The organism is Mesotoga sp. H07.pep.5.3, assembly GCF_002752615.1.
In the GTDB taxonomy this organism is placed as follows: Bacteria; Thermotogota; Thermotogae; order Petrotogales; family Kosmotogaceae; genus Mesotoga; species Mesotoga prima.
The window spans coordinates 1-230,686 of record NZ_AYTV01000012.1 but is presented as its reverse complement, the minus strand read 5'-3'; the positions used below and the strand labels follow the sequence as shown (position 1 = coordinate 230,686).

Genomic DNA, 230,686 nt, shown 5'->3' with positions numbered 1-230,686 from the left:
CTTCCAGGTCTCTCACAATATATTCTTGAGATTCGATTGGACCTAGGATTCTTGAGTCATTCTTCGATTTCAAATGAAGCATGTAGTTAAGAGAATCACCATCGGGGTCTTCTCCAAACCAGTTGAATGATACAACCGAGGGTTCGACAAACTCCGTCGACACCGGCCGAGAAAGATAGATCGAAGGAGGCCTATTACCCGGGGTAATAGAAATATCTCTTATGGTTTCTCCTCCTTGACCATCGCTAGCTCTTATAGAGAGTGTGTAGTTCGTTTCTTCATCAAGTGCTGAGAGAAAAATCGATGTCATTCTACCTGAAGCGATTCTGGCAGGCTCATCACCATCCGGTCCAAAGAATACTTCGCTTGTAACACTATCTCCATCGGGGTCTACTACTTCCCATTTTACCGGCACAGAATCCTGCCCTGGAGAAATATTCGGATACTCCATCTCGATTATGGGTGCTCTGTTAGAAGTCCGGAAGATCCACTCTTCGCTCTTCTTTTCTTTTCCAGATGCATCTCTAACAACGACATACCAACTATAAGTTGTATGGCCTTTGAGAGAAGGGACAGCAATCTCGGTTGAATTTGTTGTTCCAATTAGTGAATATCTTGACTGCCCCTCGGAAAGGTAGACATCAAAATCTAGCTCGTCAAGATAGTATTCGAGAGGCAAAGAAGTCTTCCACGAAAGAAATCCTCTTCCCGCATCAAAATCGCTAGCTCCGCTTCTTGGATTTTCCGGCGTAACTGCAGGAAGATCTACCCTCATCTGAGTTGTGAAGCTCTCAGTATAAGAAGTAGATTCGCCTCCGTACGAGTCCTTCGCAACGACTTTCCAGTAGTACTTCGTCGAGTAATCAAGTCTCTTAAGTAACGAAACGTCAACCATTGTTTCGTTCGTTCCTCTAATGAGAATGTCCTTCTCATCTAATCTTGGCTCTCTACCAAAATACACGTCGTATACTAACTCATCTCCATCAGGATCATTGGAACTCCAGTTAAGTGTCAGATCTTTTAGAGGGACGTTTCCCAGGTTGCTGCCTGGTGGAACTACCTCTGGCCTTCTAGGATAAGTATTCATGAGTACGAATGTCCAGATTTCACTTTCTGCGGATTTTCCACCTTCTGTGTAAACCCTTACTTTCCACCAGTACTGAGAGTGAGGATCAACCTCAAACTCGTGAGAAAAGGAAAATATTCCTTCGGTAGGGGAGGTCAGATCACCCTGAAGGTCAAGTGCCAATCTGGTCAAACTGTTTCGGTCCTTGCCAGCAAAGACTTCTGCTAAGAGGCCGTGCCTGGGACGTTCATATACAGCTTCCCACCTTAATTCTACCTTTTCAGCATACTGGATTCTCTCTGCATTTTTCGGAATTGGTGAGACATTCGAAATAAGTATTTTCGGTTCTGGAACGGGCCAGAGGAAAAAGGCCGCTACTACGGCCGCAACAATTACTAAGAGCAAGGTGATTATTATCGGCACTATCGAAGAACCTCTATAATAGTGCAATCTACATCCCTCCTCAGACTCGCATTCCAATCTCGCGCACAGAATTCCACTCGGTTTTCTTATCCAGTGTATCTTCAGAAAACCGAAGGCCACTAAGCTTCTTTATATGCTTTGACTCAACTAGAAACTCGTTAGAAACAATCTCTATAGTAATATATCCCAGTTCCACTCTTCTGGCAAAACCGTTCCTTGGATCGTCATCAATCATTTCAACAACCGGTTTCCATGTCCCAGTATTGGCATAAAATTTCTCTTCTCCGTTGCTCGAAATCATTCTAAGGACATGACGGTGATTATGACCCATTATCACGCCCTTCAGATCACCGGGAACAATTGCGGGAGCTTTATCTCCGTACATCAGAAAGAATTCGTTGTTCATAGCTTTACGAAAGCCCTTCTTACCTTCGGCTCCAAGCAATCTTCTGCCCTGTTTGTAAAGGTTATCGGTCTTCTTCAGCTTTCTAAATGCCATAACCATTCTAACCATAAGACTACCGAGTTTCATTCCACCGTGTTTGTTGATGAATAGTCCTTCAATAACCTTCAACATTGGCCAACTGGCGTCTATCCAACGCTGTGCCGCATCACTTTTCAGCATCAGAAGGAACTGTCTGGCCCATTCATCCTGAAGATCTGAATCAACATCATATACTCTTCTAATAAAATCGAACCACTGAAAGACGTCGAGAGTAGGATGAATGTTCTGATAATCCCTAACTGCCTGTTCAGGAAGCTCTTTTCTCAAGAGGCATTTATCAAAATTTTTCATCATGAAGCGCGCCATGTAGTCACCGAATGGTTGCATTAACTCGCCGCTTCTCCTGTCCTTGAAAAACCTGTTCACAATGTCATACTGGTTTCCGTGCAAAGCAAGAGTCTTGAACTCTCTGTCGAGATAGTATGGTTGTATCTGTACACTTTCACTGTCACCCAGGAATTCAGTGAGCCTCTTTCTAAGACCTTCATTGAAAAGAAGAAATGAGTCGTGGTTTCCAACAACATATATCAGTCTACCACTCTTGGTGAACTCCCGAAATGCTCTGAATACCTCCCTGTGTCTGTTCTCAATAACATCTATTATCGACACATCCAGTTGATCGATGAGTTGATCGAACGGCAAGAGTCCTCTTTTCTTAACAAACTCTGAAGTCAAAAGCTCGAGTCCATCGCCAACAATGATTATTTCTCTGAATGCTTTTTCCTTTGAGCTCAATATCAGCTCTACAAGATCGGAATCGAATTTGAAGTCATCCTTTAACGTCCCGTCGCCAATATGAAGATCACTAAGGTATAGTTTTTTCAATCCCTTCCTCCCAAGTTCCATGATACCCCAAAAACAGAGTCAATACTCTGCACCGTGAGAAATTGCCAGTTCAAATATCTACACAAAGATGAGAGAATATAATGATGAACAGCCTTTTCTATTTGATTGACCTATTACTGGCTTTGCCGCTCTTAATGAACGGTCTTGGTGCATTCATTGCAGCCTGTTGTACGAGTGTTCTGATCAGTTTTTCAATGCGCGGTTACGAGGGAATCACGATCTCTGATAAAGAAAAGCAAATGGCTTCTACCCTTGGATCTGCTGTTATGTCTTGCTTTGTTTTTCCAGTCTTCCTTCCTGTATCACCGTTTGTTGCCCTTCCTGCGCTAGGAGCAACGGTCGTCAGAAATTTCATACTCTACAAACGTGTGAAATCGCAATTCAAGGAAGAAAGCTTTATGCTGACCTCTAATGACCCGATTGAACCAAAGGTGGTATATGATAGCTTCAAAAGACTCTTGGATGTTGGTATTGGAGTAATAATGTTAGTTCTGTTCAGCCCGATTATCGTTATAGTTTCTTTAATTTCTCTGCTCATGGAAGGTAGACCCATCTTCATCTGCCAAACAAGGATCGGCAAGGACTGTAAGCAATTCGGAATGTACAAGTTCAGGACTTTCGACACGAAGGGAAACAAGGAAACGATAACAAAGCTTGGCAAATTCTTGAGACCACTCAGACTGGATGAACTTCCGCAAATCATAAACATTATCAAAGGAGATATGAGTCTTGTAGGACCAAGACCCGAGCTTCCATCATTTCACAAGCTTGGAATGGACAACATCGTAGACTATTCGTCTAGACTTCTCGTAAAACCGGGTCTAACGGGCTGGGCTCAGATAAACTACAAATACACTACAACGCTGGAAGAATACCGGATTAAAACCGCCTTTGACCTCTATTACGTGAAGAATAGATCATTTATTCTCGATATCAAGTGCCTCTTCAAGACACCATTTGCCGTATTTCTCACTTTGCTAAAGAAGGAGGACTGAGCCAAAAACGAAAGGAGCCATAAGGCCCCTTCAAAACTCATACAGCTTTGAGAACCTACCCTTTGGCTATTTCCTCAAGTTCTTTCTTTCTCTCGATCACACTCTTTTTGTTGTCTTTGTAATGGGTATGGAGTAGTTCGTGAGAGAGATGTCCTAAAGGCTTTCCGAGATACTCTTCATAAAGCTTAGCAATCGCCGGGTTTTCGTGAGATTTTCTGATTACCGAAGATTTGTCAATATTATAGATAGCTTCCATCCTCTTCTGAAGATAACCGGGCTGACTCGATTTGGGTTGGCCACCGCCTCCGATACATCCGCCCGGACAAGCCATGACTTCGACAAAATGGTAGAATGCTTCTCCTGAACGAATTTTGTCCATCAACTTGACAACGTTGCTTCCCCCGTGAACTACGGCTACTCTTACCTTGGTACCCTTCATATCGATTTCAGCTTCCTTCACCCCGTCAAATCCGCGGGCAAAATCGAAATCAAGTCTTGGGAGCTCTTCTCCTGTATGAAGCTCGTATGCAGTTCTCAAAGCGGCTTCCATAACACCGCCTGTAGCACCAAAGATTACCGCAGCGCCGGTAGAGATTCCGAGTGGACTGTCAAATTCTTCCTCTTCAAGCGACTCGAAAGGAATCTTGTGCATCTTAATCAGCTTCCCAAGTTCTCTTGTTACAAGCACCGCATCGGTAGATCTTGTCCCCCTGACTGTCAAAGTATCTCTGCCCTTTTCGTCCTTCTTAGCTGTACACGGCATTATCGACACAAGATAAATGTCTTCCGGCCTCTTCCCTATCTTTTCTGCAAAGTACGTTTTGACCAGGGCGCTCATCATCTCCTGGGGAGACTTCGCCGTTGAAAGGTTCTCGGTGAATTCCGGGTACAACTTCTCCATCATGTTTACCCAACCCGGGCAACATGAAGTGAACATCGGAAACTTTCCGCCTTCCTTTACCCTTTCAAGAAGCTCAGACCCTTCTTCCATAATTGTGAGGTCGGCAGTGAAATTCGTATCAAATACATAGTCGAATCCAAGCTTTCTAAGCGCGGCAACCATCTTACCGGTGCTGACCGTGCCGGGAAGCTCTCCAAACTCTTCAGAAAGGGCCACCCTAACTGATGGAGCGGTTTGCGCTATCAAAACCTTATCATGTTTTCTCAGCTCGGCGACTACCTCCCTGAATTCCATTCTCTCAGTAATTGCCCCAACAGGACAGACAGCCGAGCACTGACCACAGTTTATGCAATCGGTGGCCGCGATGGGCGCACCTAAAGCTGGCAGAGGAAGAACATGATACCCTCTATTCACCGAAGAGAGTATCGAAAGACCCTGTAGCTCATCGCAGGCTCTCACACATCTCCCACAATCAATACACTTGTTCATGTCTCTAAAAAGCGATGGACTGGAGGTATCATATGGAACATTTCTCAGCGTCTTTGGGAACATATCTTCAACGTCGTACTGATATATTAGATCTTGAAACTCGCATCTACCATTTACATCACAGGTCATACAATCATTAGGATGATTGGAAAGGAGAAGACCTAGGTTAAACCTTATTGCTCTAGTAACCCTTTCAGAATTTGTCTTGATTTTCATTCCATCAGCAACTTGAGTTGCACACGCTGGCGAGAGGTTACGAGCTCCCTCTACTTCTACAACACAAACCCTGCATGAACCTACCACCGAAAGCGCAGGGTGATAACAAAGAGTCGGAATAGTTATTCCTACTTCACGGCAGGCTTCCAGTATACTCTGGTTTTCATCAACAGTAAAATCCTTGCCGTTCACGGTAATTGTCACGGGCACCTGACAGCACCTCCATTCAAAATCTACATTAACTGAGCTTAAGAAACTAGATTGTGATTTTTCTATCAAATAGATTCTAGCATATTGATTGCCCCTTATGCCAGATATTAGGTTAAAATTCACCCACGTAGAAACAAAGTATAATCTAATTTGTTTAGCGACAATAAAGAACTGATTTAGCCGACTATTCGGATACTCGAGGTTATTTTCCCGCAAATGAATTCGTTTGGCCATGGAACAGGAATAAACTATAATGGAACTGATAATTATTATGTTTTTCATGGAGGTTATGCGGTATGAGAAAATGGTTCTTCTGGGCTTTGTTGATGGTCGTTGTGGTTGTTGTTTTTGCAATACGACTCCTGCCTGACATGCTTAACAAACCCCCAATAATAAGCATCCCCGATATGATTATCGATGAGGGCAGTACGCTTTCGATAGATCTTCACGACTATTCAAGCGACGAGAAGATGACATCTCTGAGTTACACGAAAATTTCGGGTCCCGGAGAGGTCAAAGAGAACTTCTACATTTTTTCACCGAGTTTCCAACAGTCGGGAAGTCACTCTGTAACAATTTCAGTAGTAGATTCGAAGGAGCAAATGGCGGAGTCTTCATTCGAAATCGCTGTGAGAGAGGTCAACCGTCCACCCGAGCTTTCTATCCCAGACCAGGTGGTTGCCGAAGGGGAGACAATTTCAATAAACCTTGACGAGTATGCAAATGATCCTGACCTTGACGCCTTGAATTATTCATTAACCGAGGGCAATGGACAGATAATTGGAAGCAACTATACTTATGAACCTGATTTCACAAGTGCAAATTATGAGAGGGTGACTATTTCCGTTTCAGATGGAAGAGGAGAAAAGGCAGCTTCAACGTTCATGATATCTAATAAAGCCTTTGCTACATCCTCAACAGAGCTGACCGCAGACTCCACATCTTCTGTGCCATCGGAAACTGCCGCTACGAGTCTAGACAGTCCAGTCACATCTTCGGAAACAGAAGTGGCCGATGCACAGAATCTCCCACCTACTGCTGATGTCCCGGATCAGGCACTCGAGCAAGGAAACACTTTGGTTCTGGACCTGAGAGGTTTTGTGAACGATCCAGAGGATGAACCACTTTCAATTAACTTAAAATCGGGACCGGGTGAGGTTCAAAGAACTCTTTACTCCTATGTGAGCCCTCCCGGGGATGCCGGTTCCAAGACAGTAGTCTTGGAAATATCGGATGGAAAGAACGTCGTCGAAGAAAGCTTTCAGATAAACATTGAGTCCGCGAACAAAGCTCCGGTAGCTTCAAGTATTCCGGAAGGCGTCGTTTTTCAGAGTGAACAATACAGATTGAACCTCGAGAATTATTTTACTGATCCTGACGGGGATTCGCTTTCATTCCAACTTCTCAGTGGCCCGGGAAGAATCGAAGGGTCGACGTACACATTCCAATCGGACGAACCAGGAAGATACTCGGCAACTATTCGAGCTTCCGATGGAAAGGGAGAATTCATTGAAAGAACGGCGAATCTCACTGTAGTTCGGACGAACAATCCGCCGACAATTTCAATTCTACCTAGAAGAATCGCGGAGGGTGATGTACTAACGATTGACCTTTCAGAATACGCTTCAGATCCTGATAACGATTTACTCAGCTTCTCACTGGTCTCCGGCCCTGGAACTATCCAGGGAGAAACCTACACCTTCGACGCAGACTATGGCACCGCAGGAACTTATGAAGCAATTGTCTCTGTAGGAGATGGAAAAGGCGGGTCTGCAAGGGCGACTTTCAGAATTGATGTTAGGGAGAGCAACAGGCCACCAGAATTAAATATACCTGGATTTACAATAGCAGAAGGTTCCAGACTTGTTGTTGATCTCAGTGAATACTCATCTGATCCGAACAATGACAATCTATCATTTGAGATCGTTCAGGGAATGGGAACGATCGAAGGAAGCAGGCTGATAATTGAACCAGGTTTCGAAGATTACGGTTTTTATACAATTGTAGTAAGCGCTTCTGATGGAAGGGGAGGCCAGACCAGTGCCACCTTCGATCTGCTGATTACCGACACCAATCGCCCACCCGAGTTTAATGTGCCTGATCAAACAACCATTGCGACTAGAACCTTGCGGCTTGACCTCAGACAGTTTAGCATCGACCCAGACGGAGACTATCTAAGGTATGAGCTGGTCTATGGACCTGGAGTTCTTACGGGAAGCATTTACTCCTTCATTCCAGAAGAGCTGGGATCGAACACAGTTATGCTAACCGCTAATGATCTAAAAGGCGGGGAGGCATCGACTACTTTTACGATCACTGTGAGATGATAGACTCCTTGTTAGCCAAATTACGCTGGTTTATACGACGTGATTGTAAAGACAGGCATTTAATATCAATTATGAACCATTATCTCCTTATTACTCTCTCTTTCTATTGTTTAGGGCTGAACTACTATGCTATAATCTAAGTACAAACAGCGGGGGAAGAAAATGAATACAGGAGGTATGGATATGATTGAGAAAGAACTCAAGAAAATCGAATCAGACGAGCAGAATGTGCTTGAACTTGAGACAGATAGAACCCTTAATCTGCTTGAGGTGACTTTCGAGGACAGAGGAAATTGAGTCACGTGCTATTTCCCTGGAAGTAAGCTTCTTTACTACTTTCGTGAAGGCTGCGCACGCAGCCTTTTTTTGTCGGACTATGAGGCCAGCACATCAACTTAACACCTTAAAATGGCCTAACTCTGCCCTTCATACCAACAAATAGTTATTGTATAATAACAATGAAAAGTTATCATTTTAGGAGGTAAAACATGAAAATATCGCAACGCGGGATTTTTATGCCATCTTCTCCAATACGGAAATTAGTGCCTTTTGCACAGAAGGCTAAGGATAGAGGTGTGAAGGTATATCATCTCAATATTGGACAGCCTGATATTCAAACTCCAAAAGTATTCTTTGATTATGTAAACAAGCTTTCCGATTCCGTGGTCTCTTACTCGCCATCAGATGGAATAAAAGAGCTTAAGGAGGCTTTTTCAAAGTATTTTAGATCTTGGGAAATCGATGTTTCCGCGGATGAGCTTCTTGTAACTTCGGGCGGCAGCGAGGCAATTCTCTTCGCTCTAGCGGCTGTAGCTGATCCTGGCGATGAGATTATGTTGATCGAACCTTTCTACGCCAATTACATAGGCTTCGCCAACATGCTGGGACTCAAAGTTAGGGCCGCTACCTCGAGAATATCAAACGGTTATAGATTACCCGATGACGAAGAATTATCCAAAGCTTTGACCGCAAGAACTAAAGCAATTCTCTTTTCAAATCCTTCTAATCCCACAGGAGTAGTTTACACAGAGGACGAGTTACGGAGACTCATAGAGTTCGCAAGAAGAAATGATCTATACGTTATCTGTGATGAAGTGTATCGAGAAATGGTTTTTGACGGCATAAAACCTTCCTCAATCATGACGATAGATTCAGGACAAGACATAATTATCGTTGACAGCATTTCAAAGAGATTCAGTAGCTGTGGCGCAAGAATTGGGTGTGTGGCAACAAAGAACAACGAGGTTTACAGAACGATGATGAAATTTGCCCAGGCGAGGCTATCTCCTCCGACTATTGCTCAGCTCGGAACCATTGGTCTCCTTACATTGGGCAAGGAATACACAGATTCAGTGAGAAGGGAGTATGAGCTCAGAAGAGATGTAGTCTTTGAAGAGCTTAGCAAAATCGATGGAATAGAAATGCAGAAACCCTCCGGTGCTTTCTATATCTCGGTTAAGCTTCCCGTTGAAAACGCCGAAGAATTCGTAACATGGATGCTTACAGACTTTTCCTACGATGGGAGCACAGTAATGGTTGCTCCACTAGAGGGATTTTACTCAAGTGAAGGTGTAGGTAGGAAGGAAGTTCGAATCGCCTATGTTCTTTCTTCAGAAAAGATGAAGATTGCTATTGAAGTACTGGCTCTTGGTCTCAAGGAATTTAACCGCTCATTTGCCACAGTCTAATAGAACACCTCAAATCCAAATTTAATGGTCTCTTCCGAAGATACAAAGAGGCAGGGTGAGTTGTGGAACGCTTCTCCTTGAGGTTTATTACTGACCCAAGACAATTGTTCATTGCTGATTGCGAAAATCATCATTGAGGTAGACATCGGAAGTGAAGTTTCCCGTTCTAAACATCTGATACAAGAACTCGGCACGGTCTCTTTTATCAGAACCTTCAAGCTGAGATTGCTGCTAGAGAGTCAGTTCCTTCACTCAGATTTCACTGTCTGATATCATTTATGTAAGTGAGGGAGGTGAACCACTATAATGAAGAATGCTGTTTACGCTCAATCCGGGGGCGTTACATCTGTAATCAACGCATCTGCTTATGGAACACTGGTTGCGGCTCTTGAAAGCAAAGAAATCGATAGAGTCTTCGCCGGAATAAATGGAGTAAAGGGGATTCTAAATGAGGATCTTTACGACTTAACTGAAGAAGCAAGAAGTGAGATAGACAGAATTCCTTACACTCCAGGTGCAGTCTTCGGTTCTTGTAGAACGAAGATTGACAGTGATGAAGATTTCGAGAAGCTATTTAAAGTCTTCGATGCGCACTCGATCCGATACTTCTTCTATAACGGTGGCAATGACTCAATGGATACTGCTCACAAAATAAGCAAAAAGGCTAAAAAGATCGGTTATGAACTGCAAGTCGTTGGAATTCCAAAAACAGTGGACAACGATCTTCTTGAAACTGACCACTGCCCCGGTTATGGATCGGCCGCAAGATTCACCGCAATATCGATAATGGAGGCGACCAGAGACCTGAAATCAATGTACAGTGATTCAACAAAGGTCTTTATTATGGAATCCATGGGACGTAATTCGGGATGGCTTGCCGCATCTGGTTCACTTGCAAGCACAGACAGGTTTCACGGTCCTCAAATCATCCTCCTTCCTGAGGTTCCCTTTATGGAGGACTCTTTTATCGCAAAAGTCGAAGAAGTTGTGAAGAAGGAAGGATACTGCTCAATAGTTGCCTCAGAGGCTCTCAAAAGGCCTGATGGTTCATTCATATCAACTGCTGGCTATTACGACGCATTTGGAAATGTTCAATTAGGAAAGATAGGTCAGTACCTTGAGAAGATAATTAGAGACGCTTTGAAGTGCAAAGTTCACGTGGCTTTACCTGATTACCTTCAGAGATCATCGAGGCACGTTGCAAGCTTGATCGATTGGCAAGAAGCAGTTGAAGTAGGAGCACTTGCCGTTAGAGAGGCCATAAGAGGGGAAAGCGAGGTCATGATTTCCATAAATAGATTGAGAAGCAAACCCTATCTTAAAGAATACACTACGGTCGCTCTTGAGCTCATTGCAAATGGTACAAAAGATCTCCCGGTCGAATTCATCTCCGAAGACGGATTTTATGTTACTGACGAGTTCAGGTCTTATGCACTTCCACTGATACAGGGTGAGGCACCTAATCTCTACCTGAACGGTCTTCCAATGTATGAAAACCTCCAGAAAATAAGAGCTAGAAAACTCTTATAGAAATCGGAAACCCCGTCCCTTAACACAAGGACGGGAATTCCTCTATCTCGTCAAATCGCGGAAAAGCTCGAGATACTGTAGTAGGTGCCTGGTACAGAGAAAATGTTTCTTAACTATTTCATATCCATTTCTACCCAGCTCTTTAGCTAGATCAGGATTCTCAAGAATCCTTTCTGTGTATTCAACGGTTTCGTCCACACTCTCAACAAGATATCCATTTACACCGTGATGGACCTGAAGGGGTATTCCGCCCACATTCCCACCAATCACCGGTGTCTTTTTCCACATTGCTTCACTCATAGTCAAAGCAAAACCCTCTCGAAGTGATTTCTGAAGAACTACCTTACTAATCCTTTGAGCAGCATTTACTTCAATATCGCCAATGCCATGAAAGTTTGAAAGAACCTTTACGTCATAGTCCATTCCAATGTATCTCAGGAGATCCTCGTAAATCTTCCATCCCTCAGGGTCATCTGAAGCCATAGATCCAATTAAGAGAAGCTGAAGATCCGGGAATTTCCTCTTCAGCTGTCTATAGGCATCGACAACTCCCATTGGGTCCTTCCATGGATCGAATCTCGAGACTTGAGCTATAACCGGCCTACCAGAAACAAGGCCGAGCTTCGTCATAGCTTTCTTCATTTCCTCTTCAGATAGCATTCTGTTCTTGTTGCTCAAAGGATCGATTGATGGTGGAATGTCATAAATTTTTTCGATGGCAATTCCATCTTTGGCATAACTTTTTAAAGTGAAGATCCCCGCATCGTAGTAAGACAAAAATGTATTCAAGTAATTCCAAAAAACCTCGTTGGGTGAAGAAGTATCTATGTGACATCTCCAAACAAGCTTGCAATTTCCAAAGTTTGCAAAAGCAGGAAGCCCAACCGGTTGAGGATCATGCAACACCGCAACATCGTATTCATCGATCCCGATGTAAGCCGCATTGTCTTTCGCTACCTTTTCAAAGAGTCTTTTATCTTCTTCTGACAAGAAATCTTCCTTTCCTTGAAGAGCGTTATGCATTCTTTTCGTAAGGTCGAAGAACTGTGGGGGAGCATCGATCACTTTCCAGTCAACCTCCAGTCCGCAATCCTTCATTAACGGAACCAGTGTATGAAGGATTTCCGCAACTCCGCCACCGAAGGAAGTGGCGTTTACATGCAGAACCCTGAGACCCTTGAGCTCTCTTGAAAGCTCGATGATACTTTCAATGACTTCTTCCTCAACGAAGGGCTGATAATCCTTCAGTAGCTTCTTATTTACCTGTGTACTCCTCATCTCTCCACCTTCTTCCGCTTAGAACTGAAGATATGCTGGCTCCATATGGAGCCAGCGAATAATCGTAACTTGGTTTTAGAATCCCCAAACAACCTCAAATCCTGTCATATCTTCGAGATCGAGAGCAAGCTCTTCAAGAGCATTCCTGGCGTCAGCAGTACCAGAGAGAATACTGTGAACTGCCTTGAAGAACAGGGTAGATACTTCATTATACCGCGGAGCGGTTGCCGTTGATGGTCTTGCTACAGCATTTACAAACACGTCATACAGAGATCCGAAGAACGGATTTGCCTTTAGTACTTCGTAATCAGCGTAAAGAGCCTGGATAGTTGGATTGAATGAACCTTCTACAGCTCTCATCTTCTGCACTTCGTAACCGGCCATGAAGAGTGCAAAATCAGCTGCGACTTCCGGATTTTTGCTATACTTGCTAACCGAAAGTTGCCATCCACCGAGTGTAGCCGCTCCATTACCGCTCTTGCCTGCCGGAAGAGGCGAAACGTCAAACTTTCCCGCAACGGCACTGTCTTCACCTTTGCTAAGGCTGTAAGCGTATGGCCAATTTCTCATAAATGCAGCGTTTCCTGCCTGCCACACTGCTCTGGCATCCTCCTCAGCAAATGTAAGAACCCCACTCGGAGAGATAGTCCCAACCCAGCCTGCTACCTTCTCGAGGATCTCGACTGCATTTGAGTTGGCAATTGTGATTTTTTTGTCGGAACTGATGATTGTTCCTGCATCATTTGAAGCCAACCACTCAAGTGCATCACATGTTAAACCTTCGTACGCATTACCCTGCCAGACAAATCCCCAGAAGTCCGGGTTCGTCTTTCTTTCACCCTCCTGAATTATCCTGGCCGCTTCTTCAAGTTCGTCCCACGTGGCCGGTGGATTAAGCCCGTACTTCTCGAGAAGATCTGTCCTGTAATAGAGAAGCCCTGCATCTGTAAACCACGGAATAGCTACCAATTTTCCGTCAACGGTGTTATTTTCGATAATCGCCGGGAAGTGCATAGATACTACTTTATCTGCATTGTGCTCATATAGATCCACGAAATGCTGTGCAAGATCGCCCGGCCAGATTACATCCACCTGGTATACATCGATTTCCGGGCTTTTCGCCTCAAGAAACTGCAAGTACAGTCCCAGTCTATCCTGGACCATATCAGGTGTGTCAAGCACCTTAACCGTGACATCCGGATGAATCTCCATGTACATCTCCGCTGCCTTCTTGGTCAATTCAAGCTCTTGACCAACAGCGCCCGCGGCGACTGTAATAACTGTTTCGGAAACAGCTACCAACGCAAACAACGCTACCATAAGTGTCAATAGAACTTTCTTCATAAAAAACCCTCCTTCTGTAATGATCTCGTAGAAAACGACTCTTCATAGAACCTTTCAGTTAAAAGACCTTTTGGATCACCTCCCACTTTTTCAGACCACGTTCTCCTAGAATTCGGAAACTCGTCAGCCTTTAACTGCTCCCGCAGTCAATCCTTGAACTATCCTTCGCTGGAAAATGAAGACAAGAACCACTACAGGAATCGTTACAATCACTGCGCCAGCCATGATCTCCCCAAACGGGACTTGCCTCGAAACGGATCCAGTGAACAAGGAAATCGCTACCGGAATGGTTCTTGCCTCCGGAGCGATAGTCGTGAAAGTCAGGGCGAATATATACTCGTTCCAGGCAGCAATGAAGGCAAGAAGACCGGCTGTGACAAGAGCAGGGGCTGTAAGAGGCAACAAAATCTTATAGAAAGTCTGGAAAGGCGTTGCACCGTCTACCCATGCAGACTGCATTATCTCAGTGGGGAGTTCCTTGAAAAATGCAGTCAGGACCCAGGTTGTGAATGGCAAGGTAAATATCATATAAGAAAGAATCAGACTTACTCTTGCTCCCAGATTGAGGGTATTAATAACGGCATACAAACCTGAAAGGACAGTTATTTGAGGAAACATCGTGAGAGAAAGAATGAGATAAAGAGTGAGCTTCTTGCCTTTGAAACGAAGTTTACCCATCGCATAGGCTGCAAAGGAACCGACTCCCAAAGCAAGAAGCGTTGTCAAACCAGCTACTATTGTACTATTCCACAACGCTCTAACAAACGTACCGTCGTTGAAAACGGCAACATAGTTCTGAAGCGTCGGAGCAAATCTTCCATCACTATCGACTGGAATAAAGGTCGCTGGAGTCATTTGAAGTTGAGCTTCGGATTTTAGCGACGAGTTAACCGCCCAGTAAAATGGGAAAAGCATATAGAAGAATATGAATATCACCAGTATCCAGAAAGCGATCTTCCCGGTGAGCCAGATCAGTTTGTTTTTCCTCATTCTTTATCAACTCCCATAAGCCTCATGTAGATAACCGCAAAGATTCCTATGAGAAAGAAGATGATGACACCGATAGCCGAGGCAAGACCCATGTTCCTGTTTCCAATAAGCTGATAATAGTTGTAGGAGGCCATAGAGTACATCCGGTTTCCCATAAGAACCTGAAAAACGTCAAAGACTCTTAAAGCATCGAGAGTTCTAAAAATCAGTGCTACAGCCAGCGTGGGTTTCAATAAAGGCAAAGTGACAGATAAGAACTGCTTCAACCTTCCAGCCCCATCTACTCTTGCTGCCTCGTAAAGCTCTCTAGGAATGAGCTGGAGACCTGCAAGAATCAAGAGCGCCATGAATGGTGTCGTCTTCCATACGTCAACAGCAATGAGAGTAGGCATCTGCAGAGCCGGCATACTTAGAAATGAAAGGTCTCCGTCTCCCCAGCCCAACTTACTCAGTACAGCGTTGAAGAGACCGGCTCTGGTCGGCTGGAGCATCCATTCCCAAATCCTTGCAGATACAACAGTGATTACCGCCCATGGAACAAGCATTGTTGCTCTCATTATACCTTTACCTTTGAAGTTGCTATTGACAACAAGCGCAACCCCTAGACCAAGAACTGTCTCGAGAAAGACCGAGATTACTGCAAAGACAAGAGTGTTCGAGATTGCCTTCATAAACTCCGGATCTCTCGCGCCCACTACATAACGACGCCCAAAAAGAGAGAACTGAAACCATTCTCTGTACCTTACTGGACTTCTAGGCAAGACTCTAATTGCCCTTTCGTAAACTGGTTTCCCAGTCTCCTCATCAATTGAAGCTTCGCCCGTTGTTTCATCAACGACTTTCGGCAGCTCCATAACAGTCAAGCCCAGTAGGCTCTTGTAGTTTTCAAATCCGATTAATTTTGGTGCTTCATCTGTTCCAGACGCAAAAACCTTATCTGTGAAGCTTGTATAGAAGACCTGAAACAACGGGTAGAACGCCACCAATGCTAAGATCAGCAAAGCGGGAATGAGCAATTTGTAAGCGGTTCTCTGTTCCTTCTGCGCTAATGATAGCTTATCTTTCCTGGCCATAACTCCTCCTCGAAAATAGATTCAGGTCAAGCCGTCTTCCTTCGTTTCAAACTCGGTAAAAACTTTACTGGTTGAACATACTGACCCGGATTCTCAATCTTCTGAATAATCAGCTCAGCCGTTTTTCTACCCATATCTTCCATTGGCTGCTCGATTGTAGTCAACCCAGCCCTTTCAGTCCAGCTCTGATTGTCATAACCTACAAGAAAGAAGTCCTTTCCCGGAATTTTCTTCATTGCAGATGCCATCTGCAAAACTTCAAGGGCAAAATTATCTGCTAATGCAAAGATCCCCGGTCTATCGTACTCAGAAAGAATCGAGGCGATTCTCTCATGCGCAGTCTCAAAAAAGAAGGATGTGTAGACAAGTTTCTCCTCATTGAACTCATAACCTTTTTCTTTTAGATAACTCGTAAACCCCAGTATTCTCTTTTCGAAATTTTCAGTTGCCAAAATGGTGTTTTCCTCATCGAAAGAGATGACGAACAAATCCGTGGAACCACATTCAATAAGTAACTCAGCGGCCATTCTTCCACCCAAAACATTATCTAGATAGACGCAGTCAAACTCATCGGATTGTGATTCAAATAGAACAACATTGGTTCCGAAATCTATATACTTTCTAGATAAAAACTCAATATTCATCGTACAAATAACAGCACCATCTATATTCTGAATAAGGGACGGATCGCTTCTAAGTTTCTTCAGCCTTTTATCGGAAAAAACAGGGTAAATCACCATCTCATAATTCATCTTGTCCAGATACTCATCAAACGACTTCATGACTCTCCAGTGAAATTCCGTCCTGATCTCGGGCATGAGAAAGAGAATCCTTTTGGTCTTACCCCCTGCAAGTGTTCTCGCCATCTGATTTGGCTGGTACCCAAGCTTATCGATCGCTTTCATTACTTTAATTCTTGTCGTTTCTTTAACGGAACCGCCATTAAGCACTCTTGAAACGGTACCGGTTCCAACGCCCGAAAGAGATGCTACATCTTTTATTGTGGGCTTTTTCAAGAGAATACACCCTCCAGTTATCAACGATTTGGAATCGTTTCCATTATAACAAAATCGTTAATGACACCGAAGTCTATGTACACTGAGTCTGATTCTTTGAGAAGTGATTATTGAAGATTATTACTGATGAAGACGCTGTTGCTCCTGATTCATGCTTTTACTTTCCGTTTACTCGGTATTACTTGTCATAAATCAACTGTTCCAGTTCTGGCTATTATTTACCTATCTTGTTCTAACAGGCCTCTCGAAACGACCGTTGTGTTGGAACGCTTTTCAAGCAATCAGCGCACCAACGCCTATGATCCCTCTACCACCATGGACCAGTATTGCCGAAGACAGCTCTCCGGTAAGAAGTGTTTCAGATAGAGAAATGATTTTTCTCTTAGCCCATTCAACGAGCGCGAGAGTATCGCTATCGTTTCCAGAATGATAAAGAGCTAGGCATAGAACTTTTTTCCCTTTAACAGCAACAATCAAGCGATCCACCATCTTTTCCACTGCTTTTTTCATGCCTCGTGCCCTACCTGAAAGAATAAAAATCCCACCACTGTTAATTGTTCCTATCGGCTTTACATCGAGAATTTCCCCAACCGATCCTTGAAGTTTACCAATTCTACCGCTTTGTTTCAGATACTTCAGTGTCGGTAAAACGAAATAGACGATGTTTTTCATTCCAGCTCTGCTTCTAAGGTCTGAGGCAATCACCCTAAGTGAATCCCCTCTTTCCTTCATTCTTATCGCCTTGTGAACCAGCATCGCAATGCCACCTGAAAGGGAGAGAGAATCAATTGACTCAACTTTAACCGAGTGATGTTCGCTGACAAACTGTTCACCAATCGTCTTGAAAAGGTTATAAGTACCACTCAGACCGCTGGAGAGGTTCACCACAAGCAGCTCATCATAACCTTTTGAATACATTACTTCGAAGGCTTCCGTTACGTCTGCCGGGCTTGGCAGTGAAGTCCTGGCAAAGTTGTAGTCCAGATAATCGGCGATTTCCGATTTGCTTATCTCGACACCTTCACGGTAGGATTTTTCACCGAGGACTACCATAATAGGGACGACGTAAACATCATCTCTTTCAGCCAATTCCACAGGAAGATCTACTACTGAGTCACAGATAATTCCTATCATGATCATTTCCCTCCTCATAAACAACTCTGTTTCTTTGAACACCGAGGTCTATCCTGCCATCTGAAGAGAATATCCTGGATTCTATTACGTCTCCATTTGCCAGGTATCTTCCACTTTTCTCCTGTTCTCTGATGAAAATCTCCCATCTTTTTGATTCGCCAAGTAATCTTCTGAGCCAAGTACGCAAGCCTTTTTTTTGACTAAGAGCCGTTCCCTTTGGTGTACCCGTAAGTATAACGTCTCCGGCCTCGAGATCGGAAAATTCGCTCAGTTCCGACAGTGTTTCCCATGGTTTGTAGATCATGTTCGAAGTTGAAGCTCTCTGTTTTGTCACTCCATTTACTTTAAGCTCAACCGTTAAACTCTCCAGATACTTCATTTCATCTCTGCCAATTAGAAAGATAAAGGGTCCAAGCGGGCAGAATGATCGATAGCTTTTGCCCTTGAAGAACTGAGATTGAGGTAACTGAATGTCTCTCGCCGAAATATCGTTGCCTATTACAATTCCTCCGATGTACTCATGCATATGAGAAAACTCAACATTGATGGGCCGATCTATAGACGCCTTCATAACCAAACCGAGCTCAACTTCATAGTCGAGGAGTCTGACTCCCTTTGGCCTCACAATTGGTGAGTTTGGACCGGTAACAGAAGCCGATGATTTGTTGAAGAACATATTGTACTTCTTATCCTCTTTTCTTATTCCTGTATCAAGGAGATGGTCGAGATAATTCTTTCCTTGACAAATGATTCTACAAGGGCTAGTAATCGGAGAGAGAACCTCTAAGTCAGAGAGATTTATCCGCTCAGTCAAGCCAAAGCTTTGTATAACATTCGGAATCCCTTCTAAAGTTTGGAAAAAGTCTCCCGTGGATTCCGCTTTGATATCGAGAGGGGTCACAAGATCCCTTTCCACAACTCCCCAGAATACTCTCATGCTGACGTCTCTAAATCTTCCAATATGCATTATCTTATCTGCCCTCCCCCTTAATTATAACCTGTTGTAGCAACCGTTGCCTCCCCAATTCCCATCCCTATGATTTCGTTGTCAGTGTCGATCTCAATGCTAATTCGTCTTTTGGGGAAAAAGACTTGCCTGCCGATTATTGGCTTAGCGTTGATAACGCTATGCTAAAATTGTGTTGAGGTGATTGAATGAGTGAAGCAGGACACAAACGTTCGATTCTCCTTTATTGTGATAGGTCAGCTTTTGAAAGACTACTAGACTTATTCGCCGACGTCTCGTTAATCGACTGCAAGGGGCAAGAAAACGAGATAATCGGAGAGATACTGGAAAATGGGGAAGGGGTTCGGAAAGAGAAGACAGGCAACGGAGAAGATGGCTTATGCTATGCAGTATTTGATGGCTTTAGCGATGAGTCTTTGGGAAACGCGATCGATACAATCCGTCATTATACTGGAAGAGAGTGGGTCTTTGCCACCACAACTGAATCAAATCTCAGTTGGAGAATGAATGAACTCCTCATTGAACTGACTGAAGAACATAATTACTTTAGGAAAGCGAGGCAGAAGAAAGTTGAATAACAACTCTTTCCAAAGAATCCAGGAGCTTTCAAGGGTCGATGTCGTCAATATTCTGAACTTAGTCTTTTCCGACTACGTGCTCAGGATGCACTGGACTCTTGAAAGCTTTGAAAGAGACGTTAGGGAGAATAACATTTCTCTTTCGGAATCATTTGTCATGAACGTAGAGGGCATCCATACAGGAATTGTCTTGCTCAGTTTCAGAGAAAAAAGAGCCAGGATAGATCTTATGGGCGTCATTCCCGGTTTTAGAAGAGAAGGCGTAGGGTTCAAAATGGTTGACGAGGCAATTAGAATTGCTAAATGGAAAGGCTGTGATCGAATTGTCCTGGAAGTTCCCGAAAAAGACAAAAGAGCGATCGCTTTCTATGAGAAGTTTGGATTCAGACATAGACGTGAACTTATCACTTTCTTCATAAGAAGGCCGGGAATTGGCGATTTTTCGACTAAAGAATCTGATTCAGGAAAGGTAGTTGAATGCGCACTGTATGTAATGGACAAATACAAGCGAAATCCAGAATGGGAAAGAGAGCCCGCATCGTTTCATCACCTTGAGAGATACAACTTCGATACAGTAATAGATGAGCAGGGTCGAGAAATTGCTTATTGCGTATGGCAGGAGAGGGATTCAGTTTTTTATGTTAAGGACTGTGGCCCAACAAGAGCCGCTTCCTTCAAAGAGGCAATAGGCGCAATCTGCAGTATTGCGAAAAGCAAGAACCTCACACCGCTATTTCCAACAGTACCCGATAACGACCCTCTATTCGCCGAAGCGCAGGAATTCGAACCGGAGATTCTCCTTAAGCAGAGCGAGATGATTTTTAAAATCCATTGAGAAGCCTTAAGTAACACTCGTTTGTCTAATGTATCCAAGAAGGTACTCAACCATCCTAAATCCGTCTTGGGGAGATTTGTGTATCAAATACTGAACAAGTTTGTCTCTATCGATTAGGATGTATTCCGAATTACTCTTGATTTTCAATGTAGTATCCCATTTGCTTCTTGAAAGAACCTGGATCTCGCCAATGGAGCTTGGCGATTTGATCGTAAACAGTACCGAGTTCTTGTCTCCTCTCTTTTTCAGAAGGGCTATCTCACCCTTGAGAAGAAAGAGCACGCTTCCAGCCTTTCTACCTTCTTCAAAGACGATTCTGTCTGAGTCAGCCTTTCTTATCCTACGATAATCCGCTTTTAGAATCCGGAAAAGATCCGAGCTATATCTCGGACCTTTATAAAGAAACTTGAAGCCGGATTCAAATAGACCCATGTGGCAAACGAAAAATCTCGCGATCCTTGAGATTTCATCTTCTGCGGATTCCAAAATATCCATTATTGAAGCTAGGGCATCTTCCAAAAAATCGTTAAGAAAGCAACTAAAAGCATAGAACAGCTTAACAGGTCTTGACAAAGGGGAATTCTGATACTGATCAAGGTAGCTTCTCAGAACCTCTTGAGCAGAGGGATACTCTTTTCGCTCAATCAGTCTGATACCCTTTCGGTAGAGCGATTTCTCTCCGAAAAGCAAAGGAGGATACTCTTCTAGCCAACACTGCTTTTTGGCGACAAGAGATGCAGTAAACTCATCGAGATCAAAAGGCCCTTTTCCACTGCACAAACTCAGGTCTTTTTCAACATCAACAAACAGCTTCTCCAGCCTTTCCGGTCTGGAGACCAGATACTCTTTCAACTCGTCCCTGTCACCAACAAGAATTGCAGAATCACCAACGCAAAGAAGATCTCCGCTGTGCTCCCCACCAACTACCGATAGTGGGTCAGCAAGATCTCCTTCCAGATAGACCTTGTCTTCAGAATCGAATCCTTTGAGGATGAGCCCGCCCGACGATACCACATAGTAGTAATCTGCTTTCTCACCCCGCCCGGCAAGTTTGGTATCACCCTCCAGAACGATTTCCTTAATGTCTCGTCATCACCTTTCACTCTTCCCACAGTTTCAATTCCTTCAAACCATTCTTAACTATCCTACTGGTATCTCTAGAGATAACAAGTTCCTCATTAGTTGGGATAACGAAGACTTTTACCTTCGAATCAGTTGTGGAAATCATGGTCTCTTTTCCTCTGATTTTATTTTTCTCTACATCAATCGATATGCCAAGATAGCCGAGGTACTTGTCGATCACATTGGCTCTCAAGTAGGGACTATTCTCTCCTACGCCTGCGGTGAACACTATCGCATCGACTCCGTTCATTGCCGCCGCATAAGCGCCAATATATTTCGCCAGTCTGTATTCATATATATCATGTGCCCGTTTGCAAGTCGGCTCGTTTTTCATTGCACGTTCCTCTATATCCCTCATATCACTGAACCGCCCTTCAGTAAGCCCATACATACCGCTTTCTTTGTTCAGCAGGTCGTTTACTTCCCCAGCCGATAATCCCTCTTGCTCCTGCAAGAAAGGAACGATAGCCGGATCAATGTCGCCGGATCGCGTCCCCATGACGAGCCCCTCAAGCGGTGTGAATCCCATTGAGGTATCAACAGACCTCCCGTTCTTGACTGCCGCAACAGATGCACCGTTCCCAATATGAGCAGTTATAATTTTCAGTTCTTTGAGAGGTCTTTCCATCATGACAGCTGCTCTCTCCGCAACATATCTATGGCTAGTGCCGTGAAAACCATATTTTCTTATCTTATATTTTCTGTATAGGTCGTAAGGTATGGCGTAGAGATAAGATGATTCTGGCATCGATTGGTGGAATGCCGTATCGAAAACCCCGATGTGAGGAACAGATGGAAGAATCTTCTTCGCTGCAACAATACCCTCAATGTTGGCCGGATTGTGAAGAGGTGCAAGGAAATTGTTCGCTTCTATCTCACTTACAACTTCATCGTCTATTAAAACGGAAGATGCGAATCTCTCTCCACCGTGAACCACTCTGTGACCGACGGCCTCAATTTCGTTGATGTTTTTCACAACTCCAGTCTCTTCAGACTGAAGAACCTCAATTATTAGTTCAAGACCTTCAGTGTGATCAGCAATGTCCTTTTCGAACTCGTATTTCTTCTCGCCTTTCCTATGAGAGAGTTTTGATCCGGAAATACCTATCCTTTCAAGCAACCCTTTTGCCAACACATTTTCACTTGCGGCATCAAGAAGCTGGTACTTAATTGAAGACGAGCCGCAATTAATTACAAGGATCTTCATTCGACACCTCCGTCTATGCTTTATTAGAACAACCTAGAAGTCTCAGCCTTTCTCTGATTACATTCTTAACCAATTCCTTGGGTGTCTTGAAGTATTTCCTCGGATCGAACTCCCCGGGATTCTTCGAAAGGAACTCTCTCAACGAAGCAATAAAAGCCATTCTTAGATCAGTATCGGTATTCACTTTGTTTATTCCAAACTTCACCGATTCAGCAAGGATTTCCCCAGGAACTCCTTTAGCTCCCTTGAAATCGGCTCCATAGGTTTCGGCAAGCTTTTTAATGTCCTCCGGAACACTTGAAGCTCCATGCAAAACGAGCGGTAGGCCTGTCAGATCCTTAACCTTCTTGAGTCTTGCAAAATCCAGTCTCGCTTCTCCCTTGAATTTGAAGGCCCCATGGCTAGTTCCAATTGCAGGCGCCAGAAAATCTACTCCCGTCTCTTCTGCAAACAGCTTTGCCTCATCCGGGTCAACCAGTGCCGCTTCATGAGATTCGACAGCAACGTTATCCTCTATTCCAACGAGTCTACCCAACTCGGCTTCGACTGATACGCCAAGACTATGGGCTATCTCCACAATTTTTTTCGTCTCTGCAACGTTTTTTTCAAACGGGAATTCGGACGCATCAATCATTACTGATGAATAGCCAGCCTGAATTGCCGCCATGATTATCTTGAAGTTTTTTCCGTGGTCAACATGCAATGAAACGGGAATATCGACATTCCTCGCATAGCTTTCGACCATCGATACGAAAAGCTTTGCTCCCAGTTTAATGTCACCATTTCCTGCATACTTAATCGCACCTTCGGAAGTTTCGATAATTACCGGAGAGTGTTCTTCCACTCCAGCATCGATGATTGCCTGCAGAAATTCAAGATTGTTGATATTCAGTGCCGGTACTGCATAGAACTCTTTATTTGCTCTTTCGAGTATTTCTTTCGTGTTTACGTAAGGCATTTTTCTCCCTCCATTCTAATTCCTACTTCTACATTTCATCAAGATTATACCAGCTCAAATACACTAAGTTCTATTCCATCGCCCGTTTTCTTCGAAGATGTAGCCTCCCAGCTGCAGATTTGTGAGTTCAACGATCAGATCTTTGCTGGAAAAGTCCGTCATCAATAGTAGTTCTCCAAAAGTGAGGGGACCATTGCCTAGAAGATCAAGGACTCTTGACTGCAACTTCATAGTCTGAGGTTCCTCGAATGAGATTTCAGGAAACTCATCGATAATGTCTATGCACTCGGAAATCAGTTTTGCCCCATTCTTAATTAACCAATTCGTGCCTTCGGAATTCCTTCTGTTGATGTCTCCAGGCACAGCAAAAACATCTCTTCCGTTTTCAAGCGCGAGTCTTGCAGTAATTAGCGAGCCGCTTCTCATAGTAGCCTGCACTACAAAGACTGCCCTGGCCAAGCCTGAAATTATTCTGTTCCTCTTCGGGAAATTCTGCTTTAGGGGCGGCGTTCCGGGGAGAAATTCAGAAATCACACACCCCTTTTGCTTAACCGACTTTATGAGCGTTCTGTTGCTCGCTGGATAGGCTACATCGATACCCGTCCCCAGTACTCCTATTGTAGAGCCTCTACCCTCAAGAGCCCCAATATGAGCCTGAGCATCAATACCGACCGCAAGACCGCTTACGATGGTTATCCCTTTCTCAGAGAGCGACTTCGCATATTCTTTGGCAATCGATGCTCCATATCCATCCGCTTTCCTCGAACCCACTATGGCGAGAATGTTTCTTGAATTTAGAAGTCCAGGGTCACCCTCAAAAAATATTACTGAAGGCGGTTCAAAGGTATTCCTGAGAGCTTCGGGATATTGAACATCCTTGAATGTTATGAATTTCGTAAACCTGGAGAGAATCTTCGCCACATCGGGAAAACTCTTTTGAAACCTCTTCAGTTTAACTTTGTTTAGATCGGTCCGACATCTGAAAAGATGAGTGTCTGAAATTCCCGAATTTTCGATCTCTTCCATCTCTGATGGAGAAAAATCTCCAGAAAGTGCTATTGCGGCGTACTCTGCTCTTTCCATTACAAGATAAATGCACTCAGGTCTTCATCGGCGGCAATTTCGCCGATCCTCTCATTAACATAGTTGACGTCAACTACAATTTCTTGAGGAACTTCAGGAGCATTGAATGAAACTTCTTCGAGTACTTTCTCAACAACTGTGTAGAGTCTTCTAGCTCCAATGTTCTCGATTTTCTCATTCAGGCTGTGTGAAACCCGCGCGATTTCTCTTAAACCGTCTTCAGTGAACGTAACTTTTACTCCTTCAGTCTCCAGCAAAGCCATGTATTGCTTTGTTATTGCATTCTTCGGCTCGACAAGGATTCTCAGAAACTCCTTTTGAGAAAGCGCATCAAGCTCGACCCTGATCGGAAACCTTCCCTGGAACTCCGGAATCAAATCTGAAGGCTTGGCAGTGTGAAAGGCCCCCGCGGCAACGAAGAGAATGTAATCGGTCCTTATCTGACCGTACTTTGTCGTTACGGTGGTCCCTTCGATGATCGGTAGAAGATCTCTTTGAACTCCCTCTCTTGAAACATCGGGGCCATGGGAACCACTTCTGAAAGTAATCTTATCAATCTCATCAATAAAGACCATACCGCGGTTCTGCACCCTTTCGATCGCTTCGGCTACAACTTTGTCCATATCCAAAAGCTTTTCAGCCTCAATCGGTAGAAGCGTCTTACGAGCATCAGCAATTCTCATTTTTCTTCTCTTGGTCTTCTTCGGTACCATTCCGCCCAGAACGCCTGACATATCGATTCCCATATCTTCCATTCCCGGAATCATTATCATCTGCTGACTGTGATCTTCAACTTCGACCTCGATATCGAGATCCTCAAGATCGCCGCTTCTCAATCTATCTCTGTAGTCTTCCCTGCGATTCCTTATTCTTTCGGCCTCTTCTTGACTCGGCTTCGGTTGTTGCTGGCCTTGAAACAACTCAATGATATTCCTAGGACCCGCTGCTTTCGTCTGAGGTCCGGGGACGAGAGCCTCCAGAATTCTCTCTTCAACCTGATAGGATGCCTTCCCCTCTACTTCGCCCATCTTTTCCTGCTTGACCATGTTGACGCCTACGTCTACCAGCTCTCGGATTATTGATTCGACATTCTTCCCGACATACCCCACTTCGGTGAACCTGGTGGCCTCAACCTTTGTGAAGGGTGAACCCGTGAGCTCGGCCAATCTTCTAGCGATCTCCGTCTTTCCAACTCCAGTAGGCCCCATCATCAAAATGTTCTTTGGTATTACGTCTCTTCTTATCTCTTCAGGGAGTTTTTGTCTTCTGATCCTGTTTCTCATCGCAACAGCGACTGCCCTCTTAGCTTTATCCTGTCCTACTATATATTTGTCAAGCTCCTCCACTATTCTCTTTGGAGTCAACTCGTCAAGTTCTTCTCTATTCATTGTTTCTCTCCTCCGAGTGTTTCCATGGTGAAATTTGTGTTTGTGTATATGCAAATTTCGCTAGCTATCTCCATAGACTTAACCGCAATTTCCTCGGCTTCCAGTTGGCTATTTCTCAAAAGAGCCCTCGCAGCGGCCAATGCATAGGAACCTCCAGAACCGATAGCCAGAACCTCTTCATCGGGTTCTATAACTTCACCGTTCCCAGATATCAGTAGGATACTCTCTCTGTCCGCTACCAGGAGAAGTGCCTGAAGATTCTTAAGGATCTTGTTTGTCCTCCAATCCTTGGCCAAATTCACGGCAGCCCTCTTCAAATTAGAGTTGGATTCATGCAGTTTTTCTTCAAACTTCTCAAAAAGAGTCATCGCATCAGCTACAGAGCCCGCAAAGCCTGCAAGAACTGAACCATCGCCAAGTTTCCTAACCTTTCTCGCCGTACCTTTCATTACGGTGTCTCCAATAGTAATCTGACCATCTCCGACTATAACCGTCTTTCCCTTCTTTCTGAGAACGAGTATTGTAGTACCATGAAAAGTCTTCATGATTCCCTCCTGTTTCTTTTATCGGCCGCCTCAATTATATCTAGAACGACATCATCAAAGGTCATCCCGGCCGCTCTCGCCGACATCGGTAGGTCGCTCAGGTCAGTCATACCCGGAATGGTATTTACCTCAAGAAAGTAAAACACTCCTCCCTTTAGTATCCCATCCACCCTCGCAAAATCCCTGCAGCCAAGAAGCTTGTAAACCGCGACCGACTTTTCGATTATCGATTCAAGTGTACTTCTTTCTATCGGGGCGGGAACGACAAATTCAGTTAAGCCAGGAGTATATTTGGCTTCGTAATCATAAAAACGTCTTTTTGGTTTTATTTCAAGCACCGGTAGAACTTTAATGCCTTCCCTTGAATCAATGATCGAAACGGTTATCTCTCTTCCATCGATATACTCTTCAAGCAAAAGAGAGTCGTACACGTCTAGCAGTAACCTGGTTCTATTGATGAGAGTTGAAGCATCATCACAAATAAACACTCCAATGCTCGATCCTTCTCTAGTGGGCTTTATTACACACGGAAATATCTTCCAGCCCTCGAGATCCTTCTCGCTAATCACTTTCTTCCATAGAGGCAGATCGACTTCCGCTTTCACAAGCCTGTATGTAATCTCTTTGTCGAAGCAAACCGCGCTTGTCCTGGAATCAGAAGAAGTGTAGGGTAATCCCGCAAGTTCCATCAACCCCTGCACTGTCCCATCTTCGCCAAATTTGCCGTGGAGGGCTAGAAAGAAGAGATCGGCCTTTAGACTGAGTAGGCTCGCGATTCTATCCCTTTTGAGATCAAAACCGATCACTTCGGCACCGAGCCTCTCGAGAGATTTCGAAATGTTACTTCCACTCTTAACAGAGACGTCTCTCTCGCTGGAAAACCCTCCATAAACAACGGCAATCCTTCTAGACATTAATCTCCTCCAATTTCAAATTCCTTCTTGCATTTCTCACAGTACAGAACCTTCTTTCCTCCTCGCTTAACCTTGAGAAAGAGATAAGAGCCGCAGATTTCGCACTTTTCATTTGTCGGTTCATTCCAGAAGAGTTCTCCACAACTTGAGCATTTGAAGTAATTCTTTCCTTTCTTGCTTCGGAGTTTTTCAACCACCCCTCCGCACTTAGGGCAGGGAGCGTCGATCCTAACATTCCTAGTGTACTTGCATTTCGGATAGGCCGAACAGGCAATGAACTCTCCGTATCTTCCCTTCCTTATGACGAGTGGAGAACCACATTCGGGACACTTTTCTTCTATCTCTATCTCTATTTTTTGATTCGCAGCAACATCTTTCAGCATTACCTTCCCATCGATTACACAAGTGAAGGATGTCATATCGACTGATTCATTCTTGCCGCAAGATTCACATTTCAAGTACCCGCCATATCTTCCAAAGACGACTTTGAAGTACCCACCGCATGAACACTCCTTATCTGTCGGGAACTCAATTCTCAACTCTCCCTTTTTGATTCTCTTATCTATCTCATCAAGATCAGTTTTGAACCCGCTATAAAAGCCCATCACTACGTCTCGCCACTTCTTTGCACCGTTTTCAACATCGTCAAGCTCTTCTTCCATATTTGCCGTGAAATTCATATCAACAACATCGGGAAAATATTCATTCAGAAACTCGTTAACGATCGCACCAAGAAGTGTTGGTCTAAGTTCTCTCGATTGTCGAAGTACATACTTCCTGTCGAGAAGAGTGGTGATTATAGTTGCATAAGTTGAGGGGCGGCCGATTCCTTTCTTTTCAAGCTCTTTTACAAGAGAGGCTTCGCTGAACCTCGAGGGTGGTTTAGTTGTATCTTCCTCCCATTCGATCATGGAAGGCTTTATCTTTTCGCCTATCTTATAGTCCCGATCTATCTCACTCTTAGATGATCTCGAGACAATTTTCTCATAACCGTCAAAGAGTCTTCTCTCCCCGGTCAAGCTAAGAATGTACTTGTCGTTTTCATCCTCTAATTCAACTTCGGTCACAGAGTATTCCGCACTAGCCATTTGAGAAGCTATGAATCTATTCCAGATAAGAGCATATAGCCTTAGATTGTCTCCTGATAAAAGTTGCCTCGCCTTCTCTGGATCGTTCTCAGGATAAGTTGGTCTTATAGCTTCGTGAGCATCTTGAATCTTCTTACCCTTTTTGCCCGGTCTGATGGGACCAACGTACTCCTTTCCAAATTTACTTTCGATTATTTCGACGGCCTTGTCTCTTGCCTGGTTGGATATTCTCGTCGAATCGGTTCTCATGTATGTAATGAAAGCAATCTGACCTTGATCGGTTTCAATTCCTTCGTAGAGCTGCTGAGCGATCTTCATCGTTTTACTCGCACTCCAGCCCAACTCACTTATTGCACTTTGCTGAAGTGTTGAAGTAATGAATGGCATCGGCGCGTTTCTCTTGGAGGTGCGTTCCTTTACGTTTTTGACGTGAAAAATTGTATTGGAAAGCTCGCTTATTATTTCATCTCTCTTCTCTTCAGTGATTACAGACTTGTTTGTGAACTTTTTCCCTTCGATTCGAGAAAGAGAGAATCGATCCTCGCCAACCTTCGCAAAGATCTTGAAGAAACGGTGCGGTTCAAATACTACTATCTTCTTCTCAAGTTCTACCATGAACTTTAGAGCTACGGACTGGACCCTTCCGGCACTGAGCCCTCTCTTCATAGTTCTCCACAAAATTGGACTGATTTTGTAGCCCACAATTCTATCGAGAACCCTTCTAGCTACTTGAGCCTCGACTTTAGACATGTCTATCTCTCTTGGATGAAGTATTGCTTCCTTTATTGCCGATTCCGTTATCTCATTGAAGACTATTCTATTCTTTTCATTTTGTGGAAGACCCAAAAGTTCGGAAATGTGCCATGCAATGGCTTCTCCCTCACGATCCAGGTCTGAAGCGAGAAGCACCTGTTTTCCCTTTGACTTCTTGGAAAGCTCTTGTACGACCTTTTCCTTCCCCTTAAGAATCTCATAAGTCGGTTCCAAAGTTTCAGGATGAAGTCCGATGTTAGATTCTGGGAGATCTCTAACATGCCCTTTGGAAGCGGTGACTTCATAGTTCTTCCCTAAATATCTACTGATCGTTTTCGCCTTTGCCGGCGATTCAACGATTACAAGCTTGTCTGGCAAAGTATCACTCCTAACTATTTGAGTCGCCGGATCTTCTGTTTTTCATGAACACTCTTCTGTTAAGAAAACGATCGTAATTGCTCCAGGAAGCAGTTGAGCCATTGAATTCCCTTTCTTCAATCTCTCTGAACTGAGCAACCTTCGAATCCAAATCGTCGGCCATATGAAGAACAATTGCTTCCGTCGTCTTTGGAATTACGGGTGAGCCCCATTCCATTTCCCCGTGATGAGACAAGAGGAGATGTTTTATCTCAGTCTGAAGATAGCGGGGGAAGCCCTGAATTTTAGATATAGCCTTGCTGACCATCTCTATGCCCATAGCGATGTGTCCCACTAATTCGCCGTCATTTGTTCTCTCAATTCCATTCGGAGTAATCGTGTACTCATACACTTTACCGATATCATGTAACAAGGCCCCCGCAACTAGAAGATCTCCATCAACGGAGTCTCCGTACTTCGTCGCGAAGAATTCGCATAGCTCGGCGACAGACATTGTGTGCTCCAGAAGGCCACCCTTATAAGCGTGGTGAACCTTAGAAGCGGCCGGAGAAACAATGAACTTCTCGATGAACTTCTTGTCGTTCTCGAAAATATCTTTGAGCAGAGCTCTAATATAGTCATCCCTCATTCTTCCAACGAGACTAAGAAGATCATCGTACATCCGAGGAATATCTTTCGTTGTGACAGCCATAAATCTCTCATAATCGTACTGTCCAACCTGAAGGATCTGAATCCCTTCCGAATCAAGATTAAGCTGGATTCTATCTTCATAGACAGCTACTCGACCGGAGATTCTTACTACCATACCCTGTTCCAGAGTGGAATCATTGCGTTCTGCATTAAACCAATCGATTGCTCGTATAGCTCCTGTCTTATCGGAAAGTGTTAATAGAAGAAACTTCTTTCCGTCTCGGGCCTCTTGAATTCTCTTAGAATGGACCTTGAAAACAGATAGCACAGTACTTCCCGGGCGTAGATCGGAAACAAAAGGAAAACCATCCCTGTTTGTCTTATCCTGATCGGCATTTATTTGACTCAATATCTCATTTCCAATGATGTCGCGGAGTTTCATCAGTTTACTCCTTTCTTATAGACCCGTGGAACTCTGGAAGAGATAGAACAAACTACTTCATAGTTAATGGTACCGCACAGATCAGCTATCTCCTCGGCGCTTATCGACTCTCCTTCTTGAGTACCAACTATCACAACTTCATCACCAATCGAGACAGGCTTCTCAATGTGAGATATGTCGACAACGAATTGATCCATACAAACCCTGCCCAGCACTTTGCATCTCTTGCCCGAAATGATAACATATCCTCTATTAGAGAGCAGTCTATTGTATCCATCGGCATAGCCTACGGGAATTGTAGCTACAAGCATGTCACGATCGGCAACAAAAGTCCTGCCATAACTAACCGAATAGCCGGTACGTATCCTCTTTACAAAGGATACACAGCTAACCCACGACAAAACCGGTTTCAGGTTTTCATCAGTTTCCTTCGAAGGTTGTAGGCCATATGTGGCAATTCCCGCTCTAACATAACTGAAATCAGAATTGTCGAAATAGATGGTGCCTGCACTATTAGATATATGAGTTTCGAAATGTCTGTTTCGTCTTTGTCCCAAGCCATGAAGAAATCTTCCAAAAGCTCCTCTCTGCTCAAGAACGAAGCCACTGCCTTTCTCATCTGCTGTAGCGAAGTGCGTATAAGCACCTGTTATATTGATTCCCTTTCTGACAGCCGAATTATACAACTCAATCGACTCTTCCCATTCCAATCCCAGACGCCTCATTCCAGTATCTACAACCAGCTGGAAATCAGGTAACTGCTTATTTAAGCCAATAATGTCTTCAAGTTGAGCAAATGAAGAAAGAGATAGCGTTAAAGAAAACTCCTTTGCAGTGGGGATCTCCTTTTTCTCCACATAGTTAAGCACAAGAATCGGCAAAGAGATTCCGCTTTGGCGGATCTTAATTCCCTCTTCGAGAAAAGCAACTGCTAAGCGATCGACTCCCGATTCCTGAGCAACTTTCGAAAGCTCCACGGCACCATGACCGTACGCATCTGCTTTGACAACAACCATCAGTTTCGCCGGAGACGCCTTTCCGGACAGATAAACAAGATTTTGTCTATATGCAGATAGATCGATCAAAGCGAAGGTTTTTCTGCTATTCATTTCATACCTTCTCAGTAAGAAAGCGCGAATAGCGCGTTATGGCTAGATGGCTCTTGTAACTTTTCCAGCTTTGAGACACTTCGCACAAACTCTGATTCTCTTTACCTCGCCATCAACGACTGCGCGGACTTTATGAACATTGGGCTTCCACCAGCGCTTGGCCTTTTTATTTGAGTGCGAGACCATATTCCCTGTAGTAGGTGACTTACCGCATATTTCACAAACCTTGGACATGAATTGTGTCCTCCTCTCGATTTACAATACACTTCATTATAGTAAAGAAATAGAAGCTTTTCAACTCAAGACTCAAAGGGATTTGCGGTGCGCGTCATTGACATTAGTGCGCATGGCTAGCATAATTCTTATTGATGAGAAGATTGATAATGGCTCTTGCTGCAGCAATTTACATGGTTTTCACCGTCTACTTCTACCTGAAACCGGTAGTTCCGGCAATCGAAGTGGGAAGCGACAAGTTTCTTCATTTTGTGGGTTTCTTTGCAGGAGGGTTCCTTTTTGTTATTCTTTCAAGAGAAGAATTCAGCAAGGCGTTTAGGAAAACCTTCTTTTCATTTCTCATTGTAGGACCTGTCATTCTCGAATTTCTTCAGGTTCTATCTCCCAACAGGCAGTTCGATATTCTAGATATGGTTTTCAATTATTTGGGTTGGACGGTTCCCGTTGTTATCTTCACCTTTATAGTCAGGCTTAGAACGCTTTCTAAAGGTTGAGTTCCTCCAGCAAAACCAAACGATTTGAACGGCATACAGCATTTGCTCAAACCATAGAGTATTGAAAGTCCGGTGATAATGTTATACTTTTTTTGAGTTCCGCCTGGAGGTGTGCTACTTGGAGGAAAACAAGCCTTTGAGGTCTCTGTATCTCTCAATGGTAACAGTCTTCATAGCTCTCCCGCACTCTGAAATCACATTTGCTAACTCCCAGATTATGGAAGGATTTTATTATGTCACGCCCGAAGCATCGGTTTCAGGGTTTACCGGAATAATCGTGGGGACAGAAAACAATTATGATCTCTTGATCATTGCCAATGGCCATCTCAAAAGATATTCGCTGTCAGGAGCAGAGATTCCTCAATATGAGTCTACAGACTCTAACAGCAAGAAGTGCTTGAATCTAATAAGAAACACCATAGGACTTGAAGCGATTGTTCATGAAGTGACCACATCTGAGGAAGCTTCAGCTTACGTCTGGTTCCTTCTGGATGGTGAGGTTTATCTTATTCAATCTATAATCGTATCTAGCGGTCTATCTAAAGCAATTGACGGAGGAGAAATCGAACTTGTTCCGGCCGAAGAATATGCCCGCGAAAGAAGTCTTGGAATCTGGGCTGAAGAGTCGGAAGTTCTTGAATCGGCAGTAGAAGGAATACCTGAAACAGAAGAGGTACAGGAAGTTGTAGAGGAAGATTCAAGAGGTGCAGCAAGACTAACGATTTCTAAGATTGATATTTTCGATAACGGTGAGCACGCTCTTCTGACTCTTGCTGCCGATAAGGGCGGATATCTTGAAGGTTCAGAGGTTTCAATCTTATCTCGAGCTGATCGAACTACCGACGAAGATGTTTTTTCGTTGGATTCTCAAGAACCTATTGAAACTGCTGAAGAGCTTAGAATACTTATCACACTGGATAGATCAAGAACCACTTCGTTTGAATATGATTTTTTGGGAAAGTTATTTGGATCCCAGAGGCGGTTATCTGAAGATTAAGGATGAAAATGGAAGTGAGAGGTTATTCGAATATGAATATGACAGGAGAATTAGTGGCTTCACTGTAACCCCACTTGATTGAGGGAGGCTTTATAATGAAAAGAGTGTTGTTCTTCCTTTTGCTAATCTTCGGAACAACGATTTTTGCTTTTACGGGAGAAAGTATGGGAAAAAGTGCAGAAGATTATGACGCAGCGACCGTAATTATAATCCATTATCACAGGTACGATGACAACTACGATGGCTGGAACCTATGGGTCTGGCCTGACAAACCGAAAAGTATGGATGGTAAGTCTTACTCTTTTGATAGGAGAGACGAATTCGGAGTAGTTACAACTGTAAAGTTCTCTGAAAAACATTCTAGACTGGGATTCATAGTAAGGCTAAGAGAATGGGAAAAGAAGGATATTACAGCAGATAGGTTCGTAGATATTCCCGATTCTGGAGTTGCTGAAATATGGGTGATCGAAGGGGAAGAGGATTTTTTGACGAGCCCGGACAGAATTGATCTAACTCCCAGAGTTAAGATGGCCTTTCTTGATTCTTTGAGTGAGATCTACGCTTCACTTTCAGCACCGGTTGATACTAAGACAGTCTTACCTGAAGTCCTTTTAGACGGTTCGCCGGTTAAGATTCAGAGCTTCGAAAAGGCAGATCCCACTGATGTATCGGTAACTAACTACGTGAAGATAACACTGACCGAACCACTTGCGCCCAAGTCAGTTAGCAAAAGGCTATCTCTGGAGATCGAAGGTTTTCTTCCAGGCGACATAATTGTCAGAAAAGCGCTCGATAATTCTGAATTCTTCTACCAGGGTGAACTTGGTTCGATTTACTCGGAGAAGGAGACAGTCTTCAGAGTCTGGTCTCCCGTATCCTCTTCAGCAACGCTAATTCTCTTTGACGATCTCTACTCGGACAGCTTTATTGAAGTCCCCATGAAAAGAATAGAAGCAGGTGTTTGGGAAGCAATCGTTCAAGGCAATCTTCATCTGCGGGCTTACAAATACAGATTCGTCTCTTATGGCAAGGAAAGAGAAACAGTTGACATCTATTCCCGTGCGGTTACAAAAAACAGTGAGAGATCAGTTGTCGTTGATCCCGCTAAAACCATTATTGAAGGCTGGGCCCAACAAAAAGTGCCGATATTTAACAAACCGGAGGACGCAATAATATACGAAATCCACATTGGAGACATGACTTCCGACCCAAATACCAATGTTGAGAATAAGGGTAAGTACTTAGGCCTAACCGAGACCGGAAGAACGGGACCTGATGGAGTTACTGTCGGAATTGACCACATTGTTGAGCTCGGTGTAACACACGTTCACATAATGCCTTTCAACGATATTCACTACCTAAATGAAGGTGAGGAAGGCGAATACGGCTGGGGCTATGACCCTTATCTGTACATGGTTCCGGAAGGACATTACAGCACTGACCCTTACAGTCCTCTCAGTAGAATTCTCGAATCTAAGGCAATGGTCATGGCATTTCATGAAAAAGGAATAAGGGTAATTCTCGACACTGTGTACAATCATACGGCTACAACAGGTTCTTCTTCTCCCTTCGATCAGACAGTCCCATATTATTACTATAGAACAGACGCCACAGGTGCATATTTGAACGGAACTGGAGTCGGTAATGAGATAGCTTCAGAAAGGCCAATGATGAGAAAGCATATTCTTGATTCTCTTAAGATGTGGGTCAACGAATACGGAATTGATGGCTTCAGATTCGATTTGATGGGTCTTATAGATAAAGAAACCGTTCTGGCCATCGACCGAGAACTTCATGCAATAGACAAGACGATTCTGCTTTATGGCGAGCCGTGGGGAGGTTGGGGGGCAACCGTTACATTTGGGAAAGGCGATCAACGCGGAACCGGTGTAGCTGTTTTTAACGACAATCTCAGAGATGCAATAAGAGGAAGCGTTTTCGATGAGAAAGTGAAGGGCTTTTCTCTTGGGAGCAGGGCCAAAGAAAGAAGGATTATGCGTGGTATTGTGGGAAGTATCGAATACAGCAGTGACATTAAGGACTTTGCGGATGACCCTTCTGAGACTATAAACTATGTTTCTGCTCACGATAATCAGACTCTGTGGGACAAGAATAGCGCAGCAATGCCAGATGCTTCAAGAGAGTTGTTGACAAGCGCTCAGAAGCTATCAAATGCCATAGTGATTCTTTCTCAGGGAATTCCATTTCTTCATGGTGGAGTAGACTTTGCTCGAACGAAGTTCGGCAATGATAACAGCTACAATGCCGGTGTAGATTTGAACAAGATGGACTATTCAAGGAAGGCAGAATTCATTGACCTCTTCACCTATTATAAGGGACTGATAGAACTTAGAAAGAACCATCCATCATTCAGGATGAGTACGGCCGAAGAGATAAGAAAGAATCTAAAATTTCTTGATGCTCCCAGAAATATCGTTGCTTACGTGATAGACGGCAAGTCAGCTGGTGACTCATGGGAAGAAATACTTGTGATATTCAATGGGAACCTTGAACCAGCCGAGATAACTCTACCTGATGAAAGCTGGAACCTCGTCGTGGATAGAGATAGAATCTCTGAGAAGCCCCTCGAAAGACTCTCAGGTAAGGTCAAGCTCGAACCAATTTCTACTTATGTCTTCTTCAAGTAGTTCGGAGGTGTTCAGTGTACAGCTGCAAAATAATAAGGGTTCTTGAATCTGGTTTTTTTGATGAGATAGCGCAATCCATAGAGATTTCTAAGAAGATCCTCGAGAGTCATGGCATCACGTATACTGGATCCACAGACGTTGACCCTGTAATGAGCGACCTGAAAGAGGCTATATACTCAGATTCATGCTCAAACGACATCGTTCTTGTTCTTGGAGGAACGGGGCTATACAAAGAGGACATAGGTCCGGAGGTCGTTTTATCTCTCGTGGACAAAAGAGCAACGGGAATTGAAACTGCGATGCTTAGAAACGCAATAGTCGCCGATCCCTCGTTGTGTCTTTACAGAGTTGGAGCCGGAACAATCGGTGATTCGATAGTACTCTCTGTTCCGGGTTACCATGAAACTGTACATTACTATCTTGAACCCGTCATCGATTATCTTAAGCCCTTTTTCGATGGGCTTAGGTCATCTTAGGAATAACTGAGTCATGGAATGTCAACTGTTTTTCCAATGGTCTTCCTTTTGAAAAGGCATCGCGGACATGTTAATCAGGTGGTCGAGAGTATTGGTCATGTTTTGAGAAACGGGGGAAGAAACTCTTATGATGTTTTCTAAAGCAAGCGGGAAGTATATTTCCGTAGAGGGTGTAATTGGAGTAGGTAAGACGACTCTAGTGAAATTGTTGTCTCAAAAGTATACAATGCCGGTAGTGCTCGAAGTTGTTGAAGAAAACCCATTTCTTGCGCACTTCTATGAAGACATCGAAAGGTGGGCTTTTCAAACTCAGCTTTTCTTTTTGATAAGCCGGTTTGATCAGCAATCGAATGTTAAAAAAGCCGCTTCGCAGGGACAGGGGGTTATCTCAGACTATGCATTCATGAAAGATCATCTTTTTGCGTCTCTAACTTTGAAAGGAGAACAGTTGAAACTATACGAGAAGATCTTTTCCGTTCTCAAAGATCAGGTGCTTTATCCAGATCTGATAATCTATCTTTACGCGGATATCGACACCCTGATGAAAAGAATAGCTCTCAGAGATAGACCGTTTGAGAGGAGAATGGATAGAACGTATATTGCTATGCTAAGCGACACATATGAGAAATACATGGCAGCGTTTTCCGAGAGCAGAGTCCTGAGGATAGATACTTCAAGCATAGACTTTGTGCGAAACGTTGATGATCTCAACATGGTTTTCAGCAGAATCGAGGCGAACTTATGATTTTGGGAATATGCGGAAACATTGGAGCAGGAAAATCATCTCTGACTTCATTGCTTGAGGAAACACTGGGCTTTAGAGGTGTCTACGAGGCCGTGGATGAAAATCCATTTTTGGAGGATTTCTATTCAAATATGGAGCGGTGGGCCTTTCACTCGCAGTTGTTCTTTCTAATAAAGCGTTTTGACTTTCTGAAGAGAGTCGTAACTGAAGGTGCTGTCATACTTCAGGACAGGACTATTTACGAGGACGTGGAGATATTTGCCCGCAATCTCAAACTGATGGGCTACATAGATGAACGCGACTGGAGACTTTATCTGGACACTTATGAAACGCTCTCAGAACACTTAACAGCGCCCGATGGCATTGTCTACATAAAATGCACTAAGAACGTCTTGTTGAAAAGGATAAAAAAGAGGGGCCGGGGTTTTGAAAGTGGCGTAAGCGAGGATTATATCGAAAGACTCAACGGACTATACGAAGAATGGATCGGCAGAGTCACGTTTTGTCGGAAGTTGATAATCGATGGTGATAAATATGATTTCGTTGAAAATGCCCAGGACAGAGAAGATGTTCTGCGTTTGATCTCGAGATTTACGGCTGAACTTATGGCGGGAGTGCAGTCTAAGTTGTTCTCCAGATAGATTGAATCGAACTCACATCGACATATTCAATGCCCGCAGACGTGCAAGCACCATCCATTTTGTAATCGTTCCCGATCATTACGCAGTACTTTGCATCGAGTGAGTTATTCTCCAGAATTTCCAGGTAATATTCTGTACTAGGCTTTACATAATGAGAGTTCTCCATAGTGGTCACGTAGTTGGTTAGCTTTTCATCCACTCCCACCCATTGAAGTCTTTTTCTTATTGCCTTGTGTGGAAAGATTGGGTTCGTTGCAATAATTATCTTTCTACCCGAGCCGTAAAGCTTTTTCAGGGCCTCCACCACATTCTCTCTAGGGCTCACAATTTTCTCAAGTTCTTCATACTCGTTCTCGTAAAACTCATCGAAGAAATCCTCGTACCATTTTACCGTGTGATCTCCCATGAAATGGACAAAGCTTTCCATAAAGAGTTCGTAATTGCTCTTTATGCCGTCTCTTCTATCAAATAGCACTTCGAGTGCGCTTTTCAAAGAGACCATCAGTTTTTCAAAGTCTACTTTTCCATTGGCAAAGAGCGAGATGAGCTGAAAATACCGCCGTGCAAAATCTTCATCGGAAACAGAGCTAAGCGTTCCATCAAGATCAAATAAATAAGTGATGTCATTACTCATGAGATACTCCAATCATTCGCGACTAATCTTTGCTGAACCCTCAACAACCAGAACGAAAAAGGGCAAAAGACAATGCGCCAAACTATATATTAGCATATCACGCATCTGAGGATACTTTTAGATCCCAACCATTGAGCACACAAAATTCAGATCTCTTGAAGAAAAGGCGAAATGTCATGATCAAACGCAAACGCCTCAACAACCAGCCTTCCCAAGCTGATAGACGTCTCCGTTTTAATTAGGAACACTGCACGGCAGATGATTTTTGGTCAGAGCCTGAAGAATTGTGTAACAAATGTTACCGCTTAAAGCCGGTAATCTTGGTAGAGTATTGATGTATTTAAGGAGGTATCGAAATGGGCAGGAAAATAACCGATAGCGTAACATGGGTAGGAAAGGTTGACTGGGAACTGAAGAAATTTCATGGAGAAGACTATTCAACCCACAGAGGATCCAGCTACAACGCATATTTGATTAGAGATGAAAAGACAGCTTTGATCGATACTGTCTGGGCACCTTTTGCAGAGGAATTCGTGGAGAACCTGAAAAAAGAAATTGATCTATCCGAGATCGACTACGTAATCGCCAACCACGGGGAGATTGATCACAGCGGTGGACTGGTTGCGTTGATGAAAGAGATTCCCGGCACGCCGATCTATTGTACTGCAAACGCAGTCAAGTCCCTCAAAGGGCAGTTCCACAAGGACTGGAATTTCGTCACAGTAAGAACCGGCGACACTCTAAATCTCGGCAGTAAGGCGCTCACCTTTATTGAAGCACCTATGCTGCACTGGCCCGACTCGATGTTTTCATATCTCGATGGTGACGCAATTCTCTTCAGCAACGATGCGTTTGGTCAGCATTATGCAACTGAACTTCTCTACAACGACCTCGTAGATCAGGCGGAACTATTTCAAGAAGCAGTGAAGTACTACGCAAATATCCTCACTCCATTTAGCAGACTGGTCATAAAGAAGATCAAGGAGGTCTTGTCATTCAATCTTCCATTGAATATGATTTGCCCCAGTCATGGAGTCATCTGGCGGGAGGATCCCGCACAGATTGTCAAGAAGTATCTTGAGTGGGCAGACAACTACCAGGAAGATCAGGTGACAATTGTGTATGACACGATGTGGGAGGGGACTAGAAAAATGGCCGAAGCCATCGCAGAAGGCATTGCCAGCGCTAGTGGTAGTACCGCAGTCAAACTCTTCAATGCGGGAAAAATAGACAAGAACGATATTGTGACGGAGTTGTTTAAGGCCAAGGCAGCTCTCTTTGGTTCTCCTACAGTGAACAAAGGAATCTTGGCACCGCTTTCCGGTATGCTTCATGAAGTAAAAGGTCTGTCCTTCAAGAGTAAAAAGGCAGCCGTATTTGGTACTTATGGATGGAGTGGAGAGTCTGTGGATGTTCTGACAAAAATGGTAGAAGATGCCGGCTTCGAAATCGTTCAGCCAGGATTAAAAAAGCTTTGGTCACCAGACGAAGACAGCCTTGATGACTGCAGAGAATTCGGCTCAGGTTTCGCAGCAAAGATTTGATAGGCTACGCTTTGAGAAGTTGACCCAGCTTAATAAACGTTTCATCTTCCAGGAGGTAGTAGGACTTTTTCAGAGCTACCTCCTGATAGGATTTAAGGAATCCAACGGTGTCTCCGACAGTTTCGATGAGTCTGTCCTTCCCTAACTCATTTTCGATCTCCAAAGCCATTCTCATTCCCACGGGGGCAAGGCTCCCGACACTAAACCAGCTTCTTTCCATAATCGACCTTGCTTCGTCGTCGGAGATGTTCTTAAAGGAGAGATTCAGGAACACTTCTTGAAGCAGTTCGAGATGCTTTTCGAACTCTCCCATCATTTTCGTTCGCTGCAGCGCAATTCTCTTCATTGATGGTATTCTCGACGCATCGCTAACCATATTTGCGATTCCTTCACATTCTATGCCCACAAATCTGTAGACCAACTGATCAAGTGGAGAATCACCGAACTCAAGTCTTTCCTTTGTTATCGAATTCCTTGCTACATGATGTGCCTCATGAGCCATTACTTCTTCAATAGCTTCAAGACCCATATCAAGAGCAAAAAGCGGATCGAAATACACACCTCTATGATCGGCATTTGCATTATAAGGCATAGGAATGAAAAAGACCTTCAGGCCATCAAAAGTTACTCCCTTAGGAAGATACTCTTGTGCTTTGGATATTGCCTTAGATCTAATTCCTGCTTCATTCTCAATAATCAAATCGAAGAAAGCTCTCAGTTCAAGCTTTCTTTCCCTGATTTTATCCATGTACGCTATGAGCTCCGTGCAGTCCTTTGAAAGACCAGAAAGATCTTCTCTACGCGAAAAGGCGGCCACTAGGCATTCCCTTGCCTCTGAATCGCGTATATGGAATTGTTTAAACATACTGGCGAGAGGAGTGGCTAAAACTCTCTTGAATCTCTCTTCATATGAATCGTTACTGGAATCAATCAAATCTATGAGGGCGAAAATCTCTTCTGTATTAAGCCAGCTCATAAAAACCCCCCATTAATCTCCTACAAGTTAAGAGTTATTATATCATCAATTCTTCAGTGTATCCTGGAACACTCAATTGCATCGGAGAACTTCAGAATATCTGAAGCAACCCACCAGATGATCGTTCACTATACCTGTTGCCTCCATCAGTGCATATACTATCTTTGGCCCAACAAAAGTGAATCCCTTCTCTCTAAGGGATCGCGAGATTTCAACAGACTTCTCAGTAACAGAGGGAATCTCGGAAAGGCTCTTCCATGTGTTTATGATCGGCTTATTGTTGACGAAGCTCCACACATAGCTGTCAAACGTTCCGTACTCCTCTTGAATCTGGATAAATCTCTTTGCGTTGTTAATTGCCGAATGAATCTTCTTTCTATTTCTGATTATTCCACGATTTTCGACTAGCTTAGTTATTTCATTCTCTCCATACTTTGAAACGACTCGAGGATCAAACCCAGAGAAGGCTTTTCTATATTCTTCTCTCTTCTTCAGGACAGTATGCCAGCTGAGGCCGGCCTGTGCTCCTTCTAGAATCAGAAACTCGAACCATATGTTGTCATCGTGCAGGGGAACACCCCATTCACTATCGTGGTAATCAATATACAATTTGTCAACTTCAGCCCAGGGACAACGGAAGACCTCATTCAATTCGACCACCCCGTCAGCTTGGCAACCATCGAATCTGGAAGCCTCGGTACATTCCTACGCCATTACCTTGCGAGAACAAACAGAAGAGATTAATTTAACTTCGATTTACCCATGAAGTATCGGTTCTTTGAACCTATTCATTTAGCCCTTCCGTCTCAAAGATTTCCCTTACCACTGCTTTCGCCTGTTCATATGACTTTGTCCTTGGATCCTTCAAAAGAATTTCAACAATTAGATCGGAATCCCTTTCAATGAACGCTTCGAGAGCCCACTCCATTCTTAGTACCCTTGGCTTTAAATACCATTTAACGATTCTTTCGGGGAGAGGGGGATCTATGGCTTCTGTATGAATTCCCTCTCTGTCAACCAAAGCGGGCACTTCGACGGCAACGTTATCTTCGATCCCGGGAATTGCTCCCTCGTTTAGCGTGTTTAAGACAAATCTCGCTGAACTGTCGTTTATTATTGCGTCTATAAAGGGTATGTGTTGCTCACCGCTGAGAGAATTCTTGTTGTAAAGCTGAGCCGCTTGTCTGGCGAAGTCTCCTGAAAGACCTCTTGAACCTTCGACTATCAATTTTTCGAGATTTGCCTCGGGGAACTGCTCGATTGCCTTGGCAAGTGCCACAGTAGCACCTGTCACCTGTCCAAGCTGTTCTTTGTACCATTGCCAGCCAGGTTCGGAATCAGGACTGCCCCATGGAGCCCCATACCATTTTACGAGAGTCTCTTGATTGTAGTGGTGTTTCCAGCCGCTGTTACGAACCGTATCTCCTATTGGAACCAGTCCATAGAATCTGTACATGTCAATTGTCGCCGGAGACATCTGAACATTGAAAGGGTTGATAGGTTTGAATCTCCTTGGATCATAGTTAGCTGCATACTTTTGAATCAAAGCGTAGAGATCCTCACCGTTTCTTTTGAATCTGTTAAGCCAGATTCCATGGTTCACACCGGCAACCTGCCAGTCTACTTCCTCTATTGGTATGCCTAAGGTTTCTGCTACTTCGCGGACATCATAATGTCCGTGACAAAAGCCAACCATCTTAATACTAGAATGTCTTCTGATTAGCGTAGTTCCTTCGAAGACAGGATTTGCAGCCTGAAGCAACCAGGCGTCAGGTGCATGTCTTTCCATAAGCTTCGCGATTTTCAGGAAAAACGAGAGTTGATTCCAGTTTGTAAGAGTATAGTAATCGGATACCATGTTGAATTCCTGTGAATCTATGCCTCTGAAATAACCGTGCTTTTCGCCGATCGCTCTAACTCTATCCAGAAAATCATGTCCTCCAATCAAAGCGCTGTTTACAACGAAGTCTCTCCCTTTGATTGCTTCTTCCAGCACAGTAGTCTTTGAAAACTCGAGATTGGCATTCATCTCTTCTGCAAACCTCGATGCAAGAATGTAAACGGCATCAAGTCTATCTTGGTTTATATCCATTAATGTGACCTTACTGCCATAAAGACCCTCCGTTTTACAAAGATCGCTCACCAGTCTGAGAGAAAACACAGCACTTCCTGCACCGATAATGGAAATATTCACTGATGACAAAGTAATCCCTCCTCGTCTCTATTCACTAAATAATACCATTATAAGTCTTGGCTGAGAAAACCTCCGATTCAAAAATTCTGTTCCAGGTTCCGAAATGTGATCAATCTTCTTTGTGTTGAACTCAGTCAGATGTTCGAGCAATTATTTAGGAGGAACAGTTCAATCTGTAATCTTTACTCCCCTTTTTTCAAGTTGCTTATTATATTGTTAACGGTAGTATAATCTCAAGTAGAGGCTAGTTTGGTCTGAAGGGCGAAGAAGATAACCGTACGGCTGTATGCCGAATAACAGGGGGTGTTTAAATGAGAAAAAGTTTGCTGGCAGTTCTTCTTTTGTCCGTGAGTCTGCTCTTTGCTTCAGGAAGTGTGGAGATCTTTAGCTGGTGGACGGGTGGAGGCGAAGAAGAAGGACTCGCTGCCATTTATGAGGTCTTCAAAGCAAAGTACCCCGACGTGGAGATAATCAACGCAACGGTCGCAGGAGGCGCAGGCACAAACGCAAAAGCAGTTTTGAAGACACGAATGCTTGGCGGCAATCCTCCTGACTCATTCCAGGTCCACGGAGGAATGGAACTAATCGACACCTACGTAATTACGGGAATGATGGAGCCACTGACTGACATCTTAGAGAGCTGGGGAATACTTGATAAATTCCCGAAGGATATTATGACTATCTGCAGTTACGAAGGTGAAGTTTACTCAATTCCCGTGAATGTGCACAGGGGAAATGTTGTCTTTATTAACAACGAGATTCTTGAGAAGGTCGGAATCGATGAGGTTCCAAGCGACGGACCGGGTTTTCTCGAAGTTTGTGCAAAAATCAAGGAGGCAGGCTTCATACCACTTTCTTTAGGCGATAAAGACAAGTGGGAGGCCGGTCATCTTTTTGAGACCGTGTTGCTTTCGGCTCTGGGACCAGATAAGTACAATGGCTTATGGGATGGAACAACAAGTTTCGAAGATCCAGGAATTGAAAGGGCCATAGTAATTTTCGAAGAACTGATTAAGTATGTAAACGAAGACCATGCTGCTCTCACCTGGCAGGATGCAACAAGGATGGTCTTCGATGGAAAGGCTGCCTTCAACGTCATGGGAGACTGGGCCGAAGGATATTTGAAGACTCTAGGATGGACTCCGGGCGTGGAGTTCAGCTGGATGGCAGTTCCAGGAACCGAGGGCTCCTTTATGGTGGTAACGGATACATTTGGCTTGCCAAAGGGCGCACCAAACAGAGAAAACGCTCTTAAGTGGCTCGAAATAGTTGCCTCGGTCGAAGGTCAAGATGCCTTCAACCCGATAAAGGGTTCGATTCCTGCAAGACTGGATGCAGATAAATCACTCTATGATCCTTACCTGACATGGTCTATGGAGGACTTTTCTACAAACGCTCTCTGTCCTTCTATAGCACATGGATCTGCTGCGCCTGAAGGCTTTATAACGGAACTGAACGATGCAGTAAACATCTTCATTACTACAAAAGACAGAGCAGCTTTCCTGAGTGCCATAGAAAGCGCTGCTGAAGATTACATCTATTAATCCTTGCAAAGTGGGGCCTGCATCTGCAGGCCCCATTCTTGGGGGTGTTCCATATCAAAAGGAAGACAAAACGAGGGATCATTTCCTTTCTCATTCTCTCTCCGACCTTTGCGGCAATAGGAGTTTTCGTTTATTTCTTCATTGGTTGGACCGGTAGAACTTCTGTTTCCAACTGGAATAGCTTTGCTAGGCTTCTTAAAGGCGAATTCGAATTTGTTGGATTGAGGAATTATTTCAGACTTTTCGAAGATCCGAGGTTTCAGACCGATCTGTGGAACACTCTGTATTTCACCCTTTTTTTTATTCTCGGTTGTCTTCTGCTTGGGATTGTTTTGGCGGTACTGATTGATCGTAACCTCAAGGGATCAGGCATTTTTAGAAATATATACCTGTTTCCCATGGCGCTTTCATTTGTTGTGACAGGCGCAGTCTGGAGATGGATCTTCGCTCCGGGAATCTTACCAAGCAATCCTCAGGGTATGAACCTTCTATTCAGTCTGGTGGGGCTGGATTTTCTTCAATGGAGGTGGTTCACCAGCACTGAGAGTTTCCTCAATTTCAACTTTGCACTGATTCCGGTGATAATCGCAGCCGTATGGCAGATGTCAGGTTACACAATGGCCATGTACCTTGCGGGGCTTCGTGGAATATCCCAGGATCTGGTAGAGGCTGCCGAAGTTGATGGCGCGACCGGCTGGCAGATCTTCTGGAAGATCAAGTTTCCGATTCTGAGACCGATAACTTTAAGCGCAATGATTATTCTAGGCCACATCTCACTGAAGATCTTTGATCTTGTTTACGCTATGACCGGCAGTGGTCCAAACAACGTGACCGACGTGCCTGCCATCTACATGTTCGAAACCACTTTCAGAGCGAACAAATATGCTACTGGCTCAGCAATAGCGATAATCATGCTTCTGATGGTTGCTGTGGTCATAATTCCTTACCTTGCTTCTGCCTTCAGAAAGGAGAAGAGAATATGATCAAGAGGATTCTAATCTATGCCCTTCTGACGGTTTTTGCGTTATTCTTTCTGATGCCGATCTATGTGTTATTGGCAACAAGTCTCAAACCCCTGAAAGAAGTGGGTCTTGAGCGAATGTGGTTTCCTCCGAACGACCTTTCCTTCGATGGTTTTGCCAAGGCCTTCAGTCGCCTTGCACCCAACTTAAGAAACTCGTTTCTGCTGGTCATCCCTGCGACGCTTCTTTCGGCAATCGTTGGATCGATAAACGGATATGTTTTGTCTAAACTGAAGTTCAGGGGCTCAGATCTTCTCTTTGCACTCGTTCTTTTCGGAATGTTTATTCCTTATCAGAGTGTTCTTTTTCCTCTGATTCGCTTCCTCCAGGATATTGGACTTTACGGTTCTATTTGGGGATTGGTATTGGTTCACGTGGTCTACGGTCTGCCGATAACCACTTTGATTTTCAGGAACTATTACAGCGAAGTGCCTACGGAATTAATCGAAGCGGCCAACATAGATGGAGCAGGCATATTCAAGACATATCTGAAGGTTCTCTTTCCTATATCCCTCCCTGGTTTTGTAGTAGTAGTCATTTGGCAATTCACGAATATCTGGAATGAGTTTCTTTTCGCTGTGACCGTTACCAGCGACCCCACAAAACAGCCGATTACCGTTGCCCTTGTGAATCTAGCGGGGAGTCAGGTTGTCGAGTGGAATGTCCAGATGGCCGGCGCGCTGCTGGCCGCTCTCCCAACATTGATAGTCTACATATTACTCGGAAAGTACTTTCTGAGAGGGCTTCTTGCTGGTTCTGTCAAAGGTTGATCTGATTTCCGATACGATCTTCTGCCTTAAGCCATAATACAACCCCAGGTAATCACAAAGTCTTTCGTGTTAGACTGCCGAGGATCTCGATAGGCCGATTCTCAAGTACAAATCCGCTCTGATTTCTTGAGACTATGCACGGAGGAAACCCAATCGGCTCTAGACCCGGTCAAGAGTGACTTAGAATGTAAGAGAAAAGGAAATAGGGAGGAACTTAGTTTCTTAGTAGTCTCTCGAGCTCACAAAAACGCAGTCTCTTGCTTCGGACAAAGTCCCCAAGTATAGGGTGGTGTCTTTCATGTTTTTTTCACTTTGCACTAACTCAGCAGACACAAGCGCAGGGCAATGAACCAAATTCGCTTGTCACTCTCAACTTTCCTGTCCGCCTTTACAAAGAATGCAGTTCCTCTTTCCGAGGTGCACAGTCGTATCGATGAAGGTTAAAGGGAAATTATACGAGAGACTATGAATCCTCAATTGTGCCTGCCTCACATCCATGTAATGTCCTTCCAAATTAGTGATTCATAACCTTTGAACTTCACGATTTAGACAAGAAATTCGGATCATAGCCAAGAGTTCATTTGCATAGAACTGTCGTTAATCATCTCTTGTTTCGTGTAATACTTAATACAGAGACATCGATGTGTAGGAGCGACCGACGTAGATATATTAGAATCAAGAGTAATACCGACCAACGGATTCATTCAAGCCATTTCTGCTGGAAGTCAGATCTCAAGAACCGAGCTGTCCGCAAAATAAAGGAAGACATCCCTTACTCTTTCGAAAGGTTTGAATCCATTGTACAAGAAAGGCTCCAAATCGAGGTCCTCCCTCACCATTGTATGGACCCGCTCAAACCCTTTCGACTGTGCATAGCACTTCAGCCCATGCACGAAGGACTTGGCTTTCCGTTCTTCCACTATTGAGATGTAATTGATGTCCACGCAGCTTTCAGATTTCGAATTTTTGGAAAGAACTGCCCAGTTATCCCCATCGTGAATCCTAGTTGGCTGAATTAGGAATCTCGCTTTGTCTGGAATTTCCTTAGGGAGAAAAGCCCAGTCTTCACTTACATGATCGAGAATTTCAGGAATCTCTGAATCCACATTAAAAGCGAAGAAAGAATCTGAGATATCTCCTATCTCACTTTCAAGGTTTGTGAAAACACCTATGCGGTTGAAACCGAAGGCTTCATTCATTCTGATCGAGGCAGTATTGTCGAAATAGGTCGCAAAGTAAAGCCTTTCGAGCCCGATTCTCTTCGCAATGGCCAGGGTTTGTTTTCCGAGTTCCTTGCCAAACCCTTTGCCCTGAAGAGCAGGATCTATTCTCATTCCTTCCATCCAGCCCACTTTATCGCTTAAGAGTCTGAGATTATCTATTCCTACTAATGTCCCGTCTTTCCAGAGTCCCATGAAGTGGCATGAAGGGTCTTCAACCCATTTTTCGAAGACATGAGGAATGTAGTCATCACCCTCCCAGATCGTCTTTACGATCTCTCTTACTCTTTCTCCATCACACTTTTGAAGGCGCCTTATCATTCGTAAACCTTCCTTATATATGGTGAGGTCATCACTCTTAGCAGCGCACCGTACGACATTCTGAAGCCTACCGAATCCCCTACAGAAAAGGACTTTTTGGACTCGGTCACGTCGACTATCAGGTGATCACTCGAAGCGTGTAGCACTTCACATCCCCCGACAAGTGGCGTCAATCCTGAGGGAAGAACATCCTGTTCTCCAAGATCCAGTATCGCCTTTATTCTCTTCCCCTTGTCTTCAAAATGGGGGATTCTTCCAAAAGCATCACGACCTATTTCGCCTATCGGTACGGATGGCTTTTCCGCTATTTCGATTACTTCCCCATACAGTGTAAACGTATCCTGCAGTGTTCCAGGAACCTCTCTGTTGTTCGTAACATCGGTCCCACAAAGAATCGACTCTCCCAATCTGAAATGGTTTATACCTTTCGGAACTATCCCTTTTTCGAGAAGAGGCAGTGACGCAGTATTCCCGGCAGAGTATCTTCTCAATGAATAGCCAGTCTTTTTTCTAAGGAACTCACCTAAAGAAAGAAGAATCTCGAATTTCTTTGGAGTTGCAATTACGCCCCCAAAGCATCCAAGATTGGTTCCAATTCCTTCAAGGTTTTCACCGGCAATTTCGAATGCTTTCTCCAAAACCGATTCCGCCTCGTAATACATAACTCCCTCTCTAAGGTCTCCCGTATCGATCATGTATATGAAATTCACTTCTTGCCCTGTTTCAGATGAGAGTTCATAAAGCTTGCTCAATGAATCAAGATCTCCAATGAGCACGGTGTCTACATTATCCAACACTTCTCTGAATTTTGATCTCTCGGGAAGTCTTAACAAAAGAAAATCAGAATCAATTCCAGCATTCATAATTCTGGAAATGTTTTCCAACCTGGATTCGCCGATTTCCTTTACTCCACTATTCAACAGTATAGATGCTATCGTCGGGTCTCCACACACAACTTTCGTAACCGCTGCGATTTCTACCCCATTAACTTCGGCCAGTTCTCTAACTCTTTTCGCATTGGCCCCTATGCTCACGGTATTAACCACAACTTTTGCCAAGGAAATCACCTCAACAAATTATACATTGTACACCTTTTCATTTCAGAGCAAATGGTTCTTGGCAGGTTTGCTGTCGTATAATATCTACATTATGGATTACAATAAGGGTGATTACATTGTCTTGCTTTTTCTCAGAGAAGCGGCAGAGGTGTCTTCGAGCAAAAAAAAGTGGCATCTTGAATCCGGATACTACTTATATGTTGGATCGGCAATGAACTCACTGACGGAAAGGGTTAAGAGGCACCTCTTAGAAGAAAAGAAGAAGCACTGGCATATAGATTTCCTTAGAGAGAAGGCTGAAGTTCTTGCGGTTCTGCTTCTCCCGACAAAGACAAGTAAAGAAGAGGAACTTTCAAATCTGATCTCAAACTACTGTATTGCTGTTCCTGGCTTCGGTGCTTCTGACTGTAAAACAGATTCGAATCTATACAGGGTCGGATTCGGTTGTATCGAAAAAGTGTTTTCTTCAATTGTTGGCAAATGGAGGGATTAAAATGATTGCTTTTCTTACTGACTGGGGATCAAACAGCTACTATGTCGGCGTGACTAAAGTCGTGATGAGAGAAATAAATAGAATGGTGGAAATAATAGATATATGTCATGATATTAGACCTTACAGCATAAGACACGGTGCTTATGTCTTGCAAAGGGCAATAAAGGATCTTCCGGCAGATGCAGTCTTTCTAGCAGTCGTTGATCCTGGGGTAGGGACATCAAGAAAGCCAATAATGATGGTTTTGAAAGATGGAAGACGCCTTGTTGGACCGGACAATGGTTTGTTCACACTTGCTGCCGAAGAGTACGGAATCCACGAAATACGAGAGCTGGAAAATAGAGAGTACCACAGGGGAAATTCCCGGAGCTTTCATGGAAGAGACATTTTCGCGCCCGTTGCAGCCCATGTCGATGCAGGCGTAGAACCGGCTAAACTCGGTTCTAGACTAATGAGCTTCGAATATCTTAAATACAAGAAACCTGCCAGAGAAGGAAATGTACTCTCTGGGGAGGTTGCCTTCTACGATAATTTTGGTAACCTGGAAACGAATGTTCCAGAGGCTCTCGCTAATGATTTTGAAGAAGGAGAAATTCTTGAAATTGGAAAGGGCAGAAAACCTTTCAAAGCTACATTCGGAAATACTTATTACGATGTGAATCCCGGAAATTTGCTTGCCCATTTCGATTCAAGCGGCTTCCTAGAAATCACCGTGAACAAGGGAAGTGCCCGGGAGCTCCTCGCCATTGAGGAAGGGGAACCCATAACAATTGTCAAAACTTGACGGAGGCCTTTTCAAACCCGGCTACCATTACATTGTTGGTGGTGTGGTGCTGGGAACTGGGCTTATCTATTCTTTCATTGAAGGGTTCAGTCTTGATCGAGTGCTTTTGATAGCTCTTCTTTCTCTTGCGGCGTTAGCATCCGTCTATTTCGCTCTGGTAAGACAGTTGGAGAGACTAGTTAGGCTTGTACAAACAGGCGAGAGAAAATCAATCGGTGAACTTGAAGGGCAGTTCAATCAGATTTACGGCTTCTACAGAAGTCTTTCATTTCAAATTGAAGAGGAAAGAAATTATTACGAAAGACTGTACAGGGATTATTCAGAGCTTCTGAACACCCTGGAGATTTCCGTTGCTTCAGTGGACGAGAACGGAAATTTCGATCTCGTCAACGACGCGTTCACAAAGAGCTTCTCTTACGGTAGTCAGCAAGGAAGATATCTCCGGATAGATAGATTTGCAAGAAGGACAGGTTTGATTTTTCCGCTTCAAGAAGGTCAGTATGAAGTCTATAGCAAGAAACTCGGCAAGCGATACCTTGTGTCGGTTGTCCATAAGCAGAAAAGCGGTTATCTGCTAACCCTTACCGATATGACCAGTCAGTGGAAGACAAAACAGCTTCTGGAAAAAACGAGAAGATATGCTGTCGATGCGCAAACAGTAGCCGATCTCGCGCATGGTCTCAAGCAACCGCTGGCAAATGTTAGGCTTGCGCTTGATCTTTACAGGAGAACGGGAAAACCAGAGTACATTGATACACTTGAAAAGGAGCTAAATGCCTTTCAAGGTAGGGTAGGTGGAATCCTACAGATTTTCAGGTATGGAGAGGAATTCGACGTGGTCGATCTTTCTGAGCAGGTTATGAAAGTCGCGACCTTCATGTCCTCGATCTTTCAGGAAAGAAAGATAGATTTTAGAATAATCTCGCTCGAAAAAGGGCTGGTCTTGGCGCAACGCGGAAGGCTTGAGAATGTTATCAAGAACCTTTTCATGAATGCCGTCGAAGCCGGTCTGCCTTCAGAAACCTCCATTATCGCAAAAGTTAGAGCCTCAAAAGAATACTTGACACTGATTGTTGCCGATACGGGAAAGGGAATCGACCCGTCCAATTTGCAGAAAGTATTTAAGCCCTTCTTTTCAACTAAGACCGAGGGATCGGGACTTGGACTGTACCTAGTCCACAATTTCTGCGAGGAAAACGATGTAAGATTGAAAATGAGAAGTGTAAAAGGGAAAGGAACAGTATTTGTATTAACCTTCAGGAGGCAATCAGATGAAGCGCAAAGTCCTTGTGGTTGATGATGATCTGGCCTTTAACGGTCTCCTGGGCGCTGCACTAGAAGAAGAGGGGTACGAAGTAGTTCAGGTCTACAATCTCGAGCAGACGCTGAAGCAGATCTCTGAAGAGGTCTTCGATTGTTTGATACTGGACGTCAGACTTCCCGATGGATCAGGGTTGGACATAATTTCCGAAGCCGCACTCAGTTCGCCGGTGATAGTTGTCTCCGCTCATGGAGACATAAACACTGCAATAGATGCAGTCAAAAAAGGTGCTTTCAATTTTCTAGAGAAGCCCTTTGATCTAAACCATGCGCTTCTCGAAGTTAAGAGGGCAATTGAGTTCTCGGAGGTTTCAAGGGAAAGGGATAGTCTGGCCGACTTGGTGACTACTGAACCCTCCGTAGAGATAATCGGAAAGAGCAAAAATATTCTCGAGCTGAAGCAAATGATCGCAGCAATCGCACCAAAGAAAGTCACGGTGCTTCTTGAGGGAGAAAGTGGCACTGGAAAGGAAGTGGTTGCGAGATCTATACACCAGAAAAGCGGACGAGGAAAGTTTGTTCCCATAAACTGTGGTGCAATACCGGAAAACCTTTTTGAGAGTGAGCTTTTCGGCTACGAAAAGGGCTCCTTCACGGGTGCCATGAATTCAAAACCGGGCTTGATAGAAGAGTCCCACCGCGGAACACTTTTCCTTGACGAAATATCCGAGATGCCCCTTCCAATGCAGGTGAAACTTCTGAGGGTCCTCGAGACATCCTCCAGCCAGAGGCTTGGGGGCACCACATCCCGAAAGCTTGATCTACGAGTAATCGCAGCCACAAATAGAGATCTTGAGGTAGAAGTTTCGAAAGGAAACTTCAGGAGTGATCTCTACTACAGATTGAACGTCGTGAAGATTAAGATAGATCCGCTAAGAGAAAAACGTGAGGATATCCCGATTCTGATCCATCACTTTTTGCCAAGGCTCTGTGAGGAGCTTGGAATGAAGAAGCCACCGACGATTCCAGAGGATTTCATGAATAAGATGAAAGCATATGACTGGCCCGGAAACATTCGAGAGCTTCGAAACAGACTTTTATCAATTCTCGCAGTCAACGGAAGCTTTGAAGGTGTGTCCAGCTTTGCCTTTCCTGAAGTGGAGCAAGCAGATGACCAGGATTTCAGATTCAGAGAGGTCTCCCTAGATGAGCTGGAAAGACGCTACATCAGTTGGTTGATAGACCGACAGAACGGAAACAAAACAAAGGCGGCTTCGATACTCCAGATAAGTAAGAGTACGCTTTACGAGAAACTGAAGAGGTGGAGCAATCTTGAAGGTAATAACGACACATCGTAATCCCGATTTCGATGCATTTGCATCCGCTGTTGCTGCGCAGAAGATATATTCCGACCATATGATTGTGTTTGGGGGACAGCTGGTTCCCGCATTGAAACGCTTTCTGTCGTCTAAAAGCCTGTTGCTGTCATTTTATTACGTAAATGAGATACGGATTTCCAATCTCTCCTCTTTGATAATCGTTGATACATCTGATCTAAAAAGAATTCCCGCTTCTCTTCAACAATCTATTCAAAGAAATACCGACGTGAAGTTTTACGACCATCACAGGACAAGCTTGAGTGAAGCACAAAAAGGAATTTTCAAGGATCTTGGAGCTTGCACCACTCTCATGTGCAATCAGCTGAGGAAAAAGAAGAAGGAAATATCCAGAAATGAGGCAACCCTATTTGCGACAGCAATCTACAGGGAAACTGGAAATTTCACTCATGCCTCTACCAGAGCACAAGATCTGAGTACTGCCGCATGGCTTATCGATCTAGGCGCACGGCCGGACGATCTTGGAATCTACTCGGGCTACAAGCTGAGCGCTTCACAACAGAGGCTCATAGAATCACTGATACTGGGTTTGAGAAGGACATCGATCAGAGGGGTAGAAATCAACATTGCATCTGCAAGAAGAGACTTTCTGCCGGGAGGGTTTAGCCTCGTGGTAGAAAAACTCTGGTCCTTTCTTGGCGTAGAGAATCTAGTTGTCCTTCTCGAAACCAACAATCGAGTATATTACACCCTAAGATCGAAATACATGAATCTCGACACTGCCGAACTCGATGGTGTGCAAAGAAACAGCGGCGGATCATACACACTTGGTTACTTTGAAAACTGCACGTCAGCAGAAGCCGAAGAAAAAATCATAAAAAACTTCGAAAACAACATTGAACGCCTCATTAAAGTAAGAGATATTATGTCTTCACCGGTGAGAACCGCTCTTGCAGAGATGAAGGTTGAAGATGTCTTCAAAATCATGCAGAGAACGGGTCATCACACTCTGCCGGTAGTTGATCAGGAAAAGCTTGTAGGTATAGCCAAATACAGGAATACCGAAAAAGCCATTAGGCACGGACTGGCAGCGAGAAGAATAATTGAAGTGATGGACCGTTTCTTTGTGACGGCATCGGTAGACGATTCGGTTCAGGCGGTAATCGATAAGATGGTAGAAAACGATACAACTGCAATTCTAATCCTCGACGGCGGTATCCTGAGTGGAATAGTGACACGAACTGATCTCCTGAAGAGCACTTTTGGAAGAAGAAGGATAATCGATCCCGGAGAAAAGATAGGTGATCAGAACTATGCCAAATTCCCCGTAGAAGATTTGATAGAGGAACGCGTCGAAAAACGCATAGTAACCATGCTAAGATTTCTCGGTGCAGTTGGGAGCGAGCTCAACATGCCGACTTACATAGTTGGAGGTTTTGTGAGGGATCTTCTCTTGAAAAAAAAGAATCTCGATCTAGACATAGTGGTCGAAGGCAATGCCAATCTCTTTGCAGAGACCTTCAAAAAGTACTTTAACATTAAGATTGTCGAGCACAGGGAATTTCTCGCCAGTTCGATGTTCTTCAACGATGGTCTGAGGATTGACGTTGCGACGGCGAGAACTGAATACTACAAGAAACCAGCGATTCTTCCTGAGGTCGAAATGAGCACGATAAAGAAAGATCTTTACAGGAGAGATTTCTCCATAAATGCCATGGCTATAAAACTGAACCAGGAGGATTTTGGAATTCTGATCGATTTCTTTGGATCGAGAAAGGACCTTTCAAAAGGGATTATAAGAGCACTCCACCCTCTAAGCTTCATCGAGGACCCGACAAGAATCCTCAGAGCGGTAAGATTTGAACAGCGCTTTGGGTTCGAGATAGAAGTGAGAACCGCCGAGCTGCTCAAGCAATGTGCAGCTGAAGGATATCTCGATAGGGTAACAGGGCAGAGACTGAGAGACGAATTGAGCAAGGCAATTGAAGAGCCGCTTCCACTCAAGGCCTTGAGAAGACTTGCCAGCCTTGGTGTTATGGAGAAGCTCTTCCCCGAAACAGAATTTGATAGAGAGACAGACATCAGACTCCAGCGCTATTTCCTTCGAAGAGAGAGAAACGCTTTGTTAATTGGAGAAGATAGGATGTTCTACACACTCTTAATGATAATCCTAAGAAAGAGTGACTCGAAATCCGTTGAATGGTGCATAGCACGTTATGGATTGCCGAAAAACTATCTTGAAAGGCTTAATGATGCGATAGCCACTGCAGGTATAATAGTTAATGAGAAGCCAGAGACTCCTTCTCAATTCTACAGATCTCTGAAGACGAACAAGCCCGAAATACTTAACTTCGTCAACAGTTATCTGGATGAACAGGAGGATTTGTTATTCCTTGCCTATCTGAAGAAACTGAATGACACGAAATTATCAATCAATGGAAATGTACTTAAGACCAGATACGGCATGAGGGAAGGCCCCGAGATAAGAGATGTTCTAGACGAGCTGTTCTGTGCAAGGCTGGACGGTCTTACAAAAGATAAGGAAGATGAGTTTGTCAGGGAATACCTGAAAGGGAGGGGATGGAAATGAAAAGAGCAAAGTTGTTTGTGATGCTAGGCGCAATAATAATCTTTGCGTTAGCAATTTCCTCTTGTTTCCCAATTAAGGGAAGTATTTTGCTTCTAGAGCAGGAAATCGGATGGGAACCGGGAAAACCTGTCGTTATTGAAGCCTTCGAACTACTGTTTACTCCAGATCCATCGTCGAACTACCAATGGTCAGTGGAGATTAAACCTCAATATGGTAGCTGGACATCGAGAAACGATCTGGTCAAAGTAATACCGAGCACCAAGAACTCGAAAGCAGTCGTTTATCTTCCTGCGGATTTCGACAACTTTGAAATCAAAATCACTGCTAAAATCTCCGGAACCAGCGCAAGTGGAGAACACGGGAACTACACTTCAGAAATCGTGAAACACGTTAGTGAGATACCAGATGTATTGGTTGAGGTCTTCGAGAAGAGTCTTGGGTTCAATATGCCTGACTTGTGGTTTGAGGATTATTTAAATGGAAATAGATCAAACTCAACAAGGACTCCCGTATATTACAAACTCAACAAAGCTCTTCATCCAACTGCTTATTACAGCAGAATAGGTTGGGGAGTGTACCCTAAAAATGAGAGTGATCTTCCACCTGCGCAAGTTGTATTCCACGGTGATCCCTTCTATGTTGTGAATAGCAGTTCGACATCTGTCACTACAGAAATGGAAAACTCGTTCAAGTCTGTAGATATTGCTTACAATCGATTTAAGATGCGCATCGAGCCTTATAGCCTTGTAGGGTTGGATTCAGGATGGAGGGTGAGAGACTGGAGAGTATCCCTATACGTAGAACAGAACGTTCTAGATGATCCAGATACAAAGGTTTTCCTCGTCAAGATAAACCGCGAAGATTACAGGGCAACTCAGATATTCAATATTAAGAACGAATTTTATCTTTCTAAAGCAAGCAGTAACTTTCAAGAAGAGGCAGTAACTATTCCCGTGGTAGCATTGCTTCATGAATGGGAATACGGAACTCTCTGGGATGAAGATAATTACTTTGCTGTGGTTGTAGCTAATTTCAATACGGTTAGTCCTAGTGATGTAATACTTCCCTTCTACACCATTAAGGGCGCTGAGATGGTCTGGTAGTAAAGGAGAAAGTTTTGGAAGAAAGAGTTCTCGTAGTCGATGTCGACTGTCTGGGAGAGCTGGCAACCCGCAACGGGTTGCTGGCTCTTCCTTTAGATGAGATAAAGAAAAAAGTTGAGAGATTCGGAAGATTTGTACGTCGCTCTGAAGCAGAAAACGATGAATCGATGAGGCAGATCATACCGTACGCGGTTTTCAGGAATCGCGACGAGTATCTTCTCATGAAGAGGACAAAAAAGCAGGGCGAAGCTCGCCTTCATGAACTATATTCGATTGGAGTGGGTGGACACATAAATCCAGAGGATGGAAGGCTTCCATGGGAGGCCTTTGAGAACGGGTTCCAGCGCGAAATCCGCGAAGAAGTATCTGTGAAAATCCACAGCATCGATTATTTGGGAATCCTAAATGATCTACAGACTGAGGTCAGCAGAGTCCACATTGGTGTAGTTTATATAGCTGAAGTGGATTTCGGCGGCTTCAACGAAAAGGAAAAATTCACTGGTGCAATGGCTGAAATTAAGGTTCTTTCAGAATACAGGGAGAGTATGGAAACATGGTCTCAAATAGTTCTAGATTATCTTCCGTTAGACTGAGATGCCCGGCAAAAATAAACCTTTACCTTGCGGTAGGTAAGAGCAGAAGTGACGGATTCCACGAGATTAGCACTGTCTTCCAGACAATCGATTTCTACGACGATTTGTTCGTAAAGCATGATACAAGGAAGTTATACTTCAAATGCAATACATCTCTCCGCTGGGACAAGGAGAACACTCTTTATAAAGTCATTGAGCAAATAGAGAGTGAGATAGACCGGAGAATAGAAATAGGTCTGGAATTGAAGAAGAGAATCCCCTCGGGCGCAGGACTGGGTGGGGGAAGTTCAGATGCCGCAGCACTCCTGAAGTATTTAGCGGGGCTTTTCAAGATTGATGAAGAGCGAGTCTTGAGAATCGCCTCAAATGTTGGCAGCGACGTACCTTTCTTTCTCAAAGGAGGAACGGCGATAGCTTCAGGAAGGGGAGAGATCTTGAGTTTTCCCGGTGATGTCTCTGGATATTCAGTCGAACTTTCCTTCCCCGGCATTGAGGTCTCAACTCCCCTTGCTTACGAGTTCATAGATGAAGATAACCCCGAACTGCATCTCGATTGTGAAATGGCTGAGAAATACTACCTTGCCCTTAAAAGTCATGACATTGAAGCTGTAAGGCGTATGTCTTACAATACGTTCGAAAAGTCCATCTTTGATCGCTTTCCAAAGATAAGAGATTGCCACTCAATGCTCTCTAATAAGAATGGCAGTGCCATTAAGACAATGATGACTGGTTCGGGCTCAGCGATCTTTTCCCTTTTTGAGGGTTGCAAGGGAAGATACAGTTTTGTTACTTCAGAGGAGCTGAATGAGAAATGGTGTTCGATGGTCTGATTCTCCAGAGAGTCCTGGCAGAAATATCAGATGTCTCTGGTCAGCAACTGAGACAGGTATACCAAATAGGAAGAAGCGAGTTCTTCTTCAAATTCTCGAAAAGGGGAATTGAAATCTCTCTCAATCCATCATCGCCTTATATAATTGAGAGCAACAGAAATCAGAATTCTCCATCGATCGAGACTCCTTTCAGTCTCTTTTTGAGAAGACACATCAACGGCTTCTTTCTGACAAAAATCGCTCAATTAGACATGGATAGAATAACAAGAATGGATTTTGAAGGTAGAGATGCCTTTGGAGAAAGAAACAAATACTCGGTCATCGCAGAATTCATTGGGCCAGGGTCTAACATCATGGTACTTGACGAGGAGGAAAGAATACTACAGGTATTTAGAGAGATGATCAGCTCAAAGAGAACTCTCGCCAGAAATGTGAAGTATTATCCGCCAGATAGTCCAGGAAAATCTCTTAGAAACCTGTCTAAAGAAAATATTACTCTAACGCTCCTTCACTCAGGAGATACCCTTTCAAGAGCAATAATGAAGTCGTTTACAGGCTTTTCGAGAGCAACCGCAGAGAATATCGTGGGCTTCTTGCAGATTGAAGATGTTGTTCCATCCAGTCTTCGGGAAGAACGTCTTGATGAGGTTGCAGAATTCCTAATGAGCCTTTCTCTGGACACCAACGGAAGATCGCTTTTTGTGATTGACGGGACAAAGGGAGCTGAAATCTCACCCATACCTCTCGATCATAAAGGCCGTTGCGAAAAGGTTGGGGCGTCGGAAGCTATTAGACGCGCAATAAAATCTTCAGGAGCAGAAACAGAGGTTGACAGGAGAAAGCAGTCAATAATAAGGAAGATTGACAAATCGTTCAAACGTCTTTTCAAGTTGATCGATAAGTTGGAAACGGAACTGTCAGAAGTTGAGAATTACAGGGATTTCAAAAAATACGGAGAGCTTATTACCGCAAATCTATATAGGCTAAGAGAAAGAAGGGAAACGGTGGAGCTTGAAGACTGGGAGACAGGTGAAACAGTCGAAATCTCTCTGGACAGTAGGCTAACGCCATCGGAAAACGCCCAGCTTTTTTTCAAATATTACAGCAAATCTTTGCGCAAGGAGATTCAACTAAAGAAAAGGTTAAGAGTTCTGCGTGACGAAGTAAACTACCTTGATCAGCTAAAGGAAATGGTCTCACAGGCAGAATCGCTGGAAGACGTTCGGGAGTTCTCTTCTGAACTGGAAGAAGCTGGCATAAAAAGAAAAGAAAAGATAGATAAGAAGAGAAAGAAGAGGTCACAGAAGTCTGGCCCGAGGGTCTTCGAAAGAAACGGGTTCAAATTTCTCGTTGGAAGGAACAACATTGAGAATGATGAAATAACCAAGAACGCCTCAAGGGACGATATCTGGTTCCATGCAAGAGGCATTCCCGGAGCACATGTTATACTTAAAAAAGCTGGAAAAGAGATCACTCCAGAGGCGATTCTTTATGGCTCTCTTCTAGCAGCAAAGTATTCCAGGGGAAGGCAGTCTGGAAAGGTAGAGGTAGCACATACTGAAGTGAAAAACGTAAAAAAACCAAAAGGAGCTAAACCGGGAATGGTCACATACAGAAAGTTCGAATCGATTACAGTTGATCTTACGAAAGAGATGGTGGGAAGGAATTGATCAGACTTCCACCTTATATTTTCTTTGTGGGCGGCTTCTTAACTTACGCCTCGATTTTTTTCTCAAGCGCCACGGTATCAATGACCATGTCGGTAATCGGAATGACGATAAGTCTTTACATATGGTACATTCTTGCGTGGAACCGCGATCGTCATCTTGCCACCATGAAGAAAAAAGGTTACGTCAAACCGCAGAATTGTGCGGAGCAGAAGATCGTGGGCAATTCTAGAATATGGGTAATTCTTTACTCGGCTTCATACTTAACAATGAATTTTGCTGGTTTATACATCATTAAGGCAATTATTGAAAACATTGATATGAGTCTTGATACTATGAGCATGGAAGAGCTGATCACCTTGCTGGGTAGTGGATATGTTCTTTCAAGCTGGCTGTTCTTCATAACCGGCATAGCTTCCATTTTTCTTTATGGGAAGCTGATAACAATGCTGTACAACGATGAGATGAAGATTCAGTCACTCGAGAGTAAACAGAGAAATATACCAGTCTTGATACTTAAGCCACTTTCCGTAGTTATTATGGTGATCTTCACTCTGATCACTTATGGTCTATTCAGCTGGTTCATGAGATACAGGTTGGCCGCGATACAGAGGTTCCATAATCAGATCGAGAAGAAGCTGGATGAGCTCGAAGAGTCATTCAAAGACAAAGCGAAGAACATTAAGAAGGAAAAGGAAGAACAACCATCGAGATCCATAAGTGAAGAGATTCTTGAGAAGTATTCAAGAAGTCTGGCTTCTTCTGAAGAAAGCGATGATAGAAAGCTGATTATCGCTTCTCTCTTCAAGGATCTTGGCAGCTTAAAATCCGATCAGGCGAGATCACTTCTCAATGATCTTCTCTCAAAGCAATTACTGACGGAAAATGAATTCAACAGACTAACAAGACTCTTAGTTTAGCGGGAGGAAGAAAATTGATTCGATTTAGAAGTGCAACAATAACCCTGATAATCATAAACGTAATCGTGTATCTTCTTGTCGCGTTTATGGGACTATTCACAGGTCCACAAGGAATAAGCTACCGTGATCTTATAACAGTCTATGGAGGCGTAAGCAGATTTGCTCTTTCAAACGGTTTGATATATACTCCTCTAACTGCTCTTTTTCTTCACGGCAATTTAATGCACATTCTTTTCAATATGTGGGCACTTTTCCAGCTCGGTCATGTAGTCGAAGGAGTCTATGGATCAAAGTGGTATCTTCTCTTCTATTTCGTTACTGGAATAAGCGGAAGTCTTAGCGCAGCAGCCTTTTCTACTGCATTCACAATTGGCTCGAGTAGCGCGATTTTTGGCCTGGTTGGAATCCTGTTCACTCTTGGACTGAAAAAAGACACTCCGGTAGTTCTGCGTTCTATTACTGGATACTCTCTGCTACCGATTATCCTGATTAACCTCTTTCTTGGTTTCAGCATTCCCGGAATCAGTAACGCTGCCCACATAGGAGGTCTTGTTGTCGGAGCTATAATAGGCTGGTTTGCCAAGCCGGCATATGCAAGGTCTGCTAGATCTAGAAGAGTCTACACAAGGGTAAAGGAAAAGACTCCAGAAGAAGCCTCGCGAGATATCTTAGTCAAGTATATACCAGTCCTTAACGGCATGAAAGATAATAGATCTGAGGAGAGGACTATTAGAATTGCTCAGCTCAGGAGCGAACTGAGTAGTCTCAAGGACCAGGAGATAGGATCCAAAGTTCTCTGGGAGCTGTATAAAAGGGATCTTCTCTCTCAAGAGGAGTTCGAAAGACTTAGAAGGTTCCTGTGAATTAAAAAGAGCCCCTATTCGGGGCTCTTTTTATTCCATGAAGTCTCGTTCTATAGGCATTTCAGCATCTATGAAGTCTTCCACGAACAGAACTCTCGGAGCATCAATACCATTGAAATTCGTAGCATACTCAGTTGTGTAGGCACCTGCATTAATGAAGTACAATATGTCTCCGTAGCCTATGTTTTTCGGTAGGTCTATCTCGTGGTAAATAGTATCTACCGAATCACATGTGGGTCCTGCTAGATGAAAGGAAATCTTAGTATCGTCAACTTTTCCTTCGGTCAGAACTTCATACCTGAAACCTTCTATTGTCTCTGTTAGACCGTGAAAGACACCGGCGTCGATATATACCCAGTCTTCACTGCCCTTCTTGCTGCGAAGAATCACCTGACTGACGAGAATTGCCGAATTTCCAACCATGGACCTGCCTGGTTCAATGAAGAGCTCAAGATCAGGAACAAAAGACATGTATTTGTCCAGTGCTCTGTTTATTATGTCGCCATAAGACTTTACAGACTTGATTTCTCTTACATGCTTTACGGGCATTCCTCCGCCAAGATTTAACATGCGCAGGTTAATATTCTTGGCACGAAGAGTCTTGAAAACCTCCGAAGCATCCCTTATTGCATCGTCCCAGCTATTTACGTTGTAGTTTTGAGAACCAACATGGAAGCTAACACCGTAAGCGTCGAGGCCAAGCTGATCGGCATATTCCATGATAGAGATCACATGACCGACATCCGTTCCAAACTTTCTCGAGAGCGGCCAATCACAATCTCCACCGCTGGTTGCGATTCTCCCGTAGACTTTACTTCCGGGGGCGTGAGCCGCTATTTTTTCTACTTCCATTTCCGAGTCGACAGCATAATAGTCTATTCCTACGGAATAAGCGTATGCGATGTCTTCGACTTTCTTGATGGTGTTTCCAAAACTCATTCTTTCGGGGCTTATACCCAATGCCAGAAGCTTCTCAATCTCACCGCGTGAAGCTACATCGAAATTGCTGCCGAGATCCCGAAGAGTCTCGATAATCCTGGGGTGTGAATTCGCTTTAACCGCGTAAAACACCTGGACATTTCTAACATGGCTTACAATGTCGAAATAATTGTTTCTAACGTAATCCATATCCATTATCAAGAACGGTGTCTTTATTTCTCTTGCGGCCTTCCTAACCTCAGGGGTAATGTGCACTACGGCATCCCTCCTATAAAATAATCAAGTTATTGTAGCATCGAAACTATGAAGGAATGCCAAAGATACAATGTCATTTATAGTTTAATAAAGTTACAATACTATGCACCCCAATATTAGCCATTTTCAGCTTGCAATCAGGAGTCCACATACTTTTTCGAGAAATTCCTCATCTAGGCGGTCGAAACTATTCTGAAAATGACTGTCAATATCCAGTTCACCTATTACCTTTCCGTCAACTATTAAAGGTAGCACGATCTCGGCTTTCGTCTTTGAACTGCAAGAGAGATAGTTGTTCTCCTTTGATACATCCGGCACCAGGAAAACCTTCTTAGTTTCTGCGGCTTGTCCGCAAATTCCACTTCCAAAGGCGATTTTCACATGTTCCGTGGGTTCTCCGACGTAAGGCCCTAAAACAAGGGATCTCTCTTCATTGACGAGATAAAAGCCAGTCCAGTTGTAGTAATCAACATACTTGTCCAGGAGCTTAGAGATCATTGCCATCTTTTCTTTGAAAGAACGGCCTTTGATTTCTCTCTCAATCACATCAAGTATCAAGTCAAATCTTTCGGATCGTTTCCCGCTGTCCATAGTATGACGCACGTTTACCCTTGAATACTCAAGGAAATCCTTCAGGGCCGCCAATATGACGCTTGAGAAGTCTTTGATGCTCCCTTCTTTCCAGCAAAACAGGAGATCTATCATCACTACATTTCCTCTGGATGTTGGGACTATGAGATGTTGCTGTCTTCCAAGGGCACCCAGTATGTGGATCACAAAATCCTCTCTTTCAAGATGAAGCTGGGGAGACATCTTGCCGAGCTCTTGCAGAACTCTCGATTTCTCAATAGGTCCCTGAATCTCCCAGTAGTGAGACAGCCTGTCAATCTCTCTCCTTTCGAGTTTGTCTAGTGACAGAGAGAGTTCTTCTTCGTCAAGGTTGTTCTTGAACATGTACTCCTCTAGAACTCTAGGATGCTTCTCTCTATAACTTGTCCAGAAATCGAACCATCTCTCCTTTGGATAGCTCAAAATGCCGAAGTAATCATAAGTGAAATCCCTGAAAATGCTCCTCATCTACTACCTTCCCCCTACTCCAAGCAACACATAAGCATCATACTTAGCTGGATAGAATCTATTCTTTGACAGGGAATCTATCAACGCATAATAATAATCAAGCCCTCCGAAGCTGGAAGTCAACATAACAAAGGGTCTGTGATAGACGTGCGCCTTTGAGAAGAGCTCTCTAATTTCTGAGTCTTTCGAATTTATGAACAGATATGTATCGCGCTTTTCAATGCCTGAAATATTCGGTACAAAACCCGTGGCATCTACTTTCACTCCTGCCTGAGCAAGCCACTGACTTTTTATTGTTTCCGCGAAATCTCCAAATCTTTCCTCATAGTCGGGAATATTGTTTATCACCAGAATCTTCGGCGACCTGCTTTCGATTTCGACTGCTTTCGGTTCATCGCTGCCGGGACCGGTTGGAACTATCTGACCCTCATCATCGATGTAGTAATCTATCTGTGTGAAACTTACGGACCTCTTACCTGTGAAGAAACCAACTGCAAAGTCGATGAGAGTCTTCTTGTCTATGCTGATATCTGTCTTTTCAAGCACGAAATCTATCATTTCTATCATCTTCGACGGCCCAGCACTTACAAGATTTCGGATGAGCTGTTCCAACACTCTCTTCTGTCTATCGATCCGACCAAGATCACCCGAATCAGAGCTTCTGTAGCGAAGGAACTTCAGCAGGTCCTCACCTTCGAGAAAATAAATGCCAGGTTCGAAATGGATGTGAAGTCCCTGCTGGAAATCGTCGTGATGCATCGGCGTGGTAACTTCAACACGAATAGGACCGGTGAACGTCGTTATTTCGGTCACAGTATTGAAATCAACAACAACGGAACCCGTTATCGTTCTCCCGGTAAGCTTTTCCACTTCCTCGATAAGCGCTTCTATCCCAAAGGAGTTGTACAGGGAGTTGATCTTTCTCTTTTCAGATCTGTAAGTAACTACAGTGTCTCTGGGGATGCTCTTTAACAAGAGACCTCCAGAAGTCCGAAAATACACAATCGAGATATAATCTGTTCTTCCACCAACTGCGTCACTTGAGTTTCCACCGGAATCTACTCCTACGACCAGGAAGCTCTCTGCCGCAAGATCTTTTGCCGAGAAAGAGTAAAAAGCGTCCCTGAAAATAAGAAAAGTCAGAAAGAAAAAGAGAAAAACTTGCAGCACCGTCAACGCCACAAGAAATAGATGAACAGATTTCATTAGTCTGCTAATGCCTTTTTTACTGTCTCCAGTGAATCGGGTTTAAGATACATTCGTGAAACCGTTTCGCCTCCAACTCCCACTGATATCTTCATCGGAAACTCAGTTAAGGTTTCGAGCTTATAGGTCATCCTCGATGAATTTCCCAGGCGACGAAGTAGAACAGCGATCCCTTCAGAAGTCAATATGGAAGCGACGTCGTACTCCTTAACGGTTTGAACGAAATCATTTATCTTCCAGTAATCAAATAACTTAAACCCTCGCAGAGCCATGGCATCGATGAGTTCAACAGGATTCGAAGCATTGACCCCGAGTTTTGAAGAAAGAGCATCTATCAAGTCGGGGGTGAAATTGACGTAATAAGAGAAATCACCTGAAGTACCAAGCCAACTCTGAACTGCTTCAACGGCATCTGCTCCTAGTTGCGGATCAAGAACCTCTTTGGAGTTCTGAATAGTGGCGAAAATTGGGAAGATTACAAGCGATGTTCTGCTCACCGTCGTAGTCCTTACATAGTAATAGAGAGGATTATCCGCAGACTGCCAGTAGAAGAGATAATCTACATACTCTGCCTTCATCTCATCGCTGCTGTTGACCCCATTTACTATGAAATACACATAGCCTGCACCTGCTACAACGACAAGTACAATCACCAAAATCAACCACAATAGTTTTGGACCACGTCGTCTCTTGGGCTTAATTAAAGACATGACTGGCACCTCCATGTAATTCATTCCACGTCCACACGGTCTCGGGAAGCAAGAGACTGTCCGACTCAACGGCCCATGTTATTTTCAATCTTATCACGTCAACAAATGTTTTTTCCAGATCTACTTCTGCAGTTTCACGAATATGAAGGGCTTCGGAAAAGTCTCTTCCTTCTTCAGCAATATCCGAAATCATCAAAATCTTTCCCGTAGTACTCATGCCCGGAATCCCGCTTACATGCCAGTAGACAGCCTGAAAGACATCACCGTCAACTCCGTATTCCTCTTTGAGATAAAGGGCGGCAACTTTTCCGTGAAGAAGAACAGGTGCAACCCTCTCCATTTCAGTCATATCAATCCCGAAGGAAATAGCTAGTCTCATTAGTTCGTCTTCCGCCTGGTCTCTAAACATATCATGTGAAACGGCAGCGAGACCAACTCCTGAGGAATCGATACCATGAATGCTGATTAATCTCTTTGCGAGTCTTTCCACTCCCAAAATATGCTCGAATCTTTCCGGAGAGCACATCGACTTTGCCTTGGCGCGAACTTCTCTAGTTACCGTATCGTACTCTGTAATCAACTTTAACCTCTGCAATTTGATCGGGTTCAACCGTTATAACTGCCGACCATTTTCCTTCAGCTTTTACGTATTCGAATTTTTCGTTATTTTCCATATTGATTTGGTCTACATTTTGTCCAAGATAGTCCTCGATCACTACCGCTGACGTTTCTTCAGACAGATTTCTCACGTAATATGTATTTCTAATGTATCTGTACGTACTATCAGTCTTCATTGTCTCCGAAATCTTCTTTCCAGCAATTTCAATAGATTTTGCAACGCTTTCCAGTGAAATATTCTCTCCTTCAGCTATGTTCCCAATTCCCGCCGAGCCCAAGTAAACCGAATCGCTCCAGATATCTATGATACCAGATGGAAGATCTAGCGGGACCTCTTTGAGGCGGACATCAATATCGACACCCGTATAGTTGCTCGCTCCCCAGTTGGCCCTGAACACTAGCCTCTTTTCTCCTTCAACAAACCTCGATAGAAATGATATGTAATTGATCCCACGACTCAGCGGGACAGAAATCTCGTAAAGCCTTGTTTCAGCGCCAGAAGTAGTTGGGGATATTGAGTAGGATGCATTAGCCATTTTGCTTGAACTCTCTCTAGCAGAGTAGCCAAATTCAGGATTCGAAGATACAAGTGTTATTGTTGACGGTGGCTTAACGCCTAAGTCAACAATCATCAGACCAGTCATTGAAAAATCGTCCACCGATAGAGAGTACCTTGCTGTCCAGCTGTTATTCGTCGTTTGGTAGGCAAACCTCGCGTGCCCGTTGTAGTTTTCTTGAGTCTCTAGCAAGAATTGTCCTGCTGGAGTGTACTCACCAGTGAAAACAGGTGAACCCTTTGGATTGACAAGTATTTCTCCATAAGAATTTCTGAATACGGGAAAGTCAGAAATAACTTCTAGCATTTCCGATCTTCCATCGTCAAAGAGGAATTTGATCCATCTCCCTATTTGTTTCTCATATAGGGACTTTAGGCTATCGGCAGGAAGATATCTTATATGTGTTCTCTCAGGAGCACCGAACACTGAAAGGCTTTCGGGTACGATATCAGCTCCATACGGCAATTCTATGATTGCGGTCCCATTCTCGAATACGACTTCTCCGGAATAGATAGAAAACCCGTTGAAGATATACAACTGCTGAGAAAGAGAAATAGATGCTAAAAACACCAGCATTAACGAGACTAGAATTTTCTTCATTCTTCACCTCCATTTATTACCAGATCTCTCCGTCCTCTCCTGAGACTTCGAGACCGTTCCAGGTTATTCGCTGCCAAACCGATTGAAAGAGCGAATCGAGTTCGCCCCTTTCGTTTGCCACCATGCAGACAGTGATTTCGCTCTCTTGTTTTGAATCATGTTTCCCCGTCTCAACGACTGAAGCATTGAATTTCCTTCGAAGGTCATTTAGGACAGGCTTGATTACGGCTCGTTTGTCCTTTAAGGAACTTATTCCATACAATCTCAAAAGATAAGTCATATAGCCCACGTGCATTTTTTCTCGGCTCCTCCTAACTCTCAATCATATGACATCCACTGGTCAACTAACGTTCAAAGAAAAGCGGGGGATTTCCCCCGCTCAAGTATCGTTTATAATCTCACTTCTGCTGCTCTTCCAGTTCTCTCTGCCTTTCAAGAATGATCTTCTGCTGGACATCGGGCGGAGTCTCCTGATAACCACTGAATTTCATGGTAAAGTATCCACGACCACTCGTAATTGAGCTGAGCTTATTCGCAAAGTCTAGCATCTCTGCGAGAGGAACTTGGGCAACTACCTTTGAAGTACCCTTGCCCTGAGGTTCCATTCCCATTGGTCTACCTCTTCTAGAAGTTATTTCACCCATTATGTCTCCCGTGGACTCCTCAGGAACAAAGACCTCGACGTCCATCAAAGGTTCAAGAATGACAGGGTTTGCTTCTGCCATCCCGTTTTTGAAAGCCTGTCTTGCAGCTATTTGGAATGACATATCTGAAGAGTCAACGTCGTGGTATGATCCGTAGAAAAGGGTTACTTTTGCGTCGACAACGGGATATGAAGCGAGAACACCTTTCTTCATAGCTTCCACAATGCCCTTCTCGACAGCTGGGATATAGTTCTTTGGAACGACACCCCCAACGATTTTGTCTATAAACTCAAAACCTGCGCCGCGTTCATTGGGCTCAATCTTTATCTGAACGTGCCCATACTGGCCATGCCCACCAGTTTGTTTTTTGTGCTTGTACTCGGCCTCAACAGTCTTCCTTACTGTTTCTCTGTAAGCGATCTTCGGCCTTCCAACTTCTACATCAACAGAGAATAGCTTCTTAAGCCTCTCGATCATAATGTCCAGATGGACTGAACCAAGACCGCTGATAACTGTCTCGTTGGTCTCAGGATCATTTTCCCACTTGAATGTGGGATCGGATTCTGCCAGTCTGGCAAGACCTCCACTTATCTTATCTATGTCTCCCTTCGACTTCGGCTGGATAGACTTTGATATCATAGGTTCTGGCATAACCGGCAGGTCAAGCTTCAGCTGCCTATCCTTGTGTGCAACAGTGTTACCGGCAGCGCTCTTCTTAAGTTTGCTAAGCTTCACTATGTCTCCCACTGTCGCTTCGTCCACTTCAATTTCCTTTGTACCCTCCGGAAGCATAACGTGACCTACCTTTTCGGAGGAATCCTGATCAACAACATAGAAAGAGTCTCCCTGCTTCAAAGTTCCTGAAAGCAGTTTCATAAAAGTGAGCTTACCAACAAAGGGATCGACAACAGATTTGAAAATGTAGGCAACAAGTGGTTCTTCCTCAGCAGGAACTACATCAATCTTTTCTCCGGAGAGGAGCGTTGCCGCTTTCGGAGAAGCTTCTGAAGGCCCCTTGCCAACTGCACTCACAAAGTCCAGGAGCTGTGAAATTCCAATGTTCTTTCCAGCTGATCCAAGAAGGACCGGAATTACTTCGTTCGCAAGGTAGGCTTTCCTGAGGGCAGTGATCAGTTCCTCTGTCGAGAGTTCTTCTCCTTCCAGATACTTCATCATCAGTTCCTCGTCGTTCTGAACAATATCCTCGATCATTTTCGTTCTAGACTCTTCGGCCGCTGACTTTAGATCAGCAGGAATATCCTCTTCCTTGAAAGCGCCTTCGTTCTCGTAAATATAGGCTTTCATCTTCACCAAATCTACAATTCCCCGGAAGTCCGCTTCTCTCCCGATTGGAAGCTGCACAAGGACCGGGGTTCTCTCAAATGTATCCGCCAGATCCGAGAGGGTTTCTTCGTAACCGGCTCTCTCCTTATCAAGCATATTGAAGAACGCAATAATCCCCTTCTTGAGCTCCTTGGCAATTGAACCGAACCTTTCTGTCTGTATCTCAAGTCCGGCAGTTGAATTTATTACCGCAACAACATTCTCCGATGCAAAAATACCATTTGCTGTCTCGGCATAAAAATCCGACATACCGGGAGTATCGATCACATAGATTCTCTTATCATTGTGGGGTAAGCTGGTGACTCCCATTGAGAAACTTGCTTTCTTCTCTTTTTCGACTTCTTCTGAATCAGTCGCCAGGATGCCTATTCGATCAATAAGCTTTGCATTGAAAAGCATCGCATCAACAATTTGAGTTTTACCTGACCCGTGGTGCCCAATGAGTACAATATCTCTTTTGGCATCGACCGGAATCTTGTCCATATCTGACCACCTCCAAATCTATTTCAATCTATTTACGCGACCCGGTTATTATTACGGGAAGAGAGGGAACTCCTGAGGATGGAGAATTGATTATTTCGCCATTCACAGACATCACCGATGATTTGCCGCCATCAAGACACATTAGAGATTCAAATCCCTTGTCTTTAAAGAATTCTATCATCTCTTTGAAAGTTAAGCCATAGCTACTGTGCTGGTATCCATCGATAACAATGAATACTACTTCTCCGGTTTCTTTGATGCCAACAAGCGTTCTCGGTGCTCTGACATCCAGAAGAGATGCCGAATAGTAGTTCTGCTCATAATCAGTGACCGGTCTCCCATTATGAATTATCATGGGTCCACCCTCAACTGCTCCGGTGATCTTCACGCCAAATGAATTCATTAGTTCAAAGGAAACCGATCTGCCTATAAAAGCAGTATCTCCAATTTTCTGCAAAGATGATGGTGAAAGAACCAGCAAATCAGTATCTTTCTCCACCTTTGATGAAAATCCTTCCTTTACAATCCTTCCATCCTTTACCACCAGATAAGTGAAGTCATCGAACTCTGGAATGCTGTTACGGTATTCATCGGTGTACAGCACTGCTTCGCCTCTGTATGGAGAATTAACACCCGTAATCTGAACAAACCGATCATCGAATTTTGCGAGGTACAATATGTCCATCCTTGTAACATATGTTTTTCCATCTTCAGTGAAATATATCGCCGGTCTTCCCAGGCTTGGGAGACCTAAGACTTTTCCGTTTTGAACAAGAAGACCAATGGGGAGGTTTTGATTCTGGTCGAAGTAGCCACCGTTTATCATAATCTCCGAACCACTCTCTCGCAGAACATCAGTTGCCTTTTCGAGGCCACCAATCCCATTGTTCGCAAGTTGAACGCCAAAAGAGAAGCTGGAGCCGTTCATTTCAAGGTAAGACATAGTAAATTTCTGGCCACCTGAATAGGATTCAAAAATATTCAAGCTGAAATCCGTACTCGTTTCCTGCTCTATCGTTCTCCCTATGCCGCTTTTTCCCATGAGAGTGAGGGTTCTCCCTGTAATCTCATATTCTACGTCTGGCCAGGGTTTCTCCACGGATATCTTTACAAACCCCCTTCCCGTGGCCACTGTCACTCCTTCTGCATCCAGAAAAGGATCGATTTTTGCCGGCTTCAAGGTTAAAGCTAGAGAACCGCTTCCTGTCCACCAGACAGTGAAAAAATCCGGGAGAACGTCTCTATCCAGAGTAATTGAAACAGATTCAGGCCTGTTCACAATGCTTTTTATCGTTACAGGCTGCGCATAGAGTATCAGTGCCTCAGTCTCGCTGAAGAAAGACTTGTCGGTAATTGCGGCAAGTAGCTCGGCATTAATGTAGACCATGCCATCCTTAAAGATCATCGAGTTGTCAAATTCACTTCCAAATTCCACGGTTGCCCTTTTTGTCTCGTGAGATAGAGAAACAATTATTCCCGAAGGGAGAATCATTATTGTCTCTTCCTGACGAAGTGATTGAGAGACAACTACTCCTCTTATCAGCTCACCGATAATATCAAGTTTTACAAAGTCCATAGATCGGTCAGTTACAACGGAGTTGGTAAAGACCCTCGTCTGCCCTCTTTCATCAAGGTATATCAGATTCTTTGCTGATGAGACCAATGAAATGAGAAGAAAACAAATAAAGATAATGCGTTTCATATAATGCACTCCTTAGATCACTTCGTAAACTATTGGAGGAGGGGATGTTTTCTGCTCTGAAATGACAAAGCTATCAACAAGCCTCTTAGCCTCATTATCGGCATTTCTTTTGTCATTTGCATAAATAACTGCGATAACTTCATCTTTCTCGACCCTATCACCAATTCTTTTCAAGATTCTTACTCCCACCGATGGGTCAATAACGTCTTCCTTACGTTCTCTTCCAGCACCCAGCCTCATGCAGATCAGTCCAATCGATTCCGCATCAACTGATTGTACGTATCCGCTTACACTTGTCCTGACTTCCTCAACAATTTCGGCCTCTTTGAAATGAACTGCATAACTTTCGGAAAATCCTTCTGGGCCTCCTTGAGCGTAGACAAATTCATCGAATTTCCTCAGTGCCTCGCCGGAGAGTATCAGTCTATCGACAGTCCTCAATGCTTCTGCCTCGCTTTTCATCCCGCCCGCTACGAGCATCTGACCCGCGATTATTCTACACAGAGAGCTAAAATCCTGTGGACCGCGTCCTTTAAGGGTATCGATGGCTTCAACAACTTCAAGGGAATTCCCCACTGAAACGCCCAGCGGCTGGTTCATATCGCTAATTACAGCCTTCGTGGCTCTTCTGTTCTTTCTTCCTAAATCAATCATAGCTCTTGCAAGCGTTTTGGCACCACCCAGATCTTTCATGAAGGCTCCTGTACCAATCTTGACATCAAGGAGAATTCCATCCGAGTCTACTGCGAGTTTCTTGCTCATTATGCTTGACGCAATTAGCGAGATCTCATCAACAGTTGCTGTAAGATCTCGAAGAGCATAAAGTTTCTTGTCCGCAACTGCAACTTGCGCTGTCTGACCTGCAAGGGCTATACCAATGCGCTCGGCCTGCCTTTTGAATTGTTCTATGTCCAGTGAAGTCACAAAGCCTGGAATTGATTCAAGTTTGTCGATTGTCCCACCGGTATGACCAAGCCCTCTTCCAGACAATTTAGCAAAAACTAGGCCGGCGGCTGCTACAATAGGTCCAACAACTAGAGTAACCTTGTCGCCAACCCCACCGGTAGAGTGTTTATCGATTTTTCGACCTTTGATAGACGAAAGATCAATCCGATCACCAGACTCTATCATAATTTCAGTGAGATGGAACCTCTCTTCTGCATTAAGGTGATTGAAGTAAACAGCCATTAACCATGCTGCCATTTGATAATCGGGCACAATTCCTTCAACGAAACCCATAATCAGTGAATCCAGCTCTTCTCTGGTGTTGGGAAAACCATTTCTCTTCTTCATGATTATGTCGTATATTCTCATTCAAACACCTTCTTAAGCGGTAGCTTGACTTTCAAGATCGTTCCTGTACCGTACTCGCTCTCAAGGGAAATCGTGCCTCCGTGCTTCTCAACAATAAACCTTGTAATCGCCAGTCCGAGGCCGGTCCCACCCATTTTTCTCGATCGAGCTTTGTCTACTCTATAGAAGCGCTCAAAAATGTGTTTCAAAGAGTCTTCCGGTATTCCAACTCCAGTATCTTCTACTTCTATCATTGCGGAGTTATTCTGGGCATAGGCTCTGAGCCAGATTTCTTTTGGCCCGTGTTCCTTGGCAAAGGTGTATTTCACGGCGTTGTCTACAAGGTTCAATAGAAGCTGTACAAGTCTGTCAAAATCACCCTCCACAAAAATCCCTTCATCTACGTCGACATTTATGGAGACATTCTTCTCACTCGCGAGAGGCTCAACAATTCTCATTACGTAGTTGACTACCTCCCCTAACTCCACATCCTCTTTGCTGAATGATGCTTCACCGGATTCAAGCTTTTCCAGATCGAGCAAGTCGTTAATTAATCTCGTCATTCTGGCAGATTCGTTTTCAATTATAGAAAGGAATCTGTAGACAGTCTCTTTATCCTCAAGATCGTCTTCGGCAAGTGTTTCAGCGTATCCGTGGATTGATGTTAGCGGTGTCCTAAGCTCGTGGGAGACATTTGCGACGAAATCTCTTCTCATTGCCTCAACTTCCTTCTCCTTCGTGATATCGCGGAGAAGGATGAGATATCTAACTTCACTTTTAAGAGTGACTCTCATTATCTTGCAATTTCTTACCGATCTTCTGGGATAATATATAGTTATCTCGGACTCTTGACTCTCCTGAGTTCTAACCGAATCTTCAAAGAGATCGCCAATGTAGTAACTGTCTATCCCTTCACTGATTCTTAGACCTACGAGCTGCTTGCTAGAAAGTTCTTGCGCAGCTTTGTTGGCGTATTCGATCTTTCCGTCCTCCGACGCTATCAAGAAAGCATCGCTCAAGTTGTCGAAGATCGTGACAAGGTTCTCGATCCTGGCATTTAGAAGAGCAATCTCTTCTTTCATACTTGAGATCAGCTGTTGAACCTTCTTATATATAAAGATAAACTCGGCGCTTCTCGGAACTTCGACCAGATCCGCAAAGCGCCTTTTAGCGGCTTCTAATCTCTTATTCTTTTGATTCTCATGTCTAAACAGAATCATGAAGAGAAAAGCTATCACCGCAACAACAGCGAGGACAGCATAAAGCAATTAATCAATCTTCCTTTCCGGGATCTCTGAACTTATAGCCTTTTCCTCTGACTGTAATTATATACTTCGGAGTAGAAGCGTCTTCTTCGATTTTCGTTCTAAGTCTTCTGATATGAACATCAACAGTTCTTGTGTCACCGTAGTAATCGTATCCCCAGAGTTTATCAAGAAGCACATCCCTGCTGAAAACCTTTCCTTCGTTCTCTGCAAGGAATCTTAGTAGTTCAAACTCAAGAGGGGTAAGGTTAACCATTCTATTCCTCACTCTTACCTCGTACTTTTCTGTATCGATTTCGAGATCTCTTGCGAGTATCTTCTTTGGCCTTTCCTCTTTTGCCTGCGCACTCTGCTGAATTCTTCTAAATACCGCTCTAATTCTAGCCAGCACTTCTCGAACACTGAACGGTTTGGTGATGTAGTCGTCTGCACCAAGCTCTAACCCCAACACCTTGTCGAATTCTTCACTCTTCGCACTCAGAAAAATTACGGGTGTCTGTCTGAACTTCTCTGTCGCTCTAAGGTTTCTTACAAGTTCGAATCCATCCATTCCTGGAAGCATAATGTCGACGATAAACATGTCTGTTTCGTTGTCTTCGGCAATCTTCAACGCTTCTTCTGCATCATAAGCTTTCAGGACTTCGTAGCCCTCCTTTTTTAAATTGAAAGTAAGGAGCTCCACGATCGAAGGTTCATCATCAACGACCAGAATACTCTTCTTTGCCATGCTCTTTCCACTCCTTCCGTTTCGAATTCACATCCTCTGCGTATTTGTTCAGAATAGGTGTTGGATCAATTCCACGCTCGACAAGTTCAAGTAATTCTCTTCCTTTTTCTCTATCGATGCTGGCAAGGGCAAACTGCAACCGCGATTCTCTAAGGCTCTCAAAATCGAGTTTTACTCCCTCCATCATCAGTTCCGATCTTATTTCCCTCTCTAACTTTCTAAGAACGCCGACCGACTCCATTGGCATATGCTCAAACGGCGTGCCGGGTTTCGGAATCAGCGGGTTCAAACTAAGCACTACGCTTGAATAACCCATCTTTAAAGCTTGATGCACGGTTTTCGATATTTCTGTCCTGTCATCATGGGTCTCAAAAACAGCTCCATATATGTAATACATCTTCACCCTGCGAAAATCATTATTCCTTCCTAACTCCAATGCCTCAGTGATATCTTCCTCGCTTATCCCCTTTGCAAAGGCATTCCTTATCTTCTGGCTTCCCCCCTCCGGTGCAATTGTGAAAGAGCTTTGCCCGGAAAGCTTCAGAGACCTCATCAATGTATCCGATAGAGAATCAAGTCTGAGAGACGAAACTGACAGCTCATAACCCTTTTCAATACAGTGTTCTGCTATCTCATCAATGCCTGGATAATCTGTAACCGTCGCGGCAATTAGTCCAAATCTCTTTGTGAATCCCGCAACTGAATCCATGAGATCAATCGTGTCTTTCAATTCTCTGAACCTTGGTCTTCCAAATTTGAATCCCGCGACGCAGAACTTACATTTTCGAAAGCATCCTCTACCAATCTCTATGAGATACCTGTCTCCGAAGACCGAATCCGGACTGATAAAAGCGCTTTCACCCAGGCAATTAGAAAAAATCGTTTCCTGGTGTTCTGTCTCGAGAGTAGAAACCATCTCCTCTTTACTCATGCGATGATCAATGGCAGAGAGTTGCTCGAGGAATTTCTCACCAAGATCTCCCCTATAAACCACATCTGCAATCTCAGATACAAGAGAGTCATTGAAGTAGGTTAAGGCTCCACCAATAAGGATCAATGGATGAAACCTGTTCCTTTTTTCCTTCCTAAGGGGTATCGAGAACTTATTCAATATTTCAAAGACGTTAAGCAGATCGAGTTCAAAATGCACAGAAAAAGACCAAATCACAAATTCATCAAGCGGCGTTAATGAATCAAAAGAATAATGCTTCGAAAAACTCTTATGAAAAAAGAATCTCTCCGCCCTTACACTACCCAGCTCGTTGAACTTAGTCATCAATACATGAGTCGATAGACTTGCGCTTCCTACTTTATATGAGTTCGGGTAGATAATTGCTACCTTCACATCTCCAAAACCACGTACTTCTTTAACAAATCGCTCTCTTGATCTGAGTCTGGAAACTATCTCATACTCGCTCCAGCTTTTTCTGTCTCTCGGTTTACGCACCAAATGCTCTCCTAAAGAAGTCAACAGAGATGAACTTCCTGGAGAACTCAAAAGCACCCGCTTCGGTTCCTAGCTGTACAACCGACCCGGAAAAGTGCACTTCCGCACTATCTGAAACAGATACTATCCTGATGTTTATAACGAGCTCCTCTTCCATCAATAAGGGAGAATAGTGCTTTACAGATGTTTCAGAAACCACAGAAACCAGCGAATCCGATTCGAAGTCAGATATCAGATTGTGGCCACAACTGTGGACAATCTTCATCAGTCCACTGGTAGACAGGAGATTTAGCAGTTCAAGATCGTACCGTTCCGACCATCTCAAAGAAACGTCGGTAGGAATAACAGTTTGGGTGAATTCACTGTTTTCCAGTGATCTTAACCGCTCTAAATCGAGCATTTTTCGCCACCTCTAATCCTTTGCAATATCTGGCTCTTCTGCAGATGCTCCTGGAGCAATTTCTATGGTCTCAAGATCATCCTTGTAATAGTTACCGCCTTCAAGTCCAAGAATATCGGCCAGTTCCTTCCCCGAAATAGTCTCTTTCTGAAGAAGGTACTCTGCCGCTTCATCAAGCTTTTTTCTATGGTCAGAAAGGACTCTCTTAGCTTTTTCATAACAAGTGAGAACAATAGTCTTGACTTCGGAGTCAATTTCGCTAGCGATCTCCTCAGAGTAATTCTTCATCCGCGTGAGTTCTCTGCCCAGGAATACTTCTTCTTCCTCTTTGCCCCAGGCAATGGGTCCCAGTCTTTCACTCATTCCAAACTGTGTTACCATACTTCTCGCCATCGCGCTGGCTCTTTCCAGATCACTAGCAGCTCCTGTGGTTATTTCTCCAAAGACAAGATCTTCGGCTGCCCTTCCTCCAAGCGCCTGCGCCATATTATCCAGAAGCTCAGACTTGGTTATGAGGTACCTATCCTCCAGCGGTAGACTCTCCGTAAAACCCAGGGTAGAAGTCCCACGAGGAATTATTGTTACTTTGTGAACCGGGAACGCCTTTGGAAGAATTAAGCCGACAACCGCATGGCCTAGTTCGTGATAGGCAAGTATTTTCTTCTCTCTATCGTTTATGATTCTCGATCTCTTTGCAGGACCGGCCAGGACCCTATCAATGGCTTCCTCAAGTTCTGGCATTCCAATCATCTTTTTCTTTTTTCTGGCTGAGAGAATTGCCGCTTCATTGATCAGGTTCTCAAGATCTGCACCGACAAATCCAGGTGTCCTCCTTCCCAAGAGCTGAACATCGACTTCGGGATCTATCGGCTTTCCGCGCATATGTATCTTGAGAATCTCTGATCTCCCTTTCAAATCAGGAGGGTCAACAGATATTTTCTTGTCGAATCTCCCAGGTCTTAGTAAAGCTTTATCGAGAATGTCTGGACGGTTTGTTGCGGCTATTACTATGACACCTGTTTTAGCATCAAACCCATCCATCTCCACTAGAATCTGGTTTAAAGTCTGTTCCCGCTCATCGTGTCCTCCGCCAAGCCCTGCTCCTCTATGTCTTCCAACCGCATCGATTTCATCGATGAAAAGAATCGCAGGCGCTGAAGACTTTGCCTGAGTGAACAGATCTCTCACTCTTGCCGCACCGACTCCTACGAAGAGCTCGACGAAGTCCGACCCGCTAATGAAGAAAAACGGAACTCCTGCTTCACCAGCTACGGCTCTTGCAAGCAATGTCTTTCCCGTTCCGGGAGGCCCCACAAGCAGAAGACCCTTAGGCATTCTTGCGCCAGTGTCTGCAAATATCGACGGATCCTTGAGATAGCTGACAATGTCTGCCAGTTCTTGCTGCGCCTCATCAACTCCTGCCACATCTTTGAAAGTTACCCTCTTATCAGTGTTAACGTACTTCCTTGCAGGGCTCTTCGTAAAAGTGAAGGCTTGAGAATTCCTACCGGACATTGATCTCATTAGGAAGAACCATATGAATATGATAATCCCCAGAGGGATCAAAGTACCGAGGAGATTCACCCAGAAAAGAGAATCGCTTCCTCGCTCGAACGTTATGTTTGCGCCTCTTTCAGCAAGCAAGTCAATGTGATCCTGGAAGGTTTGTGTTACAAGCGTCTGAGATGGAACATAAGTCTCAAGAGACCTTCTTGGGTTGTCTCCCGTTATGTAGACAACTTTTCCGCTGTCGTAAACAACTATATCGATTATGTTATTGAAGTCATCCAAAAATTTTGTGTAAGGAACTACAATGCTTGTCTCAGTTGGATACAGGCCCCTGAGAGCAATCAGCAGGAATAAACCTAAAACAACGTAAAATATAATCATTCCAATCCTGGGCTTTTGATCCACAGAACTACCTCCTTTCAAGGCTAAAGACTACATTGTTACGACTGGAGGGGCCAACTCTACATAACTCGCTCGTGACAACACCCGGAATCCAGAGGATCTCTCCAAAAGCGTTTTCAAGAACCATTATCATACTCGAGAAGCCCTTAAGACCTTTGTCTGACAAAACATCTACCACTTTCTTTTCTCTCTTCATTCCAAAGGGTATAATCTTATCCTTGTCGTTCATCATTCTAATACTCAACGGAAAGATAATTCGGGAATCTGAACATATACTTTTGAAAGCACCATCAAATTCACCGTAATTCTCACTTGAAATTCCCGCCTTGGATTCGACTTTGATTTGCCAGCCTTCTGCCTCATAGACAAAAGGAATGGATTCTATAAAACTTTTTTCATGCCCATGAAACTCAAGGGTTCCTCTGTAAAAAAACACATATTTGCCAATCCTGGAAGCTTTCACATTTTCTTTGAACTCAACTGTCCACCGACCTTCGTCTTTAGAGAAGAGATCAAAAAAGGCTAACGCACGCTCCCGAGAAGGAGGGTAGTTGTCAAAACTCATCATAGACACTATCTTTCTAACTAGCTCAAGAATGAGAGGTTTCTCTATCTCTCTCAGTTCAGAGAGCCTAGCGAAATATATCCCATCTGCCTTCCCAAATCTAGACATTAGCGTTTCCACCCTCGAATCAATTAACGAATATCCATCATAGATATTTTCAAAGAACCTCCAAATAGCTTTGTTAAGTGCCGGGTTTATCTTTCTGAGTTCAGGTATGACCCGCAAACGCAGGAAATTGCGCTCAAAACCATCCTCAGCGTTGGTTTCATCCTCCATAAATGTAACCTTGTTAATTGTAACATAATCTACAATACGCTGCATATCGCTGAACAGCAGTGGCCTTATCAAATCACCGTTCGATGGACGCAACCCAATTACGCCTTTCATGCCTGTCCCCTTCACCAATCTCAATAAGGTATTTTCCACCAGATCATCTCGATTGTGACCAAGAGCAATGCGGTCGGCTCCTACCATAGACTTCACGTCTCTCAAAAAACCATATCTTACTTCCCTTGCAGCCGATTCAATTGATTCTCCCTGCTTCATTCTCATGTATTCCCTCACATCGCGCTTTTCATGGAAGAAATCTATAGAGCGATCTTCACAGAACTGCTCTATCATTCTTGCCTCTTCCCGGGGTCCCTCTTCGCGAAGGCCATGGTTTAGGTTAGCCGCGAAGAGCACTACCTTCAGTGTTGATTTCAAGTTGTTTAAAACATTTAAAAGAGCCATTGAATCCTTTCCACCTGAAACGGCAACAAGAATTCTCTGCCCTTCGCGTACGAGATCCCATTCTTTTACAAATCGAAGAACCTCTAACTCGAAGTTATCCATTTTTCTCACCACCAATAGTAATGCGCCCATAAAGGGCGCATCTGGAGCCAACGAAGGGACTTGAACCCCCAACCTGCTCATTACGAATGAGCCGCTCTACCGGTTGAGCTACGTTGGCACCTGGTTTCAATTTTATATCACTGCTTTTCCTATGTCAATCTTTCAGGAAGCATAAGAGACGCTTCTTCGCTCCCTTATAACAGTAACCTTTATGACACCAGGATATTCCAGTTCTTCTTCAATTTTCTTTGCTATATCAACGGCCATCTTTTCAGCAAGAAGGTCGTCGACCTTTTCAGGTTCAACGATGACTCGAATTTCCCTCCCGGCTTGAATAGCGTAAGCCTTCTCTATGTGTTTGAACCCGGTGGCAATGTTTTCGAGATTCTCCAGCCTCTTTATGTACATATCTAGCGACTCTCTTCTTGCTCCCGGCCTGGATGCCGAGACCGCGTCTGCCGCGGCTACCAGAACCGCCTCAGGAGTTAAAGCTTCTGTCTCACCATGGTGGTACTGAATCATATTCACCACGTGACTCTTTTCGCCGTATCTCTTTGCGATTTCTCCGCCGATTATTGCGTGGGATCCTTCAACTTCGTGATCAATCGCTTTCCCGATATCGTGAAGAATTGCACCTCTCTTCACCTTATCGACGTTCAGTCCAAGTTCCGAGGCCATCAACGCCGCCAGATGCGCTACTTCGATCGAATGCTGCAAGACGTTCTGCCCGTAACTGGTCCTGAACTTCAGTCTACCGAGAAGTTTGACAAGCTCCGGATGCATAGAAGGAATTCCCACTTTCATTAACGCTTCCTGGCCGGCTTCCTTTATTTCATTGTAAATCTCTTTCTTGGATTTCTCGTACATTTCCTCGATTCTTGCCGGGTGAATTCTACCATCTTCCACAAGTCTATCTAGAGTCATCTTGGCTATTGCTCTTCTCAGAGGATTGAAACAAGATACGACTACGACCTCAGGTGTGTCATCGATCACAAGATCTGAACCCGTTAGTTTTTCGAAGGCCCTGATATTTCTACCCTCTCTTCCAATGATCCTACCTTTCATTTCATCTGAGGGGAGACTAACAGTGCTTACTGTCACATCTCCTGTGTAGTCTGCAGCGTAACGCTGCACTGAATTCACGATTACCCATTTTGCGTAACGGGTTCCCTCTTCATCATAGTGATCTTTCAATTCCTTCAGCTTTTGAGCAAGATCATGTTCATATGTCTCTTCTGCTCTCTTCAGAACCATATTCCTCGCTTCCTCCATCGAAAGATCGGCCAAAGTGAAGAGCTTCTTTTCAGCTTCTTCTTTCATTTCTTCAACCCGAGCGCGCTCTAAATCAAGCTGCATTTTCATCTTTTCAATAGTTTCTTCCTTTTTGTCGATGTTGTCTTCTCTTCTCGAAATCCTGTCTTCCCATTGCTTCAGTTCCTCTCGATCTCTCTTGAAGTCCTTCTCCTGCTCTTCCCTAAGTCGATGGAGTTCTTCGCGCCCTTCAATGAGAGCCTTCTTCTTCAGATGATCTGCCTCTTCCTGAGCCCTTTTTATGATCGACTCTGAATCTTGCTTCGCCGACTTCTGCTGGAGTTGCAGCTCCTCCTTCGCCTTCTTCACGGCAGAGGGGGTGAATATAAAATAAGCCAGCGCTATCCCTGCTGCGAGGCCGGCTATTATACCAATCAAAAACATCATAGTTTCTCAACGCTGGTCCTTTCAATTTCAGTCGAGGAAACCAGCTCCCTCCCTTCATGATTTCTCATCAATTTCGTCAATTACTTCGTCTATTAACGAAGACGAAAATCCTTTTCTGTAAAGTTTTCTTCGTATTTTATCAGCATCTGTCCTTTCTGCACTACCAATCGCAATTTTCGCAATCTCTTTCAAGTCGCAGTTTTCCAATTCCTTCTCAATTGAATCAGAGATAATCTCTTCCAAGATGCCCAGTTTGAAAAGCTCCTGTCTGATTCTGAATGGGCCCTTATGATGAACGTTCAGTCCATCGCTTACATAGAGTCTGGCAAAGACTCTGTCGTCTACTAGCTTCTGCTCTTCAAGTTTTTCAATGACCTCATCGACTTCTTCCTGAGAATAACCCTTTTTCAGTAGTTGGTCTTCTATCTCCTTTCTGGATCTCATCCTATACCTTATGTATCTAACTGCATCCTTCATTGGATCGGAAAGCACTATCCTTCCTCTTCCTTCTCCTCTTTTTTAGGTTCTAAGAGTGGCAAATTGTATTTTGCTCTAAGCCTGTTTTCTATTTCAAGAATCAACTCGGGATTCTCTTTCATGAATTCCACACCGTTTGACTTTCCCTGACCAAGACTTACCTCATTATTATCTTCCGAGATGTAGGTATACCAGGCGCCTTTCCTCTCAATCATGTTTTCTGAGAGCGCAAGATTGAAGAGCTCGTTTGCATGTTCAATACCCTGTCCATAGATTATGTCAACCTTCGCTTCTCGGAATGGAGGCGCAACTTTGTTCTTCACGACTTTTATCGTTGTCTCGTTTCCAAGGACCGTATTTCCTTCTCTTATCGCGCTCCCTCTTTTTATCTCAAGCCTTACTGAAGAGTAAAACTTAAGAGCTACTCCTCCAGTGGTGGTTTCAGGGTTCCCGTAAACTACCCCAATTTTCATTCTTGTTTGGTTAATGAAAATGACTATGCATTTGGACTTACTAACATTTCCGGAAATCTTTCTCAATGCCTGAGACATAAGACGGGCTTGGAGTCCGACTTGAAGTTCACCCATAGCCCCCTCAATCTCAGTTCTAGGGACCAGGGCAGCGACAGAATCTACTACAATTAGATCAACGGCATTTGATCTTATAAGACCATCGACGATATCGAGGGCCTGTTCCCCGTAGTCTGGCTGAGAAATAAGAAGATTGTCAACATCTACGCCGAGGTTCTGGGCATAGTGAATATCCAGCGCATGTTCGGCGTCGATAAAAGCAGCTATTCCACCGCGCTTCTGAACTTCTGCAATAGCATGCAAGGCAATGGTCGTCTTGCCACTTGACTCCGCACCATAGATCTCAACAACTCTACCTCTCGGGTATCCTCCAACCGTCAAAGCGATATCAACTGCAAGCGATCCAGTAGGGATAACTTCTATGCTTTTGTGTTCTTCCTTATCACCCATCAACATTACTGAACCCTTACCAAACTGTTTTTCAATGTCCTTTATTGCCCTTTCAAGTGCGTTCTTCTTATCCTTAGACAGCATGTTCAATCAGTCCTCCTTCGAAACTGCATGTGAAGACCTTCCTGTATGTTGCACCTTCCCTCGAAAGGATAGATTCGAATATTGTAACTTCTCCAACGGGGAAGATTATGCGCTCATTTTCAAGAGTGCTTAGAAACTTGCGCCACATGGGTGGACTAAACTTCATTCTTCCAACTGTTAGATGGGGTCTGAAATTCTCGTCGACAGGAAGACTTAACGCCTCAAGCACTACTCTTGTTTCTCTCTGGAGATTGACAAGATTTTGGTTCCGCTCGATTGCAACCCAGATTACTTTTGGCAGATCCTTGTGCTTGAAATAACCTATTCTACCCGTCTCCAAAGTAAAAGAAGGAAAGCCTCTTAATCTGCGAGAAAGCATCGACGCGAGCAAAGCAAGTTTCTCCAACTCAATGTTGTCAAGAAATGCGAGCGTGACATGAGCGTTTGCTCCAGGCACCCAGGATGCTTTGAATCCCATTCTTCTAAGCTTTTCCGATATACCGTCTATCATGGCCGGGACTCTCTCGCCAGTGTCAACTGCAATAAAAGAGCGCAATTTACTTTCCTCCCTTAAAGATATCAAGATTCTTAAGTAGGTAATTGCCCCCACTTAACGCCGTTATGATAGCAACAAGGATCTCGAACCAAACCATCAAACTCGCAGCGGGAAATTTCCAGAGCAAATTAGAGTAAAGAAGTATCAAGAGCGAAATTTGCGCCACGGTCTTGGCTTTGCCAAATATGTCCGCGGCAATTACTTTTCCCTTACTTGAAGCAACCATTCGAATCCCCGACACCAGTGTATCCCTGAATATGAGGATAAAGAGGAACCACAGACTGATCCTAGATAGCCCCATAAACCCTAAGAAAACCGACGTAACCAGTATCTTATCGGAGATCTGGTCAAGGAATTTTCCTAAATCCGTAACCAATCCGCGTTTTCGCGCTATTCTGCCATCGAAGAAATCTGTCAAAGCAGCGACAACGAAAACAATAAACGAAAAATAGTGACCCACAACACTCCCGCTCATTAGCATCAGCAATGCAGGTATAGTAAGCAACATTCTGGATAAAGTTAAAATATTAGGCAAGTTCATCCAAGATAACACCTTCCATGTCATGTTCATAAGAATCAGTAATTCTCGCTTTAACAAAAACCCCATCCTCATTATGACCTTTAAGTACTACCACTCCGTCGACGTCTGGCGCACTGTTATAGGCTCTTCCAAGCGAATAACTTGAACCGCTTTCTTCAACAAGAACAGTCATTATCTGTCCTTTGAACTGGGAAAGCCTTCCGGCTGAAATTGTATCCTGTTCTTCAAGCAACGAATTGAGCATTTCCTTAGCTGCCTTTCTGCCGATCGTCCTCTTCAGGCCGAATGCCTGAGTCCCTTCTTCGCTGGAATAAACAAAGGCTCCAAGTCTATCGAATTTTACACTTCTCACAAAATCAAGGGTTTCATTGAATGTTGCTTCACTTTCACCGGGAAAACCAATCAGCAAGGTTGTTCTCAGAATAGCGTGAGGAGCCTTTTGCCTTATTCCAAACAGCAGCTCGCGCAACCGATCTGAATCCTTTATCCTCCCCATCTTCTTCAAGATCCTTGTGGAACCGCTTTGAACTGGAATATCAAAATAATCTACGACTTTTGACAGTGAGAGAATCGAATCGACAAGCTCGTTGTCAACGTGATCAGGATGAAGATAAAGAACCCTTATCCAGAAATCCCCATCAATATTGTTGAGCCTCTCAAGAAGGCTCTTGAGATCCGTTTTCTCGTTCAAGTCTTTTCCATATTGTGTACAATCCTGAGAAACGAGATCGATCTCCTTTACTCCTTTTCTTATGAGAGAAAGTGTCTCTTTCACTATACTATCTGGATTTCGACTTACCGACTTCCCCTTGAAATTAGGAATAGAACAAAAGGCGCAGTTTCTGTTACAACCATCTCCTATCTTCACATAAGCAGAATACTTACTGCTGACCACTCTACTGGAATAGTCGTATACTCCATCTGGCTCCTTCAAATAGAAGAATTCCCCATTTTCAATTAGATCTGCAAGAGTAAATGGACTTGTAACTCCTATAAGTCCATCTATCTCAGCAATTTCCGATTTTAGTTCATCAAAATATCGCTGCACAAGACACCCTACAGCTATTACCTTCAATCCGGGATTCTCTTGCTTAAGAGAAATGAATTTGAAGATTTCCTCCACACTCTCCTTTTTTGCTTCGTCAATAAAGCCGCAGGTGTCTATAATTATCAAATCCGCAACTGAAGCATCTTCAACTATCTCGTGTCCTCTATTAGCCATTATCCCCACGAAGTTGTCCATGTCAGCGATATTCTTTGAGCATCCCAGAGAAAGAACTCCGAGCTTCATAGCCTTTCCTTTCTCTTGAGAAGATACAACTCCCTGATTTTCATAAGCTCTTCTATGTATTCACGATCTTTGTAATTGGGATAAGTGTATGGAAGAGGTTTCAAAGAGCCATCGATAAACATAAGCGTAATTTCTGCATATATGCCGTCTCCAACATAAACACGATTTGCCCAGTGCTTCGTAGAGGCCAGCACGAACTGCGCATGATGAATGTAACCCGGATCCAGATTTACTTTTCGATTGCCCTCCAACGTGAAATGATCTTCTATCGCATTCGTCAATCTTTTTATCAGAGAAATCTGTTGTGGGTGAATAAGCCTTTTAAAGGAGATCAATTTTCCCCTCAAGCCATATCCCATTTCATCATTGTAATAAGATGTGTACCTATCAAAATCCAGAGCCTTTGAAATGTAGTCTGCTGGCCCAAATCTTTTCTCAAGAACAGGTTGAACCTCCTGCAATCTGTAATCTATATATGAACCGAAAACAAAGATTACGAGATTGACCATCTCCGTCTTTCGATAATTCCCCATCACTTTACACTCACTTTCACATGCGGAATACTCACATTGACTATCTTTCCGCCACCTCTTACAGTGTATCTTCCCGCTACTTCTTGCTCGACAATCACTTCGTCATTTCGCCCAATACTTAGCACCAAACTCTCCCCAGGTTGAAGAACGTATCCTTCATCATCCAGGAGAATCCTGATCGGTGTAGTATTATCATAAAAAGTTACCTCAAATTCAGCTGACCGCGATTCCTTCACATATCTAATAATGTACAAAGTTTCAAGAAAAAGGAAAAGAGATATGATCAGCATTAGTACTGATACGAACTGGCTTTTCAAGACAACTCTCTTTTCCATAGAATGTGCTCCAGTCTACATTATGAACATTCTAAAGGTAATTATAGCACGTAGCTGTCTCACATTTTTGAGTGGCTCAATCAAAGATGAACCGACGGTAACCATGATATAATTTTCGCAATGAAACTCCTGGAGGAAGATAGATAATGGACAGTAGAAAGATTCCCAAGCCCACGATCAAGAGACTTGCAATATTTCACAGATGCCTAGAGAACCTGGTGATCTCTGGGGTATCTAGCATATCTTCAAAAGACTTTGCCGACAGGCTAGGCATCAAAGCCAGTCAAGTCAGAAAAGACCTTTCATATTTTGGCGAGTTTGGCAAAAGGGGCGTAGGTTACAACACCGAGCTTCTTCTTGACAGCATAAGCGAGATACTGGGAATCAGAAAGAGGTGGAATACGTGTATAGTTGGAATGGGAAATCTAGGGATGGCGCTGGCCAACTATCCAGGCCTTTCCAAATCGGGATTCGTTGCAAAGGCATTGTTCGACAACAATCCTAACAAGATAGGAATGCCCATGCCAAATAACCTCGCGATTGAGTCCACGGCCAAATTGAAAGAAATAGTCAAAAGTCGGAATATTGAAATCGGTGTGATTACCGTTCCGGCAAGCGCGGCGCAAAGTACCGCCGATCTGCTAACGGAGGCAGGTATAAAGGGCATAGTAAATTTTGCGCCAATAAGAATTTCTTTACCTCAGGGGATCATAAACGAAGAGATAGATATTTCGGCTTCTTTCCGGTCACTTGCTTTTAGCATGACTTATGGATCTTCAAAGAAAGGAATAAAGCATTAATGATCCTCGTTTCAATAATTGGCGGCAGCGGGGCAGGAAAGACGTCGGTGACAAATATGATCTTCAATCATTTCATGGAGCGAGCTGCGGTTCTTTCTATGGATGACTATTATAAGAATCTCGATCCAGGCACCGATCCAAGAGAATTCAACTTTGACTCCCCTAGGGCCTTTGATTTTGAGCTTTTCGAAGAGCATCTGAGATCCGTTAAAGAGAACAAAAGCATTATGGTTCCTGTCTATAGTATGGTGACCTATAGGCGTGAGTCTGGAATATGTAGAAAGTTCATACCTAAACCGCTGATTATTGTCGAAGGACTTTTGGTAATGTTCAAGAAAGAAATGAGGGATCTCTTCGATTTTTCGATCTACATAGATGCACCGGCTGATGAAAGGCTAATTAGAAGAATTGAACGGGATACAAAGGAACGAGGGAGATCAATAGAGAGCATAATCGAACAATACAGAAAATTTGTCGCCCCCTCTTTCGAGAGTTTCATAGAACCGCAAAAATACTTTTGTGATATAGTTTTACCTGACGGGGCCGCAAATACTACCGGTCTCAATGTGATAATCAATGCTATTGAGAATATGTTAAACAAGTGATCGGGCTGGAGGTGTGAAGTGCCAAAGAGATTACTCTCGGTCATTGTGTTTCTGGCGATCGCCATTCTTTCCTTTTCTTTTAGCCAGAAAGTTATTATCGAAGATTTCAAGGCCTACGTAGAAGACTACAATAAGGAAGAGCCAAGTCTTCCAAAAGTTCTGAAGCTGATTGAAGATCTCGATTATTTGTCTGTCTACAGACTTTACAAACTTCAGATGGTCGGGAGCATAGAAAAGAAGGAAAGTTCTACAACTATTGCCGGACTTCTTACCAGGCATATTGAAGCATTCGATGAAAGTGAGTTTCGTGATATCGATGACAGAATCGCCTACAGTGCCTTTCTCGCCTGGGTCCTTACTGATATTTCTGGAAAGCCTTTTGAAATACATACACTCAATGAAATGCCGGCTTACCTTGAGGTCTTCAATACATACTCCTCAAGAGTACGTGAAATGGCCGGAGAAGTCTACAAAGAATGGATCGCTTTTTCTCTGGGCCTAATAGAAACCAAACCCGATTTATTTCCTGACGAACTTCTGGTGACGGATTCCTTTTCTCCCTATAGTTTAGAAGCTGATGCACCATATGATTCAGAAAAAGAAATTCTAAGCCTTTCAAACAGAAGTGTAATTGATGCGCTTAATTCAGCAATTTCGACCATAAGCAACAAAGAATATAGCATTAGCTCGCTCGTCGATGAGGAGGTCAACAGATTAGCAGTTCAAACTGCGATGGATCTTTCACAGGTAGGTAATGCAGAAATTATGTCTTTGGGAAGAGAACTTTTCAGACTTTGGCTTCTTAGATCAATTGGATTGATTGATAACGCCCCATTTTATCCTGAATCCGTTGAGATAAGAGTTAAGGACATCCCGGGATTAGAGATTGGTTCCATACCTGAAGACTCCTACTTTCAGGATTTGATGGATGTTCTTGAGGAGAATCAAGAATTAAGATCTCAAATAGTAGAGAAGATCCAGATGGGAGCCCAGCTTTTATCTATAAAACAGTTTACTCCTACGGGTCTAATAGAAAGCGACATCGAAAGCGAGGTAAGGAAGATCGTTCCGATTCAGGCAAACATAATGGGAGGAATAAGGAACGAGCTTTCAAAGAGCCTAGTTTCAAGTATTGATAAACGTATCGATCTCTGGTGGTTAAGAGTATTGGCCTATGCACTGATTACCATTTTAGGATTCACAGTTGTTCCTGCTATGAGAAAGTATGTTATTGGAATAATAATAATCCTGGAAACGCTTTATATCTTCTTCATCGGAGAGATAACCACGGGCATATTTGATTTGTCGCTTCATTCAGTTGTTGCTCTGCCAGCCTTTGCTTTCGTGTTCTTACTTACTGTTGCAGCCGCATTCAATAGAAGAAAAAGGAGCAGGATACTTATTCTGAAACTCCTTCTCCTTTTCTTGATAGCATTACTGCCATTCATGAACCTTCTCAACGAACAGCCTGAACTCCTTATGGACAGCTTTGAAGGATTCTATGATTCCGTTTACTATTCAACTTTGAAAAATGATGTCTTTCTTGCGCCGGAATCGATGATTAGCCTTCAAACAAGAGACTTAAACTCGCTTGTTTCAAGTGAATTGAATAGCTTTAAGAGAGTCTTGAGAGTAATCATCCCGAACAAGATGAACTCTTTCTCAACGGCTGCTAAAATGAGTTTTAGTGTCGACTCAAACGGAAGGCTTAGAGTGGCTGCACCGGCATTCAGTGAATATATGTCAATTGAAAATCAGAATACTTATGTCTCTGAATTAGAAGGCCTTACAAAAGATATAGAAGGTTTCATTCGCGACAGCGAAAGAAATCGTAAAGGTTACGAAGCTGCCATATCAACTTTAATCGCAACTTCAGAGAGGATTGTTAGTTTCGCAGGTAGTAGAATGAGAGAGGATTTCTCTAATTCACTGGAAACGGAGCTTCAGTCGAAGCCGGAACTCGAAGTCGCCCTTGATGATTACCATGAAAAGATGGCCCCTCTTCTGAATGACGCCCCTTCTTCAGTTCCAGTTAAGGTTTACAGAGTTCCCAAATTTGCATCGCTTGTCGTGGCTCTTCTCTTGCTCTCAATTACATTGTTCGTTGTGCGAAAACCGGTTATGTCCTTCATCAATCTTGCAGTGATCACAGCTTATTTCTTAATCGTTCTGTCGGGTATCGATACCCTAAATCTCTTTGTTCAAGGCGGATCTCCGATGCTAAGAATATCTATTGATCCCTCAGTAAACGCTTTGTTTTTGACAGTTTTTGCGGGTATAATTGCATTATCAGTTCTTTGGATCTTACTATCTCATAAGAAAGGGAGTGTTGTTGAATGAAACTAAGACTTTTGTTGGTGTTCTCACTTATTCTAATGTTTGCTCTCCCGGTAATGGCTATGAAGGTAATCATGGTTACAGACGTCGGAGGACTTGGTGACAAGTCTTTTAACGACGGCACGTGGGAAGGAATAGTAAAGGCCTCTGATTTTCTCGGACTGGAGAGAGAAGTAGTCCAGTCGAAAGAGCAGGCCGACTACATTCCAAATCTGTCTAATGCCGCCAAGGAAGCAGACATTATTTTTGGAGTAGGCTTCATGATGGCCGATGCGCTTTACAAGGTTGCTCCTCAGTTCCCGGACACTTACTTCATTGGAATCGACATCGATCCGATCGAGAACATGCCCAACAACGTTGCGACTTATCTTTTCAAAGAACAGGAAGGGGCTTTCCTAGTTGGCTACGTTGTTGCAGCGATGACGAAAACAAACATGGTAGGTTTTGTCGGTGGTCTCCCAATTCCTCCGGTCGAAAGGTTCCGCTATGGCTATGAAGCTGGAATCAGAGTTTACGAAGAACTCCATGGAAAGACCATAAGCATGCTTCAGGGATATACGATGGACTTCAACGATCCGAAGAAGGGAAAGGACCTTGCCATCGCTCAGTTCGCAGAAGGCGCGGATATTGTCTTCCATGCCGCAGGGGCCTGTGGAAATGGAGTCATCGAGGCCGCAGCTGAGAAGGGTGAGGGCTTCTTCGCAGTTGGTGTCGATGTCGATCAGGATTACATGGCTCCTGGAAGAGTTCTTACAAGCTCAGTTAAGAGAGTCGACATGGCTTCTTATCAGGCCGTCATGAGTATTGCTCTGGGAACATTCGAACCTGGAGCAAAGACACTGGGTATAAAGGATGAAGGCGTGGGCATAAGCCCTATGACCTATACCAAGGATATAGTAGGACCGACTATCCTTTCTCATGTCGAGTTCCTGAAGGGTCTAATAAAAGCCGGAACGCTAGTTGTTCCTGATACTCAGGAAAAACTTGACGCTTTCGTTGTCCCAGAAATAACCCTTCCTTAATGGAAGCTCTTCACACAACCGTGTGATATCAAAGATCGGGAGAGTAAACTCTCCCGATCTTTCGTATCATGTACGATGGAGGTGGGCGTGTGGACCTGAATTACGTTGAAAACCTCGATCTCTCTGGTATTGCAGTAGCCATGAAAGGCATAGTGAAGCAATTCCCTTCTGTTTTGGCCAATGATCATGTGAATTTTGAAGTCAGAAAGGCCGAGATTCACGCACTTGTCGGTGAAAACGGTGCTGGAAAAACCACCCTGATGAACCAGCTTTATGGCCTTTATACCCCTGATGAAGGGGAGGTTTTTATTAACGGTAGAAAGACGATAATCAACGGGCCGAAAGATGCCATAGATATGGGAATAGGAATGGTTCACCAGCATTTCATGCTTGTAGACAATCAAACGGTAGCCGAAAATGTCGTCTTAGGATCTGAACCTAGGCGAGGACCCTTGAAGCTATTCATGGACTCCGGCAGGGCAAGAAAGATAGTAATAGAGCTCTCGAAAAAATACGGCTTGGCCGTCGATGTCGATGCATATATCGAAGACATTCCAGTTGGCATGCAACAAAGAGTTGAGATCCTTAAGATCCTTTATAGGGGTGCAGAGATCTTGATTTTCGATGAACCAACTGCGGTTCTTACCCCTCAAGAAACAGAGGAACTTTTCAAAATACTCCGTGTTCTTAAGGAAAACGGCAAGACAATAGTCTTCATTACTCACAAATTGAATGAGGTAATGGCTATTACTGACAGAGTTACGGTCATGAGATTGGGAAAGGTGACCGGTCAAGTCAATACTAAAGACACTAATCCAAGACAACTCGCCAATATGATGGTCGGCAGGGAGGTCCTCCTCAGAGTCGAAAAAGAAGAGAAAAAGGCAGGGGAGACCGTTTTGGAGATAAAAGATCTCCACGTAAAGGATAACAGAAATCTCGACACCGTAAATGGCGTGTCCTTCGTAGTTCGTCGGGGCGAGATAGTAGGTATCGCCGGCGTCGCGGGAAATGGCCAGACGGAACTAGTTGAAGCAATTACTGGACTTAGAAAGGTTGAAAAGGGAAGAATTTTCCTCAATGGAGAAGATCTGACAAATCATACAGCTCTTGAGATTAGAGAGGCCGGAATGACACACATCCCTGAAGATCGACACAAAAGGGGCATGATAATGCAATATCCCGTCTATTATAACCTCATACTGGGGAAGCAGGATGAGGAACCATTTTCCCAAGAGGGCTTCATAAATTTGAAAGCTGTCAAGACCTTCGCAAGTGATGTTGTTGAGACTTTTGATATAAGGCCAAAGAATATAAACATGATCACTGGAAATCTCTCCGGAGGGAACCAACAGAAGGTTGTAGTGGGCCGCGAGATCAGCATAGTACCCATTGAACCCAAAGTGGTTGTAGTCTCTCAGCCAACAAGAGGGCTTGATATTGGTGCGATAGAGTTCATTCATAAGACGCTGATATCTATGCGGGATAAGGGAATCGCATTGCTGCTGATTTCGATGGAGCTCGATGAGATCTTTTCTCTGTCAGACAGAATACTTGTCTTCTACGAAGGTCAGATAATGGGAGAAGTGGCTCCGCATGAAGTTAATAGAGAGGAGATTGGCCTTATGATGGCGGGCCATAAGAAGACCGAAGTCGTTAGGGAACGGAGTGATCAATCATGAACACGGGCAAAATATATGCTTTACTAGTTCCTATCGTCTCCGTTTTGATAGCTCTCCTCATCGCCTCCATAATTATCATCATGATCGGAAAGAATCCAATCACCGCTTACGCGATAATGCTTGATGGAGCCTTTGGCAGCCAGGAAGCTATAGCAGACACTATAATGAAGATGACGCCTCTGATCCTTACCGGTCTCGCCGTAGGTTTTGGATTCAGAGCAGGTGTCTTTAACATAGGTGCTGAAGGTCAGATGACAATGGGCGCTCTTATAGGCGCAGTGGTCGCTATGAACATCGGTGGAATTCCGTCAATTATAGCGATCCCTCTTTCTATTCTCGCGGGAATGCTTGCAGGAGCTTTTTGGGCTTCAATTGCCGGATTTCTCAAAGCCTTCACCGGTGCCCACGAAGTAATCTCAACGATTATGCTGAACTGGATTGCTTCTAACTTGGCATCTTATATGGTAACTGGGCCTCTCGCAGTGGGCTCCGGAACTCCAAAGAGTCCTGAGATTGCGGAGGCGTCGAAACTTCCTGTGATCTTGAAGGTTCAAGCGACTGAACTCAGCATCGGAATTTTCATTGCTGTTGCTGTTGCAATAATCATGTATATCTTGATTGAAAAGACTACAACAGGCTATAAGCTGAAGGCAGTCGGATTCAACCCTCATGCTGCAGAGTATGGAGGTATAAGCATCAGGAAGAGCATAATTCTTACTATGGCGATAAGTGGCGCTCTGGCAGGAATGGCAGGAATTGTCGATCTTATTGGTGTTCCGCCTCATCGATTCGTTGGAGAACTCACTGGAGGAAGAGGCTTTGATGGAATAACGATTGCGCTTATAGGAAGAAACAACCCGATTGGAATAATCTTCGCTGCTCTTCTTATAGCTGCCCTAAGAACCGGTTCAAATGCGATGCAAATTCGAGCTCAGATTCCAAACGACATTGTTTCGATAATTCAAGGTATAGTGATATTCCTCGTGGCAGCCGAAAGAATAGTATCAACGCTGATTTCCTGGAAGCGAAAGAAAGGAGTGACTGCAATATGAGCTGGATCGAAGCGATCTTTGCAATTCTGGTCAACCCCTTGTTCTATAAACTAACGCTGCTCTCTGCGACTCCTTTAATCTTTGCTGCTCTCGGAGGAACATATAGTGAAATCACGGGAGTTACTAACATTGCGCTCGAAGGCATCATGCTAATGGGAGCCTTTACTTCGATAGTTTTCACTCTAATAACCGGAAATGCCTGGCTCGGGGTTCTGATGGCAGTAATTATCGGTACTGGCTTTACTTGGTTCCATGCGTGGGCAAGTATAAGGTGGTCTGCCAACCAGATTGTAAGTGCTACCGCTCTTGTAATAATTGCACAAGGCACAACTTCATTCTTGATGATTCCTATCTTTGGTAACGAGGGTCAAACAGACTTCATAGGCCGGGTGCCATATCTTGATGCTGGCTGGCTAAGTGAGATTCCCTTTATCGGAGATATTTTTGGTTCTATGAGCCCCTTTACTTACCTAGCCATTATCGCGGTAATCGCCAGCTGGTTCTTGATGTACAAGACTCCCCTTGGGCTTAGAATGAGAGCTGTCGGAGAAAACCCCGAAGCTGCCGATACTCTTGGAATAAACGTTTTCAAGATCAGATATTTCGGTGTTCTTATGAGTGGCGTTTTTGCAAGCCTAGCCGGAGCCTTTCTTTCAGTCGGAGAGCTTGGAAGATTCGTCGAAAATATGATTCACGGAAGAGGGTTTATTGCGCTTGCCGCGATGATACTGGGTAACTGGAATCCCGTTGGAGCCATGTGGGCCGCAATTCTCTTTGGCGCTGCGGAAGCAATGAATCTTCAGTTACAGAGCAGCTCTATAGTCTCTGTTTCGGCCAGCGTAAAACCTCTTTTCAATATGCTTCCGTTTGTGGTTACGCTGATAGTAGTCGGAGGATTCATTGGGAAGACACGGTCTCCAGCAGCTTCCGGTACACCTTATGAAAAGGAATCATGACAAACAAAAAGAGGCCTTGATTGGCCTCTTTGTCTATATAGAGTTGAGTGCTCGCTGGAGTCTGTTGAGAGTCTTGTTCCTTCCCAAGAGAAAAATAATGTCTACTAATTCGGGCCCCTCTTCGACAGATGTGAGTATCCTTCTCAGGGTCATATAGAAAGCCTTTCTGTCCGGTTTCAGATCTTTGAGAATGCCTCTTATTGCCCCAATTATTTCATCGTTGTTCCATGAGTCAAGATACTCAACTCGATCTTTGAAAGCTTCTAAAGCTTTATAAACACCCTTTTCAACATCGTTTGAAGGAGTGAAAACAGTCACCTGAGGGTCTTCGAAATATAGCCTCATCTTATCCGGTATTTCGGAGAGTGTTTCCACACCCTTTCGAACGGAATCAACGGCTCTTTTCAGCCATTTCCTATTGGCAACGGCGTCTTCTGCATCCATTAATTTCGATTGAATAATGAAGGGGACTGCCAAATCGGTTATCCTTTCAAGATCAGATTCGCGAATGTAAACCCCGTTCATCCACTTGGCTTTCGTCTCATCAAATATTGCAGCGCTTGTGTTGACCCTTTCAATGGAGAAACTCTCTACAATCTCTTCGTGATTCAGAATCTCTTTGCCGTCCGGGTGTGACCAGCCAAGCAGTGTAAGGAAATTGAAGAAGGCCTCAGGCAAAAAGCCCCTGTCCCTGAACTGCTCAACCGAGGTGTCGCCATGTCTTTTACTTAGTTTCTTTCCATCAGGTCCAAGGATCATCGAAACATGGGCAAAGGAGGGTATTGGAGCTCCAAAGGCTTCATAGAGCGCGAGTTGCCTTAGAGTATTGGAAAGATGGTCGTCTCCCCGTATCACGTGCGAGATCTCCATTGTGATGTCGTCCGCCACTACAGCGAAGTTATAGATAGGTTGGCCGTTGGAGCGCATAATCACGAAATCTCCAATTGCCCCCTCCTTAAAGACTACTTCACCCTTTATCAAATCTGGGAGCCTGTACTCTTTCCGAGGCATCTTGAAAAAAACGACAGGTCTCAATCCTTTGGATTCGAACTCAGAGATTCTTTCGTCAGTGTTGAAGACCTTAAGCATCTCTTGATCATAGTGTGGCGCCTTCCCTTCTGATAGCAATTTGTCATGCAGTTCCTCTATCTCTTCAGGATAAGCATGGACTTCGTAAGCCTGTCCCCTTTGGAGCAAATCCCCGATCATTTCCCTGTAAACTGGACCTCTCTCACTTTGTCTGTAGGGGCCAAAAGCGCCACCGACATCTGGACCCTCATCCCATGTTATACCAAGCCACAGAAGCGACTCCATTAGCTGATCCTCAAATTCCTTGGTGGATCTGGAAATATCGGTGTCTTCGACACGGAGAACAAGCTTTCCACCGTAGTGCCTTGCAAACAAGTAGTTGAACAGCGCAGTTCTAGCTCCTCCAACATGGAGGTATCCGGTTGGGCTTGGAGCAAATCTAACTCTAATCATACTTATCACTTTCCCTTCCAGCAAAAGCGAGCAAAATACCAGAAACTGTCTTGCTATCGGTAATTTGACCACCAATTATCATGTCTAAAACCTCTTTAGAATCAATTAGAACCGGCTCAACAAATTCCCCCTCATCGGGGCAAGGCTCCTGAGACTTCTCTACTTCAGCAACATATATGTGAATTATCTCATCAGAAAAGCCCGGAGAGGTTTCTATTGTAATCAATTTGTGCAGAAATCTTGGTACGTAGCCAGTTTCCTCAAGCAACTCTCTTCTAGCACAGTCTTCAGGTCTCTCGCCCGCATCAAGCTTTCCAGCCGGTATTTCAAGCATGTACTTCTGAACCGGAAATCGGAACTGCCTTACAAGAAGCAACTGCTCACTGACAAATGCGACAATCGCGACGGCCCCGGGATGCCTAACCACCTCTCTGAGAGCTACGCTTCCATCCTGCAAAATGACTGTATGTCTTTCAAGCCCCAGAATTCTTCCTGAAAAAATCCTCTCTTCTCCAACTGAACGCTCCATTTCACTTCTCCATCTCAAAATGCATCGGCAGCAACTCAAATGTAGTTGTTCTCTTAATATTTTCTTCTCCCACTAATATCACTTCAAAGTTCCCAAATTCCACCATAAACTGCCTGCAGGCTCCACAAGGAGAAGTCGGCTCCTTCCTGTCACTTACTATAGCTATACTTTTGAACTTCCTGTACCCATTTGAAACAGCCGAAACGATGGCCGACCTCTCTGCGCACATAGATAGTCCGTATGAACTGTTTTCAACATTGGTTCCTACGAAAACTCGGCCTTCTTCGGTAAGTAGAGCCGCACCAACGGGAAATTTCGAGTAAGGGGAGTATGATCGCTCCTTAGCCTCAATAGCTTTCTGTATTAGTGCCTTCTCCTCCAATCTGTCTATCATCAACGCTCCTCCTGTCTACAATCAGCCTGATTTTCTCAACTTTGTTCTTTCCTGCAGCAAGAATTTCGAAAGTGAATCCGTCTACGATAATCTTTTCTCCCACTTCCGGAAATCTCTCAAGAACTTCCAGCAGGTAACCGCCAATTGTCTCGAACTCCGTTTCAGGAAATGGCTGTTCCAGTTCTCTCTCAATATCGTTTATCGGAGTCATTCCATCAACTATGTATTCTCTTTCTCCCAATCTCTCTATCATTATCTCTTCAGACTCTTCATCGTATTCGTCCAGTATTTCACCCGTAAGCTCTTCGATGACATCTTCCATGGTAATGATACCGGCAGTTCCTCCATACTCATCTATAACAACTGCAAGATGATTCTTCTTCTCTTTGAACTCCCTAAGAAGATCGTCAACCTTCTTCGTCTCAGGAACAAAATATGGATACCTCATAATCTCTTCGACACGAATCGTCTGGAGCACATCGTTGTCCTTTCTGTCGAGAATGAAGTTCAGAAGATCTTTAGCATAGCAAACACCCACAATCCTATCGATATTCTCCCTGTAGATCGGATATCTAGAGTATCCTTCGGACTGCACGAGTTCCATCAGATCTATCAACGGTTGTTCTTCCTCAAGAGCAACGATTTCGACTCTGGGCGTCATGATCTCCTTCACCGATATATCTTTCAGCTCCAGAGTTCTCTTCATAATCATTCTCTCTTCCGACTGAAGAACCCCTTCCTTATGCCCCGCATCTACTGCAGATTTTATTTCGTCTTCAGTTATGAAAGGTGCGAATTCGGCCTTTTTCCCACCGATAATTACTATAAAGAAACCCGAAATCCGCAATAATAACCACAATATTGGTTTCAAGACAATCGTGATTGCCGATATAAAGGTGATTGTTCTTCTGAATAAACGCTCGGAATTCTCACGCGCATAGATTTTGGGTGTGATTTCTCCAAAGATGAGAATGAGAAAGGTCATAATGCCCGTCACTAACGCTGCGGCAACTCCAGCCGAGTTATCTGGAAGAAGCTGCAATGCAAGCAAGGTTGCAAGTGACGAAGACAGTATGTTGACAACATTGTTCATTACCAGAATTGCTGTGAGAACTGAATTCGGGTTTTGAACAAAAAACTTCACCGACTTGCTGAATCGCTTTTCTTTGCTATCGACAAGATCACGTAGTTTTAATTTACCCATTGACATAAGAGCAGTTTCTGTTCCAGAGAAGACACCCGAAAGATAAAGAAGAAAGCCAAGCAATAACAGATTCAATAAAATCGATACAGGATCCCCGCTACTAGTAGGGTCTTCCACTTCTGATTTGCACCTCCAGATCAATAATGATACGGTCTGTTGCCCAGGATCGCAAATGCCCGAAAAAGCTGCTCCAATAGGATAAGAACAGCCATTTCGTGAGTAAAGGTCATCCTTGACAAAGACAGTTTCTGCCAGCCCTTAGAGAGGACCTCATTACTGAAACCTAAAGGTCCTCCTACAAAGAAAGACAGATTGCTTACACCTATATTTTGCCATTTTTCAAGCATTCGTGCAAACTCCTGCGACGAGTACTGTTCCCCTTGGGCATCAAGAAGCAGAATCTTGTCCTGCGAATCTGCAGCTTTCAAGTATCTTCTGCCCTCTCTCTCCTTCACTTGCTCTCTTTCTCTGGCGGTCGTCCCACCAAGCGGGAAATATTCTAGATCAACTCTTCCAAAAGCACCAAGCCACTTTCTGTATTGTTCTATACCTTCAACAATGAAATTTGACTTTGGTTTTCCTGTACCAACAATCCTAATATTCATCTTACCCTTTTTCCGCTCTTTATTACTCCCCTTACAATGTTCCTGGAAAAGTTGTATACTATTTCGCTGTAGTCACCGGCCTTGATCAGAACAAGGTCGGCATCGAATCCTGCCTCGATCCTCCCTTTTCTATCCTCAAGGCACAAGGCTTTAGCGCTGTTCACAGTATAAGCGATTATTGCCTCTTCTACAGACAAACCGCAACGGGAAACAGCTAGAAAGATTATGAAAAAGGGATCATAAATATTGCATGAACCTGGATTGAAGTCCGATGCCAGCGCAACTATGGCGCCGCGGTCAACGAGTTCCCTCCCCTTTGCAAAGGCCTCGTTAAGAAAGAAGGAAGTTCCCGGCAGGAGCGTTGCAACCGTATTGCTATTCGATAAGAGCTCCAAGGTCCCATCGTCGGCAGAAATCAAATGGTCTGCCGAAAGCGCCCCCAACTCAACTGCCAGTCTTCCGCCTCCAGACGCAGAAAGCTCATCGGCGTGAAGCTTCAATTTGAATCCCTTTTCCTTTGCTCGCTTTAAATACCACCTGGACTGTTTCTCACTAAAGACACCATTTTCACAGAAGATGTCGACTGTATCGGTATACTCTGACACGTCATCGAGCATTTCTGCCATCGAGTAGAGAAAACTGTCCGACGATTCATACTCCTCGGCTACAGCATGCGCACCAAGAAAAGTCGGGACAACATCAACTGGATGAATGGAATCAAGTGTTTTCAAAACCTTCAGCTGCTTCAATTCATTTTCTTTGTCGAGACCGTAGCCGCTTTTTCCTTCGATAGTAGTGACTCCGAGGGAAAGCATGCGATCGAGATGTCTAAGTGACTCCGCTACCAATTCAGAAGCCGAAGCCTTCCTCACCTCTTTAACTGTTGATCTTATACCCCCACCGGTCTTCATTATTTCCATGTAGCTCTTGCCGGACAGCCGCATCAAAAACTCTTTGCTTCTGCTACCTATGAAGGGAATATGAGTGTGACTATCTACAAATCCAGGAATGACCACGAGTCCAGTTCCATCTATGTACTCACCGGCCTCTACGTTTTCCCTACCAACATAGGATATCTTCCCTCCCTCGATTGCGATATGCATATTGTGTCGTGTTTCAAGAGAGGACATCTCCTTGCCTCTTATTGGGCCTGCCTTTTTCGGAGAAGCTATCTGCCCAATATTCAAGATTGCAAGGTCAGCTTTTACCATTACCTTTCCTTGTCCGCAATGAAGTCCAGGACTTTTTTCTCAAGGATCGAAGAGCTTGTGAACTTTTCTAATCTCAAATAATGATCTGCAACATCCACAAGCGCCTGAAGTGGCGTTAATCCAACTATCTCCGATCCGACTATGGGAACTCCATGTCTTTCAGCCTCTGACTTTATCACCTCAAAGACTCTGAAAAGCGGAGTCTTTCTATAGTTAGTCATATTCATTGAAATCTGCACTATATCCCTATCCTCCAGCTTGAAGCCAAGAGCCTTCACATAGCGAAATCCTCCGCTTATATGCCTTACAGACTTCGCAATCTTGTTTGCAATCTCTATCTTATTCGTGCCAAGATTCACGTTGAAGGCAATCAAGTATTCCCTACAACCAACAGCCGTTACTCCGGCAGACGGGTGAATCTCTGAGGGACCGAAATCTGGCTTCCACTGGTCGGAAGCAATCTTTGAAGCGAAGTTCTCGAATTCTCCCTTCCTTATGTTTGAAAGGCTAACTCGTTCGGGCGTTGATGCAGAATCCTCATACAGGTAGACCGGAATTCGAAGTTCCTCTCCTATTCTTTTCCCAAGTTTCTTTGAAAGCGCAATGCATTCTTCTTTTGTTACATTCATTACAGGAACAAGAGGGATAACATCAGTGGCGCCCATTCTTGGATGTTCACCTGAGTGATTATTAAGATCAATCAGTTCTTTTGCTTTAAGAGTCATGTTAAACAAAGCAGCTTCCACAGCTTCCGGTTCACCGGTAATAGTGATTACAGAACGATTGTGATCTGGATCGCTTGAGTAATCAAGAATCCAGACGCCTTCAATCTTCTTGGCCTCTTCTACAATCCGTTCAACAACGTCAAGTCTTCTTCCTTCACTGAAATTTGGGACTGATTCAATAAGTCTCATTTGTACCCCCTCGCAATAAGCTACTCTCTCTGCTCTTTATCATATTCGATCTCTTTCACAGAATAACTATGTACAATCCCTAACTGAAGCGCAAATAACATAGACGACGACCCGCCATAACTAACAAATGGCAAAGGGATTCCAGTAACAGGCAGGAGTCCAAGATTCATCCCAACATTTTCAACGACGTGAAATGCAAAAACTGCGAATATCCCGCTAAGAACTATTCTACCAAACTCACTGCCAGTTTTTCTTGTAATGGACCAAATCCTCCATAAAAGGAGCAGGTACAGAACAAGCAGAGTTACAGCTCCGATGAAACCGAACTCCTCACCAAGAACCGAAAAGATGAAATCCGTGTGATCTGCGGGAACATATCCCAGTCTGTTCATTGTACCCTGAAGATATCCCGTCCCTTTAAGGCCGCCCGAACCTATTGCTCTTATTGCCTGAATCGTATTGTATGCAGCTCCGGAAGCGTATTCTTCAGGATGAAGGAAGCTCAACAATCTGTCTCTTTGGTAGGGTTTTAGACCAAACATGAAAACAATAGGAGCCAAAAAGGCAATTAGAACAGTTATTGCGATCATAAGCCTGTCATATCTCTTGCTAATCAACGTCATGAAATACCATATGATCAATACAATGATTGTGGTGCCCAGATCGGGTTCTAGATATATAAGTCCCACAAAAACAAGAGTGAAAAATATACCCAGCGAAAACAATCCAAACCTGTGCTTAGCGTCTCTTGAATAAACATTCCCAAGGAAAATTATCAACGAGAATTTCGCTAGCTCTGACGGTTGAAAACTTGCTATTCCTAGGTCTATCCACCTTCTTGAAGCTTCACTAGAATCTAGATAGAGAACTGCCGCGAGTGAAACTGTCGAAAGGATGATTAATGGGAAAGATAAGCTTTTCCAGAGCTCTTTCTTTACAACATACGCAGTAAAGACGAAAACTGCACAAGAAAGCAGGACCCAGACCAATTGTCTTCCAAACAGATACTCCTCCCTTTCACCGAAAGTAGCGCTGTACAGAACGACAAGTCCAAATATCATCAAAGAAACCATGATTATCGGAAGTAAAAACTCAACTCTTCGCTTCATTACACTCTCCTCAGAGGAATAATTAATTATATAACTTTTCTTTATTCTCGGGCTTGAGGTCTTTGATTATCGATCTAACAGAACCCGTCTCTTCCTTACATGGACTTTCTTGGCGATGGACTAAAATGTATAATCTAAGTAAAGATACTAACTAGCCCCATTGATTCTTTGAAGAAGGTGCAAGGTCCTGGTAGCATCATTTCTAAAGGAGATGTGAGATTAGAATGAATGTGAGAGAAATCGTTGAAACGAAGGGTCAAAGTAAACTGTCTGTGATCTCTGCTTACAGCTATTTTGAAGCGAAGTTTGCTGAAGAAGCAGGACTGGACATGATCATAGTAGGGGATTCTCTCGGAACGCTTGTGATGGGGAAAAGGGATACTCTCTCGGTAACAATGGACGAAATGATATGGTCTTTAAAGTCAGTCAGAAGGGGAGCGGAAAATAGTTTTATAGTTGCCGATATGCCCTTTGGCTCTTATCAATGTTCCAGGGAAAAAGCCGTTGAAAACGTGGTCTCCTTTTTGAGACATGGAGCCAGCGCTGTCAAAATCGAAGGCGGTTTCGAGACTGCAAACCTTATAAAATATTTGGTTGATAGTGGTTTTCCTGTAATGGGTCATATCGGGATAACTCCACATCACGCAAGTTTGGTCGGAGAATATCCTGTACAGGGAAGAGACGAAAAAAGCATAAAGAGGCTGATTGAGTCTGTCAACGAATTAGAGGAGGCGGGCGTCTTTGCAATACTTCTTGAAATGGTTGTCGAGGATGTAGCGAAAAGGCTTACGGAAGATAGTTCTGTCCCCACAATCGGTCTGGGTTCAGGTCGATATTGTGACGGGCAGTTTCTTCGATGGCATGATCTACTAGGCATCAACGACGAATCGAGTCCAAGATACATTAAGAGATTTGCCGATCTTAAATCCAATATCATATCAGCACTTCGAAGATTTGATGAAGAGGTGAAGTCTGGCGTCTTTCCCGAGGAGAAAAATGCTTTTGAAGGGACAGAGGAGATTTGACGTTTTTCGCCAGATTCACTCGGATTTTGAGGATGAAATCCCGACCATGATGGTAGGCGAAAACATTGTATCATTCTCCGAAATAGACTCAACAAATGTGTACGCCAAGAATAACCTGGACAAACTTCCCTCCGGAACCGTCGTCTGGGCTCTCTCGCAAACTTCGGGTTATGGAAGGCACAATAGTTTCTGGTACTCCAATAAGGGCGGATTGTGGTTCTCTATAGTCTTCAAACCGTCGTTGATAAGGGAACCCAATGAGTACACAAAAGTAGTTTCGGTAGCTGTCGCAGAAACGATGATCAAGATGGGTATTAATTCAGTTGGCATAAAGTGGCCAAACGACGTGCTCATTGGAAAAAGGAAAGTGGCAGGTATTTTGACCGAAGCGATCTTCTCGGGGATATCGGTAAACGCTATTGTGGTAGGCGTCGGGATAAATGTAAACAACGAACTCCCTGAAGAGATTAGGCAGATCGCCATAAGTCTGGGAATGGTTATTAACAAACACATATCACTGGAAATGCTTCTCGATAAAGTTCTTAAGAGAGTAGAGTTCCTTCGAAAAAACTATCTAATTCGAGGGAAAAACAGATATCTAACACGCAGATGGAAAAAATATCTAGCTTTTGCGGAAAAAGATGAAATAACTGTATCCCTACCCAATGGTGAAAAAATCACTGGTATAATTAATAGCATCACTCCCTCATCTTTATGCCTTGAAAGAGAAGACGGAGTGATCCTCGAGATCAACTCCGGGGAGATTCTACTCTAGTTTCCTCCACGATCTCTGACTCGAATCCCTCTTTTACTCTTACTACAAGTACTCTGTTGAAAAATCTTACTGAAACAAGATCTCCGGGCTCAACTTCCGAAGAAGGCTTTGCTCTGATCTTGTTTCTGAATACGTAGCCCTTTTCAATTGCCTGCTTGGCTACTACTCTTCGTTTGATAATTCCGTTCATTTTCAAGAATTTGTCAATGCGCAAAACTGATCTCCTATGAGTATACACTTGACTAACGGGAAGAAAATAGGTATAATTATGTTATCGAGATGTTCTTGCCCCTGTCACTCCGCTTGGCGCAGGGGCTTCTTTTTTTTTACTTGATCACTATTGTGCTTCTAATACCACCTATCTCTCTTACATACTGGCTATTCACTAGAACACCACTCTCTATTTCCACTCCCATTAATCCAGTAAGTATGTAACCGGAATCCAAGAAAAGCCTGGCAAAACCTTCAGATCCAGAGAACTTCAACAGATCATTATATACTTCTAGATCAGATACTATCGCGCCTTCCTGAAGTTCTTTCGTGATCTTCACCTGGTTACTTGAAGAAACGTAAAGCCACCCGTCGCTAACCCAAATATACTGATCTTCTATAGATAAACCATTCTCAATGACGAGAATCTTGAGATCCGGATCGGCTTTTTCAAGGCGAAATTTAAGATCATCTAAGGTTCCACTGTAGCCTGCTCTCAGGACATAGGAATATCCTACCGAGTCTGTTGCTCCTGAAGTAGTTCCCTCAGAGCCCATGAGACTTGCGAATATATCGTCAACTGAGATGTTGGCATCTACCATGATTTCTCCCGTCATCTCTTCGGAAAACTCTGTGATATCCTGAGTGCCTATTTTGAGTTCTCCCAACTCTAAAGGAAGAAGTCCGAGCTGTTCGATATTTAGGTCTGAGAGAAAAGAAAGATCATTTATCTTTGCAAAGCCGGAGACGAGCGGAAGGTGGTAACCGGCTTCCAGTTCAACCACCGAAGCACCTTCAAGTGCGGAAGAGAACCTCTCTCTGGTCTCTTCAGAAAGGGGGACCGAAAGAGCCTCAGCAATCAGAATCCCCTCCTCATTCCACAACGAACCCTTCTGAACAACATCTCCCACCGAAGAGTAGAAGTAAGCAAACCCAGGCGTTAGACCTTCAGTGACCAGAGAAAGATTAAATCCCTTTTCTGTAACTGCATACTGCTCAATATCACCAATGAAGAGGTACTCCTGATCAACGGCGATATTTAGTTCAATCTCTGAGGGTAGAAGCTGCGGAAGTATCTTTTCGATAGCCGCCTTCAACGCCTTTGGATTCTCAGTTGGTCCAAGTACAATTACAAGACGATCCGTACCTTCTGAATCTACCCAGACAGCAAGTCCGAGATCTCCATCAAAAGCCTTATATATGTCTTTCGGATCTAGGCCATTATTGTAAGCCAACATTTCGACGTACTGCGCTATCAGTTGCTCTATGGCAAGCTGATTCAATACCATATCCATGAGAACGGCTTTTTTGGAAACGTTGTAATTGTTTTCTAAATCTTCAACTACAAGTACCGTATGCGCTTGAGCTGGAAGACGTCCCGACATAGTGCCGACGCTCGCAACTGATAAAGCTCCAATAACCAGGAGTGCAAGTACCATAAATCTCCTCATTTATTCACCTCCAAGATCGTACTCTGAAATTTGACGAAAAAACCAAAGGAACAGTTCTTATTGTGATTCTACCATCTGACCGCTTAAACAAGCACAACAACGATAACGGTTCTTTCTCAAGAAGAGCAACAGCTGCAGATCCTGCGGGAAGCCGGCGTTGACATTTTGTATTTATTGATAGAGTATAATAAATGAAAAGGCTCTATAGATAATCACAGAAAGTCAATAGTGAAGAGAGGGACGTTACTTGAGATTCCTTAGACTTGTTAAGAACGATCTTCTTCTAATAGTTAAATCGAGGGCTTTTCTGTTTGTGCTTATCCTTTTGCCAGTTATTTTGGCGGCCATATCTTCTATAACCTCCGAAACGGGAGGTTATTCCGACCTAAGAATAGGAATAATAAATGAAGACAAGACTTTCATAGGTCTCTTTTTTGTGCAGTACGCGACCTCTATGCTGAAAGGAGAGAACATACTTCAGCTATCGAACAGAGAGGAGATAGACTCAGTGATCGACAAACTCGACGGGGTCTTCATAATTCCCAGAGGATTTGCGAACAAGCTTCTCTTTCAGGAACCCTCTGAACTGGTTTTCATTCCAAACCCAGGATCAATGCAAACTGCAGTTGCCGTCTATCAGGTTTTGAGCAATGTTCTGAGAGAGTTCAAAGCCCTTCCGGTTGTAGCAGATCCCGAATTCATGAAGACCGTGGAGATCGACCCGAACTACGTAGCACCCTCTCTCAAAGTTGAAGGTATCTCCGAGTCTAAGCTAAGCTTCTCTTCACTTCTCTTTCCTATAGTTCTGGTAACAACGATTATGTTCATGACATCAATAGGAGCTGCTACGGGTATCTATGAAGACAGAAGGAACGGTGTGATAGATCTTCTCCGACTATCAGATGTGGGATCAGTGAAATATATAATTGCCAAGGCGGTCAGTTTTTTGATTTTTTCAACTGCGCAGGTTTTGATCTTCATTACGGCCGGAAGATTTTTTGGGCTTGAAATTGCGTCGAATCTGATTCTTTATGTGGTGGTGTTAGAAGTCTACATTCTCCTGTTTACATCTATAGGACTTCTCATAGGGACATTACTGAATTCTTCAAGGAGTGCTCAACTAACGTCAATAACGCTTGTCACAGCGGTATTGATTCTGAGCGGAATTCTGATACCTCATTCAATGTTCCCCGATTGGCTCGAATCGTTCAGTCGAAGTCTCCCAACTACCTCCCTCCTTGTCGTACTCCAGGGAATCTCAATGCTTGACTTCACTTTTCCCATGGTCGTTTTGCCCACTGCAATTAATCTTCTGATAGCAATCGCAATAATAATTGTAACCGGGTTTGTCGCATCTAGGGAGGACATCTCGCTAGCAGACTAAATCACGGTTAACGTTGACTGACCGAGCCAAAAGAGTTATAATGATTGTAGTTGAAATACTCCCAAAGGGAGAGGGCTTGTTTTGCCCTCTATTTTTTATTATGGTGGTGTTGTTTGTGGAGGACCTGAAGAAAGAGCTTTTCGAGCTGGCAAATCAAGTCGCAAGCAACCTGGGCTATTCGATCTATGATCTCGGGCTAGGAAGAAGAGGTAAGAAAAGACTTGTTAAGATCACGATCGATAAGCTCGATGGATATGTTTCTATAAGCGACTGTGAATCATTCTCGGCCGATTTTGGTAGAGCGCTTGATTCAGCGGACCTCGTCCCATTTTCTTACGAACTTGTTGTAGAGTCTCCCGGACTGGAACGCGCTCTAAGGGATTTGAAGGATTACGTAAGATTCACAGGTGAGAAGGCAAAGGTGATTCTCAAGGAACCCATTGAAGGGGTTTCGGTTTTGATTGGGAAGATCATCTCATGCGAAAACGACGTTGTCACTGTTGAGAGTTCCGAGAACGGTAAAGAGATAGCATTCCACTTTTCAAATGTCAAGCGCGCAAACTTAAAACTATAATTTGGACGGTGAGGTGTTCACATGAATCTCAATCTCTTGGAAGCCCTTGATCAACTGCAAGATGAGAAGAATATAGAAAAGGAAGAGGTTATAGACATACTGGAAAAAGCTCTCCAGAGTGCTTATAAGAAAAACTTCGCGTCCGAGAGCGATGTCGATGTCAGGATCGACAGGCTTACAGGCGACATAGAAGTCTTTGAAAAACTACTGGTGGTCGAGGCTGTGGAAAACCCCTCTTTAGAAGTCAAGCTGGAAGAAGCTTTAAAACTCGATTCTTCGGCGGAGATTGGCTCAACAGTTGAGAGAAAACTCAACATTAAGAAATTCAAGAGGATCGCCGCTCAAACGGCTCGACAGGTTCTTATTCAAAAGATACGTGAAAAAGAAAAAGAGAACCTCTTTGATAAGTACGTCGATATGAAGGGAACGGTGACAACTTCTGAGGTTCTTAGAGTCACTGACGAGTGGATCGATTTGAGGATAGGGAAACTCGAAACGAGGATCCCAACTAAGGAACTCATTCCCGGGGAACAGCCAAGACTGAATTCACTTATGAAAGTCTACGTTGTCGATGTCACAAAATCTGTTAGAGGACCTCGCTTACTCGTTACAAGACGAACCCCGGACTTCGTTATAGAACTCTTGAAACTTCAGGTTCCAGAAATAGCAAGTGGTGACGTAACCGTAAAGGCCATAGCCAGAGAAGAGGGTATTCGTACTAAGGTAGCCGTATTCAGTCAGAACACAAAAGTCGATCCTGTAGGGGCTTGCATTGGAGAAAGCGGGACAAGAATAGCCGAAGTCCTCAGGGAGATAAAACCCGAAAAAGTTGATATATTAAGGTGGAGCGACAATCCTGCGGAGTTTGTTGGAAACTCAATCGCACCTGCTTCAGCTCTTGAAGTGAAGGTTGCAAATATCGAAAACCACGAGGCCACCGTCTTTGTCTCGCCAACTCAGCTTTCCCTAGCAATAGGAAAAGGTGGCCAAAATGCAAGACTTGCCGCAAAGTTGACTGGCTGGAAGATAGACATTAAGCCGATTATGTAACGTAGTTCGGCTTTTTGGAGGCTGTCATGAGAAATGATCAGCTCAAGGCAGAACTGAAAAAAAGAAATCAAAGAATGACAGCTCAAAGGGAATTAATTCTCAGACTTTTCCTTGAAGCTGGCACAGAGCACTTGAGTGCGGATGAGATCTACCATAAGGTTCAGGGGAAGAACTTCAGAATAAGCAAGGCAACCGTTTACAGGACGATTGAGCTACTCGCCGATATAAGGCTTCTCAGAAAGATCGTTTTTGAAGATGGAGTAGTGAGGTATGAACTCGTTGAAAAGGGTGAGCACCACCATCATCACGTAATTTGCAGCAATTGTGGTGCCGTCGTCGAATTTCATCTTGATAACCTCGAAGAACTTGAAGAGCTTGTGAAGTCGAGGACCGGTTACACCATAGAGGACCATCAACTGAAATTTTACGGCTTGTGCCCTAAATGCCAGAATGCAATGAAAGACAAGAAAAGTACAAGCAACGAAATAAAATAAGCCGGGAAGGCTTCGAATCGCATTGCCGGAATCGCTTCTCCGATAGATGCTGTAACCTTTCCCATTATGTTCGACATTGTTCTGAGGCTTCCCGAAATAAAGGAACTTACCACTTCGATTCCCAGAAAATCTGATACCAATATGGCTATCATCCCTATGTAAGACGGCATTACGAACATCGGAACCATTAGAATAGTCAAAGGAATTCCGACAAGAGACAACGTACCAAATGCGGTCAAAGAAAGAGGAACAATTGCCGCCTGGGCAATTGCACCAACTAGAAAAGCTTGGTATATAAGGCTCTTCTTTTCGATTTCTGGCAGGAATATCAGCAGCGCAGCCGTAGCAAAGAAGCTCAGCTGAAATGAGATCGATGCAACAATTGATGGTTGAACCATCACAATTATCATTCCAGAAAGTCCAAGGATATTCAGTGGATGCTGACGATAATCGATAATCCTGAATATCGAATAGCATAAAAGCATGAGAAATGTTCTCAAGGCGGAGATAGCAGGTCCTGTAGACAATGTGTATAAGAAAAGCAGAGAAATCGAAGCTATTATTCTGGAATTCCTTCCGACCATTAGGAAAGAAAGTGCGCTGTGAACTAGAAGATACATCAGTCCTACATGCAAGCCTGAAACAGCGAACAAATGGGCGATTCCAAGATCAGATATCGTTCTCCTCAATTCATATTCTATGTGCTTTCTGTCACCAGTAAAGACTGCAGCGGCAATGGTATTGTCAAGTTCGTATTTTGAAAGCAGACCAGCAATATGTTTCCCGGGAAGAGAGATTATCTCAAACCTATCAATGCAGCCTTCTACTTCCGATTCGATTGTCAACAAAGGATACGTGTCGCTCCTCTTAAGCCTGCCAGCAGACCACACGATCTGCCCGGGAAAGGCAACGGCTTTTCTGTCTGACAAATCGATATTTACGGCCGGGGGAAGATAAATCCATTCGCCATCCCGGAGAAGTCTACCATTACTTGCTTCGATCCTTCCCGTTCCACCTTTCGAAACATAGCCGACATACTCAACTTTTCCAGGATCGAGCATTTTCAAAGTGAAGGTTTGTACAAGGCAGCCCATCACAAAGAACAAGACCCAGGCAAACGGGCTGACTTGTTTCGAAGAGATAAGCATTACGGAAAGCGCGAGAAGGGCTAAAGAAAGCCAACCGCTATCCATCCAGATTGAAGAAAATATGATTAGCTCTCCCAGCATGGTCGCCAGAAGATAGAACAAAAAAGGAAAAGGTGTACTTCTTCGCCGGAGCGCATCGTGCATAACTAGATTCTACATCCCTTGCAGTGCTTTGTGAACAACGTGTTCGATGATTCACATGTGTTAGAATATTAGCGTTGAATGTTCCTGGAGGTTTTGAGGTGAGACAGTTTTCTTTTGGCGGGCTGACGCTGGTGGGTTACTATGGATATGATAACCTTGGCGACGATCTTCTGTTGCTTTCATCACTATCCCTGATCGAAGAGATAGAATTTGAAGGACCGATTTATCTGCCCGCCTCACCGAGCATAAACCACATAGCCCACAGATTTCCGTCAAAACTGGATGTAAGGATAATTAAGCGCTTCAGCATAAGAGAGCTCCAAATCTCCATCAAGAACTCGATTCTAACCGTATTTGGAGGGGGAAATCTCCTTCAGGATCAGACAAGCTGGAGGAGTTTTTTGTACTATTACGAGATTGCAAAGTACACTCTCAAGAAAGACAAACCACTGCTCTTTCTTTCCCAAGGGTTTGGCCCATTAAGTAAAACCGCAAACAGGAAGGCACTGAACAAGTTGCTCAGTGATCCGCTTACTTACGGAGTCATGAGAGACGCCGTAAGTTACAAACATTTTGCATCGATATCGAATAAAGCAATCCTCGGAACAGACTATGGACCATACTACCTTCGAAAAAAAAGGATAATACCCGAGAAGCGTGAAACGATTGATGGCTTAGCGGTAATAGTTCTGAAAAACGGAACCAGTGTAGACGATGTACTCCATTCTCTCAGATTGAATAATCTATCACAAGTTTGCGCCGTAGGGTTTCATAATCACCACGATGAGCAAAAGAGAAGCGAACTTGAATCCAAGGCGCGTTCAAACGGATTCAAAGTAAGAAAACCTCCAGAGAATCTTGAGGGAATGATTGAGGTTTTTAACAATGCAGAGTTAATAATCACAGAGCGTCTTCATGGAGTGATTCTGGCGATCTCATTGGGCGTTCCTTTCGTGTGGAAGAAGAATACTAAGCTTGATAGATTTGTGAGGTCTCTGGACAAAAACTGCAATCTCTATTTTGAAGAAAGTTGTGAGAGCTTGAGCCTATCAATCAACAGTTCTTTGAAGAAGCCGGTGAATCTTAAGGAAGACTACTGGTCTCGTCTTGAAAACACGGTGAATGAATCAAAAGAGTTGCTCAAGAAACTCCTAGCAAGAAGGTGATTGAATGTGGAAATACTTCTTGCCGACAAGGGTCTTTGCAGGTAGACAAGTAATCGGCCAAAACGGTGAGTTGCTTAAGGAATTCGGCACAAAAGCGTTCATAGTTACTGGAAAATCCTCAGCAAAGAAAAGCGGAGCACTCGACGAAGTACTAAGGATGCTAGAAGCTTTAGATATTCCGAGTTCAATATTCGATGAGGTAGAAGAGAATCCTTCATTCTTTACAGTCGAAAAAGGAGGAAGGCTTCTTTCAGAAAATGAATGTGATTTTGTAATCGCAATTGGCGGAGGAAGCCCTCTCGATGCAGGTAAAGCGATCTCTGCAGTCGGAATGAACGGATGCAGTTGCGAGGACCTATACAGAGGAAAGAACCTTCCGTCTCACCCAATAGTCGCCATACCTACTACCTCGGGTACGGGTAGTGAAGTTACTCAGTACTCGGTTCTTACAAATGCCGATGGACAGAAAAAAGGCTTTGGGATGCCATCGATCTTTCCAGCGATATCCTTTCTCGATCCGAGATACACTGTGACAATGCCTTTAGATGTAACCATTGCTACCGCACTTGACGCATTATCCCATTCTTTGGAAGGCGAAGTCGTTAACAAGGGACAAAATCCCCTGCTAAAAACTCTTTCAAGAGAAGCAAACAGGCTCATTAAAGATTCGCTCGACAGAATACTGCTGGATGAGGATGATATTGATTTGCGTGAAAGGATGCAGTTTGCCGCAACACTCGCCGGAATAGTAATCGCTCATACGGGAACAACTGCTGTTCATGCAGCTGGTTATCCACTCTCTTCATTCAAGAATGTAAAACACGGTATGGCAAATGCTCTAATTTTGGTCGAGATCTTCAAGAAGATTGCAGAGGCCGACAAAGATAGAATAAGCGCTGCAATCGATCCTTTTGAGAGTCTCGATGAACTTCAGATTTTTATACAGAGGTTTATCTCTGGAAGAATCTTCTTGAGAATCTCAGATGAAGAAATAAACGAATGGTCAGATTACACTTCAAAAGCATCACACCTGAAGAAGACTCCAGGTGATTTCGACAAAGAGTTCTTCATGGATTTGTACAGGAGGATCAATAACATTTGAGTGCAAGAGTTGTCTTGAAGCGGTCGATAAAAAGGAGGATCGCATTTGGCCATCCATGGATTTATGACAATGAAATCGAAAAAGCCGACTCTGTTGAAGGTGGTTGCATAGTAGATGTATTGACCAATTCCGGACAGTTTCTGGGAAGAGGATACTATAATCCGGACTCTTCCATCAGAGTGAGACTCCTAACGAGAAGAAACTGCAGTATCGATACTGATTTCTTCGCAGAAAAGCTAAAAAGATCATTGGGGATGAAATCTTCTTTGCTTAGATATGGCAATGCCTTGAGAGTTACCTTTGGCGAAGCCGATGGACTACCGGGATTGATAGTGGATAAATTTTCTGACTGGCTGGTCGTTCAGTTTAACACTCTAGGAATTGGAGTTCTCAGAAACGAGATTATTGAAGCTTTGATAGCCACACTGAAACCAAAGGGGATATTTGAAAAGAGCGAGGGAATCTCCCTTACAAAAGAAGGCTTAGAATCAAAAGAAGAGTGGCTTTTTGGTAGCGGGCCAGAGTTGCTGCCCTTTTCATTAAATGGGGTTACTTTCTTTGCAGACACAAAAGGGCAAAAGACCGGTTTTTTCCTAGATCAAAGGGACAACGCGGAGAAACTGTCAAAATACGCGAACGAAAGAAATGTGCTTGATGTTTTCTCATATACCGGCAACTTCTCATTTCATTGTTTGAGCCAAGGGGCTAATAGGGCGACGTTGGTTGACTCTTCGGAACGCGCACTTTCAGTCGCAAGAGAGACGGCTGAAATAAATGGATTCATCAGTAGATGCGAGTTTGTCAGGGCAAATGCATTCGACTATTTGAGAGAAGAATCACTCGCCGGTCACAATCTTGTGATAGTTGACCCTCCAGCAATGGCAAAATCACCGTCTTCGAAAAAAAGTGCTTTGAGAGGGTACAAGGAACTCAACCTTAGAGTGATAAAAAAGGCTGTAAGCGGATCTCTTCTGGCATCTTCCTCATGTACACAAATCATTTCTGAAGATGACTGGATGAGAACTATCAACGATGCCTTTCACGACAGCAAAAAGGTCGGAATAGTCTCATTTAGAGGGGGCCAACCGCTTGACCATCCGGAGGTTAGCTCTATATTCGAGACAAGATATCTTAAGTTCTGCTTATTTCGTGTCTTTGAACTGTGTGATTTCTAAATGCAGCGCCAGATACTGTTGAAGTACCATTGTAATGCTATAATTCAGAAAAGTCTAACGGCTGGAGGTAGATAGATATGGCCAAAGTATACGTTGTGACTTCCGGAAAAGGGGGGGTCGGCAAGACTACAATTACAGCCAACATAGGTTGTGCTCTTGCAAATAAAGGGGCTAAGGTCTGTCTTATCGATGCAGACATTGGTCTCAAAAACCTAGATATTACACTTGGCCTCGAGAATAGGGTTGTGCACACGATTCTAGATGTCGCCAATGGCAAGGTAACGGCTTCAGAGGCGCTTGTTAGGCACAAGCAGATTAAAGGGCTCTATCTACTTGCGGCCTCGCAGATAGCAACAAAGGAAATGCTGTCACCCGAGGACATGAAAAAGATGGTTGCAGAACTGTATCCCAAGTTTGACTATATCATCGTCGACTCACCTGCAGGAATAGAGAGAGGGTTTAGAAATGCAATAGCTGCAGCTGAAAAGGCGCTGATAGTGACTACTCCTGAACTGCCGGCTATCACAGATGCCGACAGAGTTATTGGACTTCTCGAAAACTCGGGAATGCAGGAGACAAATATAAGGCTCCTGATAAACCGCTTCAAAATCCAGATGGTCAAACGTGGTGACATGCTCACCAGAGAGGATATCCAGGGTAATCTCGCTATTGATCTAATAGGAATCATACCGGACAGTGACGAGGTTATCATTGCAACAAATAAGGGTGTACCGGTTATTCTAAACGGAAATGGTGAAGGAATCGGAAAGGTCTTCGAGAACATTGCTTTGAGGATGCAGGGAGAACCAATTCCTGTTGAGCATGACATTCTTGAGCACGGATCAAAAGGATTCCTTGAATTCCTGAAGCGCATCTTCAGAAGAAATTAAGAGGGAGTTGAAGCGTATGTTCTTTGGACTTTTCAGGAAGAAGAAAAAAACTGAGGGAAGTAGAAAGGAAGCAAAAGATAGACTTGATTCAATTACCGGAGGAAGGAGATACTCTGTTCCTGTAAGGGAGGTTATTCCCCAGGATATTCTCCAGAATAGCGGAAAAGATATGGTACACCAGATAAAAACCTATGTCGCCGACAAGTACAAAGTCAAAGAAGAAAACGTTAAGGTTCAGCTTGAGGAACACAACGGATATGTGGTAATAATCACAAACGTTGTCTTTCACTGATGCACCATGCGATACAGCGTAAAAACGGAACGCAAAAGTCAGTTCATAGACATTACGAAGCTTGTTATCCAGTCTGTAAAGGAATCCACGGCTTCTTACGGGCTTGTGAATGTATTCGTACCGCATACGACTGCTGCAGTAACGATCAATGAAAACTCCGATCCAGATGTCGTGCGTGACATTCTCTTTTGGATGGACGAGAGCATACCCGAGAACAGAGAATTCAAGCACATGGAAGGGAATTCCGATGCGCATATAAAGGCGTCTCTAGTGGGTTCTTCAGTTACTGTTCCCTTCAGAGACAATTCATTGATGCTAGGAATCTGGCAGTGCGTCTATTTCTGTGAATTTGACGGACCTAGAAACCGGGAGGTAATAGTTACTGTGGTTGGGTGATGCTTCTTTTGCCATTGTTAATAGTAAATCCAGGCATTCATTAGGGGGACGGTGGGAGGCACTATGTGTAAGGGAAGATACTTCTTTTATACCATCTTTGTTCTTGGATCTTCGCTGTTCGCTATTAAAGGTTTTACGTGGGACATGGGCCTACCAAAGTTCTATTTCGCATCGGTCGCCATATCTGTTTTTATCGTCTTTGTTTCTCTAAGGGCGGTTAGGGGATCCTACAAGCTGAGTATTTCATTTCCTCAGGTTCTTGCTTTGTTGTTTGGCATTTACGCATGTTTGACGACTTTCCAGCTGCTGGATACTCTACCCAATGTCTTTCTGACATCTCTCGGTTTTGCGATGAATTTGCTGTTGTTCCTCCTCTTCTCGTTACTGATATCTGGAGAAAAACCCGATAGACTGATGTTCATCCTTCAAGTTTTCGTTCTTGCGGGGCTTGTCATAGCAGTCGATGCACTTTTCTCCTTTTATACTGGCCACGGTCTGCTGTGGGGAACGGAGAACAACCCATTTACAAGAGGAAACCTATCTTCAGTCATCGGCAATGTGAATTTCACAACGGACCTCATGGCAATGTTGCTATTCCCCACTGCCTTTCTTACTATCTCAAGTAGAGTTCTGTGGAAGCGTGAAAAGCTCAGACACATTTTTTACCTGGGTGTTTTCTCCATTTTCCTGATAGTGATCTTGATAGGTCAAACTAGAGCCGTATATTACTCGGTAATAGGATCATTTACCTTTCTAGCGGTTTTCTTGATAATCTCACTTCTGAAGTTTAGGTTGAGGCCCTTTGCCACAGTTTTCAATAAATTGTTCCTAATCTTGCTAATATTCGCGGCCATAATTATAATGATTGTATATTCTGGAGACAATTTTCTGACGGGTGGGCGGTTCAGTTTCTCTGAGAGACTAACCTATACAACTGAAGACAACGTCTCAGTGGACGTAAGAGTTCTTCAGTGGAAGGCAGCAATTAAACAGTGGAAAGGCTCGACTATCTTCGGTACTGGTTTTGGTTCTTACAAGTACCTTTCTACAGAGAACATGGGAAGGGTTCTTCTGGAAGAACCTGATTACATGTATGTTGCTGGCCTGAACAGTATCCGAACTCATAATGAATACCTTCAGCAACTGGGTGAAACGGGAATGGTAGGAATGGCTATTGTTGCCTGGTTTATTCTCTCAATGTTTCTGTACACAATCAGGGTTGTAAGGCGAACCCCCTCAATCGATAAGATTGTCCAGTACATTTTTCTCACGGCCGGTCTCCTTGTAATTTTCGCGCATTCAATACTCTCTTTCCCGGGTCATCTGATGCCCAATGCTTTATTTGCAGTCTTTCTCTTTGGTTTCCTCATGAGCCCCGATTTTAATGAAGAAAAAAGAATTACTTTCAATGTTGGAAAACTTGTCCCGCTTATTTTGGTGATCTTCGCTTTGACCACCACTGTCTTGATGAGCCGCACTTTCTTTTCAGAAGGTTTTTTCACCAAGGGCTACATAGATTATAGAAGGATTGAGGCCATAAATCCTCAAGTGCCACAGCTGATAAGCTCCATAGAAAGCATCAAAAAAGAAATCGAGGCTCTGGAGAACGTTGAAGATAAGTATGCGAATCTTCAAGAAGGACAGTATATCTCTGAAAGGCTAAAAACTCTTCAGGAGATGTATCCAAGCGCACCGACCGAACTGCTCGAATCAATAGCTTCCGAGGACCGTGAAGAAGCATATGAATCTACCCTGTCGGGGCTGAATTCTAAACTGAGATCTGCTTCTTCGGCTCTTCTTAATGCGAGGAGGGATTCAACAGACAGTTTTTACTCGGCCTTGAGAAATCTATCAACTGCAAGAGAGATTTCCGGTAGTCAGTATCTTGCAGAAGCATACCTGGGGTACGTGTACTTGACACCTCAGAGAAAGGAAGACTTTCGACTTAAGCTCAACATGTCAGGCAACAATATTGGCAATGCCTTCGGAGAGATATTTTCGAGAAAAGACATCTTCTCTTCCTGGCTTACCAACGACGTATTACCTTGCGGAATGCTGCCTGGACTGGAAATCGACCACGCTTATCTCAAAGAACTGCAAAGTCTGCTAAAGCCGGATCTTGCTGCGACAGATGTTTCCGACCTTTTGAAAGAAGTCAACACAGAACTATTGATCGATTATCAAGTAACTCTTGATGCTATTGATGCGCTTTTGCGATCTATAAAGACATCACCCGATCTGCAGGTTGTAAGAAATGCAGCAAGTCTGCTCTTTCGAGTAATTGTCTCATCAGAGAGAATTTCCGTTGAACTCGAGAAGCTCGAACCTTACGTAACTGATACCGTTGGTTTGAATAATCTTGTGCATAAGATACAAGAGATCCCTGTTTCAGAGAAAGACAATCTGAATCTGCTTTATGACGTAGCAATAGCCTATAATCCTGGAGGATGGTTAAAAGGGAATGACAGCATATATGGAGAGTACGCAAGAAATCTTCTTCTAGCTTACGGTCTAAATGCTCTTGACAAGATACTGGAGCTGGCAGAAAAGGAAGTTTTCGCCTGGAACGTGATGAGAACTACTGACCAGGTTGTTCCTCTTGGAGCGATCGGTGAGCTAACTCCGCTAAAAGAGTACGTTCCCAGAGAGTGGTTCAATAACCTGTACGATGGGGTGTATGAATGGTGTCTGGATAAGTCCTCGGAGATTTCAAGGAATATTGAAGAAGAAAGGTTTGCCGGAGAAAACCTGAAGAAGGCAGAAACAGTTTTGAATGAAATGGAGAGATTCAAAGAACTCTATTCAACCTGGTAAGGACCAAAAGTCACATGGGTGTTACACAGGTAATATTCAAGGCATTGCGGACTTTATTAATCGGACTTATGATAGTGGTAATCGTAATGGAGGTATGTGGATGCTAGAAGTTAAAGGAATAAAGTTGGTTCGAGATGAGCGAGAGATTCTAAACACCCTTACGGCCACCTTTGAATCGGGGCGTGTCTACGCGATACTCGGCAATAATGGTGTTGGAAAATCAACATTATCATATGTTCTAATGGGTCTTGAATCTCACAGAGACTACGAAGGAAATGTTGTCTTTGATGGAGAAGAGATAGATCTTCTTTCTGTATCTGAGAGAGCAAGGAAGGGTATTACTCTTGGCTGGCAGGAACCGGTTAGATTTCAAGGATTAACAGTAAAGGAGTATCTGACTTTGGGTGGAAAACTCAAGCTTTCAAAGGAAGAACTCAATGAGACCCTGTCAGTTGTAGGACTAAATAATGAATATCTGGATAGATTCGTCGATGAATCCCTTAGCGGCGGGGAGAGGAAGAGAGTAGAATTAGCCTCGATAATTCTCATTAGTCCAAAGGTAACAATTCTTGACGAACCGGATTCCGGTATAGATATTATGTCAATGGAAATGATAGAAAGAGTGCTGGAAAGACTCAGTGACAAAGGCTCAATAGTGATAATCATTACTCACAGAGAAGAAATCGCAAGGATGGCCGATGAGGCCTTCCTTCTTTGTGGAGGAAGAATTCTGGCTTCCGGAGAGCCTGAGGAAATAGTGAATTTCTACAGAAAGCTATGTGATAACTGTCAACACATAAATGAACCTATAACAGAAGGCGGACAGATAGATGATTAACTCAAACTTCGAAAGAGAATTCACCGCCATTGCCAAAGAGTACGAGAGAGCCGGTGGAAATGTTTCAGATTTCTTGAGAAAGGACATTGTGTCTATAATTGTAAGCGGTAATAAGGTTATTGGCAGAAACACGGTTGATGGAGTCCACGTAAGAGCAAAGGAACTAACCAACGGAGTGGAAATCTGGCTTGAAATTGATGGTGGAACGGTTATTGAAAACCCCATTCATCTCTGTACAGGTTATCTCAAACCAGAAGGTACCCAAGAGGTTCTTATTCATAACCGTCTTGGAGACCACACCAAGGCAAAATTCATATCGCACTGTGTTTTCCCCAGCGGTGTGAATTTTACTCATTCCATGATTGCAGATACCGATGTGGGGAATTACTCCGAAATGCTTTACGAAGACACTCACATGCACAGCAAAGACGGTGGAGTAACCGTGAAGGCAACCTACAATACGGTAGTTAGAGAAGGCGGGAGATTCCAGAATCTCTTTTATCTAACTAAGACCAGGGTAGGCAAGCTCTTCGTAAAGATGAATGTTGATCTTGAAAAAGACGCGTCGGCCCACATAGAATCCAAGGTTTACGAGAGAGATGACGATTATCTCGAAATAGACGAGCAGCTGTATCTTAACGGTGAAGGCTCTTCGGGAATAGCAAAGACCACGGTTTTTGCAACAGACAGGAGTAGGGCGAAGATCATCAATAAAGCTTATGGAAATGCGGCCTATTCAAAGGGACACATAGAATGCAACGAGATAATTAAAGGCGACTCTGTTGAGGTTGGAACAGTTCCCGAATTGTACGTGAGAAATGAAAAGGCCGAGCTTACCCACGAAGCCTCGATAGGGAGAGTAAATGTCAAGCAGATGGAGACCCTTATGTCCAAGGGACTGACTGAAGAAGAGGCAACCGATATGATTGTTAGAGGAATGCTCAGATAAAATCGGAGGGAGTCTTTGTGAACTACAGTGAATTGTATATAGTGAAAGAGCTTGTCGATCTTGTTAATATTCCCAGTCCATCTGGATTTACAGATTCAATCATCGGTTATCTCGACTCCGAGTTAAAAAGGCTTGGATTCAGTCCTCGAAGAACCAGAAAGGGAGCTCTTGTAGTTGAAATAGGTGGAAGGGGAAACCCAATAGTACTTGCCGCTCATGTCGATACGCTTGGAGCGATGGTGAAGTCTTTGAAGCCTAACGGACGCCTGGAAATAACGAACGTCGGTGGTTTCACAATGAACAGCATAGAAAATGAAAACTGCATCATACACTCAAAGACGGGAAAGACTTTCAGCGGGACTATTCAATCGATCTCACCTTCAGTTCATGTCTTCGAAAATGCCAGATCTCTTGAAAGAAAAATCGCAAACATGGAGATACGTGTCGACGAAGAACTCAAGAACGCCGAAGATCTACAGAAGCTGGGAATCGAGGCAGGTGATTTTGTCTCTTTCGATCCTAGAGCAACTGTGACAAAGAATGGCTTCGTGAAGTCAAGACACCTCGACGATAAAGCCAGTGTTGCCGTTCTGCTTGATTTTGCAAGAAGAGTTTCGGAAGGCAAGGTAACCTGTTCCAGGAAGACTTACCTATTCTTCTCAAATTACGAAGAAGTGGGTCACGGCGCATCGGCCGCAATGCCGGATGACAGCGAAGAAATCATCTCAGTCGATATGGGTGCCGTTGGCGATACTCTTAGAACCGACGAGTATGTCGTTTCAATATGTGCCAAAGATTCGGGAGGTCCTTATGATAGCACAGTTGTCAGAAGCCTTATTGAATCGGCAAAAAGAGTTGGCGCCGACTATTCTGTTGACATTTATCCATTCTACGGTTCAGACGTAGAAGCTTCTTTGAGAGCGGGATACGATGTTAGGTTCGGTCTTATTGGACCAGGAGTAGAAGCGTCTCACGGATATGAAAGGACACATTACAAAGCACTTGAAAACACTTTGAAGCTTATTGAGGGATATGTAGGAAACTGAGGCGCTATGCGCCTCAGTTCATCTTCTAAAACAGGAGCTTTCCCTTTTTTTGACCCTTTTCCTGGCCAAGCTGATTCACAAAACCCGCAGGAGCGACATCGATTACTCTGTTCTTTTCGGCTTCCATAGCTTCTTGTAGTTTTTTTCTGTAGGCATCCATTTTTTCTCTCAGTTCAGCTACATCACCCTGCAGCCATTCAAAGATGCTGTCTGTCAATCTTGAAGAAATCTCCTCAATCTCATCGCTTTCTTCCATCATACCGGCGTTCTTTGTGATTTCAAGCTCTTCACTAACTGCCTTCTCAACATCGTCTCTAGTAAGTTCCGGAACGACCGACTTAACCAAACGCATGGCGATATTTGTTCTCAGTCTTAAATCGTCTATAGTTGCCTCCAGATTATCTACTCTCGACATGATTGCTCCCAAAAACTGATCAAGTGATACTTGCATTTGTTTTCAACTCCCTTCAATGATTTCCCTTAGATTGTACTACGCATTAAGTTTTCTATAGTTAAGGCTTTGTTTGGGATCGTAATCTACGTATTCTTGTCTAATCTATGCCTCATTCTAAAAAGCCATATCGACAATACTGATACCATTAGGAAGCCGACGAGATCGCCTTCCGATATTCCGAAGATCCAAAAGGATGGGAGGAACTTACCACTGAAAAATGGAGCGGAGAGAAAATCGGGAAATAGCCATCCCGAGATAATTGAAGCGACGGTAATGAAAATGGCCAGGACATTCTCTCTTATCCTTCTGAGCTCTTTGAAGATAAGAAAGGAGACCGATGCAAGAGAAGTAACTAGACAAATGGTAGAAATGATCGCAAGAATCGAGTAAGCACCTGGACTACGCATTACGATTATCGCAACTATTAGAACCATTGTTAATGGTCTCTTCAGTACTCCCCTGACCATTTCCAGTAAACTGTCCTTCGAAACGATTTTATTCTCCAGCTCCGGTCTGTAAACAAGCAATCCAAGTACAATCGCAATTATCAACGCAGCACTTGAGAGAGAGGCGCTCCAAAAAAACATCGACACAGCCAGCATTCCTATTAGAGACTCCTGAACAAGAAGAAGTCGCATCTTCACGCTTCCCCTTCGAAACCTTCAATAGATAGCCCGGTTTCTCCGTCGCCCGTTATATCAAGGAAGAGTTCCTCTAGACTTGATTCAGCTCTTCCAAAACTCTCTTTCAAATCTGAAAGAGTACCTTCAGCGATCAGCCTTCCGCTATCGATTATCCCGATTCGATCACACATCTTTTCGGCCACTTCAAGAACGTGAGTAGTCATAAACACAGTTGTTCCATTATCGGCCATATTTCTGAGCAAGATTCTCAGCTTTCCCGCGCTCGAGGCGTCTAGACCAACTGTAGGTTCGTCAAGAAAGACCACTGATGGTTCTCTCATCAGAGCAATTGCAACCATCAGCTTCTGTTTCATTCCATGCGAATAATCACCTATGTATTTCCCAAGATAATCGATCTTGAAGGCTTCCGCCAGATCATTGAGCTTTTTAAGCGTTTCCTTCACTGGGAGCCGATAGACGTCAATAATGAATTTGACGAATTCCAGCCCCTTTAGATTCTCGTACATCTTTGGTTCATCAGGGACAACTGAAATCAACCTCTTGATCTCCATTAGGTCCTTTTGCATGTCAAGACCGTCGATAAATATCTCTCCCAGACTAGGAGAGATAATTCCTGTGAGCATCTTTATGGTAGTTGTCTTTCCCGCTCCGTTTGGTCCAAGAAAGCCATATATTTCACCGGAAGCAATGTTAAGATTCAATCTATCTACAGCTACGAGAGTCCCAAACTTTCTCGTAAGGTTTCGGGCTTCAATCATTTTTCAGCCTCAAAGGCTTTATCATAGAAAGTTGCGGTCTTTGGATGGAACATTAGTTCTACAGTACCGACTGGACCATTTCTCTGTTTCCCGATGATGACTTTTGTTACTTGTGGTGAATCACTGACCTCACTCTTGTCTTTGTAGTAGTCCTCTCTGTAAAGAAACATAACGGTATCGGCATCCTGTTCTATGGCTCCCGATTCACGAAGATCACTTAGACGCGGCATTTTATCTTCTCTTTGCTCCACTGCCCTTGAAAGCTGCGAAAGAGCAACAACAGTGATGTTCAATTCCCTTGCGAGGAGCTTCATAGATCTCGAAATCTCCGAGATTTCCTGCTGCCTGTTGTCCGATCTGCTTTTAGTATGCATTAGTTGAAGGTAATCGACAAATAGAACCTGAATGTTGTGTTCCATCTTTATCCGTCTTGCCTTGGCTCTCAAGGTTCTAGGATCAAGTGATGGCTCATCGTCAATGATTATTGGCGCGGTCTGGAGAGTACTGGCTCCATTTGTTAGCCTTTTCCACTCCTCGCTTCCGATATCTCCGGCGCGAAGCCGAGACAGCTCAAAATTCGTCACATTACACAACAACCGCTGTGCAAGCTGTTCTTTGGACATTTCTAGGCAAAAAACAGCTACCGGTAGCTGAAACTTCAGCGCCATGTTGCTTGCCAGGCTCAAAGCAAAGGCAGTTTTACCCATAGAAGGTCGAGATGCAACAATGACGAGATCGGATGGTCGAAATCCTGTAGTGACTTGGTCGAGTCTTCTGTACCCAGATGCTATTCCGGTAATTCTTCCTGTAAGGGCGTTTTCTTTCAACCTTTCCAGATTGTGAAACAGTTCATGCATTATCTTTCCAATGTGCTGATAGGTTTTGGATATCTGGGCTTCGGTGATTTGAAAAATAGCTTTCTCAGCGTTGTCCAGGATCTCGTCCGTGTCTTCTCCTTCGTATGCGTTTTCGACAATCGAACTTGCCGCCGCTATGAGCGATCGAAGTAATGACTTCTCCTTTACTGTCTTACCATAATAAAAGAAATTCGCAGAGGTTGGAACGACATCGGCTAGCTTTGCCAGCTCGACTTCACCCCCAACTTCCTCAAGGACTCCGCCGGTCCTCAGTCTTTCCGTCACCGAAACTATGTCTACAGGGCTTCCTTCATCGAAAAGCTTCTCCATCGTGGAAAAAATCAGCTGATTCTTTCGTGAGTAAAAATCCCTGCCTGTGAGGAGTTCCATGACATCCGGAACAACATCTGGATCTATCAAGATACTTCCAATTACCGCCTCTTCCGATTCAATGCTGTTTGGGGGTACTCTTGTCTTCAAATCGCTCACCAACTTCTTCTAGATAATCAATAGCTATTCTCAATCAGCTCCTTTATTGAGGCAAACTCACCGTCGAAAACAAATTGGCCTCTCTCTTTGCCGGATCCCCCCTTGACGTCGAACTCCTTTTTTATCCTGGTGAGAACCTCTCGGCAATCGTATCCTTTACAGAAAAGAAGGATTCTATCATCAGACTTTCCAATGATAAGATACTCCTCAAGTGTGACAAATCTTGGAATCGAAGCGAGTATACTCTCTTCATCCTCAAGAAAGATAACTCGTGACTTTGATCCGTTTATCTCTCTTGCAACATAACCCGCCAGTCTTTCAGAAAAGCTCCTGATTTTCGAATTGTCTTGTCTGATTTCATCAATTAGAGACGCAATTCTATCCGTCAGATCCAAATAACTGCACGTTAGTAAGAGGGAGGAATTTGTGATCAATTTATGTTTAGTGAAATAATCATTCAAAGCCCTTTTCCCTGCAACAAAATAGACTCTGGTGAGCGACCCTTTCACTTTCTCGTGTTTCAAAATCTTCAATAAACCAATCTGGCCAGTACGTTCCACATGAAGACCCGAGCAGGCACTTAGGTCTATCCCGTCTATTTCGACAAGTCTTATCTCTCTTTCGCTTTCAGTGATCTCTCTCTTGATCTCTTTTCTAAGATGGTATTTTTGGATTTCAGACCTATCGACAACAAATTTCCTTACCGCACGATCCTCACCGATAAAATTGTTGCAAAGCCTCTCTACATAATCGATCATATCATCCTTAAGAATTCCAAGTGAGAGATCAATAGTTGTGTACTCCTCGCCCATCTGAAATCCTACGGTTTCGGCATCCATTTCGCTTAGAAAGACAGCAGAAAGAAGGTGTTGAGCTGTGTGTTGCTGTGAGATATCTATTCTTCTTTCCTCATCGATCCTAATATCTACCATTTCGCCCTTATTCTTTTCAATCTTTCCATCGATTTCTAAGACAACCTCGTCTCCAATTTTCTTCACAGATTTTATTTTGAAAGAATCTACCTCTCCACGGTCTCCAAGTTGTCCCGCTTCACCATCAACAAAAACATTTCCGTAACATATTTTGATGTAGGTAGTACCTTCTACAAACCATATTTCCCTTACTGCTTCTAACATACACCGCCCCCGGCCACTTGATATTATGTGCAAATATATGTAATAATTATACAGTAGCATTCATTAACTCCGTGGGTGATAACGCGAAAAATGAATATGAGGTGATTTGGTTGCAGGAAAGGCCAATCCTTTCGGTAAAGAATCTGTCTACTCACTTCAACATGGCCGAGGGAGTTGTTAAGGCCGTTCAAGATGTGTCTTTCGATCTTCATAGGGACGATGTCTTGGGAATAGTTGGGGAGACTGGCTCGGGGAAAAGTGTTACAGTCAAGTCCATTGCTGGGATGACTGACAGTCCCGGTTTTATAGCCGGGGGTGAAATTCTATTTTTCACGGATGAGTTCAGCAAGAATGGAGAAAAGGAGTATATTGATCTGGTCAAGCTCCCTAAAGAAAGCTTTTCCAAGGTAAGGGGAAAACACATCGGAATGATTTTTCAAGACCCCATGACTTCTCTTGACCCGATGTACACAATTGGGAACCAGATGATAGAAACTATTGTCCATCACAAAAAGGTTACCGAAGAGGAAGCAAGGGAACGCTCAATAAGATTGCTTGAGCAAGTAGGAATTCCCAAACCTTCGGAGAGGATTAATGACTACCCCTTTCAGTTGTCCGGAGGCCAGCGTCAAAGAGTAGTAATAGCAATAGCGCTTTCGTGCGATCCAGAGATTCTGGTAGCCGACGAACCTTCAACTGCTCTGGATGTTACGGTCCAGGCTCAGATTCTTGAACTGATGAAGGACCTTCAAGAGCAGTTCAATAGTAGCATGATTTTTATCACGCACGATTTGGCGGTGATCGCCGAAATAGCTACTAAGATCAGTGTCATGTATGGAAGCTATCAAATGGAAATGGCAGATTCAATGGAGATTTTTGAAAATCCAATGAACCCCTACACTTTTGCTCTTCTTGAATGCATACCTAGACTTGATATAAAGCAAGATCAGCTTCTTCCGATTCCTGGCCAGCCGCCAATAATGCTTAATCCTCCAAACCTTTGTCCCTTCCTTCCAAGGTGTTCAAGGGCAACTGATCGGTGTTATAAGGAATTACCAAGGCTTGAACAACTTAAGGATAATCATTTTGTCAGGTGCTGGAACCCAATCACCAATAGAGTGTTGCTGGTCAAGGAGGCTCAAGAATGAAGCTTCTTGAAGTTAGAAATCTGAAGAAGTACTTTCCAATAAAACAAGGTTTCCTGGTTGAAAGAGTGGTTGGTTTCGTAAAGGCAGTTGATGACGTATCGTTTTCCGTCGATCGTGGCAAGACCATTGGTATCGTTGGAGAATCCGGCTGTGGCAAGACGACAATAGGGAAATCGATAGTCCGCCTGCTTGAAGTAACCGACGGAGAAATGCTCATTGACGAAGAAGACACAACTTTTTATTTCATGAAGAAGCGTCGTGCAAAGCAATACCTTAAGGCGAAATACTTTGATACTGCGAGATTCAACAATGGTGATAATTCAGAATTTGAACCATACGAGAAGAAGATGTACGATGTTTATAATAGAGCGAACAGAGATGCATCGAAGGCCATTGATTATCTCTTTGAAAAGGCAGATCAAAAGAAGAGACTCCTTAGGAGAAAGGCGCAGATAGTCTTTCAAGATCCAATGTCCTCTTTGAATCCAAGAATGACGGTAGGACAGATGCTCACCGAACCGCTTCTCTTTCACGAACTTGCAAAGGATCTTGATGAAGCCATCGAAAAGGTAAAGGAATTGCTCGTTCAGGTGGGCCTGAAACCATATCACGTCGATAGATATCCTCATCAGTTCAGTGGTGGCCAACGCCAAAGAATTGCCGTAGCAAGGGCGATAAGCGTCAACCCCGATCTAATTGTCCTCGATGAGCCGACTTCCGCATTAGACGTATCCGTTCAGGCACAGATTGTAAATCTGTTCCAGAAACTTCAGGAACAGCTTAACGCAGGTTATGTTTTCATTTCTCACAACCTTTCTTTAGTGAGGTTCATATCTCAAGAAGTATCTGTCATGTATCTCGGAAGGATCGTAGAGCAGGGTAATAGTGAGTCGATCTTTAAGAATCCGTTGCATCCCTATACCAAGGCTCTTCTTGCCGCCGCTCCTATACCAGATCCAAAGAAGAAACGAAATCGTAAAGACCTTGTCGGCGGACAGGTACCGAGTCCGATAAACAGACCTACGGGTTGTTTCTTCAATCCAAGATGCAAATACAGGATGGATATTTGTACTAAGGAGTATCCACCCATGGTCAGGGTGGATGAGAATCATTTTGTTGCGTGCCATCTTTATTCCACATCTCAAGAACAAGGAGGGGAAAGTAAATGAAGAAACTTTCAGTGCTTCTAGTGGTTCTCATTGCAGCAGGATTTCTTTTTGCCGCTACTGAGTACCACGTAGAAGAGACATGGAACGGCAAGCCCGGAGGCACTTTCTATTATTGGGGCTTGGGAGATCCAAAGACATTTAACTATGACTGGGCACAGGAAACCAGTTCAACCGATCCTCTTGGATTCATACTGGCAACTCTAATCGAATCCGATGAGGGCGGCATGCCTACACTTCCTGGCTTGGCCAAAAAATGGTGGTTCTCTGAAGACGGACTGACATTCTTCGTTCAGATCAGAGAAGGTCTCCAGTGGTCTGACGGTGAGCCTTTTACTATCGATGACGTCTACTGGACATTTGTCGATGTGTCTTTCATTCCCGAGAACACGGCAAACGGGAACGGCTCTTACCTAGACTCGAACGATCAGCTGCCAGTGGTTGAGATCGTCGATGACACAACGATTTCTTTCACATGGACTGTCCCTATGGTTACCGCATTGAGGCAGATTGGCTTCCGCCCGATAATGCCAAAGCACGTTCTCGAGGAAGTCGTTGCCAACGGGACTTACGCAGAATTCTGGACAATTGCAGACTTTGACAAACTTGTTGGAATGGGACCATTCGTAATAACAGACTATATCGAAGGTGTAAGAATAGTCTTCGAAAGAAACCCATATTACTGGAAAGTCGATGGCAACGGAGTTAAGCTGCCCTACTTCGACAAGCTAAATTATGAGCTTCTTGCAGACCAGAACACTTCTCTTCTTAGATTCGAAGCAGGCGAACTTGACCTTTACGGACCAACTGCTGAGCAGTTCCCAAGGCTAGCAGAAATGGCCGCAGAAAAGGGTTGGATAACGGGTGTTGGTGGCCCTGCTCTTGGATCCCAATTCGTGACCTTTAATTTCAACGCCACAGATCCGGTCAAGAGAGAATGGTTCAGAAACGACGGATTCAGAAGGGCCTTTGTATATGCAATGGACAGAGATGCCATCATTGAATCCCTATACAACGGACTCGGTTCTCCACTGTACGGACCCGTATCACCGTCCAGCGGCTTCTACAATCCCGAAATCGAGAAGTTCGCTTACAAGTATTCAATCACAAGGGCTAGACTTGAATTAAAGAGAGGCGGCTTCGACTGGCTCGCAGACGGCACCTGTGTCGACGCAAATGGAAACCCAGTTGAATTTGAACTTCTTACGAACGCTGGAAACGTTGTAAGAGAAGCGATTAGCAACATCATAGTAGATGGTGCTGCGAAGCTCGGAATCAAGGTCAATTTTAGACCCATTGACTTCAATACCGTTGTTTCAAGACTGACTGATGCAACCTATGAAGCTGTAGTAATCGGTTTAACCGGCAGTGTAGACCCCGGAACAGGTTGGAACGTTTACAGGCTCGATGGCGGTTTGCACTTCTGGAACTACCCTCCGGATTACAATCCTGATGACCACATAACGGAAGACATTTACGTTCTTCCGGACTGGGAGAAGAGAGTAGACGAGATCTACAGACTCCAGACGTCCGCAGTTGACGATCAGGACAGATATGATTTGTTTGCGGAGTTCCAGATGATTTTTGCAGAGTATCAGCCAGTGGTCTTTACAATGGCTCAGAATTTCCTTTATGTTTACAAGAACAACATAAGGATGCCGGTGGAAAAGCTTACACCTGCCACTGGTCTTCTTTACCAGCTTGAAGGTTGGTGGAAAGAGTAATTTAGCGCGTTTCATTAAGCGGGAGGGCTTTCCTCCCGCTTTTACTAATATTAGTCGAAATCATTCGCAAAACAGCTAAAGTATTGAGGAGGGAATGAGGTGCTGAAATATATAGTTAGAAGGCTGATTCTTGCAATTCCCGTCTTGCTTGGGGTCTCGATACTGGCCTTCATGATTATATCCGCTGCCCCTGGAGATTTTTTGGATGCATACAGATTGAACCCTTCCATTTCGAGGGAGCAAATCACCGTTCTCGAAAGTCAGTTTGGGCTTGATCAGAATGTATTTGTACAGTATTTCAAATGGTTGGGTAATGTTCTTACAGGTAATTTCGGGTACTCTTTCAGCTATAGAATTCCAGTTTTCGAACTGGTGTGGAGAAGACTTGGGGCAACTCTTTTGTTGAGCATCAGCACTCTGATTTTCACGTGGGGAATTGGTATTCCTCTGGGTATTTATTCTGCGCTTCATCAGTACTCTCCCAGCGATCAGGCCTTTTCCTTTCTTGCGTTTATTGGCATCTCAATTCCAAACTTCTTCTTTGCACTGCTGTGGCTTTTTATGGCGGCAAAAACCGGTTGGTTCCCAATAGGTGGGATAATATCTCAGAACTTCGGCGACATGAGTTTCTTTGGAAAGATTGGAGACTACCTTTGGCATGTTGCAGGTCCGATGGTCACTCTTGGCACATCCGGGTTGGCCGGTCTGATGAGACAGATGAGAGGTCAGCTTCTTGATCAACTCAGGCAGGATTATGTTCTCTTCGCAAGAGCAAAGGGAATGCCCGAGAAGAATGTCATATATAAACACGCATTAAGAAATGCAATAAATCCTATCGTTACTATGTTTGGATATGCACTTTCCGGCTTGCTTGGGGGGGCGGTCCTGACGGAGACGGTTTTTGGTTGGCCTGGAATGGGAAGACTTGTTATAGAAGCCTTAAACGCTCAGGATTTGTTTCTTGTTATGGCAACATTACTCCTTTCTGCTGTACTTCTGGTAATCGGCAATTTGCTTGCTGATCTGTTGCTCGCCTGGGTCGATCCCAGAATACGTTATAGGCTGAGCTGAGGGGTGTGAAATGAAGAAGAAAGATATTGTCGATAATAATACATTGCAGAGCACGGAGATCAGCAAAGAGGATCTCTTTGAAGTAAAATACATGAGCCGCTGGCAGCTCGTTTGGAGAGCCTTGAGAAAGCACAAGTTGGGTTTGCTTTCCCTCTGGATACTGATTATAATGTACCTAATTGCGTTATTCGCAGATTTCCTTGCGCCAAACAGCCCTTACGAGCAGACTCAGGGTCTATCGTTTGCCCCGCCATCTAAAGTTCACTGGACAGATGAAGAAGGGAAGCTCACCGCTCCTTACATTTATGCCTGGGTCATGGAACGGGATCCAGAAACATACAGAACGACTTTTGCTGAAGGTGTTTCCGTAGGAGCGCTGACAGCAATCGACAAGTCCACAGGCGAGGAAATCACATTTAGGAAGGGTGAGAACGGAGTAAAAGATATCTTTCTCACAATAAAGACCGAAAGATACGCTTTAGACGCAGATGGAAATCGAGCTAACATAGGGCAACCAGATTATTCCATTATCCAGAACATCAAACTGAATGAACTGGAGCTTTTCGAGAGGACACAGGTTAGCGAAACCACGAACAAAACTACAATAGACTCTTTGAGCCCTAGCAGGTTTAGAGAGCTTCAAAAAATTGGACCGCCTGTGAAGGTGGTGACTGAAAGGACACTTCACAGAGTCTTCGCTCAGAAAGAGGATGAAATTGACGATGTTGTTCTTGAAGCCATAAGTCTTTACAACGAAATAATCGATCTTGACGGAGGAGATGTGGAGCTTGCTCAAGAGTTTCTTGCCGAGCTTGAAATCTCTCCAACTCTTCTTGGGGTAATCGTTGAACCTGAAGTCAAGACTTACGAAACCGTGAAGTACCCTGTTAAATTTTTCGTGAAGTCTTGGGAATACAAGCTCTTCTGGTTGATCCCAACAGACATTCATCTTTTCGGTACCGACCAGCCTTCGAAGCTGCTTTTATTCGGAGCAGACAGATACGGAAGAGATGTCTATTCAAGAATTCTGGCAGGCTCAAGAATCTCCATGAGTATTGGTTTGCTTGCTATAATGATAACTTTTTCTCTTGGCCTATCAATTGGAGGTGCTGCCGGTTACTTTGGTGGAATTACTGACGAGATACTAATGAGAGTAACAGAAGTTTTGATGTCTATCCCGAGTTTCTACTTGCTAATCTCATTGCGGGCAATACTTCCCACCAGCATTCCATCGCATTTGACCTATCTGCTAATAGTGGTAATATTAAGCTTCATCGGCTGGCCTGGAATGGCAAGGGTCATTCGTGGAATGGTTCTAGGTCTAAAGGAGACGGAATTCGTCCAGGCTGCGGTAGCTATGGGCTATCCGTCTTCTCGTGTAATACTAAGGCATATTATTCCAAACACGGCAACCTACATTATTGTAGCCGCTACTCTGTCTATACCAGGCTATATACTGGGCGAGGCCGGGTTGAGCTTCCTGGGCCTAGGGATCACAGAGCCTTCTGCAAGCTGGGGGTTGATGCTTTCACAGGCGCAAAGCATTAAAGCAATGACTGAAGCTCCATGGCTTCTTATACCGGGTATCTTCATATTCATTGTGGTCATGGGATTCAACCTTCTAGGCGACGCCTTGAGAGATGCTCTTGACCCAAGATCTCTAGGGTACTAAACCTAAGAACCTAATAGATTGATTGTATACAGCGGGTCGGATGACCCGCTTTCTTTCTTTGGCTCAACTTTGACAGCAAGAAATCTGAAAACAGCTAAACATGGGGAAAAATGAAAAGAAAAACAGACGTACCACCACAGTGGTCTATTATGTAATCTCTTTAAGTAGATTTGGCGGTCTTATTTTGAGTGCTTTGAAAGCGTCGTAAGCATTGCCCATCGTCGTTTCAGTCCTTGCAAGAAAGCGTTTGTTTTCTACCGTTATCTCAACTGCCCTTATCTCTGTCAAGTCTTCGAGTATTTCTCCATAAGAGAAAGTACTTCCAATCTCTTTCAGCTTTCTGCATAAGGCAGTCTCCATTACAAGTGCAAGGAAACAGATCATTATGTGTCCCTTCACCCTCACATCTGTGTAATGCTATATGGGGCGAAGATCGAGTCCGCTCTTCAGTTCCCTGAAGGCCCTCTCTACTTTCCACAGTAGCTTGTGTGATTGAGCAACCTCTCTGTCGGTGAGTTTTGTGTTCGTTCTTAGAACGTATTTGCCATCGTATTTGACTTCCGAGGCCATCTTTTCCTGGTCTATCTTCACACATCTGTTTTCTGGATATTAAGATTTCGCTTTCTTTTTCTTCCAAAAAAACCCAGATGAGTCAGCATTTTGAGAGTAGACAACACTTACCTGTAGAAGGAATTCAAGCGTTTTTCTGTTTTTTGCTGAAGATTTGAACTTCGAAATGAGACCGCCGACATACCTAAAAAAGAGCTATCATAAGACCGACTGACGCTTCCTTCTCCCTTATGCAATATCTCTAAAACTCTTTTGCTTCAAGGCTCTAAAATCCTGCCTAACGTACCCTCAGGGGAAAACTTTCGGTTAAGTTGACTAGTCTTTCCCAAAACCGAACTTTTCGGGGATTCCTATGCAGAGGGAAACAAGCTAGCCAAAACTTTTGTATGTCTGAGCAGTGAAGTAGTTTCGACCGTACTATATATATTTGCTGGGATAGCTCCTAGCAACCAAAGATTGGGACCACGAAAGGTCTGACAAGGTCCATGATGCGCTAAACCTTCTTACTTGTTTCTCCTAACTAACTACAGCGAACAGCTGATCTCGTGAAAGCAGTCTATTTCTCTTCCTTTTCACCGGAGATCATTATCATTAATACTATCAGTGCAGCCATCGTGAACACGACTATTCCCGGCAACAAATAACCTATGATGGTAAACATCAAAGAAGAAGGTATATAATCTCTCAACGGAAGAAGCCACCAGGTAAACCCTCCCGCAAGGCTCTCCCTTATATAGAGTACTAGAGTAGCGGCAAGAAGAAGCTCTTCTAAAACCGGCAGTGCTATTCGCTTGACAAGAGAACAATACTGAAGGAAAAAACCCGTCACGAAAAGTGTAATGGGAAACAAGAAGTCCATGATGCCAATATCAATGCTCTTCCCTTCGAGCACTGAGTTTACAATCTGACCACCACCAAAGAGAAGAGCAATAACAACTGCAACAATCATAAGAAGATTACCGAGAAATATGTAAATACCCCTCATATGATCACCTCAAAAAAAACCGGCCCATGTTGGGCCGGCATTTACTCTAATTAAATCAGAAGTACTTATCGAAATACAGTCCGAGTGACCAGTCAACTGCTGGAAGAATGTCAACACTAGCACTGAAAGTAACTAGATCAAGAACAGGGAAGCTAACGTTTACATTAAGAGCAGATGCAGAATCCTTGATGTAGTATCCACCGCTGGCACCGATTGTCGGCTTAAAGCTGCCCATTTCAAGCGAAAGAGCACCCTCTGCATAAGCGGAGATATTTGTCCAGTCGGCAAGGACGTCTGTAAGAATTTCATAACCAAAACCCACTAAGTTAACATCATCCCTGGTTCTGAAATCGCCGGAACCTACGAAAACGTCGAGACTAACAGGACCCGCTGTCCATCCGAGAGACTTAACCAGGAAGCCAAGCTCCATGGTCTGTGCAGGAGTTACGAAGTCGTAATTATACACAAACTTGACTCCCGCATAGCCGATTCCATCCTTGGAAATAACCGGCTGTATCCATGCACCGAGGGCATTGGCTGCAATGTCATACTGCACGTTTGCATCGATTGTTAGAACACCAATACCGTATCCAACATTCAGTCCTACCCACTGGCCAAGTGCATCAGAATACCTTGCATAAGGATTGAGGGTCAGTAGACCTACTTCAAGAACATAGCCAACATCTACAACATAATTGAACACAGGTGTTCCAGTAAGGTCACTTGCATCCACGCCACCCGTAACGGTAAGACCCTTGAAAGGAGTCAAGCTTGCTTCAAGAATAACATCGCCGCTCCACTTGAGATCCTTTAGGCCTGTCTGGGCAGAGAACGAAAAGATGTCCCATGCTCCTCTCAGAGCTATCCTGTCGCTTGCTCCAAGCAGATCAGGTTCCTGAGTAGCGGCCTGAAGGCCAAGTTCCTTAAGATTTAAAACGAACGTGGTTCCCTTTGTGGTGCCGTAATACGAGAACCAGCTGAGACCGTATCCGTCGTCATAACCAAATGACTTTGCAGCGTACCAGCTGGCAGATGCCTTCTCGTTTTCCACTGTGAAAGAGTCGAGCGTTACACTAGGCGCAACGAGATCAATAGCAAGGCTGAATGTGAGGCCGTCAACATCGGCCGCGGCTCCAAAACCGATTGAATAAACATCGAAACCTAGGTCTGTAGTCAATCCTGTCTTGTCTAACTCAACTTTACCCCAAAGATTACCTTCCAAGTAGGGATTCAGAGTCACTGCTGTAACCGAGAAAGCAACCGAGATGGCCAGAAGTACCACTAAGATTCCAACAAGCTTCTTCATGCACACTTACCCCCTTTATAAGAGTGTTTTTGGTTTTTGGTGATGCGCATAACGCAAATATACCACATTTCATGTAACAAAAGCAAACCCACTTGTTGCTAAGTTGCACAGAAAGATCATTTCAGGATTAACCCTACCGCTCCAAAAGCAAGTGCTACAAAAGAAAGGATAATCGCTGCATTTGTATTGATTACATTCTGCTTCTGAGTCTCTTCGAGAGCAGAAATCTTACCTTCGATAACCACATCGTTTTCTTCGAGGGCGGCTATTCTAGTTTCGGCTGCCTCAAGCGCAGACTTGTCTGCCTTGTTTCTGTCGAGCTTGAACATCTGAATTGCCATTGTGTTAGTGATGCTCTCCAGGCTGTCTACTGCTCCTTCCAAAACTCCAACCTTACCCTCAAGAGTGCCTGTTCTATCTTCGAGGGAAGCAATCGAATCGGCATGATCATCAAGAACTGCGATGTTAGCATCGATTTGGTCAAAAGCAACTTCAAGCATTTCGTAGTTATCTGTCACTTCATCTCTCAGGAGATCGAGCTCCCCGTTGAGATTGCCAAGCTCTGCTTTCAGATTCTCTTCTGCGAGGCCTAGCTTCCTGTAGAGGAAATTCATCTTTGCCGTTAGCTGCTCGGGCGTCACGTAGTCGAGCTCCGAAATCCTCTTGTTAGCAGCAATAACCGCATTACTAAGCATCTTCGTTGTGACTTCGAGATCCGTGACCCTTCCCTCTACTGCTTCCACATCGCTGGCTGAAGCCTTTGTGGAAAGCTCGGATTTGAGTTCCGCCAGTTTTCCGTCCAGATCGTCAAGTCTGGAAATGTTTAGGTCGACCTGATCAAAAAGGACTTCAAGGGTTTCATCAGCATTCTCCATTGCTGCATGAATCTCTTCGATTTCGGCATCGTAGTACTTAACTTCGGGCATCTTGGCAATGCTGTCCTGAATCTTGAGGATCCTCGTGTACATGAGCGAAAGCTTGTCATTTAAGTCCTCATTGGTTACATAAGGCTCGAGATCTGGCATTTCGCCTGCTAGTTTCGACTCGAGAGTCGAAAGATCGTCCTTCGTAGCCATACTTCTCCTCATGGCAAAAAGATCTGACGTCACACTGTTAAGAACGTTTTCAGTAGCCTCAAATCTGGAAGTTAAATCAGCAACTGCCTCTACCTGCTCGCTATTGTCGTTCTTCAAATTGGCAATAGCTTGACCGAGAAGCTTAACTGTAACTTCGAGATCGGTTGCTCTGTTCTTAAGAGCCTCAACATCCGAAGGAACGCTGCTCATCGAATCAAGTCTTTCGCTGATTAGCACGATTCCTTCATTTGCAGTGACTGCTTCCATGGAGAGTCTGTCGATCTCATCGTAAAGGAAAGCGACCGTATCGTCAAAGGTTTTCAACGACACAAAGTCTCCAGTCATTCCACTTTGTTTCAACGATGCGACCGTTGCCTCAAGTGCCCTAAGTTCCGCTGTTAAATCGACCAAATTCTTCTTGTTGTCAGAGATCTCCAGGGAAAGCCCTGCGACTTTCTTCGTAAGAGAGAAAACCACTTCCTGGAGTTTAGCATCCCCGGCATCAGAATAGTCCATAAACCTGGCAAGAGTCATTGCCAGCTGGTAACGCGTAGCAAACTCACTACCTCTGAATGTGCCATCAGGGAAACCAATGAACAATCCACCGGCTGTCGTCTTAATAACGCTGTCGTAGGCCCAGTGATTTTCTGACAAATCGCTGTACTCGACACCCAAAGATAAGGATGCAAAAGCAACAACGATCAGTGTCAGTATAGAAAGCTTCTTCATGGATCCTACCCCCTTTCAAAATGTTGTCATTTTCTACAGCAAACTACGAACTAATTATACAGTAAACATATGTCCATATTCAAGAGTAATTAGCACTTGACAAGGCGATAGAAACGCTTTTTTCCGATTCTCAGAACATCTCCATCGGAAATTTCGATAACGGAATGAATATCATTCAAGACTTCATCGTTGACTTTCACTCCGCCCTGGTCTATAAGTCTTCTCGCTTCGCTTCTTGATGAAATATTAGCATGAGAAACCAGAAGATCAACAACTGAAACACTCTCTGTCGAGATTTTTATTTCTGGTATCTCTCCGGGCAGCTCTTTGTTTCTGAAGATTTTTATGAACTCGTCTCTTGCATTGAGCGCCGTCTCTTCCCCATAGAACTGAGATGTTATCTCCACCCCAAGCTCGAGCTTTAAATCCCGTGGGTTTACCGACTTGCTCTTGATCTTTGTCTCGATTTCGGAAAGTTCTACTTCGCTCTTGTCGGTCAGCAATCTGAAATATTTCAGTATGAGGGTGTCGGGAATTGACATGAGCTTTCCGAACATGTCCCTTGGGGTATCGTCAAAAGCTATGTAATTATCGTAGCTCTTTGACATCTTGAGCTTTCCGTCCGTCCCTTCAATAAGAGGAACAGTGAGAATCGCCTGGGCCTCAAGGCCATGCTCCTCCTGAATCTTTCTTCCGACGACGAGGTTGAAGAACTGATCATCTCCGCCAATCTCGACATCGGCTTTCACAACAACAGAATCGTAGGCCTGAGCGAGAGGATAAAGAAACTCGGAAATCCCAATTGGTTCGTTCTCCTCGTATCTCCTGGCGAAGTCATGTCTTTCCATCATTCTGGCAACCGTGTACTTTGAGGAAAGCCGAATAACATCTTCGAAACTCATCGCATCCAGCCATTCGGAATTGAATCTGATTTCTGTAAGCTCTCTGTCAAGTATCTTGAAGGCCTGAGTGCTGTAAGATTCAGCATTGATCTTCGCTTCCTCTCTAGAAAGCATTGGTCTCGTCTTTGACCTTCCAGAAGGGTCACCGATCCTAGCCGTAAAATCTCCAATGATCAATACAACTTGATGACCGAACTTCTGAAAGTGACGCAGCTTTCTCAAGACCACAGCATGACCAAGGTGAAGATCCGGTCTGGACGGATCTACACCAAGCTTAACCCTCAACGACCGTTTACTTTTGAGTTTTCTAAGAAGCTCCTCCTCTGAGATCAACGATACGTGATTCCTGGATAGCTCCTTAAGTTGTTCCTCAGGGGTCAACAACTCTACCACCTTATGCGCCAAATGCTCTCGAAATTACAAATGCAATCAAAATACTGTTCACCATGAATCCGATAGCAAGGCCAAGCGTGATTTTACCCATAGTGTCCAGCCCCTTCTTTCTGCCAAACATGGTATGAGACGCACCGCCTCCAAAAGCCCCGCCCAGCTCCGCGGACTTAGACATTTGCATCATTACGGCAATTCCTAATCCCACACTTATCGCAATGTGCAGGGAAATCAGTACATATGCAAGAACAACCATCAAAGAATACCTCCTGTATCTTCTAACGCTCTTCTGGTATTATACAATATGTGCGGATTTGTAGCAAACGAGAAGCCTGAGTTGGCGGGTGATATTTTGAATGACAAAACGGTAATTGTTTACCTTCCTTTGAAGCCAGAAATGGCTAAGGCCAATAATCTCCCGATAAAGCTCCCGATCCTCGTCCAGGACATGGAAAATGTTCTTGACCTGGACAGAATAGACCTTGACATAATCATAAGGGGTCTAGAGGCTCAATGCTTTTTGGAGAGCGATGATTATTATGAGTCATACCTCATTTATTACTACTATGAAGCCTTCAAAAGATCGTTGAATTCCGGCAATTTCGATGAATCGAAGGAGTTCCTGGAAAGGGCAGGAAAAATCAAAAAGGACTATAGGTACCATTTCTATCTCGGATTGTTGCTCAGGGAGGAAGGAAAGATTGAGTTGTCGGAAATTGAGCTGAGACAAGCGATAGAAATGAATCGGGAATTTTACATTGGTTATTATGAGCTTGGCAGATTGTTTCAGCTTCAAGAGGAATACGACGAAGCGGTCTCTTCATATGTGAAGTCCGTTGAGAAGTCTGGAGGACAGTTTCCTCTACCTTTTGTCGCCACGATTGACTGTTTCATTTCAAAGGGAGATTACAGTGCCGCAATGGAAGTTATTGACAACGTGAATGAACAGTTTCCTCTTTATTCGGAAATCCTTCTCAGGAAGGGGGTTATCTTGAACGAAACCCAAAAGTATTCCTTAGCCGAGGCGACTTTTTCCGAAAATATCGGGCTCGGGGAAGACTGGAAGAGTCTCTACAACCGCTCCTTTTCAAGGGCTAGACAAGGGAAGTTGTTTGAGGCTTATGATGATTTGAAGACTGCATTCAAGATCAGTGGAAATTCCGAAGTGCTTTACGAACTAGCCATCTCAGAGAAGAATATGGGAATGCTTGAGGACTCTCTTTCTCACTGTGAGAGATACTATAATGAGACCCTAGACGAAAAGGCTCTGGTCCTGAAAGCACGAATACTTGATATGATGGGCGATTATGATAGCGCGATCGAGGCAACAGAGGAAAGATTTGTGGAGCTTAAGAATGTGCTTCTGATTCACAAATATCTTGCCGAAGGCAAGATAAAGAGAGATCTTCCCTTTGAAGAACCACTGAGCGAGTTTTACTATAGATCATTGCAGAACAAAATTGCCAGAGATGGATTCTCTGATTGCAGATTGATCGAATCCGGAAGGATAAATATCGAGACGCTTACAGAGCTTCTTACTGAACTGGGGATCGATGATTTGACTGAGAGAATCTCTCTGTTATCTGAAGGGCTTCTTCCAGGCGAAACGAGAGAGGCCACTTTACCCGAAGTTGGACTGTTCACCACACTTATTTCTGAGATGCAGTTTTTCCCTTCACAGCAGGAGTATCTTTCGTATCTGATGTCTTTCCTTGTTTCTGGCAAGGGTAAGACAACTGCGATTTTCAAGACTCTGTTGTATCTTGAAAGATGGTCTCTCTCCGGTCTGCCTTTCACAATCGAAGCGTTCGTGGACGAGTATATAGAAGAAATCAAGGATCTCAGCTTTGACTTTGGGCTGAACATTGCCAGGATAATTGAATACGGAGGATCGGATATCGACACTTTTGAAGAGGAACAGGATGTAGATCCTGAAGAGGCGGTGCTTACTATCATATATTCACTTGAAAAGGGAACAATAAGCGAGTTGAGGACTCCCGATTACTCGCTAAACAACTATATTTCCAGGCTTTCTGGGGCAGGAGGATAAATTATGAATAACGTTGACGAGTTACTCGAAAGATTCTTCAACGCACTTGAGAATGATACGAGCGACCTAACCGATGAAGACAAAATCTCCAGTATTCTGAGTTCGGAGTTTAATGAGAAGGAGAGAGAAACGCTTACAGGTGTCCTTGATTCTCTCTTCGGCGAAGTCACAAAAATGGTTGAAAACCCAAAAGAATACTTTTTTAGCAACGAGCAGGAGAAGCTGGACGAATATTTGAAAGAAAAGAACAAAAAAGTTGATAATCCTGACTGAAGAGGTGTATAATCCTTTCGTAGGGTTACTTCAGCGCAAAGTATTACCGGTGTTATGCACCGGTCTTTTTTTGTTGTTTGGAAACCAAAACCTTTGCAGCTGTTTTCCAGGGAAGGATTACGCACTTCGCTCTCATAGGATGTTCCTTCAACCCCTCAAAAAAAGCGGCATCACCTATTTTTGACCCATCATAATCCTCACCACGTATCATTTTCTCAAAATTCACAATTGTCGCAGCTGCTTCTTCAAGTGACTTACCTTCAAGAATCTCTGTCATGACTGCAGCTGACGCCTGACTTATCGCACAGCCTTCACCCTCAAATCCAATAGTATCTACAACTCCTCTTCCAATAATCAGATAAAGAGTGATCGAATCTCCACAAGAAGTGTTCGAACCTTCGACTGTGTAAGTGCAATCCTCTATCCGTCCTCGGTGGCTATTGTTCTTGAAGTGATACATTATGAAGTCGGAATATAGTTGCTCGAAGTTCATAAGAACCACCTCTCTGCCTTACTAATCCCTTCGATAAGTCTTTCCACATCTTCAACCGTATTGTAAAAGTAGAATGATGCTCGACAAGCCGAAGTAATGCCAAGAGCCTCCATCTGAAGTTGGGCACAGTGATGACCGCTCCTGATCGCAACTTCCTGAGTTCTTCCAAGGAATTCGGCCAGATCGTGAGAGTGTATATTCTTGTGAGAAAAGAGCAAGATCGCATGACTATCTGGCGGACTGTAAACAGTAACATTGGAGATCTCTCTTAGCATCTCTCTAGCGGTTTCTGTAAGATATGAAACGTGCTTATGTATCGCGGACATACCGATCTTGTTCAGGTATCTGCAGGCCGATGCAAGTGAAACGGCACCGGAAATGTTCTGTGTTCCGCCTTCCAGTCTGGAAGTTCTCTCCTTTGCGTAGCTCGAAGTCTCAATACTTACCCGATCTACCATACCGCCTCCGAATACAAATGGTGTGAGATCATCCAGGAGTTCTGCCCTACCAACAAGACAGCCAATTCCAGTTTCTGCAAGCATTTTGTGACCGGAGAAGACCAGAAAGTCCGAGTTGACCTTCTTGAAATCAAAGATCTCATGCGGAACCAGTTGAGCTCCGTCGATTACTATCAAACCGCCAAAAGAGTGGACAAGCTCAGTCAAATCTTCAAAAGGAGTTCTGTAGCCTGTGGCATTAATCAGTCCCCCAATAGAAAAGACAAACGGCGCCTCTACCCCAGTTAGGTTCTCTACAACCTCTGTCATAGTCAACTCCGCCCCCATGATGGGCAAAGCCACGAACTTAATTTCATTCTTCAGGCCGTGAAACTGCCACGGAAGAAAGTTACTGTGATGCTCGAACGTTAGGACTACAAAAGTTTTGTACCGACCGGAAGTAGCCAGTGCATTTGCAATGATGTTCAGACTCTCTGTGGAGCCCTTTGTGAATATTAATTCGTCTCTTTCTGCTCCGATGAACCTGGCAACTTCGCTTCGACTTGATTCATAAAGAGCTGTCGATTTCTCCGCAAGTGGGTAGACAGCTCTGTGCACATTTGCATTTTCACGCTCGTAAAACCCCTTGACTGCATCAATTACACTTTGCGGCTTTTGAGCGGTCGCCGCGCTATCCAAATAGGCTAGTGACGGATAGTGTCGAAAGACAGGGAAATCCCTTCTGACTTCCTTGATGCTAATATCGGATGTCTCTTTCAAACTCATCTCTTACCACCCCCGAGTGGTCTGGGAAGATCTCATCGATTTCTCTTAAAGTCGGCTCAAACTTACCTTGAACGATGATGCTCATAGACTGGTCCCTTGTAAGTCCTCTCGACATAAGATAGAAGAGCTTCTGCGCGTCAATGGATCCCACAGTTGCTGCATGAAAAGCGTCGACTTGATTCTCTCCCACAAGAAGTGAAGGTATTGTATCAGCCCTTGCAGACTCGGATAGCATTAAGATGTTGCTGTGTTCGCTTCCCTTCACTCCTTTTGCTCCTCTCTTAATATCTATTGTTCCTCTGAAAACACTTCTACTGTTGTCAAGTAGTACACCCGACCCTGAAACTCTTCCCTCTGACCAATTTGCTCTGTGCCTAACAATATATTGCATATCAAGAACAGTATCACCTCTCGCCACAAAAAGAGGCATAAAAGATGCAAGAGCCCCCTCTCCTTCTAAAAGAGCCAAGTGAAAAGCCGCAGTTGACGCGTTGCCACAATTCACCTCAAATACCCTAAGCTTAGCGTTTTTCTCAAGAAGATACAGGTTATTGATGAAAACATGTCCCCTTTCAGTCACTCTATTTAGGACTAAAAGCTCTAAAGATGAGCCTTCCTTTATCAAGAACCTGTTGTTCTGAAGCAGCCAGTTTCCAAAACGTCCGCTATCGATCACTACTTTAAGACTCGAATTTTCTCCTAAGACAAACATATTGCTCGAAATCCTTGAATCACGGTTAAATGCAACTGAGTAAGATTTTTCCGCTGATTTGTTCGGAGGTATAGAAATCATTGATCCTTCGTTGAAGAAGATATCTCCTAGCAGAAGGATCTTTCTGTCAAGACCTTCAAAATCCAGTTTATCGAGAAGCTCTACCTCGTCGCTCTTCATCGAAATAAGCGGTCTGACAAAAGGATCTGAGTAAGACAAACTACGCCTTGGAGAGATTTCCGGCAATTTCATCCCGGTAAGCTTCAATCTTTTCCATGAGGGGAAGGCCAGCGTTCTATACTCTGAATACCTGTTACTCATGAAAGCCAACATCGCAGGCGAAGATGCCTCAGCCGAAATCAGAAAATCTCGGTTGTTGTAGTCCTTAATTGACAGTTCCTCTCTTCTGGTTGGTTTAACCATTTCGAAGTTTTCATGAACCAATTCCGTAGTCATTTCCATTGCTTCCACCTCATCCTATGCTGCTTTCCATTTCCGTGTCTATCAGTCTGTTCAGCTCAACTGCATATTCAACAGGTAGCTGATGTGAAACAGGTTCCATGAAACCTCTTACTATGATCGCTTTGGCTTCCGATTCACTTAAGCCACGACTCATAAGGTAGAAAATCTCTTCTTCTCCTAATCTTCCAATTCTGGCCTCATGACCGACTTCTGCAGCATTATTCATCACTTGGATTATTGGAACAGTATCGGCCCTTGATTCATTATCGATCATTAGAGCAGTACACTTAACCGACGACCTTGAGTTCATTGCACTTCGAGAAATGTCCAAAAAACCTCGATAAAAGGCCCAGCCTCCACCCATGCTGATGCTTCTGGCATCAACCAGTGAACTTGTGTCTGGAGCCAGGTGAATCACCTTCGATCCTGTATCCATATGCTGACCGGGACCGGCATAGGTAATTCCAAGATGCTCAGCTCTGGCACCCCTGCCTCTTAGAACAGATGATGGATAGAGCATGGTCTTCATGCTTCCCAGTGAACCAGATATCCATTCCATCGTTCCGCCTTCTTCGACAATTGCCCTCTTGGTATTCAAGTTGTACGTGTTCTTGGACCAGTTCTGAATCGTAGAGTACCTGACCTTAGCATCCTTTAGAACAAAGATTTCTACCATGCCAACATGAAGATTGAGATCGTTGAATCTCGGAGCTGAACAGCCTTCTATGAACTGGAGATCGGAACCTTCATCTGCAATGATCAACGTGTGCTCAAACTGGCCACTGCTTTCCACGTTCATTCTAAAATATGCCTGAAGAGGAAGTGGGACTTTGACTCCTTTGGGTACATAAACGAATGAACCGCCACTCCAGACAGCTCCATGCAGTGCCGCAAATCTGTGATCTGTCGGAGGAACAGCCTTCATGAAGAATCTCCTTACCAGTTCAGGATACTTTTTGACAGCCGTCTCCATGTCGAGGAAGACAATACCAAGCTCTTCGAGCTCCTTTCTTATGTTCTGATACACAATTTCCGAGTCAAACTGAGCACCGACTCCAGCAAGAGATTCTCTCTCCGCCTCGGGAATGCCAAGCTTCTCAAAGGTCTCCCTAATTTCTTGTGGAACATCGTCCCAGGATCTATGCTTGTCGGAATCCGGACCGAGATAGGAGATTATTCTGCTCAGATCAAGACTCTCAGTGCTTACTCCGAATCCTGGTTTGCTCGAGAGACTGAAAGCCTTGAAAGACTGAAGCCGCTTCTTAAGCATCCATTCGGGCTCATTCTTCCTTTTTGATATATCGATTACTTGGCTCTCTCCGAATCCCCTTTCGCTCATAAAACGGTACTTAGTATTTGAAAGAAAATCAAACCTTGAACTGTCTAGGAAGACCTTTTCTCGCATGATCAGACCCCCTTGAGTGAGTCAAAGATCGCTTCATATCCATTCTCTTCGACTTCTCTGACAAGTTCTTTTCCTCCACTCATTGCTATCGATCCATCGATCAAGATGTGGACACGGTCGGGCTCAACATACTCAAGAAGTCTCTGATAGTGTGTGATTAATAAAACTGAGTTTTCTGGATTTCTGAACCTGTTTATTGACAACGCTATGCTTTTCATAGCGTCAACATCCAACCCGGAATCTATTTCGTCAAGAATCGCAAACCTTGGCTTCATGAAGTTCATCTGAACTATCTCGGCTTTTTTCTTTTCTCCTCCGGAAAAACCTACGTTCAAATATCTGTCTATTAATTCACTTTCTAGACCAAGTTCAAGAGATAGTTCGTCGATTTCCTTGCTCATTTTCAGCAATGGCACCCTGCTGCCCGTACTTTGAGAGACTGACATAAGAAAGCTCCTGAGTCTGATCCCTGGAATTTCCTGAGGATGCTGAAAGGTCATGAACATTCCCATTCGAGCTCTTTCATCTACGGTTAATCTAGATATATTCTTATTCATGAATTTCACAGTACCACCAGTAACTCTGTATTTGGGGTTCCCCATCAGCACATTCGCAAGCGTTGATTTACCACTACCATTGGGTCCCATAATAACGTGTAGCTCCCCGTTTCCTATTGTGAGACTCAACCCTTTCAATATCTTTACATCATCTTCCGCCAATACTACGTGCAAGTTCTCAGCTTCTAAAAGAGTCATTCCATTCCCTCCAAACCCGGTAGTTATTATCTGGATTATAACACAATGCCGACAATTATTGCCGATAATCAACACCAATAAGTACGATACCGTTTCAAGGATATATAATTGGAGAAATTAAGGTATGGAGGTGCTTCATGCTCTATGTAGTCTTTATAGGTGTCCTCATGGGTCTTGCCAATCTTATTCCAGGAGTGAGCGGAGGCACTATTGCACTCCTTGGAGGCTTGTATGAACGTTTCGTGGGCTCGATTTCCTCAGTGTCCGCTTTTAAGATTCGCAAAGAAGATCTCGTTTTCCTCATCGAAATTGTTGCGGGGATTGTTATAGGAATCCTCGGCTTTTCAACCCTAATAGATGTTTCTCTTTCGAGAGTTCCTTCTTTGATGTACGGCATCTTTTCGGGACTTGTCATAGGAGGAACTCCCGTTGTATTCAAGAGAATCGAGAAATTCGATTCCAGCTCATTTTCTTTCCTTGTAATAGGGGGTTTGCTCGTCTATCTTGTTTCCATTCTTGCTTCAGGGCCGGGAAAAGAAGCTGTTCTAAATCACAATACAGCGAGCCTTTTGTATGATGTTTTTGCTGGATTCTTCGGTGCAGCTGCGATGGTTCTGCCAGGTCTCAGCGGTGCCTTCATTTTGTTGATTATGGGTGAATACACTAGAGCTATAGCTGCATTAAGACACTTCGATTTCATAATCATAGTGTTCATAGGAGTTGGAGTTATCCTTGGAATTGTATTCGTGAGCAGATTAATGAAGTTTCTGATGAAGAGATTCCGGAGTCAGACATTCGCTTTTCTCCTAGGTCTAATGATAGGTTCACTTCCTGATTTATTTACGAGACCCGGAAGCAATTCAAATGTTCTTCAGATTATTATCGGATTGGTTTCTGGACTGGCGATTTCGTATCTTTTAAGCATGTTCGAAAAAAAGACAGAATAGAACCCTGACTACTTACTGTGATTGATCGCGACTCTATGAAGGTGCTTGTCACAATCGAGCAACTCACCTATACCTTTTACGACACAGGTTCTGGGATCCTCTGCAACAACTGTCTTTATTCCAGTCTCTTGAATAATCAAGTCTGGAAGTCCCCTAATTAGGGAACCACCACCTGTAAGAACCACACCGGTATCCATTATGTCCGCAGCGATCTCAGGAGGCGTATCTTCCAAAATCTGGCGCAGATTCAATACGATCTCCTGAAGAATCTGAGAAATGGCTTCGTGAACATCATCGGAAGTGATTCTTATGTTCCCGGGAAGGCCATTCAGTGCGTCTCTTCCACGTACTTCTAGTTCAAAACTCTCCAGCGTTGGAAAGGCCTTTCCTATTTTGGTTTTTACGTCCTCTGCGGTTGAGCTGCCTATGAGAAACTTGTACTTGCGTTTTACGAATTTGATTATTGCATCGTCCATGGCATCTCCAGCAGTCCTTAGGGAGCGCGAAACAACTATCCCGCCAAGGCTGATCACCGCGATATCGGAGGTCCCCCCTCCAATATCGACAACCATGTTTCCTACCGAATCAAAAATGTGAAGACCGGCTCCGATGGCAGCAGCGATGGGTTCAAGAACGAGGTAAACCTTACTTGCACCTGCGGCGGTGGTGGCTTCAATAACGGCTCTTCTCTCAACACTAGTTACCTTCGCCGGAACCCCGACAACAACGGCCGGCCTTGAGAAAGAGAACTTCGTACGGGTCCTCTTAACAAGATCTTTCAGGGCCTGTTCTATTATCTGATAATCGGCGATCACTCCGTCTCGAATTGGCCTTACCGCCTTGATATCCTTTGGCGTCTTCCCGATCATTTCCTTAGCATCGGATCCTATCGCTATAATTTTTCCGGTCTTGGCTTCAACAGCTATAACAGACGGTTCGTCTATGACGATGCCCTTGCCCTTCTGGAAGACCAAGAGAGAAGCGGTACCCAAATCGATTCCTAAATCGCCTTTTTTCATACAAGACCTCCCGCGTTGCCTATATGGCGTGCTCGGTGGGATTTGAACCCACAATCTCTGGATCCGGAGTCCAGCGCTCTATCCGTTGAGCCACGAGCACTCAATAACCTGCGGACCTTCCGAGTTCAGATCGACCATCCCATCGAGCTCTTCTCCACAAGCGATTACTATTATATCGTAAGATGAAAAGTCAATATCGTCAACAATATTGACGGGTTTCATCCCTTTTCTTACGAAAGAAAGGAAGACTTGAGGATCCTCGACAAGGACACCCGGCTCAGTTTCAAGACAATCAAGACCTTCAATCATTGCAGATCGCGGCCTATAAAACAACACTCTACTTTCTGAAGCCAGCCTGGGTAGGTCTCTGCAAACGCCTCTTTCTTCTTTTACCTCCCATTTTTTCGACATTCCGGACGAATAGTTCCGCAGGATCTGGATAGCACTGAAAACATCCCTCACTTTAGAGAAGTCTTGTCCGGCTTCACTCGAAAGACGCCTGGCAGTTTCGGTTGTAAGGGTCTCATCGACCAGGAATACTCGTCCAGGGAAGATACTCTTGACTTTCTCTGCAAATGAAACGGCCCTCAGAGTGGACTCACTGAATCTACCGGACATTGATATGGGGAGGCCGATTACAATCTCCTCAATTCCCTTCTCCTCAATAATCCTCAGAAGATTTTTTTTGTAGCCGGTGTGATCTATTGCGAATAGAGGAATTTCGATGTTCTCAACCTGTAATGCCAGTCCTATTCTGGATGTTCCGAAATCAATCCCCAGTCTAATCATAGAATGACTTCACGGGATTCTCATCGCACAAAGCGGAATACATAACTTCTACGTTATGTTGCTTGAGAAGCACCAGAACTGAATCGACAACATTTGAAGAAACTGCGATGGAAAGCGAACATCCGGGGAATAGACCGGGTGGTGTGGGGAAAACCTTTGTCTGGAAACCATGATTTCTCAATAATGATAGAACTTTGATTATATCTTTTTGGGAGACTACTATCAGAGCATCCAGCTTACGGGTATCAACCAACCTTCAGCACCTCTTCGGCATTGGTTAGACTCCTTAATAGCCCCCTTGTAGTCATAGTAGATAACTTTGTAGCGAACCATCTCGTCATTCTCTTCTCTGCCACACCTTCTCTGTATCTCAGGGTCTTCTTCACCTGTGTCGTGTCGAGGGCTGCTTCCGAGTTACTGTACCAGACACCGTTGTCCGCACTCAACAACTCCATTTCCTCAAGCATTGAGAGGAAGACCTTAGAGATACCGTCTTCAAAGCTCAGAGCCTTCTTTATGTCTCTCTCCGACGCAGGGAGTACCTCTTTCAAGTCCTGATAAACGGCTTCCAACTCCTCAACAGTGGGAAACAAACGGTCCATTTCGCTTGTGTTTGAAACGAGGTCCGCCTTGTTGAAGGAGAGATTCAAGAAAAGTTCGGAATCTTCACCGGGCCTTGTAGCAACGGCATCGATTACTTCCAGGAAGTTTCTCGGAGCACTGTAAAAGACAATATTTGAATTGCCCAGTGTAACCCCGAGACCATCACTTGAAGGAGTCGTTATAAGGACCCGAATCTTCTGTCTTTCGACAAGAGAGTAGATAACCGATCTCTGGAAATCCTTGAGAAGATAGTTGTAGAAAATCAGTTCACCGTTTTGCAGAGCGTGAGACAACCTTGAACCCATAGATTTTGCAAGAGAAACCGTCTTGTGAGGAGAGTCAACAATTACTGCCACATTTTCCCCGTGGCCTACTATTGACATCACCTGCTCCACTTTCTTTCTCGAGCCGCGGTTGTCTATAATGCCAACTCTCTTTATTGGACTTGGTTTATACACGTGCGAGATTCTCTTGTCCAGGAAGAACTCTTTGAGGTCATCACAGAAAATGCTTCCAGAAAAACCGGAAATGCCAAGAACCTTATCGATGTTATTGAAGAAACCTTCAAGGTCTGGATGATCCTTAAATATGCCGGAAAGAATATAAGACGGTTCGTCAAAGATTATCTCGCCGGCTGAATCCGAAATTTCGTTGAATCTTTCAACGAAGAAGGGTAATGTAACGAAGACAACTGGCTCGTCCAGTTTGCCTCTGTAAAGTGAATTGGCAAAGATTGGCTTTATCGAATCCAGATAATGCTGCAAAGAATAATATGTGTGGGCAAGTGTGCCATTGATGGCAGAAACAATGAAAGTTCTCTTGCCCTTCTGATAATTCTTCAGAATCTTGAGCGCAAGGAATGGATTCTTCAGTCTTATGTTACCGAAGATTCCCCAGGGATTCTTCGCACTTACGTCCATGAATTCCGGACACTTATGTGACACCTTCTTCTCCAGTTCAGCTATTAGCGCCGAGACGTCCGACTTAATCTGCAAGCCAGGCTGTTGGTTCTTCCAGTCTCTTATAAACTCGAAGACAAAGTTCTTGTCTCTAACTTCCTCTTCGAATACGGGATCAATGTACAACCTCGCGTCAGACAAGGAAAGTTTTACACTCTGCAGTCCATAAAGATTATCATTCTTTATAGAGGCAATGGCGTCTACCTTGAGAAGGTTTGGCTTGACATACTTGAAATCATCGAACATGGTGCCCATGTTGTAACCTATTGCAAGAGTCTTTCGGTCTCCAGAGCGCAGTATGAGTTTCACATGGTCGCTCCCACTACCAAACATCTTTGCCTTTTCAATGTTCAAGCCTTTGATCAAGAATTTCGGCTCGGGATTGGAATGTCCAAAAGGTCTCAACAATTCGAGCTTATCGAGTATCGAGGGGGTAATAGAATCAAGAGTAAGAACATCGTCAACGTCAATCTTGAAAACCGGCTGCTTCAAACCGTATAGCTTTATGTAAGCATCATTAATTGCAGACCTGAATTCCGATATTTTTTCTTTGTCAATACTGAAGCCGGCCGCCATCTCATGCCCGCCGAACTCCCTCAACAGACCCGAGACCTCGTTAAGCAGGCTTATTATGCTTACACCGGCAGGGCTTCTTGCGGAACCCTTTCCATCGGAACCGTTTGTAGCTATCAAGAACACCGGCTTGTTGTGAATCGACACGAGTCTTGACGCGACAATCCCAAGCACTCCCAGATGCCAGTTGTCGCCATCTATAACCAGCGCGAAATCGTCTTTGAAACTCGCAGTATTCTCAAGATCCCTTTCCGTTTGTTCAAAGATTTTCGCCTCGATAGTCTGTCTGTTCTGATTGTGCTTCAATAGACGGCTAGCAGTGTTCATTGCCGAATCCATATCTTCGCTAATCAATAGTTCAAGTGCCACAATTGCTGAATCCATTCTTCCCGCAGCGTTGAGTTTTGGGGCAATCTTGAATGCAATGTCCTGTGCAGTAAGGTTTTCCGAAGGAATTCTCAGGTAAGAAAGAAGCGCTTTTAATCCGAGTAGCGGACTGCTCTGAATCTTTGCCGTTCCTTCTTTAACAATGTAGCGATTCTCATCTCTTAGAGGTACTATATCCGCAATCGTACCGAGCGCCACAATATCCAGGTACTCCTCGGGATCTATAGGACAGTGAAGGGTTTCGTTCAAAGCGACAAGCAACTTGAAGGCCACACCAACACCGGCCAATCCTTTGAAAGGATAATCGTCGTCGGGCCTCTTTGGGTTGACAACTGCGTCGGCAGGCGGGAGGAGATCTTTCACTTCGTGATGGTCCGTAACAACAACGTTGAATCCGATCTCCTTTGCGAACTTGATTTCGTCAAAGGAAGTGACCCCGCAATCTACGGTTATGAGGAGGCTGTGCCCCTGATCCCTCAAATCTTTGATTGCGTCCTTGCTCAATCCGTAACCTTCTTCGAGTCTCAGAGGAATGTAATAGCTAACATTGAATCCCATCCTCTTCATTGCGAGGTATAGGAGTGCGGTGCTCGTCACACCGTCGACATCGTAATCGCCAAAGACGACTATGCTTTCGTTTCTATCGCGGGTCTCGATGATCGTACGAACCGCCAAAGGCATGTCTTCAAGAAGGAAAGGATCGTGGAGAATCGTCTTGTCGGGATTCAGGAACTTCATCGCTTCAACTTCGTTATCTATTCCACGCGTTACCAGTAATCTCGCCAAAAAAGCGTCAATGCCCATGAATTCGACCAATCTGTTTACGGCCTCATCATCGGGCTTTAGGAGAAGCCACTCCTTTCTCATAAAGATCCACCCTCTCTTTTTTTCTTTTGAAAAGATTATACCATTCTGACCAATAGCCCGGAGAAGTTGTTGACTGGTATCCCAAGAAATGGTGTTGTACAATCGATGTATGAGACTAGACGCCTTTGTGTCGAGATTTGGGCGCTTCAGCCGAAGTGAAAGCAGGAGAATAATTAGAAGCAATGGAGTGAGTCTAAACGGAGTCCTCACGAACAATCCTTCTGAAGTAGTTGATGAAACAGACACTGTCATTGTTGACGGAAGACCTCTTGAGGCTTTTGGGAATGTTTATATTGCCCTTAACAAGCCTGAAGGTTACGTTTGCTCAAGAGAGAGAAGCGAAGGCAGAAGCGTATTCGAACTCATCGACGCGAACTTCTCGGCAGATCTGTCAACTGGAGGAAGGTTGGACAAGGACGCAACAGGACTCTTGATACTTTCGAACGACGGCAAGTTCATTCACGAAGTGATTTCGCCCAGAAAGCTTGTTGAAAAGGAATACCTTGTGGAAACAGCCAAAGAGATAACCAAGAAAGAGATTTCCATGATTTCACAAGGGCTCTTCATTGGAAACAATGAGTTTTCGAAGCCGGCTCATGTTGAGCAAATCGATCACTTTCATATGAGGATCGTTCTAATGGAAGGCCGATACCATGAGGTAAAGCGACTTGTTTCTGCATCAGGAAACAAAGTAATCCAGCTGCATAGAAGGCGGATTGGATCTTACTGTCTATCTGAGGAGCTACGACCAGGAGACTGGCAGCTTCTCTCAGAGAACGACAGGAAAAAAATAACCGGGACTTGAGTCCCGGTTATCTTCGAAACAACGAACGAATGTCAGTCTATCCTTGAAAGATTGAATGAGAGATTGTGATCTCCCTTTCCAAAGTAACGGTATGTCACCGACACGCGATACCCATCTAGCACCAGGACTACCTCGTAGTATCCGGGATCTAGTTCTACAACTCTGTTGGTTCTGCCATAGTCTCTCCCGTTTATGAATATTCTTGCGTTAGAAGGATCTGAAGAAATAGTGATTCTTGCGACTGGCCTTTCCTCAACAAGTATTATCTTCGTTGAAGAACTCGTTCCAGCGGCAAGATTCACTTCCTTACTATCGGTGATATAACCTGATTTCTCTACTCTTATAATATGTCTTCCGGCATCCACATCGATTGAGAGCGGTGATCTGCCGACATAAACGTTGTCGACAAAGACGGACGCGTTTGTCGGCTCTGTCTCAACGGTTAACCTTGCCTTCTTTGCGTACAGGGTAGCGCTGACCTGCCTGTCTCTATCAAGCGAAACGCTTGTGGAGAAGTCATCATAGCCATTCGCAGTAACTCTGACCGTGTAGGTTCCCTCTCTCAGGTTAAGGTTCAGAGGTGTTCTCCCCTGATAGCTACCATTGATGTACACCAGAGCGTTCGAAGGCGAACTTGTAACGCTCAATCTGTACTCTCTCACTAGAGGCGACAGAGTAATCGACTTGGATATCGAACGGTCGAGCACGAAGCTTTCGGAATAAGTCTCATAACCAGACCTCTCTATTCTGAGGTTCTTCGTTCCAGCTTCGAGAGTTACGTTCAAAGGAGTGCGACCAATATAGGCGTTGTCTACATAGACATCTGCCCCGGAGGGACTAGTAATTACTGAGAGCTGATAGTTCTGGACGATCGGGGTCAATGTAATTGATTTGGATATGTTCCGGTTTAGAACAAGTGTTTCCGTGTAAGTCACATAACCGGACTTCGAAACACTGAGATTCTTGGTACCTTCTTCCAGAGTTACATTCAAAGGTGTCCGGCCTATTAGACTTCCATCGATATAGACAACAGCATCACTCGGGTTCGTGACGATCGAGAGCTGATATTCGCTGACGAACTTCTTCAGGTCTAGCTGAACATCAACGGTTCTCCCGCTTACTACTGAGAACTGTCTGGTCTCGCTCCTGAAACCGCTCTTATAAGCCGTAACAATGTGGTTTCCATCATCTAGATCCATGCTGAGCGGGCTTGTGCCAACCATCTTGCCGTCAATATATATCGTTGCGCCTGACGGGGTCGTAGTTATTCTTGCGCGTCCCGTACTCGGCATTATGTCCAGGTAGAACCAGGTTGTGGAAACTGCATACTCTTGTTTGTCAATTACAGGTATTACTTTTGACACGACAAAGTCCTCGGCCTTTGAACTTGCTTTCGGGAAAATGTCTCCCGCTTCGGCCTTGGCCATCAGAGCATCCAGGAATCCAAGAGGCTTCGTAGATGCCACTATTTGGAATATCTCCTTACCGCCACCGGTTTCGCTTGTCAACTGAAGCCTGTATCTCGTATTGGCGTTTTCCGTTGGAAGCGTGTACGTTACTCCAGCTTTCAGAAAATTGTTGCGGTCAAAACCATTTGGAAATATCAGCTGAATCTCGCCGTTGGGAGTGATATCGTAAATTGCCACATAGGCATCCTTATTGACTTTGAAATAAGTCTTTACCTCCTCGCCGGAGTAATATAGAGAGCCTATGTCTCTGTCCAGCCAAATTGAAACTTCAAGACCTCCTTGTGGTTCTTCAGGCACGATAATAACCTTCTGAAGATCGTAAGAAACTATACCAAACAAAGATATCGCCAGAAATAAACTGAGAAAAACAAGAATTGTCTTCTTCACAATCCATCCCTCCTATCATCAGATATTAATTAGACTCGTCTTCGTCACTCTCGTTCAACAGTACTTCAACATCCTTACTGCTTCTACTATACTTCTTGACAAATGTAATCAATATCATTGAAACAACTGTCCCAAATAATAGACCGTACAAGCTTCTCAGCAGTCCCGTCCAAAGTGGGACGGTGGCATGACAGAAGGTATTGACGATCGACACTATCACAAGAGATCCTCCCGATGCAATGACTGGAGCGAGTTTTCCCTTGATGTTGAAAGAGAAGTGAATCAGGATGGCTAGCAAAGGATATGCAAGTAGCTCTTTGAAACGTGGACGAACCAGCAGGAGATTGTCTAGATAGTCCCTTACCATTCTTTCGGAGTCAAGAACAAAGGAAAAGTTTCCACTTCTAAGAATGTAGTAGCCGGCCGCTATTCCGGCAAACACAAATACCAACAGGTCGCCCTTAGATATTTTTCTGGAGACACTCTTTATAAAACCGGTTACGAATAACCAACCAGGGAGGGCAACAAGAGATACTTTCACACCCCTGAAGAGCTCTAGACCATTCTGGAATTCGACTCCGACCATGGATGCATTGATAGAGATTCCCAGAAAAACAGAAAGCGAAAAGAATAGTAGTAACCCTCTGAAAACCCCAGTATTTAGAGAAGACAACCTTCTGTAAATCGCAAACTCCCCTGCAATTGCTGCCAGAGGCAGACCGATAGTCGGGAAAAGTAGAAACACAACTGTGATTCCAATGGCGCCAAGCGGACTAATTGATAGGATCAACACAAATATGAACAACGCTGAAAGCAATTTGAATCTTGATGAGCCAGTCCTGGGAGATGTTATTTCGTCAGAGATTAGGTCCTGTTCGTTTAGTTCCTCGTAGGATTTGTGAACTAGCTCATCGTAGTCGAAATCAACCGGAGGAGTTAAGAAAAGCAATGCGTCAACACTTCGCTCCCTAACTGATCTAATGTACCTCGTTACAGCTCTATCGATATCGTAATTTGGGTACTCTTTCTTCTTCAGATTGTGGACGCGGAAAACCAGAGACTTGTTATCTCGGGCCTTTAAGACGTCAAGAACGTACTGCCCTCTTTCGTCAAACTCCATGTAGCCAGTATAAGCGCAATGACTATCCAGAATAGAAGCGAGTTCCGAAACAGGGTACGGAGAAACCCCCGTAAGTATCACAGGAACCTGCAAATCTAGAATTTCCTCCAGTCTATTCCAGTCATCTCTGAGATCCATAAAGACAACCGCAGAGCCGAGTTCTGAAATTTCCGTCAGATTATCTACGTAAATCAGCTGCTTTGATGGAACGCCGTCAACCTTCTTCTCGGTAACAAGAGCTGCACGGTTGTAATTAGAATCCAGGGAGACTCTCCAAGGAATATATAGAAGAGACATAAGCAGACCCACAACAAAAACAACGATAACTATGCCGTTCCCAAGACTGATTACATTCTTCTGTTTTTCGTTTCTTCGTCTTCTTCGAGGCTTCTTAGGTCTAACGGGAACTTCCGCCAATACTTATCTCTCCTCCCGATCAGAAGATAAAGAAATAATACTACACCGACAACAAATGGGGAATATGGAAGCAAAAAAACAATCCTCCATTTTAAAAGCATTGAACGAACAGTGGATCCAAACACATTCAAAAAAGCGGTGTCTATTTCTCTTTCAGTAGAGAACTCATTGACAACTTCTAGTAGTTTGTTGTACGAATTCCTCTTGAGAATGTAATCGGCAAAGCTTGCCACTGCCCCGTAGAAGACACTTTGATCATCCTTAACCGGGTATTTCTCCTCGTATTCTGTGAAGTCAAAAAACGCTACTCTTAAAGCCAACCTCCTAGTCCCAGTGTGAAGGTTCTGAAATCCCTCGGCAATCACCTCATGATACCACAGCGGAATTTCGTCAGGATTAATATCCCTGATTCTCAGGTACTCAAAGAAATAAACATGGGCGAGTTCATGCCTCGCAACTCCCGGTTTATATGAAGAGGTGTAAAGAAAGATTTGATATATTCCATTATTGTCTATTGCCGCAGGTTGCTCGTGACCTTCACCCTTTAAAATCGTAAGACTGTATTTTACCGAGAAACCATAGATTTCTGAAAGCTCTGCATTCGCTTCCTCAATCTCACTTCTGATCTCCGCCTGACCTGCCACCGCGAGTGAAGAGAAAACAACCACAATAATGAGAAATACAAATCTTATTCGAGGCAACCCAGCACCCTCTTAAGGTCGCCGGGGAGTTCAGAGATGATCTCTATTTCTTTTCCGTCATTTCTAGCGAAGGAAAGCCTTGAACAGTGAAGAAAATATCGCCTGAGCCCCGTTTCTTTCTTGAAGTCTCTATTGAACAGTCTGTCTCCATACACATCGTCTCCGACAACTGGATAACCCGCTTCACTTAACTGTCGACGGATCTGGTGCTTCTTTCCAGTAAATAGATCGATCCACAACAAAGACGTCGTACCATAGCTCTTCTCAACTGTGAAAGCCAGGGATTCGACGAATTTCTCTCTCTGCGAAACAAGTTTTCCTCTCTTTTCAGGAAATCCCTTCACAAGAGTGAAGTAACCTTTTTCGACTCCCCGTTCTCTGAATAGCTTTGAAAGCTCTCTAGCAGCCTCCGGGGATTTCGCGAAGAGGATTACACCAGAAGTGTGTTTATCAAGCCTGTGAACGGGGCGAGGAACAAAACCTTTCGAATTCCCGTACGCCATCAATCCTTCAACCAGGGTGATTATCTGGATTCCCTTACCGGGATGAACGGAGATTCCTGAAGGTTTGTCAACTGCAACTATAAGATCATCTTCGAACAAAATGTCGAGTGGAATGTGTTTAGGCGTCAGTTCGCGCGATTCTTCGAGACGCTTCAGTTTCGAAGGATCTCCCGAGAAGACTACCTGAATCTTATCGCCTATTTCCATTTTCCATGAGCCGTCTCTGATTTTATTCCCATTGACCCTAACATTGCCCCTTCTCAGCAATTTGTATATTGAGGAGAGCTTCAAATCGGAAAGCTCTTTCCTCAAAACCCGGTCCAATCTCTCGTAAAAATTTTCTTTTGTTACTTTGAACTCCCTTTCGATCGAAATCACTCCACTCAAATTAAAGGGGGCATTAAGCCCCCTTAGAAAATTCAATCCTCAACGCCTAGACCTTTGCCGATACTCTCCACAATATCCCCAACTGTGGAGATGTTCTCGATCTGCTCGTCTTCAACCTTGAAATCAAATTCGTCCTCAAGTGCCATTACCAGGTCGACCAAATCGAGTGAATCTGCTCCGAGATCCTCGGTCAAATCTGAATCCATGGCGATTTCATCTTCCTCGACTCCAAGCTTCTCAGAAATTATTGTTTTTACTCTGTCGAATACTTCATCAACTGTCAAAGGACATCCTCCCTTCGAGATCTTTCTCAAATTGCAATAATTATAGTGATACCAGGCTCCAAAGTCAAATTCTGGATTCCTAGAAGCTTTCATTATTATATAATAATTTGAAGGTCTTTACTTCTGGAGGTTTGCTATGAGACTCTATAGAGAGATGAAAGAAACAGTTGCCAGGCGCCTAACAACTTTTCCGAAAGTTGCGATGATACTTGGGTCGGGACTGGGTTACCTTACTGAGCAATTTGAAGAACCCTTGGCAATAGATTACAGAGAAATTCCGGGATTTCCCACAGCTACCGTTGAAGGTCATTCAGGCAGGCTAGTCTTCGGGACATTCCAAGGACTCCCGGTGGTGGCAATGGAAGGACGTTTTCACTTCTACGAAGGTCATAGAATTGAAGACGTTTCCTCACCAATATATCTCTTTAAAGAACTTGGCGTAAGCAACTTGCTCATTACAAATGCTTCTGGCGGAATAAACAGAAGCTTCTCTCCCGGGGATATAGTTGCAGTGACAGATATCATAAACTTTGGATTTCGCAACCCTCTGAGGGGAGAAAATGACCGCCGTTACGGCCCGAGATTTCCCGACATGTCGGAGATAATTGATTTTGCCTGGCTAAAAGTCTTGAAATCAAGGCTCGAGAAAGCAAAGATAGATTTGAAGGAAGGAACCTACTGCTGGACTCTGGGACCGAGTTATGAAACGCCTGCAGAGATAAGGGCTTTTGAATTCTTCGGGGCAGATCTCGTGGGGATGTCGACGGTCCCCGAAGTAATCACCGCGAGACATTGTGGCATAAAGCTTCTGGTTTTATCGTGCGTGACAAATATGGCATCTGGGATCCTCAAGGAGAAGCTCACTCATGCCGATGTGGTGAAAACGGCAAACAGAATAAGACCCAAATTCACTGCAGTTGTCCAGCACGCGGTTGAGTCGATTAAGGAGACTGAACAATGATAAGGAAGATCACCAGCATTGTATCATGCATACAGAAGGCCAACGACATTCTCGTTGTGGGTCATATAATGCCAGACGGTGATTGTATCTCGTCAGTGGTGTCACTTTCGATGGGACTCGAGAAGTTTGGCAAGAAGGTTACACCGGCAATTGACTGGAAGATTCCGGCGAATTTTACAGTCTTTCCCTGGATAGATAGAATTAAGGATTTCAGTAATGATGTTGTGGAGCCCAATCTAATAATCATTGTAGACGCTTCATCTCCAGATAGAATCGGTAGATTTGAACAGCTTTTGCGAAAAGGAATCCCTTCAGTGGTTATTGATCACCACGCAACCAACACCTATTTTGCAGACGACTGTTGGGTAGATCCATCATATTCTTCGGCTGCTCAAATGGTTCTTGACCTTCTAAAACTCATGGATGTTGAATATGACGCCGATCTCGCACTGATGAACTACATAGGCATTGCAACAGATACTGGTTTCTTCAGATATTCGAATGTAGATAGCTCGGTTTTCGAGGCCGCTGCGGAGCTTGTGAGATTAGGAGCCGATCCCACCTTCGTGGCAACGTCAATCCTTGAAACAAGAAAGATCGAAGAACTTTTCCTTGAGAGGGATGCGATCGACAATATAAAGATGCTATCAAACGGCAGGTTTGCATATTCCTACCTTGAGTTGGAGGATTTTGAAAAGTACTCACTCACAGAAGATGATTTTGTGGGTTTCGTCGGCGATCTGAGATCGATAAAGAGCGTTGAAGTTGCTCTGTTTGCCTCAGAAGCGAGTAAAGGAGAAGCTCATGTCTCGCTGAGATCGAAGAGCTACTTCGACGTTAGCAAAATCGCCGTTGCGTTTGGAGGGGGAGGACATCAAAAGGCTTCCGGTTTCACTCTGAGATACGACGACAATCTAGAGGATGCTCTTGCCGAAACGATTGAAATGATAGATTCTCAACTTCAACAAAAAGAAAAACATTAGGCTATTAATCTAGCCAGAAGCTGTATGAACTGGGTTATAGGCCACATAATAAGCTGGATTATCCCCATGAGTGACAGCACGAGAAGTGTCAGTATTCCATATAGTTCATATTTGACAAGCCAGTTCACTTGGCTCTCCGGAACAAGCATTGTAACAATGTTTGCCCCGTCAAGAGGGGGTATAGGGATCAAGTTGAAAAGCGCAGTGTTAAGATTTATCACCATTGTCCAGTAAACAACGTCTGCTAAATAACTTGCGGGAAAAGAGCTGACCGTTTCTGGCATGAAGGTGGAGAACCTGTGAAGACCGGAGAGATAGAAGATCAGACCTGTGATAACTCCAAGCGAGAAGTTCGCAATAGATCCGGAAAGTGCCGTCAGTATTGCCTTGAAATACTTGGCTTTTCTGAGCTTCCAGTAGTTGACGGGAAACGGTCTCGACCAGCCGAACTTGAAGAAATAGAACATTAATAAACCGACAGGGTCAATTCTTCTGATGAAGCCGGGTCCTCCCCATTCCGGCTTGGTGGCTTCGAAACGTCTCGCGGTTATAAAGCGAGCATACTCATGGGAGAGTATTGCCGCAGCAATGGCGGGAGTTAGACAAAAGAAATTCCTCATCATCTCAAACATCTTTCTCATCCCTTCCCGATAGAACGACGGTTATCTCTCCCTTCACTTCGGAAAACGCGAACTTCTGGATAGCGTCAGAAACGCATCCGAAAAAAGACTCCTGGAAGAGTTTGGTCAGCTCTCTTCCGATGAATATCTCTCTGTCGCCAATAATTTCAAGGATTTCGCGCAATGTCTCCATTAGTCTGAATGGTGACTCGAAGAATACAATGAGGCTTTCGCCGTAACTGCCCCGAGAAATCTTTCTCAACAGTCTTCTCCGATTCTTGCCTCTAGGCAGAAAGCCGAGAAATGTGAAATGACTTCCTGGAAAACCGCTGACAGCAATTGCCGACGTAACGGCACTTGGACCTGGTGAAACGTCAACTTCAAAACCTCTATCACGGCAAATCCTGATAATTTTGGCCCCTGGATCAGAGATGACGGGCATTCCTGCGTCACTGGAAAGTGCGATCTCTGCTCCTTCGTCAAGTTTTCGAATTATGAAAGACAGTCTTTCTTCCTGGTTATGCATATTCAGGGATACCACATCTTTGTTTTCTATCCCTAGAGAGGAGAGAAGTGACCTCATTCTCCTCGTATCTTCTGCAAGGATCAAATCGGCTTCCTCAAACACTCTCTTCCCTCTAATCGTCATGTCATCGAGATTTCCAATGGGAGTGCCTACGATCCAGAGTTTCCCCTTTTTCTCAGTCACTTTCGACCTCCAAGAGGAAGCTTCGACGCAACTCCTGATCTTCTTGGAAACTCACTCGGAGTAGCTCTTTCCTTCTCGTAAACTACCATAAACCTCTTCGAACCGTCAGAAAGTCTGTACTCTTTTTCACACGAGAGCCGTAATCCAAGAACTCTTTCTGCTGCATCAGAAAACACCTTCTCATCAAGCCACCCGGGACCCTTGTAAAGGTAGATGTATCCCCCAACCTTAACTAGAGGAGCCGCGAGTTCCAGCGAAATATCGCATCTGCCAACTGCCCTCAAGAAGGCTGAGTCGAAAGTCTCTCCTGCTTCTTTTGCGAATTCTTCTGCTCTTGCTGTCTTTACGGCAACATTTGTCAGGTCTAAATCCCGGGCAAATCTTTCGATCTCCCTGGTTTTCTTTGCGATTGATTCAAGAAGTGTCCAGTTTGACTTAGGAAAAGAAATCGCCAAAACAAGACCTGGGATCCCGCCTCCACTTCCAATGTCTATGCAGCGGCCCGATAGAGAAGAACCTTCAAACGGAATAATGGTGTCTTCGATGTGAACTGTCATTGCTCTTTCAAATTCCTTAATTGAGCTTAGATTGTGGGGAGAAGAGAGCATGAGCTCTATAAGTTTTTCATATTTCGCGAAAAACGACGGCTCAAGAAATTCACTCGAGAAAACCATTTTTCATTCCTTTTCTATACATGCGTATGCTTCGTGATTGTGAATTGACTCCTGACTGATCGCTTCGACTCTGTACCAGTTGATCCGACTATCATCTTGAAGAAGTAAGACGACTTCTCGCGAAAGATCTTCCACAAATCTGGGGTTGTCGAAAGAGTGCTCGGTGATGAACTTCTCGTCTTCTCTTTTGAGCAAAGAAAAGATTGGAGCACTTGCGGATTTCTCGACATACTCGATGATTTCTTCAATCCAAACAAGCGAATTCATTCTTACGGAAACAAAAACCTCTGCCCTTTGATTGTGAGCACCTCTGTCACTAATCTCTTTTGAGCAAGGACAGACGGTCATGACCGGAACCTTGACTCCAAGGACAAAATCAAACGTCCCATCCTTCATTGCAATGAAGGAACACTTGAATGAGCTGAAACTCTCACTCCCGCTTATTGGAGCTTTCTTTCTTATAAAGTAAGGAAACTCAACCTTGATATGAGCCACATCGGCTTTCAAGGAGTCTCTCATGTCATTCAAGATTGACTCCATGCTTCTGGGAGTGATTTTCTTGTGGTGTCTCTCAAGGACCTCTACGAATCTTGACATGTGAGTACCACGAAAATCCTTAGGAAGATCCACAAACAGATCGAATTTCCCCACAGTATTCTGTGTTCCGAATTTTCTGTCTAGTACTACTATGGGATACTCAATTGACTTTATCCCGACCATGTTGATTTTGATGTTTCTCTTGTCCTTCTCATTCTGAACGTCTCTCAAGATCAAACACCCCTTGAATCTGTGGTCTCAAAGAGGTATAATCAGCTAAGTGGAGGCGTATCCTAACTGGCTAAGGAGCCGGTCTTGAAAATCGGTGGGGTTGACGCCCCTTGTGGGTTCGAGTCCCACCGCCTCCGCCAAAACCGGGGGTTTCCCCGGTTATTTCTTTAGCGGACCGAAATCGGAAAAAGGCCATATAGTCAACATCGGACTACCGATTATTGCCTCCTCTGGAACGAATCCAAAATACCTGCTATCGAAGCTATTTGCTGAGTTATCACCCATCATAAATTGGAACCCTTCCGGCACGGTAACTCTTACCACTCCCGTTGACGGATCCTGAGTGATGTACTTCTCCAGACCGAGGGGCTCCAACTCTGTTTCGAAGAACTCAGTATATTCGATCAGCCCCTTATAGGCCTGATAAAGCCTGTAATAAGGGGAGAATCTCACCGAGGGATCGTCGGGGTGAGCCAAGCCTAAATAGAAGCTGGGATCGTAAAACACTCCCTCTCTAACATAACGCCTTTCTTCAAGTGCAGGTGGAATCTCTCCATTTACGTAGAGCTGGTATACGGGATTCGCCGCAGTATAATCAGGCGCTCTTCTGAGTTCAAGAACGTCTCCAGCCTTTCCCACCAATCGCTTTACATATTTGACATGACCCCTGTACTTGGCTGGAGAAAAAAGATCCATGAATTTATCAAACCCTCTGAGATACTTCTGAGACTCAATATCCACATAAGGCGTCCAGAACACCACTATGTCCCCGTAATCAGGCTCTCTGTATTCGTAAGTGATCTTCTCCACAAACAATCTGGCGGGAGGATTTATGGTTGGTATCATTGAACCTGTCGGAACCAGCATTGTCTCAAAAACAAACAAACGAATAATCGTACCAAATACGACAGCATAAAGAATCGCCTTTCCCCACTCCTTAACTTCGTGGAGAAAGCGCGATTCCTTCTTGTCAGAACCCTTTTTCGACTTTTTGGCAGACACTTAGCCTCAGTCCCTTTTCTCTTTTATCTTTACCTTACCCTTCACGTCTCTAATGTAGTAGATCTTCGCTCTTCTGACCTTTCCCCTTCTAAGAACTTCAATCTTCTCGAGAGAAGGGCTTGTGAACGGGAATATCCTTTCTACACCAACACCCGCGGCTCCTACTCTTCTGACTGTAAAGGACTTACCCGTCCCGCTCCCTCTTATTCCCATTACAATTCCCTCAAAGGCCTGAATTCTTTCTTTGTTGCCCTCTTTGATTCTAACGCTTACTCTGACGGTATCGCCCGGGCCCATCTTTGGCAGGTCGTCCCTCAAATGCTCATTTTCCAGAGATCTTATGTACTGATCCATCTTTATCCCTCCTAACTTCTACTGTATCTTCATGAATTAATCTATCTAAAACTATTGCAACTGCTGCTCTCACAGAGAGGTGGTTAAAATCCGAATTCGCTCTAAGCGGTTCAAGAGCATAGTCGCAAATCTTCTCAATTTCACCGGGTAAGCCCCAGCTTGTTCCAAAGAGGAGAAGATGGGGTTTTACACTTTTGACAATTATCCTTCGCATGGCATCGAAAGTGATTCTGTCTTTTCCCCTCTTTGCCGAAGTAAAAACGAGGTCGGGCCTCTGTCCTTCGATTTCTTCTATTTGCTCTAGAACATCTTCCATGTATGATGCCCTCTCAACTACTTTAAGCGCTTCACTTCTGCTGGGGTTGTATTCCCTTCCAAACTCCTCAAGCCAGTAATTTAGAACGTTATCTACTATCTCTCTCTGAGCCGGGAGATTACTTACCACGAAGTAACCCTTGACATTGTATGTTCTGCACGTTCGGGAAATATCGTGAACATCCAGATTCGTGACTGCGCTGGAAACGATATTTCCATGTCTGCCCAAAACAGGGTAATGAATCAAAGCGAGATATATGTTATTCAGCATCCTTTTTCAGCTCCTTGAAGAGCAACAATAGTGCTTTCTTGTCAGTCAGGTCAAAATCATGCTTGAGAAAGATATCCGGCCTTCTTTCGATAGTTCTGAGCAAACTTTCCATTCTTCTATGAATCTCTATCATTTCATGGTTCCCACTGAGCAATACTTCGGGCACTTCCATGCCGTTTACTTCTCTGGGCCTCGTATAATGAGCATAATCAAGAAGATCTGAGAAGAAAGAATCGTTAATTACCGACTCCATATCACCGACAACTCCTGGAACAAACCTTGAAATGACTTCTATCATCAACAGTGCCGGGATTTCTCCACCGCTGAGTACGAAATCACCGATCGAAATCTCCTCGTCAATGGAACTCATTGCCCTTTCATCTATTCCCTCATAACGCCCGCAAACAAAAACTATGTGGCTAAGCTTACTCAGTTCAAGAGCTTTTTTGTTGTCAAAGAGCTTGCCCTGCGGAGACGGATAGACAACGTGGGGCTTGCTGTCATCCGAAAAGCGACTTGCAACTGCTTTGATTATTGGTTCGGCCTTCATTACAAGGCCGCTCCCCCCTCCGAATGGGTAGTCATCGGTTGTTCTGTGACGATCATCGGTGAAATCTCTTATATCGACCGATTCAAAAGCAATTATGCCGTTTTTAATAGCCCTTGATATTACCCCCCAGTTGAAGACCGTTTCAAACAGCTGGGGAAAGATCGTCAATACCTCTATCTTCATTCGGGCTTGACCTCTTCGAATTCCATAGATCTGGCAACAATCGTCTTATCTTTAAAATTGAGCTCGAGAATGTAGTCTCTAATTATTGGAATAAGCTCTTCACGAACAGTCAAGTCCTCTTCACGAACGACCACCATAACATCATTTGCTCCAGTTTCGATGATGTCATTTACAGTTCCTATGAAACGCCGGTTCTCATCGAATACACTACTCCCAAGAATCTGAAAGTAATAATACTCTCCCTGTTTCAACTCAGGCAAGACACGTTCTTCAACGTATATATGGAAGCCTACAAGCCTTTCTGCTTGACCCATAGAGTCTATTCCCTCGAAATGCAAGATCCAACCTTTGGTGGCTCTCCTGGCTCCATCGATTGAAGTTACAAACCGCGAACGGGTCTTTTCATCATAAAGCAGAACCTCCTGGATCTCTTTGAAAGCTGTTTCATCTTCAAGAGCGACTTTTACCTTCATCTCGCCACGAAGTCCGTGAGGCTTCACTATTCTCCCGATTGGAACCATTTCCTCCAAAGACTTGTCTTTCAGTTCGCTCATCTTACCACCTTTAGGATAAAACTCTCCTTTGATGATCCGGCGAGTGCGTTGAGGAGAACATTGATTGACTTGATAGTTCTACCGTCTTTTCCAATTATTTGGCCGACATCTTCCTCTGCAGCGCTGATTTCAAAGACCATGTTTCCGCTTTCGTCTACTGCTTCAGTAACGGTTATCCGATCGGGCTCCCTCACTATTCCCTTCAGAATATGTTCTAGCACTTCCTTCATTACTCTGCTTTCTCTCCCGATTCCTTGACATACTTCAGCTCGTGGACCTTCTTCATAACTCCGAACCTTGCAAGAATCGATCTTGCGGTCTCAGTCGGCTGAGCACCTTTCATTATCCAGCTAACTGCCTTGTCTACATCGACACTCATAATGCCGGGATCTCTTATCGGATCATAGAATCCCAGAGAGTCAATATAGGCCCCGTCTCTACGCTTTTGTGAATCCACTACGACAAGCCTGAAAAACGGCCTGTTCCTTCTACCCATCCTTGTAAGCCTAATCTTTACCATTCTTTTCGTGCACCTCCTGATTCTCTACTATCTAAAATGAAAATCCTTTCATACCTTTAAGTAGTTTCCCTTTTCTTCCGAACTGCTTCATCATACTCCTCATCTGATCGTACGACTTAAGGAGTTTGTTGACATCCTGAATAGTTGTTCCGCTACCTCTCGCTACTCTTTGCTTTCTAGAATAGTTCAGAAGCTTTGGATTCCTTCTCTCTTTAGATGTCATGGAGTGGATGATCGCCTCTGTTCTCTTCATGCTCTTTTCGCTTCCTGCAAGATCAACGTCTTTAGGGGCGCCAGGTATCATCTCCATGATGTCTGCAATCGACCCCAGCTTTTTTACTTCTTTCAGTTGATCAAGGAAGTCCTCAAGATCAAATTTGTTCTTGAGAAATTTCTCTTCCATTTCTTTGGCCTTTTCTTCGTCAATGTTATACTGTAGCTTATCGATGAGCGACAAAACATCGCCCATTCCCAGTATTCTTCCTGCAACTCTGTCTGGATGAAAGGCCTCAATACCGTCGGGCTTTTCCGAGATTCCAATGAACTTGACGGGTTTTCCCGTTACATGCCTTATTGAAAGAATTACTCCGCCTCTCGCGTCGCCATCAAGTTTTGTGACAACAAACCCGGAAAGCTCGAGCGCTTCGTTAAATGCCTTCGCTGAGTTCACGGCGTCCTGTCCAGTCATGGCATCAACAACCATTAGTATCTCATCGGGCTTAACAGCGGAAACGATTTCCTTCAACTCTCTCATCATCGCATCGTCTATGTGAAGTCTACCCGCGGTGTCTAGAATCACCACATCATTTATGTTCCTAACCGCCTGCTGCATTGCTTCCTGAACTATCTTTACGGGATTCTTTCTGTCGCCCGTGAAAACAGGCATATCAATCTGTTTTCCAAGTTGCATCAGCTGATCAATTGCCGCTGGTCTGTACACGTCCGCAGCTACAAGAAGAGGTTTTCGGCCTTCCTTTCTCAACAATGTACCCAGCTTGGCCGTAGTAGTCGTTTTCCCACTTCCCTGAAGACCCACCATCATTATCTTCGAAGGCTGGCTAGAAAGCTTCAACGGAACCGACTTCTCGCCAAGCATCTTGATCAGTTCGTCTCTGACAATCTTTATAAACTGCTGATCAGGCGTGAACGATTTCAGTACCTCTTCTCCAAGCGCCTTCTCAGTGATGCCGCCTATAAACTCCTTGACAACCTTATAGTTGACGTCCGCCTCCAGAAGCGACAACTTGACCTGCTTTACAGCATCTTCTATATTCTTCTCAGAGATTCTTCCCTTTCCACTTAGCAGCTTGAAAGCTCTGCCCAGCTTTTCCTGGAGATTCTCAAACATCTGAACACCTCCGCAGCTTGAAAAGTATACAACGGGCCAGCGTTTGTATGTTGAACTTATCTGAACAACAACAGCGATTATCAGGCAAGTATATTAATTTTTAGTTACCGTGAAGGTATCAATATACTTAATTAATCTATGAATCTTCGAAGAAAGTGTTTCTAAGGATTAATGTCAGTCATCCATCTTGGCATCGGAGAATTCTATAAAAAAGACCAAAAGAGGAAAATAGCTTCTTAGCCCCAGTCTTTCGCATTCAGTTTTTTGTAACAATCTCTACAAACCGCGATGTATTTTTCCATACCACCTATATCTATTTCACTGTCAGTTGGACCTGAAATTCTGTGAGTAACGGTGGCATTGTACTCACCGCATATGTGACAGACAGCCTTCTTCTTTATCACCTCGTCTGCCGCAGCCATCAGATTCGCGGTTACGGCAAAAGGCCTGTGCTTGTAACTTAAATCGAGACCAACACAGAATACATCTACACCACTGAAGATTATCTCTTCTACAATGCGAAGGAGGTTTTCGTCAAAAAAGTTGATTTCATCAATAAAAATCGCGTCGAGTTTCCCCTTTTCCTTGGACACGATTTCCTTGATTTCGGAGGAATCGTAAACATTTATCGCTTCCGCCATCTGACCGGAGTGACTTACAACATGATCAGAAGAGTATCTGTCGTCTATTACTGGTTTGAAAACCTTTATTCGCTTCTTTCCAAGTGTGTAAATTTCAATCATGGAAAGAAGCGTCGAGGTCTTTCCCGAATACATTGGTCCCACTACGACCGTGAGCTTACCGGACATATCTTCAACCCCTTATCACGTAATTAAGACTGCTCCTTATCCCAAGCATAAACTGCTCGACCGACCTGGTCTGTGAGCAAAACTCTCCGCTTACCTTTACTGCTTCTCCAATAGCTTCTTCTGGAGATGCTCCATTCATGAGTAGCAGCGAAAAAACCGATCCAAATATATCCCCGCTTCCGAAACGATTCTTCCCAACCACAGGTGGCAAATAATCTTTACCAGCAAAGTAAACGCCCTTTTCTGAAGCCTTTATAATCAGGCGCCTGTCGCTTTTTTCAAATGACATGTACTCATTTGCCAGAATAAAATCATACTTCCCCAGTCCATCGAGACCTTTGAACTCATGAAAGGGAGATGGATCAACAACTTTGATCCTCGACTTCACCGAACTAATAACTGATGCAGCTTGCTGACCAATTTCCAGAGTACTGTAGAGCAGATCGTACTCTTCATCGATCAGAATTCCTACCAGCTCTTGATTTGCGTCGACAGGCTGAGGTTTCTGCACGGCAATGACATCAGAACCGCTGAAGAGAAAAATACCGTGTGCACAATCAGGCATAACGGGGATTGATCTGAAAGACCACCGATCAGAATCGCAAACACCAAAACAACTCAAAAATAGGACTTCAGCACCGAGTAACAAAAGAGAGGTTGCCACATTGAATGCCGATCCTCCATCTGTCTTGACTATACTGGCTTTGTGACCGCTGCCCGATACTTCAACATCCTCTAGGTAACCTCCAAGAACCAGGGCCCTAAACTTACTTCGTTCTGTAAAGTCTGTCACCGGCATCTCCTAGACCCGGAATTATATAGGCATGGTCGTTGAGTCTTTCGTCGAGAGCCGCCGTAAAGATCTTCACGTCGGGATGATTCTTCTCAATGAATCTTACACCCTCCGGAGCAGCGATGAGACACATTAGCGAGATTTGTTTCGCCCCGGCTTTCTTCACTACTTTCAGAGCCCACGATGAGGACACTCCCGTTGCCAGCATAGGGTCTAGAACGAATAGCTGAGTATTTTCATCAACACTCGGAAGCTTTGAATAGTACTCCACCGGCTGTATTGTGTCGGGATCTCTATATATTCCGATGTATCCGACCGAAGCGTTGGGCATCAATGAAAGAACTCCTTCCACCATTCCCAGGCCGGCCCTGAGGATGGGAACGACCGTCACTTTCTTATCCTCTATACACTGGCCCACCATCTTCACCAGCGGTGTCTTGATTTCCTTATCGTACGTCGGTATATGTCTCGTCGCCTCGTAAGTAAGGAGTAATGTGATTTCTTTTAAGAGCTCCCTGAATTCCTTCGGACCGGTCTGATCATCTCTCATTATTCCAAGCTTATGTTGAATAAGCGGATGGTTGACTACCGTAAGCTGGTCAAACACCTGCATCACTCCTGTGAATCAGATCTGAATAGAGTGGGAATTTGCTTGTTAGCGTCTTGACTTCCTCACTGATCTCTCTCACTTTTGTCTGTGAGATCTCTCCCTTTTCTCCCTCTATGCTCTCTAGAACTCGAATAATTAAATCGGCAATCAAGGGCATTTCTTTCTCAGTCATACCCCTTGTAGTAATCGCAGGAGTTCCGATCCTTATTCCACTGGTGACAAAAGGTGACCTGGTTTCTTTTGGGATAGTATTTTTGTTGACCGTAATGTCCGCTTTTTCCAGGGCCTTTTCCGCAGCTTTTCCAGTAACATTCATAGGATTCAGATCAACGAGGAACAGATGTGTGTCTGTACCCCCAGATACTATCCTAAGACCTTTTTCCTCAAGCGACTTCGCCAGTCTGCGAGTGTTGTAGATGATGTTCTGCTGATAAGCCTTGAATTCGTCTCTTAGAGCCTCGCCAAACGAAACTGCTTTTGATGCGATCACATGCATGAGCGGGCCACCTTGAGTACCCGGAAACACCATCTTGTCAACCGACTTTGCGATCTCCTCGTTATTTGTGAGAATCATTCCCCCTCGTGGCCCTCTCAGGGTCTTGTGCGTCGTAGTCGTCACAACATGTGCAAAATCTAGGGGGTTAGGGTAAAGTCCTGCGGCTACAAGGCCGGCAAAGTGGGCCATATCTACCATCAGAACGGCGTGTACCTCGTCGGCAATATCTCTGAATTTTTTGAAATCGATTATTCGGGAATAAGCGCTTCCGCCGGCAACAATTACAGAAGGTTTAGCATCAAGAGCAACTTTCCTCACTTCATCATAGTCGATTACCTCGGTTTCCTCATTGACTCCATAAGAGACTGCATTGAAGAGTTTCCCGGAGAAATTGACCGGAGATCCATGAGTTAGGTGGCCCCCGTGGCTCAAAGACATACCCATAATCGTATCGCCTGGCTTGGCAACTGCCAGATAAGCAGCCATGTTTGCCTGAGAACCCGAATGGGGCTGGACGTTGACAAACCCTGCATCAAAAAGTTTCTTGGCTCTCTCACGCGCCAGATCTTCAACTTCGTCAACGAAGACACATCCTCCGTAATACCTTCTGGAAGGATAACCCTCTGCGTATTTGTTCGTCATGACCGATCCCATTGCTTCCATTACAGCCCTGGAAACAAAATTCTCTGAAGCGATCAACTCAAGCCCGTTTATCTGTCTTTCAAGCTCTTTGAACATTATGTCGAAGACTTGTTTATCAGTTTTCTCTAGAGATTCCCACATCCAAATAACCTCCTCCAGATTCTATTCAAACATTCCTCTCAGCGATACGTCATATGGCGGCCTCGCAATTCCCTTTTCCGTGATTATTCCTGTTATCAAACTCGATGGGGTTACATCAAATGCTGGATTCAAACACCTCACGCCTTCCGGCGCAATTTGTTGATTGCCTATGTGAGTTATCTCTCTATGGCTCCTCTCTTCTATCGGTATTTCTTCTCCAGAAGCGGTTGTGAGATCCACAGTGCTCAGTGGGGCAGCTATGTAGAAAGGAATCCCATGCCTCTGGGCAAGTATTGCAACGGAATACGTCCCAATTTTATTCGCGGCATCGCCATTAGCTGCAATTCTATCTGCTCCGACTAGAACCAGGTCAATGAATCCCTTCTTCATTACCCATCCTGCCATGTTGTCACATATTAGTGTCACGTCGATCCCTGATTTAATGAGTTCCCAGGCCGTCAACCGCGCTCCCTGAAGATAAGGGCGAGTTTCATCGGCGAAGATTTTGATTCTCTTACCCTGTTCCACAGCAGCTCGCATTACCCCGAGAGCCGTGCCGTAATCGACTGTTGCAAGAGCTCCGGCATTACAGTGAGTTAAAATTCCATCTCCATCTCTCACAACCGTTGCTCCATTTCTTCCTAACGATTTATTGATTTCTATATCCTCTTTTGCAATACTCAGGGCCGCTCGCTCGAGCGACTCGATGAGTTTCTTCCTTTCCAAACCCCAGTTAGAATTAAGAGCGTTTTCCATTCTGTCCAGGGCCCAAAAGAGGTTCACGGCAGTGGGCCTACTCTCGGAAAGCCTTTTCTTAACAGTTGTCATGTGATCCAACAAGACTTCATCGGAAGCATCCAGTACTTCCTGTGCACCTAGCAGATAACCGAAGGCTGCAGTGGCGCCTATTGCTGGAGCACCTCTGACTATCATTTCTCTTATCGCAACATATACTTCTTCATGGTTCCTGCATTCTACATACTCTTCTGCCGTAGGAAGCTTCCTCTGATCAATCATTTTCAGGCGGTCTTCGCTCCACTCAAGTGTCAAACTTTTGAAATGACTCACTGAACTTTCACCCTTTTCACTATCTCCCTCACTGTTTCCCGGTAAGCGGTTTCCAGCTCAGATCCTCTCATGTTAGTCACAATGCTTTTCCCGGTGTCTGAAAAACCTACGAGTGCGGGATCAAATGGAAGAGAACCGATTAGCGGAATCTTGAAGAGATTTTCAAGATCCTTTCCTCCGCCCTCGCCAAAGAGTCTTATCACTTCTCCGCAGTGTGGGCACCTCAAATAAGACATATTCTCGACAATTCCAAGAATATCTCTGTGCATGGTCTTGACAAGATTAATCGCCCTCTTCACGTCCTGAACGGCAACTGCCTGGGGAGTAGTGACTACAACGGCCACAAGATCGGTTAGAGTCTGCAGAACGGTGAGCGGCTCGTCTCCCGTCCCTGGAGGAGAATCGATTACGAGAAAGTCTAGTTCACCCCACATAACATCCCCGAGAAACTGGTAGATCGCTGTCGTCTTCATCGGCCCACGCCAAATCACCGGAGCATCCTCTTCAACGAAACTTGAGATGCTAATAACCTTCAGGTTAGGCAGAGCCTCGGGAGGGAAAATCTGTCCTTCTACAACTTCGGGCTGCTTTTTCAGACCGACCATCCTCGCTACGTTGGGTCCATGGAGATCTATATCCATCAGACCGGTCTTGAAGCCTTCATCTGCCAAAGCTAGCGCTAGATTGACCGCGACCGTCGTCTTGCCAACTCCCCCCTTTCCAGACATAACGAGTATCTTATTCTTTATTGACTTAACGTTGTCTCTTATGGTTTCCATTCTCTCTGCCATTTCTTTTGGATTCACTTTTCTTCACCTTCATATTCAATTCTCATTGACATATCAGCCGTTTTGCCAAGCATAGCCGAGACAGAACAGTATCTTTCCTGAGAGAGGGTAACCGCCTTTTCTATCTTATCCTTCGGTAGATTCTTACCCGAGAAGTGATATACGAGTTCGATGCTCGTGAATACTTTCGGATGTTCCTTTGCATGCTCATAATTTGCAGAAATCCAGTACTCGTAGTCCGTAACCTTCATCTTGGAGAGAATCGAAACTACATCCATTGAAGTGCAACCCATCAGCGCGGCCATTACCATCTCCATTGGAGCTGGCGCCGATCCATCGCCTCCAGAACTTTCATTTGCATCCATATGTATATCATGGCCAGAAGGAGTCTTTGCATAGAAGGCCATCTTTCCTATTCTCCTTGCAGAGTATTCCATCGTCCTTCATCTCCCTTCAAAAAAAAAGGGCCTGAGCCCCTTTTAATTTCCATTCAACGCCGATTTGGCGATTTCACAATACTCCTTGAACGTTCCAAAATCGTTGACTGCAAGATCGGCAAGCATTTTTCTGTTTATGTTTACTCCTGCAATCTTCAAACCATGAATCAGATCGTTGTACTTAGTTCCTGCGATTCTTGCGCCAGCATTTATTCTAGTAATCCAGAGCTTCCTGAAATCTCTCTTTCTTACTTTCCTTCCTGCGTACGCGTACACTCCGGATCTTATGTAGTACTGCTTTGCAAGTCTGTACCTTCTACTGAGGGCACCTCTGTATCCTTTAGCGGCTTTCAAATATCTCAGCTTTTTCTTCTTAGAGTTTACTCCACCTTTTACACGCATCTAAATCTCACCTCACAACAGGGTCAAATGCCCAGGCTTTTCTTAACTTTCTTCTCATATCCGCCCTCGACCAGTTTCCACTTTCTGGCCTCACGACGGCTGCTTTCGCTCTTCTTACCGGTATTATGGCCAGTTCCAGACTGATTTCTCATGATCTTTCCACTACCGGTCACCTTATACCTTTTGGCACTTGCCTTATGAGTCTTCATTTTTACTTTGTTGCCCATTATCTTTACCTCCTTGAGGAGTTGTCTTTGGCTTAAGGATCATCCACATATCTCTCCCCTCCAGCTTTGGAGGCCGATCGATATCGGAAATCTGCTGAAGCTGATCTGCAACTCGTTCGAGAATCTCTCTCCCTTTATCTGAAAAGACAATTTCCCTTCCTCTGAACATGATTACCACTCTTACTTTGCTTCCCTTTTCAAGAAACTCTTTGATCCTGTTCGTCTTGGTCTGGAAATCGTGTTCATCGATTCTAATCCTGAATTTCATCTCTTTAAGCTGGGACTGCTTAGTTTTCTTCTTCGCTTCCTTCTTGCGCTTGTCTTTTTCGTACTTGTACTTCCCATAATCCATGATCCTTGCAACTGGCGGATTCGCCGCAGGTGCTACAAGAACAAGATCCAGTCCCTTTTCTCTGGCAATTCTCAAAGCTTCTGACGTCTGGACTACCCCAAGCTGTTCGCCGTTCATGTCAACAAGTCTAACCGTCTTCGTCATTATTTCGTTGTTCTTCGGAGTTGAGTCACCTCTTGCGATACTACATCACCTCTCAAAAAAAATTGGCGGAAAATCCCGCCATGTCAATAACCCTTCTTTCAGGTATCGACCCCTCAACCTTAGGGCGGGGGTGGGAGAACTTCTCCACTTAATCTTCTCACTCTGGTGAGCCGTGCAGGGATCGAACCTGCAACCTATTGATTAAGAATCAATCGCTCTGCCTGCTGAGCTAACGGCCCACTAACGGTATTTATTCTATCTCATGCGAATGAACCTGTCAACCGGGTTTCAACGGTAAAGATCGTCTCTAAAGTTGGAGAAATAACCGTGTGAATCACGGCTCTCTCCGAATCGATACTTCTTGACCAGCCTAATGTCGATCTCGGCAGAAGCAAAACCTTCGGCTCCTCCGCAATCTACAATAATCTCGCCTGAAGGTGAGATTATTCTGCTTTCTCCAACAAAGTTCATTGTCTTATTTGTACCGCACTGGCTAGAGGCGACCAGGAAGCATCCATTCTCTATTGAGCGGGCTCTGGTTGCTGTCTCAAAGATCAATTTCCTTTCCCTTCCAAAGGCAAATGGAACCAGGAGAACCTCTGCCCCCTGTTTACATAGCTTTCTTGAGATCTCTGGAAACCCTATTTCGTAACACATAAGCACTCCGAACTGGATTCCAGAGAACTCGAAAGTCTTGAATTCACTACCGGGAGTGAAGACTTTCTTTTCATCGCGGAAAAGGTGGGTTTTGTTGTAGTAAATCGGTTCTAGATAAGGCAGCATTATGACAGTAGAGTTGAAAAAACCTCCATTCGTTTTGTTTACGATTCCACCTACAACTGCAATATCATTGTAGTCTGCAAGAGCAGAGAGAACCTCCACGGTCTCTTCTTGCATTTCAGAGGCATTGCTTATAGTCGCCTCATCTGTGCCGTACCCGCTGTTGAACATCTCGGGGAGAAGAACAAGATCTACATTTTCTTCAACGAGACTCTCTATGTAACTGGTAATCTTCTCCAGATTCTCCCCAGGGGCATCATTATCGGCTCTGAATTGAACAATCCCAATTTTGATCTTTCCCGTGTTACCCATTTCAGCTTTCACCATCCTGTTCAAAGGGACTTCTAACTAATGGCTTGTAGATTCTCCTGATGTCTTGAAACGCAACAAGAGCGATCAATGCAATACCAAGGATCAAACCGCCGCTTCCAAGTCGCATCCATGCAATTCTGCTTAAGGCAGTCCCAACCAGAATCCAGTATCCCAGGGAAAGGACGACCGATAGAGATCTTCTGTGGTGAAAAAGCCCATAGAACCCCGAGACTCCCTGTGCTACTGCAAGGATTACAACTTCGCTTCTGTAAACCATGCCTGCCGTGTCTTGAAAATAGCCAAATAGAATTACAACATAGAACAAAGTAAGCGTCAAATTCTGAATCCTGGCAACCCGCTCAGTCTTGCTACCGAGGATCATTCCGATCAGGACCAGGGAAACCACAATCGCCGAGAGCATAATAGAATAGTTCAGGAATGGCATGATAAAGAGAAGAAACAGAGAAAAAATTATCCTGTATATCATCAGTAACCGTTATCTTCCAGCCACTTCTGAGCGTTTTCTTTTGCTTCCTGACCTTGAACGATAAAATCGGGCTGGAGTTCGAGTTCAAGTACCTTTCTGTAATACTGGGCCGCCAGATCCTTCTTCTTCCAAACCTGATAAAGCACCGCCAACTCATAATAGCTGTTGAGATATCCCGGATCGTTTTCGATAGCCTTCATGAACCGCTCTTCCGACTTCCCGTAATTTCTGTACGGCCAGGGTGTATCACGATCCCTCATGCCCTTAGCAATGAATGGGAATGGGCTATCAGGCATCAGTTCCATTGCTTTGTCAATACTCTTGTCGAAATCCGATATGAGAAACATGGACTGAATTATTCCTGCCATCTGAGCGAGTTGTCCTATTGCCGCTCCCTTAACATAGTAGGCCATTCCATATGAGTCATCCATTTTTATTGCCTGTTCTGCAAGCTCTCTTGCCTTGTTATAATGAGTCTCTCTTGTCTTCTTATCCTCTATCCAGTTCGCGTATTCCCGGTGACAATCCGCGAGAAGAGTGAGGATTTCTATATCTTCCAGGTCCTCAGACTCAAGTTTTTCAATGAACTCGGCCATCATTTCGGTGTCTTCCATGGCCCTTATTTGAACAAACTCGGAAAGCAACGCTTCGTATTCAGAAGCAAAGAAAACCGATGAAAAGACAATCAAAAAAATGATCACAAGCATTTTCTTCATAAAACAGCACACCTCCAAACGAAGATTGTATGATAGGAATATTATATAACTACATGAGGGAAAGATTGACGGAGGTAGGTTAATGAATAGATTTGTTGTGGTCAGGTATGGAGAAATCGCTCTGAAGAAAGGGAACAGAAAGCTTTTCGAGAAAGTCCTCGTAAACAACATAAAGAGGCAACTGGGAAGATCGACAGTCGAAAGAATCAGAGGACGGATAATCGTCTCTGTTCCCTCAGAGAGACTAAGATCGTCGATAGAAATAATGTCCAGAACGTTTGGCATACAGAACTTCAGTGTCGGAACATGGACTTCCTATGATCTGGAAGATATTTACCTGACCTCGGTCGATCTTGCAAAGGATGAAATGAAGAGAGGAAGAAAGACTTTCAAGGTTGAAACCCGGAGACTGGACAAGAGATTTCCTCTAAAAAGCGTTGAGCTGAATCCCCTCGTTGGGGAGAGAATTCTCGAAGAACTCCCTGAAACGAGTGTAGATATTCACAATCCTGAATTCAAGATAGAGATTGAGATAAGGGATGAAGGAGTGCTGATCTCGAGTGGGAAGACAACAGCAAGCGGAGGTCTTCCCGTTGGAGTTAGCGGTAGGGCTTTGTTGCTGCTTTCGGGCGGAATTGATAGCCCTGTAGCAGGGTGGCTGGCTCAAAAGAGGGGGTTGGATCTCGATGCAATACACTTCTCCAGTCCTCCTTACACCGGAGAAAGATCATTTGACAAAGTTCTGTCACTAGCGAAAACTCTCTCAATCTATAACGGTGGAAGAGAGTTCAGGCTATATTCCATGCATTTTACCGACGCTCAGATTGCAGTCCATAAACACGTTGAAGAAAGATATAGCCTGGTCTGCCAGAGAAGACTGATGATGAAAATCGCAAGTAAGATAGCAGAAGCTCAAAGAATAATCGCAATCGTTACGGGAGAGAACCTGGGCCAGGTTGCAAGTCAGACCCTTGAAAACTTGAGAGTTATCGAAGAACAGACTGAGCTAATAGTGCTCAGGCCGCTACTATCTTACGATAAAATCGAGACAATAGAGCTCGCGAAACAAATAGGCACGTTTGAAACGTCGATTTTGCCATACGAAGATTGTTGTACTGTTTTTGTTCCGTCGAATCCAGTAACAAAGGCGAGGCTTTTCGACATAAATCGGGTCGAAGCTGGACTAGACCTGGAATGTCTTGCAAAAGATATAATTGAAAAGTCCAAGATGTACCGGATAAAGAATGGCGATATACTGGAGGTAAAGAGCATTGAGATTCCTGAAGAAGCTTCTTAGCTTACTCGTAACTGTCTGGATTGCCGTGCTCGGAGTTCTCTACATCTGTGTTTATGGCGGTATAGTCATTCTAATTGGAAATGTGATCGGGAAATTCAAAGGGAAGAAAGAGAGAAAGACCTTCATTTCAAGAGAGGTCTCTAGATTCGGCAGGGCGGCTTTCGTGCTTTCGGGGTCAAGAGTAAGGTTGTCTGGTAAGGAAAACGTTCCAGAGACTGGCCCCATGGTTATCGTCGCAAATCATCAAAGCGCATTCGATATACCTCTTATACCCGGCTACGTCTACCCAGAGATAGCTTTCATTGCAAAAAAAGAGCTCTCAAAGATTCCTGGCATAAGCTGGTTCATAAGCGCGCTGGACGGAGTATACATTGAAAGAGGAAACAGATTACAAACGGCCGGCGCAATGAGGAAAATATTCAGAATTCTGAAAGAGGACGGAACGATTCTTCTTTTTCCAGAAGGGACACGAAGCGAGGCCGGTGAAATTGGGAAATTCAAAGAAGGGAGTCTATCAATTCCCTATAAACTTGGTGTGAAGGTCCTCCCCGTGGCACTTGACGGAACACGCAATCTTCTCAGGAAGAACAGCTTTCTGATCACACCTTCGAGAATCTCTCTTTCTGTTTGCAAACCTATCCTTCCCCAAGATTTCAATTCCGAGGAAGACTTCAGCGGAGAAGTCTATAATATAATTAAGGCAGCTTTGGAATCAATGAGAAATTGAGGTGGGTTCTATGTTACAGGTAAGACTGAGGGGCCTTGCTCTTGACCAGAGTAATTCCCCGGTGGTAATACTTGAAGTTGAAAAGACTAACAAAGGTTTCGGAATATGGATCGGACCGTTCGAGGCCGAAGCTCTTGCCCTCGCGATTAGCGGAAAGGACTTCCCAAGGCCCTTAACATATGACCTATTTGTAAATACGGTTACTCAACTTGGCGGGGTATTTGAAAAGGCGGTGATCGGACAGGTTAAAGACAATGTTTATTACGCTTCTCTGCACTTGCAGGATAGAAGCGGACAGCTTTACGTTGTCGATGCGCGTCCTTCCGATTGTCTTGTGCTTGCCGTCAAAAAGGGCTTCCCGATTTTTGTAGAAGATTCGGTGTTTAAAGAGAGTTCGATCGACCTAAGCAATCTACAGACCGACGCGCTTCAGCACGGCCAGGAAGAAGATACCGAGGGTTTCAAGAAGTTTGTCGAGAATCTCGATATCGAAGAGCTGAAAAAACATTTTAGGAACAAGGAAGACGATAGTGAAACTAGCTGAATTCTCTCCCTTTTTCAACTGCAAACTCAAGAACTTTCTGGACGAACTCCACATATCCAAGCCTTTCAAAGATGTCGTCAGCTATACTCCGCTGGCTGGAGGCAAGAGGCTCAGGGCATATCTAATCTGGGAACTTTCCAGGTACACGGGGTTTGGAGAGGAAAACGCTTTGAAGGCTGGAATTGCCGTTGAGCTGTTTCACAGCGGGAGCCTGATTCACGATGATCTACCTGCCATAGATAACGACACTATTCGGCGAGGCCTGCCATCAAGTCATATCAAATTCGGTGAATCCAAGGCAATACTTGCGGGAGATTTTCTTATGCTTTTTCCAGGCAGGGTCTTTTCCTCCCTTGATCTTGAAACCAGATACATTCATCCCATTCTAGAGCTGTGGCAAGAGACATCACTTAAAGTTGTAGAGGGTGAATTCGATGACGTCTTTCCAGAAGACGAATCCATAGAACAGATGGAAAGGATCCATGCTGCAAAGACAGGAGCTCTTTTTGGCTTCTGCTTCGCTGCCCCCTTCATAAGAGAGAAAAGAGAAAAGATAGACGAGATGTACAAACTCGGTGTGAGATTCGGAAAACTCTTCCAAATGATGGACGACATAAAGGACGTCATTTCTACCGAAAGTGAACTTGGAAAGACACCCGGAAAAGATGGGAAACAGAATAGACTGACTATTCTATCCTTCGAGTCTCTTGAAGAGGCCCAGATAGAGGTCAAGGAGTCGTTTCATTCGATTCTCGGAGAAATAGACTCTTTTACCGACCTCAAGAAAGAGATGAGAGATATATACTATCTGATTGCCAGAAGATAAATCAAAATCCAAATAGCCTCGGCCTCAACGCTTTTCTGAAGTGATCGGCGTCTGTGTACCTCTTGTCTGCAACTAGAGACATTGACTTTTCCAGAATTCTTCGTGCCTTCCTGGGGAATAGATCTAAGACAAGTGGAATTCCCTTAATCCTCTCTGTCGAAGGAATAGGATCCTCTCCACTCAGGAGAAAGAAAAGGATACCTCCTACGGAATAGACGTCCCATGAATAGCTTGGAGTTGAAGAAGATAAGAATTTCTCGGGACAGGTGTAACTCAAAGAAACAACCTTAGAAAGTGAATTCATCAAGTAAACATCTTTCAAACAGGCTGCGCCGAAATCCATGACCTTTATTTTTCCTTCATCTGTAAGCATGACGTTGGTCGGCTTTAAGTCACCATGAATGTAACCTCTTTCATGGATCGAGGACACACCCTTAAGGATTTCATCGATGATTTCTAGAGCTTCAGACTCATCAACAACTCCATCGGACTTCACCGAGTCTCTTAATGTTCTTCCGCTTATAAATTCCATAACATAGTAAGCTGTGTTGTTCTCCGTAAAAAGATCAAGTACCTTCACGACCCTATCATCGTCGATTTTAGACATGATTGTGAATTCTTCTGAAAAAGAAGAAAGCCTTTCGAAATAGGCTTCCTTCAGATCGCTGCTTATGGGTTTAACGAAATTACCTTCCCTTTCTGCACCTCTTGGAAAGAACTCCTTAACAGCCACGCTATTTCCGGTATGGAAGTCTGAGCATAAATAGGTCATGCCAAAACCGCCCCTTCCAAGGGGCTCGATAATTCTGTAACGTTTTTTCAAGATTGTTCCTTCGTTGAGGTAGTATTGTATTGTGATCACCTCTAGTAGAATAATATCATCATTGATGTAAAAGGTGGTAGCTGAATGTTTGTAGACTTTCACTGTCATTCTGATCATTCCGACGGCACGGACTCGGTTGCGGCAATAGTGCAAAAGGCTGCGGACAAAAGAATCTCCATTCTCTCTGTTACCGACCACGATACACTGGCTGGCCAGAATGAAGCCAGGGAACTGTGCTTGAGAGCTGGAATAAAGTACATAAGGGGAGTAGAGATAAGCTGTGACTTTCATGAGACCCTCGATGTTCTTGGTTACGGTATGGTTTTCGAAGCTTCGTCTATGGAAGAAGAGCTCAGACAGTTGAGGCTTAAGAGAGATCTTAGGAACACAAGGATTCTCTCGAGGCTGCGATCTCTCGGTGTTCAGATTACCGATGAAGAGCTGGAAAGTTCATTTCCCGGTGAAAGTCTGGGAAGACCACACATAGCCAATCTAATTGTGAGAAAGGGTTATTCTGACTCAACAGAAAATGCCTTCAAAGAGTTTCTAGGAAAAGATGGAAAAGCGTACGTTGAGAAAGAGAAGCTATCCATAAAGAGTGCAATTGAACTCATTCTCTCCGCTGGGGGTGTTCCCGTCCTAGCCCATCCTCTTTCGATGATGCTAGATCGAAAAGAAACGATAGAGATCATTAGGACAATGATACGTTACGGATTAAAAGGCATGGAAGTGTTTTACAAGACCTATGAAGAAACAACTCGAGAAGAGCTTTTCGAAATCTCAGGAAACCTCGGATTGATAGCCACGGGCGGCAGTGATTATCACGGGAAGCACAAGAAAGATCTCGAGCTCGGGATTGATATTCCAGACTCTGCAGTTTCCAGATTCCTTGAATCCTTACCCGCCGACAACGGCCTTAACTATTAGGGCTTCCGAGTTGTCTCCAGAAACGTATTAAGATTTGCGATCTTACCGTTCTCAGTCACAATATACTGATCATAATCGATCGATAGAGAACTGAGCAGCTCGCTAAATCATGTTTCCTTCGGTATTTATAGTCTCATCTCTAAAATTGCCCTTCATGAGCTCTTGCCGATCGAATAACTGGCCAGGGCGATAGATGCCAGTTTAGAAGCAGCCGAATCGGCTCTGGATACAATAACGATTGGGGCAGTTGCACCCAAAATAAGACCGGCGATCGTTCCACCGGCAAGATAGACGGCCGACTTGCCCACAAAATTACCACTTGCAATATCCGGTACGACTAGGAGATCGGCCTGCCCTGCTACCGGCCCGGAAATCTTCTTGATTTGTGCCGCTGCAAGCGAAAGCGCATTGTCCACACCTAGAGGCCCATCGATTACACAATCGCTGATCTGCCCTCTTTGGCTCATCTTGGAAATAACGGCCGCATCGATAGTCTCTTGCATATCTTCGTTCACAACCTCAACAGCAGCAATAAGCGCGACTTTTGGTTTTTCATAGCCTATTGACTTCAGAAAGGCAACGGCGTTCTCGATTATCGACACTTTTGTCTGTAGATCCGGGCGGATTATCATTCCTCCGTCGGTTACGAAAACAACCCTGTCGACTACCGGAACATCCATAGCCGCTATGTGGCTCAAAACCCTTCCCGATCTTAAGCCCCATTCTTTGTTCAGAACCGCTTTCAGGAGAATCGATGTCTTCAACAGTCCCTTCATCACAACATCGGCTTTGCCGGAACTAACTAACTTTATCCCCTTCTCGCAAGCTTCTTCGGGGGAGGAGGCGGGTATCAACTCTCCCTCAAGTCCTTCTTCTTTCAAGATTTCGAGAGTCTCTGCTTCTCTGCCAACAAAAACCGGCGTTGCGATCCCTTCGTCAAATGCGTGTTTGAGAGCCCTTATCCCCTCTCTATCTTCTGATCCTATAAGAACAACTCTTCGAGTACCGCCTGCCTTGGCAAGCGAAACAAGTTCAGAAAAGTCTTTCAACAAAAACCCTCCTTGACACCGATTTGCACTTCTTCCCAAAGGAAAGTATAACCCATACGGAAGTCAAGGAGGAAGCTATCTCTCTTGAGTAGATTTAATTATGATGCATTAAGGTTATAACAGAGTGACAATCAAACCAACGTGGCACCGCATTTCAAAAGTGATTCAAATATCTACCACGAACTTATGCACCTTTCAGAACTTATTCCTACCATTTGTTCACTTTTGCTGTCAAAGCTCAGTATTAACTTAAAAGCATGTCATAAAAACATCATCAGCCAATTCTGCTTTAGTAGAATAACACTGAACCTTAAAAGATAGTTCCCTCACTGCCGTGTATGGTTCTTGAAAAAATTCCAGATAACCTCATTAGCATTTATCTCCTGGCTTGTTTTGCCGATAACCCGTTCCGACAGTTTAGAAGAACCTCCGGGCCAAGTATGTCCGCCGCCTTCGATTGCATATAGAATCACTTCCGTCCCTTCCACTCCTCCGGTATAAGTGATTCGCCGTACCTGAGTGCCATCATTGGGATCATTATCCAGTTTAGTGATTTCCGCGGGGATAATTGAGCATTGGTTGTGCTTTACCCATAATTTAATACTCTCGCTGACTGAAAGTACTTTGCCGAGCTTTTTGTTTCCAAAAGGTCCGGTTATATCTCCACCTTGCCAGGGCATCAGTGGATCGGCAGTGTTATTGATAACCAGCATGGAAACAGGTTTGGCGGGTGTATAGTTAGCTGCTAAATTCTCGGGAATATTACCATCCACCGGAGCTGCCGCTGCGATTTTTTCAGACAATTCAGCGGCCAGGCGATACGTCATCATCGCTCCATTGGACATTCCTGTAACATAAACCCTCTGGGGGTCAACATTCTCTTCTTTAATCAATTGATCAATCAAAGCGGAGATAAAACCGACATCGTCGATATTCTCCCGGTGTGCCGGGTGGTCTTCTTCTTTGCTACGGCCGTCGTTCCACTGATTGTCCACAGCATCCAGATAAACTACAACAAACCCCTCTTCGTCTGCCAACACATTAAAACCACCCTGGGTTGTTTCTACCATTCCGGACCCACTTCCCCCTCCACCATGCAAGGCGATAACCAGCGGCATGGGTTGGGATTGATCGCGGTTAGGCGGAATATGCATGAGATAAGTACGCTTTAAACCACCGACCATTATGGAACCTTCCGTATCTTGAGAATCTCGGTCGTTATTGGAAGCGTTAGCCGCCATTCCAATCACGGAGAGAATGAAAACTAGCATTAATGAGACTAAGATTAATCTTTTCGACTTCATCATCCTTTCCTTCCCTCTTAAGTTTCATTTTCCATAACATAATTTAATATAGCATCAGCTCCGGCTTTATACCCTCCAGCCTCTCGAAAATCCTCACCTATTTTTCCTGCACTTTCATAAAATGATCTGCTCTCTATAATGTAAACAGACTTTTTAAATAGATATTCAGAATCAATTTCCTTTTTTGTAATACATATCCCCGCACCCAATTCCTCAACTCTTTTGGCAACCATGACCTGCTCGGGTTGCTGGGGGAAAATCAATAGAGGCACCCCGAAATAAAGGGCTTCATTCACACTGTTCATTCCACCGTGGGATATAAACAAACTGGCTCTTTTTAAAACTTCTATCTGGGGAACATAGTTCTCAATATAAATATTGGACGGTACGACTCCGAATTCTTTCTTATTTACTTTGCTGCCTATGGAAATCAATACATTGAATTCCGACTTAGAAAATGCTTTAATACATTCCCTGTAAAAATCCAGTCTTTCATTTGCAATAGTACCTAAAGAGATATAGACAAGCTTCCTGTCTCCAATATTTTCAAATGAAAAGTCCTGGGCATCCTTCCTGTCGTAAATTGACGGACCTATGAATACGAACTTATTACCAAGCTTAGCTCCATCCGGCTGAAATTGCAAAGATGTGAATACTATATTTAACTCTTCTTGGTTACGGAAAAGATCCATTATTTTGCCGTCTACTCCATATTCTACTTTTAATCTTCTTTTTGTCGAAACAATATCAAAAATTTTGCCTATACCTTCTTCAAGCGCCATTTTTAAAATTTTCTTTCTGAATCCATCGGCTTTATTGGTTGTCTCTCCGGAGAACACAAAGGTAGATGTCGTATTTACAGCCTTTATTCCAAGATGCTTTGCCATATACTTGCCCCAGGGACACATGGAATCATGAATGATGTAATCAGGCTGCAATTTTCTGATATAGTTCATCTCTTCGGACATTACCTCTTCTGTGGCTTTTAGAAGCATTCCTGCCAGATTTACGAAATTACCGCCTGATGTTGGCCCTTGAGGGAGAGAGAAACTGTAGGGCTTATATCTTGCACCTGCTTTTTCAATTTTTTCTCTGAATGCTTCAGTACTGTAATATATGATTGTTTCTCCTCTTTTCACCAGTTCATTTACTATTGGCAGTGTTGGGTTAATATGTCCATGGGCAGGTACATTAAAGAAAATTCCGATCCCCATTAGTTTTCACCTTCCTCTCAAAAGCCTTTGCTTTTTCCATATCCTTATTCACTCTTATGTCTGTACTGCATGGCAATAAGTCTTATTCTATTACTAAAGAACTTCTTCTAATAACTTTGTAAGTTCGTTTATTTCATTTAATAGCAGTTCCAGATTCTTAGTCAGGTCTATTTGCATCTCCAGTATGTCGGGAAACATTGCCTTTGCCTCTTCATAATTTCCTTCAGAGAAAAGTTGAGCTATTTCATCCCACATCTTCTGTAGTTCTTCACTTCTTGTTTTTACATATTCCTGATAGCCTGCCAGCTTTTCAATCTCCTGTTGTATCTGAATTAACTCTTCGGGAGTGAGTTCTAAGGTACCCTGTTCATAGCTGTCCTAGAACTGCTCCAGAAGGGGCTTAAGTATTTCCAAACCTTCGTATATCTCCTGCATATATTGCTTATTGATTTCCTGGTTTTCTTTAAACTCTTTTTTCCATTCTTCAATCTGCTCCTCATTCTCTTCCTTGTAGTTACTTACTTTATCCTTTAGATCACTTAATTTAGATTTTATCTCAGAACTATTATCTGCATTGTTATTTGATATCACCAGACTGTTTACATCATTTTGCCGGATTTTCAGTTTGCTTGCTCCATCAATGGCTTTTTGCAAGGAATTAAATGTAGCCTGTTCTTCAGTCGATGATACTTCCTCTCCTGTTAACAACTTCCATGCCTTTTCAGCATTGGGCAATCCATAGCCGGACTTCTGATCCTGTCCTTCTTCTAAAATATCCTCGGAAGATTCATTTAATATACTAACAAGTTCAACAACATTAATATCAGGCTTCTGAGTCAGCATTATTGAAGCAATGCCTGAAACAACCGGTGCAGCCATACTGGTTCCATCCCAGGCTTCATATTGATTCCCTGGTACAGCGCTCAAAATTTTCACACCGGAAGCAGCAGCCTCCACACTATTCCCATAATTTGAAAATCTTGCTTTTGTTTTCAGTGGATTTATTGCCCCTACTGTATACACATTCTCCTGCCCTGCCGGTGTATAGCTGTCGCAATTTTGGTTATCATTTCCGGAAGCAGCCACCACAAATACACCCTTTTCACTGGCATATCGAACAGCATTAGCGATGTCCACATCCTCACCGGGTCCTCCCAGGCTGAGGTTGATAATATTTGCTCCCTGATCTACCGCATACTCAATACCTTTAGCACTGACATCTAAATCGCTCTGTACGGTTCAAAATCAGCCTCATAGATTTGTTCCCATGAACCGATATTTTCGTAATTTTTACACTTCGGATTTTTACTCTGTGTCGCCCCTACAATTATCCTCTGGACATCAATACCACGCACTCAGCATGCCATGTCTGGGGAAACATATCGAAAGCCTTTACCGAAGAGATTTTGTAGCCTGACTCTCTGAGCTTTGCGGTATCTCTCGCCAGGGTAGTAGGGTCACAGGACACATAAAACACCATGGAAGCGCCAAACTTATCGAGAAGCCCAATCTCCGAACCGACTCCGGATCTGGGCGGATCGAGAATTATCGTAGAGTAGTGACGCTGATCAGACTTGAGAAATTCAATAACATCGCTCGACACGATTTCGATCCCAAACATTCCGTTAAGATTCGAATTTGCCTTGAGAGCCTTAACAGATACGGGATTCGATTCTACCGCGGTGACACGGCCCATCTTCTTCCCAACGGTGATAGAGAATGTTCCTATGCCACTGTAAAGATCAAGAAGAGAGTCGCCAGCCGTATCCTTCATCTCATTAAATATATGACTGACAATCGACTCCGTAACTTCGAGATTGTTTTGAAAGAAGGCTACGGGCGGAATCTCAAACTTTCTTCCGGAAAGCTCCTGGTCGATTACCCCTTCCCCGAAAAGCGTTCTCGAAACGCCTCTCATAACTACCCTGTCGTTCGCATTCATAAGATGAACGAGCGTCGAGACATAGGGAAGCTTCTTCCTAACCTCCAAGACAATACGGTTTTCATCGGGAAGACATTCTCCTTTTGTAACAAGTATTGCCATGATTTCTCTTCCGTTGCCTCTTAGAATTACATGCTTGAGTTCGCCTCTTCCAGTAACCCTGTTATATGGAACGATTGCCGTTTTCCTCAGTATCTCCTCGAAACCCGATCTGGCCTTTTCGAAGTCTTTCAGGCCCAACACACAACCCTGGCAACTAACGGGAGAGTTGCTATTCCTCCTATAAAGACCGAGAGAAAGCCCATCTTTCCCCCCGTGACACACATACTCCATCTTAAGTCTGTAATTCGTCTCTCTTGGTGAAGGAACAATCTCAAAGTCCTCCAGTTCAATCTTTCCTACTCTTTTGAACTGCTCACTAATTACCTCTCTCTTCCAGAAAAGCTGTTCTGAATAGTCAAGTGTCTGCCAGTCGCATCCGCCGCATACCGGAAAGTTCCTGCAAAGCCTTTCTCTCCGGCTATTTGAAGGGACAAGCACTCTCTCAACCTTCATCGTATGGAAGTCGCTTCTTCCCTTTTTCTTGCTAGCTTCAACAACTTCGCCTGGATAACCCGCATCGAGCAAAGCTACTTTCCCGTCAGCTGTTCTGGCGAGAGAGAAACCTCCTGCGATTAGCTTCTCAATACGAAGTTCTTCCATTACATACTATCGGGAGCCTCAACGCCAAGAAGCTCTAATCCGCTCCTTAAAATGTTCTGAATCGCTTCGCACAAAGCTAACCTTGCACCTGAAAGTGCCGGGTTCTCCGGGTCTACAATGATATTCTTGTTGTAGTAACCGTGAAATGCCCTGGACAGATCCTCCAGATAAGACGTTAGACGGTTTGTTCTGTAATCTGCGACTACCGAATCCAAAATCTCAGGAAAAATCGTCAGCAGCTTGATGATCCTCCTGTCTTCCTGAGAATCGAGAAGCTCAAGCGAATCTCTCGATCTTTTCACGTTCTTCTCCTTAGCAGTTCTGAATACATTGCTTATTCTTGCGTTGGCATACTGGACGTAAAAGACAGGATTGTCATTCGATCTCTGCCTTGCCAGATCTATGTCAAAAAGCATGTGAGTGTCAGGATCGAACATCGCGAAGAAGTATCTCGTCGAATCCACTCCAACAGCTTCAACTAGCTCATCCAGGGTTGTGAATTCCCCTCTTCTGGTCGACATCTTTACCACTTCACCCTCTCTTTTGAGATTTACGTACTGGTGGACAATCACATTCAGAAATCCATCTTCTATTCCCAGGGCCTTCATAGCAGCATTCATCCTAGGAATGTGGCCCATGTGATCCGCACCCCAGATATCAAATACCTTTTTGAAACCCCTATCATGCTTATTGTAATGATAAGCAATGTCGGTCATGAAGTAAGTATAGCTTCCGTTCGATCTCACGAGGACCTTATCATCATCCTCCACAAAGTTTGAGACTTTAAGCCATCTCGCCCCTTCCGATTCATATATCAACTCTTTTCTGTCAAGCATGCCAATTACAGAGTCAACAGTTCCATCGTCTATCAGAGAGCTCTCAAAGAAGACGTTATCAAACTCCACTCTCAGCCTCTTGAGTGTTCCCATAATATCTTCCAGCATCTTGTCGAGAGCATATTTCTTGAAAAAAGCTTCGGCCTCCGAGTTCCAAACCGCCTTGAAACGCTCTCCGATCTCACCGGCAAGTCCCCTGGCAATATCGATCAAATACTCACCCTGATAGCCATCCTCAGGTAGCTCCTCTTCTACACCGAGGTATTGATTGTATCTAACCCACAAAGAGCGGCCCAGGAGTCCAATCTGCCTTCCCGCGTCATTTATGTACATCTCTCTTTGGACTCTGTATCCTCTTGAAGAAAAGATTCGGCACAGAACATCTCCAAATACTGCCTGGCGCCCATGACCAACTGTAAAGGGTCCCGTTGGGTTGGCGCTTGCAAATTCAAACTGAATTCTCGTATCGCCCTTTCTCTTCCAGAAATCCGGCGCATCGATCAACTCCGCCAGTACAGAGGATAGATATGTAATGGAGAAATCAACGTTTATGAATCCTGGTCCGGCAACCTCCACTCTGCTATAGTCGGCTTCGTTGCCGAGTCTCTCGCAGATTATATTAGCGATTTCTCTCGGGCTCTTCTTCAAGATCCTCGAAAGAATAAACGCGGCATTTGTAGAAAGATCACCAAACCCCTCAGGAGGTATCTCAACCTTAAAATCGATTTTGTCATCATAAATGTCAAATTCCTCCAGCACTTTCTTTATTGAGTTCTCCAGCTTCTCCTTAAACACAATCCACCTCCTAATCTGGCCAATATACCTTAGCATACAAAAGCATAACACCGCATTGTTGTGATATGGTTTAATCTGCGTTTCCTCGTACGAATAAACGCAATTGAAAGCATAGTCTTATATATGTATTATATTAGAGATAACTAAAACAAGGAGGGTTAAGATGGGCGTAAACCTTAAAGGAAAGAGCTTTTTGACATTGCTTGATTTCACGACAGACGAGATTCGCTATCTACTGGATATTGCAAGACAGGTGAAGGTCGAAAAGAGGGCCGGTACGCCGACAAGTAGATTTGCAGGGAGAACGCTTGCCATTGTATTTGAGAAGCGCTCAACAAGGACAAGAACTGCTTTCGAAACTTCCTTCGGTGAAGAGGGCGGCCATGCGGTCTTTCTCTCAAAGGACGATATTCATCTTGGAGTGAAAGAGGATTTGAAAGACACGGCAAGAGTACTAGGAAGAATGTTCGATGCGATAGCGTTCAGGGGCTTCAAGCAAGAGACTGTTGAAGTTCTGGCGCAGTGGTCTGGGGTTCCTGTCTATAACGGGCTTACCGACCTATACCATCCAACCCAAATTCTTGCGGATTTCATGACTATCGAAGAAAGCCTCGGCAGCCTGAAAGGACGAAAGCTGGTCTTTGTGGGGGATTCCAGAAACAACATGGCCAACTCCCTCATGATAGGGTCCGCGAAGATGGGGTTGCATTTCGTAGCGTGCGGTCCGGAGAGACTTCACACCGATCCGGCTATTGTCAGCAAGTGCAAAGAGATCGCAAAACAATCCGGAGCTACGGTCGAGGTCACTGAAGATGTCGACTCTGCACTAAAGGACGCCGATGCAGTCTATACAGACGTCTGGGCATCGATGGGTGAAGAGGACAAGCTTCAAGAAAGGATTGCTCTGCTTAAACCTTATCAGGTTAACGCTGAGATGATGAAAAAGACCGGAAAGGCAGAGACTATCTTCCTTCACTGTCTGCCTGCCGTGAAGGGAAATGAAGTAACCGAAGATGTCTTCGAAAGTCCTGCCTCTAGAGTCTTCGAGGAAGCCGAGAACAGAAAACATACAATAAAAGCAGTAATGATAGCCACACTGCTATAGGGGGAAGTATGAAGAGAATCGTAGTTGCAATAGGCGGCAACGCGCTCAACAAACCAAATGAAAAACCTACAGCAGAAGTTATGGAGAAGAACCTGCTCTCGACGACTGCCTATCTTGCAGATCTTGTAGAGGAAGGTTATGAGCTTGTAATTACTCATGGCAATGGACCGCAGGTTGGAAATCTCCTTGTTCAGCAGGATATCGCGAAGGACGTTTTCCCTCCCTTTCCGATCGACGTAAACGATGCAATGACACAGGGTTCAATTGGTTACTTGATAACCCAGACTTTGAACAATGAACTTGTCAAGAGAAACACAAGAAAGAATATAGCGTGCGTTCTGACTCAGATAGTTGTGGACAAGAACGACAAGGGTTTCGAGAATCCTTCCAAACCCGTCGGACCGTTTTATGATAGTGAGACGGCCAAAGAACTCGAGAGAACCAAAGGCTGGACCGTCAAAGAAGATGCCGGAAGAGGTTATCGACGTGTAGTGCCTTCACCTATGCCCCTTGACGTTCTTGAAATCGAACCTATTAGGGAGATGATAAAGGACGGCACCATCGTCGTGGCGGCTGGCGGCGGTGGAATACCGGTGGTCAGAGACGAATCGGGACAAATTAAAGGCGTCGAAGCCGTCATTGACAAAGACAGAGCTTCTGCCCTGCTGGCGAAGTTAATTGAAGCGGACGCACTTGTTATCCTTACAGGAGTAGACTACGCGTACATAAACTTTGGAAAAGACAACCAGAGTGAACTGAAGGAATTGACTGTAAAAGAAGGAAGAGAGTTGATGGAAGCCGGTCACTTTGCTAAGGGAAGCATGTTGCCAAAGATAGAATCCGCAATCGAATTTGTCTCTCTAACCGGAAAGGAAGCGATCATTACTTCTCTGGAAAATGTAGATCTCGCGCTCAAAGGAGAGTCGGGTACAAGAATCGTTGCATAGACAGAAGTCGGAGAGATTCTCCGGCTTTTTTTGTTTTTCCTGTAACGATGTGATATAATCTGTGTTATACGAATGATTGAAAGGAGTGACGACAGTGCGCGGTCAAGAAACAAGAGAGAGAATAATGGAGGCTGCTATACAGGTCATCGCTGAAGAAACGATCGAAGGCCTGAGCACACGTAAGGTTTCAGGGATAGCAGAAGTGAACCTTGCGGCTATTCACTATCACCACCGTTCCAAAGAGGGAATGCTAATCGATCTATCAAGGCATATTCTCAACAACTACGTCCTGCCGAGAATCGAACCACTCATCGACCAAGGCAAACAGCCTGTAGAGATTACAAGAGATCTTTACGCAGAACTGTTGAAGCTCTATTCTGAAAGGCCAGATATAATGGTTTCTCTTGTATATCTCTGGCTTCACGGAATGAAGAACAAAAGAGTGAGGGAGATCCTTATCAATGCGAGGGCCGACTTCTACGATAGATTAGAGAGAGCGCTAGGATCTTCAATGTCAATGAGACGTGCTTCCAAAGTGTCTCATCGTCTTCTATCTTACATAGCAGGCAAAATCATGGAAATGGCAGTTGATGGTGAGATGCCTGACGAAAAGGAAGTAGACGAAATAGCCAAACTTCTTTCATAGTTTGATTTCTGCGGAAAACCTATCAGGAAAGGCAACGTAAAATCCCTTCCGATGATTATCGGGAGGGTTTCTATTGGTTTATAAATCCCAGATTAAGCTGGATTCCTACAAAACTGTACGCAGGAAAGGGGCTGAAGGAAGAGAGGTCATCTTCTATCTCCCATTTTAATGTACCAACAAGCTCGACACTTTCGAGGTTGATGAAGTAAAATTGCTTTCCAATTTCCAGCCTTCGCCTGGCGGAGAAACCAACAGAGGTATAACTTTGCTTCTGCGTCTCGCCAGCAACCTTCTGAAATCTGCCAAGGGTAGCGTTGACAATGCTCAAATCATTATCGAAAAACACTTCCGCCTTCAGTTGTCCGCCAAGAAACGAGGCATCGGGAGCGGCGTATTCATAAAGCCCTCCTACCTCTAGATAAACAACGTTGAAATCATATCCTAACTCCGCGATTACTCTCGCTTCTTGAAGTGAGGAGAAGGAAACGCGGGAAGCAAAATGAAAGTTTTCATCGTAGCCCACGGTGAAGTAAGGACCTTCATCAGTGAACCAACCGGCTTCAAGAAAGGAAAGAATTCCAATTCTCAGTCCAATGTCTTTGAAACCAGCCATTGCTCTGACAGATCCAGGAGCCATCATCCTTGATGAATGCATCGAGCCAAATGAAACAAATGCAATAAGAAAAAAGACTGTCAGGATAATATATACTCTTTTCATAAAGGCACCTCAAAAGATATTATACATATTGAGTATACAACAGATTTGTCACTATTCTCCGGTGGAGGGCTATTATGAAGAAAGCAAAGTTCTGGGTTCTTGGATATTTCATAGCAGTGTTCATGACACTCTTTCTCTTTCCTACTACCTCAAGGGTTCTCGGACTGGCCTTTATATTTTCGCTAATTATCAACACACCGGCTCAATTTGTCAGTAGAAAGATCCCTAGGGGAGCCCTAAGCATAGTAACCGGCATAGCTCTTCTATCGTTTATGTTCTTCCTTATCTACAGAGTAGTCCCAATAACCATCAATGGTGTGAAAGGCCTTTCGTTGGAGCTGGATTCTCTTTTCAATGGCGGTACATTCGACAAATGGCTGGAGAAGCTTCCCCCATTCATTTCTGAAGCGATAGTCGACATAGTCGAGAGCGCATCCCAGTGGTTGAGTGATGCAGCAATCATGATTGGGCAATACGTTGCTTCAAACATCACTTCATGGATTACAGGTGTTGTCTTGCTGATTATTGCGGGTTTTGTGGTCGCAAGAAAGACCAATATGATCCAGAAAAGCGTGCCCGTGCTCTTTCCCGGTTGTGATCAGGACAAGGTGAGCAGCTTTTTTCATTCATTGTACAAGGATTTTCAGACCTACATTGGCGGCCAGCTGATAATTGCTCTTGTTGTTGGAACAATAATCGCTATCGGATCGGCCATTCTCGGTATCCCGAATGCGATATTCCTCGGTTTGCTGGCGGGAATCACTAATTTTGTCCCGTATCTTGGCGTGGTTGTTACATCGATTCCGATGATCGTGCTTTCTTTCGTAAGCAAAGGGCTTTGGGGGGTTGTTGGAGCCATCGTCTTGCTGGTCATCGCCAACCAGATGGAGATCTGGTTCCTGTCGCCAAAAATTCTCTCGAACAGAGTTAAGATTAACTGGTTCATCGTGCTGGTATCGATAATAGGGTTTGGCGAACTGCTGGGCGTCTTTGGCGTTGTTTTTGCAGTTCCAATCCTGATATTCATAAAGAGGTACTGGATGGATTTCATTCTCAGTGAAAGGAGTGGTAGTAATTGGGAATCTACGATAGAGACTGGTATAAAGAAAGCCAAAATCAGGAAAGAACACCACCCCGAGGAACCGACAGGTTCTCAAGAGGATTGATTGTAGGACTGATAATCGGATTCCTAATAGGATTCCTTGTATTTGGCTTCATATAGTCTTGTTAGAAAAAAGGGACGGGTCATTTCTCGTCCCTTTTTATAAAGGCATTTACAGGAGTAACGCGCTTTCTAGAAGACGTAGGACATATAAGGTCTGATCTCGAAAATCGGTCTTTCATACCCTCCGTTCTTCTTGAAATAATCTCCAAAGTATAGAGAGAAGTCGCTTCCGAACGTAAAGTCCCTGTAAGGGATCATTACATTGAGCTTCAAGATGTTCGCATTAACAGTTTCACCAACTGGCCCACCCCAATCTTCAGGAGCCGTAAACTCACCGGGGTCGTCTTCCGGCTCTTCCATGTTCAAGTAAGGGGTTTTCAGAGTAACTTCTCCCTGTTTGAAGTATTCATATACAAAGGAGATTGAAAGCCCATTGGTCATTATTGCATTAGCCATAATCGAGAACCCATTGAGATCAGGTCCGTACTTAAATCCCAGAGGATAATCTGTGAAATCCCTGCTTCCTGGAAGCTCGGACTTAGTGTAGATTCTGTTTGTGAATGTGAGAAACGGCTGCCAGCGATTGTACATCCACGTGTCAGTGTGATAGAGCTCTACAGAGGCAAGAAGCAACATTCCCTTAATATCCACCGCGTATCTAAAACCACCACCATAAGCCAGGGCAGTTGGTTTGCCCCGCGCCCCGGCCTCAGTAGAACCGAAAGAGACGTCATCTATGGCGATTTCTCCGTAGAGTTCAATACCCTTGAAAGGAACCAGAGAAAGGTCAAGCGAGGCCATCACGTTGGAGAAATCTTCGCCGTAGGTATTGTGGAAGATAATGAATGGATTGGCGTCGTTCAGATCGGGGTGTTTCCCTCCAACGACGTTAAGCTCTCCTACACCAAACCTCCCCCATGTGGAAAACTGAACATCGAAGCGGTGCCCAATGATCGTCTTCGCTCCTTCGGTGTAAGGCCTTCTTTGGTTCAGATCCCACACTTTCCCCTGTTTTACCCACTCTTCATCGTTCAGGAGTGAAGTAGGGGTTATAACCAGAAAAGAATAGGTAAAGTGGCCGCTCTTCCAGAGAGGCGTAGTATATGAACAAGAGACATTGTCGTAATAAGACGATGCGTCACTTATAGTCAATCCATTTCTCATAGGTCCCCAGGCCACCTTGTATCTACCCAGCGAAGCATAGAAGTTATCACTAGAGTAGGACACGTAACCGAGTGTTGGCCAGCTCATGTCAAGCGCCTCCAGTTTTCCCTCAAAGAGCTCCACTGGAAAGTTCATATACGGCTTCGAATCAAAGTTATCGCCGTGACTGATGTAGCTCCTGTAGTCTTTCGGGATGTCGAGATTTATGAAGCCCGTTATATTGTCTGATACTTCGCTCTCAAAACCCAGCACAAGCCAGGGCTTCAAAGTATCGTACCGATACCTCAAATAAAGAGGAACAACAGACTGCAACCACCCCTTTTGTTTGAAGGGTTCGAAGTTATGTATCATGAACTGCGGAGTAACTCGGAGAAAAACGTCGGTTCCAGCCGCGGTCTTTACCGTAGGCTGCTCAACCTGGACTGAAGCAAATCCCTCTGGAATTGCAGTATTTGCAGTAAAGAGAGTTCTCCCATCAACCAGGTTTCTGCCCAAAAACAAGTTGTATTGATCTGTGCCCTTGAACATCAGGGTTCCCTGACTACCAAACACTGTCGCTAACAGTGTAAAGAACAGAAGCAAGGTAAACTTCTTCATCTGCGATACCTCCCTATAGTAGTGAAAACATTCTAATAAAACCGACATTTATCCCGAAATCAACCTTTCTGGAAAAGGTCAGCTTACCGGCAACGAAGAGAGTTGTATTTTGATTTGCTGCATAAAAACCTTCTCCAGTCAGAATGAAAGAAGTGGTTATCGGCTTCTTCGGTCCATACCACTCAGGATCGAAGGGTGGAGAATACGGAGAATCTATGGTGACTGAACCGGCTCGCAATAGTTCTGCAGCGATTTTCAACGAAACGTTCTGGCTCTCGTATTCTATGCCTATCAGCGTTAGTGTCGAATCCGGGCCATAAGGGAATCCGTAGAATCCCGTGATGACGGGCCAAGAGTCTAGATGTAATACATTGAATCTATAGGGATAAGTGAACTTTCCTATATTTGTTCCCCTGTTGTAGAGATACGTGGTGGAATGGTAGTGCTCCATCCTGACTCTGAGGCCACCGTCTTGCAGAAGAGTTTTATCTCTAATTTCATGCTCCGATTCATCTAGTTTAGGCCCAGTATATGGCCTGCCATCGGAAATTCTCCAGAGAAAACCTGCAACCCAGCCAAATGCCGTTGGATTGGAATTCGAGCTTTCTGATGTAAGTCTGAAGTCATCAAGTGTGAACTCTCCGTAAGCCATTACATCGCTTAGTTTAACCTCTGCTGCAAGTGTGGCAGTGACATTTGAGTTGCTTTGATAGGTATGGTGGTAAATCAAGAACGGTCCGAGGTCCTGCAGATCGGGATAGACACCATAAACAAGATTCTCCTCACCAAACGTAACTTTCAAGTTTTCGTTCATGTAACCGAAGCGATGACCCAAAAGCGTCTTTGGCCCGCCGCTTATCGTTCTGTCGGCAGATACTGCGAAGAAATCATAAAGATACTCACCTGATTTTGCCTGCCCGTTCAACTCTATCCACAGGTGGTCGAAATACGGAAGAAAATTTGAGATAACAAAGCTGTAAGTTGAAACTCCGAGACCGAGCTTCCTTCTTCCCAACGATATGAATGAATTTGAATCTCTCCGTTCGAAGTAACCCAGTCTGGGAAAGTTCACGTCAATGGCAGGAAGAAAGGAAGTCGTGGAAAGCGGAAGATTGCTTAACCAGTCTCCCATCAGGTAATCCGAAAACTCCTGTCTCAAGTCCATATTCACGTACAATTTTGAATTACCGATCGCTATCTCCATACCCCCCGAAAAGATCGCCGGAATCCGCATATACCTGTCTAAATCTTCTAAATCGGGAACGTAGTTGCTCGCGACAGAGGGGATATTATCGAGAGATAATGAAGGTGAAAGAGTCACGTGCAGGCCGGTGCTTCCCAGAATCATTAGTGGTATGATAAGCATCAATAGAGATAAACAACATTTCGACAATGGATTCACCCCCATAAGAATTTTACACCAGGAGGAGTGATAATTGGTGCCGCTTTTTCTTTCTGGAGCCTCTTCCAGCGCTCGTGAGACAGCTACAGAAATCTTTATCTACTCAAATCTAGGCGTTATGGCTCTTTTCAGTCAGTTTTTCCAGAGCAAAGGCTTCTCTTCAGTCGAAATCGGAATTCTAATGGCGGTTACTCCTATACTTTCAGTAATTGCCAATCCCTTCTGGTTCAAGAGGTCAAGAAGAAGAGGCGGCGCTTTGGTAATGGGGACGCTTTCGATCGTCTCCGCGATCACCGTATGGGGTGTCTTTCTGACTCCAACCTTTGAAACCTCATTGATTGCGATGTCCCTTTTTGCATTCTTTGCGGTCAGCATCGTCCCAATCTCAGAATCCGTAGTAGTACCGTCTTTGAGGAGCAAGGGAAAACGCTTCAACATGGCAAGGGCATTCGGTACTGTAGGTTATTCGGCAACTGCCCTAATCTCTGGAATCGCATTGAGGGCAGGCTTCGTAATGATCTTCATAATTGCCAGCGTATCGCTGCTGACAGCTGCCGCAGTGAGCAGAGCTTATCCGTCAAAGCGGATGCTTGGAAGGAGTGAAAGCGAAAGGAATTCCACGCCATTGCCAGTCGAATTCTACTTGCTTGTGCTGGCAGGAGTTGCATCGATAACAGTCGGTGCGTTTGGATCAACCTTTCTCCCTCTTTTGACCAGTGATATGGGGTACGACCTTTCATCGGTAGGTTTCTCCTTTTCGTTGATGGCACTCTCAGAGGTGCCTTTTCTTCTTTTCGCCGAAAAGATCATAGATAGAATAGGCAATACCAGACTGCTTCTTGTGGGAATCTTTGCTACGGGGCTAAGATGGTTCCTGACTTCAATTGCTCCATCTTTTCCAGTCTTTCTACTATTTCAAGCTTTGCACGGAATCAACTACATTGTGGTCTATTATTCCGTTACAAACTTCATCCACAAAAATTTCGAAGAAAACAAAGCGACGAGGGCGCTCACAATCTACTGGATGTCAACTATGGGACTGAGTTATCTCCTGGGTTCAGTCTTGGGAGGCGTATTGATACGTGCATTCGGTATTAGGAGAATGTACACCATTGCCGGGATTTCGGGAATGGTAATGGCTGCCTTCTCTTCACTGCTCTTTGCGGCCCTCCGTAAGAGAGGGAGATTTACCAACCGGTAACTCTAATCCCGATTCATTTAGTATACTTTCTCTATGAGGCAAAATAAGAGGGTGGTTAGATGAAGGCATTCGAAAATATAAGACAGACTGGAATCGACATTTCAGAAGATCTAAAGGCTTATCTAGAAAAAGATCCTACAGTTTCCAGAAAGTGGCATGTCTTTCTCTTTTCTGCCGGGTTCCATGGTTTACTGCTGTACAGGATCTCCAACCTTCTATGGAATGGAGGCCTCGGTCTTTTCGCGAGAATTCTACATTATTTCTCAAGGGTTGCTTATTCTATGGACATTCATCCCGCCGCAAGAATTGAAGGAGGAGTCGTCATTGACCACGGCTCAGGAGTAGTAATTGGTTCCACAGCATCGGTAGGCAAAGGAACACTGATTTATCACGGCGTAACCCTTGGTTCAAAAAACGTCATGACGGGAAAGCGTCATCCGGACGTTGGACGAAACGTAGTGCTAGGTGCGGGAGCCAAGATTCTTGGTCCTATATATGTATGCGATAATGCAAGAGTGGGGGCAAATAGCGTCGTGCTCGAACACGTGCCTTACGGCTCTCTTGCAGCGGGTATCCCCGCAAGAATTCATGCACCAACAGTAGAAAGGGGGAGAAATCAGGATGAACCTGTTTGATGCGATAGGCAATACACCGCTTCTGGAACTAAGTTCTTTTGGCCATTCTGCAAAGATCTTCCTGAAGATTGAAAAGAATAACCCCGGCGGCAGCATCAAGGACAGGGCCGTTCTTGGAATGATTCTTGATGCTGAAAGAAGAGGAATCCTGAAAAAGGGAATGACCATTGTGGAGCCGACAAGTGGAAATACAGGCATTGCAATTGCAATGCTTGCGGCCCCAAGAGGCTACGGAGCGGTCCTCTTCATGCCGGAATCTGCAAGTATCGAACGTGTAAAGATAATGGAAGCGCTTGGTGCTGAAGTAGTCAAAACTCCCTCCGAAAAGGGGATATCAGGTTCCTATGACGGGGCAAAGACCTATCTGAAAAACAACACGGACTCCTTCATGCTCGATCAGTTCAACAACCAGTCGAATCCAGGATACCATTACGCTTCGACAGGTCCTGAGATATACTCTCAAGTTGGGGAAGATATCGACGCATTCATATGTGGAATGGGTACCGGGGGAACCGTTTCCGGTGTCGGAAGGTTCCTCAAAGAGAAGAAACCGGACGTGTGCATCGCGGGAATAGAACCCGAAGGATCTCCCTTCATTTCAAAGGGAAGAAGCGGAAGTCATAAGATACAGGGAATCGGTCCCGGTTTCAAACCGCAAACGCTTGATCTTTCATTGCTGGACGAAGTGATGACGATTGAAGACGAAGAGGCGCTTTCAGTTATGAAATGGCTGCACAAAAAAGAAGGACTGCTCGTAGGGATTTCGTCCGGAGCCAACGTCGCTGGAGCTTTACAGCTATCAAAAAAAGGATTCAAGCGAATTGCAACGATCGCCCCGGACACCTACGAAAGATATCTGAGTATGATCTAGAGATCTCTTCTTAAGGGCAATCGTGCGTATACAAAGCTAACAAATTAGTTGGCCCGTCTGCATAGAAGGTAATTATTCTCCCAACAACTTCCTCGCCGTTCATGATCCATCTGTCGAAAGAGAAGTTATCTACTTTCGGTGCTGCTATTGTTACCTTCTCACCCGATCCATACCAGTCAGCACCTTCGATTATTATCCCAAGATCTACGGGTAAATTGCTTGTGATACTCACATAGTATTCGGCATCGAAGTCGACAAGGAGGGTCATAGATTCTTTAAGAGTAATAGATCGCACCGAATTATCTTCCCCATCGCTCCATCCCATGAACTCCAGTCTCACATCGTCACCGGCAGGCAAGGCAGAATCAAAAAGCTGCACCTTCGGAACGTCTATCGATATACTCTCGTTTTTGTAACCTTCATATGTTATTGGGAACTGTCGCTCAACACCATTTAACAATGCAATCGGCGAAATTGCTAAGCTCCCACTGACAGCTATTTCCAGGAAGACGGGAGGAGTTGTGGTCTTGAAACTCCAGAGCGGGCCCTCGGTAATTTCCTCACCATCAGAAGCGATTATCTTCCAGTAGTAAACTGTATCGCATTCCAGGCCTTCAATGGCAAAGCTATTAGATTGAATTCCCTCGGCAACAAGTGACGGATTTTCAGTCTTTCCGAAATATACGTCATATTGGAGGGTATCATCGTCAGGATCACTGCATGACCAGGCCAAAGAGGAACCGGTCGCTACGTCAGTTTCATTGTTAGCTGGTATTGGATCTGTCGGTATCGAAGGCTTCCTGTTTTCGTTAATAACAGTTAGCTGGAACTGGTCCGAGCTGGTTGCACCCTTTGTATCTACAACTCCAATTGTAATCTGATAGACTCCTTCGCTCTCATAATTGGAAGTGTACTCATAGCTCGTGCCCGTTACTGCGCCAACGCCCGAAATCAGTTCGAATGAAAGAGCATCACCATCTGGATCATTTGAGTATTCCAGAAGGTCTATCGAGAGACTCTTCCCTTCTTTAATATTCTGATCAGGCACGTCGAGTTGCGGAGGTTCGTTCGATCTGAATACTGTTATTAAAAATGAGCTACTGTCACTTCCGCCTTTGCCATCGCCCACGCTAATTGTGACTTCATTTTCACCTACATAGACTTCACTTGCGGTGAAACTGTAATTACTACCCTGAATTCCGCCCACCCCACTTACGAGAGAGAAAGACAATGTGTCACCATCCGGGTCAACGGAAAACTCCATGAGATCTAAATCTAGACTCTCTTCAGTAGAAATACTCTGGTTCGGAATTTCGATTGAAGGGGCCCTATTCTTATCCAAAACTCTTACAGAAAATACCCGCGTGTCTGTCTGATCGCTGGTGCTCGCTTGTAGCTCGACTTCGTAAACTCCCGAAGAATCATAATCGGGGCTAAAGACGTATTTTGTATCTTCAATTTCACCTACTCCGCGCAGAATTTCAAACTCTATTGATTCTTCAATATGGGCAGGAAAAACATAAGACATAAGGTCGATCTCAAGCGTCTCCCCCTCTTCGACAGACAACATATGGATTACTTTAAGTAGTCTGACCGACACATCAAGACAAGAAACAGTTGAAATAACCACCAAGATCAATGAAAGAGTGAGTCTGAAAAAGCCTTTCTTTATCATTTTTGAACCTCCAAAATCGTCAATTTCTTAGTAGCAGAAGAGCTCCCGTGTTCTTTCCGGTTTGCCAGTCTTCTTGAAGCAGCACAGCCATTTCCATTCCGTTGAAGACGAGATCGACCGGATAGCCATGTAACTCTACGTATTCTATCGTATTCCCTCGACTATCAAGAACCTCGAGTGTTCCAGTAACGGTCTCCAGAACGTAAATTTTATCTTCACTGTGAACGACTTTTATCGGACCGCGACCCATTAAATCATATTTCTTGGTACTGTAGGTGGACAGGTCTACCGTCATTATCTGGTCTTCGCCGGTCAATGCGATCCAGATCTTCCCGTCGTGAATCACAGGAAAATTTGGATATCTACCCAGCTGAACCGTGGTGATCTCTGCTAGATCTCTCTTAGAAAGAACCTTGAGATTCTCATCCACATATGAAACCAGGAAGATTCTTTCTCCCTCTAAAAGAATATAAGATGGCCGTTTACCGACATTTGCTTCGTTTACCAGATTACCCCATTCATCAAATACGAGAAGCCCTTTTTCGGTCTCGTGGGAACGTGTAAGAAGATTATAGTTGTGGAAGAGCGATACGAAAAAAAAATTTGAATCTTCAGCTATAGATAGAGCTATGACCGGGAGCTTCTGCCTCTTTATTATCTCCCTCTTGGATATGTCCAGCAGCAGGAACTCGAACTCATTAGTCAATATTCCAACCTTTCCATCTATGAACGACCCGGTGATTAGCCTGCTGGATGTTGGAATCTCGTCGATCTTTTTCCATTTACTAGGATGAACGGAAGCGTCCACAACAATCAACCTGCCACTGTAGAATCCAAAGCAGTAGAGTTTCCCGTCCCTGTAGATGATATCGTTGATTCCATCATTGCGCATCGAGTCGAAGATCGTCACAGGTCTGAAATTTGCATCGAAGACTATTAACTCGGAGTCGCCCTTAACGAGAGTTACGTAATAAGTACCACTGCTGTTCTTAATTTTCAGCAGTCCGGATGGCATTATGCCCAAAGGATACCTCTGGCCGAGCGTAATCGCTCCCATTCCCGAAACAGCTATAATACAGGCAAATAAGAGAATAACAGTTACTATTCTACTCAAGGCTTCTTCACCACGTACACAAGAAGATCCTCTTTGAAATTCGATGCCGTATCGAAGTCATGGGTATATACATCGATCTTATTTCCTTTGATCGAGCTCCCGGTATCCTCCACAACAAAGAAACCCTTGTTTGGAGAAGATGAGAAGAACGGAATATAGACAATTGAACCAAGAGGAATTACAACTGGATCTGCTGCTACCGTTCTATATCCCTTAACGAAATCGCCGCTCGCAGTCATCTTGAATGATGGCGACGTAGGATTCTTTGCATCATCCCATTCGGTGTACATAGTCACTTCGAAAGTCCCGACATTCTCGAATATTATATCGGCTGGATTGACAGGCACATCGGCTTTCCAGAACTCGAAATGAAGATTTCCTTTGGCGTCCGAGGCCGATCCGATAGTATCCCCAACCCTAACAAAATCACCCTTCATAACCATGCGGCTGCCCAGACGCGCGTATACGGTCTTCATGTTGTTTCCGTGGTCCACCACAACCATCTCGCCATACAAATCATTTACTCTTTCCGAAAGTATGACCTTTCCCGGAAGAAAAGCCGTGATTCTTGAGCCTGGAGGCACGGTAAGGTCCATACCGGGATTTGCATAACCATAGTCATAGCTTCCGAAATTAGATTCTATCGAATCCACAAGAAAATCCACGCCAAGATTCAGTCCAAAATGAGTGGCAATGGAAGCCTTGGCCATGAGATTGTCCAGAGAAAGCGGGATCTTTATCTCATCGCCACGATAGATCAGATCCCAGTTCTTGATTTCAGGATTCATCGCCTTAAGCTGTTCCACAGTTACCCCGTACGCTTGAGCAATGCTCCACAGGTTATCGCCCGATTTAACAATGTAAGATACATGGGAAGTCGGTTCAATTGTCTCGTATGCGGCTGCCCCAAGCCTGCTTCTTATATCGGAAATCTCTCCCAGAAAAGTGGCCATCGTCACAAAGTTCTTCTCTTCAGGCTCCTCCTGCCGCTCAATGGTCTGGAGATTATCGGCGAGTTCGCGCGTTCTGGAATCCATTTCGTCTATTCTTGAAACGAGTTCGTTGAAGACCTCAGAATCTATCACAGATGAACCTACGGTCTGCTCCAGCTCGGCAAGTCTTCTTGCCAAGGAATCATACTTAGCGCTGTCAAGAACGGAGATATCGGTTCTGGCGGCGAGCTCCTCAACCTTGTTAACGAGTTCTTCGTACCTGCGATCATCTTCATCGGATTCCTGCTGTACAACGACAACTTCTGCGCTCTTTATCTCCTCGATCCTCTGGAGCAGCTCTTCATACTTCGCCTCGTCAATGGAACTATCGTAAGTGCCAATCTCGGAGATTCTCTGAACCAACTCCGAGTACCTCGAAGAGTTTAGTGATTCAAGCGCCTGAACCTTTCTGTTCAGGTCATCGATTTCCCGAGTAATTATGTTGTTTTCCACAGTACTGGTTAGAACTCCGTCGATCTTGTCGTAGAGTGTCTTAACGATCGCTGCGGAAGATGCGGAATCTATAACCGACTCGGCAAGCATGTTCTTGATTATCTGAAGCTCCGCCCTAACAGCCTCAAGTTCTTCATAACCGGCATATGTAGGTTCAATTGCCTGAACGAAATTTATCCTGAAAGCAAGCTCCTCGACGGCATCCTCTAGCTGGGCAAGCTTCTTCTGGCCAGCTGCCAGAGAATCGATTTTTTGTTCGAGCGCATCCATTCTTTGGGTAAAATCATCCCTCGTAATAAACGGGAAGTCACACCCCGTGAAGAAAACCATGATAAGTACCAGAAGAAATAGAAGGGCACTTTTTCTCAACTGAATCAACCCCCTCCCGCGGGAATAGTGATAAATTCAAGAGGCAGAAAAGTCATGTCAATCTCCCTGCCTGCAAAAAACTCCTTCAAGAGACCCAGACCGGAAACAAGATAATCATACTCGCCCAAAACCTCAATCACAATGGGCGAAATTTTAGTCGGTTCATCATTAATTATAACAGTTGCACCAACACAGCGTACATATGTGTATGGCATTATCCTTTTACCGTTGAGCGAGATCTCCGTGGCCCTCAGAGCGTATAACTCGTTCAAGATCATCAGGATATCGCTGTCATGAAGAATGCTGCTCCCCTTGAAGCCCGATTCTATTCTTATGCGAACGCCTTTTCCGACTTCCTCTTTATAAGACTGATCAGCCTGACTTGAAAACGCGTTAACATTCATGACCGATTTCTTCAGATCAGCTGTGCTAGATTCGAGCAGCTTCTTCAGCTCTTCAACCTGCCACTCGAGAGATACGATCTTTCCCTGTACCCCTTCAATTTGAGTCGAATAGTCTATGCTTTCTCCACTGTCCAGTAAGTCGATGGATTTCTTTATCAGCTTCAAATCTGAAGAAAGCTGTGCGATGGAATCAAGCACGGGATTACCGCTCAAGGAGTTCGAGACATAGTTAATATCTGCGATTATTCTTTCAAAGTCCGTAATGATTCTCGAAAGATCCTCTCTCACTTCAAAAGAGGAAAGAGAATCTAAATTCGTGTTAAGGAGGGAGACCCTTTCAGACATAAGCTGAAGTTTGCTCTCGATCTCTCTCGTGCTTAGGCTAGAAATCATTTCATCGCCGAACTGCTTCAGAAAATAGATATTAAAGAAAGAACCCAAGGCCACAACAATGATAAAGACAATAAGAAAAAACCATAATCCTTTCAAATCCTTCACTCCAAAACAAAAGCGGCGGCAACTCCGGCCGCCGCAGAGTCCACGACACTATTTTACCTTTTCCTTCAGTTCCTTTCCAGGTACAAATTTCGGAACTTTTCCGCCCGGTATAGTGATGGGCTTCTTGGTTCTCGGATTGACACCCTTTCTGGCCTTCCTTGACGCCACCATAAATGTGCCAAAGCCAACAAGTCTTACGACATCACCCTTTGAAAGAGTCTTCTCGATGATGTCGATCACCGTGTCAAGGGTCTTTCCAGCATCCTTCTTAGTAACACCTGTTTTCTCAGCGATTTCAGCGATGAGTTCTTTTTTGTTCATTTTGTTCCCCCCTTCGCATGAGATGTCGCTATTATTCTACCACTCAGAGCTCAAATTACCAAACTCCTCATAGAGGGCGATCTTGGCCTCTGCGGGAGAAAAAAGCACGCTGAGATCGCAAATTCGGCTCCGGGCTCTCAATTTGGCCTTCATAGCTGATAAGCCGTCGTCGGAGACGCTAATTCAGTGTATAATTGGGTATGGAGGTGGTTCTTAATGAGGAAATTCGTTGCAGTGTCAACTCTGCTTTTCATCACTCTCTTTTCTTTTGGGGTGAATTACATCAATCCAGTAGGCCCAACGTTGATTCCGATAGCCGAGCTGCTCTCCTCTAATTTATCAGAAGAGATTCCCGGTCTCGAGATCAATCTCTGGAGAAGCGTAGATGAGGCTATTTCGATGATGGTTACCGAAAAGGCACAAATTGCCCTTCTTCCCGTCACTGTAGGGGTTAAACTCGCATCGTCCGGTGTAGACATAAAGCTAGCAGCCGTCAGCATGTGGAACGGTTTCTATTTCATATCTACAGAAAAGACGATAGAAGACATTGAGGACCTGGTCGATACAGAAGTATATACTCTTCAGGCACCGGGACAGACTGCAGATACTATCCTTCGCGGTGCTCTCGAGTCGAAGGGATACGAAGTCGGAAGAGACCTGGATATTGTCTATGTCGGTGGGGCAGAGGCAGTTCAGTTGCTCGCCGGGGGCAAGGCTAAGGTAATTCTCGTGCCCGAGCCCTTCGCATCGCTTGCCGAAACACGTGTGCAAGGTTCGATAAGATCGATGCCAATAGAAGATCTTTGGGAGAGTTTCAACGAACAGAGGATTAACATCCCTACATCGGGAATATTCGTCAGCGGCACTCTCGACAGAGGCGTTGCGGAGTCGTTCCTGCTTCTGTATCAGCAGTCTATGAATCTCTCTCTTACAAACAGGGAGAAAACCGCTGCAACCGTATCGGAAAAGATGGGCGGATTCCCTGCACCGGTACTGCAAAAGGCAATGGATACGGCAGGTTTCCTCTTTTTGACGGCCGAAGATGCGAGAGAGGACATTGCGATCTACCTTGATAGACTCAAGGAACTTGATCCAGAGCTAACGGGTGATTTCGATATCGATGCTCTCTTCTTCTAGAAAGAGGACGTTGGCCCCAACCGTCTCGGTAGGCTTTCTGCTGCTGGGGTGGTTCATCGCATCTGCAATAGTCTCGAGCGACCTGTTGTTGCCCGGCCCGTTAGAGACAATGGAAGAATTTCTAAGAATCATCTCGAGCAGGAAGGGTTGGTCGGACATCGCGGAAACTTGCGCAAAGGCATTCCTCGGATTGTTCATTGCGCTGGGTCTTGGCCTTGCTGTTGGTTTCGTTATGGGACTAATCGATGTATTATATGAGCTGATTAAGCCGATAGTAGTTATCCTGCAATCTATACCAATTGTGTCGTGGCTGGCCCTGGCAATATTCTGGTGGGGAGTTGGCTTCTCCTCCCCTGTATATATAGTATTCCTTACCTTGTTTCCGATCTTCACAATAAACATAGCAGAGGGCGTAAGAAACGTGGATAAGAAGCTTGTCGAAATGGCCAAGATTTACAAGATTCCCAGGAATACAGTCTTCGGAAAGATCTATCTCGCTTCTGCATTTCCTTTTATCGTATCTTCCATGAGAGCGGGAATAGGAATAATGTGGAAATCAGTTGCGGTAGCCGAGTTTATGGTGGGAGCATCAGGGATAGGAAGAGCAATGTCAGACGCAAAATACTCCATAAACATAGAAAGGGTCTTCGCGTATACACTTGTTCTTGTTGTTCTGGGTATTTTGACGGAAAGGCTTCTCGACATGATTATTAAAAGGGGTAGCCGGTATGCTCTTAAGAGTTAGCAATCTCAGCAAGGCTTTCGACGGAGAAACAATAGTAGACAAATTCTCCTATTCTGTTGAAGGCGATTTCTTTCTCACAATTCTGGGAAGCTCGGGGTGCGGAAAAACGACTCTTTTGAGAATGATAAGCGGTATACTGAAACCGGATGCAGGTAGGGTCGAGCTCCAAAGCGAGAGGCTGGGATTTGTTTTCCAGGACGACAGATTGATTCCATGGCTGAACGCCTTCCAGAACATCTCGATAGTGTCTCCAAAATCTAATCCTGTGGAGTACCTCTCGTTTGTGGGCCTAAAAGGTCATGAGAATAAGTATCCTTCACAACTGAGCGGTGGAATGAGGAGGAGACTGAATATCGCAAGAGCACTCGCATTCAACCCCGATCTGATTCTCATGGACGAACCCTTCAACTCTCTTGATGTCGTGATAAAGGATCGACTCATCGAAGATATTCAGAAATTATGGACTGGCAGGAAAATCAGCATCATCATGGTTACTCACGACCCTTCAGAGGCAGCCAGGCTTTCAACGGATATAATACTTGTACAAGATAGGTTCTCTAAGGTCGACGAAATCAAACTGGGAGATCCCCTGGAAAGGAGTCCCGACGATATGGACTTGATCTCTAGAGATCTGCTATCCAGAATGAAGAAATTTTCTTCTTATCTTCATTGAAACGAGAGTGTTTTGCAATACCCTTACTGTAGTATTTGCTGGCACAGAGGTGATTTGTATGGCTAAGATTCATGAGTTGATTGTTGATCTGAACAGTTTCGAATTCAAGAAGACTATAGATTTAGTTCTGGATCCGGGTTTCACCGATGAGATCAAGCTCTTGAGCAACGTAGATGTGCACATCGAGCTTTACAAAGATAAAGATTCGATTATCGTTACCGGTTCCGTAAAAACCGTCGTAGAAGACAGATGCGCCCGCTGTCTGAAAGTAGTATCCATTCCAGTTGAAGGAACAGTTGAGGCAACATATGTGCAAAGGGATTCTCTTCCACTAGTAAGAGAAGGCGCAGGCGATGATTTGGAGAATCTCTTGCCACTTGAAGGCGATCTCCTGGACTTGTCAGATCGAGTAATTGAGGCTATAATTGTTGAGGTTCCTCAGAAGGTTCTCTGTAAAAAGGATTGTGCAGGTCTTTGTCCGTTTTGCGGAGCGGATCTTAACGAGGAGCCAAATCATTCTTGCCAGAAGAAGGAAGAAATGCCTGATGGCTGGCACAAAGCGATAGCTGAGCTTAAGGGAAAATTGAAGAGTTAGATATTGGAGGGATTAGCGTGGCCGTTCCAAAGCAAAAAAGAAGCAGAAGCAGGACTCACTTGAAGCGAGCAAAAATGTATAGCTCAATAAAGGTTGCTGTTTCTACGTGCCCAAACTGCGGTGAACCAAAACAGCCACACAGGGTTTGTCTACATTGTGGCTACTATGGAGGAAGACAGATTCTTGAGATCGGTGAGTAATAAATGCAAAGCATAAGAATTGCCCTCGATGCCTTTGGTGGAGATAATGCTCCTCAGGTCAACGTAGACGGTGCCTTTCTTGCTTTGAAGGAGTTTCAGGATCTCGAAATATTACTGGTAGGCAGAGAAGAGGATCTCAAACCTCTGATAAAAAAATCTCCTGAGACCTCAAGAATTTCAATAGTAGATGCCAGAGAGGTTTTTCCAATGTCGGAGAAACCTTCTCTTTTGCTGAGGAAAAAAGAGACTTCTCTATACAAGGCAGCTATTCAAGTAAAAGATGCGAATGCCGATGCTCTGGTATCTGCAGGTAACACCGGTGGAGTGCTTGCAGCGGCGCTCTTTGTCGTGGGCAGAATCAAGGGTGTCGATCGTGGAGCAATTGCGGTTCTTGTTCCTTCCAAGAATGGCTTCACCATACTGATCGATGCGGGAGCAAATGCCGAGGCGAGGGCAGAACACTTGAGGGATTTCGGCACTATGGGTTATGAGTACGCAAAACTCATGGGGAGAGAAAAACCGAAGGTAGGGCTGCTCAATGTCGGAGAAGAGCAGGAGAAGGGAACGGAACTCACGAAACTTGCCTTTGATTATCTCAAGAATGATCTGGGCGACTCCTTTGCGGGAAACGTCGAAGGCCGCGACATTAATTATGGAGACGTTGATGTCGTAGTTTGCAGCGGGTTTGACGGCAATATCGCGATGAAGACTATGGAAGGAACGGGCAAGTTGATTTCCGCCACGCTTAAGAAAGAGATCAAGAAAAGTGGTCTTTTTGGAATTATAGGTGCTCTCTTTCTCAAACGTGCGCTCGGAAGACTGAAAAAAACGATGGATCCCAGCGAATATGGCGGGGCATTCATTCTCGGAGTCAAGGGAGCGGTTGTCAAGGCTCATGGAAATTCAAACGCCCTTGCAATAAAGAATGCAATCAGAGTTGCCTACCAGGGAGTGAAAGGCGACTTGATAAAAAAGCTAGAAGAGAAACTCGGGGGAAAGTGATTTGTGCGGAATAGTCGGGATGGTAGGGAAAGACCTTACTATAAGGAAGCTTGTCGATGCTTTGAAAAAGCTCGAATACAGGGGTTATGATTCTGCCGGCGTCGCAGTTAACAGTCGTGACGGTCTCCGGGTAATGAAGGCCGTTGGGATGATTTCCTCCCTCGAGAAGCTTCTTGGGGACGATCTCGACTCGAGTGTAGTTCAGGGTATTGCCCATACCAGATGGGCGACTCACGGAGGCCCCTCCGATTTCAATGCGCACCCTCATACGGATTGCACCGGAAAGATTGCAGTTGTGCACAACGGGATTATTGAGAACTACGATGTTCTTCGTCTCGATCTCGAGAAAAAGGGGCATATCTTCAAATCCGTGACTGATACAGAGACTATCGCCCATCTCATCGAAGAACACTATTCGGGAGATATAATTTCCGCAGTCAGACATGCTCTGCTGGATCTTGAAGGTGCCTACGCTATCGGCGTAGTTCATCAGGATCATCCCGACGTAATTGTCGCAGCAAGAAAGGGCAGTCCTCTCGTTGTAGGATCTACCGGGGAGAGCGGGTTTCTCGCCTCAGATGTCACACCTTTATTGAGGTATATAAGAGATGTATACTTCGTCGATGATGGAGAGTTCGTGGTTATTCGCCCGGAAGGCATAAACATATCCAGAATGGACGGAACGAGCGTCAGAAAACCCTCCACCAGGATAACCTGGAGTGAAGACTCTGCGGAAAAGAGCGGTTACGAGCACTTTATGCTTAAGGAGATATTCGAAGAGCCCCAGACTTTGAGGAATGCCCTGATGGGCAGGATACGGGGTGGCGTGCCGAACTTCAATGAGATCGAGCATCTAAGAGAGGAAATAGAGAAGGCCAGATCGCTCACTATTCTTGCATGTGGTACGAGTTTTCACGCCGGGTTGGTCTTTCAAAGATTCCTCCAGGACTATACAGAAATAAGAGCAGAGGTTGAAGTCGCTTCAGAATTTCGATACAGAAGATTGCAGGAAGGGTTTAGCGATCTCGTGGTCGCGATTTCACAATCCGGAGAGACGGCAGACACTCTTGAGGGCATTAGGAAAGCAAAGAAGCTTGGAACAAAGATCATTTCACTTACAAATGTCGTTGGGTCAACTATCTCAAGAGAAAGCGATGCGGTAATCTACATAAATGCCGGTCCCGAGATAGGTGTTGCTGCCACTAAGACTTATGTTGCCCAGCTGGCGGTCTTGCTTCTCCTGGGAGCGGCCATTGCCGACATTGCCGGTAGAAGCGGGTTCGACATCCCGAAGATCGTAAACGAGTTGGAAGGAATGCCCACCGTATTCGAAAATACTCTCCCAACAGCAGACGAGCAGTGTAAGAGATTGGCGGCCGAACACTCGGATTATAAGCATTTCATGTACATAGGTAGAGGATATAGCTACGCATCCGCTCTTGAAGGAGCTTTGAAGCTCAAGGAGATAAGCTACATTCACGCCAGCGGTTATCAGGCCGGAGAACTGAAACATGGGCCGATTGCGTTGCTTGACAAAGACTTCCCGGTCTTTGCAATTGTCCCCGAAGACGAACTGAAATCGAAGATGATTTCAAATATCATGGAGACACGGGCCAGAGACGCCAAGGTACTGGCTCTGTGCTCCGAGAATGACAAGGAAGTAGCAAAGTCGGTAAACAGCCGAATAGAGGTACCGCGAGTTCTGGATCCAATTTATCCGCTCGTTATGTCACCGTATCTACAGCTCTTTGCATACTATGTCGCCGTCAAGAAGGGACTTGATCCCGACAAACCTAGAAATCTAGCAAAGAGCGTCACAGTTGAATAGAGTTAAATCTGACGATTAGTGTAACATGATAGATGAAACAGGCATTGTATGAAACATATGAGTTGAAGCTACTACTCTGGAATGAAAGCGAAAGAAATCTACTGAGTCCTGCTTGAACCGGGGGAGTGTGATCTTCAGAAAGTGCTTCCTCTGTGGATACTCATCGTGTGTTCCATCAAAGGGACCTTCAGGAGCAGTAGTAAGGCAGTTAGGAAAGGAAGATCGGCTATTCGTTCGTGGGCAAGTGTCTATCCATGATCAGTGAAGTGGGCTTGAGAATTTTGTGAATTAGGCGGACGGTCAACGGAGAACTGAGAACGTGTCTATAATGGGGGAATCAATCTTGGATAAAGTAGTTAAGGCAATTGCTGAGATAATTGACGAAAAACTTGGAGAAGACATAGTAATACTTGATGTCTCGAAGGTGTCAAACCTTGCAGATTATTTCGTGGTGACTACGGCAAATTCCGACCCTCATATGGACTCGCTACGGGAGGCGATACTGCAATACATTGAAAGGGAAGCCGTAGAGATTATCTACTACGATAAAGGCAAGGGTTACAACTGGATGGTGATTGACGGTGGTTATTTCATCGTCCACATTTTCAGTAAGAAGGGAAGAGAGTTCTATTCTCTCGAGGACCTATGGTTGAACGCAAAGAGGTACACATACAGAGATCTCGTCAAAGACGAGGATAACACACGGCAATAATCGCATTCGGTCCCGGTGCCCTCATTGCGAGGGTCGATCGATGGCGAAGCCGGAGGAAAACCAAAACGGAGGTGTATTTGTGTCGGTAGTATCAATGAAGCAGCTTCTCGAGGCCGGAGTTCACTTCGGACATAGGACGAGAAGATGGAACCCCAAGATGAAACCCTATATTTACGGTGAAAGAAAGGGTATCTACATCGTAGACTTACAGAAGACCTTGAAGCTCATCGAAGAGGCCTACGACTTCGTCAGAAACTCCGCTCAGGAAGGGGCTACCTTCTTGTTCGTAGGTACGAAAAGACAGGCTCAGCAGATCGTCGAGGAAGAAGCCAAGAGATGCGACTCTTTTTACGTAAACAACCGCTGGCTCGGTGGTCTTCTAACGAACTTCACCACGATAAAGAAAAGAATCGAAGCTCTGAAGAACTTCGAAGAAATGGAAGAGTCTGGAAAGCTTTCTGCTCTGCCGAAGAAAGAGCAGAGCATGATAAACAAGAGACTCGACAAACTGAGAAAAAACCTCAGCGGTGTCAAGGAAATGCAGAAGCTTCCCGACGTTATCTTCATCGTTGATCCGAAACAGGAAGAGATCGCCGTCGCGGAAGCAAACAAACTGGGAATAAAAGTAATCGGAATCGCTGATACCAACTGTGACCCGGATGTCATCGATTTTATTATCCCGGGAAACGACGATGCTATAAGAGCGATCCAGCTAATAGTACATACGATGGCAGACGCAATCCTCGAGGGTCGCGAGGGACTCGAAGCGGCTGCAATTGAATCGAAGAAAGTGACTACCGAAGAAGAAGCCGTTAAAGTTTCCAGCGAGGAAGACGATACTTCTTTAGAGGACCTTGAAGATGTCTCTGACGACAAAGAGGACGACGAATAATACAATCGGTAGGTTTCTGCTGAGGAATCGATCATGATCGTTTTGAACAGGGGGCAAAATGCCCCTTGTTTTTTCATAGTTGAATCTTCGCGAGAAGTGTAGACAATCTGTTCTGCTTACGAAAAAGATCTAATGCTTACCAACGCTTGAGATCAGAATCTCTTCAATCTATACGGGATCCGTATGGTTATCTAGATCATATCAGACTAAACGTCTTCAGGGTGATATTTAGCATTATTACGAAGAAAACTGTGAACAGAGCTCCCATTAGCAGTTTTATCTTCGCTGCGGCCTGCGTGGACGTCATGAACTCCTGAATCCTCTTCGTCGACGAGCTGAAGTAAGCTATCAGCGTGATTGCAATTATCGGAACTGTGAAGCCTAGATTGTAAGCAACAAGGAATCCCAGCGCCCTTCCAGTTACGCCAGAGCTGTTTATGATATAGACGATCGTGGGAAGGTAAACCTGACCGGTACACATGAACTCTACAAAAGAAACGAGAATTCCAGTTACGAGCGATGCGATCCATATGGTCTTCGCCCTCGCGTTCTTTCTAATAATCTCGTGGGTCTTCTTTTTCAAACCAGGAGTAAGCTCAAGGATCGCCTTCTTGTTCCTGTATCTCATCCTGTAGAAATCAACGACCGAAAGTACAGCGAGTAGCCCTGTGAAGATCGCCATAGCGGGATAGAAGATTAGCTGGAATACCTTGGAAATGCTCTCGACGTATCCAACAGCTCCCAGAAGACCGGTTCCCATGGCGAGATAGGCCGCAAAGATCCCCACGGCAAAGAATATTCCCGCAACTAAAATCTCGTTTCTCCCTCTTCCAACGTAATAAAGATAGGAAACGAGGAAAATGAGAACGACAAACGCGCACGGATTTATTCCGTCAATCAGACCGGCCCCGAGAACGACGAAGAGGCTGAACTGCTCGTATCTATCGTTCAGCCTGTGGGTGACATCATCACCTAGGGCCTCTATCTCCCGGAGTTTTGTTTCTCGCTCTTCCTGAGAGTAGTTGATCATACTTTCGAGTAAGCCGTCCGGTGTGGTATTTGACGGGGTAAAGGCATCTTTCCCTATGAATATCATTGGGTAAAGATCGAGTTCACTTTCAGATACCCCGTACACCTTCGCGTACTTCAGCTTGAGCTCCTGATTCTCTGCCTCGCTAAGCATGAACTTGTTGAGAACAACCTCATCCTCTACTTCATACTTAAGGCTCTCGATCATCATTTCAGCTTCAAAACATTCCTGACATGTCGCAACCCCGAAAAAGTCTATCTCGATCGCTCCCACACAGTTGGCTGAGAGAAACATCAAGACTGCAAGGATTGCTAGCCATCTGCCAAACGCGATCTTAGACAATTCAATCCGACCCCTGATTCATCTCTGTTGCAGACCTTCCTAGAAGCTCATCAACCACGTAGAAATTCTCAGGCCACGTATGGCTCTGCGGGCAGATTCCTTCCGTGCTATCAAAAATATTTTCCCCACCAGCTACAGTGCCCTTGAATACCTTCCCACCACAACCACAGTCCGTGCACATACTCAAATATAGGTCGAGTCCGTGAATAAGATTTTTATAGAACATATTGTTACTGACTTCAGTGACTCCAACTGAACTAATAAGCAGACCATTTTCAACATTCCCTGTGAACTTATTATTGGAAATATGCCCGTTAGTATTGCCAGCAACAGAAACAGCTATTCTGTTCTCCATGAAGACACTTTCGACAATCTCATATTTGACGTCATTTGTAATATATATACCCGTACCCGATCTGATAAAATCACATCCCTCAATTCTTACGCTCCCGCTGCCGTATGCATAAAGACCAGTCAATCGAGAGTTTATTTCCCCTTCAGCATCAGGCAGAGAGGAGAATGAGCAATTCTTTACTATTAGAGTAGAACTGTCAATACTGCTATATGAAACAGCAAAGCGACCGCCTACAACATGACAGTCAACTATTGTCCCGGTGATTCTCGAAACCTGAATCGTGGTTAAGTTGCTTTCAACAGTCATTCCAGAAATCATGAACCCATTCCCCGTCCTGACCATTATTACTGGAGCATTCTGATTTTGACCTCTCAGTACGACACTGTCTCGGGATGATCCTCTGAGCTCTATTGCCCTGTCCAGAATCAGATTTTCACAGTATTCACCTGGCATGACTAGCACGACGTCGCCGTCCCTTGCCTGATCAATCGCAGCCTGAATCGAAGTGTACAGGGCTTCCTCGCCCCCAACGATGAGCGTCCTCCTCTCAGATGAGTCTGCAGGCATTACGTGCACTCTGAACGATCCACGACCGAGACCTCCCCTGTCATCCTCTACCTCTACTGTTACTGTATGCGTTCCGCTCGATCCGTGAGGAGCGGTCAGTATGTATATGCCTTGGTCGCTAACCGTTCCCGGTCCGCCGAGGACCTCATATTTCACGATCTCACCATCCGGATCCCTTGCAAACAGGGAAAGATCAACTCTTACAGAGTCCCCCTCGACAACAGACTGATCACCTATACTGAGAGTTGGGGAAAGATTTCTTCTTCTAACAAAATAGGGTACTTCGAATTCGACTGAATCCTCGCCATCAGACGCTCTCATTAGCAAAGCATCCTCACCGACAGCGTCGTCTGACGGCTTAAGAGTAAGTACTCCGTCCTCTACAAACGCATTCAGAGAAGCATTAGCTTCAATAATCTCAAACTCCAGATCATCAGACGCCAATCTGAATCCAGGAAGGCCCAATCTAATAACATCCCCCACTTCGACATACTGTTGAGGAACAACGAAATCCAGTCTTGCTTTTGAACTGTCAGGAAGCTGCCCTTCAGAAATGTTCACGAAGAAAGCCGAGCTGAAGTCATTACCTTTATTATCTCTTACCAGAAGTGACACCCGAACACGACCAGATAGATCTGATCCGGGCACAAGCTCATAGACTGATCCCACAATTCTTCCCGGACCTTCCTGCAGGGAAAATAGAAGGTCGCTCTCGCTGTCTGAAACAAAGCTTGAAAGATCAACTTCAAGCAATTGATACTGTCTCACGCTCTGATCAGGAATGACAACCTCAGGCGATTTCGAGCCACTGCACGAAGAAAACGCTATCAAAATCAGGACAAAGAAGACTAGGCAAACACTTTTAAGGGACTTGCGGACACGCATGAGCATCACTCCTTGAGGGACTTTAAAAAATTATACCATGTTTGTGATTATACTCACAATGACCTTCGGATTTGTACGGAATAGGATTTGAGAAGATTGTATCTGCCTGCTAAATGTATTGATGGGTTCTTTTAGGCTGTCAGGTTCTGTGTAGAATCACACTCAAGTAATCGCCCAAAAAACCAGCAATCTTAAAACCCGGAACGAAGCCCTGTGATATGAACTGATACTACCAGATTGTTACCTGGAAAACTCATCTATTCTCAGGTTCCAAATAATCACAGCAATTGGTTTCCGCAGTTCCTGAAATATTCTGGAATGAACTAAAACACTCACAAATTATCCCCAGACAGATTGATTTGTCGGAGTTCTACTCGGTGCCGTCAAAAGTGTCGTCATATCCCACGATAGTATTTGCGTGATTTGTGTTTGGGTTCGTATAGTTTTTCGTGTTCCACACATCGTTTGCCGTCAGATAAGCATACTTGCTGGCATCTATTGAAATCGAGATCAAATAACCCGAGCTAATGTATGACTTGAGGGCATTGATATCCTGATCATCCTCGACAGAAATCACTCCCACAGTCTCATTGCGGCTTCTGTACCTTGGTGCCTCCCTCCAGGCATTCTCTAATGGCCATGAGGTGTGATCGCTTACACTGTATGGCATCCTTCTCCAGCTACATATTCCAAGTCTAGCGATGAGATTTATCGCATCAACATATGAACAGCCCGTGTCTCTACCTCCATTTATCTGGTGATAGACAAAATCAGGGCTGAATATTCTGTCTTGATATGAGTCTGAAGGAGCCCCATAGAAGCCCCCCTCCCAGGCAGCCCCAGAGAGATTCCAGTTTCTGTCACGGGCCTCATAGAATGTCGATGTATAGTAGCCCAAAGAGAAGGCGACACAAGAACCTTCGCTTCCTTGATTTCCTATAGGTGGAAAGTACACCGAGCCTGAATGGTCAACTGAATAAGGCAGTCCATCTTGAGGTGAGAAGCCCTCAATTTCATGCCAAGAACTCTCGATCGCTCGCCATTCTTCTTCCGATGGAGGCCTCAAACCTGTTCCATGTCCTTCTATTATCTCGTTGTAGTCGACACCTTCTTCATAGATCCCAAGCGTCTCCTTCATTTTCAAAAGAAGAGAAGTCGAGAGTCCTGAAGATGCAAAGGAAGAGCCAATGCTTGTAGATGAGACCGAGACATCGTTGATGCTTACGCTAACATACGAACCGTTCATAGTATCCTTTGGAGTCTCGACAGCAGAGAATACCTGAACAGGAGATCCAGAAGGATAGTTGTCATATACCTCGACGGAGAAATGACTTATGACTCCGGTAGCCATTGAACCTCCATCAAAGACTTTGAGAAAAACTGTGTTCTCATCGAATGGCAGCAACTCGGTGATATCAATGACCATTTTGTTGGCTGGATACGGCCAACCACCCCCACGATAATAGAAATCATCGAAGCTCTTGAGTTTCAACGGATTAGCTGGATCACCTGCTCCTACCCAGATCTTGCATTCTTCTCTCAGTGGATGCGAGATTTCGAAGACAGCAATCGCCCTGGGCTCATAGTTGTCTCTGGGATCCAAAACAAAACAAAGAACTTCATTCTGCTTCATAGCTTCATACGTAATGAATATGAACCCATCAGGAATGTTTTCCCACCCGCCAGTTCCCCATGAGTTTGCTACTTTGAATGCCCCTTGTTCAATATAAGCAGGAACGTAAACGAAACTCCAGCCTACTGTCTCGGAATAGGCGCCTTGATTGTCCCGGGCTCTTACTTCAAAGGTGTGCGGCCCCTCCAAGTACCCGCTCCAGTTGAAATAAGTCTTGGTGCCAATGTCTATCCAGTCTCCTCCATCCTCTCTGTACTCATATCTTTCAATAAACCCATCGGGGTCAGTTCCATTCCACACAAACCCTACCTTGCTTTTCTCAACCTTTCCTTCGGGACCATTGAGCTTTTCGACGACAGGAACGGCATTATCCACCTCAAAATGCGCAGTAAGCTCGAAATTGCGCGATACTATTAAATTTATCTTGTTTTCTCTGGAGAACGTTGCACCATTCTCGCTCCACTCCTTGAACCTATATCCGGAATTTGGAACAGCCACAATCTCAACTTCGCTTCCGCTAGAATAACAACCACCACCTTCGACAACTCCCCCGGCAGGTGGGTCCGCAGTAACCTCGACCAGATACTCCCTTTTGACGAAAACAGCTGTCACGTGTTTCTCCGAGTCCATGATAATTTTCCCCGGATTATCGAATCCGTCTAGATCTCCTTGCCACATCTCAAATTCCCATCCTGCGGATGGTACAGACACAATCTCTACAAGCGTCTCATACTCATATACACAACCGGAAGAGGCAGGTGAACAGGAGACGCTACCATTTCCACTTATCGAGATGTTTAGAGCAAACTCTTCTCGTTCAAATGATGCATATACTGACTTGTCACCGTCCACTACTACTACGATCGATTCATCGGTAAAGCGAGTACCATCAACCACCCATTCCGAAAACTTCCAGCCATAGGAGGGATGGGCTGTCAATATAATCTTCTCTCCAAAAGAGTATGTTTCTTTATCGGGAGATATTTCAATACTCCCATTTCCATTTACTTCTCTAATGACGTGATATTTCTCCTCAAAGAAGCAAGCCACTAATGTCGCGTCTCTTTCTACAAAGAAGGTGAACGTAGTCGTCGAAGCCAAACAGTCGTTTCCCTCATACCACCCCGTGAAACTATATTCTTGACTTGGAGTTGCCTGAACCGTTCCCATGTCTCCGTATTGAAAGATCCCTCCTCCAGATGTAACTCCCCCTTCAAGGGGTGAAGCGTTCAAAGTGATTTCGCAACAAATGGGGTCAACTATGATCTCGAAAACGCAACTCGATTCTCTATCCTTGCTGTCATTCACGGATATCTGAACCTCGTACAGCCCGCTCTCATCCAAAGCGGGGAGATAACTGTAAACATCTTCGTCGATAATGCCGACTCCAGAGACAATTCGGAAAACAAGATCGTCGCTCTCTTTACAATTGACAAACTGCTTAAGGTTCAAGTGCAAAGCTTCCCCTGCAAGAATCCTTTGATCAGGAATCTCGAGATTCAGCGGTGCCAAAAAACCCCCAAAGCATCCTGACAATACTAATGAAACAACACACAATACCATTAGACAAAATGACTTTGAATTCAAGCCCGAGCCCTCCCCATCTTAAGGATTAGAGACAATCAATTATATAATACTTCTGAATGCAGATAGGCTCTCTTGTCGCCTACGAACTCTTGACTATATTCAAGCGAAAACTAGAAAAACTTCTTTTTTGAAATACCGTATCTTCCTAGTCGGCACATTGTCAAAGCTCCGCTCAATATCCAATACCATACAAAATGGAGACCCTCGCTAAGGAGGGTCTCCATTCGTCTAGAGCAAAATCCTATTAATCAAAACTCAGGAGCTGTAATTCGTCCAGTACCTGTTCGCACAAGCGGATCGATGTATATTCCCTCACAAGCCCCAGCTACAGACTTAATCGAGTAAAGCTCCAGCTTGTAAAGTCCATCAAGAACTATGGGATAACCGATAGTGCCATCAACGTTTACTAACTGTGCTCTCTTCAAGTCTACATTATCGTCACCAGTGATGCCTTTATCCCATTTCCATGGATCAACTCCATCAACATACGTCTCAAGCATCCATGTTTCGCTCAGGTCGTCCCATCTCCAGATGTTGGCGGTTGCTTCTGAAGTGTCTATTGGGACGTTGAAGTCAACCCAAATGGTACCAAGAACTGGAGGAGCGAGTGGAGGATCGTAAGGAACTTGGAAGCGGAGCGCAACAAACTGCGGCCCAACATTGCTCACGTAAGCGCGTACGGTCTTTGGATCACTTTCCAGACAGCCGTTTTCCTGCTGTGCTGTAATCGTTGCAAGCAATGTATCCCCGGCAACTTCGCCGAACTCCCACTTAACGGTTCCAGTCGCTGCAGGAGATGTAATGTGTACAACCGTTCCATCGCCCTGCTCCATGAGAATCTTTACACCGTCATAGCAGCCAGTAGCGTCTCCTGTAATGTCGTCCGCATCCCAGTAAAGGTAAACGAAGTCAGTGCCACACGCTGTCAACGAAGCATGAGTAGTCTCATCTACATCCATTGTCCATCCAAGACCGGAAACATCTGACAACTCCTCGCTAGAGTTAGCTTCGGATGCAAAGTAGAAATAATTCACATTGGGTTTTACATTGTCGATGTCGATCTCAAGTCTCTTAACAGACTGATTCGGATTTCCATCTTCGCAGCAAACATCATCAACAGTTAGCGTGGCTACTATTGTTGCGCAGTTAATCTGATCATATGTGTTCCAGTAAGTACCTGTTGCAATACCAGTCACTGGGTCAATTGTCAGAAGAACTGTCTCTCCGCCGAATGGGACCACTTCTCCGTCTTCATATACCATTTCACCTTCGATGTAAGCATCCACAGAACTCTCGCCAATGAATGAACCGTCGTATGCCTCTATTGTTACGGTTGCTTCCGTAGCGCAAGCGGTCGGAACGGTCAACCAATCGAACGTGAGAATTTCTGGAGGCTCCCTGTCGATCACAACGGAATAGTCTTCAACAGAAGTGTAGGTCTCTGGTTCATCGATGTCAGGCTTGCATGTCTGCACCGCTGTGATAGTTGCTACGAAATCTTCGCAGTCGAGATTGGAGGGCAGACAGACCTTTATCGATCCCCAATAGGCTTTGATAGGTTGTTCGTAACCACCGTTTGCTTCATCAAGCAGTTCGCTCGAATCTTCCGGAGTGGGAGCAGTCACATTTCCTCCATAACATCGAGTTGGAAGAATCCAAAGCTTCTCATCAATGTTGACAGGCATCTCTGGCCACGATAGGAGTAAGTATTCGTCTTCAAGATACTCTCCCGTTCCGCCAGTTTCGCATACCGATGGGTAATTCGTCCAGATTTCGAATGACTCAAGGCAATTTTCCCATACTACAAAGTTAACCCATAAGCAAGAAGCATCACAAGTGGGATCCTCGATATAATAATAATACCAAGGCCATCTCGCTGCTTCAAGAGAATTCACTGCTTCCCTGTCACCTAAGAAAATGAGCGGATAAGGTTTGAAATGGTCAATCTCCACATCGGTTGTCAAACTCGCTTCTGTGGAGTTCTCGCATCTGAAATCTACAGCCTCTGCGAAAATCGTCAGTTCTGTACAATCAAAGACACAGTCTTCCCAGCTCCACTGAATTATTCCACTCTGTGTGGTCGTTCCATCAGGTGTATAAGGATACAACACTTCCTCGCCATTCTCCATGACTACATAGTCAAGCTGTCCAATCGGAATCCACGTGTCGAAGTAAACAGTAGGAGTGCAAGGATCGTCCATCGTCCAGCTAAATCTTGCAAACGTCGCGTCACATGTTTCAGGTTCGACGCACCATTCGAGATCGAGTTCTGGAGGCACGTTGTCAACGTCGAACTTAATGGTCTTAGAACTCTCGTTCTCACAGTCATCTACTGCTTTGATTGTGGCGGTTATCTCTCTACAATCCGCAAACGGGAATTCCCAAAGTACTGTTCCATCCGTGGATTCGGTTACAAATGTGTTGCCACACTGACCATCAGAACAGAGATTTCCGTAGTTTACACTTATCTCTGCATAGTCAAAGTTGACATCTCTTATGTGCCAAACAAGAGCTGTCTCTGTTGCTTTACACAGATCGCAATCAGTTCCAACGCAATCAAGACCAAAGTACGTTATCGTCGGAGCCACGAAGTCTATCGCACAGGTTTCGCTTGCCTCATCGCTTACGTTGCATGATGTGTCCTCTGCATATGCATAGACAGTGTAGCTGCCGCCGAGCGTCGGGCTTACGATCTTGGCAGGATCAAGTTCAATGGTCGCATTTACCTCGTATATCGTACCAGTCGCGGGGAACTCCCATCCTTCATCGAAGTAAGAAGTGAATGTAGTCGTCGATTCACCCGTCGGTGTTGCATCAAACGTGACTTTCTTGATTAATCCAGGAACCGATTCATAAAACCAAACATTGGCATCCTTCAGACCGGCCCCATCGGTGAACCGGATCGGAACTACAGTAGTAGTTGCATCGCAGTCACATTCAAGAAGGATATCAACTTCAGGTGTTATGAAGTCAAAGTCCTCGTCACATTCTACTTCAACACTCTGACCTGTTACCGTGGTTACAGTCCATATTAGAAGAGCATCACCAGCAAGCTCTGGGAAGTCTTCCTCGCGAATAATTGCTCTTATTACCAGATCATCTCCGTCTTCAACCGGAGCTTCAATAAGGGTTGCAGGAATAGTCTCCCCGTTTATTGTAGCAGAGACATCAAAGAAATCGCTGTCTTTGAACAGCAAATTCATTATTCTCACACCAGGGTTAAACTCACCATTCCAGCACGGAGTACAAGGCGCACAAGTACAAAGTTCACAGTCCAGCGTGACTGTTTTGTCAAAAACTAACTCGATGTCTTTTTCATCGTCTGGGCAGTAGTTACATGGCATCGTCCCACAGATTTCGTTGTAGACAACAATTCTTAGCTTATCGTAACCTACACCAGACTTGAGCTTAGTGAGATCAAGCTCAAACGTCTCTTTCTCAGTTGACGAAGCTTCTCTAGTTAAGAATCCATCGTAAAGAAGGGCATTATCAGCACTTTCACAATCCCACACACCTTCATAAGCATAGATTCTAACTCTTACTTTTGAGTCAAGAGTTATCGTTGCTTCAAGAGTAGCCTCGTCACCGGTCAAGATAGCTGTTCCTTCAAACAAGACTATGTCACCGGCGAAATCGACCCCGTCAATTACCGCTTCATCAGTGTGGACATAGAAATCGATTTTCTCAGTCTTAGAGATTCCACCGGTCTTCGTTGCAGTCATCGTCAGCGAATAGATTCCACCAACTGGATCCGCACCAAGCATTGCTGCAGTAATAGCGCCAGTCCAAGAATTGTAGAATCTTGAAGAAGGAATTGCTATAGGCCCGTAAACGACTTCCTCACCTTTTACTATGCTCCAGGACGCTTCCGTCAAAGAGCTGTCAGAGTCGCCTACCAGGTACTGAAAGCCAAGACCATCTTCAGGCGCAGTACAAGGTGCTCCAAGAACCATGAGATCTCCCAATGTCCACTCAAGAATGATCTCAGGCAAAACACCGGGTTTGAGATCGAAGTAAGCAGTTGCGTCAATGTCTTTCGTCATTGTTGCGACTACTGTAGCGTCTTCATACTCGACATTGTCAACAACCCATTTGTCAAAGACGCTGTTCTCGTCAGCTTCAGCGATTAGCGTCACTTCTTTCCCTTCGTCATACTCATAGGTTCCCTCTTCCGGAGTAACGGTACCATCGCCATCTCCAGCTTTAGCTACCGTCAGGGTAAATTGCACGCCAGCTACTTCCTCAAAGACCGCTTTAACAGTTTTGTCGGCGTCCATCTTGACTACTAAAAGATTTTCTGTTTCCTCTGTTTCACCGACTACCCACTTAACAAATTGCCATCCTGCATCGGCTTCAGCGGTCAGCGTTACATCTGTTCCCGCTGTGTATTTGCCGCTTGTATTGGGTGCAGGATCGGCAGTAACGGTTCCATTGCCAGTCTTCTCAATTGTCAACGTGTATTCCACTGGTGGTTTGGGACAACCAGTCAGCATGAACACGAGGAGAAGAATAGCCAGCAATGTGGTTAATTTCAAGAGTTTCTTTGCCACTGCACACACCCCCTATAAGGCGTTTGGTTGTGAAAAGTATTTGCTAAAGAACATATAGAGACTCATATATACCTAAAAAACGCTTTGAACGATCCCGAACAGACGAACAGGTAACAATGGATTTCGTGAACAAACAAAAGACCTCAAATATTATATACCACATTCAAACCGCTAGAAACAAGATGAATCGAGAATATTGTACCATTTCTAATAACCAGATGTCAAACTATTTCAAGGAGCAAACCGCTTCTTCAAGCGAGTCAAAGCCTCATTTGAATTACGAGATATACTGTGAACCACTTCTTCTAATAACAAATCATCGCTTCGAACAACCTTCATGAGAATTATTATACACCAAGGAGAGCTTGATTTGGCCTTTAACTAATGACAGTCTTCAACTCGTCAATCACAATCTTCTGCGCTGGCCGGCACGTGATTCGTTCTCATTTGGTTTTACCAAGTCGTACGAATATTATTAAAGGATTCAACTGAAGTCCCTTCAATTTGGAATTCACGATCTACGATAAAGCAAATTCACATAAGAATCGCAACAGGATTAGCTTAATACGCATCTTATCACTAATTGCCATACCAAGTCCTTCGTGATTCTCACTCTTTCTTTTACGGTGATCGGGGTAACCTTATCTAGTAATGTATAATCATCTTATGTGTAGTGAGTCATTTGTGAGCAAATACTTAAAGAAATTCAATAATGTTTTTCGCCTTTTCGTCCTCTTAACTGCGCTTCTGCTGTTGACGTCCGGGTGCTGGTTTATAAAGAAGCCGTCGGAAGAAGCTGAATTAGCTTTTGAGAGATCGATTATCACAGTCCAAGAAGGTTCAAGTTCTTCAACCAGATTAACTGCAAAGAATTTTGAAAAGGTCTATGTTTTCGAAATAGTGTTAGAAGCTTCTGGAGGAGTCGAGATAACGGACGTAGAATCAAATCTGGATTGCTTGACCTTGATTGCTGGAAGCCATATCCAGTCAGTGGTAATCATTCACGGGGCTTTCCCTTATGATGAGCAAGAAGAAGTCAAAAAGGATATTTTTATTGAAATTATAATTAGCGCCAGTGAGAGCGGCAGTTTGAGTATCATTTCGAATTACGCTCTGGATAATGATCTATCGACTGTGAATATTAATACACTTTTACCAACTCTTGAGGTGGTCGTCAGATGATCGGCAGATTGTCCCTTCTATGCATGATCGCCACTGTTCTTTTTTCGGCGGTTCTCATTGGAGCACCCAGTTTCGGTGGAGTGATTACAGCTTATCAACCTGACGGCACTCGAATCGAATTCATACAGTATGGCGATGAGTATCGAAACTTTATCCTGGATCTATACGGAAGACCTCTTAAGCAAGATCCTCAGAGCCGTTTCTGGCGTTATGGAGTCGTTGTCGACGGTGAGATACAAAGCTCAGATCTCCTGAAAGGGATAGACCAGCCTATTGGCATTACCTCGTTTGAACCCCGGCAGCTTCTTGAATCACTGAAGTTTAGTACACTGAGCGCTTCTGAACCCCGAGACGCCGCGGTGTCTACAGAAGGGACTATCAAGATACCGGTGATACTGATTGACTACCCCGATTACCCCCATACTTATCATGTAAAAGACTTTGAAGAGATAATCTTCTCATCATACCCTGAGCTCGCTCCTTTTGGTTCTATGAGAGACTATTATAGTGAAGTGTCTAACGGTTCAGTTGATCTGTCAGGAGAAGTATACGGCTGGTACACTGCCGATAAATCAAAGGCCTATTATTCACAAAATGAATTCGAACTCGTGAGGGAAGCTATTTCAAAAGCCGACAAGGATATCGACTTCTCCCTTTACGATAATAATGATGATAGGGTTGTCGATATGATAATCGTTATTCACGAGGGAATGGGAAGAGAACTCTCTGGAGATCAGCTGGATATCTGGTCTTTTCAGTCGAGATTATTCGATTACGAGACGAATGATGGAGTAACCGCAGATCTCTTCACAATTCAGCCAGAGAGGGTTGACTGGCCGAGGGAGAATGGGGGAGATCCCGTTAAAGGAATTGCGACAATTGGGGTAATGGCACATGAGACAGGTCATCTTTTTGGCCTGCCAGACCTCTATGACTATTCCGGGGCAACGTGGGGAATCGGATACTGGGGAATGATGGCTTACGGTTGCTGGAACTATGTTGATAGACCGGGGGATATGCCCGCTCACTTCTCGGCTTGGTCCAAGGCTAAACTGGGCTGGTTTGAACCGCTAGAGATTTCTAGACTTTCTGGAGATTTCTTTCTCGAAGATGTGAAGATCGGTGGCAGGCTTCTTAAGTTCTCTAATATTGGCAGACCGGAGGAATACTTCCTCATCGAAAATAGAACGAAATTCGGTTTTGACTACGCCCTCCCGGGAGAAGGTCTCCTCATATATCATATCGACGATGACGTTTACGGGAATAGCGGAGAGCGCAAGCAGGTCTATCTGCTTCAAGCCGACGGAAGGGATGACCTGATGGATCCCTCATCGCGCGAGAACAGGGGAGACGATGGCGACCCTTATCCTGGTTCATCAAATAACGTGTCATTTGGCTCAGAAACAACCCCAAACTCAAACTGGTATGATGAATCTCTAAGTGGGCTAGAGCTTTCATCGATTTCTCATCACGACAATGAGATCCATTTTGATTTGGGCTCAAGGAAGACGGAATTCTCGTTGTTCGATACGGTTATTAGTGGAAACGGAAATGGAATTATGGCTCTCAAGCTTATCGAAACTGAAACACCAATCGCATCCATTCAGCTGTTATTCGAACTGGACGGTGTCCAGATTGATGAAATCATAGTCAGCGAAAGGTTTGATGAAACTCGAAGAGAAATAGCTAGCTCTGCCGATGGCGTTCAGATAAAGCTTTCACTGATTTCTGTTGAATCGGATGAATTCTTCCCAGGAGCAGTTGTTACCATTTTGTCTAGTGGGAACTCAAAGGCATCGATTCTTGAGAGCGCGTTTCTAACCGTTGAGTATTCAGACGGTAGTCTTATGGAGAGTTTCATCGACAGTAAAACCAATCCTGCAGATATCAACGGTGATGGACTATTCGATGGGTCTGATCATCAAATCTTCTTCGAGAAGTACTTCACAAAATATGGCGACGAAACCTGGGATATATTTTCAACTCTTTGCGACTTCGATAATGACGATTCAGTTGGATCTGGTTTGATTGATATTGCCCTTTTCGGTATTTATTCCGCTCAGTGAAAGCCTCTCTAGAATCTCACCATTCATTGACAATTAGCTAAGATACTTGCCTTTTTCATTCGCTGAATAACGTGAAATAACACACTAAGACTGACAAAAACGATGCCAACATTCTGCAGTTCGATAACGGGAAATCGCTATAATGTTCTCCATCACTAAGTCAACAATCTTCTATACTGAGCTGCTGAAATCAGCTTATGCAATCTATCACAAAGTCATATGTTCATATTGTAGTATTAGATTATGTCCATCGATTGTTTATTACATGCTGACGATGTGTGCGATTAACAGTTATTCTTTTCTCACCGATCATCTCATTGGGGACTACTCGCAAATTCCATAGATGGCACTGTGTGGCGCTAAAAGTAACCATTACCTTATTTTACCGAGAAAAGGACGTGTTTTTCAAATCAAAATGATCTTAATGTCCCATTCATCTTTGAGTAACTGTAAAATTACCTATTAAAGTGTATCGTTCGTATGATTTTCTTCCCCCAATGATATAGAATGAGACTAGATAACTTTGATCGACCGATTAGCTTGTCATTTTTGGGGTGGGTTTTCGTTTCTTAGGGAGGTGTTGTAATGAAAAGGCTTTTTTTGTTCTCAACGGCAATTTTACTTTTGGCGGTGTTCTTGAGTAGTTGTTTTCAGCCTCAGAAGAAAGTAGAGGTTATAGATCTTGGAATTGTGGAATACACGCAAGAAATCATTTTCTTGACTCAGGAAGATTCTGGAGAATATGTTTTCTTCATTCGAGCTCCAGATTCGTTTGTAGAAGTTGACGGTGAGTTCATTGGTAAGATGACTTACTGGGTTGACTATGATACAAAAGAGTTGGTTGTAAATCACACTTTCGAGAGTGATTGGATGCTAACGGAACTTTGGCTTGGTTATTCACTGAGCGTGCAAGGATTGGACAAAAACGGTGATGGTGAACTTGAAAAGGCTGATCTTGATGATCACGTAATTGTCAATCCCAAGTCGGCTAATTTTACTTACAGAAAAAGTTTAGAGTCTTTCATTCAAGAAGACACAACGGTTTTTTACTTTGCAGTTCATCTTTTTCTGGAAAAGGAAGTGGAGGAAAACGTCTTCAGTTCTAAACTTTTCAAATATGAACATGGAGTATGCAAGTTCCAAGTTACCTATTTCAACGAGAACGGGCAGAAAGATCCCTGGCTGAATGGATTCATCGATGGAGATGCTAAGGGAAGCAAATCAGGAGAATATGACTGGATACTTACGAAAACGGCAAGTCCAACAGTAGTTCCCAATTTCCCCTCGAGCAGTGGAACTGAGAAGCAGATTGAATACATTCTTGAGGCAAAGAGGCTGCCTCTCAAGGAAGGCACAACTTTTTCAATCTCTGGTTCAGCCGGCGTTCTTAATTCAGGCGATGCAACTGCCAAGAACGTTCAGGTGGAACTGCAGCTACAGAAGTCGGTTGGGGCGACATGGCAGGATATCGGCAGCCCGAAAAAGAGAAGCCTCGGGGACATTGATCCTGGATACAAAAGTGTTCCCTTTTCTTTTTCATTCAGTGGTAATGAAGGAGATTATTTTAGGGTATCGATGAAGATAACTTCGGATAATTTCCCTACAACATTTGTGTATGAGACTTTCTTGATGCCCAAACCCGCTGAAATGCAACCTTTGGATGCTAATGCCACAGTTGAAGATCAACCGTTTCCTCCTACGGGTTTTGAAGTTTTGAATCATTCTAGTGCGGGTTGGCCATGGAATATTGCCGACACCTCACTGGCTACGAAGACATATTTCGTAACTATTAGAAGCATTGAGCAGCTTCAGGCAGGAGAATACTGGTTGACAAACACGGCAACTCTTACCGAATCAGACACAAAAGATGAGAGAG

The 230,686-nt window shown here is 44.3% G+C and carries 216 protein-coding genes, 4 tRNA genes and 1 pseudogene (1 of these 221 cut by a window edge); 86 read left to right on the top strand and 135 right to left on the bottom strand.

All coding sequences use genetic code 11. From position 1 onward, the window contains the following. Positions 1–1,516, bottom strand: the beginning of a protein-coding gene (locus V513_RS04775) for a fibronectin type III domain-containing protein (protein ID WP_099771901.1). Its footprint begins 2,942 nt before the window's first position; only the first 1,516 of its 4,458 coding nucleotides appear in the window; the start codon lies at positions 1,514–1,516; its stop codon lies beyond the left edge, outside the window. Positions 1,517–1,529: 13 nt separating this feature from the next. After that, positions 1,530–2,819, bottom strand: a complete 1,290-nt coding sequence (locus V513_RS04770; protein WP_099771900.1) for a hypothetical protein — start codon at positions 2,817–2,819, stop codon at positions 1,530–1,532. Positions 2,820–2,920: 101 nt separating this feature from the next. Here V513_RS04770 and V513_RS04765 point away from each other — a divergent pair, with 101 nt between their 5' ends. After that, positions 2,921–3,835: a sugar transferase gene (locus V513_RS04765; RefSeq protein ID WP_014730286.1), complete on the top strand. Its 915-nt coding sequence runs from the start codon at positions 2,921–2,923 to the stop codon at positions 3,833–3,835. Positions 3,836–3,890: 55 nt separating this feature from the next. Here the strand turns inward: V513_RS04765 and V513_RS04760 are convergent, their stop codons facing one another. Then, positions 3,891–5,651 (bottom strand): NADH-dependent [FeFe] hydrogenase, group A6, encoded by a 1,761-nt coding sequence (locus tag V513_RS04760; RefSeq protein WP_099771899.1) that lies wholly within the window; start codon positions 5,649–5,651, stop codon positions 3,891–3,893. A gap of 296 nt (positions 5,652–5,947) precedes the next feature. On the opposite strand from V513_RS04760, the gene V513_RS04755 reads away from it, so the two are divergent. The 3 genes from V513_RS04755 (at position 5,948) to V513_RS04745 (ending at position 11,196) form a co-directional block, all read left to right on the top strand. After that, a complete protein-coding gene (locus V513_RS04755) occupies positions 5,948–7,978 on the top strand; it encodes an Ig-like domain-containing protein (RefSeq protein WP_099771898.1) in 2,031 nt (676 codons plus the stop codon). 488 nt (positions 7,979–8,466) lie between these two features. Then, on the top strand, positions 8,467–9,666 hold the full coding sequence (locus V513_RS04750) for a pyridoxal phosphate-dependent aminotransferase (protein WP_014730282.1): 1,200 nt from the start codon (positions 8,467–8,469) through the stop codon (positions 9,664–9,666). Between the two features lie 306 nt (positions 9,667–9,972). Then, positions 9,973–11,196 (top strand): 6-phosphofructokinase, encoded by a 1,224-nt coding sequence (locus tag V513_RS04745; RefSeq protein WP_099771897.1) that lies wholly within the window; start codon positions 9,973–9,975, stop codon positions 11,194–11,196. Between the two features lie 42 nt (positions 11,197–11,238). Here V513_RS04745 and V513_RS04740 read toward each other — a convergent pair whose 3' ends face one another. The 7 genes from V513_RS04740 to V513_RS04710 form a co-directional block, all read right to left on the bottom strand. Continuing rightward, positions 11,239–12,474 carry a glycosyltransferase gene (locus V513_RS04740; protein WP_014730280.1) on the bottom strand — a complete coding sequence of 412 codons (1,236 nt, stop codon included), beginning with the start codon at positions 12,472–12,474 and terminating at the stop codon, positions 11,239–11,241. Between the two features lie 75 nt (positions 12,475–12,549). Further along, the gene (locus V513_RS04735; RefSeq protein WP_014730279.1) at positions 12,550–13,818 is read right to left on the bottom strand and encodes an ABC transporter substrate-binding protein; all 1,269 of its coding nucleotides are present in this window, start codon (positions 13,816–13,818) and stop codon (positions 12,550–12,552) included. A gap of 123 nt (positions 13,819–13,941) precedes the next feature. Continuing rightward, complete coding sequence (locus tag V513_RS04730; protein ID WP_014730278.1) at positions 13,942–14,808, bottom strand: carbohydrate ABC transporter permease; 867 nt, start codon at positions 14,806–14,808, stop codon at positions 13,942–13,944. After that, positions 14,805–15,881 (bottom strand): carbohydrate ABC transporter permease, encoded by a 1,077-nt coding sequence (locus V513_RS04725; protein ID WP_014730277.1) that lies wholly within the window; start codon positions 15,879–15,881, stop codon positions 14,805–14,807. Before V513_RS04725 ends, V513_RS04730 begins: the two co-directional genes overlap by 4 nt. 26 nt (positions 15,882–15,907) lie before the next feature. Beyond that, the gene (locus tag V513_RS04720; RefSeq protein WP_099771896.1) at positions 15,908–16,897 is read right to left on the bottom strand and encodes a LacI family DNA-binding transcriptional regulator; all 990 of its coding nucleotides are present in this window, start codon (positions 16,895–16,897) and stop codon (positions 15,908–15,910) included. A 273-nt stretch (positions 16,898–17,170) separates the two neighbouring features. Next, positions 17,171–18,031, bottom strand: a complete 861-nt coding sequence (locus tag V513_RS04715) for a DegV family protein (RefSeq protein WP_257211946.1) — start codon at positions 18,029–18,031, stop codon at positions 17,171–17,173. Continuing rightward, complete coding sequence (locus V513_RS04710) at positions 18,012–18,998, bottom strand: fumarylacetoacetate hydrolase family protein (RefSeq protein ID WP_099771894.1); 987 nt, start codon at positions 18,996–18,998, stop codon at positions 18,012–18,014. The genes V513_RS04715 and V513_RS04710 overlap by 20 nt, the downstream gene beginning before the upstream one ends. 188 nt (positions 18,999–19,186) lie before the next feature. Here V513_RS04710 and V513_RS04705 point away from each other — a divergent pair, with 188 nt between their 5' ends. Both V513_RS04705 and V513_RS04700 read left to right on the top strand, forming a co-directional pair. Beyond that, positions 19,187–19,576, top strand: coding sequence for a DUF3783 domain-containing protein (locus V513_RS04705; protein ID WP_014730274.1), 390 nt, complete (start codon positions 19,187–19,189; stop codon positions 19,574–19,576). Further along, positions 19,569–20,411 carry a GNAT family N-acetyltransferase gene (locus V513_RS04700; protein ID WP_014730273.1) on the top strand — a complete coding sequence of 281 codons (843 nt, stop codon included), beginning with the start codon at positions 19,569–19,571 and terminating at the stop codon, positions 20,409–20,411. Before V513_RS04705 ends, V513_RS04700 begins: the two co-directional genes overlap by 8 nt. 6 nt (positions 20,412–20,417) lie before the next feature. Here the strand turns inward: V513_RS04700 and V513_RS04695 are convergent, their stop codons facing one another. The 11 genes from V513_RS04695 to rpmB all read right to left on the bottom strand — a co-directional run bounded on the left by V513_RS04695 (position 20,418) and on the right by rpmB (position 32,262). Further along, positions 20,418–21,425: a cyclic nucleotide-binding domain-containing protein gene (locus V513_RS04695; protein WP_014730272.1), complete on the bottom strand. Its 1,008-nt coding sequence runs from the start codon at positions 21,423–21,425 to the stop codon at positions 20,418–20,420. A gap of 85 nt (positions 21,426–21,510) precedes the next feature. Then, entirely contained in the window at positions 21,511–22,740 is a 1,230-nt protein-coding gene (locus V513_RS04690) for an acetate kinase (protein WP_014730271.1), read from the bottom strand. A 13-nt stretch (positions 22,741–22,753) separates the two neighbouring features. Further along, a complete protein-coding gene (fba, locus tag V513_RS04685; protein WP_014730270.1) occupies positions 22,754–23,698 on the bottom strand; it encodes a class II fructose-1,6-bisphosphate aldolase in 945 nt (314 codons plus the stop codon). Positions 23,699–23,761: 63 nt separating this feature from the next. Further along, positions 23,762–24,781, bottom strand: coding sequence for a DNA-processing protein DprA (dprA, locus tag V513_RS04680; RefSeq protein ID WP_099771892.1), 1,020 nt, complete (start codon positions 24,779–24,781; stop codon positions 23,762–23,764). Next, entirely contained in the window at positions 24,781–26,169 is a 1,389-nt protein-coding gene (hslU, locus tag V513_RS04675) for an ATP-dependent protease ATPase subunit HslU (protein ID WP_014730268.1), read from the bottom strand. Before hslU ends, dprA begins: the two co-directional genes overlap by 1 nt. Further along, positions 26,166–26,714: an ATP-dependent protease subunit HslV gene (gene hslV / locus V513_RS04670; protein WP_014730267.1), complete on the bottom strand. Its 549-nt coding sequence runs from the start codon at positions 26,712–26,714 to the stop codon at positions 26,166–26,168. Before hslV ends, hslU begins: the two co-directional genes overlap by 4 nt. Continuing rightward, positions 26,711–27,628 carry a D-alanine--D-alanine ligase family protein gene (locus tag V513_RS04665; protein WP_014730266.1) on the bottom strand — a complete coding sequence of 306 codons (918 nt, stop codon included), beginning with the start codon at positions 27,626–27,628 and terminating at the stop codon, positions 26,711–26,713. The genes hslV and V513_RS04665 overlap by 4 nt, the downstream gene beginning before the upstream one ends. Further along, a complete protein-coding gene (gene topA, locus V513_RS04660; RefSeq protein WP_014730265.1) occupies positions 27,628–29,847 on the bottom strand; it encodes a type I DNA topoisomerase in 2,220 nt (739 codons plus the stop codon). Before topA ends, V513_RS04665 begins: the two co-directional genes overlap by 1 nt. 10 nt (positions 29,848–29,857) lie before the next feature. Further along, entirely contained in the window at positions 29,858–30,919 is a 1,062-nt protein-coding gene (locus V513_RS04655) for a 3'-5' exoribonuclease YhaM family protein (RefSeq protein ID WP_014730264.1), read from the bottom strand. Beyond that, on the bottom strand, positions 30,919–32,028 hold the full coding sequence (alr, locus tag V513_RS04650; RefSeq protein WP_099771890.1) for an alanine racemase: 1,110 nt from the start codon (positions 32,026–32,028) through the stop codon (positions 30,919–30,921). The genes V513_RS04655 and alr overlap by 1 nt, the downstream gene beginning before the upstream one ends. A gap of 42 nt (positions 32,029–32,070) precedes the next feature. Beyond that, positions 32,071–32,262 carry a 50S ribosomal protein L28 gene (gene rpmB, locus V513_RS04645; protein WP_014730262.1) on the bottom strand — a complete coding sequence of 64 codons (192 nt, stop codon included), beginning with the start codon at positions 32,260–32,262 and terminating at the stop codon, positions 32,071–32,073. A 149-nt stretch (positions 32,263–32,411) separates the two neighbouring features. Between rpmB and V513_RS04640 the strand changes: the two genes are divergently transcribed. The 6 genes from V513_RS04640 (at position 32,412) to V513_RS04615 (ending at position 38,263) form a co-directional block, all read left to right on the top strand. Then, positions 32,412–32,756, top strand: a complete 345-nt coding sequence (locus V513_RS04640) for a VanZ like family protein (RefSeq protein ID WP_014730261.1) — start codon at positions 32,412–32,414, stop codon at positions 32,754–32,756. A 118-nt stretch (positions 32,757–32,874) separates the two neighbouring features. Beyond that, positions 32,875–33,753, top strand: a complete 879-nt coding sequence (locus V513_RS04635) for a hypothetical protein (RefSeq protein ID WP_099771889.1) — start codon at positions 32,875–32,877, stop codon at positions 33,751–33,753. A gap of 164 nt (positions 33,754–33,917) precedes the next feature. After that, positions 33,918–36,401 (top strand): type I pullulanase, encoded by a 2,484-nt coding sequence (gene pulA, locus V513_RS04630; protein WP_180274845.1) that lies wholly within the window; start codon positions 33,918–33,920, stop codon positions 36,399–36,401. A gap of 14 nt (positions 36,402–36,415) precedes the next feature. Continuing rightward, positions 36,416–36,877 (top strand): molybdopterin-binding protein, encoded by a 462-nt coding sequence (locus tag V513_RS04625; protein ID WP_014730258.1) that lies wholly within the window; start codon positions 36,416–36,418, stop codon positions 36,875–36,877. 127 nt (positions 36,878–37,004) lie between these two features. Further along, a complete protein-coding gene (locus V513_RS04620; RefSeq protein WP_006492014.1) occupies positions 37,005–37,622 on the top strand; it encodes a deoxynucleoside kinase in 618 nt (205 codons plus the stop codon). Beyond that, positions 37,619–38,263 carry a deoxynucleoside kinase gene (locus tag V513_RS04615; protein WP_014730257.1) on the top strand — a complete coding sequence of 215 codons (645 nt, stop codon included), beginning with the start codon at positions 37,619–37,621 and terminating at the stop codon, positions 38,261–38,263. The genes V513_RS04620 and V513_RS04615 overlap by 4 nt, the downstream gene beginning before the upstream one ends. Here V513_RS04615 and V513_RS04610 read toward each other — a convergent pair. After that, positions 38,244–38,897 (bottom strand): HAD family hydrolase, encoded by a 654-nt coding sequence (locus tag V513_RS04610; protein WP_006492012.1) that lies wholly within the window; start codon positions 38,895–38,897, stop codon positions 38,244–38,246. The two genes, V513_RS04615 and V513_RS04610, sit on opposite strands and share 20 nt — an antisense overlap. Positions 38,898–39,253: 356 nt before the next feature. Between V513_RS04610 and V513_RS04605 the strand changes: the two genes are divergently transcribed. Continuing rightward, positions 39,254–40,441, top strand: a complete 1,188-nt coding sequence (locus V513_RS04605; RefSeq protein WP_014730255.1) for an anaerobic nitric oxide reductase flavorubredoxin — start codon at positions 39,254–39,256, stop codon at positions 40,439–40,441. A 4-nt stretch (positions 40,442–40,445) separates the two neighbouring features. Here the strand turns inward: V513_RS04605 and V513_RS04600 are convergent, their stop codons facing one another. The 3 genes from V513_RS04600 to aglA all read right to left on the bottom strand — a co-directional run bounded on the left by V513_RS04600 (position 40,446) and on the right by aglA (position 43,620). Continuing rightward, entirely contained in the window at positions 40,446–41,417 is a 972-nt protein-coding gene (locus tag V513_RS04600) for a DUF5700 domain-containing putative Zn-dependent protease (protein ID WP_006492010.1), read from the bottom strand. A 72-nt stretch (positions 41,418–41,489) separates the two neighbouring features. Beyond that, complete coding sequence (locus tag V513_RS04595; RefSeq protein WP_099771887.1) at positions 41,490–42,068, bottom strand: DNA-3-methyladenine glycosylase I; 579 nt, start codon at positions 42,066–42,068, stop codon at positions 41,490–41,492. A gap of 133 nt (positions 42,069–42,201) precedes the next feature. Continuing rightward, positions 42,202–43,620: an alpha-glucosidase AglA gene (gene aglA / locus V513_RS04590; RefSeq protein ID WP_099771886.1), complete on the bottom strand. Its 1,419-nt coding sequence runs from the start codon at positions 43,618–43,620 to the stop codon at positions 42,202–42,204. Between the two features lie 302 nt (positions 43,621–43,922). Between aglA and V513_RS04585 the strand changes: the two genes are divergently transcribed. Genes V513_RS04585 through V513_RS04575 form a run of 3 tightly spaced genes read left to right on the top strand, consistent with a single transcriptional unit; the run spans position 43,923 to position 46,947 of the window. Then, on the top strand, positions 43,923–45,155 hold the full coding sequence (locus tag V513_RS04585; RefSeq protein ID WP_014730251.1) for an ABC transporter substrate-binding protein: 1,233 nt from the start codon (positions 43,923–43,925) through the stop codon (positions 45,153–45,155). Between the two features lie 38 nt (positions 45,156–45,193). After that, positions 45,194–46,138, top strand: coding sequence for a carbohydrate ABC transporter permease (locus V513_RS04580; protein ID WP_006492003.1), 945 nt, complete (start codon positions 45,194–45,196; stop codon positions 46,136–46,138). Beyond that, complete coding sequence (locus V513_RS04575) at positions 46,135–46,947, top strand: carbohydrate ABC transporter permease (RefSeq protein ID WP_006492001.1); 813 nt, start codon at positions 46,135–46,137, stop codon at positions 46,945–46,947. Before V513_RS04580 ends, V513_RS04575 begins: the two co-directional genes overlap by 4 nt. Positions 46,948–47,672: 725 nt before the next feature. Here the strand turns inward: V513_RS04575 and V513_RS04570 are convergent. Beyond that, positions 47,673–48,488 carry a GNAT family N-acetyltransferase gene (locus tag V513_RS04570; protein WP_099771885.1) on the bottom strand — a complete coding sequence of 272 codons (816 nt, stop codon included), beginning with the start codon at positions 48,486–48,488 and terminating at the stop codon, positions 47,673–47,675. Next, entirely contained in the window at positions 48,485–49,555 is a 1,071-nt protein-coding gene (locus V513_RS04565) for an alanine/ornithine racemase family PLP-dependent enzyme (protein ID WP_257211944.1), read from the bottom strand. The genes V513_RS04570 and V513_RS04565 overlap by 4 nt, the downstream gene beginning before the upstream one ends. 58 nt (positions 49,556–49,613) lie before the next feature. Between V513_RS04565 and V513_RS04560 the strand changes: the two genes are divergently transcribed. The 11 genes from V513_RS04560 to V513_RS04510 are packed head-to-tail and all read left to right on the top strand — an operon-like array spanning position 49,614 to position 61,986. Beyond that, positions 49,614–50,039, top strand: coding sequence for a GIY-YIG nuclease family protein (locus V513_RS04560; RefSeq protein ID WP_257211943.1), 426 nt, complete (start codon positions 49,614–49,616; stop codon positions 50,037–50,039). A 1-nt stretch (position 50,040) separates the two neighbouring features. Beyond that, complete coding sequence (locus V513_RS04555) at positions 50,041–50,823, top strand: SAM hydrolase/SAM-dependent halogenase family protein (protein ID WP_014730248.1); 783 nt, start codon at positions 50,041–50,043, stop codon at positions 50,821–50,823. Further along, the gene (locus V513_RS04550; protein ID WP_099771882.1) at positions 50,810–52,120 is read left to right on the top strand and encodes a sensor histidine kinase; all 1,311 of its coding nucleotides are present in this window, start codon (positions 50,810–50,812) and stop codon (positions 52,118–52,120) included. The genes V513_RS04555 and V513_RS04550 overlap by 14 nt, the downstream gene beginning before the upstream one ends. Next, positions 52,095–53,441, top strand: a complete 1,347-nt coding sequence (locus tag V513_RS04545; RefSeq protein ID WP_014730246.1) for a sigma-54-dependent transcriptional regulator — start codon at positions 52,095–52,097, stop codon at positions 53,439–53,441. The genes V513_RS04550 and V513_RS04545 overlap by 26 nt, the downstream gene beginning before the upstream one ends. Then, on the top strand, positions 53,416–56,010 hold the full coding sequence (locus V513_RS04540; protein ID WP_099771881.1) for a CBS domain-containing protein: 2,595 nt from the start codon (positions 53,416–53,418) through the stop codon (positions 56,008–56,010). Before V513_RS04545 ends, V513_RS04540 begins: the two co-directional genes overlap by 26 nt. After that, positions 56,007–57,113, top strand: coding sequence for a hypothetical protein (locus tag V513_RS04535; RefSeq protein ID WP_099771880.1), 1,107 nt, complete (start codon positions 56,007–56,009; stop codon positions 57,111–57,113). The genes V513_RS04540 and V513_RS04535 overlap by 4 nt, the downstream gene beginning before the upstream one ends. Positions 57,114–57,127: 14 nt before the next feature. Then, positions 57,128–57,706 (top strand): NUDIX domain-containing protein, encoded by a 579-nt coding sequence (locus tag V513_RS04530; RefSeq protein WP_099771879.1) that lies wholly within the window; start codon positions 57,128–57,130, stop codon positions 57,704–57,706. Next, positions 57,667–58,536, top strand: a complete 870-nt coding sequence (gene ispE / locus V513_RS04525; protein WP_099771878.1) for a 4-(cytidine 5'-diphospho)-2-C-methyl-D-erythritol kinase — start codon at positions 57,667–57,669, stop codon at positions 58,534–58,536. The genes V513_RS04530 and ispE overlap by 40 nt, the downstream gene beginning before the upstream one ends. Next, a complete protein-coding gene (locus V513_RS04520) occupies positions 58,518–60,206 on the top strand; it encodes an Rqc2 family fibronectin-binding protein (protein ID WP_014730240.1) in 1,689 nt (562 codons plus the stop codon). The genes ispE and V513_RS04520 overlap by 19 nt, the downstream gene beginning before the upstream one ends. Continuing rightward, positions 60,203–61,123: a hypothetical protein gene (locus tag V513_RS04515; protein WP_099771877.1), complete on the top strand. Its 921-nt coding sequence runs from the start codon at positions 60,203–60,205 to the stop codon at positions 61,121–61,123. Before V513_RS04520 ends, V513_RS04515 begins: the two co-directional genes overlap by 4 nt. Before the next feature lie 14 nt (positions 61,124–61,137). Continuing rightward, positions 61,138–61,986: a rhomboid family intramembrane serine protease gene (locus V513_RS04510; protein WP_099771876.1), complete on the top strand. Its 849-nt coding sequence runs from the start codon at positions 61,138–61,140 to the stop codon at positions 61,984–61,986. A 30-nt stretch (positions 61,987–62,016) separates the two neighbouring features. Here V513_RS04510 and V513_RS04505 read toward each other — a convergent pair whose 3' ends face one another. From V513_RS04505 to V513_RS04385, 25 genes are all read right to left on the bottom strand, one after another. Further along, the gene (locus V513_RS04505; protein ID WP_006491983.1) at positions 62,017–63,180 is read right to left on the bottom strand and encodes a type III PLP-dependent enzyme; all 1,164 of its coding nucleotides are present in this window, start codon (positions 63,178–63,180) and stop codon (positions 62,017–62,019) included. A gap of 126 nt (positions 63,181–63,306) precedes the next feature. Further along, the gene (locus tag V513_RS04500; protein ID WP_099771875.1) at positions 63,307–64,257 is read right to left on the bottom strand and encodes a GAF domain-containing protein; all 951 of its coding nucleotides are present in this window, start codon (positions 64,255–64,257) and stop codon (positions 63,307–63,309) included. Positions 64,258–64,260: 3 nt separating this feature from the next. Further along, positions 64,261–65,427, bottom strand: coding sequence for an LCP family protein (locus V513_RS04495; protein WP_257211942.1), 1,167 nt, complete (start codon positions 65,425–65,427; stop codon positions 64,261–64,263). A gap of 35 nt (positions 65,428–65,462) precedes the next feature. After that, a complete protein-coding gene (locus tag V513_RS04490) occupies positions 65,463–66,173 on the bottom strand; it encodes a hypothetical protein (RefSeq protein ID WP_257211941.1) in 711 nt (236 codons plus the stop codon). Beyond that, positions 66,160–66,753, bottom strand: coding sequence for a bis(5'-nucleosyl)-tetraphosphatase (symmetrical) YqeK (gene yqeK, locus V513_RS04485; protein ID WP_099771872.1), 594 nt, complete (start codon positions 66,751–66,753; stop codon positions 66,160–66,162). The genes V513_RS04490 and yqeK overlap by 14 nt, the downstream gene beginning before the upstream one ends. Then, the gene (locus tag V513_RS04480) at positions 66,725–67,948 is read right to left on the bottom strand and encodes a hypothetical protein (RefSeq protein WP_099771871.1); all 1,224 of its coding nucleotides are present in this window, start codon (positions 67,946–67,948) and stop codon (positions 66,725–66,727) included. The genes yqeK and V513_RS04480 overlap by 29 nt, the downstream gene beginning before the upstream one ends. A gap of 16 nt (positions 67,949–67,964) precedes the next feature. Further along, positions 67,965–68,243: a DUF503 domain-containing protein gene (locus V513_RS04475; protein WP_099771870.1), complete on the bottom strand. Its 279-nt coding sequence runs from the start codon at positions 68,241–68,243 to the stop codon at positions 67,965–67,967. 103 nt (positions 68,244–68,346) lie between these two features. Next, positions 68,347–70,419, bottom strand: coding sequence for an elongation factor G (fusA, locus tag V513_RS04470; protein ID WP_099771869.1), 2,073 nt, complete (start codon positions 70,417–70,419; stop codon positions 68,347–68,349). 28 nt (positions 70,420–70,447) lie between these two features. Further along, complete coding sequence (locus tag V513_RS04465) at positions 70,448–72,121, bottom strand: phosphodiester glycosidase family protein (protein ID WP_099771868.1); 1,674 nt, start codon at positions 72,119–72,121, stop codon at positions 70,448–70,450. Between the two features lie 12 nt (positions 72,122–72,133). After that, on the bottom strand, positions 72,134–73,435 hold the full coding sequence (locus tag V513_RS04460) for a thymidine phosphorylase (RefSeq protein WP_099771867.1): 1,302 nt from the start codon (positions 73,433–73,435) through the stop codon (positions 72,134–72,136). Then, a complete protein-coding gene (locus V513_RS04455) occupies positions 73,432–74,682 on the bottom strand; it encodes a sensor histidine kinase (RefSeq protein ID WP_099771866.1) in 1,251 nt (416 codons plus the stop codon). Before V513_RS04455 ends, V513_RS04460 begins: the two co-directional genes overlap by 4 nt. 4 nt (positions 74,683–74,686) lie before the next feature. Further along, on the bottom strand, positions 74,687–75,406 hold the full coding sequence (locus tag V513_RS04450) for a response regulator transcription factor (protein ID WP_006491968.1): 720 nt from the start codon (positions 75,404–75,406) through the stop codon (positions 74,687–74,689). Beyond that, positions 75,378–76,853, bottom strand: a complete 1,476-nt coding sequence (locus V513_RS04445) for a B12-binding domain-containing radical SAM protein (protein WP_180274834.1) — start codon at positions 76,851–76,853, stop codon at positions 75,378–75,380. The genes V513_RS04450 and V513_RS04445 overlap by 29 nt, the downstream gene beginning before the upstream one ends. Then, positions 76,846–77,253 (bottom strand): thioesterase family protein, encoded by a 408-nt coding sequence (locus V513_RS04440; RefSeq protein WP_099771864.1) that lies wholly within the window; start codon positions 77,251–77,253, stop codon positions 76,846–76,848. The genes V513_RS04445 and V513_RS04440 overlap by 8 nt, the downstream gene beginning before the upstream one ends. 12 nt (positions 77,254–77,265) lie before the next feature. Further along, entirely contained in the window at positions 77,266–79,167 is a 1,902-nt protein-coding gene (gene ftsH / locus V513_RS04435; protein WP_099771863.1) for an ATP-dependent zinc metalloprotease FtsH, read from the bottom strand. Positions 79,168–79,171: 4 nt separating this feature from the next. Next, a complete protein-coding gene (gene tilS, locus V513_RS04430; protein WP_099771862.1) occupies positions 79,172–80,563 on the bottom strand; it encodes a tRNA lysidine(34) synthetase TilS in 1,392 nt (463 codons plus the stop codon). 42 nt (positions 80,564–80,605) lie between these two features. Then, positions 80,606–80,681, bottom strand: a tRNA-Thr gene (locus tag V513_RS04425). A gap of 44 nt (positions 80,682–80,725) precedes the next feature. Then, positions 80,726–82,261, bottom strand: coding sequence for a ribonuclease Y (gene rny, locus V513_RS04420; protein WP_099771861.1), 1,536 nt, complete (start codon positions 82,259–82,261; stop codon positions 80,726–80,728). 54 nt (positions 82,262–82,315) lie between these two features. Next, a complete protein-coding gene (locus V513_RS04415) occupies positions 82,316–82,753 on the bottom strand; it encodes a regulatory protein RecX (RefSeq protein WP_014730228.1) in 438 nt (145 codons plus the stop codon). Further along, complete coding sequence (recA, locus tag V513_RS04410) at positions 82,753–83,802, bottom strand: recombinase RecA (RefSeq protein ID WP_099771860.1); 1,050 nt, start codon at positions 83,800–83,802, stop codon at positions 82,753–82,755. The genes V513_RS04415 and recA overlap by 1 nt, the downstream gene beginning before the upstream one ends. Continuing rightward, positions 83,792–84,358 carry an RNA 2',3'-cyclic phosphodiesterase gene (gene thpR, locus V513_RS04405; RefSeq protein ID WP_014730226.1) on the bottom strand — a complete coding sequence of 189 codons (567 nt, stop codon included), beginning with the start codon at positions 84,356–84,358 and terminating at the stop codon, positions 83,792–83,794. The genes recA and thpR overlap by 11 nt, the downstream gene beginning before the upstream one ends. A gap of 1 nt (position 84,359) precedes the next feature. Then, positions 84,360–84,899, bottom strand: coding sequence for a CDP-diacylglycerol--glycerol-3-phosphate 3-phosphatidyltransferase (gene pgsA / locus V513_RS04400; protein ID WP_180274833.1), 540 nt, complete (start codon positions 84,897–84,899; stop codon positions 84,360–84,362). Beyond that, positions 84,886–86,190: a 30S ribosomal protein S12 methylthiotransferase RimO gene (rimO, locus tag V513_RS04395; RefSeq protein ID WP_099771858.1), complete on the bottom strand. Its 1,305-nt coding sequence runs from the start codon at positions 86,188–86,190 to the stop codon at positions 84,886–84,888. Before rimO ends, pgsA begins: the two co-directional genes overlap by 14 nt. Further along, positions 86,187–86,723, bottom strand: a complete 537-nt coding sequence (locus tag V513_RS04390; RefSeq protein WP_099771857.1) for a DUF4416 family protein — start codon at positions 86,721–86,723, stop codon at positions 86,187–86,189. Before V513_RS04390 ends, rimO begins: the two co-directional genes overlap by 4 nt. Then, complete coding sequence (locus V513_RS04385) at positions 86,723–87,058, bottom strand: hypothetical protein (RefSeq protein WP_099771856.1); 336 nt, start codon at positions 87,056–87,058, stop codon at positions 86,723–86,725. The genes V513_RS04390 and V513_RS04385 overlap by 1 nt, the downstream gene beginning before the upstream one ends. A gap of 146 nt (positions 87,059–87,204) precedes the next feature. Here V513_RS04385 and V513_RS04380 point away from each other — a divergent pair, with 146 nt between their 5' ends. The 7 genes from V513_RS04380 (at position 87,205) to V513_RS04350 (ending at position 95,512) form a co-directional block, all read left to right on the top strand. Beyond that, entirely contained in the window at positions 87,205–87,858 is a 654-nt protein-coding gene (locus V513_RS04380; protein ID WP_099771855.1) for a redox-sensing transcriptional repressor Rex, read from the top strand. Then, entirely contained in the window at positions 87,858–88,463 is a 606-nt protein-coding gene (udk, locus tag V513_RS04375) for a uridine kinase (protein ID WP_099771854.1), read from the top strand. The genes V513_RS04380 and udk overlap by 1 nt, the downstream gene beginning before the upstream one ends. 18 nt (positions 88,464–88,481) lie before the next feature. Continuing rightward, positions 88,482–90,803 (top strand): hypothetical protein, encoded by a 2,322-nt coding sequence (locus V513_RS04370; protein ID WP_099771853.1) that lies wholly within the window; start codon positions 88,482–88,484, stop codon positions 90,801–90,803. Then, positions 90,800–91,822, top strand: coding sequence for a BMP family lipoprotein (locus V513_RS04365; protein ID WP_099771852.1), 1,023 nt, complete (start codon positions 90,800–90,802; stop codon positions 91,820–91,822). Before V513_RS04370 ends, V513_RS04365 begins: the two co-directional genes overlap by 4 nt. A 140-nt stretch (positions 91,823–91,962) precedes the next feature. Continuing rightward, positions 91,963–93,504, top strand: a complete 1,542-nt coding sequence (locus V513_RS04360) for an ABC transporter ATP-binding protein (protein ID WP_180274844.1) — start codon at positions 91,963–91,965, stop codon at positions 93,502–93,504. Beyond that, entirely contained in the window at positions 93,501–94,556 is a 1,056-nt protein-coding gene (locus tag V513_RS04355; RefSeq protein WP_099771850.1) for an ABC transporter permease, read from the top strand. Before V513_RS04360 ends, V513_RS04355 begins: the two co-directional genes overlap by 4 nt. Beyond that, complete coding sequence (locus V513_RS04350; protein WP_099771849.1) at positions 94,553–95,512, top strand: ABC transporter permease; 960 nt, start codon at positions 94,553–94,555, stop codon at positions 95,510–95,512. Before V513_RS04355 ends, V513_RS04350 begins: the two co-directional genes overlap by 4 nt. A gap of 33 nt (positions 95,513–95,545) precedes the next feature. Here V513_RS04350 and gltX read toward each other — a convergent pair whose 3' ends face one another. From gltX to rodA, 8 genes are read right to left on the bottom strand one after another with little or no spacing between them, the layout of a single operon-like run. Beyond that, on the bottom strand, positions 95,546–96,994 hold the full coding sequence (gltX, locus tag V513_RS04345; protein ID WP_099771848.1) for a glutamate--tRNA ligase: 1,449 nt from the start codon (positions 96,992–96,994) through the stop codon (positions 95,546–95,548). Continuing rightward, positions 96,987–97,523 carry an NUDIX hydrolase gene (locus V513_RS04340; RefSeq protein ID WP_099771847.1) on the bottom strand — a complete coding sequence of 179 codons (537 nt, stop codon included), beginning with the start codon at positions 97,521–97,523 and terminating at the stop codon, positions 96,987–96,989. Before V513_RS04340 ends, gltX begins: the two co-directional genes overlap by 8 nt. Position 97,524: 1 nt before the next feature. Next, complete coding sequence (locus V513_RS04335) at positions 97,525–97,917, bottom strand: cytidine deaminase (RefSeq protein ID WP_099771846.1); 393 nt, start codon at positions 97,915–97,917, stop codon at positions 97,525–97,527. Beyond that, entirely contained in the window at positions 97,871–99,238 is a 1,368-nt protein-coding gene (locus V513_RS04330) for a hemolysin family protein (protein ID WP_099771845.1), read from the bottom strand. Before V513_RS04330 ends, V513_RS04335 begins: the two co-directional genes overlap by 47 nt. Before the next feature lie 20 nt (positions 99,239–99,258). After that, entirely contained in the window at positions 99,259–99,726 is a 468-nt protein-coding gene (locus V513_RS04325) for a 23S rRNA (pseudouridine(1915)-N(3))-methyltransferase RlmH (protein WP_099771844.1), read from the bottom strand. Continuing rightward, positions 99,723–100,937 carry an imidazolonepropionase gene (gene hutI, locus V513_RS04320; RefSeq protein ID WP_099771843.1) on the bottom strand — a complete coding sequence of 405 codons (1,215 nt, stop codon included), beginning with the start codon at positions 100,935–100,937 and terminating at the stop codon, positions 99,723–99,725. The genes V513_RS04325 and hutI overlap by 4 nt, the downstream gene beginning before the upstream one ends. Beyond that, a complete protein-coding gene (ftcD, locus tag V513_RS04315; RefSeq protein WP_006491928.1) occupies positions 100,937–101,851 on the bottom strand; it encodes a glutamate formimidoyltransferase in 915 nt (304 codons plus the stop codon). The genes hutI and ftcD overlap by 1 nt, the downstream gene beginning before the upstream one ends. A gap of 20 nt (positions 101,852–101,871) precedes the next feature. Next, entirely contained in the window at positions 101,872–102,960 is a 1,089-nt protein-coding gene (gene rodA, locus V513_RS04310; protein ID WP_099771842.1) for a rod shape-determining protein RodA, read from the bottom strand. Positions 102,961–103,184: 224 nt separating this feature from the next. Here rodA and panB point away from each other — a divergent pair, with 224 nt between their 5' ends. Next, complete coding sequence (gene panB, locus V513_RS04305; RefSeq protein WP_099771841.1) at positions 103,185–103,985, top strand: 3-methyl-2-oxobutanoate hydroxymethyltransferase; 801 nt, start codon at positions 103,185–103,187, stop codon at positions 103,983–103,985. Further along, positions 103,957–104,760, top strand: coding sequence for a biotin--[acetyl-CoA-carboxylase] ligase (locus tag V513_RS04300; RefSeq protein ID WP_014730213.1), 804 nt, complete (start codon positions 103,957–103,959; stop codon positions 104,758–104,760). Before panB ends, V513_RS04300 begins: the two co-directional genes overlap by 29 nt. Here the strand turns inward: V513_RS04300 and V513_RS04295 are convergent. After that, positions 104,735–104,974: a S4 domain-containing protein gene (locus V513_RS04295; protein ID WP_006491924.1), complete on the bottom strand. Its 240-nt coding sequence runs from the start codon at positions 104,972–104,974 to the stop codon at positions 104,735–104,737. The two genes, V513_RS04300 and V513_RS04295, sit on opposite strands and share 26 nt — an antisense overlap. Positions 104,975–105,086: 112 nt before the next feature. Continuing rightward, positions 105,087–106,421, bottom strand: coding sequence for a hypothetical protein (locus V513_RS04290; RefSeq protein ID WP_099771840.1), 1,335 nt, complete (start codon positions 106,419–106,421; stop codon positions 105,087–105,089). Positions 106,422–106,668: 247 nt separating this feature from the next. Between V513_RS04290 and V513_RS04285 the strand changes: the two genes are divergently transcribed. The 4 genes from V513_RS04285 to V513_RS04270 all read left to right on the top strand — a co-directional run bounded on the left by V513_RS04285 (position 106,669) and on the right by V513_RS04270 (position 109,923). Continuing rightward, entirely contained in the window at positions 106,669–107,805 is a 1,137-nt protein-coding gene (locus V513_RS04285) for an ABC transporter permease (RefSeq protein ID WP_099771839.1), read from the top strand. A 115-nt stretch (positions 107,806–107,920) separates the two neighbouring features. Then, entirely contained in the window at positions 107,921–108,379 is a 459-nt protein-coding gene (gene rimP, locus V513_RS04280) for a ribosome maturation factor RimP (RefSeq protein ID WP_257211940.1), read from the top strand. A 21-nt stretch (positions 108,380–108,400) separates the two neighbouring features. Continuing rightward, positions 108,401–109,429, top strand: a complete 1,029-nt coding sequence (nusA, locus tag V513_RS04275) for a transcription termination factor NusA (RefSeq protein ID WP_006491918.1) — start codon at positions 108,401–108,403, stop codon at positions 109,427–109,429. Between the two features lie 26 nt (positions 109,430–109,455). After that, positions 109,456–109,923: a Fur family transcriptional regulator gene (locus V513_RS04270; protein ID WP_014730211.1), complete on the top strand. Its 468-nt coding sequence runs from the start codon at positions 109,456–109,458 to the stop codon at positions 109,921–109,923. On the opposite strand, the gene V513_RS04265 is transcribed toward V513_RS04270, so the two are convergent. Further along, complete coding sequence (locus V513_RS04265) at positions 109,854–111,215, bottom strand: ComEC/Rec2 family competence protein (protein ID WP_006491916.1); 1,362 nt, start codon at positions 111,213–111,215, stop codon at positions 109,854–109,856. The two genes, V513_RS04270 and V513_RS04265, sit on opposite strands and share 70 nt — an antisense overlap. 98 nt (positions 111,216–111,313) lie before the next feature. On the opposite strand from V513_RS04265, the gene V513_RS04260 reads away from it, so the two are divergent. From V513_RS04260 to V513_RS04215, 10 genes are all read left to right on the top strand, one after another. After that, positions 111,314–112,381 carry a polysaccharide pyruvyl transferase family protein gene (locus tag V513_RS04260; RefSeq protein WP_006491915.1) on the top strand — a complete coding sequence of 356 codons (1,068 nt, stop codon included), beginning with the start codon at positions 111,314–111,316 and terminating at the stop codon, positions 112,379–112,381. A 4-nt stretch (positions 112,382–112,385) separates the two neighbouring features. Continuing rightward, positions 112,386–113,483 (top strand): iron-containing alcohol dehydrogenase family protein, encoded by a 1,098-nt coding sequence (locus tag V513_RS04255; protein WP_099771838.1) that lies wholly within the window; start codon positions 112,386–112,388, stop codon positions 113,481–113,483. Beyond that, positions 113,480–114,658 (top strand): class I SAM-dependent rRNA methyltransferase, encoded by a 1,179-nt coding sequence (locus V513_RS04250; RefSeq protein ID WP_099771837.1) that lies wholly within the window; start codon positions 113,480–113,482, stop codon positions 114,656–114,658. The genes V513_RS04255 and V513_RS04250 overlap by 4 nt, the downstream gene beginning before the upstream one ends. Positions 114,659–114,735: 77 nt before the next feature. Next, the gene (gene minD / locus V513_RS04245) at positions 114,736–115,548 is read left to right on the top strand and encodes a septum site-determining protein MinD (RefSeq protein ID WP_006491912.1); all 813 of its coding nucleotides are present in this window, start codon (positions 114,736–114,738) and stop codon (positions 115,546–115,548) included. A 16-nt stretch (positions 115,549–115,564) separates the two neighbouring features. After that, positions 115,565–115,840 carry a cell division topological specificity factor MinE gene (locus V513_RS04240; RefSeq protein WP_006491911.1) on the top strand — a complete coding sequence of 92 codons (276 nt, stop codon included), beginning with the start codon at positions 115,565–115,567 and terminating at the stop codon, positions 115,838–115,840. 6 nt (positions 115,841–115,846) lie between these two features. Further along, complete coding sequence (locus V513_RS04235; RefSeq protein WP_014730206.1) at positions 115,847–116,236, top strand: secondary thiamine-phosphate synthase enzyme YjbQ; 390 nt, start codon at positions 115,847–115,849, stop codon at positions 116,234–116,236. A gap of 63 nt (positions 116,237–116,299) precedes the next feature. Continuing rightward, entirely contained in the window at positions 116,300–119,050 is a 2,751-nt protein-coding gene (locus V513_RS04230) for an O-antigen ligase family protein (protein WP_014730205.1), read from the top strand. A 100-nt stretch (positions 119,051–119,150) separates the two neighbouring features. Continuing rightward, complete coding sequence (locus V513_RS04225; protein ID WP_014730204.1) at positions 119,151–119,888, top strand: ATP-binding cassette domain-containing protein; 738 nt, start codon at positions 119,151–119,153, stop codon at positions 119,886–119,888. After that, on the top strand, positions 119,881–120,837 hold the full coding sequence (locus V513_RS04220) for a SufB/SufD family protein (RefSeq protein WP_014730203.1): 957 nt from the start codon (positions 119,881–119,883) through the stop codon (positions 120,835–120,837). The genes V513_RS04225 and V513_RS04220 overlap by 8 nt, the downstream gene beginning before the upstream one ends. Positions 120,838–120,854: 17 nt before the next feature. After that, positions 120,855–121,883 carry a M42 family metallopeptidase gene (locus V513_RS04215; protein WP_014730202.1) on the top strand — a complete coding sequence of 343 codons (1,029 nt, stop codon included), beginning with the start codon at positions 120,855–120,857 and terminating at the stop codon, positions 121,881–121,883. A 25-nt stretch (positions 121,884–121,908) separates the two neighbouring features. Here V513_RS04215 and V513_RS04210 read toward each other — a convergent pair whose 3' ends face one another. The 5 genes from V513_RS04210 to V513_RS04190 form a co-directional block, all read right to left on the bottom strand. Continuing rightward, positions 121,909–122,334: a hypothetical protein gene (locus tag V513_RS04210; protein WP_014730201.1), complete on the bottom strand. Its 426-nt coding sequence runs from the start codon at positions 122,332–122,334 to the stop codon at positions 121,909–121,911. 86 nt (positions 122,335–122,420) lie between these two features. Further along, positions 122,421–122,975 carry a multidrug transporter gene (locus V513_RS04205; protein WP_099772279.1) on the bottom strand — a complete coding sequence of 185 codons (555 nt, stop codon included), beginning with the start codon at positions 122,973–122,975 and terminating at the stop codon, positions 122,421–122,423. Positions 122,976–122,977: 2 nt separating this feature from the next. Then, positions 122,978–123,739, bottom strand: coding sequence for an ABC transporter ATP-binding protein (locus V513_RS04200; RefSeq protein WP_099771836.1), 762 nt, complete (start codon positions 123,737–123,739; stop codon positions 122,978–122,980). Further along, complete coding sequence (gene dnaB, locus V513_RS04195; RefSeq protein WP_180274832.1) at positions 123,736–125,085, bottom strand: replicative DNA helicase; 1,350 nt, start codon at positions 125,083–125,085, stop codon at positions 123,736–123,738. Before dnaB ends, V513_RS04200 begins: the two co-directional genes overlap by 4 nt. A 17-nt stretch (positions 125,086–125,102) precedes the next feature. Further along, a complete protein-coding gene (locus V513_RS04190) occupies positions 125,103–126,221 on the bottom strand; it encodes an alanyl-tRNA editing protein (RefSeq protein WP_014730198.1) in 1,119 nt (372 codons plus the stop codon). A gap of 110 nt (positions 126,222–126,331) precedes the next feature. On the opposite strand from V513_RS04190, the gene V513_RS04185 reads away from it, so the two are divergent. The 5 genes from V513_RS04185 (at position 126,332) to V513_RS04165 (ending at position 133,002) form a co-directional block, all read left to right on the top strand. Next, positions 126,332–127,369: an ABC transporter ATP-binding protein gene (locus V513_RS04185; RefSeq protein WP_099771834.1), complete on the top strand. Its 1,038-nt coding sequence runs from the start codon at positions 126,332–126,334 to the stop codon at positions 127,367–127,369. Further along, the gene (locus V513_RS04180; RefSeq protein WP_006491891.1) at positions 127,366–128,538 is read left to right on the top strand and encodes an ABC transporter ATP-binding protein; all 1,173 of its coding nucleotides are present in this window, start codon (positions 127,366–127,368) and stop codon (positions 128,536–128,538) included. Before V513_RS04185 ends, V513_RS04180 begins: the two co-directional genes overlap by 4 nt. Next, positions 128,535–130,259, top strand: a complete 1,725-nt coding sequence (locus V513_RS04175) for an ABC transporter substrate-binding protein (RefSeq protein ID WP_006491889.1) — start codon at positions 128,535–128,537, stop codon at positions 130,257–130,259. The genes V513_RS04180 and V513_RS04175 overlap by 4 nt, the downstream gene beginning before the upstream one ends. A 99-nt stretch (positions 130,260–130,358) precedes the next feature. After that, positions 130,359–131,330 (top strand): ABC transporter permease, encoded by a 972-nt coding sequence (locus V513_RS04170; RefSeq protein WP_006491888.1) that lies wholly within the window; start codon positions 130,359–130,361, stop codon positions 131,328–131,330. A 10-nt stretch (positions 131,331–131,340) separates the two neighbouring features. Continuing rightward, complete coding sequence (locus V513_RS04165; protein WP_099771833.1) at positions 131,341–133,002, top strand: ABC transporter permease; 1,662 nt, start codon at positions 131,341–131,343, stop codon at positions 133,000–133,002. Positions 133,003–133,149: 147 nt separating this feature from the next. Here the strand turns inward: V513_RS04165 and V513_RS14395 are convergent. The 6 genes and pseudogenes from V513_RS14395 to secG form a co-directional block, all read right to left on the bottom strand. After that, positions 133,150–133,616, bottom strand: a pseudogene (locus V513_RS14395) (IS1634 family transposase); the annotation flags it as partial. A gap of 512 nt (positions 133,617–134,128) precedes the next feature. After that, entirely contained in the window at positions 134,129–134,557 is a 429-nt protein-coding gene (locus V513_RS04155) for a hypothetical protein (protein WP_099771832.1), read from the bottom strand. A 55-nt stretch (positions 134,558–134,612) separates the two neighbouring features. Continuing rightward, positions 134,613–135,863, bottom strand: coding sequence for a hypothetical protein (locus V513_RS04150; protein WP_099771831.1), 1,251 nt, complete (start codon positions 135,861–135,863; stop codon positions 134,613–134,615). A 116-nt stretch (positions 135,864–135,979) separates the two neighbouring features. Further along, complete coding sequence (locus V513_RS04145; RefSeq protein ID WP_099771830.1) at positions 135,980–137,668, bottom strand: S-layer homology domain-containing protein; 1,689 nt, start codon at positions 137,666–137,668, stop codon at positions 135,980–135,982. 89 nt (positions 137,669–137,757) lie between these two features. After that, entirely contained in the window at positions 137,758–138,951 is a 1,194-nt protein-coding gene (gene tyrS / locus V513_RS04140) for a tyrosine--tRNA ligase (protein WP_099771829.1), read from the bottom strand. Between the two features lie 13 nt (positions 138,952–138,964). Further along, positions 138,965–139,216, bottom strand: a complete 252-nt coding sequence (secG, locus tag V513_RS04135) for a preprotein translocase subunit SecG (RefSeq protein ID WP_006491783.1) — start codon at positions 139,214–139,216, stop codon at positions 138,965–138,967. 96 nt (positions 139,217–139,312) lie between these two features. Here secG and V513_RS04130 point away from each other — a divergent pair, with 96 nt between their 5' ends. Together V513_RS04130 and V513_RS04125 are read left to right on the top strand one after the other, a co-directional pair. Beyond that, the gene (locus V513_RS04130; protein ID WP_099772278.1) at positions 139,313–141,010 is read left to right on the top strand and encodes a tetratricopeptide repeat protein; all 1,698 of its coding nucleotides are present in this window, start codon (positions 139,313–139,315) and stop codon (positions 141,008–141,010) included. Between the two features lie 3 nt (positions 141,011–141,013). Then, a complete protein-coding gene (locus V513_RS04125; protein WP_099771828.1) occupies positions 141,014–141,283 on the top strand; it encodes a chromosome segregation protein SMC in 270 nt (89 codons plus the stop codon). Positions 141,284–141,335: 52 nt separating this feature from the next. Here V513_RS04125 and sufU read toward each other — a convergent pair whose 3' ends face one another. From sufU to sufC, 5 genes are read right to left on the bottom strand one after another with little or no spacing between them, the layout of a single operon-like run. Continuing rightward, positions 141,336–141,776: a Fe-S cluster assembly sulfur transfer protein SufU gene (gene sufU, locus V513_RS04120; protein WP_099771827.1), complete on the bottom strand. Its 441-nt coding sequence runs from the start codon at positions 141,774–141,776 to the stop codon at positions 141,336–141,338. Continuing rightward, complete coding sequence (locus V513_RS04115) at positions 141,773–142,999, bottom strand: aminotransferase class V-fold PLP-dependent enzyme (RefSeq protein ID WP_099771826.1); 1,227 nt, start codon at positions 142,997–142,999, stop codon at positions 141,773–141,775. Before V513_RS04115 ends, sufU begins: the two co-directional genes overlap by 4 nt. Next, positions 142,971–144,173 carry a SufB/SufD family protein gene (locus V513_RS04110; protein ID WP_099771825.1) on the bottom strand — a complete coding sequence of 401 codons (1,203 nt, stop codon included), beginning with the start codon at positions 144,171–144,173 and terminating at the stop codon, positions 142,971–142,973. The genes V513_RS04115 and V513_RS04110 overlap by 29 nt, the downstream gene beginning before the upstream one ends. Before the next feature lie 10 nt (positions 144,174–144,183). Continuing rightward, positions 144,184–145,578: a Fe-S cluster assembly protein SufB gene (gene sufB / locus V513_RS04105; RefSeq protein ID WP_099771824.1), complete on the bottom strand. Its 1,395-nt coding sequence runs from the start codon at positions 145,576–145,578 to the stop codon at positions 144,184–144,186. 2 nt (positions 145,579–145,580) lie between these two features. Next, on the bottom strand, positions 145,581–146,333 hold the full coding sequence (gene sufC, locus V513_RS04100; RefSeq protein WP_099771823.1) for a Fe-S cluster assembly ATPase SufC: 753 nt from the start codon (positions 146,331–146,333) through the stop codon (positions 145,581–145,583). 137 nt (positions 146,334–146,470) lie between these two features. Here sufC and V513_RS04095 point away from each other — a divergent pair, with 137 nt between their 5' ends. Continuing rightward, complete coding sequence (locus V513_RS04095; protein ID WP_099771822.1) at positions 146,471–147,280, top strand: DUF368 domain-containing protein; 810 nt, start codon at positions 146,471–146,473, stop codon at positions 147,278–147,280. A gap of 8 nt (positions 147,281–147,288) precedes the next feature. On the opposite strand, the gene V513_RS04090 is transcribed toward V513_RS04095, so the two are convergent. The 5 genes from V513_RS04090 to recJ all read right to left on the bottom strand — a co-directional run bounded on the left by V513_RS04090 (position 147,289) and on the right by recJ (position 152,477). Further along, positions 147,289–148,299, bottom strand: coding sequence for a rod shape-determining protein (locus V513_RS04090; protein WP_099771821.1), 1,011 nt, complete (start codon positions 148,297–148,299; stop codon positions 147,289–147,291). A gap of 24 nt (positions 148,300–148,323) precedes the next feature. After that, a tRNA-Arg gene (locus tag V513_RS04085) sits at positions 148,324–148,399 on the bottom strand. Beyond that, positions 148,378–149,088 (bottom strand): Holliday junction resolvase RuvX, encoded by a 711-nt coding sequence (gene ruvX / locus V513_RS04080; RefSeq protein WP_099771820.1) that lies wholly within the window; start codon positions 149,086–149,088, stop codon positions 148,378–148,380. The genes V513_RS04085 and ruvX overlap by 22 nt, the downstream gene beginning before the upstream one ends. Beyond that, the gene (locus tag V513_RS04075; protein ID WP_099771819.1) at positions 149,081–149,341 is read right to left on the bottom strand and encodes a DUF3343 domain-containing protein; all 261 of its coding nucleotides are present in this window, start codon (positions 149,339–149,341) and stop codon (positions 149,081–149,083) included. The genes ruvX and V513_RS04075 overlap by 8 nt, the downstream gene beginning before the upstream one ends. Then, the gene (gene recJ / locus V513_RS04070) at positions 149,334–152,477 is read right to left on the bottom strand and encodes a single-stranded-DNA-specific exonuclease RecJ (protein WP_014730178.1); all 3,144 of its coding nucleotides are present in this window, start codon (positions 152,475–152,477) and stop codon (positions 149,334–149,336) included. The genes V513_RS04075 and recJ overlap by 8 nt, the downstream gene beginning before the upstream one ends. A 109-nt stretch (positions 152,478–152,586) precedes the next feature. On the opposite strand from recJ, the gene V513_RS04065 reads away from it, so the two are divergent. Beyond that, positions 152,587–153,282 carry a pseudouridine synthase gene (locus V513_RS04065; RefSeq protein WP_099771818.1) on the top strand — a complete coding sequence of 232 codons (696 nt, stop codon included), beginning with the start codon at positions 152,587–152,589 and terminating at the stop codon, positions 153,280–153,282. Positions 153,283–153,314: 32 nt separating this feature from the next. Here the strand turns inward: V513_RS04065 and V513_RS04060 are convergent, their stop codons facing one another. The 5 genes from V513_RS04060 to acpP are packed head-to-tail and all read right to left on the bottom strand — an operon-like array spanning position 153,315 to position 158,550. Continuing rightward, positions 153,315–155,138, bottom strand: a complete 1,824-nt coding sequence (locus V513_RS04060) for a PEGA domain-containing protein (RefSeq protein WP_099771817.1) — start codon at positions 155,136–155,138, stop codon at positions 153,315–153,317. A 25-nt stretch (positions 155,139–155,163) separates the two neighbouring features. Next, positions 155,164–156,675 (bottom strand): DUF5693 family protein, encoded by a 1,512-nt coding sequence (locus tag V513_RS04055; RefSeq protein ID WP_257211936.1) that lies wholly within the window; start codon positions 156,673–156,675, stop codon positions 155,164–155,166. After that, the gene (locus V513_RS04050; RefSeq protein WP_099771816.1) at positions 156,606–157,376 is read right to left on the bottom strand and encodes a hypothetical protein; all 771 of its coding nucleotides are present in this window, start codon (positions 157,374–157,376) and stop codon (positions 156,606–156,608) included. The genes V513_RS04055 and V513_RS04050 overlap by 70 nt, the downstream gene beginning before the upstream one ends. After that, entirely contained in the window at positions 157,364–158,302 is a 939-nt protein-coding gene (locus tag V513_RS04045) for an RluA family pseudouridine synthase (RefSeq protein ID WP_099771815.1), read from the bottom strand. The genes V513_RS04050 and V513_RS04045 overlap by 13 nt, the downstream gene beginning before the upstream one ends. Then, the gene (acpP, locus tag V513_RS04040; protein WP_006491769.1) at positions 158,299–158,550 is read right to left on the bottom strand and encodes an acyl carrier protein; all 252 of its coding nucleotides are present in this window, start codon (positions 158,548–158,550) and stop codon (positions 158,299–158,301) included. Before acpP ends, V513_RS04045 begins: the two co-directional genes overlap by 4 nt. Positions 158,551–158,686: 136 nt before the next feature. Between acpP and V513_RS04035 the strand changes: the two genes are divergently transcribed. Together V513_RS04035 and V513_RS04030 are read left to right on the top strand one after the other, a co-directional pair. After that, positions 158,687–159,511: a purine-nucleoside phosphorylase gene (locus tag V513_RS04035; RefSeq protein ID WP_099771814.1), complete on the top strand. Its 825-nt coding sequence runs from the start codon at positions 158,687–158,689 to the stop codon at positions 159,509–159,511. Then, positions 159,508–160,494, top strand: coding sequence for a DHH family phosphoesterase (locus V513_RS04030; protein ID WP_099771813.1), 987 nt, complete (start codon positions 159,508–159,510; stop codon positions 160,492–160,494). The genes V513_RS04035 and V513_RS04030 overlap by 4 nt, the downstream gene beginning before the upstream one ends. Here V513_RS04030 and V513_RS04025 read toward each other — a convergent pair. The 4 genes from V513_RS04025 to folE2 are packed head-to-tail and all read right to left on the bottom strand — an operon-like array spanning position 160,491 to position 163,271. Beyond that, positions 160,491–161,126, bottom strand: a complete 636-nt coding sequence (locus V513_RS04025) for a site-2 protease family protein (RefSeq protein WP_006491766.1) — start codon at positions 161,124–161,126, stop codon at positions 160,491–160,493. The two genes, V513_RS04030 and V513_RS04025, sit on opposite strands and share 4 nt — an antisense overlap. Next, positions 161,119–161,823 carry a 16S rRNA (cytidine(1402)-2'-O)-methyltransferase gene (gene rsmI / locus V513_RS04020; protein WP_099771812.1) on the bottom strand — a complete coding sequence of 235 codons (705 nt, stop codon included), beginning with the start codon at positions 161,821–161,823 and terminating at the stop codon, positions 161,119–161,121. Before rsmI ends, V513_RS04025 begins: the two co-directional genes overlap by 8 nt. Then, positions 161,820–162,497, bottom strand: coding sequence for a 16S rRNA (guanine(527)-N(7))-methyltransferase RsmG (gene rsmG / locus V513_RS04015; RefSeq protein WP_014730175.1), 678 nt, complete (start codon positions 162,495–162,497; stop codon positions 161,820–161,822). Before rsmG ends, rsmI begins: the two co-directional genes overlap by 4 nt. 3 nt (positions 162,498–162,500) lie before the next feature. After that, positions 162,501–163,271 (bottom strand): GTP cyclohydrolase FolE2, encoded by a 771-nt coding sequence (gene folE2 / locus V513_RS04010; protein ID WP_006491763.1) that lies wholly within the window; start codon positions 163,269–163,271, stop codon positions 162,501–162,503. 45 nt (positions 163,272–163,316) lie between these two features. Here folE2 and V513_RS04005 point away from each other — a divergent pair. After that, a tRNA-Ser gene (locus tag V513_RS04005) sits at positions 163,317–163,405 on the top strand. A gap of 19 nt (positions 163,406–163,424) precedes the next feature. Here V513_RS04005 and lepB read toward each other — a convergent pair. The 22 genes from lepB to V513_RS03895 form a co-directional block, all read right to left on the bottom strand. Next, positions 163,425–164,267 (bottom strand): signal peptidase I, encoded by an 843-nt coding sequence (lepB, locus tag V513_RS04000; RefSeq protein ID WP_014730174.1) that lies wholly within the window; start codon positions 164,265–164,267, stop codon positions 163,425–163,427. Between the two features lie 6 nt (positions 164,268–164,273). Further along, entirely contained in the window at positions 164,274–164,621 is a 348-nt protein-coding gene (gene rplS / locus V513_RS03995; protein WP_006491761.1) for a 50S ribosomal protein L19, read from the bottom strand. Continuing rightward, entirely contained in the window at positions 164,590–165,207 is a 618-nt protein-coding gene (locus tag V513_RS03990; RefSeq protein WP_099771811.1) for an RNA methyltransferase, read from the bottom strand. The genes rplS and V513_RS03990 overlap by 32 nt, the downstream gene beginning before the upstream one ends. Further along, entirely contained in the window at positions 165,197–165,940 is a 744-nt protein-coding gene (trmD, locus tag V513_RS03985; RefSeq protein ID WP_014730172.1) for a tRNA (guanosine(37)-N1)-methyltransferase TrmD, read from the bottom strand. Before trmD ends, V513_RS03990 begins: the two co-directional genes overlap by 11 nt. After that, complete coding sequence (gene rimM / locus V513_RS03980; protein WP_099771810.1) at positions 165,937–166,494, bottom strand: ribosome maturation factor RimM; 558 nt, start codon at positions 166,492–166,494, stop codon at positions 165,937–165,939. Before rimM ends, trmD begins: the two co-directional genes overlap by 4 nt. Then, positions 166,491–166,724 (bottom strand): KH domain-containing protein, encoded by a 234-nt coding sequence (locus V513_RS03975; RefSeq protein ID WP_099771809.1) that lies wholly within the window; start codon positions 166,722–166,724, stop codon positions 166,491–166,493. Before V513_RS03975 ends, rimM begins: the two co-directional genes overlap by 4 nt. Continuing rightward, on the bottom strand, positions 166,724–167,014 hold the full coding sequence (rpsP, locus tag V513_RS03970; protein ID WP_006491752.1) for a 30S ribosomal protein S16: 291 nt from the start codon (positions 167,012–167,014) through the stop codon (positions 166,724–166,726). The genes V513_RS03975 and rpsP overlap by 1 nt, the downstream gene beginning before the upstream one ends. A 31-nt stretch (positions 167,015–167,045) precedes the next feature. Continuing rightward, positions 167,046–168,362 (bottom strand): signal recognition particle protein, encoded by a 1,317-nt coding sequence (gene ffh, locus V513_RS03965; RefSeq protein WP_014730170.1) that lies wholly within the window; start codon positions 168,360–168,362, stop codon positions 167,046–167,048. Between the two features lie 236 nt (positions 168,363–168,598). Further along, the gene (locus V513_RS03960; RefSeq protein ID WP_014730169.1) at positions 168,599–169,171 is read right to left on the bottom strand and encodes a thymidine kinase; all 573 of its coding nucleotides are present in this window, start codon (positions 169,169–169,171) and stop codon (positions 168,599–168,601) included. Positions 169,172–169,175: 4 nt separating this feature from the next. Then, positions 169,176–169,970, bottom strand: a complete 795-nt coding sequence (locus V513_RS03955) for a carbohydrate kinase (RefSeq protein WP_099771808.1) — start codon at positions 169,968–169,970, stop codon at positions 169,176–169,178. Next, positions 169,939–170,577: a uracil phosphoribosyltransferase gene (upp, locus tag V513_RS03950; RefSeq protein WP_041928061.1), complete on the bottom strand. Its 639-nt coding sequence runs from the start codon at positions 170,575–170,577 to the stop codon at positions 169,939–169,941. Before upp ends, V513_RS03955 begins: the two co-directional genes overlap by 32 nt. After that, positions 170,564–171,853, bottom strand: coding sequence for a serine hydroxymethyltransferase (gene glyA, locus V513_RS03945; RefSeq protein ID WP_099771807.1), 1,290 nt, complete (start codon positions 171,851–171,853; stop codon positions 170,564–170,566). The genes upp and glyA overlap by 14 nt, the downstream gene beginning before the upstream one ends. 21 nt (positions 171,854–171,874) lie before the next feature. Further along, positions 171,875–172,921 carry an S-methyl-5-thioribose-1-phosphate isomerase gene (mtnA, locus tag V513_RS03940; protein ID WP_099771806.1) on the bottom strand — a complete coding sequence of 349 codons (1,047 nt, stop codon included), beginning with the start codon at positions 172,919–172,921 and terminating at the stop codon, positions 171,875–171,877. Further along, positions 172,918–173,727, bottom strand: a complete 810-nt coding sequence (locus V513_RS03935) for an Mrp/NBP35 family ATP-binding protein (protein WP_099771805.1) — start codon at positions 173,725–173,727, stop codon at positions 172,918–172,920. The genes mtnA and V513_RS03935 overlap by 4 nt, the downstream gene beginning before the upstream one ends. Then, positions 173,724–174,146, bottom strand: coding sequence for an OsmC family protein (locus V513_RS03930; protein WP_014730164.1), 423 nt, complete (start codon positions 174,144–174,146; stop codon positions 173,724–173,726). The genes V513_RS03935 and V513_RS03930 overlap by 4 nt, the downstream gene beginning before the upstream one ends. 42 nt (positions 174,147–174,188) lie before the next feature. Then, complete coding sequence (gene rplT, locus V513_RS03925) at positions 174,189–174,548, bottom strand: 50S ribosomal protein L20 (protein ID WP_099771804.1); 360 nt, start codon at positions 174,546–174,548, stop codon at positions 174,189–174,191. A gap of 23 nt (positions 174,549–174,571) precedes the next feature. Further along, positions 174,572–174,775: a 50S ribosomal protein L35 gene (gene rpmI / locus V513_RS03920; RefSeq protein ID WP_006491740.1), complete on the bottom strand. Its 204-nt coding sequence runs from the start codon at positions 174,773–174,775 to the stop codon at positions 174,572–174,574. Next, positions 174,744–175,310: a translation initiation factor IF-3 gene (gene infC / locus V513_RS03915; RefSeq protein WP_257212000.1), complete on the bottom strand. Its 567-nt coding sequence runs from the start codon at positions 175,308–175,310 to the stop codon at positions 174,744–174,746. Before infC ends, rpmI begins: the two co-directional genes overlap by 32 nt. A 124-nt stretch (positions 175,311–175,434) precedes the next feature. Continuing rightward, positions 175,435–175,510 (bottom strand) — tRNA-Lys (locus V513_RS03910). Between the two features lie 49 nt (positions 175,511–175,559). Further along, the gene (locus V513_RS03905) at positions 175,560–176,363 is read right to left on the bottom strand and encodes a carbon-nitrogen hydrolase family protein (RefSeq protein ID WP_180274831.1); all 804 of its coding nucleotides are present in this window, start codon (positions 176,361–176,363) and stop codon (positions 175,560–175,562) included. A gap of 1 nt (position 176,364) precedes the next feature. Then, positions 176,365–176,850 carry a hypothetical protein gene (locus V513_RS03900; protein ID WP_099771803.1) on the bottom strand — a complete coding sequence of 162 codons (486 nt, stop codon included), beginning with the start codon at positions 176,848–176,850 and terminating at the stop codon, positions 176,365–176,367. Further along, a complete protein-coding gene (locus V513_RS03895) occupies positions 176,850–177,566 on the bottom strand; it encodes a tetratricopeptide repeat protein (protein WP_014730160.1) in 717 nt (238 codons plus the stop codon). Before V513_RS03895 ends, V513_RS03900 begins: the two co-directional genes overlap by 1 nt. An 82-nt stretch (positions 177,567–177,648) precedes the next feature. On the opposite strand from V513_RS03895, the gene thiI reads away from it, so the two are divergent. Genes thiI through V513_RS03875 form a run of 4 tightly spaced genes read left to right on the top strand, consistent with a single transcriptional unit; the run spans position 177,649 to position 180,960 of the window. Beyond that, positions 177,649–178,863, top strand: coding sequence for a tRNA uracil 4-sulfurtransferase ThiI (gene thiI, locus V513_RS03890; RefSeq protein WP_014730159.1), 1,215 nt, complete (start codon positions 177,649–177,651; stop codon positions 178,861–178,863). Further along, entirely contained in the window at positions 178,838–179,590 is a 753-nt protein-coding gene (locus V513_RS03885; RefSeq protein WP_006491732.1) for a lysophospholipid acyltransferase family protein, read from the top strand. The genes thiI and V513_RS03885 overlap by 26 nt, the downstream gene beginning before the upstream one ends. Positions 179,591–179,600: 10 nt before the next feature. Further along, positions 179,601–180,134 (top strand): bifunctional nuclease family protein, encoded by a 534-nt coding sequence (locus V513_RS03880; RefSeq protein ID WP_099771802.1) that lies wholly within the window; start codon positions 179,601–179,603, stop codon positions 180,132–180,134. Continuing rightward, positions 180,121–180,960 carry a polyprenyl synthetase family protein gene (locus V513_RS03875; RefSeq protein ID WP_099771801.1) on the top strand — a complete coding sequence of 280 codons (840 nt, stop codon included), beginning with the start codon at positions 180,121–180,123 and terminating at the stop codon, positions 180,958–180,960. The genes V513_RS03880 and V513_RS03875 overlap by 14 nt, the downstream gene beginning before the upstream one ends. 1 nt (position 180,961) lies before the next feature. On the opposite strand, the gene V513_RS03870 is transcribed toward V513_RS03875, so the two are convergent. Continuing rightward, positions 180,962–181,783 (bottom strand): serine/threonine protein kinase, encoded by an 822-nt coding sequence (locus tag V513_RS03870; protein WP_257211933.1) that lies wholly within the window; start codon positions 181,781–181,783, stop codon positions 180,962–180,964. Positions 181,784–181,867: 84 nt separating this feature from the next. Here V513_RS03870 and V513_RS03865 point away from each other — a divergent pair, with 84 nt between their 5' ends. Then, positions 181,868–182,710, top strand: a complete 843-nt coding sequence (locus V513_RS03865) for a PHP domain-containing protein (protein WP_099771800.1) — start codon at positions 181,868–181,870, stop codon at positions 182,708–182,710. Between the two features lie 152 nt (positions 182,711–182,862). On the opposite strand, the gene V513_RS03860 is transcribed toward V513_RS03865, so the two are convergent. The 7 genes from V513_RS03860 to argS form a co-directional block, all read right to left on the bottom strand. Then, positions 182,863–183,759, bottom strand: coding sequence for a bifunctional enoyl-CoA hydratase/phosphate acetyltransferase (locus tag V513_RS03860; protein ID WP_099771799.1), 897 nt, complete (start codon positions 183,757–183,759; stop codon positions 182,863–182,865). A gap of 326 nt (positions 183,760–184,085) precedes the next feature. Then, positions 184,086–185,066, bottom strand: a complete 981-nt coding sequence (locus V513_RS03855; protein WP_099771798.1) for an extracellular catalytic domain type 1 short-chain-length polyhydroxyalkanoate depolymerase — start codon at positions 185,064–185,066, stop codon at positions 184,086–184,088. 14 nt (positions 185,067–185,080) lie between these two features. Further along, positions 185,081–186,277 (bottom strand): macrolide family glycosyltransferase, encoded by a 1,197-nt coding sequence (locus V513_RS03850; RefSeq protein ID WP_099771797.1) that lies wholly within the window; start codon positions 186,275–186,277, stop codon positions 185,081–185,083. Between the two features lie 93 nt (positions 186,278–186,370). Continuing rightward, a complete protein-coding gene (locus V513_RS13850) occupies positions 186,371–186,532 on the bottom strand; it encodes a hypothetical protein (protein WP_180274830.1) in 162 nt (53 codons plus the stop codon). A gap of 123 nt (positions 186,533–186,655) precedes the next feature. Beyond that, positions 186,656–187,480 carry a S8 family peptidase gene (locus V513_RS03845; RefSeq protein ID WP_099771796.1) on the bottom strand — a complete coding sequence of 275 codons (825 nt, stop codon included), beginning with the start codon at positions 187,478–187,480 and terminating at the stop codon, positions 186,656–186,658. Between the two features lie 124 nt (positions 187,481–187,604). After that, positions 187,605–188,921 (bottom strand): 23S rRNA (uracil(1939)-C(5))-methyltransferase RlmD, encoded by a 1,317-nt coding sequence (gene rlmD, locus V513_RS03840; protein WP_099771795.1) that lies wholly within the window; start codon positions 188,919–188,921, stop codon positions 187,605–187,607. Next, entirely contained in the window at positions 188,921–190,552 is a 1,632-nt protein-coding gene (gene argS / locus V513_RS03835; RefSeq protein WP_099771794.1) for an arginine--tRNA ligase, read from the bottom strand. Before argS ends, rlmD begins: the two co-directional genes overlap by 1 nt. A gap of 163 nt (positions 190,553–190,715) precedes the next feature. On the opposite strand from argS, the gene argF reads away from it, so the two are divergent. The 3 genes from argF to V513_RS03820 all read left to right on the top strand — a co-directional run bounded on the left by argF (position 190,716) and on the right by V513_RS03820 (position 193,250). Then, the gene (gene argF / locus V513_RS03830) at positions 190,716–191,657 is read left to right on the top strand and encodes an ornithine carbamoyltransferase (protein ID WP_006491716.1); all 942 of its coding nucleotides are present in this window, start codon (positions 190,716–190,718) and stop codon (positions 191,655–191,657) included. An 8-nt stretch (positions 191,658–191,665) separates the two neighbouring features. Next, positions 191,666–192,604, top strand: coding sequence for a carbamate kinase (arcC, locus tag V513_RS03825; protein ID WP_099771793.1), 939 nt, complete (start codon positions 191,666–191,668; stop codon positions 192,602–192,604). Between the two features lie 94 nt (positions 192,605–192,698). After that, positions 192,699–193,250 (top strand): TetR/AcrR family transcriptional regulator, encoded by a 552-nt coding sequence (locus V513_RS03820; RefSeq protein WP_006491714.1) that lies wholly within the window; start codon positions 192,699–192,701, stop codon positions 193,248–193,250. A gap of 70 nt (positions 193,251–193,320) precedes the next feature. Here V513_RS03820 and V513_RS03815 read toward each other — a convergent pair whose 3' ends face one another. Further along, on the bottom strand, positions 193,321–193,968 hold the full coding sequence (locus tag V513_RS03815) for a hypothetical protein (protein ID WP_099771792.1): 648 nt from the start codon (positions 193,966–193,968) through the stop codon (positions 193,321–193,323). A 74-nt stretch (positions 193,969–194,042) separates the two neighbouring features. Here V513_RS03815 and V513_RS03810 point away from each other — a divergent pair, with 74 nt between their 5' ends. Beyond that, positions 194,043–195,134 carry an AI-2E family transporter gene (locus V513_RS03810; RefSeq protein WP_099771791.1) on the top strand — a complete coding sequence of 364 codons (1,092 nt, stop codon included), beginning with the start codon at positions 194,043–194,045 and terminating at the stop codon, positions 195,132–195,134. A 128-nt stretch (positions 195,135–195,262) separates the two neighbouring features. Here V513_RS03810 and V513_RS03805 read toward each other — a convergent pair whose 3' ends face one another. Together V513_RS03805 and V513_RS03800 are read right to left on the bottom strand one after the other, a co-directional pair. Next, on the bottom strand, positions 195,263–196,894 hold the full coding sequence (locus tag V513_RS03805; RefSeq protein ID WP_099771790.1) for a capsule assembly Wzi family protein: 1,632 nt from the start codon (positions 196,892–196,894) through the stop codon (positions 195,263–195,265). Between the two features lie 13 nt (positions 196,895–196,907). Continuing rightward, on the bottom strand, positions 196,908–198,296 hold the full coding sequence (locus tag V513_RS03800; RefSeq protein ID WP_257211999.1) for a hypothetical protein: 1,389 nt from the start codon (positions 198,294–198,296) through the stop codon (positions 196,908–196,910). Between the two features lie 37 nt (positions 198,297–198,333). On the opposite strand from V513_RS03800, the gene V513_RS03795 reads away from it, so the two are divergent. The 3 genes from V513_RS03795 to cysK are packed head-to-tail and all read left to right on the top strand — an operon-like array spanning position 198,334 to position 201,003. Beyond that, the gene (locus V513_RS03795; RefSeq protein ID WP_257211998.1) at positions 198,334–199,497 is read left to right on the top strand and encodes an MFS transporter; all 1,164 of its coding nucleotides are present in this window, start codon (positions 198,334–198,336) and stop codon (positions 199,495–199,497) included. Between the two features lie 59 nt (positions 199,498–199,556). After that, positions 199,557–200,132, top strand: coding sequence for a serine O-acetyltransferase EpsC (gene epsC, locus V513_RS03790; RefSeq protein ID WP_099771787.1), 576 nt, complete (start codon positions 199,557–199,559; stop codon positions 200,130–200,132). Further along, positions 200,119–201,003 carry a cysteine synthase A gene (cysK, locus tag V513_RS03785; protein ID WP_099771786.1) on the top strand — a complete coding sequence of 295 codons (885 nt, stop codon included), beginning with the start codon at positions 200,119–200,121 and terminating at the stop codon, positions 201,001–201,003. Before epsC ends, cysK begins: the two co-directional genes overlap by 14 nt. A 10-nt stretch (positions 201,004–201,013) precedes the next feature. Here the strand turns inward: cysK and V513_RS03780 are convergent, their stop codons facing one another. Genes V513_RS03780 through V513_RS03760 form a run of 5 tightly spaced genes read right to left on the bottom strand, consistent with a single transcriptional unit; the run spans position 201,014 to position 206,829 of the window. After that, on the bottom strand, positions 201,014–202,678 hold the full coding sequence (locus tag V513_RS03780) for an Ig-like domain-containing protein (protein WP_099771785.1): 1,665 nt from the start codon (positions 202,676–202,678) through the stop codon (positions 201,014–201,016). 19 nt (positions 202,679–202,697) lie between these two features. After that, positions 202,698–203,792: a YncE family protein gene (locus V513_RS03775; protein ID WP_099771784.1), complete on the bottom strand. Its 1,095-nt coding sequence runs from the start codon at positions 203,790–203,792 to the stop codon at positions 202,698–202,700. Continuing rightward, positions 203,789–205,606, bottom strand: a complete 1,818-nt coding sequence (locus V513_RS03770; protein WP_257211932.1) for a peptidoglycan DD-metalloendopeptidase family protein — start codon at positions 205,604–205,606, stop codon at positions 203,789–203,791. Before V513_RS03770 ends, V513_RS03775 begins: the two co-directional genes overlap by 4 nt. Before the next feature lie 5 nt (positions 205,607–205,611). Beyond that, positions 205,612–206,508, bottom strand: a complete 897-nt coding sequence (locus tag V513_RS03765) for a DUF881 domain-containing protein (protein ID WP_099771782.1) — start codon at positions 206,506–206,508, stop codon at positions 205,612–205,614. A gap of 48 nt (positions 206,509–206,556) precedes the next feature. Then, a complete protein-coding gene (locus tag V513_RS03760; RefSeq protein WP_006491697.1) occupies positions 206,557–206,829 on the bottom strand; it encodes an HU family DNA-binding protein in 273 nt (90 codons plus the stop codon). Positions 206,830–207,045: 216 nt separating this feature from the next. On the opposite strand from V513_RS03760, the gene V513_RS03755 reads away from it, so the two are divergent. The 9 genes from V513_RS03755 to rpsB all read left to right on the top strand — a co-directional run bounded on the left by V513_RS03755 (position 207,046) and on the right by rpsB (position 214,613). Further along, a complete protein-coding gene (locus tag V513_RS03755) occupies positions 207,046–207,966 on the top strand; it encodes an ABC transporter substrate-binding protein (RefSeq protein ID WP_099771781.1) in 921 nt (306 codons plus the stop codon). Continuing rightward, entirely contained in the window at positions 207,935–208,711 is a 777-nt protein-coding gene (locus tag V513_RS03750; RefSeq protein WP_099771780.1) for an ABC transporter permease, read from the top strand. Before V513_RS03755 ends, V513_RS03750 begins: the two co-directional genes overlap by 32 nt. Then, positions 208,695–209,384, top strand: a complete 690-nt coding sequence (locus V513_RS03745) for an ABC transporter ATP-binding protein (RefSeq protein ID WP_099771779.1) — start codon at positions 208,695–208,697, stop codon at positions 209,382–209,384. The genes V513_RS03750 and V513_RS03745 overlap by 17 nt, the downstream gene beginning before the upstream one ends. 58 nt (positions 209,385–209,442) lie before the next feature. Continuing rightward, positions 209,443–209,979 (top strand): YceD family protein, encoded by a 537-nt coding sequence (locus V513_RS03740; protein ID WP_014730135.1) that lies wholly within the window; start codon positions 209,443–209,445, stop codon positions 209,977–209,979. 17 nt (positions 209,980–209,996) lie between these two features. Beyond that, positions 209,997–210,179, top strand: coding sequence for a 50S ribosomal protein L32 (rpmF, locus tag V513_RS03735; protein ID WP_014730134.1), 183 nt, complete (start codon positions 209,997–209,999; stop codon positions 210,177–210,179). Between the two features lie 12 nt (positions 210,180–210,191). After that, the gene (gene plsX, locus V513_RS03730) at positions 210,192–211,181 is read left to right on the top strand and encodes a phosphate acyltransferase PlsX (protein ID WP_180274843.1); all 990 of its coding nucleotides are present in this window, start codon (positions 210,192–210,194) and stop codon (positions 211,179–211,181) included. Between the two features lies 1 nt (position 211,182). After that, on the top strand, positions 211,183–213,009 hold the full coding sequence (glmS, locus tag V513_RS03725; protein ID WP_099771777.1) for a glutamine--fructose-6-phosphate transaminase (isomerizing): 1,827 nt from the start codon (positions 211,183–211,185) through the stop codon (positions 213,007–213,009). Between the two features lie 343 nt (positions 213,010–213,352). Then, the gene (gene rsfS, locus V513_RS03720; protein WP_257211931.1) at positions 213,353–213,721 is read left to right on the top strand and encodes a ribosome silencing factor; all 369 of its coding nucleotides are present in this window, start codon (positions 213,353–213,355) and stop codon (positions 213,719–213,721) included. 79 nt (positions 213,722–213,800) lie between these two features. Further along, entirely contained in the window at positions 213,801–214,613 is an 813-nt protein-coding gene (gene rpsB / locus V513_RS03715; RefSeq protein WP_099771775.1) for a 30S ribosomal protein S2, read from the top strand. 196 nt (positions 214,614–214,809) lie between these two features. On the opposite strand, the gene V513_RS03710 is transcribed toward rpsB, so the two are convergent. From V513_RS03710 to V513_RS03695, 4 genes are all read right to left on the bottom strand, one after another. Then, a complete protein-coding gene (locus V513_RS03710) occupies positions 214,810–215,985 on the bottom strand; it encodes a cytochrome c biogenesis CcdA family protein (RefSeq protein ID WP_099771774.1) in 1,176 nt (391 codons plus the stop codon). Position 215,986: 1 nt separating this feature from the next. Continuing rightward, positions 215,987–217,792: a right-handed parallel beta-helix repeat-containing protein gene (locus tag V513_RS03705; protein WP_180274829.1), complete on the bottom strand. Its 1,806-nt coding sequence runs from the start codon at positions 217,790–217,792 to the stop codon at positions 215,987–215,989. A gap of 370 nt (positions 217,793–218,162) precedes the next feature. Beyond that, positions 218,163–220,937, bottom strand: a complete 2,775-nt coding sequence (locus V513_RS03700) for an InlB B-repeat-containing protein (RefSeq protein ID WP_099771772.1) — start codon at positions 220,935–220,937, stop codon at positions 218,163–218,165. 323 nt (positions 220,938–221,260) lie between these two features. After that, positions 221,261–225,562: an InlB B-repeat-containing protein gene (locus V513_RS03695; protein ID WP_099771771.1), complete on the bottom strand. Its 4,302-nt coding sequence runs from the start codon at positions 225,560–225,562 to the stop codon at positions 221,261–221,263. A gap of 684 nt (positions 225,563–226,246) precedes the next feature. On the opposite strand from V513_RS03695, the gene V513_RS03690 reads away from it, so the two are divergent. From V513_RS03690 to V513_RS03680, 3 genes are all read left to right on the top strand, one after another. Then, positions 226,247–226,744 carry a hypothetical protein gene (locus V513_RS03690; RefSeq protein WP_099771770.1) on the top strand — a complete coding sequence of 166 codons (498 nt, stop codon included), beginning with the start codon at positions 226,247–226,249 and terminating at the stop codon, positions 226,742–226,744. Beyond that, the gene (locus V513_RS03685; protein ID WP_099771769.1) at positions 226,741–228,810 is read left to right on the top strand and encodes a M6 family metalloprotease domain-containing protein; all 2,070 of its coding nucleotides are present in this window, start codon (positions 226,741–226,743) and stop codon (positions 228,808–228,810) included. Before V513_RS03690 ends, V513_RS03685 begins: the two co-directional genes overlap by 4 nt. 585 nt (positions 228,811–229,395) lie before the next feature. Next, on the top strand, positions 229,396–230,686 hold a 1,291-nt coding region (locus V513_RS03680; protein ID WP_143752420.1), incomplete at its 3' end, for a hypothetical protein.

Bases quoted from the DNA above. Each gene is read 5' to 3' on its own strand.
- rimO (WP_099771858.1), bottom strand. From the start codon at position 86,190: ATGAAGCTCGGAGTTCTTTCTCTGGGATGCTCAAAGAATATCGCTGAC.
- V513_RS04555 (WP_014730248.1), top strand. From the start codon at position 50,041: ATGATTGCTTTTCTTACTGACTGGGGATCAAACAGCTACTATGTCGGC.
- dprA (WP_099771892.1), bottom strand. From the start codon at position 24,781: ATGGAAAGAGCAGAGTACGCCGCAATAGCACTTTCTGGAGATTTTTCT.
- V513_RS03960 (WP_014730169.1), bottom strand. From the start codon at position 169,171: ATGTCCGGTAAGCTCACGGTCGTAGTGGGACCAATGTATTCGGGAAAG.
- tilS (WP_099771862.1), bottom strand. From the start codon at position 80,563: ATGGATAACTTCGAGTTAGAGGTTCTTCGATTTGTAAAAGAATGGGAT.
- sufU (WP_099771827.1), bottom strand. From the start codon at position 141,776: ATGAACTTCGAGCAACTATATTCCGACTTCATAATGTATCACTTCAAG.
- rsmG (WP_014730175.1), bottom strand. From the start codon at position 162,497: ATGGTTTTCTCGAGTGAATTTCTTGAGCCGTCGTTTTTCGCGAAATAT.
- V513_RS04145 (WP_099771830.1), bottom strand. From the start codon at position 137,668: ATGAAGAAGCTTTCTATACTGACACTGATCGTTGTTGCTTTTGCATCC.
- argF (WP_006491716.1), top strand. From the start codon at position 190,716: ATGGGCGTAAACCTTAAAGGAAAGAGCTTTTTGACATTGCTTGATTTC.
- V513_RS04360 (WP_180274844.1), top strand. From the start codon at position 91,963: ATGAAAGGCATAGTGAAGCAATTCCCTTCTGTTTTGGCCAATGATCAT.
- V513_RS04240 (WP_006491911.1), top strand. From the start codon at position 115,565: ATGTTCTTTGGACTTTTCAGGAAGAAGAAAAAAACTGAGGGAAGTAGA.
- V513_RS04110 (WP_099771825.1), bottom strand. From the start codon at position 144,173: ATGGAAATGACTACGGAATTGGTTCATGAAAACTTCGAAATGGTTAAA.
- V513_RS03895 (WP_014730160.1), bottom strand. From the start codon at position 177,566: ATGAAGAAAATGCTTGTGATCATTTTTTTGATTGTCTTTTCATCGGTT.
- V513_RS04255 (WP_099771838.1), top strand. From the start codon at position 112,386: ATGTGGAAATACTTCTTGCCGACAAGGGTCTTTGCAGGTAGACAAGTA.
- V513_RS04715 (WP_257211946.1), bottom strand. From the start codon at position 18,031: ATGATAGGAATTATCTGTGACTCAGTAGTAGATCTTCCTGTGGAATTG.
- upp (WP_041928061.1), bottom strand. From the start codon at position 170,577: ATGCAGGTGTTTGACCAGCTTACGGTAGTCAACCATCCGCTTATTCAA.
- V513_RS04355 (WP_099771850.1), top strand. From the start codon at position 93,501: ATGAACACGGGCAAAATATATGCTTTACTAGTTCCTATCGTCTCCGTT.
- V513_RS04730 (WP_014730278.1), bottom strand. From the start codon at position 14,808: ATGAGGAAAAACAAACTGATCTGGCTCACCGGGAAGATCGCTTTCTGG.
- cysK (WP_099771786.1), top strand. From the start codon at position 200,119: ATGAACCTGTTTGATGCGATAGGCAATACACCGCTTCTGGAACTAAGT.
- recA (WP_099771860.1), bottom strand. From the start codon at position 83,802: ATGCTGTCTAAGGATAAGAAGAACGCACTTGAAAGGGCAATAAAGGAC.
- glyA (WP_099771807.1), bottom strand. From the start codon at position 171,853: ATGTGGGAATCTCTAGAGAAAACTGATAAACAAGTCTTCGACATAATG.
- V513_RS04575 (WP_006492001.1), top strand. From the start codon at position 46,135: ATGATCAAGAGGATTCTAATCTATGCCCTTCTGACGGTTTTTGCGTTA.
- V513_RS04025 (WP_006491766.1), bottom strand. From the start codon at position 161,126: ATGTTTGAGATGATGAGGAATTTCTTTTGTCTAACTCCCGCCATTGCT.
- V513_RS04450 (WP_006491968.1), bottom strand. From the start codon at position 75,406: ATGGCAAAGAAGAGTATTCTGGTCGTTGATGATGAACCTTCGATCGTG.
- V513_RS04200 (WP_099771836.1), bottom strand. From the start codon at position 123,739: ATGATTGAAGCCCGAAACCTTACGAGAAAGTTTGGGACTCTCGTAGCT.
- V513_RS04545 (WP_014730246.1), top strand. From the start codon at position 52,095: ATGAAGCGCAAAGTCCTTGTGGTTGATGATGATCTGGCCTTTAACGGT.
- pulA (WP_180274845.1), top strand. From the start codon at position 33,918: ATGGGAAAAAGTGCAGAAGATTATGACGCAGCGACCGTAATTATAATC.
- V513_RS04230 (WP_014730205.1), top strand. From the start codon at position 116,300: ATGTGTAAGGGAAGATACTTCTTTTATACCATCTTTGTTCTTGGATCT.
- V513_RS04535 (WP_099771880.1), top strand. From the start codon at position 56,007: ATGAAAAGAGCAAAGTTGTTTGTGATGCTAGGCGCAATAATAATCTTT.
- sufC (WP_099771823.1), bottom strand. From the start codon at position 146,333: ATGACTCTTTTAGAAGCTGAGAACTTGCACGTAGTATTGGCGGAAGAT.
- V513_RS04165 (WP_099771833.1), top strand. From the start codon at position 131,341: ATGAAGAAGAAAGATATTGTCGATAATAATACATTGCAGAGCACGGAG.
- V513_RS04640 (WP_014730261.1), top strand. From the start codon at position 32,412: ATGGCTCTTGCTGCAGCAATTTACATGGTTTTCACCGTCTACTTCTAC.
- panB (WP_099771841.1), top strand. From the start codon at position 103,185: ATGAATGTGAGAGAAATCGTTGAAACGAAGGGTCAAAGTAAACTGTCT.
- ffh (WP_014730170.1), bottom strand. From the start codon at position 168,362: ATGTTTGAGAATCTCCAGGAAAAGCTGGGCAGAGCTTTCAAGCTGCTA.
- rpmI (WP_006491740.1), bottom strand. From the start codon at position 174,775: ATGGGCAACAAAGTAAAAATGAAGACTCATAAGGCAAGTGCCAAAAGG.
- V513_RS03760 (WP_006491697.1), bottom strand. From the start codon at position 206,829: ATGAACAAAAAAGAACTCATCGCTGAAATCGCTGAGAAAACAGGTGTT.
- V513_RS04665 (WP_014730266.1), bottom strand. From the start codon at position 27,628: ATGTCTAGAAGGATTGCCGTTGTTTATGGAGGGTTTTCCAGCGAGAGA.
- V513_RS03900 (WP_099771803.1), bottom strand. From the start codon at position 176,850: ATGATATACAGGATAATTTTTTCTCTGTTTCTTCTCTTTATCATGCCA.
- V513_RS04745 (WP_099771897.1), top strand. From the start codon at position 9,973: ATGAAGAATGCTGTTTACGCTCAATCCGGGGGCGTTACATCTGTAATC.
- thiI (WP_014730159.1), top strand. From the start codon at position 177,649: ATGAATAGATTTGTTGTGGTCAGGTATGGAGAAATCGCTCTGAAGAAA.
- V513_RS04125 (WP_099771828.1), top strand. From the start codon at position 141,014: ATGAATAACGTTGACGAGTTACTCGAAAGATTCTTCAACGCACTTGAG.
- udk (WP_099771854.1), top strand. From the start codon at position 87,858: ATGATCCTCGTTTCAATAATTGGCGGCAGCGGGGCAGGAAAGACGTCG.
- nusA (WP_006491918.1), top strand. From the start codon at position 108,401: ATGAATCTCAATCTCTTGGAAGCCCTTGATCAACTGCAAGATGAGAAG.
- fusA (WP_099771869.1), bottom strand. From the start codon at position 70,419: ATGGACAAGATTCCGGTCGATGCCAAAAGAGATATTGTACTCATTGGG.
- epsC (WP_099771787.1), top strand. From the start codon at position 199,557: ATGAAGGCATTCGAAAATATAAGACAGACTGGAATCGACATTTCAGAA.
- V513_RS04150 (WP_099771831.1), bottom strand. From the start codon at position 135,863: ATGAAGAAGCTTGTTGGAATCTTAGTGGTACTTCTGGCCATCTCGGTT.
- ruvX (WP_099771820.1), bottom strand. From the start codon at position 149,088: ATGATTAGACTGGGGATTGATTTCGGAACATCCAGAATAGGACTGGCA.
- V513_RS04350 (WP_099771849.1), top strand. From the start codon at position 94,553: ATGAGCTGGATCGAAGCGATCTTTGCAATTCTGGTCAACCCCTTGTTC.
- V513_RS04585 (WP_014730251.1), top strand. From the start codon at position 43,923: ATGAGAAAAAGTTTGCTGGCAGTTCTTCTTTTGTCCGTGAGTCTGCTC.
- rpmB (WP_014730262.1), bottom strand. From the start codon at position 32,262: ATGTCCAAGGTTTGTGAAATATGCGGTAAGTCACCTACTACAGGGAAT.
- rpsP (WP_006491752.1), bottom strand. From the start codon at position 167,014: ATGGTAAAGATTAGGCTTACAAGGATGGGTAGAAGGAACAGGCCGTTT.
- V513_RS04465 (WP_099771868.1), bottom strand. From the start codon at position 72,121: ATGAAACGCATTATCTTTATTTGTTTTCTTCTCATTTCATTGGTCTCA.
- V513_RS04705 (WP_014730274.1), top strand. From the start codon at position 19,187: ATGAGTGAAGCAGGACACAAACGTTCGATTCTCCTTTATTGTGATAGG.
- V513_RS03810 (WP_099771791.1), top strand. From the start codon at position 194,043: ATGAAGAAAGCAAAGTTCTGGGTTCTTGGATATTTCATAGCAGTGTTC.
- V513_RS04605 (WP_014730255.1), top strand. From the start codon at position 39,254: ATGGGCAGGAAAATAACCGATAGCGTAACATGGGTAGGAAAGGTTGAC.
- pgsA (WP_180274833.1), bottom strand. From the start codon at position 84,899: ATGAACTTGCCTAATATTTTAACTTTATCCAGAATGTTGCTTACTATA.
- minD (WP_006491912.1), top strand. From the start codon at position 114,736: ATGGCCAAAGTATACGTTGTGACTTCCGGAAAAGGGGGGGTCGGCAAG.
- V513_RS04115 (WP_099771826.1), bottom strand. From the start codon at position 142,999: ATGAGTTTGAAAGAGACATCCGATATTAGCATCAAGGAAGTCAGAAGG.
- hslU (WP_014730268.1), bottom strand. From the start codon at position 26,169: ATGAATAGAGAAGAACTTGACGAGTTGACTCCAAAGAGAATAGTGGAG.
- V513_RS04740 (WP_014730280.1), bottom strand. From the start codon at position 12,474: ATGAGGAGTACACAGGTAAATAAGAAGCTACTGAAGGATTATCAGCCC.
- V513_RS04335 (WP_099771846.1), bottom strand. From the start codon at position 97,917: ATGATAGACAGATTGGAGGAGAAGGCACTAATACAGAAAGCTATTGAG.
- hslV (WP_014730267.1), bottom strand. From the start codon at position 26,714: ATGAAGACTTTTCATGGTACTACAATACTCGTTCTCAGAAAGAAGGGA.
- V513_RS04620 (WP_006492014.1), top strand. From the start codon at position 37,005: ATGATGTTTTCTAAAGCAAGCGGGAAGTATATTTCCGTAGAGGGTGTA.
- V513_RS04725 (WP_014730277.1), bottom strand. From the start codon at position 15,881: ATGGCCAGGAAAGATAAGCTATCATTAGCGCAGAAGGAACAGAGAACC.
- V513_RS04365 (WP_099771852.1), top strand. From the start codon at position 90,800: ATGAAACTAAGACTTTTGTTGGTGTTCTCACTTATTCTAATGTTTGCT.
- V513_RS03815 (WP_099771792.1), bottom strand. From the start codon at position 193,968: ATGAAAAGAGTATATATTATCCTGACAGTCTTTTTTCTTATTGCATTT.
- V513_RS04210 (WP_014730201.1), bottom strand. From the start codon at position 122,334: ATGCAAGTATCACTTGATCAGTTTTTGGGAGCAATCATGTCGAGAGTA.
- V513_RS03975 (WP_099771809.1), bottom strand. From the start codon at position 166,724: ATGAAGGAAGTGCTAGAACATATTCTGAAGGGAATAGTGAGGGAGCCC.
- V513_RS04270 (WP_014730211.1), top strand. From the start codon at position 109,456: ATGAGAAATGATCAGCTCAAGGCAGAACTGAAAAAAAGAAATCAAAGA.
- rplT (WP_099771804.1), bottom strand. From the start codon at position 174,548: ATGCGTGTAAAAGGTGGAGTAAACTCTAAGAAGAAAAAGCTGAGATAT.
- rimM (WP_099771810.1), bottom strand. From the start codon at position 166,494: ATGAGCGAACTGAAAGACAAGTCTTTGGAGGAAATGGTTCCAATCGGG.
- V513_RS03930 (WP_014730164.1), bottom strand. From the start codon at position 174,146: ATGGAATACTCTGCAAGGAGAATAGGAAAGATGGCCTTCTATGCAAAG.
- V513_RS04390 (WP_099771857.1), bottom strand. From the start codon at position 86,723: ATGGGGAATTATCGAAAGACGGAGATGGTCAATCTCGTAATCTTTGTT.
- hutI (WP_099771843.1), bottom strand. From the start codon at position 100,937: ATGGTAAAAGCTGACCTTGCAATCTTGAATATTGGGCAGATAGCTTCT.
- V513_RS04225 (WP_014730204.1), top strand. From the start codon at position 119,151: ATGCTAGAAGTTAAAGGAATAAAGTTGGTTCGAGATGAGCGAGAGATT.
- rodA (WP_099771842.1), bottom strand. From the start codon at position 102,960: ATGAAGCGAAGAGTTGAGTTTTTACTTCCGATAATCATGGTTTCTTTG.
- alr (WP_099771890.1), bottom strand. From the start codon at position 32,028: ATGAATAGCAGAAAAACCTTCGCTTTGATCGATCTATCTGCATATAGA.
- V513_RS03990 (WP_099771811.1), bottom strand. From the start codon at position 165,207: ATGCTGAATAACATATATCTCGCTTTGATTCATTACCCTGTTTTGGGC.
- V513_RS04300 (WP_014730213.1), top strand. From the start codon at position 103,957: ATGCTTTTGAAGGGACAGAGGAGATTTGACGTTTTTCGCCAGATTCAC.
- V513_RS04290 (WP_099771840.1), bottom strand. From the start codon at position 106,421: ATGAGGAGATTTATGGTACTTGCACTCCTGGTTATTGGAGCTTTATCA.
- V513_RS03780 (WP_099771785.1), bottom strand. From the start codon at position 202,678: ATGATAAAGAAAGGCTTTTTCAGACTCACTCTTTCATTGATCTTGGTG.
- V513_RS03755 (WP_099771781.1), top strand. From the start codon at position 207,046: ATGAGGAAATTCGTTGCAGTGTCAACTCTGCTTTTCATCACTCTCTTT.
- secG (WP_006491783.1), bottom strand. From the start codon at position 139,216: ATGGTTGTTCTTGCATATGTACTGATTTCCCTGCACATTGCGATAAGT.
- V513_RS04190 (WP_014730198.1), bottom strand. From the start codon at position 126,221: ATGTTAGAAGCAGTAAGGGAAATATGGTTTGTAGAAGGTACTACCTAC.
- V513_RS04155 (WP_099771832.1), bottom strand. From the start codon at position 134,557: ATGAGGGGTATTTACATATTTCTCGGTAATCTTCTTATGATTGTTGCA.
- trmD (WP_014730172.1), bottom strand. From the start codon at position 165,940: ATGAAGATAGAGGTATTGACGATCTTTCCCCAGCTGTTTGAAACGGTC.
- sufB (WP_099771824.1), bottom strand. From the start codon at position 145,578: ATGCGAGAAAAGGTCTTCCTAGACAGTTCAAGGTTTGATTTTCTTTCA.
- V513_RS04710 (WP_099771894.1), bottom strand. From the start codon at position 18,998: ATGCATATTGGAAGATTTAGAGACGTCAGCATGAGAGTATTCTGGGGA.
- V513_RS04735 (WP_014730279.1), bottom strand. From the start codon at position 13,818: ATGAAGAAAGTTCTATTGACACTTATGGTAGCGTTGTTTGCGTTGGTA.
- V513_RS04690 (WP_014730271.1), bottom strand. From the start codon at position 22,740: ATGAAGATCCTTGTAATTAATTGCGGCTCGTCTTCAATTAAGTACCAG.
- V513_RS03850 (WP_099771797.1), bottom strand. From the start codon at position 186,277: ATGGGGATCGGAATTTTCTTTAATGTACCTGCCCATGGACATATTAAC.
- V513_RS04220 (WP_014730203.1), top strand. From the start codon at position 119,881: ATGATTAACTCAAACTTCGAAAGAGAATTCACCGCCATTGCCAAAGAG.
- V513_RS04500 (WP_099771875.1), bottom strand. From the start codon at position 64,257: ATGAGGAGCATTTTCAGGGATTTCACTTATGATTACTTCGGCATTTTG.
- V513_RS04265 (WP_006491916.1), bottom strand. From the start codon at position 111,215: ATGCACGATGCGCTCCGGCGAAGAAGTACACCTTTTCCTTTTTTGTTC.
- gltX (WP_099771848.1), bottom strand. From the start codon at position 96,994: ATGATTAGAGTTAGATTTGCTCCAAGCCCAACCGGATACCTCCATGTT.
- V513_RS03705 (WP_180274829.1), bottom strand. From the start codon at position 217,792: ATGCGTGTCCGCAAGTCCCTTAAAAGTGTTTGCCTAGTCTTCTTTGTC.
- recJ (WP_014730178.1), bottom strand. From the start codon at position 152,477: ATGAGAAAGGAGTGGCTTCTCCTAAAGCCCGATGATGAGGCCGTAAAC.
- V513_RS03745 (WP_099771779.1), top strand. From the start codon at position 208,695: ATGCTCTTAAGAGTTAGCAATCTCAGCAAGGCTTTCGACGGAGAAACA.
- V513_RS04600 (WP_006492010.1), bottom strand. From the start codon at position 41,417: ATGAGCTGGCTTAATACAGAAGAGATTTTCGCCCTCATAGATTTGATT.
- V513_RS04090 (WP_099771821.1), bottom strand. From the start codon at position 148,299: ATGAAAAAAGGCGATTTAGGAATCGATTTGGGTACCGCTTCTCTCTTG.
- V513_RS04755 (WP_099771898.1), top strand. From the start codon at position 5,948: ATGAGAAAATGGTTCTTCTGGGCTTTGTTGATGGTCGTTGTGGTTGTT.
- V513_RS04385 (WP_099771856.1), bottom strand. From the start codon at position 87,058: ATGGAAAAGAGAGTTGTCTTGAAAAGCCAGTTCGTATCAGTACTAATG.
- ispE (WP_099771878.1), top strand. From the start codon at position 57,667: ATGGTCTCAAATAGTTCTAGATTATCTTCCGTTAGACTGAGATGCCCG.
- V513_RS04325 (WP_099771844.1), bottom strand. From the start codon at position 99,726: ATGAATATTAGGATTGTTGGTACAGGAAAACCAAAGTCAAATTTCATT.
- rlmD (WP_099771795.1), bottom strand. From the start codon at position 188,921: ATGGAAGAACTTCGTATTGAGAAGCTAATCGCAGGAGGTTTCTCTCTC.
- V513_RS04615 (WP_014730257.1), top strand. From the start codon at position 37,619: ATGATTTTGGGAATATGCGGAAACATTGGAGCAGGAAAATCATCTCTG.
- V513_RS04610 (WP_006492012.1), bottom strand. From the start codon at position 38,897: ATGAGTAATGACATCACTTATTTATTTGATCTTGATGGAACGCTTAGC.
- V513_RS04765 (WP_014730286.1), top strand. From the start codon at position 2,921: ATGATGAACAGCCTTTTCTATTTGATTGACCTATTACTGGCTTTGCCG.
- ftcD (WP_006491928.1), bottom strand. From the start codon at position 101,851: ATGAGACTTATTGAATCAGTCCCAAATTTCAGTGAAGGAAGAAGACTT.
- V513_RS04175 (WP_006491889.1), top strand. From the start codon at position 128,535: ATGAAGAAACTTTCAGTGCTTCTAGTGGTTCTCATTGCAGCAGGATTT.
- V513_RS03855 (WP_099771798.1), bottom strand. From the start codon at position 185,066: ATGATGAAGTCGAAAAGATTAATCTTAGTCTCATTAATGCTAGTTTTC.
- V513_RS03880 (WP_099771802.1), top strand. From the start codon at position 179,601: ATGTTACAGGTAAGACTGAGGGGCCTTGCTCTTGACCAGAGTAATTCC.
- V513_RS04750 (WP_014730282.1), top strand. From the start codon at position 8,467: ATGAAAATATCGCAACGCGGGATTTTTATGCCATCTTCTCCAATACGG.
- V513_RS04340 (WP_099771847.1), bottom strand. From the start codon at position 97,523: ATGGAGCGTTCAGTTGGAGAAGAGAGGATTTTTTCAGGAAGAATTCTG.
- V513_RS03905 (WP_180274831.1), bottom strand. From the start codon at position 176,363: ATGGGTAACACGGGAAAGATCAAAATTGGGATTGTTCAATTCAGAGCC.
- V513_RS04030 (WP_099771813.1), top strand. From the start codon at position 159,508: ATGATAAGGAAGATCACCAGCATTGTATCATGCATACAGAAGGCCAAC.
- V513_RS04035 (WP_099771814.1), top strand. From the start codon at position 158,687: ATGAGACTCTATAGAGAGATGAAAGAAACAGTTGCCAGGCGCCTAACA.
- V513_RS03805 (WP_099771790.1), bottom strand. From the start codon at position 196,894: ATGAAGAAGTTTACCTTGCTTCTGTTCTTTACACTGTTAGCGACAGTG.
- V513_RS04475 (WP_099771870.1), bottom strand. From the start codon at position 68,243: ATGCACGTGGGCTATATGACTTATCTTTTGAGATTGTATGGAATAAGT.
- V513_RS04460 (WP_099771867.1), bottom strand. From the start codon at position 73,435: ATGAGAATATACGACATAATCATGAAGAAGAGAAATGGTTTTCCCAAC.
- V513_RS04065 (WP_099771818.1), top strand. From the start codon at position 152,587: ATGAGACTAGACGCCTTTGTGTCGAGATTTGGGCGCTTCAGCCGAAGT.
- V513_RS04095 (WP_099771822.1), top strand. From the start codon at position 146,471: ATGCTCTATGTAGTCTTTATAGGTGTCCTCATGGGTCTTGCCAATCTT.
- arcC (WP_099771793.1), top strand. From the start codon at position 191,666: ATGAAGAGAATCGTAGTTGCAATAGGCGGCAACGCGCTCAACAAACCA.
- V513_RS13850 (WP_180274830.1), bottom strand. From the start codon at position 186,532: ATGTGGGATGAAATAGCTCAACTTTTCTCTGAAGGAAATTATGAAGAG.
- V513_RS04490 (WP_257211941.1), bottom strand. From the start codon at position 66,173: ATGTCTTTAATTAAGCCCAAGAGACGACGTGGTCCAAAACTATTGTGG.
- V513_RS04520 (WP_014730240.1), top strand. From the start codon at position 58,518: ATGGTGTTCGATGGTCTGATTCTCCAGAGAGTCCTGGCAGAAATATCA.
- V513_RS03685 (WP_099771769.1), top strand. From the start codon at position 226,741: ATGATCGGCAGATTGTCCCTTCTATGCATGATCGCCACTGTTCTTTTT.
- V513_RS03740 (WP_014730135.1), top strand. From the start codon at position 209,443: ATGGCTAAGATTCATGAGTTGATTGTTGATCTGAACAGTTTCGAATTC.
- rplS (WP_006491761.1), bottom strand. From the start codon at position 164,621: ATGGATCAGTACATAAGATCTCTGGAAAATGAGCATTTGAGGGACGAC.
- V513_RS04205 (WP_099772279.1), bottom strand. From the start codon at position 122,975: ATGCGACTTCTTCTTGTTCAGGAGTCTCTAATAGGAATGCTGGCTGTG.
- V513_RS04655 (WP_014730264.1), bottom strand. From the start codon at position 30,919: ATGAAACTCCGCGACATCATTGGAAATGAGATATTGAGTCAAATAAAT.
- V513_RS03955 (WP_099771808.1), bottom strand. From the start codon at position 169,970: ATGCCGGTGACAGACTTTACAGAACGAAGTAAGTTTAGGGCCCTGGTT.
- rny (WP_099771861.1), bottom strand. From the start codon at position 82,261: ATGATGTTTTTGATTGGTATAATAGCCGGCCTCGCAGCAGGGATAGCG.
- V513_RS04570 (WP_099771885.1), bottom strand. From the start codon at position 48,488: ATGATAAGGCGCCTTCAAAAGTGTGATGGAGAAAGAGTAAGAGAGATC.
- fba (WP_014730270.1), bottom strand. From the start codon at position 23,698: ATGCCTTACGTAAACACGAAAGAAATACTCGAAAGAGCAAATAAAGAG.
- V513_RS04440 (WP_099771864.1), bottom strand. From the start codon at position 77,253: ATGCTCGATTTAGAGCGGTTAAGATCACTGGAAAACAGTGAATTCACC.
- V513_RS03865 (WP_099771800.1), top strand. From the start codon at position 181,868: ATGTTTGTAGACTTTCACTGTCATTCTGATCATTCCGACGGCACGGAC.
- V513_RS04380 (WP_099771855.1), top strand. From the start codon at position 87,205: ATGGACAGTAGAAAGATTCCCAAGCCCACGATCAAGAGACTTGCAATA.
- V513_RS04480 (WP_099771871.1), bottom strand. From the start codon at position 67,948: ATGAAGAAAATTCTAGTCTCGTTAATGCTGGTGTTTTTAGCATCTATT.
- V513_RS04180 (WP_006491891.1), top strand. From the start codon at position 127,366: ATGAAGCTTCTTGAAGTTAGAAATCTGAAGAAGTACTTTCCAATAAAA.
- V513_RS04235 (WP_014730206.1), top strand. From the start codon at position 115,847: ATGCGATACAGCGTAAAAACGGAACGCAAAAGTCAGTTCATAGACATT.